Raw genomic sequence first — 230,686 nt, forward strand, 5'->3', positions numbered from 1 at the left:
GATCGCCGCGGCCCAGTCCAGTTTGGCCATCGCGTCGCCGCCCTCGTCGAAGTACTCCAGCGTGATCGTGTGGAGGCCCTCGCCCAGGTCGCCGATCCAGTCGTAGGCCGTACCGGACTGGCCCTGCCACCTGTCGAGCACCAGCCGCCGGTCCACGTAGAGCCGCACACCGTCGTCGGAGACCGTGGTGAACCGGTAGCGCCCGGCCGCGAAGTGCTGCTTCTTGGTCCACCGGGCGGAGAAATCGTTCGCCGGCACCGCCGAGCCGGGTGCGGCCGCACCCCAGACGAAGTCGATCCGCGGGTCGCTGCGGGTCAGCACCGGGGCCCCGGCCAGGTTCTTGTTGTCGTAGAAGGTGGCGGTGAACGGCGCCGACGGGACATAGGAGGCGGTGTACGTGGTGTCCGCCGCCGGGGTGGTGACGGTGTGCCGGATGCCCTTGCCGTCCGACCAGCCACGGAACTCGTACACCGTGCCGTCGCTCGCCACGGCGGTCGGTGGGGCGTACAGCTCCCGCTTGAAGCTCTCCACGCCGAGCACCTCGTGCGGCGTCTCCACCGGCACCCCGTCGAGGTAGGCGGTCAGGCCCGGCGGGCTCGTCGCCACCGTGAAGGTCGTGGTGACCGGCCGGATCTCGATCGACTTCGAGGTGCTCAGGCCGGTGCCGTCGGTGGCCGTGACCCGGATCTCGTACCAGGTGTCGGCCGAGGACTCCCCGGTGTCCGGGATGGTGAACTGCCCGGCCCGGCCGGTGAGCGGCCCCGCGAACGGGTGGATGTGCGTGTGGTGGTGCAGGATCACCGACGTCCGGATGCGGTTGTCGTCGAGGTCGAACCCGGCGGCGTCCTGCGCGAACGCGTTGTAGGTGACGACGTCCCCGGCGCGGTAGGTGGACTCGTCGGCCGGTACCGCGATGGTCACCGTCGGCGCGATGCCCACCTGGATGATCAGCGGTACAGCGGTGTTCGTGGTGTCGCCGTCGGAGACCGAGAGCGTGGCCGTGTAGACGCCGGTCTGCTCATACGTGTGCGCTGGATTCGCTGCGTCGCTCGTCGTGCCGTCGCCGAAGTCCCAGGCGTAGGTCAGCGGGTCGCCGTCCGGGTCGCTGCTGCCCGCGCTGGAGAAGCTCACCGTCAGCGGGTTGAGTCCCTTGTCCACGTCGGACGTCGCGTTCGCCGTCGGTGTGTGGTTGCCCAGGCTGTAGGTGACCTTGTAGATCCGCCCCGGGATGTAGGTCAGGTAGTAGAGGTCGCCGTCCGGCCCCACCTTGAGGTCGACCACGGCCCCGGCCTGCGCGTCGAAGTCGTGCACCGACGTGACGTCGCCGTCGCCGTCGAGCACCGCCCGCCGGATGAACCCCTTCGCGTAGTCGGCGAAGAACAGGTTGCCCTGATACTCGGGTGGGAAGACCGAACCCCGGTAGACCGGCCCGCCGGTGGCCGCCGCGCTCTCCCCGTCATGGGCGTACACGTGGATCGGGTCCACGAAGCCCGAACAGTTCGCGGCGCACATCCCCTCCTTGAGCGGCCACCCGTAGTTGCCGCCCTTGACGATGTGGTTGACCTCCTCCCACGTGTAGTCGCCGACGTCACCGCCGTACAACTCACCGGTCAGGCTGTCGAACTGGAACCGCCACGGATTGCGGAAGCCGTACGCCCAGATCGCCTGCTCCTTGCCCGCCTGCCCGTAGAACGGGTTGTCGGTGGGGATGGAGCCGTCGGAGTTGATCCGCAGGATCTTGCCGTGCGGGTTGGAGAGGATCTGCGCGTTGCTGGAGTAGCCGTTGTCGCCGACGGCGAAGTACATCTTGCCGTCCGGCCCGAACCGGATGCTGCCGCCCACGTGCAGGTGCTGGGAGAGCGACTCGGTCTTGAAGATCTCGAACGGCCCGTCGGTGCCGACGTCCCCCGAGGCGTCGAAGCGGACCAGGCGATTGTGCAGGTCGAGACCCGTGTAATAGAAGTACACGTAGTGGTTGGAGACCCCGAAATCCGGGTCGAAGGCGATGCCGATGAGACCCCGGTCACCGGTCGGCTCGGACGGCAGCACCGCGAACGGCGTGGCCAGCAGGTGACCGTCCTTGAAGACCTTGACGACCCCGGCCCGCTCCAGGATGAAGATCCTCCCGTCCGGGGCGATCTCGAATCCGGACGGCTCGTTCAGATCGGCGCCGACGACGAGCGAGGTCTGGAAATCGGCGGGCGGGGCGGCGGACACGGGCGTGCCGGCGCAGAGGGAGAAGAGGATCAGGATCAGAAGCGCTGTCGCCGCTCTCACAGGTCCCGAACCTATGGGCCCATCATTGCGGTCCAGAAGCCCTGCGCTGAAACAGCAGTGACACTCGTGATTCGAGGCTGTTTCCCATTCCGGCTAATGAGCCCCAACCGGAAATGGATCACCGGCGATGGCCGGTGATCCATTTTCCGATACGCTATTGAATGGGTACGTCCACGTAGGATCCGCCACCGATGGTGATGGAATCCCCCGAATCGTTCTCGTCGTAGTAGAGCGGGTCCACGGTGTCCACCACGAGGGTCAGCGAGTGGCCGGCCGGCAGGTCGTAGGCGGTCGCCGGGAAGGTCACGTCGACGCTGCCCGTCTTCTTGAGCCACGTCACCGGGGCGTGCGTGACCAGCTTGGCGTTGCCGACCCGGTCCAGGTCGTACAGGTAGGCCACCACGGTCCCGGTCGCCGCGACGCCGGAGAGCTCCAGGTGGACGCTCGCCTTGCCGCGGATCCGCTGGTCCGACGACGGCCGCTCGGCCGCCCAGACACCGGCCCGGCCCCGGTCCACGAACGGCAGCCAGACCGACGGCTGCTGCCCGGTGATCGCCGCGGCCCCGTTGGAGATCAGCACGATCCCGCCGTTGGCGATGGTGTCCCTGTCGGCCGGGAGCGTCTTGGTCCAGCCGGAGCTGACCGCGCCGCCGAGCAGGCCGGTGCCGTCCAGGGCGCGGATCCGGCCGAGGCCGTACCGGCGGGTCGAGGAGGCCTGCGCCGCCCAGGTCGGGTACGACTCGGCGGCGGCGTTCAGCGGCTTCAGGTGGATCGGGTTCGCGGCGGTGGCGCCGGTGGCCAGGTGCGCGTCCAGCCAGGAGTAGAGGCTCGTCCACACCTCGTTGGGTAGGCCGAGGACACCTGTCAGCTCGGCGATGGCGTGGTCGCCCGGGCGCAGCTCGAGACGCTTCGGGGTGGTCAGCTTGCCGTAGAAGTCGACGAGCTGGTTCGGCGGGAAGAACGTGTCACCCCAGCCGTTGGCGATCAGCACCGCCGGATTGTTCGCGTTGATCCGGTCGAGGTAGGTGGCGGCGGAGCGTACCTTCGCCCACGCCATCACGTCGCCGACGTCCACGTTCGCGTTGAAGTCCCTCATCGCGTCGGTCAGCTCGGCGCTCGGCCTGCCGACGATCTGCGCGGCCAGCTCCAGCAGCCCGGCCGACTGGCGGTGCCGGGTCTGGTCGGCGTAGAGCGAGTACACCAGGTCGGTCCATCCGCTGAGCACCCCGACCACCCGGATCCGGCTGTCGAAAGCCGCCCCGAGCAGGCTGATCCCGGCGCCGTACGAGATGCCGGCCGCCCCGATCCGGGCCGGGTCGGCGGCCGTGTTCGCGATCGTCCAGTCGACCACCTTCGTCAGGTCGGCCATGTCCTTCGGCCCGGCGGTGTCGATCTGCCCGCCGGACAGCCACCAGCCGCGCGGCGTGTACGACACGACCACGTACCCGCGCCCGGCGAGGATCCTGGCCTGCGCGAGGTACTCCAGGTCGTTGAGCCCCCAGCTGGACGGCAGGATCACCGCCGGGTGCCGCCCGCTCGCCGACGGCGCGATGACGTTGGCCTTGAGGGCGACCCCGCCGTCACCGGTGATCTCGACGGCCGTGAAGCCGGTCGTACCCACGGCGGCGTGGGCCGGTGAGGTGGTCGTCAGAGTGGTCGCGGCCAGCGTGAAAGCGGCGATCAGGGTGGTCAAGCGGCGAAGCGCCATCAACACTCCTCGATGGAGGGAGCGAACGTGGCGGCAGCGTAGGTATCGGTTCCGATAATTTGAAGATGGTGACATTCTCGTTACCGGCAAGTAACGTAACTCGTCGGTAGCCAAGGGGGTGTCAGGTGCTCTACGGAACCCCGACAGCACGTCGACGCGACGCCCAGCGCAACCGGGCGGCCATCCTGGAGGCCGCGAGCGAGGTGCTGGCCCAGGAGGGCGCCGTCGCCCTGATGCCCGAGATCGCTCGCCGCGCCGGCATCGGGCAGGCCACCCTCTACCGGCACTTCGCCGACCGGCAGGCGCTCACCGCCGCCGTGCTCACCTACCAGCTGGAGATCATGGAGGCCCGGGTCGCCGCCCACTCCGGGCATCCGGCCGGTTTCCGTGACCTGCTGCGCGAGACCCTGCACTCGCAGATCGAGCTGCGTGGCCTGGTCAAGCTGATCCGCCGTTTCGACCCGGGGCAGCAGGAGCGGTACCGGCAGCGGGTGATCGCGGCCTTCGCCCCGCCGCTGAGCCGGGCCCGTGAGCACGGGCACGTCCGCGCCGACCTGGTCCCCGAGGACCTCTCCCTGCTGTTCACCATGGTCCAGGGCGTCGCCGAGGCCACCGACGACGTCCGGGCCGCCCGCGCCGCCGCCGACCGGGCGGTCGACCTCGTGCTCGAAGGGGTGTTCCGGCCGGACCTCAGGACCGCCGGGACGGTGCCGATCAACCCCGGGGTGGGGGAGCGCGGCGGAACGAGGTGACGACACGATGCGTGGTCGAGGCCGGATCCCCCGCCGAGCTGGGCATCAGCGTGATCAGCCGCCAGGCGCAACGGCTCGACGAGATCGTCCGCGAGGTGCTCGGCATGGTCAGCATCGACGCCGGCAACCTGAGCGCCGTCCGTGGCGAGGTCTCGCTGCACGACGGGATCGCGCAGGCCCTGGCGAGCACCGGCGCCACCGGCGTGCCCGTGACCGGGCCGGACGTCACCCTGCGCTTCAACCCCGGCCACCTGCAGCAGGTGCTGGTCAACCTGCTCTCCAACGCGGACAAGTATGCCGGGGGCGCGACCGGCGTACGGATCGAGTCCTCCGGCGGCCGGGTGCTGCTGAGCGTCGAGGACCGTGGCGCCGGCGTGCCGGAGGAGTTCCGCCCGCACCTCTTCGAGCGGCTCTCCCGGGCCGAACGCGACGCCGGCTCGGTCCGTGGCACCGGACTCGGCCTCTACATCGTCCGGAGCCTGGCCCGTGCCAACCACGGCGAGGTACGGCACGAGCCGCACCCCGCCGGAGGCTCGGTCTTCATCCTGGACGCGGAGGCCGTTTAGAAGACGACGCTCCAGCCCTCCCGCCGCCCCCGCTCGGCGGTCCACGCCACGCCGTCCACCTTGAGCCCACGGGCGTCGAGGAGCGTGAGCGTCCCGCCGCCGGGGCTCAGCCGCACCGGGGCCGCGACCGGCACCCGGACCGCCGCACCGGACGCCAGCGCGCCGGAGAGCGGCAGCCGGCCACCGGCCCGGTCCACCAGCGCCCAGCCGTCCAGGCCGATCTCCCGGGGCGACGCGTTCAGCAGCGTGACCGCCTCCGGCTCCGGGCGGGACGGATTCACCTGCGCCGCGACGACCCGTACCAGATGGTCCGGCTCGACGGGCGACGGCTGTGGCGCCGGGCCGGCGCCGGGCAGCTCCGGCAGCGGGTGCCCGGTGATGTCGTCGGTGTGCCACACCTGTGACTGGAAGGCCAGGAAGACCGCCACCCAGTCGTCGGCGGCCGGGAAGTGCAGCAGCAGCGCCCCGTCCTGCCACACGCCGTCGTCACCGGCGAACCGCCCGCGGTTGCCCTGGTTCATGTGCACGTCGTGGATGCCGTTGCCGGGCCGGAAGCCGAAGACCCGGTCCGATTTGGCCTCCGGCTCGCAGACCTCGCCGAAGACGTACGCCCGCGCGTCCAGGTCACCGAGCGCCCGCCGGACGAAATGATCGAGGAAACCCCCGAGATCATTCTCCGGCCCGGGCCTCGCGGTCGGCACCGGGCGCATCGAGGCACGGTCGAACAGATTCCCGCGGATGAAGTCGATCGCCGCGCCGCCGACCCGGCTCTCGATATCGGTGAAACCGTCCGGAAGCCCGCGGACCCTCTCCAGTATCGGATGATCGAAATGGTCGATCCCCAGGTAGAGCAGGCCCGGTGGGCTCTGCTGGGAACGCACGTCGACGGCCGCCCGGTAATCGACTCCGGAGGCCCGCAGATGAATCTGATAATGCGTCGTGTCATTGGTCTCGATGCGACGGTCGATAACGGCCGCCCGCAGAACCCCGTATCGCTTCAACGGCATGGACCGGATTGGACACCCGGGCATATCAGCAGTCAATGAACGGCTCGACAAGTGTTCTCGTCAATTACCGGACAGCGTGGAATCGAGTGGACATCAGCGGCTCGCGGCAAGCATGGATCGGGATCTCCCTGGGAATGCTCACAGCGGGCACCGGTAGCCTGGAGCCTTCGTCTCTTCGTGAAGGAGTTGATGTCCGCCGTGGGCGGATACGGCTGGCAAGTTGTCCTTGTCATGGTGCTGGTGCTGCTCAACGCGGCGTTCTCGGGAAGCGAGATGGCTCTCATCTCGCTGCGGGAGAGCCAGTTGCAGCGTCTCGAGCGGCAGTCCCGCACCGGAAGGACCCTCGCCAAGCTGGCGCGGGACCCCAACCGGTTCCTGGCCACCATTCAGATCGGCATCACCCTGGCGGGTTTCCTCGCCTCGGCTGCCGCGGCGGTGTCGTTGGCGCAGCCGCTGATCGAGCCTCTCGGTTTCCTCGGCGACGCCGCGGAGCCCGTCTCGATCATCCTCGTCACCATCGTCCTGACGTTCTTCACCCTGGTCGTCGGCGAGCTCGCCCCCAAGCGCGTCGCCATGCAGCGTGCGGAGGGCTGGGCCATGCTGGTGGCCCGCCCGCTCGACGTGCTGGGCACCCTGTCGCGGCCGGTGATCTGGCTGCTCGGCAAGTCGACCGACCTGGTCGTCCGCCTCGCCGGCGGCGACCCCGACGCGGGCCGTGAGGAGGTCAGCACCGAGGAGATCCGCGACATGGTCGCCGCCCAGCAGGACATCACGGCCGAGCAGCGGACGATCATCTCGGGCGCCTTCGAGATCGCCGACCGGATCCTCCGGGAGATCCTCATCCCGCGCCGTGACGTGCTGATCCTCCCCGCCGACCTGCCCGCTCCCGAGGCGCTGGCCCGTCTCGTCAAGGGCGGTCACTCGCGGGCCCCGGTCACCGGCGCCATGGGCCTGGACGACGTGCTCGGCGTGGTCCACCTGCGTGACCTGATCACCGCCGACGGGCTGGCCCGTGACCACATGTTCGAGCCGCTGTTCCTGCCCGAGACGCTGAAGGTGTCCGACGCGATGCGCCAGCTGCGCGGCCAGCGCCAGCAGTTCGCGCTGGTCGTCGACGAGCGCGGCGCCATCGACGGCATCGTGACGATGGAGGACCTGGTCGAGGAGGTCGTGGGCGAGATCTACGACGAGAGCGACCGGGACGTGCAGTCGGTGATCCACGAGGAGGACGGGGCGATGTTGCTGCCCGGCACCTTCCCGATCCACGACCTGCCCGACATCGGCGTCGACATCGAGGAGACCGACGCGGGCGACTACACGACCGTCGCCGGTCTGGCGCTGGCCCGGCTCGGCCACATCCCGACCGTCCCCGGGGAGACCGTCCGCATCGACGGTCACACCGCCGAGGTCGTCGAGATCACCGGGCGGGCGATCACCAAGCTGCGCCTGCGGCCGCTGCCGGCGCAGGAGACCGAGGAGGACACCGCGGACTGAGGCGAGGCGTGCCTCGTCACACGGGGCCCTTCCCGGCTCGCCGACCCGGCCGCCCGCTCATAGGCTAGTCGCGTGCTCATGATCATCGCGCTGGCGCTGCTGGCTGCCGTCCTGGCCTTCGCCGTGGCCCGGCCCCGGGGACTCCCCGAGGCCGCGGCCGCGGTGCCGGCCGCCGTGCTGGCCGTCGGCTTCGGCCTGGTCTCCCCGTCGGCGGCCCTGCACGAGGTGGAGGAGCTGGCGCCGACGGTGGCGTTCCTGGCGGCGATCCTGGTGCTCGCGTTCACGGCGGAGCGGCACGGCGTCTTCGGCTGGATCGGGGCGCTCGTCGCCCGTACCGGGAAGGGCCGTCCCCGCCGTCTCCTCGGCGCCGTCTTCGGCGCCGCCGCCCTGACCACCGCCGTGCTCAGCCTCGACGCCACGGTGGTCCTGCTCACCCCGGTGGTCTTCGCGGTCGCCGCCCGCGCCGGTGTCCACCACCGTCCGCACGCCTACGCCTGCAACCACCTGGCAAACTCGGCCTCGCTGCTGCTGCCCGTCTCCAACCTGACGAATCTGCTGGCCTTCGCCGCCAGCGGCCTGACCTTCGCCGGTTTCGCCGCCCTGATGGCCGCCCCCTGGCTGGCCGTCATCCTGGTCGAGTTCCTGGTCTTCCAGTTCTTCTTCGCCGGCGACCTGGCCGCTCCCGCGAACCCGAGCCCGGCCGACCCCGGCCCGCCCCCGCGTTACGCGCTGACCGTCCTGGCCGTGACCCTCACCGCCTTCGCGGTGCTCCAGCCGTTCGGCGTCGAGCCGGCCTGGATCGCCGCCGTCGGCGCGGTGGCCCTGGCCGTGCCCCTGCTTCGCCGCCGGGAGATCCGCCCGTTCGCCCTGCTCACCGAGGCGAACCCGGCCTTCTGCGCCTTCGTTCTGGCGCTCGGGGTGGTGGTGCTGGCCGTCCGGGCCAACGGCCTCGGCGACTGGATCGACGCCTGGATCCCGCGCCATCCCGACCTGCTGGGCCTGCTCGGCGCGGCCGCGCTGGCGGCGATCCTCGCGAACGTCCTCAACAACCTTCCGGCGACCCTCGTCCTGCTGCCCGCGGTGGCCCACTCGCCGGGTCTGCTGCTGGCCGTGCTCATCGGCGTCAACGTGGGCCCGAACCTCACCTACGCCGGCTCCCTGGCCACCCTGCTCTGGCGCCGCATCCTGCACGCCCGCGACGCCGCCCCGCGCACCTCCGACTTCCTCAAGCTCGGCGCGGCCACCGTCCCCCTCACCGTGGTCGCCGCGGTCACCGCCCTCTGGGCCGGCCTCCACGTCTACCAACCCTGATCCGGTACGCCGTCGGCCGCCGCCACCCGCAATCCACCCCGCCCGTGGCCACCGCGCGACGCGGTCCCGGCGCCGGACCGCGGCGCGACCGCCGGGGCTGTCCCGCGGGGCCACACGGACGGCGGGTGGACGGGACGCTAGTAGGATGCGCCGGTGGTTCAGGATCTCGTGGGTGACGATCGGTCTGCGGCGACGACGAGGCTGGAGACGGGCGGGGAGAGGCAGGCCGTGACCGCCGACGACGCCCACGCGGCTGACGAGGAGGCCCGGCGCGCCGGGGTGACCGGCGCGGAGCTGCTGCTGTGGCTGCACCGGGGGCTGTCAGTGGCGGCCGTCATGGGCCTGGTCGTGGGAACCCGGGGGTTCTGGCAGGCGAACGCGATGAGCCGCCCGTGGCTGGCCCTGGTGCTGACCGGCGCCTATCTGGCGATGCTGGTCGCCGCGGTGCTCGCGTTGTGCGCGTCACGGCACCGGACGCTGGCCCGGCTCGACGCCGGGGTGCTGGTCACCGCGATCGTGATCAAGCTGGTGGCGGCGTGGCCCGGGGTGTCGGGGGCGAAGGCGCTGACGGTCGACGAGGGCCTCCTGATGGAGGCGGCGTCGCGTGCTCTGGCGAAGGGGCGCAATCCGTACACCTCGGCGTGGCCGGGGATCGATCCGGCGCTGCCGACGCAGCTGATGGACGGCCGTACCGTGTTCGACTTCGGCTATCCGCCGCTGGGGTGGAGATCGGGGCGGTGTTCCAGCGGCTGTTCCCGTCGATGACGGGGATCGTGCTGGTGGCGTGGCTGGCGGTGTTCGCGACGGCGGTGTTCGTGTTCGCGGTGGCGCCGAGGCCGTTGCGGCCGATCGCGACGCTGGGTGTGCTAGGGCTGGGCACGTTCACGTCGTACGCCGACAACGCGTACCCCTCGGTGATCGCTCTTCCGTTCCTGTGCGTGGCTCTGTGGGGCTGGCCGAAGATCGGGCGTGCGGGGAGGCTCGGCCGTCATGGTCTGGTCCGCGCGGTGGCGCTGGGAGCGGCCTGCTCGATCCACCAGCTGGGCTGGTTTCTGGCGTTGTTCCTGGTGGTGGGCCTGATCGTGCTGCGCCTGGGCGAGCTGGGCCTGGCCCGCACGTTCTGGTTGCTGCTGCGCTACGGCGGCGCCGCGCTGGCGGTGTTCTTCCTGTCCAGCCTGCCGTTCATCGTGACGACGCCGCACGCGTGGCTGACCGGGGTGTTCGAGCCGCTGTTGCAGCACGCGGTCCCGCACGGTCAGGGACTGATGGGGATCACGCACTACATCATCGGCGGGAGCGCGGCGCTGGACTGGTACGGGCGCGCGACGATCGCCCTGCTGGTGGCGCTGCTGGTGGCGTTCGGCCTGCATCTGCGTACGCTCGGGCCGGCGATCGCGGTGCTGCCGTGGGTGATCTTCATGGTGTCCACGCGCTCGCAGGACGGCTACTGGCTGCTGACCATGCCGCTGTGGCTGGCGGCGCTGGTGACGACGACCCGTGCCGACTTCGCCGGCGCCTTCCGGTTCGAGGTGCCGAGGCTCCGGGCGGTCACCGCGGCGCTGTTCGTGCCGACGGCGGCGATGTTCCTGGTCGCGGTGGCCACCCCGCAGCCGCTGGACTTCGCGGTGCGCACCCCGGTGGTGGCGGGTGGCAACCTGCCGGAGCTGACCGTCGAGGTGACCAACCGTTCGGGCGAGCCGGTGAGCCCGCACTTCTCGGTGACGACCGGTGCGACGATCGCCAGTTTCTGGAGGATCCAGGCCGGGCCGGGGACACTGGCGGACGGGGAGACCGGGACGTACACGCTGGTTCCGCCGTCGAAGACCTTCAAGGTTCCGGCGGAGGGCCGGACCATCCTGCGCGCGGTCTCGGACGCGCCGCAGACGCTGAGTAGCATCCCTCTGACGAAATGAGCCGCATGGTCCGCATCCTGGTGGTCGACGACGAGCCGCAGATCATCCGGGCGTTGCGGATCAACCTCAAGGCGCGGGGGTACGAGGTGGACACCGCCCCGGACGGCGCGGCCGCTCTGCGCGCGGCCGCCGACCACCACCCCGACCTCGTGGTGCTGGACCTGGGCCTGCCGGACATGGAGGGTGCCGACGTGATCGCGGGCCTGCGTGGCTGGACCTCGGTGCCGATCATCGTGCTCTCCGGCCGGGCGGACAGCACCGACAAGGTGACCGCGCTCGACGCCGGCGCCGACGACTACGTGACGAAGCCGTTCGGGGTGGACGAGCTGCTGGCCCGGATCCGGGCGGTGACCCGCCGCTCGCAGCCGGGTGAGCCGGAGGCGCCGGTGGTCCGGCTCGGCGCGTTCGAGGTCGACCTGGCCGAGCACACGATCAGCGGCGACGTCCGGCTCACCCCGACCGAGTGGCAGCTGCTGGAGCACCTGCTACGGCATCCGGGGAAGCTGATCTCCCAGCGTGACCTGCTGCACGACGTCTGGGGTCCGCAGTACCGGACCGAGACGAACTATCTCCGTCAGTACATGGCACGGCTGCGCCGCAAGCTGGAGGCGGACCCCGCGCGCCCGCGCCATCTGCTGACCGAGCCCGGCATGGGATACCGGTTCCGCCCATGAGCGCCTCCTCGCCGCGGCTCGGCGTGCTCGACGTCGGGTCCAACACGGTCAACCTGGTGATCGCCGAGGCCGCCTCCGGGCTGCCGCTGCCGGTGCACACCTGGGAGCGGCGCCCGCGGCTCGCGCACCGGCTGCCGGCCGACGGGACGATCGGAGCGGCGGCCCTCGATCGGATGGTCGCCGCGGTCGGCGAGGCAGTCGCCGAGTCGCACCGGGCCGGGGTGAACCGGATGTTCGCCTACACCACGGCGGTGGTCCGGGACGCCCCCAACCGCGACGCGGTCCTCGCCGAGGTCCACCGGCGCACGGGGGTACGCCTGGGCACGCTCACCGGCATCGAGGACGCCCGCCTGACCTTCCTGGCGGCGCGGCGCTGGCTGGGCTGGCAGGCCGGTCCGATGCTGATGGTCGACATCGGCGGGGGCTGCCTGGAGGTCGCGTTCGGCCGGGACCGGCTGCCCGAGTCGGCGATGTCGCTGCCGCTGGGCGCGGGCCGGCTCACCCGGGAGTTCCTGGCCGACGGCGATCCGCCCTCGCCACGGGCCGTGCGGCGGTTGCGTCAGCACGTGCGTGAGCAGTTCGCCGAGGTGGCGGCCCGTACCTCCTGGGAGGCCCCGCGCACGTCGGTGGCCGCCTCCAAGACCTTCCAGCAGCTCGCCCGGCTGGCCGGCGCCCCGCCGCTGCGGCTGGGCCCGTTCGTCCCGCGGGAGCTGCGGGCGACCGCCCTCCGGCCGTGGATCAAGCGGCTGGCCGCGATGCCCAGCCCGAAACGGTCACACCTGCCCGGGGTGTCGCCGCACCGGGCCCGGCAGATCCTGGCCGGAGCGATCGTCGCCTACGAGGTGATGCGCCGCCTGAGCGTGGAGTCGGTGATCATCTGTCCGTGGGGGCTGCGCGAGGGGATCCTGCTGCGTGAGCTGGAGTCCCGGCAGACGCCCCTGGTCAACGCGTCGTGGGTGCCCTGGGATTGAGTCTCATCCTTCCGGCGGCCGGGCCGATATCTCAGGTATCCGGTTCTTCAGCGTCGGTCGAGGGAGATGAAGCGTGCGGTTGTTCGGTTCACGTGTGGCCAGTCCCGAGACGGCTCGCCCGATCCCGCGCGACGTCGAGGCACTGGAGCAGCTGGTATTGGCTCTCGACGCCGCGACCGACGAGGACAGCGCCTGGCGGATCACCGTGGAGAGCATGGTCCGGTTCCACAAGATGGGGTACGGCGCGGTCTGGGTCCCGGACGGCGTCAACCGGCTGCGGCGGCTGCACGAGTTCGGCCCGCTCCAGCCGCAGTTGGCCGCTGTGACCGAGCCGGAGCTGGTGACCAAGGCACTGCAGAGCCGCTCGCCGGTCTTCGACGAGGACCCGGAGCGGGCCACGGGCTGCCGCCGCTGGCAGGCCGCGGCCAAGGCGGGCATGGTCGCCGCGATGATGCTGCCGGTCGTCAAGGGCACCGAGGTGCTGGCCGTCCTCGAGTACTACTCGACGACCCCGATCTACGCCGACCCGGCGCGTAAAGAGAAGCTCATGGCCGTCGCGCGGGTCGCCGAGCAGGCCCGGTCCGCCGCGGTCGCCGCCGCCGAGCTGCGGCAGGTGGCCACCGACCGGGAGGCGGTCACCACGGTGGTCACCCGGGTCGGGGCGGCGTCGGACAGCGCGACCACGATCCGGTCCGCCCTGGACGCGGTGCGGACCGCGTTCGGCTGGGCGTACGGCTCGTTCTGGGAGATCGACACCGACCTGAACGTGCTCAAGTTCCACCTGGAGTCGGGCTCGGCCGGTGACGAGTTCCGCCGGGTCACCCTGGCCGCCGAGTTCGCCGAGGGCGTCGGCCTCTCCGGCCGCGCCTGGCGGGCCCGCGACCTGGTCTTCGTCAAGGATCTCGCGGAGGTCACCGACTGCGTGCGGGCGCCGGCGGCGCAGCGGGCCGGGGTGCGCTCCGGCGTCTGCTTCCCGATCATGAGCGGCGACCGGGTGGTCGGCACCATGGACTTCTTCACCACCGAGTACATCGACCTGTCCGATTCGCGGGCGGCCGCGCTGCGCAACGTGCAGCAGTTGGTGTCGCAGCGCCTCGACGTGGTCCGCGGCACGGAGCGCGCCGCCGCCAACGCCCGTGACCTGCTGGACACGGTGCAGCGGCTGCGTAGCGCCAGCGACGACGCGACGACGGTGGCCGAGCAGGCGGTGACCCGCGCGTCGGCGATGACGGCGGAGGTGGCCGCGCTCGGGCAGGCGTCGGCGGCGATCGGCGACGTCATCAAGATCATTTCCTCGATCGCCGAGCAGACCAACCTGCTCGCCCTCAACGCCACCATCGAGGCGGCCCGGGCCGGGGAGTCCGGCAAGGGCTTCGCCGTGGTGGCCGGGGAGGTCAAGGAGCTGGCCCGGGAGACCGCCGAGGCCACCCAGAAGGTCGCCGACCAGATCGCCGGGATCCAGTCCAGCGCGGAGACCGTCGCCAACGGCATCCACACCACCAGCGAGACGATCGGGAAGATGGACGCCGTACAGGCGCGGATGAACGACGTGCTCGCCGAACAGGCCGAAATGGCCCGCGCACTACAGGGTTGACCCCTTCTGATCGAACATCAGTCCTAGACTGCCCCGAGGTGACGCAAGGCACACCATGATGCGTCAAGAGGCCTGTGTGGTTCGTCGGCTCGACCAGCGACCACGCGGGCGACGACTCGAGGGGAGTGGCACATGAGCGGTGTTCGATTGCTGGTCGGCACCCGGAAGGGGTTGTTCATCCTGACCTCGGACGCGGCCCGTCAGGACTGGAAGGTCGACGGGCCGCACTTCGCCGGGTGGGAGATCTACCACGCCAACGGATCACCGGTCGATCCCGGCCGGATCTACGCGTCGCAGTCGGGCGGCTGGTTCGGCCAGCTGATCCAGCGGTCCGACGACGGCGGGGCGACCTGGCAGCAGGTCGACCACGACTTCACCTACGCCGGTGAGGTCGGCGACCATCTCTGGTACGACGGGACCCCGCGCCCGTGGGAGTTCAAGCGGATCTGGCACCTGGAGCCGTCCCGTACCGAGCTGGACGTCGTCTACGCCGGCGCCGAGGACGCGGCCCTCTACAAGAGCACCGACGGCGGTCAGAAGTGGGTGGAGCTGACCGGTCTGCGCACCCATGCGTCGGCGCCGAAGTGGCAGCCCGGGGCGGGCGGCATGTGCCTGCACACGATCATCCTCGACCCGGTGAACCCGGACCGGATCTTCGTGGCCATCTCGGCGGCGGGCGCGTTCCGTACCGACGACGGCGGCGTCACCTGGCAGCCGATCAACCGCGGCCTGAACAGTGAGGGCATCCCCGACCCGGACTCCGAGGTGGGTCACTGCGTGCACCGGATCGCCCAGCACCCGTCCCGGCCGGACACGCTCTTCATGCAGAAGCACTGGGACGTCATGCGCTCCGACGACGCCGGCGACAACTGGCGCGAGGTCAGCGGCGATCTGCCGACCGACTTCGGTTTCCCGATCGCGGTGCACGCCCACGAGCCGGAGACGATCTACGTCGTGCCGATCACGAGTGACACGCTGCACTACGTGATGGACGGGAAGCTGCGGGTCTACCGGAGCCGGACCGGTGGCGAGCAGTGGGAGCCGCTGACCGTGGGCCTGCCGCAGGAGCACTGCTACGTCAACGTGCTGCGCGACGCCATGGCGGTGGACACGCTGGACGAGTGCGGCGTCTACTTCGGAACCAGCGCGGGCCAGGTGTACGGGTCGGCGGACAGCGGCGACACGTGGAAGGCCCTGGTCAGCGACCTGCCGCCGATCTGCTCGGTGGAAGCGCAGGTACTGCCGTGATCCGGGTCGTCCTGCCGCCTCACCTGCGCACTCTCGCGCACGTGTCCGGTGAGGTGCGGGTCGAGGTGTCCGGCGAGGTGACCCAGCGGCACGTGCTCGACGCCGTGGAGGAGAGGTTCCCGATGCTGGTCGGCACCATGCGCGACCGGGGGACCGGCAAGCGGCGGGCGCTGGTCCGCTTCTTCGCCTGCGAGGAGGATCTGTCCAACGAGCCACCGGACGCGGCGCTGCCCGACCGGGTGGCCCGGGGTGAGGAGCCGTTCCTCGTGGTCGGGGCGATGGCCGGGGGCTGAGACGCGACGGCGGCCGGGCATCTGCCCGGCCGCCGCGTTCGATTCGGCTCAGTGCCAGGGGTGGTGCCAGCCCCCGTAGCCGGCGTATCCGGCGTATCCGCCGTAGTAGCCACCGCCGCTGTAGCTGTTGACGATGACCGGGCCGCCGACCGGCACGACCTGCACCGGCGCAGTCGTCAGGACGCCGGCGCCGTTGCACGCCGACGCCACGGTGACGCACGGCTGCTGGGCGTAGCCGGGCTCGTCGGCCATGGCCTGACCCTGGTCCTGCGCGGTGCCCTGGTCGTCGTTCTGCGCCTGGGCCTGGCCCTGCTTGTCGGCCTTGTGCGCCTTGTGGGCCTTGTGCTTCTTGTGGGCCTTGGCCGGCTTGTCGGCGAGAGCCGTGCCGCTCGGCTCCTCGGCGACGGGCGCGGGCTCCTCGGCGACGGGCGCGGGCTCCTCGGCCACCGGCGCGGGCTCCTCGGCGACGGGCGCGGGCTCCTCGGCCACGGGCGCCGGCTCCTCCACGACGGGCGCCGGCTGCTCCACCACCGGCGCGGGCTCGTAGTCCACCACGGGTTGCTGGACGATCCGCACCGGTCTCTGGATCACCAGCACGTAGGGGCTGGCGACCCTCTGCGAGTAGAAGTCACAGTCGTAGTCGGCATTCATCAGGACCATCGAGTTCGCGTACCCGTTGCAGTCGCCCATGGTGTTGTAGTAGCCGAGCACGTGCCCGGGCGGCCACCAGCCCGGGTCGGCCATCGCGGGCATGGCTCCGAACGTGGCTCCCGCAGCGAGACCGGCGCACGCGGTGATCAGTCCCCGAGTCGATTTTCGCATGTCTGACCTTTCCGTTAAGTCGCTTGTGTCCCGCATAGCTGAGCACGACGTCCGGAAAGCGGGGCGAAGTTCGTGCGAAGTAACTCGGACCGGGTCCGCTTTGGCCCCTCGGGGCCACACGGATGTGGCGGGAGAGGCCTGGACGGATCGGTGGGACGCCACCCGGCCTACGATCGGTGGCATGGTCAGGCGCAGTGGCGAGGCGACTCGCGGGGAGATTCGTGCCGCGGCGGCTCGTCTGTTCCGGGAGCGTGGTTTCGCGCGGACCTCGGTTCGGGACATCGCGGCCCAGGCGGTGACGAACCCGGCGCTGGTGATCCGTCACTTCGGCACCAAGGAGCTGCTCTTCCTCGACACCATGCAGTTCACCATCGACGACGAGCCGCTGCTCGACGTCCCGCTGGAGCGGTTCGGCGAGCGGTTCATCCAGGTCGTGCTCACCGACGACGACATCCGCGGGGTCTACCTGGCGCTGGTCCGGGGCAGCAACGAGGCACAGATCAAGGTCCGGCTTCAGGCCATCCACGAGCGCACCTTCGTCGAGCCGGTGCGGGCCCGGCTCTCCGGCCCGGATGCCGACGTCCGGGCCCGGATCGCCGCGGCGCTGGTCGGGGGGCTGCTCTACGCCCTGTGGGTTGTGGAGGACGAGGGCCTGGTGTCGGCGGACCGTGGCGAGCTGATCGCCCACTACGGCGCGCTGCTGCAGCAGGCCCTGACCGGCCCTACTGGACCGACCAGCCACCGTCCGACGGCAGCACCACCCCGTTGAGGTTCACGCCGTCGTCGCTCAGTAGGAAGGTGATCGACGCGGCCAGGTGGGCGGCCTGCGCCACCCCGGGGATGAGCTGCAGGAACGGGCCGGTCCGCCCGCGGCCGAACTCCGACTGGCCCACCGGCGCCATTCCCGTGGCGACCCCACCGGGCGCGACCGCGTTGGTACGGATGCCGTCCCGGCCGTACATGAAGGCGATGTTCCTGGTGATGCCGATGACCGCGTGCTTCGACGCCGTGTAGGCGACGCCCGCCGCGTTGCCGCGCAGCCCCGCCTCGGAGGCGATGTTCACGATCGCGCCGCGACCGGCCGCCAGCATGGCCGGGACCACCGCGCGGGTGAGCCGGAAGAGCCCGTCGACGTTCACGGCGAACACCTTCTCCCACACCGCGTCCGACGTCTCGTGGATCGGGCTGAAGTCGTCGACCACCCCGGCCACGTTGGCCAGCCCGTCGATCCGGTCGCCGGCCGCGGCCATCACCCGGTCGATGTCGTCGGCCCGGGTGATGTCGGCGGCCACCGCGACGAACGAGTCGCCCAGCTCGGCCCCGGCCTCGGTCAGCTTGTCGGCGGTGATGTCGACGCCGATCACCCGGCCGCCCTCGCGGACGATGCGGGAGGCGGTGGCCCGGCCGATCCCGGAGGCCGCGCCGGTCACGATCACCGTCCGGCCGAGGAACCGGCCGGGGACGATCTGCTCCTTCCAGCCGGACTCCTCGACCGCCTCGGGAGCGACCCCGCCGTTGACCCGCAGGACCAGCTCGTCGATCACCGGCTGCGGCATCTTCCCCTGGCTGAGCTCGACCATCTGCTGCAACGGGAGGCCGCGGACCGGCGCCAGCATCGACGGGTCCGCGCCACCGGCGGCGAGCAGCCCGCCCAGGGCCGGCCCACCCTCCGGATGGTCCAGCCACTCGCCGACGGTGCTCGCGGCGGTCAGCGGCTTCTTCGTCATCTCTGGGTCCCTTCGTCGGGGGCTGGTTCTCTCCGGAGCCGAAGTGAACTTAGTTTACTTCGGCTCCGGAGAGAACCCCGCGCTTTCCGGGGGCGCCGCACCCGTGGCCCGATGGCCGGGCCGGAAGTTCGCTAGGGTCCTCCAATGGGATTGCTGGACAGGTTCGCCGGTTCGCCGCGCCGCCGCTTCGCCCAGCTCGCTCTCCGGGTGGCCCGGCGCACCCCGGGTGTGGAGCGCGCGGTCTATCAGGCGGACGATTTCGCCATCTCGATCCACCGGGCCGGAGCCGACGGTCCCGCCCACCTCTACCTCGCGAACGTCTACCGCGAGACGGCCGGCGCCTCCCCGGCCGAGCGCCGGGAGCGGCTCGAGAAACTGTTGCGGCTCATGACGCCGATGCCGGAGGACAGCTGGGAGACGGTACGCCCGAAGCTGCGCCCCGTGGTGCGCCCGGTGACGTTCGGCGTCGCCGGCCCGGCCGGGATGCGCCCGCCGCTGTCCCGCCCGGCGATGCCGTTCCTGCGCGAGCTGGTCGTCGTCGACGCCCCCGACGCGATGGCCTACATCCTCCCGGACCGGATCGAGGAGTGGGGCGTCGACGTCGACGAGGTGTTCGCGGTGGCCCGTGCCAACCTGGCCGCGATCGCCCGGGACAGCCTGGACCGGGAGTGGCGTGGCGGCTCGGCGATCAGCCTGCTCGACGACGGCGACGGCTACTTCACCTCGCTGCTGCTGTCGCCGGGCTGGCTGGCCGAGGCGGGGGAGCGGATGGGCGGGCCGGTCATCGCCTTCGTGCCGGACAACAACACCCTGCTGGTGGCGCCGCTGCCGGAGACCGGAATCGAGCAGATCTACGCGGTCGTCGAGCACGGCTTCGGCGAGGCGATCCGTTACCTGTCCCCGGTCGGGTATGTCGCCGGGCCGGACGGGCGTTCCGTGCCGTACGCTCCGCCGCCCGGCCACCCGCACCACGCCGCCGCCCGCCGGGCCGCCGCGGTCCTGGCCCTCACCGAGTACTCCAACCAGACCGAGTGGCTGTCCACCCAGTACGCGAAGGCCGGCGTCGACACGCACATCGGCAGCCTGATCGCCGTCGAGCCACCCGGCGGCGGACCGGCCGAGACCATCGCCACCTGGCCGGCCGGGGTGAGCGCCCTGCTGCCCCGGGCCGACTCGATCGCCTTCGCCCGGCCGGACGGCGGCGTCGAGTTCCGCGTCCCCTGGCACGTCGCCGAGGACCGGGCCGGTCTCGTGCCGGAGCCGCTGCTGGCCCCGGCCCGCTACCGCGTCGACGACTGGCCCGCCCCGGAGACCCTCGCCGAGCTGCGCGACCACGGCGCCGGCTGACCCTCGCCGAGCTGCGCGACCACGGCGCCGGCTGACCCTCGCCGAGCTGCGCGACCACCGCGCCGGCAGATCCTCGCCGCCAGCCCGCCGACACCGCCTGCCGTCGCGGAGATCCGGCGAGGGAGACTGGAATCGAATCTCGGCGACCTGGGGAGGTCCGATGCCGGCTCTCGACGACGAAGAGGCCAACCTGCGGGTGGGGCCGCCGGCCGATCACGCGGCCGGGCTCGAGGCGGTGCGGTTGAGTCTGGCCGATGCCGTCCGCAAGATGGGCGTCCGCAAGACCGCCCGCAACCTGGCCGTGCTCAACCAGCACGACGGCGTCGACTGCATGAGCTGCGCCTGGCCCGACCCCTCCGGCCGCCGGCACACCGCCGAGTTCTGTGAGAACGGGGCGAAGGCGGTCTCCTGGGAGGGCCAGCGCGACACCGTGGGCCCGGAGTTCTTCGCCCGGCACTCGATCGCCGACCTGGCCACGCGCACCGATCACTGGCTGGAGAAACAGGGCCGGCTGACGCACCCGATGGTCCGGCGCGACGGCGGCGGCCACTACGAGCCGATCTCCTGGGACGAGGCGTTCGCACTGATCGGCGCCCATCTCCAGGCTCTGGACAGCCCGGACGAGGCGGCCTTCTACACCTCCGGCCGGGCCAGCAACGAGGCGGCGTTCGTCTACCAGCTGCTGGCCCGCGCGTTCGGCACCAACAACCTGCCGGACTGCTCGAACATGTGTCACGAGTCCACCGGCACCGCCCTGGTGCGCACCATCGGCATCGGCAAGGGCTCGGTCACCCTCGACGACCTGCACCAGGCCGACCTGATCGTGGTCTCCGGGCAGAACCCGGGCACCAACCACCCGCGCATGCTCACCGCGCTGGAGATCGCCAAGCGCGACGGCGCGAAGATCCTGGCGATCAACCCGCTGCCGGAGGCCGGCCTGCTCCGCTTCGACAACCCGCAGAGACCGCGCGGGCTGGCCGGCCGGGGCACCCCGCTGGCCGACCGGCTGCTGCGGATCCGCTCCAACGGCGACCTGGCCCTCTGGCAGGCGATCGGCCACCTGCTGCTGCGCAAGGGCGTGGCCGACGAGGAGTTCATCGGCACGTCCACGGTCGGGTTCGAGGCGTGGGCCGCGCACGTCGCCGAGATCGACCGGGCCGAGGTGCTCGCCGCCACCGGGCTGACCTGGGCCGAGATCGAGGCCGCGGCCGACATGCTGGCCGGCGCGCAGCGCATCGTGCACTGCTGGGCGATGGGCATCACCCAGCACCGCAACGCCGTCGCCACGATCAAGGAGTTCGTCAACGTCGCCCTCCTCCAGGGCATGATCGGCAAGCCCGGCGCGGGCCTCTGCCCGGTCCGGGGGCACTCCAACGTGCAGGGTGACCGGAGCATGGGCATCTGGGAGCGGCCGTCGGCGCTCTTCCTGGACCGGCTGCGTGACGAGTTCGGGTTCGAGCCGCCGCGTGAGCACGGCCACGACGCGGTCGACACGGTCCGGGCGTTCCGGGACGGGCGGGCCAAGGTGTTCATCGCGCTCGGCGGCAACTTCGTGAGCGCCATGTCCGACACCGAGGTCACCGCCGCGTCGATGCGTGCCGCCGACCTGACCGTCCAGGTGTCCACCAAACTCAACCGCAGCCATGTGGAGGCCGGCCGTACCGCGCTGATCCTGCCCACCCTGGGCCGCACCGAGCAGGACCTGACCGGCGGCCGGGTGCAGCGGATCACCGTGGAGGACTCGATGTCCGCGGTCCACGCCTCGCGTGGCCGGTCCGAGCCGGCCGGGCCCCTGCTGCGCTCCGAGATCGACATCGTCTGCGGGATCGCCGCCGCCGCGCTCGGCGACCGGCACGGCATCCCGTGGGACGGGTTCGCCGCCGACTACGAGCAGATCCGGGAACGGATCGGCCGGGTGGTCCCCGGCTGCGACGACTACGCCGCCAAGATCCGGGCCGGCGGGTTCACCATGCCGCATCCGCCGCGCGACTCGCGGACCTTCCCGACAGCCGAGGGCAAGGCCGTCTTCACGGTAAGCCCGCTCGAGGTGATGACCGTCCCGGAGGGCCGGCTCGTCCTGCAGACGCTGCGCAGCCACGACCAGTTCAACACCACCATCTACGGGCTCGACGACCGGTACCGGGGGATCAGGTCCGGCCGCCGGGTGGTGTTCATCAACGCCGCCGACCTGGCCGAGCTGGGCTTCGCCGACGGCGACTTGGTCGACCTGGTCTCCGAGTGGGCCGACGGGTCGGAGCGGCGGGCCGACCGGTTCCGCCTCGTCGAGTACGACACGCCCAAGGGCTGCGTGGCCGCCTACTATCCGGAGACCAACCCGCTGGTGCCACTCGACTCGCAGGCCGACGAGAGCGGCACCCCCACCTCCAAGTGGGTCCAGATCCGTCTGGAACGCACGGTGTAGCTCGCAGCCGTCAGCGGACGTCGCCGGTCGCGGTGACGACCGCACCGGTCAATGGACGTCGCCGGCCGTGGTGCCCTCGAAGACCGCGGCCAGCGTCTCGACGCCGCCGCCCCACGCGGCAGCCGCCACCGCCGCGACCACGGTCGCCGCACGCAGCGCGTGATACATGCCGCGGCCGGTGCCGGCGTCGGCCAGGTTGCGGGCCACCGCGCGCGGCAGCGTACGCCGCAGGTAGTCCTTCTCCGCTCCGAGCTCCTGGTTCTTCGGCATCAGCCCGGCCATCTGCACCTTGCCCCGGCCCTCGGCGTAGCAGCGCCGCATCAGGAACCCGAACGTCGACCGCTCGGCCGGCACCTCGTGGTCGATGGTGGCGCCCGGGACGTACATCCACCGACCGCCGGCGGTCGCGCTCATCCGCAGGCACAGCTCGGTGTCCTCGGGCCGGTTCTGGTCGCCCACCTTGCCGAACCCGGCACGGAAGCCGCCGACCGCGAGGAACGCCTCACGCCGCACGATCATGTTGGCCGACCACACGTTGCGGATCGGGGCGGTACGCGTCGGCATGCCGGTGTACGACACCCCGACCGCCCAGAGCAGCTCGTCCGGCATCCACGTGGGGCGGGTCCGCGCCCACGCCGGGATGATGCCGCCGCCGGTGCCGACCACCGACGGGTCGGCGAACGGCGCGAGCTGCCCGGACAGCCAGTGCGGGCTGGCCACCGTGTCGTCGTCGAGGAACGCGATGAACGGCGTACGGGTGTGGAAGGCGCCGGTGTTGCGGTTGCCGGAGGCGCCTCGGGCGTACGCGTTCTCCAGGACCGTGACGTCCGGGAACTCGGCCCGCACCCGGGTGGCCATCGCCGGGTTGTGGTCCACCACGACCACCACCTCGGCCGCCGGGTGCGTCTGGACATGGGCGGAGGCGATCGTCCTGGTGAGCGAAGCCCAGCGCTTCTCGCTGTGCGTCGGTATGACGATGCTGACGTCGGTGCTGGTCGTGGGCTCCACGCGATCGGCTCCTAGGTACGGGGGGAATGGCGAAGCGTGGCGGACATTCCTGTGGTGAGCCTGTGGATTGCGGGTCCTGTCGATGGCGAATCTGTGAGCCCGGTCGCCTCTGAAACACCCGTTCCGCGACTCCGGTGAGTAACGGCGGCATTCCTCCGGAGCCCGATCCCGGCGGGACACCGGTTGATCACGCTGAGTGAGTGGTCAGACTGGTGGTGTGGCCCACCGACCCACGAGTCCCGATCGAGACGCGCCGATCATCCACCCGCCCTGGCCCGCCGGCGCCCTGACCGAGGTGCTCACCTGGGCACGGGACCGTCTCGCCCCGCCGAACGGCCGCCGGGTGCTGGCCGTCGAGGGGCGCTCCGGGGCGGGCAAGACCACGCTGGCCCGGGCCGTCGCCGGGCGCCTCGGTGCGCCGCTGATCCACATGGACGACCTGTACGCCGGATGGGACGGCCTCCGCGAAGGCGTCGAAGAGCTGCGCTCCCGGGTGCTCGAGCCGCTCGCCGAAGGCCGGCCGGCCGGGTGGCGCCGCTTCGACTGGGCCGCGGGCGCCTACGCCGAGGAACACCCGGTTCCCGACGCGGACTGGCTGGTCGTCGAGGGGGTCGGCTCCGGTGGGCGGGTGCTCCGGCCGTACCTCTGCGGGGTCGTGTGGGTCGACGCCCCGACCGCGGTGCGTAAGCGGCGCGCCCTCGCCCGCGATGGGGAGACCTACGCCCCGCATTGGGCGCGCTGGGCCCGGCAGGAGGACGCGTTCTACGCGGCCGATCAGGTCCGCGAGACGGCGGACCTGATCGTCGAGAACCCCGGCGGCCCACCACCCGGCCCCGCCGTGCAACCGCCGTCGGCTACCGGCGGGTGCGTTCCATCAGCGTGATACCGAGCAGCGGATAGCTCCATCGCTGCACCACCCGGTACCCCGTGGCGATCCGCTCGCGCTTGGCGGCTGACATGTCCGCCAGCGGATCGGCCGGCGAGTCGACGCGGATGACCCAGATCCGGGCAGGCTCCCCGAGGCAGGAGGCGTCCGGGCACTCGGCGGCGAGAAGCCGGCCGTCGGCCCGCTGCCCCGAGACGGCCAGCACGTCCGCGGGCCGGGGCTCCCGCAGGTAGCGGGCCCAGACGTCCCGGGCCGCCCACCCGATGCTGGGGTGCCGGTCGGGAAAGACGGCGACGTCGCCTTCCCGGTAGCGGGGTGGGATGACCTGGGCGATCCGCGCCGAGTCCTGTCCGTGCCCGGCCGGTTCGCGGATGTCGACCTGGGCCGGATAGCCGAGGAGCGCGACGAGCCCGATGACCGCCGCGGTCCGCGATCCGGCGCCGCGGGCGGCCAGGACGACCAGTGCCGGCATGGCGACGAGCACGTACCGGGCGACCCAGATCTCGGTGACGGTCCCGGCGGCGAGCAGCAGCACGGGCGGCCCGAATCCGGCCGCGGCCAGGGCCCAGCCGATGCGGTCGCGGCGCAGTCCGGCGACGGCGAGGGCGAGCACCATGCCGCCGGCGATCGCGGAGACGAAGAGCTGCCCGGGCAGCACCCGCAGCGTCTGCTCGCCGACCCGGCTGATCCAGGAGATCTGCGCGGTCTGGGAGGTGGCGTACAGCAGCAGCGCGACCGCGGGCAGGCTGCCGGCCACGGCGGCGGGCAGCCATGCGCGCCAGGCGGATCGGCCGACGAGGGCGTGTCCGGCGACCACGAGCAGCCCACTGAGCGGATGGACGAGGCCGGTGGCGGCGAGGGCGGCCGCGTAGACCGCGGCACGCCCGGCGCCCGGCCGGTCGAGGAGGCGGATCAGCGCGAGGAGGGCGAGGGCGGCGAAGAGCACGGCGATCGCGTACGGCCGGGCCTCCTGCCCGTAGCGGGAGGCGACCGGCAGCACCGCCCACAGCAGCCCGGCGAGCAGCCCGACCGTGTCCCCGGCGGCGCGCCGGCCCAGCTCGGCGACGACCACGGCGGTGAGGACGGCGGCGATCAGGGAGGGCAGGCGCAGCGCGGGCGTGCCGGTCCCGGCGATCCCGGTGAAGACCTTGAGGGCCGCGTAGTACGGGGTGACGACCGCGTCCACCGAGCCTCCGAGGCGCCACAGGTGCGCCCAGTCGAGCCGGACCGCGCCCCACGTGGCGAGCTCGTCGGCCCAGAGGGAGGCCCCGGTCAGCCGCCATCCGCCGAGGATCGCCGTCAGTAGCGGCGGAAGCGTCCACACGAGATACCGCAGCGGCCGCCCGGCCGGCCGGGGGGAGGTCATGACGGGGCTCGGTGCGGTGACGACGCTGATGACGGACTCCCGGGCGCGGCTGCGGAGCGATCAGCCTAGGCGCCGGCCCGCCCGCCCACCGGACGATCAGCCCCAACTTCCCGTGAACGTCCGGTGCGCGCCCGGTCAGCCCTTGACCGCCCCGGCCGTGATCCCGGCGACGAAGTGCCGTTGCAGGAACGCGTACGCCAGGACCATCGGCAGCGACGCGACCACCACGCCGGTGAACAGCAGCGGGTAGTCGGTGAGGTATTCGCCCTGGAAGTCGAGCAACGCCAGCGGCAGGGTCCGCTTCTCCGGGTCGTCGATGAACAGCAGTGGGTAGAGCAGGTCGTTCCAGTGCATGACGAGCAGGAAGATCGCGGTGGCGGCGAGGCTCGGGTACGACACCGGCACCGCGATGCGCCGGAATGTGGCCCACGGCCCGGCCCCGTCGATCTCGGCCGCCTCGTAGAGCTCGGGCGGCAGCGTGCGCATGAACCCGGCCAGGATGAACACCGCCACCGGCAGGGTCACCACCACGTCGACGAGGATCAGCCCGGTCAGGCTGTTACGCAGGCCGAGCCGGTCGAACTGCACGTACTGCGGGATCATGATCGCCTGCGCCGGGACCGCCAGGCCGATCGCGAACACCCCGAAGAGCAGCGCCGACGGCCACTTCGGCAGGCGGGCGACGGCGAACGCGACCAGGCTGCCCAGCAGCAGCGTCACCGGCACGGACACCGACACCACCAGGGCGCTGTTGCCGAGGACCCGCAGCAGCTCCTGCTCGCTGAGCACGGTGGCGTAGTTGTCCAGTGTCGGGTTCGCCGGCAGCCCGAACGGCGAGGCGAACAACTCCCGGGTCGTCTTGAGGCTCCCTCCGACGATCACCAGGATCGGGACCGTGATCAGCAGTGTGTAGACCGCCAGAATCAGGCGCCGGCTCATCCGTGTGCCATCCTCGCGGCTCGGTTCTGCAGATAGGTGGCCAGCGCGATCGCCACCATGAACACGATCGACTCGGCCGCGGCGTAGCCGAGCTGCGAGTTCGCGAACGTGGTGTAGATGCGGGTGGCGAGCACGTCCAGGCCGGACCGCGGAGGGTTCCCGGCGAGGCCCAGGATCAGGTCGAACGCCTTGAACGACTGCAGTGTGGTGTAGGCGATCACCAGCGTCGTCGCGGGCGCCACCATGGGCCAGGTGACGTGCCGGAACTGCTGCCAGCGCCCGGCGCCGTCGGTCTGCGCCGCGTCGTACAGCTCCTGGGGGATCTGGTTGATCCCGGCGATGTAGATGATCATCATCTGCCCGGCGTGGAACCAGACCTGCGCCACCGCCACCCAGAGGATCGCGGTGTCCTCGTTCCCCAGGTAGGCGGACTTCAGCGTGCCCAGCCCGACCGCGTCCAGCACGGCGTTGGCCAGCCCGAAGTTCGGGTCGTAGACGAACTTCCAGATGAACGCCACCGACACCGACGACAGCACGGTCGGGAGAAAGAACAGGGCCCGCAAGAACGTCGAGGCCCGGCTGCGTACGGCCAGGAGCACCGCGAGCAGCAGCGCCAGGGCGGTCTGTCCCACCACCACGGCCAGCATGAACTTGAGGTTGTTGGTGAGCGCGTTGCGGAACAGGTCGTCGTTGGACACGACCTCGCCCAGGTTGGCGAGCCCCACGTCGTTGAACGTGGAGCTGTACCCGTCCCAGTCGGTGGTCGCGTACCGCAGGCCCTGCACCGCGGGAAGCAGGAAGAACCCGCCGTACAGGGCCAGCGCGGGAACCGCGAAGAGGAAGAGCTTGAACTTCACTACTTCTTCTTCTGGTCGATGACCTTCTGGGCCTCTTCGGCGGCCTGCTCCGGGCTCTTGCCGCCGGCCACCTGCACGGTGGCGTTCTCCACGGCGCCGCGGACGTCCAGGTTGGTGAACTGGAAGCGCGGGGCCAGGGCGGTCTTCTTGGTCAGCCACGGCGCGAGCGCCTTGAGGTCGGCGTTGGTGTACTCGACGCCCTTGACGGTCACGTGCTGGGCGGTGCCGTTGGCGTAGACGCCCGCCACGGCCGGGTCGGACAGGTGGGCCAGCCAGGACTGCGCCGCGTCCTTCTTCGACGATGCCGCGTTGACGCCGAGGATGAAGGTGGCGTTGAAGACACCCTCGTACCTGGCCTTGTCGGCGGTGGTGGTGATCGGCGCGAGCAGGTCGATCGGGAAGGTCGCGCCGAGCTTGCGGACACCGGCGACCTGGAACGAGCCGGTGGCCAGCAGGGCGGCCTTCCCCTGGGCGAAGAGGGCGAGCGCGGCGTCGCTGCCGGTGCCGGTCGCGTTGTCCTGGAAGTACGGGCGCAGTTCGGCGTACTGCTTGAGGACCGTGAGGAACCAGTCGTCGGTGACCTTGTGCTCGCCCGTCTCGATCTTGCCGAGCGCGTCGTCGGCCGGCGCGTTGTTGACCACCAGCACGTTGAGCAGCTGGCCGGCGTTGGCGGCGTCGCCGCCGGGCCAGGCGATCGGCGCGACGCCCTGGCTCTTCAGCTTGTCGGCCAGGGCGAGGAAGCCCTGCCAGTCCTTCGGGGCCTCGCCGAGCCCGGCCTTGCCGATCAGGTCGGTGTTGGCCAGCGGGGTGTTGAAGACCAGTTGGTACGGCACGCCGAGCTGCTTGCCGCCGGTGGCGCCCGCGGTGATCAGCGACGGCTCGTAGTTCTGCAGCCAGCTCTGCCCGGTGAGGTCGGTGGAGACGCCGGCCTTGGCGATGTCGAGGAACTGGGCGCCCCGGAAGGCGGTGAACGCGTCGCCGATCGCGGCGCCGCGCAGCTTCTGCAGCGCGGTGCTCTGGTAGTCGTTGGACGGGGAGATGTCCTGCTTGACGGTGATGTTCTTCGACTTCTGGAAGTCGGCGACGATCTGCTCGAAGACGGCCTTGTCCTCCGCACGCCAGTGGGCGAAGGAGAGCTCACTCGACGATTTCGAGGACGGCGACGAGTCGCCCCCGGGCCCGGCGCAGGCGGCCAGGACCGAGGCCGCCCCCGCTCCGGCGGCGAGTCTCAGCAGATCACGGCGGTTATAAGTGGTCATTTCTCGAGTGCTCCTGACAGGAGGCCGCGACGCCGCAGCTCGGGCAGCAGGCCCTCGCCGGCGTGGTACGCCTCCTCGAGATGGGGGTATCCGGAGAGGATGAACTCGTCGATGCCGAGGTCGTGGTATTCGGCTATCCGGTCGGCGACCTCGGTGTGGCTGCCGACCAGGGCTGTTCCGGCGCCGGGGCGGACGAGGCCGACCCCAGCCCATAGATTAGGGTAAATCTCTAGGCCGTCCCGTGTTCCGCCGTGCAGCGCGAGCATGCGCTGCTGGCCGACCGAGTCGGCCTGGCGCAGGGAGGCCTGTGCCTTCGTGATCTGCTCCGGAGTGAGGGCGTCGAGCAGCGCGTCCGCCTCGGCCCAGGCCTGCTTCGCGGTGTCCCGGGTGATGACGTGCAGCCGGATGCCGAATCGTCCCCGGTAGCCCAGCTCCCGCAGGGCGGCGATCTTCCCGGCCACGGCGGCGGGCGGCTCTCCCCAGGTCAGGTAGACCTCGGCGTGGTTGGTGGCGACGTCGAGCGCGGCCTTCGACGAGCCTCCGAAGTAGATCGGTGGCTTCTTGAACTGGCGTGGCGCGAGTGCCCCGGCGACGTGGAAGTGCTCGCCCTCGAAGTCGAACGGCCCGTTCCAGGCGCCGCGCAGCACGGTCAGGAACTCGTCGGTGCGTGCGTACCGCTCGTCCTTGCCGAGCCAGTCGCCGAAGCGGCGCTGCTCGGCCGCGTCGCTGCCGGTGACGATGTTGAGCATCAGCCGGCCGCGGGAGATCCGCTGGAAGCTGGCGGCCATCTGGGCGGCCAGGGTGGGGGAGAGCGAGCCGGGGCGGAACGCGACCAGGAACTTGAGCGTGCTGGTCTCCCGGGTGATCGCCGCTGTGGTCAGCCAGGCGTCCTCGCACCAGGTGCCGGTCGGGGTGAGCACTCCGGTGAACCCGGTGCGCTCGGCGGCGCGGGCGACGTCGATCAGATACTCGATGTCCGGCTCGCGCAGCGCGGCGCCGTCGGTGTGCGTGCTGCGCCCGCCACGATCGTCGACGCCCACGATGGACCGGCTGTCACCGGTCGTGGGCAGGAACCAATGCAGAACCACGGGCATGGGCAGGAATATATGTGCGCCATCTCCTATCGATCAAGGGGGTGAACTAGAATATGTGCACGTTCTCACACAGCGCCTGTTCGGCGGCCGCCGCGGGGACCGTGAGGATGAAGATCGTTCCCCCGCCCGGGTTGGGCAGAGCATCGATGTGACCGCCGTGCCGCTCGACGATCCGGCGGCAGATGGCCAGGCCGAGCCCGGTGCCGGGCATCGCCGTGCCGTTGCTCGCCCGATGGAAGCTGTCGAAGACCGCGGCGTGCTCGCCGTCCGGGATGCCGATGCCCCGGTCCGCCACCTGCACCCGCACCAGGCCCGCGTCGTCCACCCGGGCCGTCACGTCGATCCGCGGCGACTGACCCGGCGGGGTGTACTTGATCGCGTTGCCCAGCAGGTTGTCCAGCACCTGCCGCAGCAGCACCCGGTCGCCCCGGACCCGCGGCAGCGCCCCGACGAAGACGTCCGGCCGGCAGCCCGGCGACCCCGGCGCGTCGGTGCGGGCCGTCACCACGTCGTCGACCAGTTCCCGCAGGCCCACGTCCTCGACCCGCATCGTCGCGTCCCGCGCCGCCGTGTAGTCCAGCAACTCCATGATCAGCGTGTGCATCCGGTCCGCGCCGGCCATCACCTTGCCGGCGCTGCGCAGCGCGTCCTCCACGGCCGCCGGGTCCGGGTCGGCCAGCGCCTCGACGATCAGCTCCGCATACCCGCGCACCGCGGAGAGCGGCGCCTTCAGGTCGTGGGCCACCACACCGGCGAATCCGCGCAGCTCGTTCTCCACGTGCTTGCGGTCGGTGATGTCGTGGAAGACGGCGACCGCCCCGTGCTCCCCGGCCGTGGTCTCGATCGGCCGGGCCGACACGCTGATCACCCGGCCCTCCGTTTGCTCCGGGTTGCGTACCAGCATCTCGACCTGGTCGCTGCTCACCCCGTTCAGCGCCCGTGTCAGCGGCAGTTCGTCCACCGGGTACTCGGTGACCCCGTCCAGCAGGTACAGCCCGAACTGGTCCGCCCAGCCACCCGGCCCCCGCGCACCCTCGTTCCGGCCGAGGATCCGACGGGCCGCCGGATTGTGCAGCAGATACCGCCCGTCCGGCCCGACCACGCCCACCCCGTCGCTGATCCCGTCCATCACGGCCAGCAACAGCTCCGCCTGGCGGCGTGACGCCTCCTCGCCGGCCAGCAGTTCCTCGGTCGCCTGCCGCACCCGCTCCTCGGCACGCTCCCGGCCCGCCACCAGCACCCGGATCAGCAACGTCAGCAGCAGGGTCAGGCACAGTCCGCCCCCGAGAACGGCCGCCGGCAGTCCGCTGGCCGCGCCCGGCAGCCGGTCGCTGACCGCGGCCAGATGCAGCGTCCAGCTGCTGCTCTCGGCGACCGGGACGACGACCGATCGGCGGAGGTCGCGCTCGCCCTCGACCGGTGCCCGCAGCGTGGCGACGGCGACCTCCCGCCGTTCCGCGTCGTCGGCCTGCAGCGTCAGGTCCAGCAGGTTCTGCCCGGCCCGCTCCAGGGTGGCGCCCATGAAGTCCTGCCCGCGGACGCCGAGCACCACCCAGCCCAGGAACCGCCGCTGCTCACCCTGGTAGACCGGGGCCGCGAGAACGAACGAGCTCTGCCGTCGCTCCGGCGGCACCTTGGCATCGACCAGCAGCTGGTACGTGTCCGAGACGGCCACCTTGCCACTGCGGCGCGCGTCGTCGATCGCCGCGGCCGGCGCCTCGGCCTTCGTCAGGTCGAGGCCCGGATCGATCGATGTGCCGTCCAGCGTCGTCAGATAGATCGTGAAGGCGTGATCGCCGGTGCCGTTCGGTTGGAGAAGGAGATCCGGCGCACCACGCTGCCGCCACAGCTCCTGCACCTTGGCGACCTCGCCGTCAGCGGCCGGCACGATGAACGCGATCGTGCTCGCGCCGGCCAGCTTCATCGACTTCAGAGGCCGGGTCAGGGCCGCGTACTCGGAGCGGGTGAGCACCTCCTGGGCCCCCACCGCGGCCGCCGTGGTGATCAGCGTGTCGACGTAGCGCTGCGTCTCGGTGCGCACCGCCTCGGCGGCGGAGGCGGTGCGGCGATCCATCTGGACCTCGCCGTTGGCGGCCTCGTGCCGCTTGAGCGCGACGCTGACGCTCAGCGTCACCGCGCACCCCACCGCCGCCACCAGTGCGCTGATGACCGCCCGCTTCCCTCTCACCCCTGCCTTATCGGGGTCTCGGTGGCCGGGCTGAGACCGATCTCACGGCCGCCGTGGCAGCAGCCAGCTCACCCGCCGTACCAGATCGCCGACGTTCACCGGCTTCGCCATGCACTCCTCGGCGCCGGTGACGTACGCCAGATCGATGTCGGTCGTGCTGGCCATCCCGCTCAACATGATCACCGGGATCTCGGCGGTGGCCGGATCGGCGTGCATCCGGTAGCAGACGCTCAGCCCGTCCATCCCCGGCATCGCGATGTCCAGCACCACCAGATCCGGCCGCATCTCGTTGACGAGCGTCAGCGCCGTGCACCCGTCGGCTGCCGTCACCGTCCGGTACCCGGCCATCTGCAGCTTGAACGTCACCAGGTCACGCACGTCCTCGTCGTCGTCGACCACGAGCACCATGGGCCCGGCGGCGGTGCGGGGGAGAACGGGCGCGAGTTCCATCATGGCGGTCATGGTGTCTCCGGTTCTCGAGGCCGGCGGTGATCCACCGCCGAGGTGACCCGAGCAATCGGCCCGGACCCCTCTCTCCCCAGACAAACGCGGGTTGCCGCCGGGTTTCGATTCGGTACGGTCCACCCCTCCCCGACCGCATCCACCCACCACCCGGCCCCACCCCGTGACGGGGCTGCGGCTCACCACCGACCCGCGCCCGCCGGGCCGGATCCGCCGGTCCCGCTCAACCCCCGCCCGATGACCGGACAGGGGTTCGGCGACCGGCCGCTCAGCGGGGCAAAGCGGCCGAGGTGACCGGTTGGCGCGGCGCGGCCGTGGCGGTGGCTGATGCGGGCGTGGCGGTGGCGGGTGCGGGCGTGGCGGTGGCGGGTGCGGGCGTGGCGGGTGCCGGCGGCGGCACGGGGAAGCCGGCCTGGCGGGCGGTGACGGCGCGTTCCGGACGGCGACGGCCCAGGAACGTGACCGCCCAGCGGATCAGGGAGCTCGCCCGGTTGCGGCCGCGCGGCAGGTAGGCCCAGTGCACGACGAGCCAGAGGAGCCAGCCCGCGAGGCCGCTGAGGCGTACCCCTCGGAGGTCGGCGACCGCGGCGAACCGGGACACCGTCGCGATGTCGCCCTTGTCGAAGTAGTGGAACGGTTTGCCGGCCGGCTTGCCGGCGAGGCGGCGCCGGATGACCCGCCCGGCATAGCCGCCGCTCTGGATGGCGACCTGCGCGACGCCGGGCAGTCCGTCCAGGGCCATCAGGTCGCCGATCACGAAGATCTCCGGGTGCCCGGGGACGGTCAGGTCCGGTTCGACCAGGATCCGGCCGGACCGGTCGGTGGGCGCCCCGGTGGCCGTGGCGATCCGCGCGGCGAGCGCGGGGGCGGCGACGCCGGCGCTCCACACCCGGGTCATCGCGTCGATGCGCTCCTCCGCGACCGGGGCCGGCGGCGCCGGGGTCATCCGCACGCCGGCCGCGTCGACGTCGGTGACCAGCGTGTTCACGTGGATCTCGACGCCCAGCCGGCGGAGCCGCCGGGCCGCGGCCGCGGACGAGCCCGCGCTGAAGGCGGGCAGGACGCGGTCGGCCGCGTCGATCAGGACGATGCGGGCCCGCGCCGGGTCGATGCGCCGGTACTCGCCGGGCAGGGTGCGGCGCGCGATCTCGGCGATCTGCCCGGCCAGTTCGACGCCGGTGGGCCCGGCGCCGACGATGGCGAAGGTCAGCCAGCGGGCCTGCTCGGCCGGGTCGGTGGCGAGCTCGGCCATCTCGAAGGCGGTGAGGATGCGGGAGCGCAGCTCGACCGCGTCGTCGATGGTCTTCAGACTGATGGTGTGCTCGGCGAAGCGGTCCTGGCCGAAGTACGACTGGGCGGTCCCGGCCGCCACGATGAGGGTGTCGTAGGGGACCTGGTACGGCAGTCCGCCGGGCGCGGTGGCGGTCACGGTCCGCCCGTCGGTGTCCACATCGGTGACCCAGCCGAGCAGCACCTCCGTGTCGGGCTGCCGCCGGAAGATCTCGCGCACCGGGGTGGCGACCTCGCCGGGGGAGAGGACGCCGGTGGCGACCTGGTAGATGAGAGGCTCGAAGACGTGGTGGTTGGTTCCGTTGATCACGGTGATGTCGGCCGGGGCCGTCCGCAGCGCCTTGGCGGCGTACTTGCCGCCGAAGCCCGCTCCGATCACGACGACCCGGTGCCGTGCCTGCTCGATCATGTCGATCACGCTCCTCGTCACATCCGTCACAACCGAGGAACGCGGTACGAAAGTCCTGCTCAGGCCGCGAGCATCATCACGGGCCGGAGCTGTCACAAAAGGCCGGGGACGGTCGTCCCCGGCCTTTCACGCGATCACTGGACGACGAAGAGCAGCCGGTTCGGGGAGCCGGAGCCCGGGCTGGTCACCACGCCGGTGGTGGCGTTGGTGGTGAGGGCCGAGGAGACCTGGGCCGGGGTGTAGCCGGGGTTGCGGGACAGCACGAGCGCGGCCGCACCGGCGACGTGCGGGGACGCCATCGAGGTGCCGCTGATCGTGTTGGTGGCGCTGCTGCTGGTGTACCAGGCCGACGTGATCGACGAGCCGGGCGCGAAGATGTCCAGCGTGCTGCCGTAGTTGGAGAAGCTGGACCGCGCGTCGGTGTTGGTGGTGGAGCCGACCGTGATGGCGGTGGCGACCCGGGCCGGCGAGTAGTTCGCGGCGTTGGCGTTGGAGTTGCCGGCCGCGACCGCGTACGTGACACCGGACGCGATCGAGTTGCGGACGGCCGTGTCGATCGAGGTGCTGGCGCCGCCACCGAGGCTCATGTTGGCGACCGCCGGCTTGACCGCGTTGCTGGTCACCCAGTTGACGCCCGCGATGACGCCGGCCGTGGTGCCGGAGCCGGAGCAGTTGAGCACCCGGACGCCGACCAGCTTGACGGCTTTGGCCACGCCGTACGTGGATCCGCCGACCGTGCCCGCCACATGGGTGCCGTGGCCGTTGCAGTCGACCGCGCCGCTGCCGACGGCGTCGTAGCCGGCCGTGGCCCGCCCGCCGAACTGGCTGTGGCTGTAGAGGATGCCGGTGTCGATGATGTAGGCGGTGACGTTGGAGGCGGTGACCGGGTACGTGTAGGTGGTGCTGAGCGGCCGCGCCCGCTGGTCGATGCGGTCGATTCCCCAGGTCGCGTTGGTCTGTGTCGCGGCCAGGGTGATCACCTGGTTCTGCTCGACGTACTCGACCCGGCTGTTGGCGGCCAGCCGTCTGGCCTGCGCCTCGGTCAGGCTGGCCTCGTACCCGTTGATGGCCTTGCCGAAGCTGCGCTTGACCGCGCCGCCGTAGGCCTTGGTGAGCCCGGCCTCCTGGGCGCCGGACTTCAGAACGACGATGTAGCTTCCGGGGACCGCGTCCGCGGTGCCGGCGAGCCGGATCTGGCCGGTGACGGGCGCTGCCGCGGCCGGGGTTCCCGTCGCGACGACCGCCGTCGCCAGTGCGAACAGGCCGGCGGCCAGGGTGCGGCCGCTGCTGTGTCGAATCGCCATGATCTTCCTCTCTCGCGCCTGCCGGCGGCGAGCACAGGGATAGATGCCCATCGCTCGACAGCTCCGCGCTGAGCGTATTCGTGACGGCTGTTAACAACCAGATATCGAAACGTATATATCTTCGGCTAAGCCGTGTCCCACATGTGCCGACAAGAAGGGTGAAAAGGTCACATCCTGATACGAGGCGAGCCGATGAGACTTCCGATGGCCGTACCGCCCGTCGTCGTCTATGCGGTGCTCCACCTGACCGCCGTGGTGGCCTGTGCCGGGACGACGTTCGGCGACTCCGGCGAGCCGATGCTCTGGCCCGCCTTCGGCATCGCGGCGATGTGGCTGGTGACGAGCGCGGAGTCCCGTTGGCGGTGGGCCGCCACGGGCGCCGTCGGCCTGTTCACCGCGGCCGGGTTCGCCCTCACCGGCACCGGCCCCGGCATCGCCCTGCTGGAGGGGCTGGTGGCGGTGATCGGCGCGGTCGCCTTCGTCTTCGCGGTGGACCGCCGCCTGCCCGGCCTGCGGCCCTCCGCCGACGGCGGCCGGCCGCTGTCGAGCCTGCCCGACCTCTGGAGACTGCTGTCCTGCGCCGGCTTCGCCTCACTGGCCGCCAACGTGCCGCGGACCGTCGGTCACCTGCTGCTCGACGGTGAGCGGACGTTCACGGTCACCGGCGCCGCCGCCCTGTTCCTCCGGGACGCGGTCGCCATTCTGGTCTTCGGCACGGCCGTCCGCCTGCTGGCCGGCCCCGCGACCGGCGCACCGCCCCGATCGTGGCGGCCGTACGCGCCGGAGGGCCTGATCGTCTTCGCCGTCTCGGTCGCCGCCTACTGGGCGGTGTTCAGCAGCCAGGCGGAGCTGCCGATCGGGTTCGTGCTGATCCCCCTGACCGTGTGGGCGGCGATCAGGTTCCCCACTCCCGTCGTGGTCCTGCACGCGGTCGTCCTCGACAGCGCGGCCCTGCTCTGGACGGTGGGCGGCGACGGCCCGTACGCGGTGGTCGCCGACGTCGAGCTACGGGCCGTGCTGATCCAGCTCTACGCCGGCATCCTCGCCTGCGTCGGCCTCGCCCTCGCGATCAGCCGCGACGAACGCGACAGCCTGATCCGGCGCCTGCGAGTCTCCGAGCAGGAGGCCACCGACAAGGCCACCATGATGACCACGGTGGTCGACTCGATGACCGAGGGGCTCGCCATCCTCGACCACACCGGCCGTCTCGTGCTGCGCAACCCGGCCGCGGGCCGCCTGCTCGGCTCGGTCCCGGCGGTCACCGGCGAGGTGGCGCTCGGCAGCAACCACGGGTTCTTCCAGCCCGACGGGACGCCGCTGACCGACGGCGAGCTGCCGCACGTACGGGTCCTGGCCGGCCAGGAGGTCCAGCCGATGGACGTCCTGGTGCGTAACGCTGCGGTGCCGGAGGGACGGGTGGTCCGGTTCAACGCCGCCCGGCTCGCGCTCGGCGCCGGCCCGAACCACGTGGTGGTGGTCTTCCACGACGTCACCGCCGACCGCCGGCACCGCGACGAGCTGATGTCGTTCGCCGGGCGGGTCGCGCACGACCTGCTGAACCCGCTCACCACGATCGAGGGCTGGGCCGAGGTGCTGGAGCAGGAACTGGCCGGATACCGCCCGGCCGAGCGGGTGCAGCGGATCCAGCGGGCCGCCGCCCGGATGCGCACGTTCCTGAACGGGCTGCTCGCCTACACCGCGGCACGTGACGGCAAGCTGATGCCGACGACGATCAACCTGGCCCTGCTCGTCGGCGACATCATCAACAGCCGGCTCGACCAGGCGGACAGCACCGGCGGCGCGCCGCCCTACTTCGAGGTGGGCCGGCTCGACCCGGTCGAGGCGGACCCCGTCCTGCTGCGCCAGCTGCTGGAGAGCCTGATCGACAACTCGCTGGGGATGATGGCGCCCGGCGTCGCACCGTACCTGGCGATCTCCTGCCAGCCGGCCCCGAACGGGCTGCTGCGCATCGACATCCTGGACAACAGCCTCGGCATCCCGCCGGCCACCCGGCACGAGGTGTTCACCAACTTCCACCGGGAGAAGGGCTCGACCACCACCAGCGGGCTGGAGCTGGCGATCTGCAAGCGGATCGTGGAGCGGCACGGCGGGACGATCGAGGCGAGCGCCAATCCGTACGGCGGGGGCACGCGGATGTCGTTCACGCTGCCGGCCGGGCGCTCCGCGTACGCCCGCGCTCTCGCCCCGACCCGCTGAAGGGGCCGGCCCTGCTCTCGCCGCCGGGCCGCTGAAGGGACCGGCCCCGCTCTCGCGCCGGGCCGCTGAAGGGCCGGGCCGGGATCAGGTCGGCGGGACGGCGCCCAGCATGTCGAGGACGCCGCCGAACAGTGACGTGGTGCCGGCCTGATCGAGGTGCCGCGCCTGCCAGCCGCGGTCCCGCATGCCCTGCAGCACACCGATCACGGTGGTCCGGGCGGTCCGCAGGGTCGCCGGGGACAGCAGCACCGCCGAGGTGCCGTCGGAGTACGCGGCCCGGGCCGCCGAGCCGAGCGCCACCATGGCGGCGGCGGCCCCGTTGAGGATCTGCGCGACGTGCAGCCGGTCCCGGTCCAGGTTGAAGGCGGCCACGTGCACGGCCAGCCCCAGCGCGGTCATCAGCCGTCCGGTCTCGTCGCCGCTGAGCACCGCCGGCATGGTCGCCGAGTCGTCCTCGGCCGCCGTGACACCGGTGCAGAACCCGGTGATCAGCTCCTCGGCGACCTCGGCCGGCACCAGCCCGTCGTCGCCGGAGCGCCGGCGCAGCGCGGCCTCGATCGCGTCGCGCACGATGTACTCCGGCACCACCCGGTGATGCTCGGCCAGCCGCTGGATGATCACGGCCACGACGTCGTCGACGCGCATCGCGCCGGGCTGCTCCATCCCACCACCCTAGGGCCTACGCGGCGGCGGGCAGGGTGACGCGGACCGTGGTGCCGTCGCCGCCGCTGTCCACGGTCACCGTCCCGTGATGCGCCCCGACGATGTTGCGGGCGATCGTCAGGCCCAGGCCGACACCGGGAATCGCCTCGTCACGGGCGTGCCGCCCGCGGTAGAAGCGATCGAAGACGTACGGCAGCTCGGCCGCCGGGATGCCGATGCCGCCGTCGCGGACCTCCACCCAGGGCTGCGGTGTGCCGCCGGTGGCGATCGTGATCGGACGGTCGGCAGGGGTGAACAGCAGCGCGTTGCGCATCACCTGCGCGACGGCGTGCGCCAGGTGGGAGAGATCGGCGCGCACCGGCACCTCGGCGCCACATTCCATCCGTACGGTCTCCGCCCGCAACGCCACGAGCGGACGGCAACTGGTCGCCGCCGCCGCGACCACGGTGTCCAGACTGACCGGCCCGACCGGGGCGGGCAGCGGCGCCTCGGCCGGCCGGGTGCCGGCGAGCAGGTGGTCGACCATCGACACGAGCCGCTCGCCGTTGCGGTGGATCGGCTCGATCAGCCGCCGATAGGGCGCCAGGTCCTCCTGGTCGCCGAGGATCTCCAGATAGCCCTGGATCGACGCGACCGGCGTACGCAGCTCGTGGGTGATCGTGGCGACCAGGTCGTCCTCGCGTTTCGACGCCCGGGCCAGCTCGTCGCCGAGGTCGGCCATCCGCAGCCGGTTGCGGATCGCCTTCAGGTGCACGGCGGCCTGCCCGGCGAAGGTGACCAGGTTGCGGACCTGGGCGTCGTCGACCTCGCGGGGCCGGTCGTCGATGACGCACATGGCGCCCAGCGTGTGCCCGTCCTCGTCCACGATCGGCGCCCCGGCGTAGAACCGGATGTTCGGCTTGCCGATGACGTTCGGCAGGTCGGCGAAGCGGCTGTCGCGGGTGGCGTCCGGGACGATCAGCGGCCGTTTGGCCGGGATGATGTGCTTGCAGAACGACACGTCGAGCGGGGTCTGCTCGTCGGCGAGACCGTGGCTGCCGGCGAACCATTGCCGGTCCCGGTCGATCAGGGAGACCGCGGCCATCGGGGTGTCGAACATCGACGCGGCCAACCGGGTCAGATCGTCGAGAACGGCCGGCCGGGGCCGGTCGAGCACCTCGTACGACCTCAGGGCGGACAGCCTGGCCCGCTCGTCCTCGTCCCGGGGATTGTGCTCCACGACTACCTTTCGGCGGCCGGTCAGGGGAGCTGAGCGGAATCCCCGGCGCGTTGGCCGTGCCGTCCCGGGCCGACCGCGCGGGACGGCACGCGCGGGTCAGCCCACGGCGGCGCGACGTGCGGTGTAATCGTTGCCGGTCCGCTGACCCGGGTACTGGATGACGCCGTCCGGCTGGTCGTCGTACGCGGTGTCGGCCCAGCGCGCCCGCGGGCCGGTGCTCTCCAGCGGGTCGGTGTCGTAGACCGACCGGCTGTGGAACCGCTGCGCGTAGTCGAGCATGCCGTCGACCAGCCGGTCCACATCGCCGGCCGGGCGCACCACGAGCCGCATGAACTGGCTGGTCATGCCGAGCTTGTTGCCACACTCGCGGGTCATGATGCCGTGATTGGCGACCAGGTAGTCGCGCAGGGCCACACCCGACCACTCGCTCGGCAGCTTGACGAGGAAGAAGTTGCCCTGCGACGGGAAGACGGTCAGCCCCTGGATGCGCTGCAGCTCCCGGCCCATCGACCGGCGGTCCCGGCTGAGCAGGCGCAGGCTCTCCTCGTACTCCATCTCGTGGTCGGAGATCATGTGGACGACCTTCTCCGCGAGGGAGTTCAGGTTCCACTTGGGCAGCATCTTCGCGATCTTCCCGGCGATCGCCGGGTTCGCCAGCATGTAGCCGAACCGGATGCCGTGCAGGCCGAAGTTCTTGCCGAGGCTCTTGAGCACCACCGCGTTCGGGCGGATCACCGCGTCCGGCCCGACCGACGGGTAGCGCTCGGCGTCGGAGAAGTCGATGAACGACTCGTCGACGACGACCAGGTCCAGGTCGCTGAGCGCGTCCATGAAACGGATCACGTCACGCCGCGGGATGTAGTGCCCGTCCGGGTTGTTGACGTTGCAGACCACCGCGACCCGCGACTTGCGCTCCCGGATGAACTGGACGTACTCCTCCAGATCGAGCCGGAACCCGTCGCGCTCCTGCAGCGGGAACATGTCGACCCGCTTGCCGGTCTCCATCGGCTGGTCGGTCCACCGGCCGAAGGTGGGGATCGGGATCGCCACGCTCTCCTTGATCAGCAGGTGGTCGATCCAGGTGATCAGCTCGGTCGAGCCGTTCGCCATGGCCACCGTCTGCGGATGCAGGCCGAGGACACTGGCCAGTTTCTTGGTGATCGTCGACGAGTCGCTCGGGTAGTACTTGAGAATGCTCTTCAGATCCCGGGAGAGCTCGTCGAACATCTCCGGAGTGGGGAAGTACGGGTTGCACGGGATGCAGAAGTCGACGATCTCGACGCCCTCGCCCGCGGCCCGCGCCACGTCGAAGAACGACGCGCTGTGTGAGCCCTTGTGCAGGATCGACGTATCGATACCGGTCCGCGCCACGGTGTCCTCCCGAACCCCTCGGTTATGGTGCCGCCCTCCGATACGGGCATGAGGGTTGAATCGTTCGATACTTAATTCATCGGAAAGGATTCACAGGAAAGAAACGGCGCCCGCCACGATTGATCAACTAGCTCGTTCTCCCCATGGTGGCTGTGACGGAGGGGGAACCATGCGCGGATTGATCAGGCTCTGGCTCGCGAGCGTCGTGGTGATGGGTGCGGTGATGACGGCGAGCCCGGCGCACGCCCTAGCATGAGGGGACGTCAGCGAGGGGGCATGCATGACCGGGTGGCCGACGGCGCCGGTGATCTATGAGATCGGCACCTGGCCGTGGCTGGCCGGGCTGACCCGGCGGTACGGCCGTCCGGTGACCCTGGGCACGGTGCCGGGCGAGGTGTGGGACGAGGTCGCCGCGCCCGGCGTCGACGCGGTCTGGCTGATGGGCGTCTGGGAGCGCAGTCCCGCGGGTCTCGCCGTCGCCCGGGCGAACGCGTCGTTGCAGAGCGCGTTCCGGGCCGCCCTGCCCGACCTCACCGACGACGACGTGGTGGGCTCGCCCTACTGTGTGCGCCGCTATCGGGTCGACGACCGGCTGGGTGGGCCGGAGGGCCTGGCCGCGGCCCGTGCCGAGCTCGACCGGCGCGGGGTGCGGTTGATCCTCGACTACGTGCCCAACCATGTGGCCCCCGACCACCCGGCGACCGTCGACCATCCGAACTGGTTCATCCAGGGCAGTGAGGCCGCGCTCGCCGCCGACCCGGCCGGCTGGTTCGAGGCGGCCGGCCGGATCCTCGCCGTCGGCCGTGACCCGTTCTTCCCGCCGTGGCCGGACGTCGCCCAGCTCAACGCCTTCGACGAGGGCCTGCGGGAGGCGACCGTGGCCACCCTCACCTGGATCGGCGAGCAGTGCGACGGCGTCCGCTGCGACATGGCGATGCTGGTCACCAACGACATCTTCGCCGGCACCTGGGGGGAGCACGCGGGGCCGGTCCCGTCCGCCGAGTTCTGGCCGCCGATCATCGAGCGGGTCAAGCGGGCCCACCCCGGGCTGGTCCTGATCGCCGAGGCGTACTGGGACACCGAGTGGACGCTGCAGCGGCAGGGTTTCGACTTCTGCTACGACAAGCGCCTCTACGACCGGCTCACCCACGAGGGCGCCGAGTCGCTGCGCAAGCACCTGGTCGCCGACCGTGGCTACCAGGACGGGCTGCTGCGGTTCACCGAGAACCACGACGAGCCGCGGGCCGCCGCCGCTGTCCCCGGTGGCCGGGACCGGGCCGCCGCGGTGGCCATCGCCACGCTGCCCGGCGCCACTCTCTGGCACGACGGCCAGTTCGAGGGCCGCCGGACGCGTCTGCCGGTCTTCCTCGGACGGTACCCGGACGAGCCGGCCGATCCGGAGCTGCGGTCCTTCCACCGGCGCCTGCTGGCGGTGGCGCCCCGCGTGCGCCGCGGTGAGTGGCGACTGCTCGACTGCCACGGCTGGCCGGACAATCCGTCACACCGTGACGTGGTCGCGTGGTCCTGGCACGAGGGCGCCGCCCGCCGCCTGGTCGTCGTCAACTTCGGCGGCCGGCCCGCCCAGGCGCGCGCCGCCCTGCCGTGGCCGGGGCTGTCCGGGCGGTCCTGGGAGCTCACCGACCTGATGGACGGCCGGGTCTTCGACCGCGACGGCGACGAGCTGGCCGACGAGGGCCTCTTCGTGGACCTGCCCCCGTGGGGCTTCCACGTCCTCACCATGGAATCGGCCTGATCAGGGCCGGTCTGATCAGGGCCGCTCTGATCAGGGCCGGCCTGGGCAGGGCCGCTCTGGGCAGGGCCGGCCGGGCACGGGCGGCCCCGGCGGGTCAGACCAGCGAGCCGGCCCGCAGCCGCAGGCGGGGCGGGGTCGCCGGCAACGCGGTCGCGGCGTCCGCCGTGACCGTCACCACCACGCAGCCGGGCCGGCGGGCGACCTCGGCGGTCACCCCGAGCAGCCGGGCCGCACGGACCAGCACCGCGGCGATCTCCTGATCCCGCAACGTCACCCACAGCAGGTGGCCGCGCCGGCGCTGACCGGCGGCGAGCAGAGCGGCCCGCCAGGCGGCCTGCGCGAGGGTGAGCCGCTGCACGTGCCGGGGCGAGGAGGCGCCGAGTTGTTCGGTGCCGAGGAGGGCTTGCCGACCCTGGCGCCAGGCCGCCGCCAGCATCCGGCTCGTCGCCAGACGCTGCGATTCCGCCACGACCACGCGCTGCACCTCGTACCGCCGCCGCCCGCCCCCCGTTCGGATCTCCCGCGACGCCTCGCAACCGAGGCCGTCCAGCAGGTAGACCAGGCGGTCCGCGGCGTCTTCCCGATCGAACTCGGCCAGCGCCTCACCCACCTGCGGAACCGGGGCGGGCAGGGGCTGTCGCTGAGGGCGGGAGGTGTCCACGCACTCGACCAGACAGGCCGACTCGAACGCGCCGGGCAGCGCGTCGGCCAGCACAACCGGACGAATCGACGTCGGGTCCATCGGCATCTCCCTCCGTGGCTGAGGACACCGTCACCGATAAGGCCGTTCGGCCGGTACACCGGCGGCGAAGACTTGAGGGAAACTTGCGCGGACCGGGCCGTCCCGCGTGGGGAAACAAGGTGACCCTTCCCATCAGTCGTCGTATGGCGCTTGCCGGTCTGGTCACGCTCCTCATCGTCACAGGCTGTGGCCGGGACACTGCGGAGGATCGCCAGGTCCGGATCGCCACCGGCAGCAAGACCGCCGTCTACTTCAAGATCGGCGAGGCCTACGGCGGCATCATCGACCGCGAGCTGCCCGGCACCGACGCGAGCGTCCTGGTCACCGCCGCCTCGGCGGCGAACATGGACCTGGTCACCCGTGGGCAGGCCGAGGTCGGGTTCGCCCAGTCCGACGTGCTGGTCACCGGGGGAGCGCCGGCTCCCGGGCTGGTCGCCCTCGCCCGCGTCTACGACGACCTGCTGCACCTGGTGGTCCGCGCGGACAGCCCGGTCAAGGGCCTCGGCGGGCTGAAGGGCAGACGCGTCTCGGTCGGCGCGCAGGGCTCCGGCACCACCGTGACCGTCGGCCGGCTCCTCTCCGTGGCCGGCATGGCCGATGCCGTGCAGCGCCGCGACCTCAACCTCGACGAGTCGATCCGGTCGCTGCGGAGCGGCGACATCGACGCGTTCTTCTTCTCCGGCGGGTTGCCGGTCACCGGGATCAAAGAGCTCGGCGCCGACGCCGGCATCCGGATCGTCGACCTGTCCGAGTGGGCCGGAGAGCTGCGCGAGGCCTACAGCGACGTGTACGTGGTACGCGACGTGCCCACCTCGGCGTACTCCCTGCCGCCGGTCGCCACGATCGCCGTCCCGAACCTGCTGGTCGTGGCGGCGACGATGCCCGAGGACCTGGCCTACGACCTGACCCGGCTGCTGATGGAGCGACGGGGCGAGCTGGCCGCCGCCCACCCGGCCGCCGAGCGCCTCGAGCTGCGGGCCGCGATCTCCACCCTGCCGGTGCCGCTGCATCCGGGGGCCGCCCGCTACTACAAGAGCGTCAAGCCCTGAACCGGATCGTCGCGGCCAGGCCGCCGTCGTCGGCGGGCGCCAGCGTGAACTGCCCGCCGGAGGCCTCCACCAGCACGTTGACGATCGACAGTCCCAGTCCGGCGCCGTCCACGTTCTGCGCGTCCGGGGCCCGCCAGAACCGCTCGGTGGCCTGCCGGCACTGCTCCTCGGTCATTCCGGGGCCGGTGTCGCGTACCGTCACCTCGGCCTGCCCGTCCTCGGCGGACGTCAACCGGACCGCCACCCGGCCACCGGCCGGAGTGAATTTGAGGGCGTTGTCGATCAGCGCGTCCAGCGACTGATCGAGAGCGGTCGCGACCAGCCGGGCCGGCACCGGCTCCTCCGGCAGCTCCGCGACCAGCTCGACGCCCCGCCGCTCGGCCAGCGGCTGCCACGCCTTCACCCGGTCCGCGGTCAGCGCCGTGGCGTCGGCGGTCTCCACCCGGTGCCGGCCGCGCTCGGCCCGGGCCAGCGCGAGCAGCCCGTCCAGCACGTCGGCCAGCCGGTCGGTCTCCTCCAGGGCGAACTCGCGGTCCTCGCGCAGCTCCTCGTCGTCGATACGGCTGCCCAGGTCCTCGATCCGCAGCCGCAGCACGGTCAGCGGGTTGCGCAGCTGGTGGCTGGCGTGCGCGACGAACGACCGCTGCCGCTCCATCGCCTCGGCGACCGCGTCGGCCATCTCGTTGAAACTCGCCGACAGACGCCGCAGCTCCGGCGGGCCCAGCCCGGGCTGCACCCGGGCCGCGCTGTCCCCGGCGCCGATCTCGTGCGCCGCCGCATCCAGCCGGGTCACCGGCCGCAGCACCCAGCTCGCCAGCCGGTCCGCGGTGGCCAGGCAGGACGCCACCGCCAGCAACCCGACCAGGGTCAGCACCAGCCACACGATCAGCACGTCACGGCGGCTGCGGTCGGTCGGCGACACGGTCAGCACCACACCCAGCACCGCGCCGCCGTCACTGATCGGCACCGCCACCATCAGCGGCTCCCGCACCCACGGCCACAGCGTCTGCGGGGAGCTCACCTGATGGCCGGCCAGCGCGCCGCGCACCGCGACCGCCGTCGCCGCCGGGTCTGCGCCGAACGCGCTGAGCACCTGCTGGTCCTGATCGACCAGGAGCGTGCCGATGCCGTACAGATCCTGGTAGCGGCGCAACTCGTCGTTCAGCGCGTCGAGGTCGCCGCTGCGCACCGCGGGCGCCGCCAGCGACGCGAACCGGGTCGCGTCAGCCAGCCGGTCGGCGACGGCCCGGTCGGTCTCCCGGCTGGCGACCGTGACGGCGAGCGGGATCTCCAGAGCGAGCAGGACCATGCAGAGCAACAGCAGGTAGGTGACCACCAGCCGCCGTCGCACGCCGTCTCCCGTTGCTCATCCAGTGCGCAAACGGTAGCCCACGCCGCGGACGGTCTCCAGCAGCCCGGGATCGCCGAGTTTCTTGCGCAGCGACGTCACGTGCACCTCGAGCGTGTGCTTGTCGCACCAGGTGGTCTGCCAGACGTCCAGCCTGATCCGCTCCCACGGCACCGCCACTCCCGGCTGCCGCGCCAGCGAGTGGAGGATGTCGAACTCCTTGCGGGTCAGCGTGACCGGCTCGCCGTGCACCGTGACGGTCCGGGCGCCGGTGTCGATCCGGGCCGGCGGCACCTCGATGATCCGGCCGGCCTCCGGCTGCGCCTGCCGCACGGTCCGCCGCAGCAGCGCCTCGATCCGGGCCTGGAGCTCGGCCATCGAGAACGGCTTCACCACGTAGTCGTCGGCGCCCACCCGCAGCCCGGTCACCCGGTCGCGCTCCTCGCCGCGTGCGGTCACCGCGATGATGCCGAGGTTCTCGTTGCGGGCCCGCAGCACCCGGCACACGTCGATCCCGTCGCCGTCCGGCAGGGTCAGGTCGAGCAGCACGAGGTCACAGGGCGCCGCCTCCAACGCCGCGGTGGCGGTGGCGGCGTGCTCCACCCGGTAGCCCCGCTGCGTCAGCATCTTGGTCATCATGTCCCCGACCCGGCGGTCGTCCTCGACGAGCAGTATCCGCATCGGTGGCCCCCGTCCATCCTCGTCCGTAGCCCGAACGGTAATCGCCCATTGTTTCCGGTGGGGGTGTCGCGAGCGAGCCTGGCACTCCTATGGAACCATCCGGGGGCACTGGGTTAGGGTCGCCTAACTATGGCGAACTTCAAAATCCGCAAGCCGGTCGATCCCCACGTATTGCTTCTCGAGGTGACCAAGAGCGAGCGGATCTCGCCGAACGTCGTCCGGGTGACCTTCGGCGGCGAGGGACTGGACAGGTTCACGCCGCTCGGCTTCGACCAGTGGTTCCGGCTCTTCCTGCCGCGCCCCGGCCAGGACAGCCTGAAGCTGCCGACCCGCACGTCCGGGCTCTGGTATGCGCAGTACCTCGCGACCGCCAAGCCGAAGCGGCCGTTCGTGCGCAACTACACGGTCCGCGCGTACCGGGCGGACGGACTCGACGTCGACTTCGTGGTGCATGTGGACGCCGACGGGCACAGCGGCCCGGCCAGCGCCTTCGCCCTCGGCGCCGACCCGGGCGACCGGGCCGGCCTGCTCGACCAGGGTGTCGGCTACAACCCGCGCGCCGACCACGACTGGACGCTGCTGGTCGCCGACGAGACCGGGCTGCCGGCGGTGGCCGGCATCTGCGAGTCGCTGCCCGACGACGCGACCGGGGTGGCGATCGTGGAGCTGCCGTCGATCGAGGACCGGCAGGAGTTCCGGGTGCCGGCCGGTGTGGACCTGCGCTGGGTGGCCCGCGACGAGCCCGGCGCCGTGCCGGGCCGGCTGGCCCTCGCCACGCTCCGGGCGGCGCAGTTGCCGTCCGGGCCGGTGTGGGCCTACCTGGTCGGCGAGTCGGCGCTGGTCACCGGTGGCCGCCGGCACCTGGTCGAGGACCGCGCGGTGCCGAAGGGCAACATCGACTTCATCGGCTACTGGCGCCACGGCCACGCCGCCATGTGACCGGCGGTCAGCCACCGGCCGCCGGCAGGTGCAGCCGGATCAGCGTGCCACCGGACCGCGACGTGCCGACGGCGATCCGGCCGCCGTGCCGTTCGACGATCCGCATGCAGGTGGACAGCCCGATGCCGTGCCCCGTACGGGACTCCGGGTCGACCTGGGCGAACATGTCGAACACCCGCTCGCGCTGGTCGGGCGGGATGCCCAGCCCGTTGTCGGCGACCTCGATCAGGCAGCCGCCCGGCGCCGGCGCCCAGCCGACCTCGACGACCGGGGCCCGGTCCGGATGCCGGTACTTGATCGCGTTGTCGATCAGGTTCTGCAGCAACTGCCGGAGCAGCGTCGGGTCGCCGTTCACCACCGGGAGCGACCCGGGCACGGTGATCGTCGCCCCGGTGCTCTCGGTGTGTGCCCGCAGGTCGGCGCGGACCTGGCCGATCACCTCGGTCAGGTCCACCGCGACCGCCCGGTACGGCGCATGACCGGCCCGCGCGTAGTCGAGCAGCGCCCGGACCAGCTGCTGCATCCGTTCCAGCGCCCGGCCGGCGCCGGACACCCAGGTCGCGCCGCGTTCGTCGAGCCGGTCGCCGTACAGGTGCCCGAGCATCTCCAGGTAGCCGCTGGCGCTGGCCAGCGGCCGGACCAGGTCGTGACTGACCGCCACGGCGAAGCCCTCCAGCTCGTCGTTGGACCGCTCGAGCTCCCGGACGGCGAGCCGCAGCTCCTCGTGCGCCCGCTCGATGGCCCGGTGGCTGCGCTCGGTCTCCATCGCCAGCTCGGCGCTGATCCGGGCCTGGCGACGGCGCTCGAACAACCCGACGATGATCTCCGCGAGGTCTTCCAGGCGGTGGATCTGCTTGCTGGTCAGTGACTTGCTGACGTCGTCGAAGACGCAGAGGGTGCCGAGCGCGTACCCGGCCGGGCTGATCAGCGGCGCCGAGGCGTAGAAGCGGACTCTGCCGATCCGGCCGTCCACCCACGGGTTCCCGGCGTAGACGCGGTGCTGCCGGGCGTCCGGCAGGTGGATCACCCGGCCGTCGCGGAACGCGATGTCGCACATCGAGTCGCCGCGTTCCGAGTCGCCGCCCGCGAAGCCGACCGTGGTCAGCTGGCACTGCCGGTTCTCGTCGATGAGGTTGAGCGACGCGGTCGGCACGTCGGCGACCATCGCCGCCACCCGCACGACCGCGTTCAGCTCGTCGTCCGCCGGGGCGTCCAGCACCCGGTACTCGTGGAGCGCCGCCAGTCGCCGGGCCTCCGCGTCGGGACCCTCCAGGGTCAGAGTCAGCACGATCCCCCGTTCGGCACGAGGCCTGCCCTGCTTAGCCCTCGAAGGTCTTGAGCAGCTGGATCACCGCCGGGCCGATGATCACCACGAAGATCACCGGGAACATGCAGAACAGGATCGGGAAGAGCATCTTCACCGGAACCTTCTGCGCCACCTCCTCGGCCCGCTGCCGCCGCCGCACCCGCTGCTCCCGTGCGTGCTCGCGCAGCAGCGGCGCCACCGAGACACCCAGGTCGCCGGCCTGGACGAGCGCTGTGACCAGGCGTTTCAGATCCCGCACGGTGGTACGCCGGGCAAGCGCCCGCAACGCCTCGGAACGAGACACGCCGAGCCGCATCTCCTGCAGCACCCGGTGCAGCTCGTCGGCCATCGGCCCGCGCGTGTTGCGGGCCACCTGGTCCATCGCCGAGTCGAGGCCGAGCCCCGCCTCCACCCCGATGACCATCACGTCCATCACGTCCGGCAGTGACCGCTGGATGGCCTCCTGCCGTTTGATCGACGCGTTCCAGACCAGCAGCAGCGGCAGGAACGCCCCGAGGCCCAGCCCGGCGACCGCGCCGGCGATCGTGCCGGGCGATCCGCGCAGCGCGTGGCCGGTCGCGGCGAGCAGCAGCGACACCACCACCATCGCGGCCGGCCGGACCCGCAGGATCCGCGTCATCGGCCAGCCGGGCGGGTTGCCGGCGGAGTCCAGCATCCGGTTCAGGCGTTCCCGGTCGCCGGGCGGGGTCAGCAGCGCGCCGATCCGGTCGGCGGCCCGCTCCAGCCGGCTGCCCGTCGCGCCGGCCCGGGCCCGGCCCGGCTCGGCGTCGAGGCGGCCGGTGAAGACGGCGAGCGTGCGCATCATCCGCTTCCGTCGCAGCTCCGGCGTCGTGGCCGCGATCGCGGCCAGCAGGATCGCGCCGGCCGCGCCGGTCACCACGAGGAACATCAGCAGACCGGCGGTCACCTCACACCTCCACCCGCACGACCGCCCGCAGCCAGAGCACGCCGACGGTCATACCGAGCAGAGCGACGGCCAGCAGCATCAGTCCCTGCGGTGTGGTCCAGAGCGGCCGGAGATAGCCGGGCTGGACGAGGTGGATGCCGAGCGCGGTGAGCGGCGGCATGCTGCCCAGCACCCACGCCGAGATCCGGCCCTCGCCGGACAGCGCCCGCACGTGCCGTTTCAGGTAGGCGCGCTCGCGCATCGTGTCGGCGGTGGTCTGCATGACGTCGACCAGGCTGCCGCCCACCTCCCTCTGCAGCCGGAGAGCCATCACCAGCCACACCGTCTCCGAGCTGCGCATGCGCTCGCCGACCCGCTCCAGGGCGTCCTCGAAGCTACCGCCGATCCTGGTCTCGGCCAGGGCCCGGCGGAACTCGGCGGCGACCGGGCCGTCGTCGTCGCGTACCGCCGCCTCCAGCGACTGATGCAGGGTGAAGCCGGCCCGCAGCGAGCTGGTCATCAGGTGGAGGGCACCGGGCAGGTCGTCGCCGAACTGCCGTTCCCGCCGCTGGACCCGCATCCGCAGCACGGCGCCCGCGCCGAGATGGCCGGCCGGCAGTCCGGCGATCACCGCGAGCTGCCACGGCACCAACGCCGACGCGCCGAGCACCGCGAACCCCATGGCGGTGAGCCGGACGGCCAGCCACTCGGCCGGGCGGGTCGCGCCGCCGAGCCGGTCGAGCATCGCCTCGTCCCGCGCGGCCAGCCGGGCCAGCACCGGGACGCTCTCCAGCCGTCGCCCCGCCGCGGCCAGCAACCGCCGGGCCGGTGGGACCGGCTCGTCAGCGGCGCGCACCGAGAAACGGCGGAGCACGGCGAGCCGGCGCTGTATCGGGGTGCGCCCGAAGACCGTGTCCAACACCGCGTATCCGGCGAGGAAGGCGGCCCCGCCCCCGAACACGACGGCCATCACGAGGATCACCATGCGCGACCCGTGAAGAGCGTGGGCGACAGCGTGACCCCGTACGGCACGAGCGCCTCGAGGAGGTTCGGCCGGATGCCGGTGGCCTTCAGCTGCCCACCGCGAGCGTCCCCGGCGTACTCGTGGAGGAAGATGTCCTGCAGCGTGACGACGTCGCCCTCCATGCCCACCACCTCGGTGATGTGGGTGACCTTGCGGGTGCCGTCCTTGAACCGGCTGACCTGCAGGATCAGGTCGACCGCGGAGGTGATCTGATCGCGGATCGCGCGGCTCGGCAGGTCCATGCCGGCCATCAGCACCATGGTCTCCATCCGGGAGAGCGCGTCGCGCGGCGAGTTGGCGTGCAGCGTGGTCAGCGACCCGTCGTGGCCGGTGTTCATGGCCTGCAGCATGTCGAGGGCGGCGCTGTCGCGGACCTCGCCGACGACGATGCGGTCCGGCCGCATCCGCAGCGCGTTGCGGACCAGATCGCGCGTGGTGATCGTGCCGCGGCCCTCGGAGTTCGCCGGCCGCGACTCCAGCCGGACCACATGCTCCTGGGCGAGCTGGAGCTCGGCGGCGTCCTCGATGGTGACGATGCGCTCGTCCGTGGGCACGAACCCGGACAGCACGTTGAGGATCGTGGTCTTGCCGGATCCGGTGCCGCCGCTCACCACCACGTTGCGGTGACCGCGCACGCAGCCCTCCAGGAACTCGGCCGCGGCACGGTTCAGGGTGCCGTAGGTGAGCAGGTCGCCGATGGTCAGCGGCACCGCGGCGAACTTGCGGATGGTCAGTGACGAGCCGTCCAGGGCGATCGGCGGCACGATCGCGTTCACCCGGCTCCCGTCCGGCAGCCGGGCGTCCACCATCGGGCTCGCCTCGTCGACCCGTCGACCCACCCGCGAGCAGATCCGGTCGATGATCCGGCGCAGGTGCGCCTCGTCGTCGAACTCGGCCGCCACCCGCTCGATCCGCCCGAACCGCTCGACGAAGACCGAGTGCGGCCCGTTCACCATCACCTCGGTCACCGACTGGTCGCGCAGCAGCGACTCGATCGGCCCGTGCCCGAGCACCTCGTCCACCACCTCGCGGACGATCCGGGCCCGGTCGGCGCCGGAGAGCGGGGTCTCCTCCCGGGCCAGCAACTCGTTCAGCCCGTCGCGGACCCGGGCGTCCAGGTCGTCGGGGCGGTCGCGGTCGTTGCCGTACAGCGTGGGGCCGAGCTCGTCGGCCAGCCGCCGCTGGATCCGCAGCCGGACCTCGTTGACCTGATCGGATCCGGACGGACTCCGTTCGGCGGGCGCCGCCGCGCGCGCCGCCTGCCGGGTCTGGTCCTGCCGCGCGGCGGCGAGCCGGGCGGACAGGCTCATCCGCTCCTCCTCCGTCCGAAGAGGCCGCGGCGCCGGGCCGGCGGGGCCTCGACGCCGGCGCACCGGTCGGCGAGCTGCCGGATCGCCCGGCTCACCGGATGCAGCGGGTCGGTCATGGTCAGCGGCTCGCCCTGGTTGACCGAGACCGTCACGTCCCGGCTGGACGGCACCTGCACGGCGAACGGCATGCCGACGGCCGCCTCCACGTCCGCCTTGGCCAGGCCGACCTCGGTGTCGGCCCGGTTGAACACCAGCAGTCGACGGTCCTTCGGATAGTCGAGCAGGTCGAACATCTCCGAGGTGAGCCGTACCGACTTCAGAGCCGGCAGGTCCGGGGTGACGATCGAGACGTACCAGTCGGTCATGTCCAGGGCGGCGAGCACCTGGTCGGTCACCACGGCCGGGGTGTCCACCACGATGAAGTCGTAGACCGGGCGGGCCACGTCCAGCACCTCCACCACGAACTCGCGGCTGATCCGTTCGCCCTCGGCCGGGCTGGGCGGGGCGAGCAGCGCGTCCACGCCGCTGCGGTGCCCGGCGACGATCGACCGGAGCCCCGGCTCGTCCAGCCGCCCGCTCATCGACAGGCCCCCGGTGATGTTGCGGTCCGGGGCGAGCCGCAGCATGATCGCCACGTCGCCGAACTGCAGGTCGAGATCGAAGAGCAGGACGCGGCGGCCGCCACCGGCCAGAGCCACCGCCAGGTTCGCGGCGACCGTGCTGCGGCCGCACCCGCCCTTCCCGGCGAAGACGGTGACCACCCGGGCGTACGGCGCCTGCTCGGTCGTGCCCCGCAGGGTGCTGCTGAGCGCCTTGGACAGGTCGATCGACCGGATCGTGGCGGCCCGCAGCCCCTCGTCGTCGGACTCCTCGACGATCTCGCGCACCCCGGAGCGCAGGCACTCCAGCACCACGGCGGGCTCGATCGCCCGCCGGATCAGCACGACCCCGATGAGTGGCCGCTGCAGCCGCTGGTACGCCGTGAACATCAGCGCCTCGCCCAGGTCGACCCCGGCGCCGAGGATCACCAGGATCGTCTCCGGATAGCGCGGCAGATGCGTCTCCAGGTCCGCCATGCCGGCCAGCATGGTGCAGCCGACCTCGCGGAACGCCGGCCCGACCCGGGTGCGCCGGGCGTCGTCGGGCTCGACGTAGACGTAGAGGGTCATCCGAACAGCCCGTCGGTGTCGACGCCGCCGCCCGGGGTGACCGTCGCCGAGGCGCCGAGCAGGGCCAGGTGCAGCGCGCAGTACCGGGCCGCGTGCACCAGCCGCTGGGCGTCCTTCGGGCCGGCGGCGAGGGTGGCCACGTACCGCTCGCCCACGGCGACCGGCCCGGCGCCGGGGGCTTCGAGCACCGCCTGATGCGAGGCGGACGCCGACGGGGACGACGCGACGGCGACGGGCTCGGGCGCCTCGCCGATCACGATGACCTCGGCACGCGGCAGCAGTACGCGGGTCCGCGGCGGCGGGTCGCCCTCGTCCGGCTCGAGCGGGCAGCTCGCGTAGACGGTGACCGTGTCGCCGGCCGCGACATCCCCGGCGACCTGGGGCGCGATGCTGAGCGCGACGGTGACGGCGAGCCGGTCCGAGGGGACGGCGAGCCGGCGCGACGGCGAGGCGGCCGGCGCGGGCATCTGGAACAGCGGCCGCAACAACAGCTGGCTGCTCTCCAGCGGTGCGGTCAGGCGCAACTCGTCGAGCGCGGGATCCCACTCGGTCAGGGCGCCGGCGGGCACGGTCTCGGCCGGGACGATGATGCGGCCGGTGCGCGCCCGGACCTCGGCGCCGGGGGTGCCGGCCGGGACGTGCCCGGTGGCGACCAGCACCCAGACACCCTGTTTGCCCGCGACCGCCCGGCGGTCCGCGCTCTTCAGGTAGGAGACCAGCGCCGTGGCGCTGAGCATCGCCAACACGAGGGCGGCGAGCAGGATCAGCACCCGCCGCCGCACGACGCCACCACCCCGGCGGTCATCCGAGGCACGACATCACGCCCTTGGCGCTGATGGTGATCGGGGTGGTCCGGGCGATCCAGGCGAGCAACGGTGTCGCCGGCTGGAAGGTGCGCTGCACGTTGACGGTCGCGTCGGTGCCGGCGCCCGAGCCCGCCCCGCAGAGGGTGATCCCGTTGGTGGCGGGATAGGTCAGCGTGACACCGGCGCCGACGATCGAGACGATCTTCGCCTTGACGTCGGTGACGGTGCCGTTCAGCGCACCCAGCCGGGCGCCCTCGCGGGCGGCCGCGGTGAGCTGGATGTGCTGCTGCAGGAGGCGGCCCATGTCGATGATCCCGAAGAGGATCAGCAGCAGGACCGGAAGCACGATCGCCATCTCGACGACCGCGGCTCCGGCCTCGCCGCGGTGCTTACGGGATGGCGTTCGTGACCTTGGTGAACAGGCCGGCGATGTCGGTCTCGAGCGCCTGGAGCCCGACGATGAGGGCCACCGCGATGAGCGCCACCAGCAGCGAGTACTCCACGATGGTCGCGCCTTCGTCGGAGCTGTGCTTGGCGCGCAGGTAGCCGATGAGCAGCTTGAACTGGTCCATGGGTCGTCCTCACTCCCGGGGCCGCCTTCCCTGGCAGCCAGTGCCCTATTCATCGGGCGTGTGCGGGGAACCATGAGCGGACCTCGGTTGCGTGATGGTCACCGGTCGGTGGTCGAGGAGGTCTGTGCCAGCACCGAGCGCAGGGTGCCGGCCAGCAGGTCGGCGGTGTACGGCTTGGCGACGAACGGCGAACCCGCCTTGATCAGGCCCCGTTTCACGGCGATCTCCTCGGGCACCCCGGAGACGTAGACGACCCGCATGCCCGGCCGTACGGTCGCCGCCGACCGGGACAGCTCGCCCCCGGAGACGCCGGGCAGCCCCAGGTCGGTCAGGAGCACGTCGATGGCGCCCTCGTGCACCCGGCACGTCATCAGCGCGCCGACCGGATCCTTGGCGGCCAGCACCGAGAAGCCACGCATCTCCAGCATCTGCGTGGTCAGCTCGCGCAGATCCTGATCGTCCTCGACCAGCAACACGACCGGTCCCTGCCGTTCCGCGGTCTTCCACATGATCCTCTCCCGCACGGACGCCCTCACGCTATCGAGTGCAGTGCGCCCGGCGGCCGGTAATCGACGAACGTGTCTATCGGGGCAGCGTGACGGTGAACCGGGTCCCGCCGTCCGGTCCCGGCGCCGCCGCGATCGTCCCGCCGTGCGCCTCGACGATCGCCTTGGTGACCGCCAGCCCCAGCCCGGTTCCCTTGATCTTGCGTTCCACCGCGGTGCTGGCCCGGAAGAACCGGGTGAACAGCTTCGAGAACTGCTCGGGCGGGATCCCGATGCCGGTGTCGGTCACGTCGACGGTCACCGTCTCGCGGTCGGCCCGCGCCGCGATCGTCACCGTCCCGCCGGACGGCGTGTACTTGATCGCGTTGGAGAGCAGGTTGTCCACCACCTGCCGCAGCCGTGCCGACTCCCCGGACACCACCGGCAGCGGGCCGATCTCGGTGACCAGGTCGACCCGGGCGGTGAGCCGGTGCTCCTCGACGGCCTGGCGCAGCACCCGGTCCAGGCGCAGCGGCCGCGGGTCGAGCAGTGCCGGCCCACTCTCGAAGCGGGCCAGGTCGAGCAGGTCCTCGACCAGGTGCAGCAGATGGGCGCTGGTGCGCTCGATGGCGGCCAGCTCGGCCCGCCCGGCCAGCTCCGGCTCCTCCATCAGCGAGTCGGTGTAGGCCGCGATGATCGCGATCGGGTTGCGCATCTCGTGGCTGACCACCGCGACCAGCTCGTCCTTGATCCGGTCCAGCTCCTGCAGCCGGCGCACCTGCTCCTGCTCCCGGGCGAGCAGCATCTCCCGCTGGTCGGCCAGCTCCCGGCGCTCGGTGATGTTCGTGGCGATCCCGTCGATGTAGAGCGTGCCGTCCTCGGAGCGGGGGAAGCCACGGCACCACACCCAGCGGATCACCCCGTCGAAGCCGATGAACCGGCACTCGAACTCGCCCGGCCGGCCCGCCTTCAGCGCGTTCTCGTAGTCGCGGAACTGCGCCATGTCGTCCGGGTGGATGTGCTCGGCCATGAGATGGGCGAACGTGTCGGTCGGCGGCAGCGGCCCGCCGAAGACGCCGTCCTCCCCGGGGCTGACGTAGAGCGTGTGCCAGCGGTCCGGAGGGTCGTACCGCACGCTCCAGACACAGTCGTTGACCAGCTCGATCACCCGGTTGAAATCGCGCCGGGCGGCGGCCAGCGCCAGCTTCAGCTCCTCGGCGCGGCGGCGTTCCATGACTCTGCCGGTCTGCGCCGCGATGTCGCTCAGCACGGCCAGGATGTCGTCGTCGCGGCCGACCGGGTCGTCGGAGAAGAACACCAGTGCCCCGGCCACCCCGGCGTTACAGTGCACCGGCATGCCGATCGCGGCGCGCAGCCCGAGCCGGTGCCCGAGCGGCAGCCGCCCCGGATCGGTCAGGTCACCGAGCAGGTCGTTGCTCCAGATGTCGGCCCCGTGTGCCCAGACCGCCCCCGGCACCCCCTGCCCGATGCTGAAGGCGAGCGGCTCGTCACCGGTGAACCCGGCCAGGTCGAACCCCTCCCGGCGCCACGATCCGGCCCGTACGATCCGGTGCCGTTCCTCGTCGACCTCCCAGTACTCGGCGCAGGCCCAGCCGAGCTCCCGGGCGACAGCGGTCGCCGCGGCCATCGCGGCGTCCCCGGCCGAGAGGGCCTCGGAGAGCGCCTGAGCGACCGCGTGCCGGCAGCGGCGGAGCATCTCGGCCCGGTACGCGTCGGTGATCTCGTGCATCGCCACGACCGCCCCGAGCCGGCGGCCGTCGGCGCCGTCGATCGGCCGGGCGTTGGCCAGGAACCGGCGCGGCGGCCGGTCCGGCGCGCACACCACCATCTCCTCGTGCTGCACCGTCTCGCCGCTCCACGCGCGCGCCAGCGGCACCTCCTCGGGCGCCAGCGGGGTACGCCCGTCCGCCGCGACCAGATGATAGAACCGCGCCCACGACTCGGTGCCGACCGATACGTGCCCCAGCCCGTGGATCTCCCGCATCGCCGGGTTGAACTGGGCCAGCCGCCCGTCGCTGTCACACGCCGCGACCCCGGTGTCCAGGCTGTTCAGCAGCGCCTGCAGGAACGCCCGCTCCTGCCGCAGCTCGGTACGGGCGGTGGTCCGTGCCGTGATGTCGTGCAGGAACGCGTGGAAGATCGGCTCGTCCCGGTCGTGCTGCAGTTGCAGGGTCATCTCCACCGGGAACTCCCGGCCGTTGCGATCAATAGCGGTCAGCTCCAGCCGGCGGCCGGACATCTCCGAGACGCCGGTCCGGTGGACCCGCGCCAGTCCCTCCTCGTGGGCCGCGCGCAGCCCCGGCGGGATCATGAGCTCGGTCGCGAATCGGCCGACCGCCTCGTCGCCGCTCCAGCCGAAGAGCTGCTCGGCCGCCGTGTTCCAGGCCGTCACCCGGCCGCGGGCGTCCATCGAGATGAACGCGTCATGGGCCGAGTCCAGCACCGCACGCAGCCGCGCCACGGTCCGGAGCGCCTCGTCGCGCTCGGCCCGCAGCGTGTCCTCGGAGACCCGGATCGTCTCCTGGCGGTGCGTCGTCATCACCGAGACCGATCGGCAACCGAACGCGACCACTGAGGCGTGACAGCGGTCTCAGCACGGGAACCGTCGATCCTTTGCTCAGGGAGAGCCTGGGAAGGGCTTTCACCGGGGCGTACGGCGCCGTCCTGGTCTCGTGAACGGGAGCGTGTCGTTCACCGCCCGTTGACCCACGACGCCTACCGTGATCTCGGCTTCCGGGAGCCGACGCCCACCGAGTGACATTTCCGGAGGAACCACCGCATAGGATGCGGCGGTGCTCATCCGGGATCTCACCGCACGTTGCCTGACCGCGGTCGGCGCGCCCTGGTTCGGGGCCGCCGGCTTCGCGGTCATCGCGGTCAACGCGGCGTGCCTCGGCCTGGAGACCTACTCCGGGATCGAGGCCACCGCCGGACCGTACCTGCGCTTCATCGAGCACCTGTGCGTCGCCGCTTTCGTCGTCGAGTTGCTGATCCGGTTCGGCGCCTCCCTGGACCGCCCGTCCCGCTTCTTCCGCGACGGCTGGAACCTCTTCGACATCGCCATCCTGGCCGCCCCGCTGATCCCCGGCGTCCGCGAGAACGTCACCCTGCTGAGGCTGCTGCGCCTGGCCCGGATAGTCCGGGCGTTCCGGCTGTTCCCCAGCCTCCGGGTGATCCTCGTCGGCATCCGCCGCAGCCTCCCCGGCCTGGGCAGCTTCCTGCTGATCACCGCCCTGGTGATCTACGGTTACGCGATGGTCGGCTGGATGCTGTTCGGCGAGGCCCAGCCGGAGCGGTACGGCACCGTGGGCCAGGCCATGCTCAGCCTGTTCCTGCTGCTCTCCCTGGACGACATCACCAACATCCTGTCGGCGGGCCGGGAGATCTCCGCGTGGGCCGTCCCCTACTACGTCTCCTACATGATTGCCGCCTGCTACCTGCTCACCAACCTGCTGGTCGGCCTGGTCCTGACCGCCCTGCAGGAGGCCCACGACGCCGAACGCGCCGCGACGGCCGTCAAGAAGAGCGGCCCGCCCATCCCGATCGACAGCACCCCGCAGCTCCAGCTGGCCCGGCTGCGTGAGGCCCTCGACGCCCTGGAGGCCCAGCTGCTGACCACCCTCACCCCACCGGAGATCCCGGCCCCCCGCGAGGCGGCCCCTCCCTCCACTCCGGAGTCCCCGGCCTCCCGCGAGGCGGTTCACTGACCGGCCGCCCTTCTTCCACACACCCTTTTCGGTACGCCGTGGACCGTCCTCGGAACCACTCCTCCCGTACCTACAACGCGACCACCCGCCCGCTCCCGCGCTCAGCGCGCCCGCCGGGCGGGTTGCCCGCTCACCATGCCCGCCAGCCCCCGAAGAGCCAGCCTCCTAGGATGGCCCAAGGGGTGTGACCCACACCGGACGAGGCTCAAGCGGTGTGACCCGGGTCGAACTGTTCAATGGTGCGACCCCAGCCGGACGACGGTTCAGGCGGTGCGGCCGAGCTGGACTTGTCCGGTCCCGCTGCCGGCGTGGGTCGGGGCCGGACCCGACCCGAGGCCTCTGCGTCCGAACCCGGCCGGGGGTCCCGGTCTCCGGGACCGGCCCGGGGTCTCATGACGTCCGTGACCGGACCGGGTCATAGGGTTCCAGGCGTGACTGATACCCCTGAGATCACCGTGGCGGGTCCGGCGGATCGTGAGCGCATCGTCGGCTCGTTGGTCGCGGCGTTCTCCGGTGATCCGGTGCTGAGGTTCCTCTTTCCCGATGACGTCGATTATCCGGGACAGGCGGCCGCGTTCTTCGGGCGGCTCTTCGACAAGCGGGTCGGCAAGGGCACCATCTGGACCATCGACGGCGTCTCCACCGCGATCTGGGAGCCGCCGGCCGGAGGCGACGAACCGGCCGGTGAGCTCGACGTGCCCGCCGACGCTCTGGCGCGGGTGAGAGCCTACGAGGAAGCTCTGCACGGCGCGCTGCCCGCGGGGCCGTTCTGGTACCTGGGCGTGCTCGGCACCCACCCCGCCGTCGCGGGCCGCCGGTGGGGCCGCGCGGTGATGGCCGCCGGTCTGCGCCGAGCCGCCGCGGACGGGCTGCCCGCGGTGCTGGAGACGAGCAACCCAGCGAACGTTGAGCTCTACCGTCGCGCGGGCTGGGAGGTGGTGGGCGAGTTCGAGGTGCCGCGCCAGACATGGGTGATGCGGCAGTAGCCCCCGTCGGCGAGCGCACCCGGTACCAGGTCCGGGCACTGTTGCCGCCGTTCTACGGACGGTGATCGCACCCGGTCCCGGCACGCCAACCGCCCCGGCGTCGATCAGCGGAAGCCTGACGGCCGGGGTGCCCTCCGTTGAGGGCATCCCGGCCGTGTGGTCAGCCGATCGGGAAGGGCTCGGGAAAGCGGAAGGGCTGGTCAGCCGACCGGGAGGGGTTCCGGGGTGGCGGGGCGGGGGCCTCGACCGGGAGGCGGCGCAGGCGGCGGGCCTCTCGGCGGGACTCGATCATCGTGTAGAGGACCGGGATCAGCACCAGGGTGAGCAGGGTGGAGCTGACCAGGCCGCCGATCACGACGACGGCCAGGGGCTGGGAGATGAAACCGCCCGCGCCGGTGATGCCGAGAGCCATCGGGAGCAGGGCGAAGATGGTGGCCAGGGCGGTCATCAGGATGGGCCGCAGGCGCCGCAGGCCGCCTTCGACCACGGCTTCGGTCACCGTCATGCCGCGGTCGCGGTACTGGTTGATCAGGTCCATCAGCACGATCGCGTTGGTCACCACGATGCCGATGAGCATCAGGATGCCGATGAGGGCGGCCACACCTAGCGGGGTTCCGGTGATCAGCAGCAGGGCGATCGCGCCGACGAACGCGAACGGGATGGACACCAGCAGGATCATGGTCTGCCGGATGCTGCGGAACACCGCGATCAGGATCAGGAACACCAGGGCGATGGCGACGGCGATCGCCAGGCCGAGCTGCGTGAAGGCCTCCGACTGCTGAGAGGCGACACCACCCATTTCGTACGACGAGCCGGCCGGCGGTGTCAGTTTGTCGAGGGCGGCCTGCACCGCCGAGCCGGCGGCGCCGGTGTCGTCGCCGACGGGGGTGGCGGTGACGGTGTCGGTGCGGTCCCCGTCGACGCGGGTGCGCTGGACGGGGCCGTCGACCTCGGTGACGGTGGCGACCTTGTCGAGGCGGACCGGGCCGGCCTGGGTCATGACGGTGACGGCTTTGACGGCGGCCAGGTCGGCGGGCGCGGTCGTTCCGGTGCCGACGACGACGTCGTGCTGGGCGCCGTCGAGGGTGACGCGGGTGACGGTGGCCCCCTGCACGGCTTGCCGGAGCGCGCCGACGACGGCCTGGTCGGTGAGGCCGTAGCGGGCGGCGGCCTCACCCTTGGCGACGATGCTGATCTGCGGGGCGCTCTCCGACAGGTCGCTGGTCACGTCGGTGACCTGGGCGACGCCGGCGAGGGCTTCGGTGACCTGCGCGGTGGCGGCCTTGAGGGTGGCGTCGTCGTCGGCGTGCACGGACACCTCGATGCCGCTGCCGCCGAAGCCGCCGCCTCCGCCGCCGACACTGATCTCTCCGGCGTCCTCGATGGCGGCGAGTCTCGTCTCGAGGCTGCTCTCGACGGTCGCGGCGTCGGCGCCGTCGGCCAGGTTGAGCGTGTAGGAGACGTTGTTGCCGCCACTGCCGCCGCCGAACAGGCCACCGGAGGAGCCGATCCGGACCTGGTACGACGCGACGCCGTCGAGCCCGGTGAGCGTTGCCTCCACCTGCTGGGCGGCGCGATCGGTGGTGGCCAGGTCGGTGCCGGCGGGCAGGGTCTGGCTGATGCTGAGGGTGCCCTCGCCGGACTGGTCGATGAAGCTGGTCTTGAGCCCGCCGGCCATCGCCACGGTCGCGACGAGAAGCGCGGCGGCGATGCCGAGGACGGTCTTGCGGCGGCGTACCGCGAAGGCGATCACCGGCAGGTAGACGCGCTGGAGGCGGCCCTGTCGCTCCTCGGCTTCGACGCGCTGCCGGTAGGTCTCCGGGTCGATGCCGGCGGCGTCCTCCGGGGCTTTGAGGAACCAGTAGGCCAGGGCGGGCACGACGGTGAGGGAGACGAGCAGTGACGCGAGCATGGCGACGGTCACCGTGATCGAGAACGAGCCGAACAGCTCGCCGACCATGCCGGAGACGAACGCGATCGGCAGGAACACGGCGACCGTGGTGAGGGTGGAGGAGGTGACGGCGGAGGCGACCTCACGGACGGCGGTGATGATGGCGTGGCGGCGGTCCTCGCCGTACCCCAGATGCCGTTTGATGTTCTCCAGGACCACGATGGAGTCGTCGACGACCCGGCCGACGGCGATGGTGAGACCGCCGAGGGTGAGGATGTTCAGCGAGTAGTCCTGCGCCCAGAGCACGATCAGGGCGATCAGCAGCGACAGCGGGATCGACACCGCGGTGACCAGGGTGGACCGTGCCGACCGCAGGAAGAGCACGATGATCAGGACGGCCATGAGCAGGCCGAGCGCGCCCTCTTCGAGCAGGCCGTCGACGGACTCCTTGACGGCCGGGCCGTTGTCGGACACGACGGTGAGGGCGGCGCCGGAGCCGAGGGCTGTGGTCAGTTCGGGCAGCAGGCCGCGGACGTCCTCGGAGATCGCCGAGGAGCTGCCGCCGTGGTCCATCGTGATCGCGACGCCGAGGCTGGGCTGCCCGTTCGTCCGGGTGATGGAGGTGGCGGGACCGTCGGTGAGCCGTACCTCAGCCAGCTCGTGAAGTTGCCGTGGCTTTGCCCCGATGTTGATCCAGAGGTTCTCGACCTGCTCGATCGAGGTGACCGGGCCGCCGACGGCGAGGCTGAGGTCGCGGCCGCCGGAGGTGATCGAACCGGCCGACGAGGTGCCGCCGAGCCCGCTCAGCGCGGTGATGATCGCGCTCGTGCTCGCCGGGCTGTCCGGGGTGACCGTGAGGATCCGGGTGCGGGCGCCGGAGACGGTCACCTCGTTGACGCCGTCGACGGCTTGCAGTGCCGGGACCGCGCGGCTGGTGAGGGCGTCGGCCGTGGTTCCGGTGGCGGCCAGCGTGATCGTCGGCATGTCGCCGGTGCTGCCGGTCATCACCTGCGGGTCGACGTCCTGGGGGAGGCGTGCGCCGATCTTCGCGACGGCCTGTTCGACCTGGGCGGCGGCGTCGTCGATGTCGGTGTCGAACCCGAACGACAGCATCACCGTGACCGTGCCCTGCCGGGAGGTGGAGGTCATGCCCTCCACCCCGGTCAGGTTCTGTACGGCGTCCTCGATCGGTGCCGTGACCTGCTGCTCGACCACTTCGGGGGCGGCGCCGGGATAGCCGGCGACCACGGTGACGGCCGGGAACGACAGGTCGGGCAGCAGCTGCTGCTTGAGGGAGGCCGCCGCGTAGCAGCCGAGGGCCACGACGAGCGCGGCGACGATGGCCACCAGTTTGCGGTTGGCCAGACTGAGGCGGGCGAGTATCGACACCCGGAAAGTGTCGAATCCGCGGGGCCCCGGAATCGTCGTCCATCGGCGGGCGAAACGGCTACCACGGGTGCGGTAAGCCGGGAGTCGGCAATACCGCCGCCGTAGGCGCTGCCGGCGGCTCCTCAGCCTGCTCTCAGCCGCGGCGAGCCGGCGCGGCGAACCGGCTGCGGCGAGCCGGCCCGGGAGTCAGCCGCGGGACACGTTGACCAGGCCGCTCTGGTAAGCGGCCACCACGAGCTGGGCCCGGTCGCGTACGCCGAGCTTGGCCATCGCCCGGTTGACGTGCGTCTTGGCGGTGAGCGGCGACAGGAACAGCCGTTCGCCGATCTCGTCGTTGGTGTAGCCGTGCGCGACCAGCACCAGCACCTCGCGTTCCCGCTGGGTGAGGTCGTCGAGCGGGACCGCCGTGACGGCCGGGCCGGGGCCGGGCTGGCTCTGCAGGTGGTCGAGCAGCCCGCGGGTGGCGCGGGGGGAGAGCAGCGCGTCGCCGGCGGCCACCACCCGTACCGCGTGGATCAGCTCGTCGGCGCCGACGCCCTTGCCGAGGAATCCGCTGGCCCCGGCGCGCAGCGCGAGCATCACGTTGTCGTCGTTCTCGAACGTGGTGAGCACCAGGATCCGGACGCCGGCGAGGTCGTCGTCGGCGGCGATGCGGCGGGTCGCCTCGATGCCGTCCATGCCGGGCATCCGGATGTCCATGAGCACCACGTCGGCCCGTTGGGCGCGGGCCAGCTCGACGGCCTCGCGCCCGTCCATGGCCTCGCCGACGATCTCGATGTCCGGTTCGGAGTCCAGGATCATCCGGTATCCGGCGCGGATCAGCGCCTGGTCGTCGGCAAGCAGGACGCGAATCATGATTTGTCCTCAAAAGGTAGGGTGGCGCGCACGGTGAACCGGTCCGGTGTCCCGCGCACCTCCAGGGTTCCGTCCGCGGCGGTGGCGCGTTCCCGCATCCCGACGATGCCGTAACCCGATCCCGGGCTCTGCCCGCCTCTCGGGGGATTGCCGACGTCGATCCTCAGCGCACGCCCGGACCAGGCCAGGGACAGGTCGGCGGACCCGGTGCCGTGCTTGTGCGCGTTCGTCAGCGCCTCCTGCACGATCCGGTAGGCCGCCAGGTCGGTCACGGCCGGGAGCGCCCGTTCCACGCCGGTGGTGTCGACGGTGACCGTCAGCCCGGCTGCCGCGACCGTCTCCAGCAGCGCCGGCAGCCGGGACAGCCCCGGCGCGGGCTCGGTGCTCACCACCGGGTCGTCGGACTGCCGCAGCACCCCAACGATCGACGACAGCTCCTTGAGCACGTCGTCACCGGCGTGCCGGATCAGGTCGAGCGCCGGCCGCACCTGCTCGGGGCGCCGGTCGAGCAGGTGGCTGGCGGCGGCGGCCTGCACGCTGATCACCGCGATGTGGTGGGCGACCACGTCGTGCAACTCGCGGGCGATGCGCAGTCGCTCCTGGATGACCCGGCGCTGCGCCTCCTCCTCGCGGGTCTGCTCGGCCCGGCGGGCACGCTCCATGACCTCGGCCAGGTACGCCCGGCGGCTGCGCGTGGCGTCGCCGAACGCGGTGGCCATCCCGATGAAGAAGAGCGTCGGCAGGCTCTGCAGCGACACCGGGTTGGCATGCACGAAGGCGTTGCCCACGTAGACGGCGGCGCCGCACCCGGCGGCGAGCATCAAGGCGGTACGGCGGTCGGTGGTGGCCGCCACGGTGTACGCGACGAAGCCGCTGGCCAGCACGAGCAGGGGATGCCCGTGCTCGGTGGCGTTGTAGTGCCCGATCAGGCCGGCGGTGACGACGAGCAGCACCGCCCGCGGCCACCGGCGCCGTCCGGCGATCGCGAGGAACGCCAGGACCGCACTGAGGACGTCGGCGGTGGTGAGCGGTGGCGTCGGGACCCGGGCGGCGGCCATCTGGTGGAAGGCGAAGGCGCCGCCGGTCAGCACGGTGGCCAGCGCGAGGTCGGACGCGTGCGGGTGTCGGCTGATCATGGCCTGGTCAACGGTAGTGCCCGCCGTGGGGTGGGAGCGTCATCCAGCGGCGGTAGCGGACCGTACCGCCGCTGAAGTAATCACACCGGCGGCCACCTGGGGTTCATCTCGCGTTCCCATGGGATTCACAGGATTCATCGAGGTTGCTCTGTCCTGGGTATCCATAGATATGGGGCATGACGTCCCCGCACTCGTTCAACCGGTACGAGATCAAGTACCTGCTGCCCAGTGACCGGGTCCCGGACCTGCGCCGGGAGCTGGTCGCCCGGATGGATGCCGACAGCCACGGCACCGACCACGGCTACGGGGTGTGGAGCACCTACTACGACACCCGGGACCTGCGGTTCTACTGGGAGAAGATCGAGGGACTGAAGTTTCGCCGCAAACTTCGGATCCGCCACTACGGCGACCGCGACGACGTCGGCGACGACACGACCGTGCACGTCGAGATCAAGCAGCGGGTCAACCGGGTCACCCAGAAACGGCGGGCGGCGCTGCCGTACCACCTGGCACGCGATCTTTGCGACGGCCGCCGGATGGTCGACCATGAACCGGGACGGACCGCCTTCCTGGAGGAGGTCCTGGAGCTGGTCTCGGTGCTCGACCTGCGGCCGGTCGCGATGACCGGCTACCAGCGGGAGGCCTACGTCGGGCGGGACGCCGACGCGGGCCTGCGCGTCACTCTCGACCACCGGGTCCGCGGCCGGGACCGCGATTTCCACTTCGCCTCGACCGCTGCGAACCGGCTGATCGTGCCGGCCCGCCTGTCGGTGGTCGAGTTCAAGGCCGACGAGCGGGTGCCGTACTGGCTCACCGATCTGGCCGCCCGGATGAACCTGTCGATCGTGCGGGTCTCCAAGTACTGCCAGAGCGTGGAGGCCTTCGGCCGGGCTCCGCGTTCGATCTTCCACATCCCCGATACCGAAACCGTCGAGGTCTGACCATGCCCTTTGAAGTCCAGGACCTGTCCGGCACGTTCAGTGTCGGTGACATCGCCATCGCGCTGTCGCTGTCGTTCGTGCTCAGCGCGTTCATCGCCTGGGTCTACCGGTTCACCCATCGCAACGTGTCGTACTCCCAGTCGTACGTGCAGACGCTGGTCATCCTCGGCATGCTGATCGCGCTGATCATGCTGGTCGTCGGCTCCAACATCGCCCGGGCGTTCGCGCTGGTCGGCGCCCTGTCGGTGGTCCGGTTCCGCAACGCCATCAAGGAGACCCGCGACGTCGGGTTCATCTTCCTGGTGATGGGAGTCGGCATGGCCGCCGGCACCCGCTTCTACACCCTCGCCGTCGTCGCCGCCGTCGCGATCAGCCTGATCATCCTGGTGATGTTCCGGTTCAACTGGTTCGCGTCCAACGTGCAGCGGCAGGTCGTCAAGGTGCAGGTGCCGCCGGACGGCAACTACACCCAGAACATCCAGGACGTGCTGATCTCGCTGACCAGCGAGTTCGAGCTGATCAGCATCGAGTCGATCCGCGGTGGGGCGCTCACCGAGCTGATGTACACGGTCCGGTTGAAGAAGGGCACCGAGCCCGGCGAGCTGATCGGCAGGCTCGGCGAGCGGACCGGCGGCCAGCGGGTCACGGTCCTGACCGGGTACGACCAGACGGACCTCTAGTGAAGCGCCGGCTGGTCCACCGGATCCCGGTACGGGTCCGGCACTACTGGAAACTGCTCGCCACCTGCGCGGCGACGGTGTTGGCGTTCGCCGTGGTGTTCAGCACGGTCCGGGTCGCGCCGCTGGTCACCAGCGCCGGCGACGAGAACGGCGACGAGGTGACGGTGAACATCGCCGGCACCACGGACCTGTTCGACGCGACCACGGCGCACAGCCTGAAACTGACCTTCCACGACGACGACTACCAGCGGGTGCTCGACGCGTTCTGGAACGACGACGAGAAGGAGTACCTGGAGGCCGACCTGACCCTGGACGGAACGGTCATCCCGAGCGTCGGCATCCGGCTCAAGGGCAACTCGACGTTGCAGGGCGTCACCCGCAACGGCGAGTCCCGCCAGCGCGGCGGCTTCGGCGGGCGCGGCGCTCCCGCTCCCCAAGGCGCTCCTCAAGGCGCTCCCCAAGGTGCTCCCCAAGGTGCTCCTCAAGGTGCTCGTCAGGGCGGCCCCCAAGGCGGCGGGCGGGCCTCGCTGAAAGCCGAGGAGCCGGAGAGGCTGCCCTGGCTGATCCGCTTCGACGAGTTCGTCGAAGGCCGGCGCTACCAGGGACACCGCGAGATCGCGGTGCGGGTCGGCGGCATGGGCGGCGGCGCGGCGGTGCTCAACGAGGCGGTCTCGCTGAACGTCCTCGCGGCGGCCGGTGAGATCACGCAGAGGTACGCCTACACGAGCTTCACCGTCAACGACCGCCCCACCACCGCCCGGCTGATCGTCGAGCACCCCGACGACGAGTTCGCCGACACCGTCGCCACCGCCACCGGCCATCGGGGTGTGCTCTACAAGAGCCTGGCCGGCAGTCAGTTCACCGACCAGGGCGACGACCCGACGGCGTACGCCGACGACTTCAAGCAGGTCAACCTGAAGGGCAGCCAGGACCTCCAGCCGGTCATCGACCTGGTGCAGTGGGTGAACACGGCGAGCGACGCCGAGTTCGACGCCGGGCTGGCCGAGCACGTCGACGTCGAGTCGTTCGCCCGCTACGTCGCCACCCAGAACCTGCTGGTCAACTTCGACGACATGGCCGGCCCCGGCCGCAACTACTACCTCTGGTACGACCTGGACACCAAGAGGTTCTCGGTCGTCGGCTGGGACTACAACCTGACCCTGTCCGGCTCGGCCACCCAGGACCCGGTCCAGACGGTCGGTATGGGCGGCATGCGCGGCGGCGGGGGCTTCCAGCCGCCGGAGGGCATGGAGCTGCCCCCGATGCCGCAGGGTGGGCAGATGCCGCAGGGCGGGGCCGGCCGCGGTGGCTTCATGAGCGGCCACAAGCTCAAGGAGCGGTTCCTGGCCGGCGCCGCGTTCCAGGAGGTCTACCGGACGGCCTACCGGGAGCTGTTCAACAAGATCTACGGCAACGCCGCGGCGCTCAACACGATCACCGCGATCACGAAGGTCGTCGGCACGGTCGACGGCGCGGACACCGCGGCCGTCGCGAGCGAGGCCGAGAGCCTGACCACCCTGATCCGGGAGCGCACCCGGTTCCTGGCCACCCACCAGATCATCACCGGGTGACCAGTGGAGACTCCGGCCGGCTGTCCATGGCCCCCCATGACAGCCGGCCGGGCCCCCTTCAGCGGGTAACGACCAGGGAGACACCGAGGGAGTTGCGGCCGGTGGTCTCGTCCCACACCCCGCTGTTGGCGAACCGGATCGCGTAGGCGGGCGTCGTGGCGAGCCCAGGCACCGGGTCGGGCAGGCTCAGCGACATCGGATAGGTGCCGGGGACGGACGGGGCGTAGAAGGTGGCGTTCAGGATGACGGCCTTGCCCGGCGTCCAGGTGCGCAGGTCGGTGCGGATGCCGACGTTCACGTTGCGTACGCCGGTGGACAGGACCAGGCGCAGCGGGCGGTTCTGCAGCGGTGCGGCGTACCCGTCGTTGACCAGGATGATCTGCGCGGTCGTCCGCGCCCCGGGCCGGGCCGAGGCCGGCAGGGTGGCCTTGAGCAGCCGGAGCCGGTAACCGAGCCGGCGGGCCGCCTCGTCACGGCCGGCGCTGCCCCACGACTGGAGCACGCCCTCGTGGAACGACGGGTTCAGGTACGTCCAGTGGTAGGCGGCCATCTCGGCGTTCGCGTTCGCCCAGCCGGACCGCGCCGACGGAGCGCACGTCTCCCCGCCGACCAGCATCGACGAGCCCTGGGCGGCCAGCCACTCCCGGTCGTCGCCGGTGTAGGTGCCGTAGTCGTCGGTCCCGGCCAGGAAGCAGTCGTCGTGGATGCCGACCCGGGGCGTCTTCGGCGCCAGCCGCCGCTTGATCTGCGGCGTCCGCACCTGGATCGGCACGGACACCGGCGTCGCGGCGAGCAGCGCCGACAACACCTGCCGCCGGTCCTGCCAGTCGGTGCGGGTGAAGTTGCGCGTGGAATACCACTCGCCCCACCGGCCGATGAACCCCGCCTGCACGGCGGCGACCACGTCGGCGTTCTCGGTGATCACCTTCCCGAGCTGCGCGATGTGCCGTACGGTGCGGGCCGGTGTGGCGTCCTCGTCCGAGTCGTCGGTGTACGCGAACCGCGCCACCACCTTCACCCCGGCGCTGCGTGCGGCCGTGAGGTCGGCCCGGACCAGGTCCAGGTCGGCGCGGCTGATCGAGTCGGCGGCCCGGTACCTCTCCAGGTAGAAGATCCGGAAGACGAGGCTGTGCCCCTCCGTGACCCGTGCCGAGGCCAGCACGGCCGGATCCAGGGGCACGTGCCCCGACCCGTCGGCCCGCAGATGCGTCTCGGTGTAGGTGAAGAAGCCGCGCCCCGGGTTGGCGAACACCTCGGTCGACATCTGATAGAGGCGGATGACCGTGCCCGGCGGCGGCGGCGCCACGGCCGCATGGGCCACCCCGGGCAGCAGCACGACGAGGGCGGCGGCCGCGGTGCAGGCCCGGCCGAGAAAGGAGCGCATGGGCCGACAGTCGGCCCGCCCCGCCCGCACCTGAGAGAAATGATCAACGAGGTTGGTCGAGCCCGAGCAGCCGGTCGAAGAGCCGGTACCGGAAGACCACGGTCAACGTGACATACCAGAGGACCAGGGCCGGCAGGACCACGAAGAACACCGGCTTCGACGGGCCCATCAACCCGAAGTAGGTCCACAGCACCGGCACGCACAGGATCGCGCTGAACGTCACGCACAGGCCCAGCACCAGCATCGCCGGCCGCTTGTCGCCGGTCGGGGCGGTCCACGCCGCGAACGCCCGCGACCGCGGCGCGAGGAACAGGATCAGCAGGAACGACGCGAAGCAGAAGAACGTCGACAGGCCGGTCTGCGCCAGGATCGTCGCCGACGCCGTGGTGAAGTCGGCGTCCAGCCCGTACGTCAGGCCGGTGGTCTTCTCGAACTCGTGAACGATCCGCCCCGGCGTGCGGCCGGACCCGAAACCGTGCGACACCATGCTGTACAGCGCCGTGTAGATCGCCGTGCCGAAGGTGGCGGTCACCACCGACGCGGGCACCACGAACCGGACCAGGTTGCGCAGCATGTGCGGGTCCGGGCGGTCCCGGCCGGCCCAGAACGTCAGGAACACCGTCGGGATGCCGACCGTGAACATGGTCAGCCCCACCTGTGTCGGCGAGTACGGGAAGCCGAGCTGCAGCATCGCCACGGCCAGGATGACCAGGCCCTGACTGGCCACGCGCGCCAGGAAGACGTACAGCGAGATCCCGATGCCGTTGATGATCTTGCGGCCCTCGTGCTGGGCCGGCGGCAGTGCCGAGAAGTCGTCGTCGACCAGCACGATGTCGGCGACGTCACGGGTCACCGCGCTGCCGCTGCGCATCGCCACGCCGACGTGCGCCTGCTTGAGGGCGCGGGCGTCGTTCACCCCGTCGCCGATCATCGCGACGTAGCGGCCCTGCCGGCGCAGCGACCGGACGATGCGCTCCTTGTGCTCCGGCGCGACCCGGCCGAACACGCTGGTCCGGGCGACCAGCCGGTCCAGCGCCGGATCGTCGAGATCGTCGAGGGCCTGCCCCGGGACCGGCTCGGTGTGGTCGAGTCCGGCGCGGACCGCGATCGCCGCGACCGTCCGTGGGTCGTCGCCGGACAGCACCTTCAGGTCGACCCCGTCGTCGCGGAGGCGGGCCACCGTCTCGACGACGTCCTCCCGCAACTCGTCGGCGAGGACGGCCAGCGCCACCGGCACCAGCATCGGCAGGTCCGGCCGTCCCGCCGTGTCCCGCAGCCCCGCCTCGGGATCCTCGGTCCGGGCCAGCAACAGCACCCGCAGCCCGCGCCCGGCCCGCGTGGCCACCTCGGCGGCGTCGAACTGCTGCCGCAGCCGGCCGGCCAGCGCGTCCGGGGCGCCCAGCACCCACGTGGCGTCGGCGGTGACCATCCCCGACCAGCGCGCCGACGACGAGAACGGCACCTCGTCGCGGACCTCCCACACCGGCCCGCCCAGCGCCCCGCCGATCGCCAGCGCGGTCAGGTTGGGGGTGACGGCGTTGTGCGCGAGCCCGCCCAGCGCCTCCGCCGCGTCGTTGTACTGATGCTCGCCGAGCGGGACGATCTCCTCCAGCGTCAGCCGGCCGGTGGTCAGGGTGCCGGTCTTGTCGGTGCAGACCACGTCCACGTTGCTGACCGACTCGACGGCGTTGACCTGCTGCACCAGCGCCCCGCTGCGGGCGATCCGGACGGCGCCGGCCGTGTAGGCCAGGGCGATGAGAAAGAACAGGCCATAGGGTACGAGGCCGGACAGCACCGCGGTGATCTGGACGACCCGCAGCACGCTGAAGCCCTCGAGGGCCGCCTGCGCCAGGATGCACCCGCTCATCAGCGCGGTCAGCGCCATCACCAGCCGCACGATGAACTCGATGCTGCGCTGCAGCGGCGTCCGGTCGGTGGTGGACCGCCGCGCCTCCGCGGTCAGCCGGCCCGCGTAGCTGTGCATGCCCACGTCCCGGGCCAGCTGGTGCCCGTCCCCGGCCACACACAGGCTGCCCGAGCGCAGATCGTCGCCGGGATGCTTGACCACCGGGTCGGACTCGCCGGTCAGCAGCGACTCGTCGGCCTCCAGGCGCCCGCCGTCCAGCAGTGGGCCGTCCACCACGATCTGGTCGCCCGGCCGGACCCGCAGCACGTCGCCGCGTACCACCCGATCTGGGGCGACCTCCACCTCCCGGCCGTCGCGGACCACCAGCACCCCGGTCCGGTCCAGCAACTGCAGCCGGTCCAGCTTGTGCTTGGCGCGGATCTCCTGGGCCGCGCTGATCACCGCGTTGATCAGGCCCAGCCCGACACTGATCAGAGCGTCGCTGTACTGGCCGAGGCTCAGCAGGGCGGCGCCGATCACGAACAGGATCAGGTTGAAGAACGAGAAGACGTTCGTCCGCAGGATCTCGGCATAGCTGCGGGAGCCGCCCTGCACGGCGGTGTTCGCCTCGCCTCGCCGCTGCCGGGCGACCGCCTCCGCCTCGGTCAGGCCCTCCACCGGCGCCAGCGTCACCTGTTCCACCGGATTGAGACTAATCGCCCAAAAGCCGCTTCATCCGGTGTTCGGGCTCCTGGCCTGGCGCGCACCCGCCGGTTCCGTGCGCGCAACCCTTCGTTAGGCATTTGTGTGCCGCCCGTCACCATGTTGCTCGTCTGGGCGGTGTCCGGCATTAACGGCCCCGCCGCCCGCCGCTCATAGCTTCGAGTCGATCACGCCCGGCCGCGCTCGCTCGTTCCAGCAGCGCCCCTGCCCAAGCGAGTCGACATGTCAGCACACCCGGACGTCAGCGTCGTCATCCCCACGTGCAACCGCCCGGACCTGGCCGTCCGCGCCGTCCGCAGCGCCCTCGCACAGACGCACCGCGACCTCGAGGTGATCGTCGTGGTCGACGGTCCCGACGCCGACACCACCGCCGCTCTCGGCACCGTCGGCGACGACCGGCTGCGCGTCGTCGTCCTGCCCGAACGCGGCCGCGCCCCGCACGCCCGCAACGTCGGCGCCGCCGAGTCCCGCGGCCGGTTCGTGGCCCTGCTCGACGACGACGACGAATGGCTGCCCCACAAGATCGAGACCCAGCTGGCGCTGGCCGCCGGAACCACCGCCACCCACCCGATCGTCGCCACCCGGCTGATCAACCGGACGCCCCGCGCCGACTCCGTCATGCCGCGCCGCCTGCCCGCCCCCGGGGAGCCGCTCAGCGAGTACTTCACCGTCCGGCGCGGCCTGTTCTACGGCGACGGCTTCATCCAGACGTCCACCATCATGGCCCCCACCGACCTGCTGCGCCGGGTGCCGTTCACCGTCGGCCTGCGCCGCCAGCAGGAGCTCGACTGGGCGCTGCGGGCCATCCGCGAGGACGGCGTGGAACTGCTCTACGCCGAGGAGCCGCTCGTCCTCTGGCACCAGGACGAGGACCGCGAACGGATCAGCCTGCAGAACCCGTACAGCGAACAGCTCGAATGGCTGCGCGACAACCGGCACCTGTTCACCCCGCGGGCGTACGCCGCCTTCACCCTCAGCGTGATGAGCTCGATGGCCGCCCCCGGCCGCGAGAGCCGCCACTTCCGCGAGCTCCTCACCGAAGCCCGCCGGCACGGCCGCCCCGGCGCCCTCGACTACCTCACCCACCTGCAGATCTGGGCCCTGCCGCCGGCCGTACGCGCACGCCTGCGCGACCTGGTCGTCGGCCGTCGCTCCACCACCGAGACCCCCGCCGCCACCCCCGAGCCGGTCGATGTCGCCTGACCTCGCCGAGCGCCGGCGGGTGGCGATCTGGCGCAGCGCGATGCTGCTCGGCTCGGAGACCTTCATCCGCGCCCAGGGCGACGCCCTGACCGGCTGGACCCCGACCTACGTGGGCGCCACCCGGATCGACTCGGCGCTGACCCGCCCCGACGACGTCATCGCCTTCCCGGACGGCCCCGCCGGGCGCCGCGAGTTCCTCGGCCTGCGACTCGGCGGCACGTCCCCGCGACTGCGGGCCGTTCTCGCCCGGGTCCGCCCGGAACTCGTCCACGCCCACTTCGGCGGCGACGGCTGGCTGGTGAGCCGCAGCACCCAGCAGCTCGGCATCCCGCTGATCGTCACCGTTCACGGCCACGACGTCACCCGGCAGCCGCAGAGCCCCGGCCTGCACGGTCTGCGCTACCGCCGCAACCTGCGCGCCGTCTTCGACCGGGCCGCCCTTGTCATCGCCGTCTCCGAGGTGATCCGCGACCGGGCCGCAGCCTGCGGCGCCGACCCCGCGAAGATCCGCGTCCACTACACCGGAGTCGCCGTACCCCCGGCCGTCCCGATCGTCCCGAAACGCTGGGACATCGCCTTCGTCGGCCGCCTCGTCGCCAAGAAGGGCGTCGACGACCTGCTCACCGCCCTGTCCCGGCTGGACAGCCCCCGCCCGCGCGCCGTGCTCATCGGCGACGGCCCGCTACTGGCCGACATGCGGGCCCTCGCCGAACGTCTCGGCGTCGACGCCACCTTCGTCGGAAGCCAGCCGCCCGAATCGGTCCAACGTCACCTGGCCGAGTCCCGGATGCTCGCCGCCCCGTCGAAGACCGCCCCCGACGGCGACACCGAAGGCCTGCCCACCACCATCCTGGAAGCCGCCGCCCTGGGCCTGCCGGTCGTCGCGACCCACCACAGCGGAATCCCCGAAGCGGTCCTCGACGGCCGTACCGGCCTGCTCACCCCCGAAGCCGACCCGTCCGCCCTGGCCGCCTCGGTGACCCGCCTGCTCGGCGACGCCGACATGCGTCGCCGGATGGGCGCCCAGGCCCGTGACCACATCACCGCCCACTTCGACCTGCAGATCCAGACGCGCCGCCTGGAGTCCCTCTACGACGAGGCCGTAGCCACCACTCCCGCCCGTCGCTAGAGCGCTCGTGGCGTCCAGGGGTGCGCCGGCGTCGGCCAGCCGTAGCTCAGCCCGGTCGAGAGATCGCCGGACGCGGGTCACGCCGGGTTCGAGGATCCGGTCACCGCACGTTCCCCGGCCCAGCCCCTCAGGCGACGACAGGCGCACACGAAGCGACGACCCGCGCACACGAACCCCGATCGTGCGACCACATCCACCCCCCTGCGACGACCCGCACACACGAAACCCCGGTCGTGCGACCACATCCACGCCTCTGCGACGACTCGCGCACACGAATACCGATCGTGCGACCACATCCACGCCCCTACGACGACCGGCGCGCACGAAAGCCCGGTCGTGGGCTTTCATCACCGCCAGGACGACGACTCGCGCACACGAACACCGATCGTGCGACCACATCCACGTCCCTGCGACGACCGGCGCACACGAAAGCCCGGTCGTGGGCTTTCATCACCGCCAGGACGACGACCAGCGCACACGCAACCGTTACGTGTGCGCCCACCCACGCGCGCGACCAAGGGCCGGGCCCACCCACGCGTGTGATCACGGGCCTGCCCACGCGTGTGACCACGGGCCCACCCGCGCGTGTGATTACGGGCCGCGACCCCCCCGCGACCACGGAGAAAGATCAACCAAAGGCGTCGAGGATCTTGGGCACTTCTGAGCCGGAATCCCCGACGCCGGTGACCCCAGAGACGGACCCCTCGCTAGCCGTAGAACCGTGATCCGAAAGGGCTATGGTCCGGGGTCTGCGCCTCCAACTCCGCCTCTGCGCCCGGCGCTGCCTTTCTTGCGGCGCTGCCTCACGTACGGAGGCGAGTGGGGTGGTGCGTGGGCCCGGCGCTGGGTGTGTTGATCGCTTTGTGGGACCGGGTGGTGCGTGGCTCGTCGTCTTGCGGGGGCGGCAGTGTGTGGGGCCGGATCCGGCATCGGGCGGCGACGATCGGCTCTCGGGGAGGGCGGGCGCGGGCTGGACCAGACCGGGCGGAGGGTGCTCGGGGCGATCTTGTGTGGCCGCTGCCCACAAGATCGGCGGACCCGGCGGACCCGGCGGACCCGGGACCCGGCGGACCCAGCGGACCCGGGACCCGGCGGACCCAGCGGACCGGGACCCGGCGGACCCGAGGACCCGCCGGATCCGGCGGACCGGGGGGACCCGCCGGACCCGGGGGACCGCCGGACCCGGGGGGACCGCCGGACCCGGGGGACCTGGCGGAGGCGGCGTAGGTGGCTAGCGGAAGCGGCGCAGGGCGGAGGTGGCCAGGCGTTTGCCGCGGCGGACTCCGCCCAGCACGGCTGTTGCGGCTCGGCCTCCCGCCGTCGCCTTCAGGACTGTGATGATCTTGTGGGCTCGTGACAGGTCCGACTGGAGAGTTGCGGTCCTCTGCTCGTACCACGTCAATTGGGTCTGCGCCTCGGCCAACCGCTGTGCCAGACGGTCGTGGGCGGCGGTGAGCTCCCGCAACGTCGTCGGGGTCGGCCGGGCCGCCGGAGGCGTGCTGTCAGGGTGGCCGGACATGGCGGCCAGCAGTTCCGCCGTGCCTTCGGCGGGCCACAGATGGGCCAGGCCCTCGTCCTGAAGTGCCGCGGCAAGCCGATGCAACGGCAACGTCCCGTCGGCGGCGGATGCCGAGGGGGTGCCGGGCGGCGAGGGGGTGCCGGACGCCGAGGGGGCGCCGGACGGCGAATGGGTGCCGGGCGCCGAGGGGGTGCCGGGCGCCGAGGGGGTGCCGGACGGCGAAAGGGTGCTGGATGGCGCGGGGGAGTTCGGCGCGGGGGAGTCGGGTGGGGGCGCGAGCGGGTGGAGGGCTCCGTCGGGGGTCAGCAGGAGGGCGTCGGCCGGGATGGTGGCGTGTGGGCCGGACTGCCAGGTGGTCAGGAGGGATCGGAATTCCGGCTGGTCGCCGATGCGGGCCGCGGCCAGTAGGGCGTCATGGAGGCACGCACCGGCGGGGATCGGGCCGGAGGCGGCGCTGAGGGTCCAGCCCGCGGACGTGCGGACCAGCTGACCGTCGGTGAGGAAGCCGTCCGGCAGGGGTGACGGATGGTGACCGGGATAGGCGGCGGCGACGATCCACGCGGGCGCCAGGGCGGTGGCCAGTCCTTGGCGGAGCAGGTCGGCGGCGAGCGGGCGGGGGTCGGCGATCAGCGGGCCGCCGGGCAGTCCGGCGCGGCGCAGCGCCGACGTCAGGTAGCCGTGCAGGGCGGGTTCGCTGAGGGCATCCTCGTTGACCAGCACCGTGGGTGACTGCGGGGACGGGTACGCCGACCAGTCGCGCAGCACGTCGAGCCCGGCGGACCGCAGGTGGGCGCGCAACGGCTCGAGGCCGGCGGGGCGGGTCGGGTCGACGGCCGGGTAGCCCGACCACTGAGCGTCGTCGGGTACGCCGGCGCCGGCGTAGAGGCGGTGCAGCCCGACCGGGTTGGCCAGCGACAGCAGCAGCCGTCCACCGGGGCGCAGCACGGCGAGCAGTTGGGCGACGGCGGCCGCCCACGGCAGGTCGGCGGTCTCGGTGGAGCCGGTACGGTCCAGCCCGTCCAGCGCCACGACGGTGTCGTACGCCGGAACGGCCGCCAGTTTCTCCAGGCTCCCGCAGCAGACCTGCACCCCGGACCGGCCGGCCCAGCGGGAGGCGAGCGCGTTCGCGTCGGGCACCCCGCGCACCAGCACGGTCACGTGCCGGGCCGGGATCGCGTCGACGAGCCCGGGATCGTGCGGCCCGACGACGAGCACGTGCCCGTGCGCCGTCGCGACGAGCTCCCGCAGCAGCGCGCCGCGGGCGGGGGAGTGGTCGGACCAGTGCGGCATCTCGCCGCCGAGCAGAAGCGGGGTCATGCCGTCGTCCAGTGGAAGAGGTGCCGAAGCTCGGCAGGGGACAGGAGGCGGTCGGCGCCGAGCTCGTCGACGGCGATGGTGCGTGCGGTGGCCGTGTCGATTGTCGGCCCGTGCAGGTCGGCCCACTGCCGGCGGATCCGGGAGCGGCCGCCGAACAGGTCCTGCTCGCCCTGCAGCTGCATCGGGTCGCCGTAGACGGCCGGCTCGCACCCGGCGAGGATGCCGTAGAAGACGGCGCTGCACAGCCGGTTCGAGGCGATCCGCCGGTGCCGGCGCTGCTCGGCGAGCTGCCGGCCGAGGAATCCGGGGTCGAGGTCCTTCCACCAGCCACCCCGGTAGCCGTGGCAGATGACTCGGAACCCGGCCTGCTCGTAGCGTCGGCGGACCCGGGCGGTGCGGTACTCCTGCCAGTAGAGGCAGACGGTGACCGGCCCGGTCTCGGTGTCGCGGATCTCGGCGATCAGCCGGTCGTGGTCGCCCTCGACGTGCTGGCCCTCCCAGCCGTGGAACGGGTACCAGATGGTCCCCTCACGCTCCTCGTCGGCGGGCGTGGGCTCCATGGCGGTCAGGTACGCCCACGGCGCCCCCACCACGTGCACCTGTCTCCGGCCCATCGACCAGGCCCGGCGCCGGGTTCGCTCGCTCCAGACGAACGTCGGGACGCCGGGGACGAACTCGTGGTCGGGGGCGAGGCCGTCACCGATGTTCCACCCGTGCTGCAGGTAGCCGTGGATCCGGGGCGGATCGGCCTCGAACCCGCAGTAGCGGGCGAGCACGAAGGAGTGCCCGTAGTAGTGGTTGGCGTGGTGCACGCCCCATCCCAGCGTGAGAAGGCGTACACCACGCAAACACCAGGGAATCAGCCGGTGACGGCGAACAGGGCTTCGGCGTACGCCTTGTGGCCCTCCGGGGTCGGGTGGTACGCCTCGGACAGGTTCTGGGTCACACCGTGGATCCACGGCTCCTTGGTGCACGCCTCGTGACCGTCGAACGCCTTGCGTACGTCGACGAAGGTGAAGCCCGCCGCGGTGGCCCGCCCCTGGATCAGCTCGACCAGCGAGTCGGCGCCGTCGTTGAGGGCCTTGCGCCGCGCGTCGGTCAGCGCCTCGCACGACACCCCGGTGGAACCCGGAGCGGCGACCAGATGCGGGTACCCGAGGACATACACCTTCGCGTTCGGCGCCCGGTCACGGATCACCTTGTAGAGCGAGTCGAGCTCGGCCGGCAGCGCGCTCTCGGCGGAGGTGATCGCGGTGGTGACCGAGGTCTCACAGGTCTCGTCGGTGCCGAGGATGCACGCCTGCAGCGACTTGGACCAGCCCGCGTCGTTGCCGCCGACCGTCAGCGTCACCCAGCCGGTGTTCGCGCCGAGGGCGGTGAGCTGCTTGAACCGCACGTCGTTGATCCGCGCGCCGGCGCAGGTCGCGTCGGTGATGGTGCCGAACGCGGCGACCGTGCGCAGGGTGGCCCACAGGTGCGGGTAGCCGCCGTCCTTGCTCTGCACGCACTCCTTGTCGTCGCCGTAGTTCCCGGCGCCCAGCCCGGCCGCGTACGAGTCACCGAGCGCCACGAAGTCACGGGCTTCCCCGGTTTTCGTGGCGGCCTCCTCGGCGCCACTGCAGGCGGTCAGGGCGGCCAGCGCCACCGCGGTGGTCGCGACCGAGATCCAGCGTCGCTTCAAAGCAACTCCTTAACGAAAGACAGAACCCGTGAATAATGCATGACGCCCGCTGTCCGGCATACTGCTGACCTGTGACATCTCGCGAGCCCCGCCTGGAGATCGAGTACTGCACGCAGTGCCGCTGGTTGATGCGAGCGGCCTGGACGGCGCAGGAGCTGCTCACCACGTTCACCACCGACCTGGGCGAGGTGGCGCTGGTCCCGGGCGTCGGCGGCGTCTTCGAGGTGCGGCTCGGCGCGGAGACCCTGTGGTCGCGCAAGGCCGAGGGCGGCTTCCCCGAGCTGACGCACCTCAAGCGGCTGGTCCGTGACCGGGTCGCTCCGGGGCGCTCGCTCGGGCACAGCGACGGTCACAAGTCCGGCGGGACCGATGGCGGTAGGGCAGAGTCGGACGGGTGATGTCCCGCTGGACGTTGTACGTCCCTCTGCTGGCCCTGTTCGCGCTCGTTCTGACCTTCGGCCGTGACCTGCCGTCGGCGGTCGTGGCCGTGGTGTCGCTGCTGCTGGCCGGCGCGGTCCTGGCCGCCGTGCACCACGCCGAGGTGGTGGCGCACCGGGTCGGGGAGCCGTACGGCTCGCTGATCCTGGCCGTGGCCGTGACGATCATCGAGGTGGCGCTGATCGTCACGCTGATGGTCAGCGGCGGCGAGAAGGCGCAGTCACTGGCCCGGGACACCGTCTTCGCCGCCGTGATGATCACCTGCAACGGCATCCTCGGCATCTCCCTGCTGGTGGGGGCGCTGCGCCGGCGGGTCGCGGTGTTCAACCCGGAGGGCACCGGTTCCGCGTTCGCCACGGTCACCGCGATCGCCACGCTGAGCCTGGTGCTGCCCACGTTCACGACGAGCAGCCCCGGCCCCCAGTTCACGGCGGCGCAACTGGCCTTCGCCGCGGTCGTCTCGCTCGGCCTGTACCTGCTCTTCGTGGCCGTGCAGACCCGGCGGCACCGGGCCGACTACATGCCGATCACCACGGCCGGTGAGGTCATCGAGGCCGAGGAGCACGAGGACCCGCCGGCGAGCCGGGCCGCGCTGCAGAGTCTGGGCCTGCTCCTGGTCGCCCTGGTGGCGGTGGTCGGGCTGGCCAAGGGCGTCTCGCCGACGATCGAATCGGTGGTCGCGTCGGCCGGTCTGCCACAGTCCGTGGTCGGGGTGGTGATCGCGCTGCTGGTGCTGCTGCCGGAGACCATCGCCGCGGTCCGCGCCGCCGCCCGCGACCGCATGCAGACCAGCCTCAACCTGGCTCTCGGCTCCGCGATGGCGAGCATCGGCCTGACGATTCCCGCTATCAGCATCGCCATGATCTGGCTGGACGGGCCGCTGCTGCTCGGGCTCGGGGGCACCCAGATGGTCCTTCTGGTGCTGACCGTCGCGGTGGGCACGCTGACCGTGGTGCCGGGCCGCGCCAACGTCCTGCAGGGTGGTCTGCACTTGAGCCTCATGGCGGTGTTCCTGTTCCTGGCGGCGAGCCCGTGATCCACGGCGGACGGTAGATTGCAGCCGATGACGAGGGAACGGGCGCCGCGGTGAACCGGCAGGCACAGGCGGTGGTGCTGTTCCTGTTCGGCGGCGCGATCCTGAAGGCGTCGCTCACCGATCTCTACCTGCGGTATGTGCAGGAGGCGTTGCGGCCGTTCCTGATCGCCTCCGGCGCGCTGCTGGTGATCGCCGCCGCCTCGACCCTGTGGTATGACCTGCGCGGCCGCGGGGCGACGGAGGAGGACCACCACCATCACGAGCCGCGGGTCGGCTGGCTGCTCATCCTCCCGGTGCTGGGCCTGCTCCTGATCGCGCCGCCGGCGCTCGGGTCCTACACGGCCGAGCAGACCGGGACGGTGCAGGTCAACGCCGAGAGCGACTACGCGCCGCTGCCCGACGGCGACCCCGCGCCGGTGAGCCTGATCGACTACGTCTCCCGGTCGGTCTTCGACGAGGGCCGCAGCCTCGCCGGGCGCCGCCTGCAACTGACCGGGTTCGTGGCCACCGGCGACGACGGCGAGCCGATGCTGGCCCGGATCGTGGTGAGCTGCTGCGCCGCCGACGGCCGCCCGATCAAGGTCGGCCTCGCCGGCTCGCCGGTGGACGTGCCGGCCGGCACGTGGCTGCAGGTCACCGGCCGGTACACCGATCAGCGTGGCAAGGATCCCGTCAACCAGGCCGACATCGCGTTCCTCCAGGTGGAGCAGTGGCAGCCGGTCAGCCCACCGAAGCAGCAGTACGAGTGAGCGCCCGCGCCAAAGTCTCCCTGGGTGTGGCCCTGCTCGCGGCGTGCGCCCTGCTCGCCGGCGGCCTGCCCGAGCAGCCGGCCGCCCCGGTCGCGACGGCGTCCCGGCTCACGGCCGAGCAGGAGTGGCCGAAAGCGGCCCGTGCCGACCTGCGTGACCTGACCGTCGAGCCGCTGCTGTTCCTGGACGCGACGACCGCGGTCGGCCAGGTGACCGACGGCGACTTCGTACGGCTGCTCGTGGAGAAGGAGGGCATCGCCCGGGAGTTGCGGCGGCTGCCGGCCGCCGACGATCCGCGGTTCGAGGCGATGACCGTCGCCGGTGACGAGCTGATCTGGGCCGAGTCGTCGGGCAGCCGGCCGGTCGAGATCCGGGCCGTGCGCCGCGACGGCGGGGACGCCCGCCTGCTGACCGCCGACACCGGCAACACGCTCTTCTACGGCAACCAGTACGACCTGGTGGTGGACGGCGGCCGGGTGCACTGGGTGGCCGGCGAGGGCGACGCCACCACCCAGATCCGGTCGGTGGCGCTGACCGGCGGCAAGGTGGACGTCCGGGAGGAGAAGGGCCGCTGGTCGCTGACGGCGTGGCCGTGGCTCACCGACGACACCGGCGCCCAGTCCGGCCAGGTCCGGATGCGTGAGATGACGACCGGCCGGGAGGTACGGGTGCCGTTCTCCGGCGCGGAGTGGGGGATGTGCGCCCCCACCTGGTGCCGGGTGATGGTGATGAACGGCGAGGGCCTGGCCCGGATCGACGTGATGCGCCCGGACGGCTCGGACCGGCGACGGGTGGCCGGGCCGGGCACGCAGGCCGCGGTCAGCGACGTGGCGGTGCTCGACAGGTTCGAGATCCTCTCCGAGCCGGGCGCCGACTTCGACCTCACCGGCACGGCCGGGCTCGTCGTCCACGACCTGGCCTCCGGGCGTACCGTGACGCTCTCCGCCGCCGCCGATCTGGCCGCCACCAAGGACGGTGTGCTGTGGTGGTCGACCGGCACGCAGGAGGCGGCCGTCTGGCACACCCTGGACCTACGGACGATCTGACCCACCGTGGTCGATCCTTTGCGGAGAGTGCCAAACGCGGTTACGTTGGGCGGGTGACCGTCCTCGACGATCTCGCCGGCTGGCAGCGGGGCCTGCGTGCCCAATTCCCGATGATCGTCGACAACCCCGACGTGGCGTACCTCGACTCGGCCGCCACCTCGCAGAAGCCACAGGCGGTCCTCGACGACGTCATCACCTATCTGACCACCGGCAACGCCAACGCCGCCCGGGGCACCTATCCGTGGGCCAACCACACCACGGCCCGCATCGAGCAGGCCCGGGACCGACTGCGCAGGTTCCTGCGCGACCCCGACCCGGAGCGCTCCACCGTCCAGTTCGTCAGCGGCGCGACCGAGGGCCTGCGCGCCGTCGCCCGGGACTGGCTGGTCCCGCAGCTGCGCGACGGCGACGAGATCCTGGTCCCGTTCGCCGACCACAACGCCAACACGCTGCCCTGGGTGGAGGCGGCCGCCCTGGCCGGGGTCGCGGTGCGGGCCATCCCGTACGACACCGCACACGACTACGACCACCGGCGCCTCACCGTCGGGCCCCGGACCAGGTTGATCGCCGCCACCCACGTGCACCACGTCTACGGCGGCGACATGAACGTGCAGCGGCTGCGCACCCTGGCGCCCGGTGTGCCGATCTGCCTCGACGCCGCCCAGAGCTTCGGCCACATCCCGATCGACCTGTCCACCCTGGATGTGGACTTCGTCGTCTTCTCCGGCCACAAGGCGATGGCCCTGCCCGGCACCGGGGCCGTCTGGTCGCGTAACGCCCGGGGCCCCGCCTACCACCCGGCGGGCTGGATCGGGTCGCCCAACACCAGCGGCATCGTCAGCCTGGCCGCCGCCATGCGCTGGCTCGACGAGGCCGGCATCGACCGGATCGCCGAGTGGAACCGCGCGCTCGGCGTCCGCCTGACCGAGGGCCTGTCGAAGATGCCCGCCTACGAGATCCTCGGCTGTCAGCGAAGCCTCACCGCCGACTCGCTCGTCCAGCAGCGTCACGGGATCGTCGCGTTCCGCCACCACGCCATCGGCTCCAACGACCTGGGCTTCATCCTGGCAGCCGACGGCCTCCTGGTTCGCGCGGACGACCACTGCCAGGGCGCCCAGGGGGAGAAGACCGCCTCGGTCCGGGTCTCGGTGCACGTCTACAACACCCCTGACGAGATCGACCGCCTCCTCGAGGTGCTCGCCACGCTCGACCACTGATCTCGTGGGAACGGCCGGGAACTATGTTCCGGTGGCGGGCGACTAACGGGCGTCGCCGAGCCTGAGGAAGATGATGCCGACCAGTACCGTTTCCTCCCCATCCCACGGCGTCTTGCCGAGAAGGACCTGTTGAGCGAATGGACACCACCGATCGGATCCGCGGTCTTCGCCGTTCCACCGGGCCGCGCCGGGGACGGCCGGACCGGCGGGAGGGCGCTCGCCTGAGCAGGATGCTGCCGGCCCTGGCGGCTCTGCTGGCCGTGCTGCTGCCGGGCGTTCCCGCGTGGGCGCACAACGCGCTGGCCGAGGCGAACCCGGCGAAGAACGCGACGCTGAAGAAGTCGCCGGCCGAGGTGAAGCTGCGGTTCCTGCAGAAACTGAAGCCCGACTACACCACCATCACGGTCAGTGACGCCGCCAAGGCGAAGGTGGAGACCTCCGCGCCGAAGGTGGACGGGGCGACCGGGGTGGTCAGCCTCGTCGCGCCGCTGGCCAACGGCGTCTACACGGTCGCCTACCAGGTCGTCTCCACGGACGGGCACACCGTGAAGGGCTCGTACCGCTTCACCGTGGACGACCCGTCGGCCGCCTCGTCCTCGCCGGTGCCGGTGCCGTCGCCGTCGGAAGCGGCCCCGACCCCGGCCGCCGCCACCTCGCCGACTCCGGCGACCGCGGTGGAAACGGTGAAAAAGTCCGAAGAGTCATCGAATTCTACGTTGTATGGTCTCATCGCCGGTGTGGTGGTTCTCCTGGCCGCCGGCGCCGCTTTCCTGTTCATCCGTCGCCGCAAGGCGTGAAGGGGTCCCCCATGAAGCAGACCGTGCTGCGGCGCGCCGCCACCGTCACCGCCGTCGCCGCCACGTTCGTGCTCGCGCTGGCCGGTCCGGCGGCCGCGCACGTGACCGTCAACCCGGGCACCGCTACCCAGGGCGGTTACACCAAGGTGTCGTTCCGGGTGCCCAACGAGAGCGACAGCGAGTCGACCACCAAGCTGGAGGTCAACCTGCCGGCCGAGAGCCCGATCGGGTCGGTGTCGGTCAAGCCGGTGCCGGGCTGGACGGCGGTCGCCGAGAAGTCGAAGCTGGCCACCCCGGTCAAGGTCCACGACAGCGAGATCACCGAGGCGGTCACCAAGATCACCTGGACCGCGGCGGCCGGCTCGGAGATCAAGCCGGGCACCTTCCAGGAGTTCGACGTGTCGCTCGGGCCGCTGCCGGCGGTCGACCAGATCGTCTTCAAGGCGCTCCAGACGTACTCCGACGGCGCCGTGGTCCGCTGGATCGACGAGCCGGCCTCCGACGGCACCGAGCCGGAGAGCCCGGCGCCGGTCCTGAAGCTCGCCGCCGCCTCGGCCGCCGCCCCGTCCGCGGCCGCCCCGCCCCGGCCGCCGAGGCCGCCGCCGAGGAGAGCGACAGCGGCAACGGCTCGGCCTGGGGCATCGCCGGCCTGGTCGCCGGACTGGCAGGCCTGGTCCTGGGCCTGCTCGCCTACCGCAAGGCGGCTACCCCGAGCGTCTGATCACCGCGATTCGTTGTCGAGGCCGGCCGTGAGGCCGGCCTCGATGTCGTCCGGGGCCCGCATCCGCCAGGCGTCGGTGATCAGCTCACTCAGCCGTACGGGTGAGACCTTCTCGAGTCGCAACATCACCAGGGGCAACCCGTCGTAGCCGGGTGTGGTGAAGAACATGTCGGGCTCGCCGAGCAGCAGAGCCTGCTTCTCTGCTTCGTCGCCGACGAACAGAACCGCCACATCCGTACGGATCACGCGCGGTTTTCCCGGTAGACGTTCCGGATATGACCAGACGAATCCCTTACCGCACACCCGGAAGTCGAAGCCGTCGCTGTCGATCTCCTCGGCCTCGGGCAGGGCGAGGGCGACCCGGCGCACGTCATCAGCGTCACTCACGGTGGTCATTCTGCAACATGCCTGTCAGGGGCCGTAGCAATTGATGCCTTGCCTACTTGGTAGCTAGGCTTCTATTCTCCGATCCAAGAACTAGGAATTGCCCCCTCCCCCTCCGGCGGTCCGACATGCAGAAGCTCCTCCTCCTGGCCCTCGTCGGGCTCGGTGCTCAGCTCGTCGACGGCAGCCTGGGCATGGCCTACGGCGTGACCTCGACCACGCTCCTCCTCGCGATCGGCACCAACCCGGCGGCCGCCTCGGCGACCGTTCACCTCGCCGAGATCGGCACCACGCTGGTCTCCGGCATCTCGCACTGGCGGTTCGGCAACGTCGACTGGAAGGTCGTCCTCAAGATCGGCGTCCCGGGCGCGGTCGGGGCCTTCGCCGGCGCGACGGTCCTGTCCCGCATCTCCACCGAGACCGCCGCCCCGCTGATGGCGATCATCCTGCTGGTGCTCGGCCTCTACGTGTTCCTCCGGTTCACCTTCCAGGGCCTGCCCAAGGGCCAGCTCGGCAAGCCGCTGCGCAAGCGGTTCCTCACCCCCCTCGGCCTGGTCGGCGGCTTCGTCGACGCCACCGGTGGCGGCGGCTGGGGCCCGGTCGGCACCCCGGCGATCCTGGCCAGCGGCCGGCTCGAGCCCCGCAAGACGATCGGCTCGATCGACACCAGCGAGTTCCTCGTCGCCATCGCCGCGAGCCTCGGCTTCCTCTGGGGCATCGGCAGCGAGAACATCGACTACGGGTGGGTCCTCGCCCTGCTGATCGGTGGGGTCGTCGCCGCGCCGATCGCCGCCTGGCTGGTCCGTCACATCCCGCCGAGGGTCCTCGGCGCCGCGGTCGGTGGCGTGATCATCCTGACGAACACCCGCTCCCTGCTGCGCAGCGACTGGATCGACGCGCCCGACGCGGTGCGCTACGTGCTCTACGGCGTCATCTACGTCGCCTGGGCCGCCGCGATCGTCTACTCGGTGCTGCAGTACCGCAAGAACGCCGCCGAGGATTGTCAGATCATCGCCGAGGCCGAGACGCCGGCCCCGACCGGCGACGCCCCGGACGACAAGGACAGGGCGCGCGCCAACGCCTGAGAGGACGCAGATGCCGGGGTCCCCTGCGGGCCCCGGCTTCGCGCTTCTACGATGCGCCGATGTGGTGGAGGCGTAAGAAGCGCACAATGCCGGACTACTGCGGAGATCTGGCCAAGGGTGTGATCGACCTCGACGAGGAGGCGTCGTCGGCGGCGATGCGCGGGATCATCGCCTCGCTCGACACGGCCAGCCCCGACGAGCTGACCGAGGGCGTCCGCCGGCTGCTCCCGGCCGTCCAGCAGGTGTCGATCGGCAACGGCGGTCAGGCGGCCCAGGTCGCGGCCGGTCTGATCGAAGCCGGCGCCGACCCGTTCGTACTGCTGGACGTGCTGGTCGAGCGGGTCACCGACGGTCTCGAGCACGCCGTCCGCTTCCCCGTCCTGGCCGAGAAGGACGGTGCCGCGTTCGAGGCGCCGGGCACCCAGGAGGAGGCGGACGCGCTGATCGAGCGGGCCGCCCGGGCCGCCGCGCAGGCCGGCATCGGGCGTGAGGAGGGCCTCCTGATCACCGAGTCGTTCTTCACCGTCGACGACTGGATCCCCAGCCTGCTCCTGCCCCTGCAGCAGAAACGGGTGCGACAGGCGCTCCCCGGCCGGGAGCGGCTCGCCGCCGCGGCCGAGGCGATGTCCGACCACGCCGACGCGGCACCCTGGCTGTTCGGGCTGCTCCGGGTGATCGACGACGAGCCGTTCCTGGTGATCCACCGGCCGACCGGACGGGCGTACCGCCTGACGATCAGCGGCGTCGGTGACAACTTCCAGCTGCACACGCTGCTCGCCGCGACCCTGATCGGCGACCCGGCGCAGGGCCTGATCGAGGGCGACCGCCCCGCACCGGCCTGGATCGCCGCCGCCACCGACGGCCCCGACCTGCAGCCCGCCGGCGGGGTACGCGGCCAGTTCGAGCTGTTCGGCGCCGACGGCGAGCGGATCTGGGGCGAGGGCCGTCCCGCCGACATCCCGGTCCTCGACGGGCACCGGGTCGTCGTGCTGGACCGGCCGTCCTACGCCCGGTCCTGGAACACCGGACGTGTCTACCCCCTGATGCACCCGGAGATCACCCTCGACCGCGTCCTGCCCGCCGCGGAGGCGACCGCCTGGCTGGGCCGGATCACCGACCCGTCCGACTGACCCGTCCGGTGCTCACCGCCGTCTCAGCGCGTGGGGACGGCGGTGAGCACCACGGCGGCTCTCAGTGGTCCGGGGTGCCGGGTGGCGCCATGATGCGCAGCGCGTTGGCGTCGACGGCGACCCGCAGCGGGGTCGCCCCACACGGCTCGCCGTCGACCTCGACGTGCGCCGGCCGGTCGGTCTCCAGCCACAGCTCGCCGACCGCGAGGAACGGCTGGTCCCGCAGGGTGCGGCGGTGCCCGGTGAGCGCGTTGCGGGCGGTCTCGCGCACCAGGCCCAGCTTCGACGCCCCGCCGACCGGGTAGGCGACCAGCAGCCGGTCGTCGGCGTGCGCGTCGGCGGTGATCGGGCGGCCGGCGTGGAAGCCGCCGTTCGCCACATACACCTGATGGGTGGTGAACACGATCTCCCGGCCGTCCGCGCGAACCGTCACCCGCAGCGGCCGGTGCCGGGTCAGCAGGCCGAGCGCGGTGAGCGGGTAGGCGATCCGCCCGATCACCCGTTTCAGCCGGCTCGGCACGTCGATCATGATCTCGGCGGAGAGCCCCGCGCCGACGTGATTGGTGAACGGCATGTCCCCGGCGATGCCCAGATCGACGTCGATCACCCTGCCGTCGGTGAGAGTCCCGACCGCCTCATCCAGATTCGGGAGGATTCCCACCGTACGCGCGAAGTTGTTGGTCGTGCCGAGGGGAAGCAGACCGAGAGCCACGTCGCGGTGGGCCAGCATCCGCCCCGCCGTGCTGATCGTGCCGTCGCCGCCGCCGGCGACCAGCAGATCCGGCTGGTGCGCGAGCGCGGCCGCCAACGAGTTCTCCAGCTCGCCGGGACGGTCCACCGCATAGGACCCGAGCACCTCGAACCCGGCGGCGAGCAGGCGTGCGTGCGCGTCGGCGTAGAGCTGCCGGCCGCGCCGTGACCGCGCGTTGACGACGAGCGCCGCCCGCCGATCGCGCTTGATGTCCTCGGTCAGCTCCTGCTTCGTCCGCACCGGCCGACCCTACCGTCCGGAGATCACATCACGTCCAGCCGGACCGCCTCGTACCCCCGCAGCACGAACCCGGGGCTGCGGACCGGCTCGGCCGCCAGCTCCAGCCTTGGCGCGTGATCGAGCAGCGCGGTGAGAGCCGCCTGCATCTCGATCCGGGCCAGCGGCGCCCCCAGACAGAAGTGCAGGCCCGCGCCGAAACTCATGTGCGAGTTCGGCACCCGGCCCGCGTCGAACCGGTCCGGGTCGGCGAACACCGCCGGATCCCGGTTCGCCGCCCCGAGCAGCGCCGCCACCTCCGCCCCTTCGGGCACCGTGACGCCACCGATCTCCACATCGGCCGCCGCCGTGCGCACGAACAGTTGCGACGGGGAGTCGTACCGCAGCATCTCCTCCACCGCCGTCGGCACCAGCTCCCGGTCGGCGCGCAGCCGGTCCAGCTCGCGCGGGTGATCGAGCAGCGCCACCATCCCGTTGCCGAGCCCGTTGACCGACGCCTCGTGCCCCGCGTTGAGCAGCAGGATCGCCGACGCCACCAGCTCCTCGGCGGACAGCCGATCCGAGCCGTCGCGCACCGACACCAGGTGACTGATCAGATCGTCGCCCGGCTCAGCGGCCTTCCGCGCGGCCAGCTCCCGCATGTAACCCGCGAACTCCCGGCACGCCTCCAGCGCGGCGGCCTCCACCTCGGGGGTGCGGCTCACCTCGTACATCCGGACCATCGCCGCCGACCACGGCCGCAGCCGGTCGCGCTCCTCCGCCGGAACCCCAGCAACTCGGCGATCACGGTGACCGCCAGCGGCTCGGCCAGATCCGTCAGCAGGTCCAGATCCGGCCCCGCCGCCTCCACCAGAGCGGTCGCCTCAGCCGCGACCGTGGCCCGCAACCGCTCCACATGCCCGCGCGCGAACGCCTTCGCCACCAGCGCCCGCAAACGGGTGTGCACCGGCGGCTCATTTTCCATCATCTGATGCCGGTGCAGCAGATTGAACGGCTCGAAGACCGCGGCCGGCTCCTCGTCACGCCAGAACCGCCCGAGCCGCCGATCCCGCAGGACGGCGTCGACCGCGGCGTGGCTCACCGCCAGCCAGCGCCCGCTCGGCTCATGAAACCCCAGCGCGGCCTGCTCACGCAGCCGCGCCAGCGCCGGATAGGGATCCTGGACGAACGACGGGTCCGAAAACTCAAGGTCCACCCGGCGGAGATTATCCCTTTCCGGTACGCGCCAACCCGTCCCGCCAGAACCGGACAGTTCCGCAACCACCCCGCGACGCAGTCCCGGCGCGGCCTCCCCAGCGCGACCGCCGGGCTGTCCTGCCCGCTCACCGCCCTGTGCCCGCTCGCCGCACGTGTATCACCGGCCGGGCGTTCGCCCGGCAGCGGCGCCTCGAGGGGCCGGCCGCGGGCAGCGGTTCAACCCGGGGGTGACGGCCAGAGAGCCGTGACCCGGTCCGGGGCGAGGAGGGCCTCCCCGGAGGCTCGCCTCAGCCGGCTGGGTGTGACCCCGTAGCGGGCCTTGAACCGCCGGGTGAAGTGGGTCGGGTCGCGGAATCCCCAGGATCGGGCGACGGCCGCTACCGGCTGGTGCCGGTGGGCGGGGCTCAGCAGGTCGTGCCGGGCGCCACGCAACCGCTCGCTGATGATCCACTGTTCGAGCGACAGTCCGGCCCGCGAGCAGACGTTGTAGAGGTGGCGCACCGAGATGTGGTGTGCGGCGGCGATCATCGGCGCGGACAGCTCCGAGTCGCCGAGGTTCTCCCGCACGAACGCGCGGACCCGGACGAGCAGGGTCTCGGCCATCGCCTGCCGGGTGTGGCGCTCGGTGCGGGCCGCCGAGGCGAGCAGCGCGCGCACCAGGTCGACGGTGGCGGTGGCGACGTGCGGGGCGGCCGGGTCCGCGGTGATCCGGGCACGGTCCCGGGCGAGGCCGGCGACGTGCGCGGTGACCAGGCGGTACAGCGGACTGGCGCGCAGCCTGCCGAGGGACTCCCGGACACCGTCGGCGGCCAGGTCGAGACGGTCGAGCGGGATCTGCACGCATCCGGCCGCCCCGTCGCCGGACCAGGAGTAGTCGTACGCCCCGGACAGGTCCACCCCGAGCAGTTCGCCGGGCGGGGTGATCTGCTGACGTCCGTACTGGTCGAGTCGCCCGTACCCCTGCTGCTGGACGGCGAGGGAGATGACCGGCATGGCGTCCTGCCGGGCGAGTCGCGCCGTGCGCAGCAGGCGCAGCCCCGACGACCGGCAGGTGAAGATGTTCGCGTCGCCGAGGTCCCACACCTCCATGCGGGCGTGCACCGGCCCGGCCGGGTCCTCGTGGATGACGTGGCAGGGCGCGGACGCATACATCATCGCGGAGTGCACGGCCTCCACCCGGTCGCCGGCCGGCAGCATCCCGGTGTCGAGAACGAACGCCACACCGTGAGGCTAGGCGACCGGTGTCGACGGCGGCTGTCCCCCTGGACCGCCGGACGCCTGTCGAGAGTGGCCGATCAGCTCGCCGCCCCATCGTCAGCCGCAGCCGCGGGGAACCGGGAAACCGGGGAACCGATCCGGAAGGGAGTCATGGGCGGCCGAAGGGTCAGCGCATCCTCAGCGTCACCGCGAGCAGGACAACGGAGACGAGCTGGGCGCCGGCGAGGACCGTGGCCAGCACGGTCAGCGACTGCTCGTAGAGCAACCCGGCCAGTAGCCCGCCGCCGAGCGCGGCGACACCCTGCGCGGCGGCGAAGACCCCGTAGGCGGTGGCCCGTCGCGGCGCCGGCACGAGGTCGGCGACCAGGGCTTTCACCGTGGAGTCCTGCACGCCGGTGGCGGCGCCCCAGAGCAGCGTGCCGGTGACGATCGCCGCGGTGCTGCCGGAGAGGGCGAGCGCGGGTGTGGCGGCGGCCAGAACCGGCAGCGCGAACAGCACCTTCGCGCCCCAGCGGTCGTACAGGTGCCCGCTGGCCAGGGCGGAGATCGCGCCCGCGGCCATCGCCCCGGCGTAGAGGACCGGAACGAGGGCGATCGGGATCTGCCCGGTCCGGCTGGCGTGGTAGGAGATGAGCCCGAAGGTGACCAGGCCGCCGGTGGCCGCGGCGGCCGACATCGCGAACCAGTGGAAGCGCCGTGGCAACCGGCCGGTCGTCACGGTGGCGGACGTCTCCCGGCGGGGCGGGGCCGGGAAGCGGCGGCTGAGCCAGATCAGCAGGATCATGGCGGCGGCGCTGGGGACCGCGAGCGCGGCCAGCGACGGCCAGATCACCCCGGCCGAGGCGGCGACTCCGGCGGCGACCAGCAGCGGCCCGGCGAACGCGCCGACCTGGTCGAGGGCTTTGTGTACGGCGAATCCGCGGCCCCGGCCGACCGATCCGGCGGCCTCGGCGAGCAGCGCCGACTTCGCCGGTGAGCGGATCGCCTTGCCGATCCGCTCGGCCACGATCAGCACGGCCGCGACGGCGAGCCCGGCGCCACCGAGGGCCGGCGCGAGAGCGAGCAGCGGTACGCACACCGCGGTCAGCCCGTAGCCGGTGATGGTGAGCGCCCAGTAGCGGGCGGTGCGATCGGCGAGCGGCCCGGACACGAGCCGGAGCAGCAGCGCGGCGGCCTCCCCGGCGCCGGTGACGACGCCGACCACGAGAGCGGAGGCGCCCAGTCCGGCCAGGAGTGGCCCGGTGATCGATCGGGCGCCCTCGTAGACCATGTCGGCGGCCAGACTGACCAGCCCGAATCCGAGGATCGCCCGCCACGGGGAGAGGACACGCGCGTTGGTCAGAGCGGAGGGCACGGGCGTAACCATACGGACCGTGCCCCGTAGTGGATCAGTTCCCGGCAATGTTTGGTGGACCGGGGGAGACCGGCGCATGTTTGGTGTCCCCCCGAATCAGGAAGACCATCGCCGTGCATCCTCAGCCCCCGCGCCGCACCACCCATGCCCACGGAACCCCGAAGAACCTTCTCGTCTACGACCGCTGGGGCCGGTACGGCCGGCCGGTGGTCCTGCTGCACGGGCTGTTCTACGACCGTACGATCTGGTGGCCGGTCGCTGCCGAGCTCGGTGACGCGTGCAGTGTCATCGCGGTTGACCTGCCGGGGCACGGGCACTCGGCGGCGCGCAGCGAGAACGCTGTGGCCGACCTGGCGCGGGACCTGGCGGTGCTGGTCAACGGACTGAACCTGCACCGGGCGCCGGTCCTGGTCGGCCAGGGCGAGGGTGCGCTGCTGGCCGAGGCGTTCGCCGACTCCTACACGACCCGGGCGGTGCTGACGTTCGACGAGCCACCCGCCGAGCCGCCGGACTGCCCGGAACAGCACCGGGCCACGGCCGATCTCGCGGGGGTTCCGGCGGCCTACCGGCAGTTCGCGGTGGCGCGCTGGGACGGAAGCCTGCTCCGGTCGTACCGATGCTGGTTCTTGAATCGGAAGCAGTCGCGGGCCGGGAAGCGCCCCTGCTTTCCGCATCTGCGCGCCCCCGCGCGGTTCGCGGAGACCTTGAAGGGCCTGATCTGAGCGGGGGAGCAGCCGCCCGGGTGGGGCGGCTGCTCGTGGTTCTGCTCAGCCGTGCCGGTGCCGGCGGCGCCGATGCGTCGGCGGCGTCAGGGCGGCTGTGCTGATCACCAGGCAGACGATCAGCAGCGTGCCTACAAGGATGTCGATGAACATGCGGTACCCCCATGAGAAACCGCTGGTCGGCTGTGGTGTCAGCCGAACCTTCACCGTCCTCCGGCGGTCCGCCGGCGTCAACCGGAATGCCACAGAAAACGAGGTTGACCTGGTTCCCGGCGCCTGTCCTGCCTAAGCTGGCCGCGAGGGGAGTACCTCCGGCAGAACGTGGCGGTCACCACGGGCACCCGATGTGCCCTCGTGCGTTCGCCCGCCCCGGCGGGTGAGGGAGACCTCGGACGATCAAGCCTGTCCGAGGGGGCCCTGTGTTCGATCTGCCATCCATCGCGTCCGCCCAGCTCTGGGCGATCTCCATCGCCGTGCTGCTGGCCCTGCTGGCCACTGATTTCGTGATCACCCGCCGCCCGCACGAGGTGGCGATGCGCGAGGCGGTCGGCTGGTCGCTGTTCTATCTCGCGCTTCCCGGCGCGTTCGGGGCATTGATCTGGCAGTTGTACGGCCGGGGCCCGGCCGTGGAGTTCTACACCGGTTACGTGGTGGAGAAGTCCCTGTCGGTCGACAACCTGTTCGTGTTCATGCTGCTGCTGGCCGCCTTCGCGGTGCCGTCGCAGCTGGCCCAGCGGGTGCTGCTCTACGGGATCGCCGGCGCCCTGGTGCTGCGGGCGATCTTCATCGCCGCCGGCGCGGTCGTGCTGCAGAGTGGCACCTGGGCGTTCCTGCTGTTCGGCGGGGTGCTGCTGGCGACCGCGGCCAAGGTGTTCCGGGAGGCGATGCGCCACGAGGACTACCAGGTCGACATCGCGCAGATGCGCAGCGTCCGGCTGTTGCGCCGGCTCATGCCGGTGACCGACGACTACCGGGGCGGGAGGCTGACGGTCCGGGAGGGCGGCCGTCGCGCGCTGACCCCGCTGGCGCTGGTCGTGGTCGCGGTGTTCATGACCGACGTGGTGTTCGCGGTCGACTCGGTGCCGGCCGTCTACGGGGTGACCGAGGACCCGTACCTGGTGTTCGCGACGAACGCGTTCGCGCTGCTCGGGCTCCGGGCGTTGTACTTCGTGCTGCACAGCGTCCTGGACCGGCTGCGGCACCTGAACTACGGTCTCGCGATCATCCTGGCCTTCATCGGGGTGAAGCTGGTGCTGCACTGGGCGCACGGCCTCTGGGCCGGTGTGCCGGACATCCCCACCGACGCGTCGCTGATCGTCATCGCCGTCACCCTGGTCACCGTCACCGTCACCAGCCTCTACGCCGACCGTAGGGAGCGGGTCTCGACCTGATCAACCGGCGCCGGCGCCGATCGGTTTGCGGCGGATCCGGTCGGCGGCGTCCCGGGCCATCATGATCAGCGGGCGCGCGGCGGTGAACGTGGCCACCGCCGCGTCCAGATCTCCGGACCGGGCGGCGGTCTCGACCCGCCCGCACGCGGTCGTCGCCGGGCCCGCGCCCAGGTTCGCCAGCACTCCCATCAGCTGGTGTGACTCGATGCGCAGCAGGTTCACGTCGTCGAAGGCGAGGGCCTGCTCCATCCGGTCCAGGTGTTCCGGGATCTTCGCCGACAGCGACGCGAGCAGGCCGGCCAGCGCGCCCGCGGTGGCCGCCGGGTCGGGGCCGCGCAACTGGTCCAGCCGCCGCTCGATCTCGGCGATCATCGTCGGCAGGTCCGGCGGGGGCGGCTCGGCGCCGATCCAGTGCTCCAGCACGCGCGCCACGTCGGCCGGGATGAGCGGCTTGGCCAGGTGCTCGTCCATGCCGGCGGCCAGGCAGCGGGCCCGGTCCTCGGCCAGGGCGCCCGCGGTCAGCGCGATGATCGGCACATGCCGGCCGGGCGGCTCCCGGCGGCGGATCTCGGCGGTCGCCGCGTAGCCGTCCATCTCCGGCATGAGGCAGTCCATGACGATCGCCCGATACTCCCGCCGCCCGGCCAGCTCGACCGCCTCCCGCCCGTTGACCGCCACGTCGGCGGTGTAGCCGAGGTTGGCCAGGATGCCGAGTGCGACCGTACGGTTGATCTCGTTGTCCTCGACCACGAGCACGTGCCCGCGCCCCGGTGACGCCTCCGCGGTCGCGCCGGCCGCCGTGTTGCCGGCCCGGTCGCCGAGCACCCCGACCAGGGCGTCGTAGAGCTGTGACTGCCGCAACGGCTTGGTGAAGGCGGCCGCCGCCCATGCCGGGGCGGGCCCGCCGGGCAGGTGGTGGGCGTCGTCGGCGAGCAGGATCGTCCGGGGTGGCGGGCAGTCCGGCGGAGTGAGCGCCACGGTGTCCTCCGGCGCGGTGTGGACGTCCACGATGAGCAGGTCGATCGGCCGTCCGGCAGCGGCCGAGTCCCGCATCACGGCGATCGCCTCCACCGTGTCGGCCACCCCGATCGCGTCCATCGACCACGCGGTCAGCTGCTCGGCCAGGACCGTACGGTCGGTCTCCTCCCGGTCCACGATGAGCACCCGCAACCCGTCCAGGGCGTGCCTCTCGAACAGGTCCACGTGCTTCTGGGCGGTCCGCAGCATGACCGTGAACCAGAACGTGCTGCCCCGCCCCGGCTCGCTGACCACTCCGATCCGGCCGCCCATCAGCTCGACCAGGTCGCGGCTGATCGCCAGGCCCAGCCCGGTCCCGCCGAACCGCCGGGTGGTGCCCGCGTCGGCCTGGGTGAACGCCTCGAACACCTCCTCCTGCCGGTGCTCGTCGAGGCCGATGCCGGTGTCGTGCACCTCGAACCGGATGGGCACCGCCTCCGGCCCACCGCCACGTCCGGCGTCCAGGTGCGCGGAGACGATGATCGTCCCGTGCGAGGTGAACTTCACCGCGTTGCCCGCCAGGTTGAGCAGCACCTGGCGCAGTTTGGCCGGATCGCCGCAGACCTCCGGGGGCAGCCGCTCGTCGCAGACCGCGGTGACGGTCAGGCCGTCGTGCGTGTCCGGCGGGGCGACCAGCGACACCACCTCGTCGATCAGGTTGCCGACCCGGAAGTTCGCCTCCTCCAGCAGCACCTTGCCCGCTTCCAGCTTGGAGAAGTCGAGAACGTCGTTGATCACCGAGAGTAGCGCCGAGCCGGCCGCGCTGATCCCCTCGGCGTAGCGGCGCTGGCGCTCGTCGAGGCGGGTGCCGAGCAGCAGCCCGGTCAGGCCGATGACGCCGTTCATCGGGGTACGGATCTCGTGGCTCATCGACGCGAGGAACTGCGACTTCAGCCGGGTCGTCTCGATCGCCTGGTCACGGGCCTGCTCGAGGGCCTGCTCGGTCTGCAGCCGGGTGGTGATGTCGCGGACGAAGCCGTGGAAGTGCTCGCCGTTGTTGGACCGGATGCGCCACATGGTGAGCTCGACCGGGATCTCGTGGCCGTCCCGGTGCACCGCGGTCATCTCGGTGGGCCGGTCGAGCAGCCATTCCCAGCGGCCGGTGATCAGCCGGTCCAGTGCCGGCCGGTAACGCCGGGGCAGGATCGTGCCGGTCACGTCCCGGCCCAGGACCTCCCTGCGCTGCCATCCGAAGACGTGCTCTGCCTGCCGGTTCCACTCGGTGATCAGGCCGTCGCCGCTCATCGTGAAGAACGGGTCGCTGGCCGCGTGCATGATCATCTCGAGTTGCTCGCGCTCGACCCGGCGGCGCTGGTCGGCCTGCACGCGGACGGTGATGTCGTGTGCGACGGTCGCGGTGCCGATCACGGCGTGGTCGGTGTCGCGCATCGGGGCCATGCTGAGCGACACCTCGATGACGGTCCCGTCCTTACGGCGGCGGCGCGTCTCGTAGCGGGTGAGGGCCTGGCCGCGGCGGACCCGGGCGAGCAGCTCCTCCTCCTCGCCGAGCCGGTCGGGTGGCAGCAGCCGGGTGACGTCGCTGCCGACCATCTCCTCGGCGGTGTAGCCGTAGAGGCGTTCGGCGCCCGGGTTCCAGCTCATGATGGTGCCGTCCGAGGTCTTGCTGACGATCGCGTCCTGGGAGGCCTCGACGATCGCGGCGAGCCGGGCGTTCTCCATCGCCTCGCTGTGCCAGTTGGCCTCGGCCCAGGCCACGGCCTGCCGGGATCGGCGCGCCAGGAGCACCGCGGTGACGCCCGCGCCCACGCCGGCCAGCAGAGACACGGCCCTACGCAACACTGCGGCCTCCGAGGATCCGAATCCGATTCAGCATCAACGTACATGCGACCTTTATCTGCTTTAGCCTTATTACGGACATAGCACCCACCGACTCGCCGTTCAAGGGAGCCGACGTGGCGACAGTGATGGTCGTCGACGACGTGGCCGCCAACCGGGAGATCGTGCGCATGCTGCTCGGTTTCCGGGGTCACGACGTCATCGAGGCGCACGACGGCGCCGACGCGCTGCGACTCGCGCACACCCACCATCCGGACGTGGTGGTATCGGACGTCCTGATGCCCGGCATCGACGGCCTCGAACTGGTCCACCGGCTGCGTGCCGACCCGGACCGGGAGGCCGCCCAGGCACCGGTGATCTTCTACACCGCCAACTATCTGGAGCCGGAGACCCGGCCGATCGCCGAGGCCTGCGGGGTCAGCCAGGTGGTGCTGCGATCCCAGGACCCGGACGCGCTGCTCGACGCGATCGACGTCGCGCTGGCCGGCGGCCCGGTCGACATCAGCGCGACCCCCGACGACGACTTCGCCCAGGCGCACCTGCAGACGGTCAACGCCAAGCTGATCGAGAAGGTGCGGGCCCTGCACGACACCGAGCGGCTCTTCGAGACGATGGCGGTCGCCTCCCCGGTCGGGATCGGGATCATCAACCGGCAGGGCAGCGCCGACTATGTGAACCCGCGCCTCGCCGAGATCCTCCAGGTCTCGCTGCCCGGGATCGTCGAGAACGGCTGGCAGGGCGCCCTCGGCCTGGCCGACCGTGACTTCGAGGCCGTCCTCGAGGTGCTGCGCGGCGACGGTGACGACACCGAGCTGCGGTTCAGCCACCGGATCACCTGGCCCGACGGCGACGTCCGCTTCCTGCGGGTCCACCTGCGGCAGACCCGCGACGAGGACGAGGGGCTGACCGGGGGCGTCCTCATGGTCGACGACGTCACCGACGTCGCCCAGGCCGAGGAACGGCTGCGCGAGGAGAGCCAGCGCCGCCAGGACGACGCCCGGCACCGTGACGCCGAGCGCCTGGACAGCCTGCGCCGGATGGCCGGGGGCACGGCGCACGATTTCAACAACATCCTGGGCGCGATCCTCGGCTACACCAACCTCGCCATCGAGACGATCACCGACGGCCGCGAGGACGGTGGCATCCCGGCCGAGACCGCCGAGTCGCTGCTCGTCGACCTGGCTCAGGTGGTCAAAGGTGGCGAGCGTGCCAAGGCCCTGACCCAGCACATGCTCGCCTTCGGTCGCCGGGAGGTCAACCAGCCGGTCATCGTCAAGATCAACAGCTTGATCGAGCAGCACCGGGAGGCGCTGCGCGTGGCCGCCGGACCGGCCTGCGAGGTGCGCCTGGTGCTGCGGGCGGGCCTGCCCGAGATCAAGGCCGACCCGGTGCAACTGGCGAGGGCGCTCGACAACCTGGTCCGCAACTGCGGCGAGGCGATGCCGGAGGGCGGCTCGATCACGATCACCACGACGGCCGCCGGCGGGAACGTGACCATCGAGGTACGCGACACCGGCCCCGGCATGAGCCCGGACGTGCTGGACCGCGCCTGCGAGCCGTTCTTCAGCACCAAGTCGGCGAACGGAACGGTCGGGCTCGGCCTCTCCACCGTGCACGGCATCGTCAGCCAGGCCGGCGGGCAGCTCGACCTGCGCTCCGTGCCGGGCACGGGCACGTCGGTGACCATCACGCTGCCCGCCGTCGCCGGCGCCGTCCCCGCGCCGCCGCCCCCGCCGAAGAGCGCGCCCCGCCCCGACGGCGGAGGGGAGACCCTGCTGCTCGTCGACGACGAGGAGGCGGTGCTCCAGGTGACCGCCCGGATGCTCGGCGGTGCCGGATACCGGGTGCTGACCGCACCGGACGCGGCCGAGGCGCTGCGCCTGCTGGAACGGCACGGCGGCGAGATCGCGGCCCTGGTCACCGACGTGGTGATGCCGGGTATGGACGGGCGTCAACTGGCCCGGATCGCGTCCGGCCGGCGGCCCGACCTGTGCGTCGTCTTCGTCTCCGGGTACGCCGATTCGCTCTTCGACGAGAACGGCAACAACCTCGAGCCGGGATCCACCATCCTGGCCAAGCCGTTCGACCGGGAAAGGCTGGTGAGCACCGTACGAACGGCCCTTTCTCTGACTCAGCGGAGCTGACCGTCTACCGGTCACGTGTCCGCGATCGATTAGGATTCCTGGCTCACCGCCCCTCGACCCCCAAGGAGGCACGGTGACCGCCGCCAGTGACCGGCAACCCACCGTACGGCTGCCGCAGCAGGCCTCGCCCACACACGACGACCTCGCAGGCCCGCCCGCGCAGGCGCCCACCCCACCGGCACCGCGCCGCGGCCGCCGGGCCCTGATCGCCGGGCTCGCCGCCGTGGCCCTCGCCGCCGCGGCCGGTGGCGCCGCCCGATACGCGCTGACCGGTGACGTCCCCCGTGGCGTGACCGTGCTCGGCGTCGACCTCGGCGGCCTGGCCCGCGCCGAGGCCGCCACCGCGCTGCGCGCCCACCTGGCCGCCGACCCGAGGGTCACCGCCGCCGTCCCGGTGCGGGTCGAGGGCAAAGAGGCCACCCTGCGACCGGCCGACATCGGGCTGGTCGTCGACGTGGACGCGACCGTCGACGCCGCCGCGCAGGGCAGTCCGTCACTGCTGCGCGACCGGGCCGTCGCGCCGGTGATCGCCGTCGACGCCGACCTGCTCGACGTCGCCCTGCGCAAAGCGGTCGGCAAGGTCGGCACCCCCATGAAGGCGCCGGCCGTCACCTTCACCGGCCTCACCCCGAAGGCAGTGCACCCACGACCGGGCCACGGCCTCGACCCGCAGCGCTCGGCCGACGCGGTCAAGGCCGGCTGGCTCACCGGCGTCCCGGTCGACGTCCCGCTGGTCGACCTGCACGCCGCCACCACCGCCGAGCAGGTGGACCGACTGGTCGAGACGGTCGCCGAGCCGGCCGTCGCCGCGCCGCTGACCGTCACGTCCGAGCGGGGCACCCTGACCATCCCACCGGCCGCGATCGCGAAGAGCCTGGTGCTGACCGCCGACAAGGCCGGGCTGATCGAGCCGCGGATCGATCCCGGGAAGCTGCGGGCCGCGGTCGCGCCCGCGCTCGCGAAGATCGAGGTAGCCGCCGCGGACGCCAGGTTCACCTTCGCCGGCGGCAAACCGAGGATCGTCGCCGGCACCGACGGGCGGGGCCTCGACCTGACCGCGCTCGCCCCGCAGCTGCTGACCGCGGCGACCAGCGCGGACGCCCGTACCGTCGAAGCCTCCCTGACCACCGCCGCGCCCGCCACCTCCGTCGCCGACCTGGAGAAGCTGGGCGTGAAGGAGAAGGTCTCGACCTTCACCACCAAGTTCACCGGAGGGCTGTCGTCGTCGCGCAGCCAGAACATCGTGACCGCGGCCAAGCAGGTCCGCGGCGCGCTGGTCCTGCCCGGCAAGACGTTCTCACTGAACAAGCACACCGGGGAACGGAGCTACGCGCAGGGCTACAAGGACGCGCCGGTGATCGTCGGCGGGCACCTGCAGCCGGGTGTCGGCGGGGGCGTCTCGCAGTTCACCACGACCCTCTTCAACGCCAGCTACTACGCCGGTCTCGAAGACGTCGAGCACAAGCCGCACTCGTACTACTTCGACCGCTACCCGGCGGTCATCGAGTCCACCATCTTCTGGCCCGACCTGGACTTCAAGTTCAAGAACGACAGCCCGTACGGGGTGCTCATCGACACCGCCTGGACCAGCGGCTCGATCACCGTGTCGATGTGGAGCACCAGGGTGTGGGACAAGGTGACCACCGAGTGGAGCGCCCGGCGCAACGTCACCTCCCCGCCGACGATCACCAAGCCGGACGGGCCCGACTGCATCGCCACGAGCGGCCTGATCGGCTTCACCCAGGACGCGTGGCGGCTGTTCCACAAAGAGGGCAAGGTCGCCAAGCGGGAGAAGTTCACCTGGAAGTACGACCCCGAGCCGCGCTTCATCTGCGAAGGCGCCACCGACTGACCGTGGTGTGCACCGTGAGCCGATCACGGTGCACACAGAGCACGGTGGCCCGGACCGGGTGGCCGATAGGTTCGGGCCGTCATGGCTCTCCTGGGACGGGCCGGGGAGTGCGCGGCGCTGCGGGAGTTCCTGACGGCGGCGCACGGAGACCCCGGCGGCACGCTGGTGGTGGCGGGTGCGCCCGGCGCCGGGAAGACCACCCTGGTCGATCACGTCGTCGCGGCCGGGGCACTCCGGGTGGCCGGGTTCGAGGCCGAGGCCGGTTTCGCGTACGCCGCCCTGCACCGACTGCTCATCCCCGTCCTCGGCGCCGCCCCGCACCTGCCCGCCGGCCATCGGGACACCCTGCGGGTGGCCTGCGGACTGGCCGACGGGCCACCGGCCGGGCCGGACCGCGTCGTCGCCGCCGCGTCGTCGCTGCTCGCGGCGGCCGGGCCGATCCTGTGCGTCGTCGACGACACCCAGTGGATCGACGTCGCGTCCCGGACCGCGATCGTCGGCTGCGCCGGGACCCCCGGCCTCGGCCTGATCCTGGTGACCCGCGAGCCCGGCCCGCTGACAGACGCCCTGTCGCGCCCGCGCCCGTCCGCCTCCCTCGCGAGGCCGTCGGCCCCGGTGTGGCCGGTGCCGCCGGAGCCGGTGGCGCCGCTGGTGCCGGTGGTGCGGGTGGTGCGGGTGGTGCCCGTGGTGCCGGTGGTGCCGGTGCCGCGGGCGCCGGCCGGTCTGCCGTGTTTCCCCTGCTCGAAGTCGGCGGGCTCGGCGTGGACGACGGGGTCGGCCTGCTGCGGTCGGTGGTCGCCGGGCCGATCGACCATCAGGTGGCCACCCGGCTGGTGGCGGCGACCGGCGGGAACCCGCTCGCCCTCACCGGTCTCGGCCGCGAGCTGAGCGCCGACCAGATGGCCGGGGCACGGTCGCTGCCCGACCCGCTGCCGGTCGGCGGGCGGCTCGTCGACCCCCGCCTGCGGGAGCTGCCCGCCCCGGCCCGGACCCGGTTGCTGCTCGCCGCCGCCGAACCCGATGGCGACCCCGGATACGTCGAGGCGGCCGCGCGCCGGCTCGGCCTCGGGCGGGAGGAATCCGGCGAGGTGCCGGCCGCGGGTCCTCCGGGCCGCCCCGACGACGGGACACCGCCGGCGGTGGGTCTTCCGGTCCCGCTCCTACGGTCGGCGGTTTACAGCGGCGCGACCCGGGCCCAGCGGCGGGCGGCGCATGCGGCCCTCGCCGCGGTCACCGACCGGCCGGGCCACGAGGGCCGGCGGGCCCGGCATCTGGCCGCGGCCAGCGCCGGCCCGGACGAGACGGTGGCCGCCGTGCTGGTCCGGGCCGCTGCGACCGGTGACTGGGCGGGCCGGGCCGACCTGCTGCTCCGCGCCGCCGAGCTGACCCGGGACGCCGGTGCCCGTGCGGAGCGCCTGCTGGACGCCGCCGAGGCCGCGGTGCACGCCGGGGCGCCCGTGCAGGCGCGACATCTGGCCGAGGCGGCGGTGCGCACGGCCGACGGCATGCTCACCGTGCACGGCCGGGCCTTGACGGTACGAGCGAACGCCCTGGCCATGTCGGGCGCCGACGACGCGTACACCCGAGGACCCGCGCTCTGCCTGCGGGCCGCGATCGCTCTCGCCTGGTCGTCCCCCGACCCGGAGCCCGCGTCCGCCCTCGCCGCGCTGCCATCGCCGCCCGCCCTCGCCGACCCGGTCGCCGGGTCGCAGGCCGTGTCCGCTCTTTCCGCGCCCGCCCTCGCCGACCCGGTCGCCGGGTCGCGGTCTGTGTCCGCCCTCGGCGGGCCGGCGGCTCGCCTGGCCCGGGTCGCCCTGCTGACGGCCGCCGAGCATGCCGTGCGCGCGGGGGAGCCGGGCTCCGGAATCGGTTCCGCGGAGATCGCCGAAGCCGTCGTGACCCTGGCGCCCGGCAGTGGTGACGAGGTGACCGAGCAGCAGTTGCGGGCGTTCGCCGCGCAGGTCGCCGGTGACCCCGGCCCGGCGGTCCGTGAGGTCCGGCGGGCCGCCGGGTCGCTGCTGGATCCGGCCGTACCGGACGACGTGGTGCTGAGCCACCACCTGACCACGGCCGTCGCGAGCACCCTGCTGTGGGATCCGGAACTGCAGCGGGCGATCTGGCGCCGGGCCGCCGACGCCGCCCGCCGCACCGGGGCGCTGGGCCGCCTGGTCACCACGCTGTACTGCGCGACGACCGTGGAGGTGCAGCTCGGCGACCTGGACCGGGCCGCCGAGCTGCTCGCCGAGGCGGACCGCGCACGGGCCCGGATCGGGGCCGCCGACCGGGGCGTGATCGACCGCCGGCCCGATCTGGTCGCCTGGCGGTCCGGGCCGGACGACCCGGAGGACGGGCTGCGCCAGGCCCTCGCGACGGCCGGCCGGCTGGGATCCGGGTCGATGCGCGGCCTGGTCCAAGCGGGTCTGGTCGTCCTCGCGCTGTCGCGCGGCGACTACGCGGGGGCCAGGGTGATCGGGCGGGAGGCGGTCGACGCCGACGTGCTGTCCGTGCACACCCGGGTGCTGCCCGACCTGGTGGAGGCGGCGGCCCGCAGCGGCGACCGGCCGCTCGCGACCCGGGCCGTGGCCACGTTCTCCGGTTGGGCGTCGGCCGCCGGCACCGGGTGGGCGCTCGGTGTGCTGACCCGTAGCCGGGCGCTGCTGGCCGGGCCGGCCGTGGCCGAGGCGCAGTATCGGCGAGCGATCGGCCTGCTCGGCGATGTCGGGGCCCGCGGCGACCTGGCCCGCGCCCACCTGCTCTACGGGGAGTGGCTGCGCCGCCGCAGGCGCCGCCGTGACGCGGCCGCCGAGTTGCGCACCGCCCGTGACATGTTCGAGGCGATGGGCGCGGCCGGATTCGCGGCCCGGGCGGCGATGGAGCTCACCGCCACGACCCCGGCCGCCGGGCGGGGCGGCCTCACCCCGCGCGAGCTGGCGATCGCGGGCCTGGCGGCAGGCGGCGCCACCAACAGCGAGATCGCCGCGCAGCTGTTCCTGAGCGCCAACACCGTCGACCACCATCTGCGGCAGGTGTTCCGCAAACTCGACATCCGCTCCCGGCGGCACCTGTCGTCGGCACTGCCCGATTGACAGCCGGGAAGCCCCCTCCGGAAGGTCCGGAGTCAGTGCCGGCCGGACAGTGGCTTCAGGGTCCGGGCCAGGAAGTCGAGGCTCTCCTGGACCAGGGGCCCCAGATCGGCGCCGACGAAGCAGTGGTCGGCGCCCGGCACGGTCCGCAACTCGACCGGCGCACCCAGAGCATGGAGACGCTCGTACAGCTCCCGGCTCTGCCCCACGGGCACGATCCGGTCCTGTTCGCCGTGGACGAGGAGCAGTGGCGGCGCATCCGGCGTGACGTAGTTGACGGGGCTGGCGGCCGCCGACTCCTTCGGCATCTGTTGCACCGGGCCGCCGACCAGACGGCTCTCCGGGGAGTCCGGGGCGTCGTGGTCCTGCAGTCCCTCGGGATGGTTCTGGGCGGCCATGGTCAGCAGGTTGCTCGGCGCGTACCAGATCACCCCGGCCCGGACCGCGTCCGAGACGCCCTGGACTCCGCCGTCGCCCGCGCCGACCGGGTCGTCGCCGCTCAGCGCCACGAGAGAGGCCAGATGGCCGCCGGCCGACTCGCCCCACATCGCGAACCGGCCCTGGTCGAGCCCCAGCTCCCCGGAGCGGCGCCGCAACCACCGCACGGCCGCTTTCACGTCGTGCAGCGGGGCCGGGAAGGTCGCCTCGGCGCTGAGCCGGTACGTGACCCGGGCCAGCGCGTATCCGGCGTCGAGGATCCGGTCGCCGATCCGGGCCGGGGCGAGCTGCGGGCCGTCCTGCTTGTTGCTGCCGAACCGCCACGCCCCGCCGTGCACCCAGATCACCAGCGGGTACGGCGGCCCACCGCGCTCGGGACGGAACAGGTCGAGGGTCAGCGGCCGGTAGCCGGGATGCTCGGCGACGATCGCGTCGATGACGGGTTGCGATGCGGGCACAGTTCTGCGGTGCCCGCCTCCGGGGGAGCGAAACCTCGCCGGATGCGCTAGGCAGGAGGGATGAGTGGCTTCCGGCTCAACCGCAGACTTCTGCTGACCGCGGGTTCGGGTGTGTTCGGCATAACCGTCCTCAACACGCTCACCGGCTGCAGCACACCGGAGAAGAACGACCCAGCCGGGCCCGGCGCGGCGGCGAGCAGCGCCCCGCCGGGGCCGGGGGTCGACTGGCATCGTGTCGATCTCGACTTCGTCGCCGTCTACCTGCTGGTCCGTAACGGTGAGGTGGCCGTCGTCGACACCGGCACGGCCGGTTCGGCCTCCGCCGTCGAGGCCGGCCTCAAGGCCGCCGGGCTGACCTGGGCGTCGGTCAAGCACGTGATCCTCACCCACCAGCACCCGGACCACGCGGGCGGGCTCGCCGAGATGGCGCCGAAGCTCTCGGCCACCCTCTACGCGGGGACCGACGACGTCGCCGCGATCGACGCGGCCGGCAAGCAGATCCAGGCGATCAAGGACGGTGACGACGTCTTCGGGCTGCAGATGATCGGCACTCCGGGGCACACTCTGGGCCACGTGTCGGTCTTCGAGCCGGGCACCGGTGTGCTCGTGGCCGGCGACGCGCTGCGCAACCAGAACGTGCTGGAGGGCTCGGCCCCGCAGTACACGGCGGACGCGGCCCAGGCGGCGGCCTCGGTGAAGAAGCTGGCCGGCCTCGACGTGCGGGCCATCCTGCCCGGCCACGGCCAGCCGATCACCAGCGGCGCGAAGGAGGCGCTGCAGAAGCTGGCAGCCACAATCCGGTAGCGCCCGTCCAGCAACCGTTCCGCACTCTCCCCGGGCGACCGTGGTCCGGTGGGCTCGTCGACGGATCGCAATCGTGGCTGGTACAGGCTGCTGCTCATGGGCGCGCTACCGGTGATCATGGCCCCGCTGCTCGGGGACACCGAGCGTCAGGTGGCGTACGTCGTGGTGGCCGGCACCGCGCTGGTCGCCGTCCGCAACGGGGTCCGCCGGCACCACCTGTCCCGTCGTCGCGCCTGGTGGCCGCTGGCCGCCGCGATGCTGTGCTGCGCGGTCGCGAACGGGATCTGGGGCGCCGGGATGGCCGCGGGACAGCCGGCGCCGAGCGGCCTGACCCTGGTCGACGTCGTCTATCTGGCGATGTATCCACTGCTGGCGGCCGGTCTGCTCAGTCTCGCCCAGGGGCGGGGCGGCTCGCCGTGGGCCGGGATGACCGAGGCCGGCATCGTGCTGTGCACCGGCACCGCGCTGATCTGGGTGATGCTCTACGACCCGTTCGTGATGGACCGGGGGCACTGGCCCGGCGCGGAGGGCGCGCTGGCGTACCCCGCCCTCGATCTGCTCGTGCTCGCCGCCGCCACCCGGATGATCGTGGTGCACGGGCGGCTGACCTGGCCGGACCGGCTGCTGCTGGCCGCGGTGTGCCTGCTCACCGTGGCCGACATCCTCTACTTCCTGGCCACCGTCGACGGCGGCGCCTGGGCCGGGCCGGGCTGGAGCGCGGCCGGGTGGCTGCTGGCGTTCCTGCTGATCGGCGCGGCGGCCCGGCACCCGGAGGCCGGTGAGCCGGTCGAACGGGACACCGCGCCGACGCCCGGCCGGGCCCGCACCGCCCTGGTCGGCAACATCGTGCTGGTCATGGTCGGCCCGGCCGCGACCGGACACCTGATGCTCACCGAGGACCACCGCGCCGACCTGGTGGTCCCGGTGATCGCGACCGCGCTGACGTCCCTGCTGCTGGTGCTGCGCCTCACCCACACCACGCGGCTGTCCGACCGGCGTGCCGCGAGCCTCCGGGACGCCCTCGGCGAGCAGGCCGACCTCCAGGAGACGCTGCGCCACCAGGCCCGCCACGACACGCTGACCGGCCTGCCCAACCGCGCCCTGTTGGAGGAGTTGCTGGCCGATCCGGCCGGTGGCGCCCTGATCCTGGTTGACCTGGACGGCTTCAAGGACGTCAACGAGCGGTTCGGCCACCCCACCGGCGACGACCTGCTGGCCTCCGTGGCCGGGCGGCTGCGCGGCATGATCACCGGCGGTGAGGTCGTGGCACGGCTCGGCGGCGACGAGTTCGCGCTGCTGCTGCCGGGCACCGGCCCGGACGGGGCGGCCGATCGGGGTGACGCCGTGCTGGCGGCGCTGCGGGAGCCGGTCCCGGCCGGGGGCCAGCCGCTGCACGTCACGGCGAGCGCCGGCATTCGCGTCTTCGACGCGACCGCCGACCCGGTGCAGGTGCTCAGCGACGCCGACCTGGCGCTCTACGCGGCCAAGGCGGCCGGCAAGGACCAGGCCGTCGTCTTCGACGTGGCCATGCGGCAGGAGCAGGCCGACCGGATCCGGCTGCTGGAGCGGCTGCGGGCGGCCGTCGACGCCGACGAGTTCGCCGTGTACTACCAGCCGATCGTGCGGCTCGGCGACGCCCACCCGGTGGCGGTGGAGGCGCTGGTCCGCTGGCTGCCGCCGGGCCGCTCGCCGATCGGGCCGGACCTGTTCATCCCGGCCGCCGAGGACAGCGGCCTGATCGTGGCGCTCGGTGAGTGGGTGCTGCGCCGGGCGTGCGCCGACGCCGTCGAGTGGCATCGCCGCTGGGGGACCACGGTCACCGTCAACGTCTCGCCGCGGCAGCTCGTCGACCCGCACTTCACCGTGAAGGCGCTGGCGGCGCTGCGGGCGAGCGGCCTGCCGGCCGCGGCGCTGACCCTGGAGATCACCGAGGGCGTGCTGGTCCGTTCCGGCGCACACGCGGCGCAGGCGTTGCTGCACCTCTCGGCCTTGAGAGCAGAGGGGGTACGGGTGGCGATCGACGATTTCGGCACGGGCTACTCGTCGCTCGCGTACCTACGGGACCTCCCGATCGACGTGCTGAAGATCGACCGCTCCTTCATGCCGGCCGACGGCGCCGACATCCAGCAGGCCGTGCTGGTCCGGGCGATCGTCGACCTGGCCACCGGGCTGGGCCTGACCACCGTCGCCGAGGGTGTGGAGACCGGGGACCAGGCCGCTCTGCTCCGCGCGCTGGGTTGTCAGCGGGCGCAGGGCTATCACTTCGCCCGCCCGGTCCCGGCCGTGGTCGCGGGTGAGTTCCTCGCTGTGGCCGGGAATGTTCAGATCGACCCGATTACTGCCGAACAGCACGGTGACGCCGGACGCGGAGTGAGTGTCAAGTGACGGAAACAGGGCTGACCGGCCTCGAATTGGTCGACGAGCTCGGGCGCGGCGCGTTCACGATGGTCCACCGGGCCCTTCGCGGCGACCGCTCGTACGCGGTGAAGCGCCCGCTCGCCGACGGGAGCGCCTACCCGGAGATCAGGACCGATTTCAGCCGCGAGGCCGCGCTGCTGGCCTGCATCGACGACCCCGGTGTGGTCCGGGTGCACGCCGTCGGCGACCTCGACGGCGTCCCGGCCATGGTGCTCGACCACCTGACCGGCGGCTCGCTCGCCGACCAGCTAGGTGGCACGCTCAGCGAGGAGTGGGTGGTCGCGATGGCCGCCCGGCTGACGCGGGGCCTGGCCGCCGCGCACCGCCTCGGCCTGGTGCACCGGGACATCAAACCGGGCAACATCATGGTCGGCCCGGACCAGCCGGCCACTCTGATCGACTTCGGCCTGGCCCAGATCGGCGCCGAACGCGGCGACACCGACGAGGCGGTCGGCACCTTCCTCTACAGCTCGCCCGAGCAGTCCGGGATGCTCAAACGGCCGGTCGACGGGCGCTCCGACCTGTACTCGCTCGGCGTGGTGCTGTTCGAGTGCCTGGCCGGGCGGCTGCCGTTCGAGGCCGACGACGTCGGTGAGCTGCTGCGCCTGCACCTGGCCGCCCCGGTGCCCGACCTGGCCGAGCTGCGGCCCGGCATCGACCCGGCCCTGCACGCCGTGGTGAACCGGCTGCTCGCCAAGGACCCCGACGACCGTTACCCGGACGCCGCCGCGCTCCTGGCCGACCTGCGCGGCTGTCCCGGAGGCGCGGCCGCCGACCAGGTCGCCGTCACCAGCTGGCCGATGCGTGGCCGGGCCGAGGAGGTCGACCGGCTCAGCCGTCGCTGGGAGCGGGTTCGTGCCGGACAGGGCGGGATCGCGGTCGTCCGCGGTGCCGCCGGCGCCGGCCGGACCCGGCTCGCCCAGGAGCTCGCCGCCGAGGTCACGGCCGAGGGGCTCCCGGTGCTCTGGGCGACCTGCCGTCCCGACGAGGCCTCCCCGCTGGCCGCCGCCCGCGAGGCGGTCGCCTCCTGGCAGGCCGGGATCCGCCGGTTGTCGCCGGAGCTGCGTGCCGCCGCCGACGCACAGATCGCCGGCGCGTCCGCGGCCGCCGGCCCGGCCCTGCTCGCCCGCCTCTTCGGCGACCTGGTCCCGCTGATCGCCGGTGAGCCCGCAGCCGGTGGCGACGAGCACGTGCTCGGCGCCGGTGTGGTCTTCCTCGGCGAGCTGGCCACCCGGTCCGGCGGTCTGCTGCTGGTCATCGACGACGCCCAGCACCTCGACTCCGGCACCCGCCAGCTGATCGAGAAACTCGCCGCGGAACTGGCCGGACTGCCGGTCCTCGTGCTGCTCACCGCACCGGACTCCGCCGACGACCCGGCCGCCGCCCTGGAGAGCGCCGGCATCCTCGAGGTGTCCTGCGCCCCCCTGCCCGCCCCGGCGGTCGCCGACATGATCGCGTCCCGCCTGCCCGGCGCCGAAGTCGGGGTCGAGCTGGTCCGGCACGTGACCGCCCGCACCGACGGCACACCGCTCGCCGTCGTCAGCTACCTTCTGCGGCTACTCGACAACGGCCTGCTCAGCCCGGTCTGGGGCGCCTGGCGGCTGGACATCCCGGGCGCCGACGCGCTGCCGCCGGCCGCCGACGTCCGCGACCTGATCGCGGCCCGGCTCACCGTGCTGTCCGCCGAGACCCTGGACTGCCTGACCGTGGCCGCCGCGGCCGGCACCCGGTTCCGCCCCGAGCTGCTCTTCCAGATCGGTGAGGCCGACCGGGTGCTGGCAGCCCTGGCCGCGGCCGGCGACCGGCACGTCCTGGAGGCGCGGCCCGGCGGCTGGTACGCCTTCGTCCACCCGCAACTGCGCGACGTCCTGCTCGAGCGGGTCGACGAGTCCGAGCTGCGGCGACTCCACGCCGACCTGGCCGCGGCGCTGGACCGGCTGCCCGAGGACCTGCGGGACGAGGGCCACGCCTACGCCGTCGCCCGTCACCACCGCCTCGCCGGTGACGCCGCCCCGCCCGAGGACCGCCGTCGCAGCGCCGCCGAGGCCGGCCGCCGGGCCCTCGCCGACCAGTCCCCGGCCGAGGCCATCGACTACCTGACCGACGCGGTCGCCGGGGACGCCGCCCCGGACAGCCGGCTCCTGCACGTGCTGGCCCAGGCCCACCTGGCGGCCGGGCAGCTCGACGAGTGCGACGCCGTCCTCGACCGGGCGCTCGCCGGCGAGACGGACCGGCTGCAGTGGGCCCGGCTCCTCACCACCCGCATCGAGCTGCACCACACCGTCTGGGACGACGGCAAGGCGCTGGAGACCGCCCGCATCGCGCTCGCCGAACTGCGGCGGCCACTGCCCGGGGCCGGTCTGCTCGCCCTGGTGCAGACCCTCTTCATCGCGTTCGCCGGTGGGCTCGTACGGCGTACCAAGATAGGTTTCGGAACCGCCCGGGGCGGTGACCGGGAGACCCAGGCCGTCCTCGCCGCGGTCCTCGACGCCGGTGGCTACGCCGCCGGTCTCGGCCTCCGCCTGCGGGAGGCAGGCACTCTCGGAATGCGCGCCATGTACGCGGTGAACCGGCTCGGCCCCTGCCCGGAGTACGTCCGGGTCTACGCCTTGCTCGGCTACGTGGCCGCGGTCGTCAGGCTGCGCGGCACCAGCGAACGCTGCCTGAAACGTGCCGCTGAGGTGGCCGCCGGGCTCGGTGACCCCGGCCTGGTCGCTTACGTCGAGTGGATGAGCGGCTGCGCGCTGCTGTTCAGCGGCGCCGACGACGGCAGCGCCTGGGAGAAGACGATCACCCGGAACTCCCGGTGGTACGTTCCCGCCCAGCTCATCCCCGGCTACGCCACCCTGGGTCTGCGCTTCCTGCTGCGCGGCTACGTCGACGAGGCGGCCCGCGAGTACGAGCGCGGCATGCAGCGGCTCGGCGACCAGGACTTCGCGCTCGGCACCTCCCTCGGCATGCTCAGCGTGATGGTCCCGGCTGCGCAGAGCCGTTTCGGTGACGCCGCCGCCGCGCTGAAGCACCTGCGCGAGGTGTTCCCGCCCGGCGCCGGCACCCGCGTGCAGCGGGCCAACATGCTCACCGCGGCCGCCTGCACCCTGATCGAGCAGGGCGACGTCGGGCCGCAGCTGGAGGAGGTCTTCGCCGAGTTCCACGGTCTCGGCCTGCGCCGCAGCGAGCTGATGCCGCAGCACCGGTGGATCTACGTCTACATGGCGCACGCCCGGCTGATCCAGTACCGCTTCGCCTCCGATGCCGACCGTCCGGGCCAGCTCGCCGTCGCGGCCGGGGCGATCAAGGAGCTCGGCCGGGTCGGCGGCACCCCGTTGCTGCGCAGCGTCTACCTCACCACCAAGGCGTCGCTGCATCTGGCGTCGGGCGATCCGCAGAAATGCCTCAAGGCCGCCGACGAGGCCGAACGCCGGCTCCGCACACTCGACGCCCCGTTCGTCCAGTACGAGGTGTTCCGCATCCGGGCCCGCGCCCTGCGTGCCATGGGACTCGCCAACGAGGCCGACCGGCAGGCCCGCTTCGCGCTCGGCATGGCCGTCTTCCACGGCTGGGAGCAGCGGCGCCGGCAGACCCGTACCGAGTTCGGGGTCGACGAGGGCGCCGGAACGCATCGCCGGACCGTCGCCGAACGCCGGCCCGCCTCCGGCCGCAACCGCCACCTGGAGGCGCTGCAGCAGGTCGGCACCGCGGCCGCCACCATCCTCGACCCGCAGCAGCTCGCCAGCGTCGCCCTCGACGAGATGCTGCGCATCCTCGGCGCCGAACGGGCCCTGTTCTTCCTGCTCGACGAGGCCGGCGAACCGGTCCGCTACGCCGGCCGCGATTCCACCGGCGACCTCACCGAGACCGGCGAGTACGGCCGGAGCCTGGTCCGCCGGGTCGCCGAGAGCGGCGAGCCGCTCGTCGTCACCGGCACCGAACAGGGCGCCGCGCTCGGCTCCCGCAGCGCCGTCGTGCACGGCCTGCGCAGCATCCTGATCGCCCCGGTCCAGTTCAAGGGGCGCATGGTGGCGGTCGTCTACCTGGACAGCCGGCTCGCCCGCGGCATCTTCACCGACGAGGACGTCGCCGTGCTGACCGCCGTCAGCAGCCACGTCGCCGTCTCGCTGGAGACGGCCCGGGCCGCCCAGCTGCACTCGGCCGTCCAGGTCGCCCGCCAGCAGCAGGCGCTCGCCGAGATGCTGCGCGCCAGCCTCGCCGAGATGACCGCCATCCTCGAACCCGACAAACTGCTGCGCCACCTCTGCGGCACCCTGCGGACCCAGCTCGGCGGCTCGGCGGCCTGCCTGATCGGCGTCACCGGCGAGGTCCTGCACGTCGACGGCGCCGCGCCGCCCGACACCATCGCGACGCCGGTGCAGCTCACCGCGGACGACGCACCCGAGCTCCTCGATCCTTCGGAGACCGCGGGGGTACGGGAGAGGCTGCTCGCCGGCGCACCCGGAGCCCTCGTGGTGCCCCTGATCGGGCGCGACGGCCCGGTGGCCACGGTGCTCATCGGCGGCTCCGCGCTCGACGACACCAGCCGTCAGGTGGCGGCCGCGCTGTCCACCCAGGGCATGGCCGCCTACGAGAACGCGCGCCTGTTCAGCCGGGTCCAGGAGCTGGCCACCACCGACGAGTTGACCGGGCAGCACAACCGGCGGCACTTCTACGCCATCGCCGGGGCGCTCGTGCAGGCGGCGGCTCGCAACGGCCGGCAGTTGGCGGCGGTCATGCTGGACATCGACAAGTTCAAGGCGATCAACGACACGTACGGGCACGGGGTGGGGGACGAGGTCATCCGTACCGTCGCCGCCCGGATCCGCGGCCGCCTGCGCCACTCCGACGTCCTCGGCCGGTACGGCGGTGAGGAGTTTGCCGCGGTCCTGCCGGACCACGAGGGCCACGCCGCCGACCTGGCCGAACGCGTCCGCCTGGCCGTCTCGTCGGAGCCGGTGCCCACCCAGGCCGGCCCCATTCCGGTCACCATCAGTGTCGGCCTCACCAGCCTGTGCGACCACGACGGCACCCTGGACGAGTTGCTCGCCCGGGCTGATCACGCCCTTTACCGGGCAAAAGAGTCCGGACGGAACCGTGTGATGATCGACTGACACCCTTGCCCGTACGGCTTACGCTCTGTCGTCATGCAGATGCTTTCGGTCGGAAGTGCGGGCGAGGAGCGCAGAACAGCGGTCCTCGTCGGCCTGTTCTCCGGCCTGATCGGGCTCGGGGTCGCCGCCTTCGGGTTCTTCTTCGCGCGTTCGTTCTACCCGCGCGACTGGTTCCCGCGCAGCCTCTTCACCGAGGACCCCGGCGGCTGGGAGCCGGCCGATGCCGGGGACACCGGCATCGGCTCCGATCCTTTCGGGGGCTCCGACTCCTACGACGGCTCCGATCCTTTCGGCGGCGGCTCGGGTGGCGCCGATCTGATCTTCGTCGTCGGTGGCGTGTTGTTCCTGGTCATCGGCCTGTTGTGGGCGCTGTCGTTCGCCGTCGCGATCGTGCGGGCCTTCCGGGCCGCCGCCTGGCTCGACGGCACCCGCATCCACGTGCGGGGCGCGTTCCGCACCCGGAGCATCGACCTGGCCACCGCCTACGTCCACCAGGGCGCCGTCACCACACGCATCGGCCACCGGGTCGTCTCCACCCCGACTCTGGAGGCCCGTGACCAGGCGACCGGCGAGAGACTCAGCATCCCGCTCGCGAGCCTCGGCTCCGGCCGCCTCCCACCGAACGAGCTGCGCGCCCTGGCCGACGCGATGTCCCGGGGCCGCGGCCACTCCGCCGACGACCGGGACGTGCTCGCCCTCGCCGAGACGTTACGCGCCGCCAACCTTTGACATCCTCTCCGCCCTAAAGGACGGAGATCCCTCCACGCTGCGCGTGGAATACGCAGCGTCCGGGTGGGTTACCGCTTCGCCGCGCGGTGCCGGAACAAGTCCCGGTCTTACCTGCGCTCCACGGTCGTTGAAGTCCGCCTGTCCAGCGGCCTTGACGTTCTTCGCGGCGTTCACGTCCCGGTCGTGGTGACTGCCGCACGGGCAGTCCCACGATCGGACGTTGAGCGCCATCTTGTCGTTGATGCGTGCGCAGTCGGAGCACATCCGGGTGGACGGGAAGAACCGATCCACCCGGCCGAACGTGCGCCCGTACCTCGCGGCCTTGTACTCCAACATGCTGGTGAAGCCGGCCCAGCCCGCATCGTGCACTGACTTGGCGAGCCGGGTCCGGCCGAGACCGGTCACGCACAGGTCCTCGACGTACACCGCTTGGTTCTCGCGGATGATCGTCGTGGACAGCTTGTGCTGCCAGTCCCGCCGGGTGTCGGCCACCCGGGCGTGAGCCCTGGCGACCTTCACGATGGCCTTCTTGCGGTTCTGACTCCCGCGCTGCTTGCGCGAGAGGGCTTGTTGCAGCCGCTTGAGCTTGCGGGCCGCACGGCGCAGGAACTTCGGCGCGGCAACCTTCGCACCGTCCGACAGCACCGCGAAGTGGGTCAGGCCCAGGTCGATCCCGACCTCGGACTCGACCGGCGGCAACGCCTCGTCGGTGCTCTGAACGACGAACGAGGCGAAGTACCGCCCGGCCGCGTCCCGGATGATCGCCACGGACGACGGGTCCGACGGCAGGCTCCGCGACCATCGCACGTCCAGGTCGCCGATCTTCGGCAGCCGCAGGCGGCCGTTGTCCAGCACCTTGAACCGGGAGTTCTTGGTGAACCGGATGGCCTGCCGGTTGTCCTTGCGCGACCGGAAGCGGGGCGGGGCCACCTTGCGGCCCTTGCGCTTGCCGGTGACCGAGGCGAAGAAGTTGCGGTAGGCCGTGTTCAGGTCGGCAAGGGCCTGCTGCAAGACCACGGCCGAAACCTCGCCCAGCCAGGCGCGGGCCTCGGTCTTCTTCGCTTGCGTGATGATCTGCCTGGACAGTTCGGCGTCCGAGACGTACGGCAAGCCCTGCTCGTGGGCCTGCTGGCGCAGCCCGAGCCCGTCGTTGAACACCACCCGTGCGCATCCGAACGCCCGAGCCAGCTTGATCTGCTGGCCGGGCGTCGGGTAGACGCGGAACTGGTAACGGAGCTGCACGGCAGGCACCGTACCATGTTGGTTTATGGCTGAACTTGCAGGCATTCGCACTGGCAGACACTGTGTTTTCGCGATGCACGTCCACTTGGTTTTCGTGACGAAGTTTCGGCACAAGGTGTTCACCGACCGGCACCTCACCCGCATGGAGCAGGTCATGCGCGACGTATGCGCCGACTTCGAGACCGAACTGGTCGAGTTCAACGGCGAGAACAACCACGTCCACCTGCTCGTCAACTTCCCGCCCAAGGTGGCCGTGGCCCGGCTGGTCAACTCCCTCAAGGGCGTCTCCTCGCGCCGCCTCCGGCAGGAGTTCCCCGACCTCGTGCGGCACTACTACCAGGCCAACAAGCTCTGGTCAGGCTCGTATTTCGCGGGCTCCGTCGGCGGCGCACCGCTGAGCGTCGTGAAGCAGTACATCGAGCAGCAGAACCGTCCCGGTTAAGGCACTGCTCGGGCCTGGCGGCCCTCCCAGCGCGGGCCCTCACCTCCGGCCTGAAGGCCGGAGCACTGGCCCGCATTCCGGTAGCAGCGCCCAGACCACCTTGCCGGTCGGCGTCGGCTCGGCGCCCCATCCGGTAGTGGCGGCCTGCACCACCTGCAGGCCCCGGCCCCGCTCGTCGAGTGGCCGGCCCCGCCGCACCGGCGCCGGCGGCCGCAGCCGCGGAAGCCGCGGATCCCCGTCGGACACCGCGAGACACAACCCGTCCCCACGGCGGGTGAGCGTCACCCGCATGTCGGTCCGCGCGTGCTCGGCCGCATTGCGGACCAGTTCAGACAGCACCCGCCGGGCCGGATGCAGCAGCCCCGGCAGCCGCCAGGCGTGACAGACGTCGGCGACCAGCACCCCGGCCAGGCTCGCCGCATCCGGATCCGGCGCCAGCACCACCGTCAGCGTCTCCGTCATGCCCGAACGCTAAGCGCCCCCACCACCCGAACCATTACCGCCACTAATCACCATCCACCCACCTTCGTCTTCCCTTTTCTGCCGCGCCCTGCCCGCCCTCCCGTCGATCAAGATCGGTGAGGGCGGCGCCCAGCAGATGTCGCTGTACATGCGCCTCAGCGGATGCCGGCTCGGGCTGCGAGGCCTCGCACGCGGCCGTCCCGGCCGTATCGAGGGCGGGACAGCAGCGTCCGCAACGCTTCGCGGGCGCCGTCCGACGCACACACCTGCTGCGGAGCGATCATCTCGGCCCGGTAGAGGGCGGCCGCCGCCGCGTCCTCACGGCCCCGCCCCTGCAACAGGGCCCGCGCCAGATCGATGAAGTAGGTGGCCCGCCGCTGCGCCGACGGCAGGGCGTCGGGCCGGAACCCGGACGGCGGAGTACGTGCGGCGAGCCCGTCCCCGAGAGCCACCAGGACCGCGAGCCGCCACATCTCCACGTTCGTCGGCCCGAAGCTGAACCAGTCGTCCGGCCGTTCCCCGGTATGCCCGGCGACCGCCTCCGCCTCATCGAGATGAGCCGCCGCCACCAAGGTCATCCCCGCCCGTGCCGCCATCTCCGCCCTGATCAGATGGTGCATGCCGTAGACCCCGGCGGTCACCGGATCGCTGCCCGCGTGCGGGCCGAGCCGCTCGATGCCCTCGTCGGCGATCCGTTCCACCCCGGCGACGGCGCCGACCGCCCGGATCCGCGCATAGTTGGCCAGCCCCAGATAGGCGGGCTCACCGAGCGCCTCGGCCGCCCGCACCGCCACCCCAGCCGGGGCCAGCGCCAGATCCGGGTGCCCGAGCTGCACACAGGTGGCCACGGTGGTCGCGCACACCTTCACCACGCTGCGCAGATGACCCACGCCGCCCGCCTGACCCACGCCGCCCGCCTGAGCCACGCCGCCCGCCTGAGCCACGCCGCCCGGATGAGCCCGAGCGATTGATCGCGCCGCGAGGGTGACAAGCGCCCCGGCGAGCGCGGGCACCAGCAGGTCGTATCGGCACGCGGCGTAGTGCCGGACGAGCAGCGTCGTGTCGACGCCCGCCGAAGGCGGCTCGTCACCGCCGCTGACCAGGGGCTGCTCACCGCCGCTGACCGTCTGCGCGTCACCGCCGCGGAACCCCGGCATGGACAGCGCCACGATCCCGGCTCGCAGACCGGCGATCGCCGTGGCGCCCACCGGTGACGTGGGCGTGCTGTCCTCGGGCCGTCCGGTCAGCTCGCCGACCGAGATCTGGAGGGCCCGGGCCAGAGCCTCCCGTGCGGCCCGCCGTTCGAGCGGGGCGGCCCCGTTCTCGATCTGCGCCACATACCCCTGGCTGAACCCGGCCAACTCGGCGAGCACCCGCTGACTGAGTCCCCGCCGAACCCGCCAGCGCCGTAGCCGCGCCCCCACCTGTTCCATGTCTTGATCACCCACACTCAGCAAACAGCTTCGCGCGCGCCGGGCCAACGGACACCATGTCCGTCGATCCGCCGCCGGTCCGTCCGGCTCGCAGCGGTGTCTCGGACGTCTGGGCCATTCATGAAGTCAGAGGTTGCCGGGTCGAGTTGGGAAGAGTCGTCGTTCGGCATGGCGGCCCCCGATCGGCAGGCGAGAACGTGGACCCTGATTCCCGAGGGCCTCCAGAGACACCGCCGTTGAGGCGGACAGCGATCCCGGTGGGTGATCAGGCGCGGCTTTTCCGGCGAAACAGGGGGTTCGGGGTGAGTCTGGGATGCTGTGAGAAGATCCTTGCCCGCGCTGATCTGCGCGACCCTGCTCGCCACTCCGGCGCCCGTCTCAGCCTCGCCCCCGGCGCCTCTTTCAGCCCCGCCCCCGGCGCTCCTCTCCACCCTGTCCACGGCACCGCTTTCGGCCCTGTCCACGGCGCCGCTTTCGGCGCCTCCGGCCTCGGCCTATGTCATCCGGCCCCGCGACACCCTTTCCTCGATCTCCGAGAGGTACGACGTACGCGTAGCCGACCTGCGGAAATGGAACGGTATCGTCCGTGGGGAGCCGCTGCGTGTGGATGGCCTGCTGCGCTTGACCGCCCCGGAGTCGCCGCTGCCGGACTGGCGTACACGGGTGGTGACGGTGACCGCCGCCGAGGCCAACGGTGACCCGGCCAAGAAGTGTCCGGTCCCGGCGGCCGACCTGCGCAAGATCTGGGTCCGCTACCTGGGTTTCGACGGCCGTTCCCACGACGGCTACGTGATCATGCATCGCACGCTGGCGCCGGGGATCCAGCGTGCGTTCGGCCGGCTGTATCGCTGGCGGTTCCCGATCATGGCGATGCCGCCGATGGTGGTCGAGGACAAGACGGTGCTGACGCTCGGGTACGAGTGCCGGTTCGTGGCGGGCACCACGAGGTGGTCTCAGCACTCCTACGGCCTGGCGATCGACATCAACCCGCGCCAGAATCCGATGATCCGCGGCGACTACCTGGATCCGCCGAACAGCCGCACGTGGCTGGATCGCAGCCGCTATTGGCCTGGGATGATGCACGAGGGCGGGGCGGTTCCGGCGTTCACGGCCGAGGGCTTCTACTGGGGTGGTCGCTGGAAGACTCTCCTCGACTATATGCATTTCAGCACAAATGACCGGTGAAGACCCGGTTCAAGATCTCGGATCAGGGGGTACGAGGACGGTGACCGTATCCGCCGGAAAGAGGAGATCAGATGAGTGCCGTCGCCAACCCGGCCACCGTCGCCGAGTGCCTGCGTGTCGGGGCCGGGTTCTCGCAGGGTGACCGGAACTGGATCGTCGAGCAGTTCAGCAACCTGGACGCCCGGCTGGCCGCGTTCCATGCCGACTCCACCGAGCTCGAGATCTCGGTCAAGGACCGTGAGGCGCGTGGCCAGAAGGTCACCCTGGAGTGCTGGGTCAGCGGGGGCGACAAGATCGTCACCACCTCGCTGGAGGAGGACCTGCACGCCGCGATCATGGATGTCCGCGACGACCTGCGCCGCCGGCTGAACGACGCGAAGACGAAGCAGGAGCCCCGTCACAACCGTCACCTGCGTGAGGTTCCTCAGCCCGCCGATCTCGAGGTGTGAGCCCGGCGTGGCCCCCGGCCGTGGCGTGACGTGGCCCGGCCGGGGGTCGTGTGCCATTCCGTAGAATGGCGTCGCGAATCCGGAGAGTGATGGTCGAACGTGCCGCCCCGAATCGGCCGTGCGCCCATCACTTTTGTTTCTCCAGGATTACGGAAAATGAATGGTAGGCGTTGCGGCCGATCGATGAACTCGCAGGTGATCAATGCCACCTGAGTCGGCGAGCCTCTGGACAGCCTTCGTGAAAATACCGCGAAAAGGTCAGTCGGAACGATTCGTCAATGGTTGACGAAGCAGGTTCACGGTGCGGGTGGCCGTACCGGATGAGGGTGTGAAAAAGGCCCGCCCCCGCCTGTCGAAAGGGGAGGACGGGCCCGTTGTCAGGCCTGCGCGGGTCTGATGTCCGGCGGCGCAGCCGTTGCGGAGGGCGCCGGACCGGCGGGTTCAGCGCCCGTGGACGACGGCGACGCGGCGACCGGGGGCGGAGATGCCGGTGGCGCGTCCCCGGGCGGCTCCGACGGGCCGCCCACCGGCGGTGTCGTGTCGGCGAGCTGCTCGCGGAGGTAGATCCAGAGGACGGCGATCATCGCGGCGACCGGGACGGCGAGCAGGGCGCCGACGATGCCGTAGAGGCTGCTGCCGAGGGTGACCGCCAGCAGGACCACGCCGGCGTGCAGGCCGAGGCCGCGGCTCTGGACCATCGGCTGGAAGACGTTTCCCTCCAGCTGCTGGACCACGATGATGATGGCGAGCACGATCAGCGCGTCGGTCCAGCCGTCGGTGACGAAGGTGATCACGACCGCGACGAACCCGGCGAAGAGCGCGCCGACGATCGGGATGAAGGCGGTCACGAAGGTGAGCACCGCCAGCGGCAGGGCGAGATCGACGCCGAGGACGACCAGGCCGATGCCGATGAGCACCGCGTCGAGCAGGCCGACCAGGGCCTGCGAGCGGACGAACGAGCCCAGCACCTCCCAGCAGCGGCTCGCGACCGCGGGCAGATCGGTGGAGAGCCGGCCGGGCACCTGGCGGCTGAGCCAGGGCAGGAACCGCGGCCCGTCCTTGAGGAAGAAGAACATCAGGAACAGCGCCAGGACCGTGTTGATCAGGCCGTTGAAGACCGAGCTGACCCCGCTGAGCGTCGCCGTCGCGATGCTGCCGACGCTGGCCTGGAGCTTCTGGGTGGCGGTGTCGAGGTATCCGGTGATGTCCTCGTCGCTGATCCGCAGCGGGGGGCCGGCGGCCCAGTCCTGCAGCTCCTTGATGCCGGCGCTGACCTGGTCGGCCAGCTCGGGGGCCTTGGCCGCCACCGGGGCCGCGATGCCGACGAACGTGCCGATCGCGACCACCACGAAGAGCAGCGTCACCAGGGCTGCGGCGAGAGCGGGCGGCCACTTGTGCTTGCGCAGGAACCGGACCGGCGGCCAGGTCAGGGTGGTCAGGAGCAGCGCGATCACGATCGGCCAGATCACCGACCAGGCGCCGCCCAGCATCCGCCACGCGACCCAGCCGCCCAGCAGGACCAGAAGCAGCTGCAGCGAGATGCTCGCCGATGTGCGCAGCGCGCTCCGCGTCTTTCTCGAATTCAAGCCGGTGCCCATGTGATCACCCTAGAAGCACCGGCCACGGGCTGCGCGCCGGGACGCGCAGCCCGTACCCCTCAAAGATTCAGGACGGGTCTGAACACCGGCATGGCGTCACCAATGATCTTCACCCCAGATGTCCACGCCGGCGTAGAAGATGGTCGCCGCCTCGCGGCACTCGTTGTAGTTGGCCGCACGCCTAGAACAGAGCTGCAGCATGTCGAAGAGCATGGTGCGGTCGATGTGCTCGCGCTGTCCCCACCAGCCGTGGTTCCCGTAGCCGAAGTCGTGCCGCTGACACGCCATGTTGAAGAAGCTCGGGTTGTAGATCCGGTGCACCGCGATCGGCGACGAACACCCGTTGTCGCTCCAGTCGAACTTGTACTCGGGGTACGCGCGCCGGGCCTTGGCGATCTCCCAGTGCGCCTGATCAGCCACGCTCGGGTACGTCAGGTGGCTGTAGAGCGCGGGCTTGGTCAACAGGGCGTCGAATCGCTCGACGGCGCTGAACGACGAGCCGGACATGTTGATCGCTTCGATCTTGACCTCGTACGTGGAGCCTCCGCCCCAGAACTGCGAGGTGTTGACCGTGTCCGGCCCGCGATAGGCCTCTTCCCAGCCCCGCTTGTAGGTGACGTTGCGGTAGTGGATCTGGTAGATCGCCGTGTTGGTGTTCGTGCTCCCGTTCCAGTCGACCTTGGCGTAGGCGATCTCCTGGTGCTGCTCGTGCAGCCAGGTGGAGATCTTCAGGTTCGTCGGCGCGTTCGGCTTCGGCGGCATCGGCTTGGCCGAGTCGACATTGGTGAACGCGCTGTTGCCCGACATGTTCGAGGCCATGACCCGGAAGTCGTACTGGACCCCGTTGGTCAGATAGCCGGCGACGAAGGTGCAGCATCCGAGGTACGGGTCCTTGAGCCGGGTCCACATGGGGGAGCCCGTCGGCTTGTACTCCACCCAGTAGCCCACCCCCGACGTCGGGCTCTTCGTCCACTTCAGCGTCACCTTGCCGTCGCCCGCGGTGGCGGACAGGCCGGACGGCGCCTGCGGCTTCGGCGGCATCGGCTTGGCCGAGTCGACGTTGGTGGCCGAGCTGCTGCCGGCCTCGTTGGTGGCCCGCACCCGGAACTCGTAGGTCTGCCCGTTGCTCAGGTAACCGGCGACGAAGCTGCAGCACGACGAGATCGGATCCCGGACCGTGCTCCACGACGAGGCGCCGGACTTGCGGTAGTCGACCTCGTAGAAGACGTTGGGTGTCGAGCTCTTCGACCAGCTCAGGCTCACCTTGCCGTCGCCGGGGGAGGCACTCAGCCCGGACGGCGCCTGCGGCTTCGGCGGAAGCGGCGTGGCGCGCTCGACGTTGGTGGTCCCGGACTGTCCGCCGGAGTTGGCCGCCGCGACCTTGAACTCGTAGTCGTGACCGTTGACCAGGTAGCCCGCGGTCATCGAGCAGCAGGAGGTGACCGGGAGGTCGAGCTCCCGCCAGGACTGCCCGGTGGTCGTGTCGCGCAGCCACACCACGTAGTAGACGTCCGCAGTCGGGCTCTTCGTCCAGCTCAGCACCACCTTCGCGTCGCCCGCGCTGACCGTCAGCCCGGACGGCGCCGCCGGCCGCGGCTTGAACGGGGTGGTTCCGACGGCGACGGTCGGGGCCGACTCGCCGGCTCCGTTGAGCGCCGCGATCCGGAACTCGTAGGTGTCACCGTTGGTGAGGTATCCGGCGGTGAAGGTGCAGCAGGTGGTGACCGGCAGATCCACCTTCTGCCAGGACTGTCCCTTGCTGACGTTGCGCAGGTAGACCTGGTACCAGGCACCGGCGGTCGGGCTGGCCTGCCAGGTCAGCGTGGCCTTCGCGTCCCCGGCCGTGACCTGCGGCGAGGTCGGCGGCTGCGGGACGCCGCCGCGCGCCGTCACCTGGACGGTGGCGGACGCCGGACCCTCGCCGGACTGGTTCACCGCGGTCACCTTGAACTCGTACACGTGACCGTCGGCGAGGAAGCCCCGGGTGGCGGAGTTGGTGTCGTTCGGCCAGTCGGCCTTCGTGAACGCCTCACCGGCGGTGACGTCGCGCTGGTAGACCCAGTACATCAGGCCGGGGGCGGGCGCGTCCCAGGCCAGTGAGATGTTGCCCGGCCCGGCGGTCTGCCCGCGCAGGTTCGTCGGGGCGGCCGGCTTCGCCAGCGCGCTGGTCGCCGTGACGACGTTCCCGGTGGGGCCTTCGCCGCCGGATCCGTTCAGTGCCGCGACCTTGTACTCGTACCGGTGGCCGTTGGCCAGGTAGCCCGCGATCATCGAGCAGCAGGTGGTGACCGGCGCCGCGAGCTTGGTGAACCCGGCCTCACCGGCGGTGACGTCCCGCTGGTAGACCTGGTACCAGTTGCCCGTCGCGGCATCGGACCAGGTCAGCTTGATGGTGCCGTCGGCCTGTGCCGCGGCGGTCAGCCCGGTCGGAGCGGCCGGCGGCGGGCTCAGTGGTGTGGCCGTGACGACGTTGCTCGGCGCACTCTCCCCGCCGGTGCCGACGGCGGCCACCTTGAACTCGTACCGGTGGCCGTTGGTGAGGTAGCCCGCTGTCATCGTGCAGCAGGTGGTCACCGGAGCGGCGAGCTTGGTGAACCCGCTCTCGCCCGCGGTCACGTCGCGCATCATCACGACGTGCCAGTTGTCGGCGCTGCCGTCCCAGGTCAGCACGACCTCGCCGCTGCCGGCGGTGGCCCGCAGGCTGGTCGGAGCGGCCGGAGCCGGCAGGTCGGCGACCGCGGTGGCCTCGGCGGAGACCGCCGACTCACCGGAGTTCGTCAACGAGCTGACCACGTACGCGTACGTGTGTCCCTCGACCAGCCCGCCGGCCGTCATCGTGCAGCACTCCGTGACCGGCCAGGCCAGCTTGGTGAACTCGGTCTCGCCCGCGGTGACGTCCCGTTGGTGGACGTAGTACCAGGCGCCCTGCTGGGTGTCCTGCCAGGTGAGCTTGATGGTGCCGTCGGACTGGGCGGCCGCGGTCAGGTTCGTCGGAACGGCCGGGCGCGGGTACGCGGCGGTCGCCGACACCGTCGTCGAGAGGGCCGACTCGCCGCCCCGGTTGTTGGCGGTCACCCGGTACTCGTAGGTCTGCCCGTCGGCGAGTCCACCGGCGGTCATCGTGCAGCACTCCATGACCGGCCACAACAGCTTGGTGAACTGGTCCTCGCCGACGGTGACGTTGCGCTGGTAGACCGAGAAGTAGGTGTCCGTTCCGGTGTGCGCCCAGGTCAGCTTGATCGAGCCGTCCTGCTGCGCGGTCGCGGTCAGACCGGTCACCGCCGCGGGCGCGGCGTGGAAGGCGGTCGCGGTCGCCGTCGCCGAGGCGGGGGACTCACCGCCGCCGTGCACCGCGACGACGTGGAAGGCGTACTGGTGGCCGTTCTCCAGGCCGGTCACCGTGTGGGTGGTGTCGTGCGGGACCGAGTCCCATTCGCGGACGGCCTCGGTTTCGCCCGCGGTGAGGTCGCGGCGGAACACCTCGTAGCGCCAGATGTCCGGGACGGCGGACCAGTCGAGCTTGACGGTTCCGCCGTCGGCGGCGACCGCGGTCAGGCCGGTCGGCGCCACCGGGGCGGCGATGGTGACCGTCGTGGCGGCCGTGGCCGACTGCGGTCCGGTTCCCGTCGCGTTCACCGCGGCGACCTTGAACTCGTAGCGATGGCCGTCACGGTAGAAGCTGTTGAGCTCGTGCGTGGTGCCGGTGACACCGGTGGCCACCCGTGCGAGGTGGGTCTGGCCGGCGGTCACGTCCCGCTGGAAGATCGAGTACGTCAGGCCGCTGCCGGCCGGGGCCTGCCAGCCGAGGTGGATGAAGCCGCTGCCGTCGGCGCGGGCGACCGGGTTCGTCGGGGCTGCCGGCAGTTGCGCCGCGTCGGGAACGGGCCGGGGCCAGTCCACCTCGACGAAGCGCGGCCGGTAGCGGGTGACGTCCTGGAACACCGCGCCGGGCTCGAGGCTGTTGACGTTGTACGAGACCAGCAGCTTGCCCGACGGCGCGAGCTCCTGGTGCAGGCGGGAGTCGTAGACGATGGACCCCGCGACGTTCGCCGGCTCCGGCGCGGTGAACAGCGGAACCGGGCCGGTGAAGGGCCCGGTGGGCGACGTGGCCGTGTAGGCGACGAAGTCCGGCGAGAAGGTCAGGTTCGCCTCCTGCGTCACCAGGACGTAGCTGCCGTCGACCTTGTGGACCCCGAACCCGGCGCCGACTCCGGACATGACGCGCGCCGACGCGGCGGCGGAGTCGCTCCAGCCGGTGCCGGTCCAGAACTGCCAGGCGCCGGCCAGGCCACCTGCCGGAACCCGGGCGAGGTGGGCGAACCGCAGCGGCCCGGCATCCTCGGCCCCGTAGATGTAGGTGTAGGCGCCGTCCTCGACGACCGCCGAACCCCAGGCGACCTTGTTGCCGTAGCCGCGGTCGGTGACACTGCGGACGGTCAGCGCCGGCAGGTCGAAGGTGACGACCGCGCTGTCGAGCAGGGCGAAGTCCAGCGGACCGGCGCCGGTGCCACGCATGCGCTGGTAGACCACGCGCAGGGTGCTGCCCTCGACGGTGCCGTCACCGACCCAGTATTTGTCGCTGCTGCCGTCCGCCGGTTGCACGAGCGACTTCGGCGCCGCCGCGGTGCCGCCGTGCCGGGTGTCGACCAGCCGGCTGCCGTCCTGCACCACCAGCGAGTTGTTGATCATCGGTGTGTTCTCCGGCAGGGTGCCGCCGGCGCCGACCGCACCGATCAGCGTGTCGGAGAAGAGCCACGCGTTGCGGCCGTCCGGCAGGGGGATCGACACGGTGCTGTCACCGCTCGTCCACTCGCCGCCGGTGTTGCCGTACGCGTTGAATGCCTGATCGAGTGCCGCAGCCGACATCGCCGACGGAGCCGCGGCGGCGGCCGCGGGTGACGCCATCGGTATGAGCGCGGTGGAGAGTGTTATCGGAATCAGCGCCCGTGCGACCCGCGCACGAAGCGTTGCATGATCGAACAACTGGATTGCCCCCGGTCTCAGCTGGAAGAAGAGATAGTGGGCAATACAGTGGCATCGAAGATCGCGAAGATCAACGACTTTCCCTGCATGAATACGGCCCGGCCGGAATGGCCGGGCCGTAAGCGGGTGTGCAGGCGTTTTACGAGGTCTTGGGGACGATCTTTCCGACCGTTATGTCCCGGGTGCACAGGCGAACGCCCGGGTCGTGAATGGTCAACTGCACCGCGTCGCCGGCGCCCTGCAACTTGAAGTAGATCTGGTTCAGCCCGCGCCGTACGTCGAAGTCGTGCGATCCCTCGCCCAGCCGCAGTGTCACCGTCGAGTCGCCCGAGCTCAGATATCCGACGTAGACCCACCACGGCCAGTCCGGGGCGGGCGCCTGCAGCGGGATCCGGGTGGCGACGCCGAATCCGGCCTGGTGGCCACAGCCGTCGGCGGGGGCGGGGAGGATGTCGATGCCGTCCACCGTCGCCGGGCGGATCCGGCCGGCCTCGTCGAACATCGACGGCGACTCGGTCTCCGTCACGAAGACCGGCTGCAGCGGGGCGGCACGGAAGAAGTGCGACTGCAGGTTGTACGGATGGAAGTAGCCGGCGACGACCTGGTACGGCACGGTGTCCTCGACCAGGGTCGTGCCGGGCGGCGCCGTGGCGAGTGCCGCCTGTGCCGTCTCCAGATAGGCCTTGCCGTGCTTGGTCTGCCAGTTGTCGTTGAACCGGGCGATGCTCGTCAACGTGCCCATCACCAGCGCGGCCACGGCGATGACCGCGGCGACCAGCCCCACCGCGTAGGCGCCCGGCTCCCGCAGCGGCGGCGGCACGGGCCACGCCGCGTCGTCCGGCCGAGCCCGGTCGCGGAGTCCCAGCAGCGCGACGCCGACACACAGCGCCGCGACCACCACCACCTCGGCCACATACCGGGGGACCAGGGCGCCCAGGGTGCCGAGCGCGCCGCCGAGGCGGGTCACCACGAACAGGGTGGTGACCATGGCGACGTACGAGAACAGCAGCAGCCACGCCCGGCCGGCCGAGGCGCGGGCCCGCACGGTCATCACGACCAGGGTCACCAGCGCCGCCCAGGCCAGCCACACACCCAGATCGGGCGGGTCGACCAGGGGCGGGCCGTCGCCGGCATACTCCCAGACCCAGGGGCCGCCGAACAGTCCAGGAACGAGGGTGGTCCCGATCAGATCGACCACGAAGGTCACCACGCCGCTGGGCGACCCGGGCTGCTGCAGCTGCGGCCGGGGCAGCGACATGTAGTACGGGACGTAGGCGCCGGCCACCGCGGCCAGCGCCAGCCAGCCGGGCCAGAACCGGCGGATCGCCGACCAGATGCTCGCCCAGGTGCGCCCGGTGCTCAGCAGGAAGACGGTCAGCAGGAAGACGAGCGGGATGATCAGCAGCGCCTTGGTGTCGAAGGCGAGTCCGAACAGGATCGCCAGCGTCAGGCTGATCGCGTGCCGGTGGCGGCCGGTCCGCGCATACCGCACCTGCGCCCCGATGGCGAGGATCATCGCCAGCTGCACCGGGATCATCAGCAGGCCGACCATCCACAGTGAGCTGACCTCCAGGGTCAGCGGGCTGAGCAGGAACATGCACAGTGGTGCCAGCAGCGCCCAGCCCGGGCGCAGCATCGAGCGCAGCAGCCGGTAGAACGCCACGCTCACCGCGGCCTGCGCGACGACGAGCAGTAGCAGCCAGGGCCATCCCTCGAGTCCGTCGACCCGGACGAGCAGCCAGGCCACCAGGAGAACGCCCGGCATCAGGTGGTCGTTGAAGACGCCGAGCAGGAAGTCGGGCGTCAGTCCGGTGTCGACGGCCTGGTTCGCGATCACGAACTCGTCCTGTGAGAACCATCCCCGGTCGGCGATGGCGGCCCGCCAGGCCACCGACACCACGATCAGCGCGATCGCCACCGACCGGACCGGGTCCGACCTGACCCAGCGCGCGAGCCGGCCCGGCTCCTCCGAGACCGGGGCTTCGGGGGAACGTTCGACCACATCGGTCTCTGCCTTGGACATGATCGATAGAGTGCCACACCTCGATGACCAGCAGTGACCCGAGCCGGGGGTCGTTCGGATGATGCCCAGAGACGCGGAACGGCCCGCGCTGCGAGCGCGGGCCGTTCCTGGTAAGCATTCGATCTATATCGGACAACAGTTGTCTGTTCGGGGCTCGCCATCGGCGATGGTCGACCAACTGATACGGAAAGACCCGCATTCCCATCAATGGGGAATGCGGGTCTCCGGTCGATCGGAATCGGTCAGTTGGTGGTCTTGTCCACGCTGACCGGCTCGGTGATCTCCTCGTGCTTGCCACCCGCCGCGTGCTTGGCCGGCACGGTCCGGCGGGCGGTGGTGACCATCCACAGGCCGATGATCAGCAGGAGCGCGCCCAGCACCGCGGCGCCGATCGGCAGGTAACGGCTGATCAGCAGCACCTTCGACTTGTTGGCGCTAGCCGACTCGACGCTGTTGGTGACGGTCTCGTCGGTGTACGAGAACGCGCCGTCGAGCAGCGCGGTCGGCTGGCCGACGTTGGGCACCAGCTTCTTGCTCTGCTGCTCCTGGACCTTCACGAACGTGCCGCTGACCGGCTCCACCCAGATGGTGCGGGTGTTGGAGTAGACGACCTGGCCGCTGGTGGCGTCCGGGGTCGCGAACGCGCTGAGCAGCGACTTGATCCGGTCCGCCGAGAACGCCAGCGGAGTCTCGGGGACGACCTGCTCGAACTTGTAGGTCTCCAGCCCCTGGATCTCTTCGGTCCCCTTGTACTCGATCGGGAGCGCCTTCTTCACGTCACGGTCGAAGTACTGGTACGTGGTCTGCTCGGTCCCGAACGGGAACTTGTAGAGCTGACCGGTGAAGGTCACGGGCTCGGGCGCCGACGCCGTGCTGCCCTCGACCTTGGCCACGTCGTCCAGCTCCTGACCGGGCCAGGCGACCGCACCCGCGGTCTTGCGGTCGAGGGCCAGACGCGCCTCGTACGCGCTGATGACCTTGTTCTGCTCTACCCAGGCGCCCGTGCCGTTCGCCCGCCAGATGACGGTGTTGTCATCGATGGTCCCGCTCTTGATCTCTTCGTCGGTGGTTTTCGTGAGAGTGTTGATCTCCGTGGTCGACCGGAGAGTCCCCGTCTCGATCTTGACGACCGGGTTGGCGCCACCCTCGGTGTAGAGGAACCGTGCGTTCTTCGCCTCGGCCACGCTCGGCTTCTGGCAGTCCTCGATGATCTCCTTGGTGCATCCCCGGAGGTCATAGGGCAACCGGGCCGCCTTTGGCGCCACGTAGAACGCCACTCCCGCGGCCAGTACCACCGCGAAGAAGCCGATGCCGAACAGCACGGCACCCAGACGAGCTTTCACTGATCCTCCCATTCAGACGGCCGACTGCTATCCCTTAAGAGTGAGCCCGTCGCCGATAATGACCGGAGGTTACTCGTCGGTTACATGGTTACGGAACCCTTGGACGGCACATGTCTGCACCGATTTCAACGCCCACCCTGCACCGTGTCCCGGCACTCGACGCGGTGCGTGTCATCGGCTCGGTGGCGGTTGTCGGCCATCATGTCGGGTTCGCCACCGGCATCAACACGGGCGGCGGCGTGTGGGGTGGTTGGCTCTCCCGCCTGGACGCCGGTGTGGCGGTGTTCTTCGTGCTCTCCGGCTTCCTGCTGTTCCGTCCGTGGGTCCATGCGAAGACGACCGGGAAGGCAGCCCCGGACCCCCTGACGTACCTGTGGCGGCGAGCCATGCGGATCCTCCCGGCCTACTGGGTGACCGTGGTGGTCTGCCTGCTCGTCCTGCCGCGCAACGCGAACGTCACCAACGCCGACTGGATCCGGCACCTCACCCTCACCCAGATCTACGAGGCCGGAAATCTCAAGCACGGCCTCAGCCAGACCTGGAGCCTCGCCACCGAAGTGGTCTTCTACCTGCTGCTCCCGGTGCTCGGGGTGTACCTGACGTCCGGTCGGCACCGGTCCGGCCGCCCGTGGGCGATCATCGGCTTCTCCGTGCTGATCACCGGCGTGTGGGTCGCTCTCATCGCCGGTGGGGTGCTCACTCCCACCCCGCACACCATGTGGCTGCCCGCCTATGCCCTGTGGTTCGGCGCGGGCATGCTGCTCGCCGCGGTGCAGGTCGGCCTGCGTGACGGCCGGATGGCGCGCTGGGGTTTCCTGGACGGCATGGCCGCGGCCCCGCTGGCCTGCTGGGCGGCGGCGTTGGCGGTCTTCGCCATCGCCACCACCCCGGTCGGCGGCCCGCACGGCCTGACCGAGCCGTCCGCCGGTGAGCTCGCCGTCAAGCTCGTGCTCTACATGCTGCTCGCGGTCCTGATCGTGGTGCCGCTCGCCTTCGGCCCGGAGACCCGGACCAAGCTGGCGCTCAGCGGCGGCACGGTCAAGTGGCTCGGCGCGGTCTCCTACGGCCTGTTCCTGTGGCACCCCTTCGTGATCGAGTCGATCTACTGGGTCACCGGCCGGCCCGAGTTCACCGGGTCGTTCGGCGTGACCTTCGCCCTCACCGTCGCCGGTGGCCTGGTGCTCGCCGCCCTCTGCTATTACCTGATCGAGAGCCCCTGTCAGCGTTTGAGCCACCGCTGGCCGCGCACACCCCGGCCGACCAGCACCGACAGCCAGAGGAGCACCGCACAGGCCAGCGCGGTCAGCTGAGGCAGCGCCGCGGTGTGCCCGCCGATGGTCAGCGCCAGCCAGCCCGCCAGGGCGAAGAGGGCCACCGGGAGCAGCCAGCCGGCGAGCAGGCTCCACCGGCTGAGTCGCCTGCGGTCGTACGCCCCGAAGTACGGCCGCAGCACCCTCAGCATCAGCACGGCCGCCCCCATGATCAGTGCCAGCCCGGCCGCGGCGGTGCCACCGACCAGCAGCAGCGCCACCCCGCCGAACAGCCCGGACACGAGCCGGTGGCGCCGGCCGCGTGTCCCGGACGGCCCCGCCCCGGCGGGCGCGCCGGGGCCGGGCAGCCGGCTGGACCCGGCCAGCGCGGCCACCACGGCGACCCCGAGCAGCAGCAGCGCGCCGCCGCTCATGGTGGCCGTGTAGATCCGGTCCGGCCCGAACCGGAGCACCACCTCACCGGAGGTGCCGGCCGGCACGATCCACGCCTGCTGCCAGCCGTCGACCTTGACGACCGGCAGCTCCTCGCCGTCGATGGTGGCCGACCAGCCGGCGTTGGCGTTCTCCCGCAGCGCCAGGACCCGCTGGCCCACGTACATGCCCAGATGCAGCCGCCGCAGGGTGGCGCCCCACGCGTCGACCCGGACCGGCACCCGGACCGACGTCGTCGTGGCGAAGCCGACCGGCTTGAGCTGCTGTTTCGTGCCCGGTGTGGCGCTGCGCGGGGTGAGGGTCACCTGCGCCGGCACGGCCACGGCCGACGCGGTCGCCACCACGTGGGTCTCGCCCGTGTCGATCCGCAGCGTCTTCTTGGCGTCGGGGCCGCAGACGAGCGCGTCCACCTCGCGCAGCTGGAGCAGGTCGCGCCGGCTGGCGATCAGTGAGGTCTGCCGGATCGACCCGGCGACGGTGACCCGCGGCCCGCTGCCGCAGCCCAGGTCGACCTTGGCGGCCGCCACGTTCAGATCCGGCGCGGTGTCCGGGAGCGCGGTGAGCTCACTGACCGCGACCGGCAGGGTGCGCTGGGAGTTCCGGTACGGGTCGTAGCTCGCCGCCGGCACCGACTCGGAGATCAGCACCGTGAGCTCGTCGGTGTTCATCGGCGGCGAGAAGGCGAGAACACCCTCGGAGTCGAGGGAGCCGGTCCGGATGTCGCCGTCACCGATCACGGTCACCTTCCACGGCTGCGCCGCGGCCGTGCCCGGGGTGAGGGCCAGCCGGATCCCGGAGACCTGCCGCCGGGCCGGCCAGACCAGTCGCAGCCAGGGCTCCCGGTCCTCGTCACCGGCATACCACGCGGTGCCGGGATCGCCGTCGGTGACCGCTCCGGGCCGGCCGGCCGGTTCGATCACCCCGACGCTGGACGCGGTGACGGTGGGCCGGATCCGGCGGGCGACCGAGGCCTTGCCACCCGTGTCGAGCAGCGCGTTGAGCGCCGAACCGGGGCGGGGCCGGGCCCGGACGGTCAGGTCGTAGTCGGCCGCGACCGGCTGGACGGTGGCGCGGTTGATCTCGGTGCCGTCCTCCGAGGCGCGGGCCAGATCGGAGTTGCAGGCGGCCTGGCCGCTGTCGGAGAAGTAGCAGGCGGGCACGCCGGGCGCCGCGGTGAACACCATGCTCGGCGCCGTGCCGGTGAGTGGTGAGGCCGGTGTCCGCAGGGTCCGCTCCGCGGACACGCCGGGGAATCCCAGCTCGGTGATGCCGACCCCGCCGAAGCCGATCCGCCGGTCGAGCACCTCGTCGAAGGTGATCCGGACCCGGTCGGTGGGCCGGGTGGCGCCCAGCGGCACCGTGGTCGCGGTGCTGTTGTCGCCGACGGCCCGGCTGACCGGCGGGTGATCGCCCGCGGTCACGGTGATCCGGGTCGGCAGCGAGTCGGTGCCATCGTCGAAGCGCAGGCTCACCGAGCTGATCACCCGGGCGGTGTTGAACCGCACCTCGAGCCATTGGTCGGTCGCGACGGTGCCGGGCGCCGACCGCCAGGAGGTGGTGTTGTCGCCGTCCATCGCCGCGTACGGCTGGTAGCCGGGCCGTGCCCCGCTCAGCGGCTGGGCGTCGGAGAAGGCGCTGGAGGCGGTGATCGACTTGATGCCCCGGTACTCGGCGACCGTCTCGTTGCCCTCGGCCCACTCCGGCAGGTAGTCGCGGGCCGGTGCGCCCAGCCGGGCCTGGTCGGTCGCCTGCATGGTGGCCGAGGCGCTGTCGTGCGAGCGGCCGAAGGCGATCTCCCTGCGGCGCAGGCCGTCGGTCACGATGACCGGCCCCTCCGGGGTCGCCTCGGTCCGGTCACCGGCGAGCACCGTCGGGCCCTCCGGCAGCACCCCCGCGGTCGCGGCGTCCAGCAACGACTCCGGTCCGCCGACGACGGTGGTCAGGCCGGCCGCGTCGTACGCCACCACCGGCTCGGTCTCATCCTCGACGGCCCAGACCTCCAGGGTCCGCACTTTGACGTCGAGGCCGTTGTCGATGTAGATGCCGGGCAACTGGCCGCCGCCCACGTACGGCCCGAAGGCCGTCACCTGGCGCAGGCCGGGCGACCGGGACAGCGCCTGCTTGACGATGACGGGCTGGGTGGCACCGGACCGCCCGTAGGCGAGGTCGGAGCGCAGCAGCAGGTAGCGCACCCCGGAGCGGCGCAGGTACTCGGCCAGCCCGGACGAGCCGGAGCCGCTGTTGAGGGTCTGCTCGATGGTGTCCAGCACCCGGATGGTCTCCGGCGGGGTCAGTGGGATCGAGCTGCGCACGCCCCACCGCTTGTCCAGCAGCGGCTGGGTGATCTCGTCGCTCGGGCTGCCCCACAGGTAGCGGGGGAACCGTGAGCCGGGCACCACGAGCACATGCTCCTGGTCCAGGTTGTCGTCGAGCCAGTCGGCCGCCTCCCGCCAGTAGCCGGGGACCTCCTTGAAGCTGCCCTGGGCGGCCAGCCCGCCACCGAGCGCCGGCGCGGCGACCGCGGCGATGGCCAGCAGGGCGATGCCGCCGACCCCGGCCGCGCGCAGCTGGGCGAGCCGCAGCCGCGGGCGGGGCGCGGTGGCCACCGCCCGGCTGAAGACGGTCAGCAGGTGGGCCAGGCCGAGGATCAGGGGCAGCCGCACCACGACATCGAACTTGTGCACGTTGCGCAGCGGGGCGCCGGCCGCGTCCAGAAATGCCTGCTGCGTTTCCGAAAAGAGCCCGGCCACGCTGCCGATGTGTCCCAGACCGACGAGGGCGAGCCCGCACAGCAGACCGGTGATCAGAAACCACCGGTGCGGCATGCCACGACGGGCCAGGCCGGCCACACCCAGACCGGCGACGAGCAGGGTGGCCAGGATCAGGCCCTGCTCGGTGGCGATCCGCCAGCCCGCCGTCCACGGCGGCCCGAACGAGCTGGAGAGGTAGGCGTGCCAGTGCGACGCTCCGCGCAGCACCGAGACCATGTCGGTCGGCGCCGTCGTCACGCTCGCGGTCTCGATGTAGTCCAGGAACGGCGGGCTGTAGCGGCCCAGCACGAGCAGCGGGCCCAGCCACCAGGCGGTGGCGCAGGCGACCGCCAGTCCCCAGGCCAGCAGCGCCTTGACGCGCAGGCTGAACGGCCGCAGCCCGAGCAGCCACAGGCCGGCGAGTGGCACGACGGCCAGCACGGCGGTCGCGTTGACACCGCCGGCGCAGGCCACGGCGAGCGCGGAGCGGGCGACCGAGCGGGCCACCGACCGGCCGTGCGCGAGCCCGACCAGGGGGATCAGCACCCAGGGGGCGACGGCGCTGGGCCACGCCTCGACGGAGATGGGGCCGAGCTCGGTGAGCATCCGCGGGGAGAGCGCGAAGGCCACACCGGCGACGAGCCGCGTCCACGGCGAGCCGATGCCGAGTCGCTCGGCCAGCTTCACCACGCCGATGCAGGCGACCGTCATGACGATCGACCACCACAGCCGCTGGATCACCCAGGCCGGCAGCGCGATCGACTTGCCCGCCAGGAAGAAGGCCCCCATCGGCCACAGGTAGCCGTACGCCTGGTTCTGCAGTTGCCCGAAGGTTCCGTTCGGGTCCCAGACGTTCAGGGCCCGGCCCAGCCAGCCGGCCGGATCGACCACGAGATCGACCTTGGTGTCGATGACGATCTGGCCCGGGTCCTGCAGGAACGCCAGCGCGGTGAGACCGAGACAGACCGCGATCAGGCGCATCCGCCAGACCGCGGCTGATGGGACACCGCCCACCGGAGCCGGTGCGGACTCTGCCCGTGGGTGGCGCATTTTTCTCCCTGTTCCGCCATTGCGGAGTTACTGGACAGCCCCATAGTGTGACGCGACCCGCGAATATTACTCGCTAGTAGAGGTGACAGTGGACATACCGGCCGCCGGAAATCGGCACGTTCTGTTCCTCAACTGGCGGGACACTCGCAACCCCCACGGTGGCGGATCAGAAGTCTACGTGGAGAAGATCGCCGCCGAACTGATCCGTCGGGGCACCGGGCCACGCTCTTCTGCGCAGCTCACAGCGAGGGTCCCGCAGATGAGGTGACCGAGGCCGGGCTTCGGGTCGTGCGCCGCGGCGGACGCCACACGGTCTATCTTCAGGCCGCGTTGCTCTACCTGATCGGCGTTCTCGGCTTCGGGCCGCTGAGCCGGCGCCACGGCGGGCGTCCCGACGTGATCGTCGACGTCGGCAACGGTTTGCCATTCCTTTCTCCCCTCTGGGCGTTCTGTCCGGTCATCGCCCTTGTGCACCACGTGCACCGGGAGCAGTGGCCCGTGGTGCTGACTCCGAGGCTCGCCCGTATCGGCTGGTGGATCGAGTCGTGGCTGGCGCCCCGGGTGTACCGCCGCTGCCGTTACGTGACGGTCTCCGCGGCGTCCCGCGACGAGATGGCGGTGCTCGGCATCGACCCGGAGCGGGTCACGATCATCCACAACGGGACGCCCGAGATGAAGCCCACGGCACCGGTGGCCCGTACCCCGGAGCCGTCCCTCGTCGTGGTCGGCCGGCTGGTGCCGCACAAGCGGGTCGAGATGGCGCTGGACGCGGTCGCCGGCCTCGCCGGCGAGTTCCCCGGCCTCACCCTCACCGTGGCCGGGCAGGGCTGGTGGGAGGACGAGCTGCGGGAGTACGCCGTCACGCTGGGCATCGCCGAGCGGGTGCGGTTCGCGGGCTTCGTCAGCGACGAGGAGAAGCGGGTCCTGATGAGCCAGGCGTGGGTCGCGCTGACCCCGTCGCTCAAGGAGGGCTGGGGCCTGACCATCGTCGAGGCCGGCGCGGTGGGGACACCCAACATCGCGTTCCGGGGAGCCGGTGGTGTGGAGGAGTCCCTGGTCGACGGACGGACCGGGCTGCTGGCCGAGGACCCGGCCGACTTCACCGCCAAGGTGCGGCTGCTACTGGCCGACGATGCTCTGCGCGCCGAGATGGGCAGCGCGGCACGGGTGCACGCGGATCACTTCACGTGGCCGTCGGCGGGGGAGAAGTTCGCCGCGCTCGTGGTGCGGCCGGTGATGGTCCCGGCGACAGCGCCGGGACCACGCACTCACCTGGTGCCGTAGACGCCCGTCGTCAGGGACGCCTCGTCGACGCTGGCCGCGGCCTCGGTCGGCGAGCTGATGACGCTCGCCGCGAGAGCGGCCGTGCCGAGGATCCCCAGCGCCAGGGCCGCGACCCCGGCGAGGACGAGCGGTAGGGTCTTGCGCATTCGTGACTCCTCCTGTGGACCATGTGCTCTGCGTGCGCGGGACGCTACCACGTAGTAACTTCCCTGCGAAGGGTGTTCTCGTACAGATCCAGGTCGGTCCCGTCGTGCACCAACCGTAAACCGGTCAGAGAGGCGCTCGTGTTCGCGGGAGTCCCCACGACACGCTGCACCACCACCCATCGCACTCCCAGATCGGCCAGCGGAGCACCGGTCGTGAGGGCTTGCCGGATCGCGGCCGCCCGGCGGTCCTCGCCGCCGACCACGATCCGCCCGACCAGCAACCGGTCGTCGGTCAGCACGTCGGCGTCGAGGTAGCGAGGCAGCGGATCGAGCACGGTCCGGCCGTGGTTCCAGGGGTAGCTGTGGTAGGCGGCGAGCGGCAGCGACACCACCGGGCCGGGGTCGGCGGCCACCAGCCGGGCCACCACCGCGAAGTCCGCCGGATAGGCCACCGGCCGCAACCGGTTCCCGGCGCCGAACGCCAGATCCGGCTGCAGGGCCACCGGCAGCAACAGGACGGCGCCGAGCACCACCCGGCCGGCCGTGCGGTCGGCGATGCGGGACGCGGCACGTTCGGCGCCGAGCGCCACCAGGAGACAGAGCAGAAGGGTGTACGGCATGACGAACTTCTGGCCGTCCCGGAGCAGGCCGGCACCGGGCATCGTCCCGACCAGCCACGCCAGCAGGTCACGCAGGCCGGGGACGACCCCGAGCAGCGCGACCGCGAAGCCACCCGCGGCCAGCGCCGTCAGCCGTGTGGCGGCCCCGGACGGCCAGCGCCGCCACAGCTCGCGCAGGCCGTACCCGGCGAGGGCCAGCAGAGCCAGCGTCCCCACCGGGGCCAGCACCGACGTCCGGCTCGGCAGGACGGTCTGCGCGTTCCACGTCCCGCCGGTGCCGAGCAGCGCACCCAGCGTGCCGGTCCAGTCGTTGCCGCGGGCGGCGAACGCGGCCACCCCGTCCGGGTCGCTGCGCGCGTCCGCCTCGGTCAGCGCCACGGCAAGCAGCCACGGCGTGTTGACCAGCAGCGCCACCCCGGCCGCGAGCCGGGACGACGCCAGCGCCACGACCGTGGCCAGCGCGATGAGCCCACCGGTCGGCGTGATCGCGGCGAGCGCGGCCCAGCCCGCCAGCGGCAGCAGCGCGCGGCGGTCCCCGGCGCGGACCCGCAGGGCGGCGGCGGCCAGCCAGGGCAGCGCGGCATACGCCAGCAGCAGACCCCACTGCCCGAGCAGCAGCCGCTCGGCCAGGTACGGCGTCCATGCGTAGGCGACCGCCGCCACCAGCCGGGCGCCGGTCCGCGCCTCCGGGAGCAGGCGGCCGGCGCCGATCGCGGCGAGCATCAGGATCGACGCCAGTGCCAGTCGTTGCAGCAGCCAGCCCGGCACGACCTGGCTGGCCAGCGAGACCAGCGCGTCGAGGGGAACCGCCCGGGGCAGCGTGGCCGACGGCAGGACCAGGTCCCACCGCAGCGGCTGCCGCGGCACGAACACCATGTCGTAGGAGAGCACGTAACCGGGCGCGGCCAGCGGCGCCAGCACGAGCATCGTGACGATCAGCGCCGTGACCGGCAGAGCGAGCCGTCGCAGGGCGGACCTCCTCATCTCGGTCGCTCCCATAGTGTGATCCACGCACCGGGGCTCCCTTTCTCAAGGGGCCCGGCCATCTCTCGAGAAACGGAAGCCCGGGGCACGATGAGGCAGGGACGAGCATGGCGAAGCTGAGCGGTATCGGCACGGCGGGACTGGCGGTCACCGTCGCCGGTGTGCTCGCCAACGGGCTGGCGTACGTCGTGCCCGTGATCGGCGCGCGCCGCCTGACCGCGGCCGATCTCAGCGTCCTCGCCACGCTGCTCGCGATGACGGCGATCGTCGGGGTGGCCAGCACCGGCCTGCAGATCGCGGTGGCCGTGCACCGGGCCCGCAACGGCCCGTCGCCGGCCGGCCGGTCGGCCCTGTTCACGGTGCTGGCGGCGGCCGGCGCGCTGCTCCTGGTGCTGCCGGTCGCGGTGGTCGTGCTGCGGCTGCCGGTGCCGGCGACGCTGCTGGCGGCGGCGTCCACGGTCGGCGTGGTGGCGGCCGGGCGGTGGCTGGGCGAGATGCAGGGCGACGAGCGTTTCCTGCCGCTCGCCGCGGGGCTGGCCGTGGTGGCCGGCGGCCGGTACGGCGGGGTCGTGCTGGGCCTGGCCGCGGGCGCGGGCCTGACCACCTCCCTGCTGATCGGCGCGGCGACGGCGGTCCTCGCCCTGCCCGTGCTGCACCTGCTGGCCCGGCGGCCCGGGACGGCGGCGACCGGCGAGCCGCTGGCCCTGCGCGCGGTCTTCACGGCGGGCGCCGCCACCCTCGCGACACTCGTCGTGTCGTACGCCGACCTGCTCCTGTCCCGTCGTTTCCTCCCGCCCGACGTGTCCGGCGCCTACGCGGTCGGCACCGTTCTGACCAAGGGCGCGCTCTGGGCGCCGCAGGTGGTGACGGTGCTGGCACTGCCCCGGCTGGCGCAGGGCGACCGGCGTACGCTGCGGCTCGGTCTGCTGCTCGTCGGCGCCTGCGGCGCGTTCCTGGTGACCGCCGCCGCGCTCGCCGGCGGCCTGGCGTTCCGTCTCGCCGGCGGGCCGGACTACGAGGGCCTGGGCCGCTACGCGCCGATCTTCGCGGCCACCGGCGCCTGCTACGGGTTGGTGTTCATGCTGGTCAACGCGCAGGTTGCGGCTGGGGCACGGTGGCCGTCCGCGCCGTTGTGGGCGGTCACTACGCTGCTGGTGGCGGCGGTGTGGCTGATCGTCCCGCACACACTGGCGGGCGTGGCCTGGGCCGCTTTCGGGGCGGCCGTCGCCGCCCTGTCGGTGACGAGCGTGCTGGTAACGGTACGACTCCGGACATCCGTTACCGAAAGGCGATCTGAGGGTGCGATTCTCTCCGTCGAATGACAGCGGACGGGGGTCTGGGCATTGCGTACGGTGACGCGTCGCGTCCTCATCGGTGGCGTGGCCGCCGCACTGGCCGCCGGAGCACTGGTGACAGCCGTGGGCTGGTCCGCCGACTCCGGCGACGAGGAGGGGAAGTTCGCGGCGGATGCCCTGACCGCGATGTTCCAGGAGTACGGCGACAGCTCCGGCACCTGGCTGGGCGCCGACCGGACCGCCTCGGTGCCGCTGTCCGGCGACCGCACCCTCTGGCTCTTCTCGGACACCTTCCTCGGCCGCCCCGGCGAGGGCGGTACCCGGCCCCGTGACTCCGGGCTGATCAACAACTCGGCGATCATCCAGGAGGACGGGCGGCTGGGCCGGTTCTACTACGGCGGGCAGCCGTCCGCTCCGTCCGCCCTGGTGCCCACCCCCGAGCAGGAGGAGTTCAACTGGATCGGTGACGCGGTGACCGCCGGTGGCCGGGTGCAGGTGCTCGCCAACTCGTACCGCCGGTCCGGCGCAGGCCCCCTGGACCACAAGCTCACCGGAACCATGCTGGCCGACTTCACCGAGAGCAGCCTGACCCCCGGCCCGGTCCGGAAGCTGCCGCTCGGCGACCGCATCTCGTGGGGCTCCGAGGTGCTGACCGGGGGCGGCCGCCTCTACGTCTACGGCACCGAGGGTGTGGGCTCCATGAAGTTCGCGCACGTGGCCCGCACGGCCGGCCTCGACCTGGCCGGGGCCTGGGAGTTCTGGACCGGCAGCGGCTGGTCCGCCACGGAGTCCGACTCGGCGCGACTGCTCAGCGGGGTCGGCACCAACTACGGCGTACGCCGCGTGGGCGACCAGTACGTGCTGGTCACCCACGAGAACAACATGATCTTCAGTGCCGACGTCGTGGCGTACACCGCGGACTCCCCGACCGGGCCGTTCAACGGGCCGCACTATCTGTTCCGCGCCCCCGAGGTCGCCGAGGGGCACATCGTGTACGACGCCGACCTGCACCAGGAGCTGTCGCGCAAGGGCCGGCTGCTGGTGTCGTACAACGTCAACAACCTGGACGAGGCGGTCACCTACGCCGACGCGAGCGTCTACCGCCCCCGGTTCGTCGAGGTCAAGTGGCCGCCCGCCGGCAGCGCGAAGGGCCCCGCGGCGCCCGGCGGGCTCACCGCCGTCGCCGACGGCGCCGGCACGGCGAGCGTGACCTGGCAGCCGGTCACCGGATCGGACATCTCCTACCGGGTCTACCGGCGCGACGTCACCGCGGGACAGACCCATTTCGTACGCCTGCCCGGTGACGGCCCCGGCGCGAACACGACGTTCCGCTCCGACTTCCTGACCAACGGCCACGACTACGAGTTCGCCGTGACGGCAGTCTCGCCCCGGGGCGAGAGCACGCTCTCCGAGGCCGCCGCGATGCGGGCGACCGTGCCGCCGCCGGACGCCCCGGGCACGGTCGAGGTCCGCGCGCTGTCCGACGGCCGGGTCACCGTGCACTGGGGGCAGATCCCGTTCGTCCAGCTCGTCAAGGTCTTCTACCGGGACGTGACCGACGGGCAGAGCAAGCCCGAGGCGGCCGGCACGTTCCCCGGGGTGAGCGCCACGATCGGCCCGCTGCGGCACGGCCACGAGTACGAGATCACCGTGGTCGCCGTCGGCGGTGGCGGGGACAGCCCGCCATCGCGTGGGGTGCGCGTCACGCCACGGGTGACCCCGCCGGCGGCGCCCGCCCTGCCCACCGCCGAGGCCCGCCCCGACGGCTCCGTCCACGTGACCTGGCCCGCCGTGGCGCCGGGGCTGTCCTACCAGGTGTTCACCCGCGAGGTCGGCAGCAGCGACTGGGGTGTTCCCGGCCTCACCGGCCGGACCGCCTTCGACACCGTGCCCCTGCGGCACGGCCGGGAGTACGAGGTCGCCGTCGCCGCCGTCAACTCCGGCGGGGTGGGCGAGAAGTCGCTGCCGATCCGGGTCCGGGCGGTGGTGGCCGCGCCCACCGCGGCGCCGGCGCGGCTCGAGGTCGAGGTCGAGGCCGAGCAGGGCGTCGTCGAGCTGACGTGGAAGTCCACCGGTGCCGAGTGGCATAAGGTCTCGCGCCGCGACCTCACCGCCGGGGAGACGGAGCTCGTCGAGGACGGGATCGCCGTGAAGGGCACCAGGACGGTCGTGCGCGGGCTCGCCGACGGCCACGAGTACGAGTTCGTGGTCGCCGCGGTCAACGACGGCGGCTCCGGCCCGCGCTCCACGCCGGTCAAGGTCCGGCTGCCCTCCGTGGCACCGACCGAGGTCAGCGCCCGCAGCGACGAGCCCGGCACGGTCACCGTCGCCTGGACCGAGATCCGGCGCGGACTGACCTACCGGGTGCAGTTGCGGGACACGACGGCGGGGGAGCAGTGGCGGACCGACCCGTACCCGGTCACCGGAGACCGCTACCGGACCAGTCTGCTGGCCGGCGGTCACCGCTACGAGTTCCGGCTCCAACTGCCGGACGGCACGATGTCGGTGACGGCCAGCACGACGGTACGGTGACGCCCGCCACTCACAACGCCCGGCCGGAGGAGGTGACCTTCGGGTAATCGTCGACGCACCTTCAAGTGACCACGTGGAAACCGGGGCTTTCTAGGGTTGACGTGCGAGCTGAACTCGAAGGGGTGTCCGTGGCTGCCGATGTCACCCAGGTGAGAACCGTGTGCGGGTACTGCGGCGTCGGCTGCGGGATGGTGCTCGACGTCGCGCGCCAGGACGGCGGCCCGCTGAAGGTGATCAGGGCGAGCGGCGACCGGGACCACCCGGCCAACGCGGGACGCCTCTGCACCAAGGGCGCCACCAGCGCCGAGCTCCTCGCCGCGCCCGGCCGGCTGGACACCGCGCTGGTCCGTCCGGCGCGCGGGGCCGCCCCCGCACCGCAGGGTGTGGACGCCGCGATCAGCGAGACCGCACGCCGGCTGCGCGCGATCGTCGACGAGCACGGCCCGGACGCCTTCGCCATGTACGTCTCCGGCCAGATGACCCTGGAAGCTCAATACCTGGCGAACAAGCTGGTCAAGGGCTTCATTGGGACCAACAACATCGAGTCCAACTCGCGGCTGTGCATGGCCAGCGCGGGCACCGGCTACAAGCTGTCGCTCGGCGCCGACGGGCCGCCCGGCTCCTACGACGACCTCGACCACGCCGACGTGTTCCTGGTGATCGGCTCGAACATGGCTGACTGCCACCCGATCCTCTTCCTGCGGATGATGGAGCGGGTCAAAGCCGGCGCCAAGCTGATCGTCGTCGACCCGAGGCGCACCGCCACCGCCGACAAGGCCGACCTGTTCCTGCAGATCCGGCCGGGCGCCGACCTCGCGCTGCTCAACGGCCTGCTGGGGTTGATCACGCCGGACCTGGACTTCATCGCGTCGTGGACCGAGGGCTGGGAGGCGATGCCGGAGCTCCTGGCCGACTACCCACCGGACCGGGTCGCCGAGCTGACCGGGCTGGCCGAGGCCGACATCCGGACGGCTGCCGAGTGGATCGGCGCGGCCGCGAACTGGGTCAGCCTCTGGACCATGGGCCTCAACCAGAGCACCCACGGCACCTGGAACACCAACGCCCTGATCAACCTGCACCTGGCGACCGGCGCGATCGCCCGTACCGGCAGCGGCCCGTTCTCGCTCACCGGCCAGCCCAACGCGATGGGCGGCCGCGAGATGGGCTACATGGGGCCGGGGCTGCCCGGCCAGCGGTCCGTGCTGGTCCCGGCCGACCGCGAGTTCACCGAGCAGGTCTGGGGCGTACCGGCGGGCACATTGCGCACCGAGGTCGGCAAGGGCACCGTCGACATGTTCGAGCAGATGGCCGCCGGGAGGATCAAGGCCTGCTGGATCATCTGCACCAACCCGGTCGCCTCGGTCGGCAACCGGCGCACCGTCATCGCCGGTCTCGAGGCCGCCGAGCTGGTCGTCACCCAGGACGCGTTCGCCGAGACCGAGACCAACGCCTACGCCGACATCGCGCTGCCCGCCGCCATGTGGTCCGAGGCCGACGGCATCATGATCAATTCGGAGCGTTGCCTCACCCTCGTGCACCCGGTGGTCCCGGCGCCGGGCGAGGCACTGCCCGACTGGCAGATCATCGCCCGCGTCGCGGCCGAGATGGGCTACCGCGAGGCCTTCACCTACGGCTCGGCCGAGGAGATCCTCGAGGAGATCAAGAGCTTTGCCAACCCACAGACGGGGTACGACCTGCGCGGCGTCACCTACGAGAGGCTCGCCCGCGGACCGGTCCAGTGGCCCGCCGCCCCCGGGGGCCCCGACCGGAACCCGATCCGCTATCGCGCCGCCGACGGTGGCCTGCTCTTCGCCACGCCCAGCGGCAGAGCCGTCTTCCACGCCCGCCCGCACACCGACCCGGCCGAGATGCCCGACGACGACTACCCGTTCGTCCTCAACACCGGCCGCCTCCAGCACCAGTGGCACACCATGACCAAGACCGGGAAGATCGCCAAGCTCAACCGGCTCAACCCGAAACCGTTCCTCGAGATCAACGCCATCGACGCCGAGTGGTACGAGATCGCGGCCGGCGACCTGGTGGAGATCGCCTCCCGCCGCGGCCGGGCCGTCCTGCCGGCCGTCGTCACCGACCGCGTCCAGCCCGGTGCCTGCTTCGCCCCGATCCACTGGAACGACCTGTTCGGCGAGTACGTCAGCGTCAACGCCGTCACCAGCGACGCCGTCGACCCGATCTCCTTCCAGCCCGAGCTCAAGGTGTGCGCGGTCGCCCTCACCCGCGTCTCCGCGGCCCCGCCCCCGGCCACTCCCGGCGGGCGCTCCATCGCCGAGGCGGCCCTCTCCGTCGAGGCGAACGCCCTGCTCGCCCGGCTCGGGCTCGACCCGGCCCCACCCGTGCTCGACGAGGGGCAGCGGCGCTACCTCGCCGGGTTCCTCGCCGGCGCCACGCTGCGGCCCGAACCGGCGGCGCTCCCGGCGAGCGCCCCGTTCGACCCGGCCACGGCCATGTGGGTCAACGGGCTGCTCGCGGGAGTGCTGTCGCCCGTACCATCGCCGGGTCCTGATCGTGAAGCGAAGCCCGCGGAGGGCCGCCTGCAGGTGTTGTGGGCATCGCAGACCGGCACCGCCGAGGACTTCGCGCGGACCGTGGCCGGGCGCCTCGCCGAGACCGGGCGGCAGGTGAGCGTCCTCGGCATGGACGGCCCGGCCCCCGACCTGCTCGATCCCGGCGCTGACGTGCTCGTCGTGACCAGCACCTTCGGCGACGGCGACGCGCCCGACAACGGAAGCACCTTCTGGGACTCGCTGACCGGCGACAGCGCACCCCGGCTCGACGGGCAGCGTTACGCGGTCCTCGCCTTCGGCGACTCGAACTACGACGACTTCTGCGGGTACGGGCGGCGCCTCGACGAACGGCTCGCCGAGCTCGGCGCCGTCCGGCTGGCCCCGCGCGCCGACTGCGAGCCGGACTACGAGGAAACCGCCGACGGCTGGCTCACCGCCGTGCTCGCCGCTCTGACCTCTCCCTCCGGCCCTGCCGCCCCCGCCTCCCCGTCCGCCTCGGCCTCGCCTTCCGTCTCCGCCTCGTCTTCGGCCTCAGCCTCGCGTCCGGCTTCCGTCTCGTCGTCGGCTTCCGCCTCCGTCGTCGTCGCGGCGGCCAAGGTGGCGCCGGTGACCGCGGCGCTGGTCGGCAACCGGCTGCTCAGCCGGCCCGGCTCGGCCAAGGAGGTCCGGCAGTTCACCCTCGACACCGGCGGGCTCATCGACTACCGGGCCGGCGACGCGCTCGGCGTCTGGCCGGTCAACGGCGCGGACCTGGTCACCGAATGGCTGCACGTGACCGGTCTGGCCGCGAACACCACGATCACCCTCGACCGGGCCGGTGACGTGGCACTGGCCGACGCGCTCACCCGGCATCTCGACATCACCCGGGTCACCACCGACCTGCTGCGGTTCGTCGCCGAACGCAGCGGCTCCGGCCACCTGAAGACCCTGCTGCGCGCCGACAACAAGGGTGAGCTCGCCAAATGGACCTGGGGCCGGCAGGCGGTCGACGTCCTCGCCGAGCACCCGATCGACGCCTCCGCCCAGGAGCTCGCCGGCGTCCTGAAGAAGCTGCAGCCCCGCCACTACTCGATCAGCTCCACACCCGTCACCGATCCGGGTCTCGTCAGCCTCACCGTCTCGGTGGTCCGTTTCGACAACCATCGTGGTCGCTCCCGCAAGGGCGTCTGCTCCACCCACCTCGCCGACGCCCCGGCCGGAGCCCCAGTCCCGGTCTTCGTGCAGCGGGCCCCCCATTTCCGGATCCCCGCCGACCCCAACACGCCGATGATCATGGTGGGTCCCGGCACCGGGGTCGCCCCGTTCCTCGGCTTCCTGCACGAGCGCCAGGTCACCGGCGCCCCCGGCGGCAACTGGCTCTTCTTCGGCGAACAGCGCAGCGCCACCGACTTCTACTACGCCGAGGAGCTGGAGGCCCTCCGCGCCGACGGCATCCTCAGCCGCTTCGACGTGGCGTTCTCCCGAGACCAGCGCTCGAAGGTCTACGTACAGGACCGGATGCGCGAGAAGGGCGCCATGCTGTGGGCGTGGCTCCAGGCCGGCGCCCACTTCTACGTCTGCGGCGACGCCAGCCGCATGGCCCGCGACGTGGACCGGGCCCTCCACGACATCGCCGTCAACCACGGCCGCCTGACCGGTGAGGACGCCACCGCCTACCTGAAGCAGCTGGCAACCGAGAAGCGCTACGTCCGAGACGTCTACTGACGGATCCCGCAGTTCCGGCCGTCCGTGCATTTCCTGCCCGTTCGTGCTGTTCCAGGCCGTCCGTGCCGCTGCCCGCCCCTGGTTCTGTGGGGCCGGGCGGCCGATACGTGCTTCGGCGGGCCGGATCGGGCTGCCGGTCATGTCATGCGGGTGATGGCGGCTCGGAGGCGGGCCAGGTCGCGGCGGCGCTGTTCCATGGTGGTGGCGATGCCGACCAGGAGCAGGCCGCCGACCGCCAGCGGCACCCAGCGCGGCAGCAGGTCCCAGAACTGGATGAGCTCGTGCAGGGCCACGAGCAGCAGCGTCCCGCCGCCGGTGACGACCGGGGCCTGCAGGCGGGCCCGTGCCCCGACGAGCAGCACGAGCAACGCCCCCACACCGAGCAGCAGCCGGCGCAGGTAGTGCGGCTCGTTGGCGGTGCTGCCGGCGATGACCGCGAGCGTCGGCAGGAATGCGGCACCGAGCGCGGCGCCGTAGGCGCTCCACGACGGCAGTTCGGGCCGCCCACGTCGGGCGAACCACCCGGCGACGACCGCGAGCGCGGCGGCCGGCAGGGTGTAGACCTCGGTGGTCCTGACATCCCGCGACGACAGCAGCAGCCACCAGCCGACCAGCGCCACCACACCCGCGGCGACGCCGTACCCGAACCGTCCCCGCCGGGTCTCGCCCGGCCGCAGCGCGCGAACCGTGAGCACCAGCGCCCACAGTTTGCACACCAGAGCGGCCCATCCCAGAGTCTCCGTCAGGACGACCGCGAGCAGTGCGGACGCATGCCCCACGACGAGCGGCGCCCACGCTTCCCGGGGGCGGCGCGACGCGAGGACCGCCTCCACACCCACCACCAGCGCCCCGGCGGCGAGCACGAACAGCGGCGGCCCGGCGATCCCCACCGCGGTCAGATCAGCAACGGTGTACGCGACGACGACCACCGCAACGGCCCCACCGAGCCACCCCGCGACCCGATCGGACTCCACCCGCCCGAGCAGCCCCGCGGCCACACCCGCGGCGAGGACCAGGACGAACGCCGCGATGGTGGCTTCGTGCCCCGCCGTCGAGCCGGCCACTCCGGCCGCCGCCAGCGCCCCGAACAGCGCCGCCGTCAAACCGTGCACCGGTCGCCGCCCCGGCGTCAGTGCCAGGGTGAGCAGCCCGGCCAGGCCGGTGACCAGTCCCGCGATCGGCACCGCCGGCCAGGCCGGCCCACCGGCCGCGAAGACGAGCGGCACGAGCACGGCAGCGAACGGCACCGCAGCCCACCCCGCCGCCCGCCACGCCGAAACCCCGGCCCGGGCCCCGTCGTGTGCCCGCCGTGCCGGACCCGCGACCCCGGCCGCCCCCGGCTGCGCGGTCTCGCCGGGGGTCTGCGCCGGTGTCGTGGCCCCGTCGTGTGCCCGCCGTGCCGGACCCGCGACCCCGGCCGCCTCCGGCTGCGCGGTCTCGCCGGGGGTCTGCGCCGGTGTCGTGGCGCCGTCCGGTCCCGAGGTCCGGCCGGGAGCCTGCTCGCCGGGTGTGGAGTGGATGGTCGCGGAGTCCGAAGTGGCCCCGGCGACGACGCCGAACGCACCCGACCGGACGAGCACCGCGCCGGCGGCCGAGGCGGCGAGCCCGGCCGTGGCGATGGCGACGACACTCGACCAGGCGACCGGTGACTGCTGCGGCGGGATGCCCGACCAGACGTTCGCCAGGGCGGTCCACGGTTCGAGGAGCACGACCGCCAGGTCGGTGACGGTGAACGCGAGCAGCGCCAGCACGGGCTGCACGGCCGCGACGGCTCCGGCCGTGGACCGGGCCTGCGGGATCGGCAGCAGCGCGACGATGAGCAGGAGCGCCGCGGCCGCGTACAGCGCGAGCGGATCCTCGCCGGCCGCCGCCCACAACGGCGTGAACCCCGCCATGACCAGCGCGACGCCGAGGGCCTGCCACCGGTAGACGGGAATCCGCCGGTGGATCGTGTGCGCCACGAGACAGAGCAGCACCGCCACCCCGAGCGACACGCGCACCCGCCACGTGACCGGAACGTCCGCGGCGTGCAGCGCCGTCCACACGGTGGCGGGCACCGCGAGCAGCCCGGCGATCATCGCCCCGGCGCCGACGTCGACGCTGCGCGGGGCGTTCCGCAGGCCGAGAGCGGCGCCCACCCCGAGCACCGTGATCACCCCGCAGACGACGGCGATGACCTCGGCGCTCCCGAACCCGGTGATCACCGCATGCATCACGCCGGCCACACCGAAGGCACTCCGGTAGCCGGTGTCCTCGATCGTCCGCGACCGTCCCGCGAGCACGAGCGCGACCGCCGCGACGATCAGCCCGGCGACCGTCGCGGCCCACCATGCCAGCCCGAGGGCGCCCGGAATGATCAAGCCCACCGCGGCGAGGGCGGTCAGGCCCAGGTTGGTGTGGGCTCGGCGGGGCAGCATCAGCGCGTACGCGAAAGCCGTCACGACCGCGGCGATCAGCAGATCGGGTCCCGCCCCGGAGACGGCTCCGCCGAGCGGGGCGCCGAACACCGGCCGTGCCGCCTCGACGCTGCGGATCGCGCCCGCCACCGAGCCGAACAGCACGATGATGCCCGGAGCCACGCCTACGAGCAGCGCCCCGGCCCACGCCCCGAACCCGATCTCCGCCGGCACCCACCGCCGCAGCCACGCGGCCCCGGCCGCCTCCCCGAGCCGCCGCCCACCGCCTCCCGCCCCACCCGGCAGAGGAATTGCCGAGAAAGAAGAGGCAGAGGACGAGGCGGCCGCGGAAGAAGAGGCAGAGGACGACGCGGGCGCGGAAGGAGTGGTCGAGGACGACGCGGTCGAGGGAGAAGAGGTCGAGGACGCGGCGGCGGAGGGAGAGGTCGACGGAGAGGCGGCGGACGGCGAGGTAGAGGAAGGGGAAGCCGAAGGAGAGGTGGGCGTGGGCGCAGCGGACGGTGAGGCTGCGGAAGAGGTCGCGGGCGGCGACGGGAGGGTGGAGGGGCCGGGGGTGGACGGCGTGCGGACGGGCGCGGCGTCGGCGACCGGGCGGGCTCGGGGGAGCAGGGCGGCCACCGCGGCGAGGGCGAGGGACACGACGGCGAGGCGGGCGGCCGGGCCGTCGCCGCCCGGGAGGCTCAGGGGCAGGGTCCAGGCCCAGCGGGCGCCCGCCAGTCCGGCAGCGACGACCAGCACGCCCGCCGCCAACGACCGCTCGAACGGCTTCCGGACCAGGATCGTCCAGGTGAGCAGCAGGATCGGGGGCAGCAGCAGCGCTGCCCCGGCGATCGCGGCCGGGGCCGGGGTGGTGGCGACGGCGACCGCGCGGAGGGCGAGGAGAGCGCCGGCGCCGCCGGTGGCGCCGGCGCACAGGTAGGCGAGGACGCCGCCCCGGTCGGCGGTGAAGCGGGCGGCCCGCATCCGGAGGGCGGCGAGGTCCAGGGCGGCCGTGCCGGTGAACGCCAGGGACCATCCGACGAGCCCGGCGTCGCCGGCGGCGGCCAGGAGCGGGAGCACCGGCTGGGCCATGAGCAGCCCGGCGATCCGTGGCCCGCGGAGTCTCGTCATCGACGAGTACCCGAGGGCGATCGCCGCGGCGACGGCGAGGACCGCGGCGGCGTACCCCCGGGGGTCCCAGAGCCACACCCCCAGGAAGTCGACCGCCCACGCCGCGAAACCATCGAGAAGGATCATGAGCAGGCCGACGGCTGCGAGGGTCTCCGCCGCGGCGGTGAGGCCGCGCCGGACCGCGAACGGCGGCACCGCGAGGATCGCGACGGTGGCGCCGGCGAGCAGCAGCGCCCGCCCGGTGACGCCGACCTGCGCCCACGCGACGGCGGTGAAGACGGCCGCCGCGACCACCAGCAGCAACCCGCCGAGCGTGAAGAGGACGTTCTGCACGGTCAGCGTGCTGAGGCGGGGCTCAACGGGCGCCGCCGAGAGCCCCGGAGCGGGCGCCGGCGAGAGCCGCGGAGCGAGCGCCGGGAAGACCGCGGGCGCGGGAGAAGGCGCGGGCACGGGTGTACGGCGGGCGACGACCCGGGCAGCGGCCTGATTGCGGGTGGCCCTTGCGTCGTGCAGCCGCCGGTCGAGCGCCGTGACGTGAGCGCGGGCGTCGTGGAGTTGCCGGGTGAGGTCGGCGATCTCGCCGTCGAGCCGGATGACTTCGGCGGCGTCGGGGTCCGGGCCGGCGCCGCAGCCGGGGCAGCCGTCCGGAAGGGCCGCGGCGGCGCCGCACCGAGGGCAGGGGTACGAGGTGGTCACGGCCGTCCCGGGGAAGTGCGAGCTGGGAAGGACAGCTTCGCGCATCGATGCAAGTCCGGTGGGCCGTCGTGGCTCCGAGTGAACCGGCTCGTGCCGGTGCCGGTACTCCACGACGAGAACCGCCGAACGGAGGAGGCCCACACGTGAGCGCCGCCGACCTGATCCTGATGGCCGACCGGATCCACACCCTGTCCGGTGACCGGGCCCCGACCGCGATCGCGACGGCCGGCGGCGTGATCACCGCGCTCGGCGACCGTGCCGACGCCCGCGACTGGCGCGGCCCGCACACCGAGGTGATCGACCTGGGTGACGCCACGATCACCCCGGGCCTGGTGGACGGGCACTTCCACCCCGTCATGGGCATCGGCCTCACGCGTGGTGTGGACCTGTCGTCCGTCCGTACCCTCGCGGAATTGAGATCGGCCTTGCGGGGCGCCGACGTGGCGCCGGGCGGATGGCTGGAGGGCTGGGGTCTCGATCCGAACGCCTTCGAGGGCGCCCCCCTCACCCACGCGCCCCTGGTCGAGGCTGTCGGCCCGGACGTCCCGGTGTTCCTGCTGCTCTTCGACGCGCATGCGGCTCTGGTCAGCCCGAAGGCGCTCGCCATGGCCGGGGTCGACGGCCCGCGCGCCTTCGTGTCCGGCGCGAGCGTGGTCTGCGGTGCCGACGGCGTCCCGACCGGTCATCTGCTGGAGATGGAGGCCCTCGCGCTGGTCCGCACGCTGCTGCCGGCCGACGATCCGGCCGAGCGCCGGGCCCGGCTGGCCGATCTGCTGCGGCGGATGGCGGCGTGCGGCCTGACCGCGGCGAACGGGATGGATTTCGAGGCCGATTCGCTGCGGTTGTTCCGGGCCCTGGAGGACGACGGGGAGTTGCCGGTGCGCTGGCGGTTCGCGCCGTTCGTGATGCCGGGGACCGGCCGTGACGGGCTGGACGCGGTGATCGCGCAGCAGCGGCTCGCCGGTCGCCGCTGGCGGGTCGAGGGCGCCAAGTTCATGATCGACGGAACGATCGACGGCGGCACCGCCTGGCTCGACGAACCGGACACGCACGGCGAGTCGACCGCCTGCTTCTGGCCGGACCCGCGCGACTACACGGCTGCCGCGCACCTCCTGGCCGGGCACGGGATCCCGCTGGTCACGCACGCCATCGGCGACGCCGGGATCCGGTACGTCCTGGACACCTACGCCGGGCTGCCCGCCTCCGGGGTGCCGCATCGGATCGAGCATCTGGAGACCATGCCGTCGGAGCTGGTCGGGCGGTTCGCCGCGCTGGACGTGACGGCGAGCATGCAGCCCACCCACTGCAGTGGTTACATCCGCGCCGACCACAGCGACAACTGGTCGATCCGCCTCGGCAAACGTCGCGCCGACCGTGCCTTCCGGGCCCGTGACCTGCGCGATCGGGGCGCCCGTCTGGCGCTCGGCTCGGACTGGCCGATCGCGCCGTTCGACCCGCGCGCGATCGTCGCGGCGGCCCGGCTGCGCCGTCCCGCGGGGGAGCCGGGCGTCGAGCCGGTGCTGCCGGAACAGGCGCTCACCGCCCGGATGGCGCTGGAGGGCTACACCAGCGAGGCGGCCGCGGCGGCCGGACTGACCGGCGAGGCGGGCCGGCTCCGTCCCGGCTTCCGCGCCGATCTGACGGTCTTCGGTCTCGACCCGCTGGCCGCCCGTCCGGACGAGTTCGCCGAGGCCCCGGTCCCGCTGACCGTGGTCGACGGAGTGATCGCTCACCGTACCCGGTGACCGGCCGCCCCGCTCGTCGCGGCGGAGGCGGCCGTCCTGGAAATCGTCACTATTACGTCGTAGCGCACAAATGATATCTAGCCTGTAAGAATGGCTCTCATAACACATAGAAGGTTCACGTATCCTGCCGTCCTCGCTCTTTGTGCGGGGCTCGGCGTCACCACGGTCGCGGGGGTGCCCTCGCCGGCGAGCGCCGGGGCGCCGGTGATCGCGGGCGTACCCGAGCCGCCCGATCGGCAGAGACGACTGGAGAAGGCGCTCCTCACCGAGCGCGACGTGCCCGCCGGGTACGTCAAGCAGGACCTGGGCGGCACGGAGACGATCCTGGCCGAGGTGCTCTCCTCGCAGGAGCCGGGTGCCAGCCCCTGCGACATGGCCGACGAGCTCTCCGCCCTGTCGGTCACCGACACCGACACGTCGACCACCAACGCTCTGTCGGTCTCCGGCCCGACGATTCCCGCTGCGGAGGAGCCGGCCACGTCCGCACCCGCTCCCGCGGATCCGGTCAAGGGCAGCCCGCCCGTGGCCGACCCGGTCAAGGCCGGCCCGCCCTCGGCGCCGGTGGCCGAGCCCGACGTCCCGGTGACCGCCGGTGTCGTCTTCCTCAATGAGCAGACCAACGCGGTGGCGATCGAGGCGCTGGCCGTGATCGGTGAGGACGCCGCGCTCACGACGATCGACCAGATCCAGGAAGTCCTGGACGAGTGCCCGCTGATCGAGGTCGAGACCGTCAAGGTCACGACCGCGCCCCTGGCCTGGAACCCGCCGCTGGGCGACGAGTCGATCACCGGAACCGTGCTCGTGGAGGCCAAGTACTTCGGCATCGAGTTCTCGGCGAAGATCAAGTTCGCGCAGGTTGCCTACCGCGACGTGGCCCTGACGGTGGCTCTCGTCGGCGCGGACGACCCGAGGGACCACGATTTCAAGAAGCTCGCCCGGACCGCCGTGCGCAAGCTGGTCACCACGTCGGGCATCACCACCGGGTCCTGACCCGAGAAACCGGAGGCGGGCGCCCCGGCACCGCGCGATCCGCGCGGCGCGGGGCGCCCGTTCCGTATCCGGTTCACCCGTCCCCGGCACCCCAGTCGAAGACGTAACGGTTCGTGGCACGGTCGTAGGACTCGCCGATCACGCGCGGCGTCAGCCCGAACTCCTCCTCGGCCCATCGGCACATGGCGACGGCGAGTCCCTCCGGCTGGAAGTCGACCTCGACCAGGGCGACATCCGACACGATGACGGTGAGCGGCCCCGGCAGCCCGGCGGCCACCGCGGCGAGCCCACGGCGCAGCTCCTCCCGCTCGCCCTCCAGCAACGTGGCGGCGGACCCCACACACGCCAGCCGAACCGGCAGACCGGGCGACACCACGACACCGCCCGGCAGTTCCCCGGCCTCCGCCCGCGCCGTCAGGTTGATCCAGATCCCCCAGGATGTCCGCAGCAGCCGATATCGGTACGTCCGCATCCGGCTCCGCCCCTCTGAAAGGTATCCGTACTAAAACCCTCCGTGACCTGCGCCGACGCCGTCGCGACACGATGAATGTGATCGCTCTCACTTTGGTGGCGTCGATGCCCTGCACCGCGGCCTGCCGCCCCGCCGCGCCGAGCCGGACGGCATCACCGAGCGCCGGTTCTACGCCAAGATACTGCGCGACGGTCGATCGGCCACCGTCGAATCGAGCGGGAGGAAACCGCGTGGAGGGGCGTGACAGCGGGCAGCCGGTGGAACCGGCGTCCGGGGAGCGGCGCAAGCCCTCACGAGCGGACAGCCTGCGGCTCACCCGCATGCCGCAGATCCCGCGGGACACCCCGATTCCCGGCCGGGGCGGTGGTCCAGCCGGTTCGCCGGCTCCCGCTCCACCCCCTCGCCAGCCGGGGGGACACCCCTTTCACCACCCGACGCGGTACGCGTTTCGCCACTCGACGCGGTACGCCCTTCACCGCCCGAGGGCATACGCCCTTCACCGCCCGAGGGGGTACGCGCGAAGCGTCCCGCCATCCGCCGCCGGCTCGTGATCGCCGCCGGGGTCGTGCTGCTGCTCGCGGTGCCGATCGCCCTGGTCGTCGCCGACCGCTTCCGCACCCGGGCCCCCGCCGAGGCGGCAGCGCCCCTGCCCGGGGAGTCCACACCCGAGGCGGCGGCCTCCGAGCCGTTCCAGCCCGTTCCCGTCGTCACCGATGCGGCCGCCGCGCCGTCGTCCGCCGCGCCCGCCGCGCCGTCGTCCGCCCTGCCGTCGCCGTCGTCGTCGGCGAGTGCTCCGGCGGCGGGCGCCCCCTCCCCGAAACCCGGCGTGACCGGCCGTCCGAACCCGTCCGGCGCCAACCTGGCATTGCAGGGCACAGCGACGGCGTCCGCCTCCGAGGGTGACCCGTGGCTACCGGCGAACGCCATCGACGGCGACCGGTCGAGCCGCTGGTCTAGCGGCTTCTCCGATCCCCAGTGGATCCGCGTCGACCTGGGCCGCGACTGGCAGATCTCCGAGGTGGTCCTGGTCTGGGAACACGCCTACGGAACCGCCTATCGGGTGGAGACCTCGACCGACGGCAGGTCGTGGAGCCGCGTTTACGCGACCACCACGGGAACCGGCGGCACGGTGAAGATCAGCGAGAAAACCGTCGCCCGTCACCTTCGCGTGTACGGCACGGAGCGAGTCGGCAGCTACGGATACTCCCTCCTGGAAATCGAGATCCGCTGACCGGGCCACCGCCACCGTAGCTCGCGCGACGATCACCCGCCCAGGTGACCGTGCGTAGTGGACAGTCCGAGAGGGTGTGCGTCCACCCTGCGTGACCATCGACGGATCACCCTCCAGGGGTGCTCCGGAATATTTTTTCGGGCACTTCGTACACGTACTCTGAGCTGCGATTTTGATGCTTCTCGGAGGGGTGATTCGGGATGCTTCCGGCATGAGTCGTTGAACCCCTCGGCGCCCGCCGCCCGTATGGCCCCCGACCGACGGCATGGACGTTCAACGACGAGGAGTGATTATGAGGGCGCGCTCGTACCGACGTAACAGCCCGGACAACCGGCGCAAGACGATCGGCGCGGCTGTGGTCGCCGGCGTGCTCGTGGTGAGCGGCGTGGTCGGTGTCCAACTGGCCAACGCCAGCACCGAGAAGGCCGGCGCCGGCGCGAAGGCCGCCGACGTGATCACCGTGAACGGCCAGCAGTTCGACGTCTCCCAGTGCGCCGAGCTCCAGGTCGACGGCGTGAACGTGATCTGCGACGGCGAGGAGCTCGCTCCGGTCGAGCAGCAGGCTCCCGGTGAGGCCGCCGCCGACGCGGCCGTCGCCCTCGAGGCGGCGTGCGACACCTTCGCCGCCGACGTGGCCGCTGCCGCCGGTGAGGCCGGAGCCGAGGACGCCGCCGAGGCCGCCGAGCAGGCCGCCGAGGACCCGGCCGCCGCCAAGGCCGAGAACCGGGCGCTCGCCAAGAAGTACACCAAGATCCTCAAGGCGGCCAAGAAGGAGGCCGCCGGCAAGAAGGGCAAGAACAACGGCAACGCCAAGGGCAACGGCAACGGCAAGGGCGCTGCCGAGGAGCAGGGCGCTGCCGAAGAGGGCGCCGCTGAGGAAGGCGCTGCCGAGGAGCAGGGCGCTGCCGGCCAGGCCGACGCTGCCGCCGCTGTGACCTCCGCCCAGCAGGCGTTCCTGCAGTCCTGCCTGGCCCTGGTCGACGCCAAGGCGGTAGCCGCCGCGGCGGGCGCCGGTGACGCGGGCGCCGACGAGCAGGGTGCCGAGGAAGGCGCCGCTGAGCAGGGCGCCGGCGAGCAGGGCGCTGACGAGCAGGGTGCGGCTGACGAGGGCGCGGCCGAGCAGGGTGCGGCTGAGGAGGCTGCCGGCCACAAGGCGGGCACCAAGCGGGGCTGACCCCGCGGCAATCCCCATACCGTGACGGTGGTCCGGGCGACGAGGCGGCGCCCGAACCACCGTCACACCTGTTGGTGCGGGTGGTGACGGCGGAGCCGGTGACCAGCGGCTTCAGCCCGGCGCCCGCGGATCGGCCCGGTGCCGCGCCTGCCTCGCGGGGACAGCCACGGTTCTCTGGTGGCCCGTACCGAATGGGAGTCGGTCGGCCTGATCTTTTCCTGGGTCTGGCTTTTGCGGTGTGCTGGCATCTAACATTTCAGTTGTGGAGAGCATCGGACGGCACCTGCTGAGGGATGCCGCCTACGGGCGGCTGCGAGGCGCGATCGTCGACGGCACACTGGCGCCGGGGACCGCGCTGCGCCCGGACGACCTGGCCGCGCGGCTGGGGCTGTCGCGGGCGCCGATCCGTGACGCGATAGCGCGCCTGACCAGCGAAGGGCTCGTCGAGACCAAGCCGCAGAGCTACACCCGGGTGACCGAGGTGGTGGCCAAGGATGTCGAGGACGCGGCGGCCGTGCTCGGCGCGATGCACGATCTCGCGGTGCGCCACGTCGCCGCGACGATCGGCGGAGACCTGGTGGCGGCGATGCGGGAGGCCAACGCCCGGTTCGCCGCCGCGGTCGCCGAGGGCGACGTCGAGGGGGCCCTCGACGCCGACGACGAGGTGCATGCGATTCCGCTCGCCGCTTACGGCAACGCCGCGGCTTCGGGCACGGTCGACAGGTACACCTCTCTGGTACGCCGTGCCGAGCGTCTCCTCTTCACGTCTCCACAGGCGGGCCGTTCCGTCCGTCTGCACGACGACCTGATCTCCGCGCTGGCCGCGCACGACGTGGCCCGTGCCACCGCGGTCAACGCGGAGATCTGGAGCCACCTTCACCCGCTGACCGAGGGGCGTTCATGAGTGTTTCCGATTTCCCGCGCCATCCGCTGCTGTTCGGTCCGTCGCCGGTGCACCGGCTCGACCGCCTGACCCGTCACCTGGGCGGAGCCGAGATCTGGGCGAAGCGGGAGGACTGCAACTCCGGTATCGCCTACGGCGGCAACAAGACCCGCAAGCTGGAATATCTGGTGGCCGACGCGATCGCGCAGGGCGCCGACACGCTGGTGTCGATCGGCGGGGTGCAGTCCAACCACACCCGGCAGGTCGCCGCGGTCGCCGCCGCCACTGGCCTCAAGTGCGTGCTCGTGCAGGAGAGCTGGGTCGACTGGCCGGACAGCGTCTACGACAAGGTCGGCAACATCCTGATCAGCCGGCTCGCGGGCGCGGACGTGCGGCTGGTCAAGGCCGGGTTCGGCATCGGCTTCAAAGAGAGCTGGGAGGCCGCGCTCGCCGACGTCGTCGCCTCCGGCGGCACGCCCTACGCGATTCCGGCGGGCGCGTCCGATCACCGTCTCGGCGGGCTGGGGTTCGCCAATTGGGCGTACGAGGTGATCGCGCAGGAGGAGCAGCTCGGAGTCTTCTTCGACACGATCATCGTGTGCTCGGTGACGGGGAGCACGCAGGCCGGCATGATCGCCGGGTTCGCCGCGGCCGGGGGACGCCCGCGGCGGGTGATCGGGATCGACGGCTCAGCCAAGCCGGCCGAGACCCACGAGCAGGTGGCCCGGATCGCCCGCGACACGGCCGCGCTGGTTGGGGCCCGCGAGCTGACCGACGACGAGATCATCCTGGACGATCGGTATCACGCCGGCACCTACGGCATCCCGGACGAGACGACACTGGACGCGATGCGGCTGGCCGCCCGCACCGAGGGCATGGTCACCGACCCGGTGTACGAGGGCAAGTCGATGGCCGGGCTGATCGACCTGGTCAGCCGGGGTGAGATCGCCCGCGACTCGAAGGTGCTCTACGCGCATCTCGGCGGTCAGCCGGCCCTCAACGGATACGCCGCCCTCTTCTCCTGAGCCCCGTTCCCGTCGGCGGCGGCCGGTCGCATCCTCCGGCGGCGGCCGGTCGCGTTCGTCGGCCCGCGGCCGGTCGCTTTCGCCCGTTTCGGCTTGGTCCTTTTGGGTCGGTCGCTTTCGCCCGTTGCTTTCGCCCGTTGCTTTCGCCCGTTGCTTTCCCCTCGCCGTGGCTCGGTCGTTCGGTGCCGGTCGTCGCTATCTTGGCGGGATGCCGGTTCGTCATGCGGTTCCCGGGGATGCCGCCGCTCTCGCGAAGGTGCACGTCCGTACGTGGCAGTCGGCCTATGCCGGGCTGATCCCGCAGGACCATCTGGACTCGCTCGACCCGGCGCAGCGCGAGCCGGGATGGGGGCGGTGGCTGGAGGGGCTACGGCCGCCCGCCGCCATCCTGGTCTGGGCCGAGGCAGCGGCGGCAGCGCCGGCCGGCTTCGTGGCGATCCAGCCGAGCCGTGATCCCGGCGCGGACACGGCGACGGGGGAGATCACCGCGATCTACCTGCTGCCGGCCCACCAGGGCACCGGTGCCGGGCGGGAGCTGATGGCGGCGGCGGTGGAGCACCTGACGGCGGCCGGGTTCCGGCGGGCGACGCTGTGGGTGCTGGAGACCAACGCCACGGCGCGGCGGTTCTACGAGGCGGCGGGCTGGGTGGCCGACGGCGCGTCGAAGGTGGACTCGTCGCGGGGGTTTCCGCTGGACGAGGTGCGCTATGGCCGTACCCTCGACGGGTCTTGAAAGGTCTTGATCGTGACGGTCAGGGCTTGCGGCCGACCGCTCCGTAGATCGCGACCTGCTCCGCCGGGGGTCGCTGGTGGGCCGGGACCTCGGGAAGCCACTCGGAGACCGGAACGATGCCCGGCCCGATCAGGCCCAGCCCGGTGAAGAACTCGGCGAACTCGGCGCGGGTGCGCGGATGCGCGTCGGACCGGCCCTGGGCGATCATCTGGCGGGCCACCGCCGCCGTCTCCGGACTGCTGTGGTCGAGCGTGAAGTTCGACGCGGCCAGATAGCTGCCGGACGGCAGGGCGGACATCAGCTCCCGGACGACGTCGCGGGCCTGCGCGTGGTCGGCGATGAAGTGCAGCACCGCGATCAGGATCAACGCGACCGGCCGGCCCAGATCGAGGGCCTCCTTGAGCTGCGGATGGCCGAGGATCGCCCGCGGATCGCGCAGGTCGCCCTCCAGGTAGCGGGTGACACCCTCCGCGCTGCTCGACAGCAGGGCGCGGGCGTGCACGCCGACCATCGGATCGTTGTCGACGTAGACGATCCGGGCGTGCGGGACCCGGCGCTGAGCGACCTCGTGGGTGTTGTCGGCGGTCGGCAGGCCGGTGCCGATGTCGAGGAACTGGTCGACCCGCGCCTCCTCGGCGAGGAAACGCACCGCACGCTGCAGGAACGAGCGATTCTCCCGGGCCGACAGCCGAACCGTGGGATGGGCCAGCTCGATCATGTCGCCCGACTCGCGATCGGCGGCGAAGTTGTCCTTGCCACCCAGCCAGTAGTTGTACCGGCGGGCCGGATGCGCCGTCGACGTGTCCAGCCCGGGCGGAGCCGTCTCGTCCACCACAGGTCCCCCCTGATCCGTGTCGATGTCTCGCGACTTTACCGTAGATCCATTTTGGAGCGAAGGTTTCTTTCGCGTTGCAAGCCGGTGAATTCCGGCCTACTGTGCCGGTATCCCCTTTGTTCGACGGTCATCGATCCCCCGGCTGGTCGTCGAAGCGCTTCGACATCCCCGAGGAGCACCCGTGCGCAGACTCCGTGTCACCCTGTCCCTGCTGCTCGCCGCCGTCCTGCTGCTGCTCGGGCAGGCGCCCGCGCAAGCCGCCGTGTGGTCGTCGTCCGGCCAGTGGGGCAACTGGTCCAGCGGTGGCTACACGCTCTACAACAACATCTGGGGCAGTGGCGCCGGCCCGCAGACCATCTGGGCCAACTCGACGAGCAACTGGGGCGTCTGGGCCAACCACCCCAACACCGGCGGCATCAAGTCGTATCCCAACGCCAGCCGTGCCGTGGGCATCCGGCTCAGCGCCCTGCGCAGCGCCACGAGTAGCTTCAACGTGACCGTGCCGTCCAGTGGGGCGTACACGACGGCCTACGACATCTGGGCCGACGGAACCAGGTACGAGATCATGCTCTGGATGAACAAGACCGGCGCCGTCGGCCCGCTCGGCTCGTTCCAGACCGCCGCCACGGTCGGCGGCCACAGCTGGAACGTGTACTCCGGCTCCAACGGCGCCAACCAGGTGTTCTCCTTCGTCCGGACCGGCAACACGAACGCCGGCACCGTCGACATCCGCGCCGTCCTCAACTGGATCCGCTCCCGAGGCTGGTACGGCGACGTCACCCTCAGCACGATCCAGTTCGGCTACGAGATCACCTCGGCGAGCGGCGGCAAGGACTTCGTGACCAACAGCTACTCGGCCTCCGCCAGCTGAAGCACAGTTCATCCATAGCCTCCGGTGTTTGCATGGTGGCGTAACACCCACCGAGCGGCATATCGGAGGAAGAATGACCCAAGAGCATCAGCCGGCCTATCAGGGGCGTCCACTCCCGAATCCCGACGAAGAGGTCTTCGACCAGGGCCTCGGCTTCGACCTGGACACCCTGATGGGCCGGCGGCAGATCCTGCGAGCCTTCGGCATCGGCGTGACCGGTCTGGGTCTGGCCGCCTGCACCTCACCGTCCTCGTCCTCGTCCTCCGGCACGTCGTCGGGTTCATCGGCCTCGTCGGGTTCGGCGGCTTCGGCGGCTTCGGCGGCTTCGTCGGCCGAGATCCCGGACGAGACGGCCGGCCCCTATCCCGGTGACGGCTCCAACGGTCCTGACGTCCTCGAACAGAGCGGCATCATCCGCAGCGACATCCGCTCCAGCTTCGGCGGACCCTCCGGAACCGCGGAGGGCGTGCCGATGACCCTCGAACTGACGATCAAGGACCTGGCCGGCGGCGGCGCCGCGTTCGCCGGGGTAGCCGTCTACGTCTGGCACTGCGACCGGGCCGGCCTCTACTCGATGTACTCCGAAGGCGTCACCGAGGAGAATTACCTCCGCGGCGTCCAGATCGCCGACGCGTCCGGAAAGGTGAAGTTCACCAGCATCTTCCCGGCCTGCTACACCGGACGCTGGCCGCACATCCACTTCGAGGTCTACCCCGACGAGGCCGCCATCACCGACTCCACGAAGGCCATCGCAACATCGCAGGTCGCCATCCCGAAGGAATACTGCGACATCGTCTACAAGGAGAAGGGCTACGAGGCATCGGTCACCAACCTGGCCCAGCTGACCCTCCAAACCGACAACGTCTTCAGCGACGACGCAGGCGTCCGACAGTTGGCCACCGTCACCGGTGACGTCAGCAGCGGTTATGCCCTGTCCCTCACCGCCGGCGTGGACACCACCACCACGCCGGCCGCCGGAGCCGTCCCACCGGGCGGTGGCGGCCAGGGCCAACCTGGTGGCACCCCGCCAAGCGGCGCCCCCGGCGGCCCGGGCGGCGGTGCGGGTGGTACCCCGCCCAGCGGTGGTCCGGGTGGCACGCCGCCGTCGGGCCCGCCTCCCGCCTGAATCCCCGGACGGCCCGGACTCGTCCCACGCCGCTCCGCCAGCCGGATGGTCGCCCGTCTCGGCTTCCGTGGGCAGGCGGCTCTCCATCCCGGCCTCTGCGGGTGGGTGGCTTCGTGTCCTGGTCGTCCGTGGGCAGGCGGCTCTCCGTCCCGGCCCCTGTGGGCAGGCGGTTCTGTCCCGGCCAGCCTGTGGGCAGGCGGCTCGGTCCCGGCCATCCTGTGGGCAGGCGGCTCGGTCCCGGCCATCCTGTGGGCAGGCGGCTCGGTCCCGGCCATCCTGTGGGCAGGCGGTTCTGTCCCGGCCAGCCTGTGGGCAGGCGGCTCGGTCCCGGCCATCCTGTGGGTAGGCGGCTCGGTCCCGGCCATCCTGTGGGCACGCGGCTTCTTCCCGGCCAGCCTGTGGGTTGGCCGGCTTTCGGCCCAGCTGATCCGCGGGCGGAAGGCTCTTTCTCCCGGCCGATCGACAAAGGCGGGCCGTCCATCCCCGGGCGGCCCGCTTTGGGCCGCTCGTCCTACCGCCGTGGCCGCATTCCTCTCCTGGAAGGCCAGCCCCGGCGTTGCGCCCTTTCGCCGCGCCGGCTCGGTGCCGCATTCCAGTCCAGCCGGGCTCCCACCTCTTGATGACCTTGGGTGATCCATGCTCGTCGACGGGTTTGGCCCGCTGGTTATCCCGCGAAACCGGACAGCCACTCCCGCCCAGTGCGCACGAAATCGCGGCTGATCGTCGTGTTCGGCGCCCAGGCCTCGAACCCGTGTGGCGCCCCGGGAACGGCGTGGAAGGTGGCGGGGACACCGGCCGCCCGCAACCGATCCGCATATGCCACGTCCTCGTCGTGGAACAGGTCCACATCACCGACTCCGATCCATGCCGGTGGCAGGCCGGTCAGGTCCTCACGGCGGGCCGGCACCGCATAGCGTGGCGGCTCCCTGCCCTCGCGATCCCTGCCCTCGCGATCCCTGCCCTCGCGATCCCTGCCTCCTGGCTTTTCGTCGTCAGGCTCTGGTCCCTTCGCTCTCTCCCGGCCCGGCTCGGCCCCGAGATAGGCGCCCCAGCCGTATCTGTTGTGCCGGTTGTTCCAGATCCGATGCCCGATCCCGTCCAACTCGCGTCGCGCTGCGGTGCGGTCGTCGAGCATCGGGCAGAAGAGCCACTGCGCGACCGGCTGGACTCCACCCTCGTCGCACAGCCGCTGTGCCAGCGCCGCCGCCAGACCGCCCCCGGCACTCTGACCGCCGACGATCACCCGGCTCGGGTCGACACCCAGCCGGGCCGCATTGCGCAGCAACCAGGTCCATGCGGTGTGGCAGTCGTCCAGCGGAGTCAGGAACGGGAAATCGGGCGCCAGCCGATAATCCGCCGCCACCACGACCATGCCGAGCTCGGCCGCGGTGGCGCCGCACATCCGGTCATCCTGCTTGGCCGCGCCCATCACCAGCCCGCCGCCGTGGATCCACAGCAGGGCGGCCCGGGACCTGATCTCTGCCGGCCGGTGGACCCGGACTCCCGGCGCTCCCGGAACGGCCTGCTCGATCAGCACACCCGGCGTCACGGGCGACCTCATCAGGGGCAGGGCGAGCCGGCTCAGTCGCCGGAACAACCCCGACTCCACCGGTATGGCCGGGAAACGCCGCACCGGCTTACGCAACTCCGGCGCGATCCGCGACAGCTCCATCCCTGCCTCACTCTCCGGTCGGTGGCCAGGACTCAACCCGTCCAGCATGGTCGCGTCGGGGGGCCCTCCTGCGGAAGGAGCGGCTCCAGCCGACCGCCTCGCTGTGTAGACAAGGATGCCACTTATTCGGAGTGGCGACTAGTTGATTTTCCGACTAGTGTCGTCGGCAACGAGGAGGTGCCATGGCAGCCGAGAAACCAGAGCCGGCAGGAGAGCCGGAGCCGGAGGCGGGGTGGGTGCGAGCCACTCTCGAGATGGCCGTGCTCGCCGCTCTCACCGAGGGCGACCAGCATGGCTATGCCCTGGTGCAGCGCCTCGGCGAGGAGGGGCTGGGCAGGGTTCGGGGCGGAGTGCTCTATCCGGTGCTCAACCGCATGGAGGCTGACACCGTGGTGGAGTCGAGCTGGCATGCGGGCCAGGGTGGCCCGGGTCGGAAGGTCTATGCGATCACCGGTGCGGGCCGTGCCCGGCTGGCCGGGCAGCGGGAGGCGTGGAGCCGGTTCGCGGGCACGCTTAGTCGATTTCTCGAGCAGACGACGGAGGCGAGATGACGGCGTTCGACAGGTGGGAGGCCTCGGCCCGGATCGCGCTCGCGGAGCGGGGGATCGGCTATCACGAGGCGACGCCATTGATCGAGGAGGCTCGCCAGCACTGCGCCGAGAGCGGAGAGAGCCCCTGGCGGTCCATCGGGGCGCCGGCCGAGTTCGCGGCGGACGTTGCCGGCTCCGGGTCGGCCGAGTCGGCGGAGCGCGACACGCGCGGCAAGACCCCGCGCGACTATCTCAGCGACGCGATGTTCGGGCTGGCCGCGCTCGGTGTTCCGGTCGCGGTGGCCGGCTCGGTGGCTGCCGGCAGTCTCATCATTCCGGTCACGGCCGCCGGGCTGGTCGGTTCCCTGGTCACTTGCGTCGCCGCTGTGGTCGCCTGGGCCGGGCCGGGCGCGCTGCGGGCTTCCGGGTATCCACGACTTGCTCCCTGGTCGTTCGGTCTGTGCGCTGTTCTGGGGGCGCTCGCGGGTCTGGCCTTCATGGAGGTGCCCAAGACCAGGATCGGCGGTCTCCCCGCGTTGGCCCTGATCGCGGTCAGCGTCGGGGTGTGCTGGCTCCTGACCCGTCCCCGTCGACGGGTCGCATCAGCCGGCGGAGACGGCGACGACGGTCCCGCCGAGTCCGGGGCCTGGTTCGCTCGTCTGAACGCCCTGTTGGTGGGCCGGTTCGACGTCGCGCCCGCACGGGCGGCCGAGATGGTCGCCGAGACACGTGCCCATGTGGCGGCCGCCGGTGTGCGGCCCCGGGACGAGTTCCCGTCAATCGCCGGCTACGCCCGAGACCTGGCCGAGGCTGAGCCGGTTCGTCCGGGCCCATGGTGGCGCAGCCCCAATGCGGGCCTTCTGGCCACACTCGGTGTCGGCTTCGTGCTCGGTGTGCAGACGGTGGAAGCCGCCCTGAACGGCCCATGGTGGCTCATGATCTGCGGCATCTTCGCCATGGTCATGATCGCTAACGACGTGCGTGGCCGCCTACGGTCCCGTAGGTCCCGCCGATCCCGCCCAGCAACCTCGTCCTGATCGAGTCCGGAGCACCCCGCGCCCCGCCCGACGAGCATGCCCGCCCGACCTACCTCGCCTCGGTGGCCAACCCACCACGGCTCGGTTCGGCGCGCTTCGATGGTTCGACCCACTTCTGGCCGCCCGGCTCGCCTCAGCCTCGCGTCGCTCGTCTCGCCTCGGCCTGGCGGCTCGGCCTGGCCTGGCGGCTCGGCCTGGCCTGGCGGCTCGGCCTGGCCTGGCGGCTCGTCTCGGCCGGGTGTCGGCTTGGCTCGGCCTGGCCTGGCCCTGCGGCTCGGCTTGGCTTGGCTCGGCCTGGCCCAGCGGCTCGGCTCGGCCTCCCGTGGCTTTGCTTGACCAGGTTCGGCTCGGCTTTGTCCTGATGGTCTTTGGCGGCTCGTTTGGGTGACTGAGCCTGGCAGCTTTCGCTCCGCCTAACCGGGCCTGGATCGGCTTGTTCGATCCGGTTCGATTCGATGGCGCTGGCTAGTTGCCGCTGGTGATGGGGCTGGACAGCTGCGGAGGGGTGGGTCCGAGGCCGAGCGCGCGGGTGCGGCGGGTGGTGGGTGCGGCGGGTGGTGGCTGCGGTGTGGGTGGTGGGTACGGCGGGTGGTGGGTGTGGTGGTAGTGGGTGCCGCGAGTGGTGGCGAGGTGTGGGTGGCGGGTGCGTGTGTTGGTGGGTGGCTGGGGCTGTGGGGTGGGTGGTCAGAGGACCTTGGTGCCGTACATCTCGCCCAAGGGGTCGGCTATCAGTTCGATTCGGGCGCCGTCCGGGTCCTGGAAGTAGACGGAGACATCGCTGTGGACCGCATGTTCGACGGATGCGTCGGTGAGGCGCTGGACTATCGCGGCCCAGTGGCCGGGCTCCACCGAGATGGCCAAGTGGTGCAGGCCGCCGAGGACTTCGGCGTAGGGGCCCAGGTCGAGCCCGGGCAGGTCGAAGAAGGCGAGGAGGTTGCCGTTGCCGATGTCGAAGAAGAAGTGCGACGAGCCGGGGTAGTCGCGGTTCTCGATCAGCTCGGTCAAGGGGAAGCCGAGCAGGTCCTGGTAGAAGCGAACGGTCTTCTCCACGTCGCTGCTGATCAGGGCGGTGTGGTGGAGGCCCCGGGCGGTGGACGGCGGGCGCTCGGTGGGAGGGCGCAGGTGTTCCTCGCGGATGCGGTGGCGTGTGGCCTCGAGCGCGGCGATGTCGGTAAGTGGGTCACCCATCCCTGGATCTTGCCTCGTCGAGGGCCCGCCGCTCCCGGCAACGTCCGACTTGGGCGGCACGTGGCAATAACGACCACGTGCGGTTCCGGAAATCGTTCAGAACCTTGACAGAGGATCGGCGTCGATGGATGAATGTGTTCGACCCTGTGTAAGCCCGTTCGGTCTTGCTGGGTTCCGGTTGTCCTCCCGGTTCTGTTCGTCCGTCCTCAGCCTCCGATGTCCGGCATGTCCGCCGTGAGCAGACGGTTCATGTTCGTGGAACTCGGTGTGCCCGTTCCCCTGAGGAGTCCGATGCGCCGATTCGTCGCCCGTACCTCTGCGGTGCTTGTCATGCTCGCCGCCGGCCTGGCCGGTGTCGCCGCACCCGCGGTGGCCGTCGTTCCGAAGACGCCGCCGCTCACCACGCCCTGGACCAGTCAGGTCTCCACCACCAACCCGCTGCCGGAGTATCCGCGGCCGCAGATGACACGGCCGGACTGGCAGTCGCTGAACGGCGAATGGCAGTTCCTGAACCCGGCGACCGACGCCGCGGGCAACGTCAACCGCTATGCGGCGCCCCCGCTCGGGCAGACGCTGCCGGAGCGGATCCTCGTGCCGTATCCGGTGGAGTCGGCGCTGTCCGGGATCATGCGCAACGACAACCGCGACCTGATGTTCTACCGGCGGACCTTCACCGTTCCGTCGGGCTGGGCGGGCCGGCGCGTGCAGCTGCACTTCGGCGCCGTCGACTACGAGGCCACCGTGTGGGTCAACGGCGTGCAGGTGACCACCCACAAGGGCGGCTACGACCGGTTCGAGGTCGACGTCACGCCGCAGCTCAACGGCGGGACCAACGAGATCGTCGTCCGCGTCTACGACCCCACCAACGGGCGGGGCGAGGAGCAGCCGTCCGGTAAGCAGGTCAACAATCCGAGTGGCATCTTCTACACGCCCACGTCGGGCATCTGGCAGACCGTCTGGCTGGAGCCCACCCCCGTCTCGTCGATCTACTCGGTCGACGTCTATCCGAACATCACGGCCAACACCGTTCGGGTGCGCGTGTTCACCCGGGGGAACGTCACCGGGCACAGCGTGTTCGCCGAATCGCTCGCCGGAACCACGGTCGTGGGCAGCGCGGGCGGCGGGTTCACCGACTTCACCGTTCCGGTGCCCAACGCCCGGCGGTGGTCGCCCGACGACCCCTACCTCTACAACCTGCGGGTCAGCCTGCGAAACGCCGGTGGATCGACCGTCGACCAGGTGACCAGCTACTTCGGTATGCGCGAGGTGGGCACGAAGCTGGTCAACGGCGTGCTGCGGCCGACGCTGAACGGTGAGTTCGTCTTCCAGGCCGGCACCCTCGACCAGGGATTCTGGCCGGACGGGCTGTACACGGCACCGACCGACGCGGCGCTCGCCTTCGACCTGCAGAAGCACAAGGACCTGGGCTTCAACATGGTGCGCAAGCACATCAAAGTGGAGCCCGCCCGCTGGTATTACCACGCGGACCGGCTCGGCCTGCTCGTCTGGCAGGACATACCGTCCGGCGGTGACGACACCAAGTCGGCGGCGCAGGTCGCGCAGTTCGAGACCGAGGCCCGCGAGATCGTCGACGAGCATCGCTTCTCGCCCTCGGTCGTCACCTACGTGCCGTTCAACGAGGGCTGGGGCGAGTGGAACCTCGCCGAGACCCAGCGGATCACCCGGGACCTGAAAAGCTACGACCCGACCCGGCTGATGAACGCGCACTCCGGTTTCAACTGCTGCGCCTCCAAGGGCGACCCCGGCACCGGCGACATCATCGACTGGCACGTCTACACCGGACCGGACGCGCCGCTGCCGTCGTCGACGCGAGTGTCGATCCTCGGGGAGTTCGGTGGGCTCGGCCTGCGTACGCCGGGTCACGAGTACAGCCCGAACGGGCAGTTCTTCGCCTACGAGCAGATGTCCAGCAACGCGCAGCTCAACGACCGGTTCACCGGGATGATCCGGGACTCCGAGCGGCTGATGACCAGCAAGGGGCTCTCGGGCTTCGTCTACACCGAGATCACCGACGTCGAAGGGGAGTACAACGGGCTGCTCACCTACGACCGTCAGGTGCAGAAGGTGGACACCAACCAGGTGCGCGCCGCGATGACCAGCCTCATCCGGGCATCGAGGAATCAGAACTCGGCGTCGCCGTTGAGTCTCGGGCACGTGCGGTCGTTCCAGGTCACCACACCCGGCTACACCGATCGTCATCTCCGGCATGCGAACTCGGTCGCCCGGACCGATGTGATCAGTGGTGACGGGGCGCGGCAGGACGCGTCGTTCCGTACCGTGGCCGGGTTGTCCGACCCCCGGTGCTTCTCCTTCGAGTCGGTGAATCTCCCGGGCCGCTACCTTCGGCACGCCAACAGCCTGGTGCGGGTCGACGCGGACACCGGTGGGACGTTCGCGGCCGATGCGACGTGGTGCAGCCGTCCGGGGCTGGCCGCCGGCGGGATCTCGTTCGAGGCGGCCAACCAGCCCGGGCGCTACCTGCGGCATGCCAGTGACCAGGTGCGTATCGACGCGGACACCGGTGGTTCGTTCGCCGCCGACGCGACCTGGAACCTGTCGAATCCGGCGCTGTGGCGAAGCTCGGTGCTTCTCCCGTTCGATGTGCGGCGATCGCTGCAGGTCACCACGTGGGGCTACACCGACCGGTATCTGCGGCATGCCGACAGTCTCGGCTGGACCGAAGCGGTCAACTCCGGCAGCAGCGCGTTGCTCAAGGCCGATGCCACGTTCACGCTGCGCCGTGGGCTGGCCGACTCGTCCTGCTACACCTTCGAGTCGGCCAACTATCCGGGGCAGTATCTGCGTCACGCGGCCAGCCGGATCCGGCTGGCGGCCAATGACGGGTCGGCGTTGTTCGCGGCTGATGCCACGTTCTGTGCTCGACCCGGGCTCGGCGGGGTCGGTGTGACCTTCGAGTCGATCAACTTCCCGGGCCGGTACCTCCGGCACTTCGATTCGCAGGCCTGGACGGCCTCCGGCACCGGATCCGGATTCGACCGTCCGCTCACCCTGAGCGCCGACAGCAGCTGGAACGTCGTCAACCCCTGGGCGCCGTAGCCGCGCTCATTCCCTGAACGGCCGTCCGCGCATGTCGCGGGCGGCCGTTCGGCGTCTCCGAAACCAGGAAGGTTGTGGGCTGGCCGACAGGCGGGAAGGCTGTGGGCTGGCCGACGGGCAAGGAAGCTGTGCGGCGCCGACGGGCAAGGTAGGCGTGCGGTGCCGACGGGGAGGGTGGGCGGCCGCGTGGCGAGAGGTGTGCGCCGTACCCAATAAGAATCTTTTCGGCCTGGTCCCACGAAGGTGTCGAAGCGGTAAAATAACCGACCATGGGAGCGCTCCCAAACATGCTCCCACGCCGCCGGCGAGCCCGCCGAGTGGCTTCGTCGGCGACGGGGGAGGACCTGTTGCGCTACGGGCATTTCGACGATGAGCAGCGCGAGTACGTCATCGAGAGGCCGGACACGCCGCTTCCGTGGATCAATTACCTCGGTACGGACGCCTACTTCGGGATCGTGTCCAATACGGCGGGTGGCTACTCGTTCTACCGAGACGCCCGTCTGCGGCGGCTGACCCGTTACCGCTACAACAACGCGCCACTCGATGTGGGCGGCCGGTACGTCTACGTGCGCGATGACGTCAGCGGCGACTACTGGTCACCGTCGTGGCAGCCGACTCCGGAGCGGGAGTTGGACGACTACGAGTGCCGGCACGGGCTGTCGTACACGAAGATCGGCTCGTCCCGGAGGGGTATCCGGGCGGAGACCCTGTACTTCGCTCCGCTGGGGGAGACGCTGGAGGTCTGGCGGGTACGGGTCACCAACGACCGTACCGAGGTGGCTGATCTGTCGCTCTTCTCGTCGGTGGAGTTCTGCCTGTGGGATGCGCAGGACGACGCCACGAACTACCAGCGGAACTTCAACACCGGCCAGGTCGAGGTCGTCGACGGGGTGATCTACCACAAGACGGAGTATCGGGAGCGGCGCAACCACTTCGCCTATTTCGCCTGTTCGGAGCCGCTCGCCGGGTTCGACACGCAGCGTGAGGCGTTCCTCGGCGCCTACCGGGGCTGGGATCGGCCGGCCGTCGTGGAGAGCGGTTCCTCGAAGGACTCGGTGGCGCACGGATGGCAGCCGATCGGCAGCCACCACGTGACACTGCGGCTCGAGCCGGGCGAGACGCGCGAGGTCGTCTTCGTCCTCGGCTACGCCGAGAATCCCAAGGACGACAAGTTCGACCCGCCGGGATCGCAGACGATCAACAAGACCCGGGTGCGGCCGGTCATCTCACGGTGGCTGCGGCCCGAGGTCGTCGAGCAGGGGTACGCCGACCTGCGTGCCTATTGGGACAGGTTGCTCGGTGGCCTGATCGTGGACACGCCGGACGGCGACACGAACCGCATGGTCAACGTGTGGAACGCCTACCAGTGCCTGGTCACCTTCAACATGAGCCGGTCGACGTCGCTCTACGAGTCCGGCATCGGCCGTGGGATGGGCTTCCGCGACTCGAACCAGGACCTGCTCGGTTTCGTGCACATGATCCCGGAGCGGGCGCGCGAGCGGATCCTGGACATCGCCGCGACCCAGAAACCGGACGGTGGCGCCTACCACCAGTACCAGCCCCTGACCAAGAGGGGTAACAACGACATCGGCGACGGCTTCAACGACGACCCGCTGTGGCTGATCCTCGGTGTGGCGGCGTATCTGAAGGAGACCGGCGACCACGCGTTCCTGGACGAGCCGGTGCCGTTCGACAATGTGCCGGGCAGCGAGGCTCCGCTGTACGAGCACCTCCGCCGCTCCCTGAAGTACACCCTGGACCGGCTGGGCCCGCACGGTCTGCCGCTGATCGGCCGCGCCGACTGGAACGACTGCCTCAACCTGAACTGTTTCTCCGACACTCCGGGGGAGCCGTTCCAGACGACCGAGAACGCGTCCGGTGGGGTCGCCGAGTCGGTGTTCATCGCCGGTCTGTTCGTGCTCGCGGCCAAGGAGCTGGCGGTGATCGCGGGGCTGCGCGGGCAGGACGGCGAGGAGGTCGTCTACCGGGCGGCGGCCGAGAAAATGGCGGGCACGGTCACCGAGCACGGCTGGGACGGGGCCTGGTTCCGCCGGGCGTACGACTTCCACGGCAACGTGATCGGCTCGGGCGAGAACGACGAGGGCCAGATCTTCGTCGAGCCGCAGGGCATGTGCGTGCTCGGCGGGGTCGGTCTCGAGGACGGCCTGGCCGTGAAGGCGCTGGACAGCGTGGCCGACCGGCTGGCCACCCCGCACGGGATCGTGCTGCAGCAGCCGGCCTATTCGAGCTACCGGATCGAGCTGGGTGAGATCTCGTCGTACCCGCCGGGGTACAAGGAGAACGCCGGCATCTTCTGCCACACCAACCCGTGGATCATGATCGCCGAGACGATGGTGGGCAACGGGGACCGGGCGTTCGACTACTACCGGCGGCTCAACCCGTCGGCCCGTGAGGACATCAGCGAGACGCACCGCTGCGAGCCGTACGTCTACGCCCAGATGATCGCCGGCCGGGACGCGCCGACACACGGCGAGGCCAAGAACTCGTGGCTGACCGGCACCGCGGCCTGGAACTTCGTGGCGATCAGCCAGTGGATCCTGGGTATCCGGCCGGACTTCGAGGGTCTGCGAATCGATCCGGTGCTGCCTTCCGGATGGCCGGGCTTCACGGCGACCCGCGGGTTCCGTGGCGCCACCTACGAGATCAGCGTGACCGGCAGCGGGCGGGTCACCCATCTGCTCGTCGACGGGGAGCGGGTCGAGGGCAATCTCGTCGCTCCGGCCACGCCGGGTTCGGTGGTGCGGGTGGAGGCGGTCCTGGGCTGAGAACCCACGCCGGACCGTTACCTTCGTGGCGGTCGAACGGCGTGTCGCGAGCCGGATGCGCACCGTACCGTGTGGAGGGTCGGACAGTGCCGTCGGCGGGTATGGAGGGCACCCGGCTCGCGGAGGAACCAGTGAACGAGTGGTCGAGGAACGTCCCGAGCAGCCCGATCCCGGCCCGGTTGCGCAGCCGCCGCCGGCCAGTGATCTGGCTGTTCGTCGGTGTGCTGCTGCTGGTCGGCGCGACCCGGCTGATCGGCGAGCACAAGCCGGCCACCGCGGGCGTGCTGGGGTTCGCCGGTGGGGTGACGATCCTGGTCCAGACGGGGAAGCTGATCTCGCGTACCCGGACGCTGCGGGGCCGTCCCCGGCTGGCAGCCCGTCGCGGGTGGACCTATCGCGCGGAGGATGCGGTGCTGCCGGCGTCGACCCGGCTCGAGCAGTTCCTGCACCACGCGCCGCCCGCGTTCGCGGTGCTCACCGGCACCGCGAACGGGGTGGAGTTCGTCGTCTTCGACCAGCACCACGACATCGGCGGCCACGACACCTTCTACCTGGCCAGGCTTCCACGGCCGCTGCCCGTCGGGCGGGTGTCGATCGCGGGTGGGCAGCTGGTCGGCGGTGACACCGGCACGCCCGAGGTGACGGCCCTGTTCACCCCGGCGCTGCTGCGGCGGATCGAGGAGGCGCTGCCGGGCTGCGGTTACGTGGTGACCGGCGAGTGGGTCAACACGCCGGTCGCGGCCCTGCTCAGCCCCGCCCGCGGGAGATCGAGCAGCGGATCGACGCGATGACCACGGTCGCCGCGATCCTGTCCGACGCCGCGGACGAGCTGACGTCGGCGGGCTGACCCCCGGCATCACGAGAGGTACGACGCGGTCGCCGCCGACGAGTACATCGAGGTGTACGACGAGCGCCTCACCAGCTACGACAGGCGGCCTCGCGATTCGGCTCAACTAAAGCTCAAGACGGGGCCGGCGCCGCCGAAGAACACCGGTGTGCGTCGGCTGGGGGAACTCCTGACCGGCCGGGGCGACGATGTGCCCCGGCCGTCGTCGGTGCGCGCCGGGCGTACCGTATCGATCGGTTTCGCGCTCGCGGCCGTGGGTTTCGCGCTCGGATACGTGTATGGCGGGCCGCCGGTCCGCACCGGCCTCATGCTGCTCTCCGGCATGGTCGCCGCCGTGGCGATCGCGGTCGGCATGCGCCTGCACCGGGTGACCGATCAGCGCCCGTGGGTTCTCGTGATCATCGCGTTGCTGCTGCTCACCATGTCGAACGCGGCCTGGTTCCACGTGACGCTGCACGGAAGGGTCAAGCCGCCGGATCTGCTGGTCGTGCCGCCCCAGCTCGGCGGCTATGTGTTCATGCTGGCCGCCAGCCTGCTGATCGTGCTCCGGCACGCGCCCCGCGACGCGAGCGGCACGATCGACGCCGCGGTGTGGGGGATCTCCCTGGCCGCGCCGTTGTGGGAGTTCGCGTTCCGGCCGCACATGCTGCGTTCCGGGATCGGCACGGCCGGGCTGTTCCTGGTGCTCACCCAGCTGCTGGTGCTGCTCGGCATCTGCGGCGCGCTGCTGCGGGTGGCCCGGACCAGCGAGTCCGGCCGGGCCTGCCTGAACTTCCTGTTCGCGTCGCTGGGCTGCACGATCCTCGGCATCGCGGTGGTCAACATGGGGCCGGTCACGGGGGAGAACGCATCGCTGCCGGCCCTGTTCTTCGCGGTCGGCTACCTCGCCCTCGGCGCGGCGGGCCTGCACCCGAGCGTGAAACAGCTCAGCGAGCCGGCCGCGAACCTGGCGCCGCCCACCCTGAAACTGCAGCTCGGCGTGCTCGGGGCGGCACTGCTGCTGATTCCGCTGTGCGGTGGTCTCGGCCAGTTGCTCGGTCAGCCGGCCGACGGGCTGCTGCTGACGCTCGCGCCGCTGCTCAGCATCCCGCTCGTGCTGGTGAGGATCAGCCGGCTCAAGCACGCCCTGGTTCATCAGGCGACCCATGACGAGCTGACCGGGCTGGTGAACCGGCGGCAGTTGTTCACCGAGATGCACCAGGCGATCGCCGCACACGCCGGTGGCGCGCCCGGCGACCTGGCGCTGATCTACTGCGATCTGAACGGGTTCAAGCCGGTCAACGACGAGCACGGACACGAGGCCGGCGACGCGATCCTGAGGGCCACCGCCCGGCGCATCACCGACGCGGTCCGCGCCGGGGACGTGGTGGCCCGGATCGGCGGCGACGAGTTCCTGATCTTCTGCGTGGACGCGGACGACGCGACGGCCCGGTCGCTCGGTGACCGGATCGCGCGCTCGATCGCCGTTCCGGTGCCGTGGGGCGGCCGCGACCTCACCGTCACGGCCGCCGTCGGCGCGGTCACCTGGACCGAGCGCCGGATCGTCGCGCCGGACGAGCTTCTCGCGGCCGCCGACGAGCGGATGTACGTCGACAAGCGCGGCTCAGCGCAGGGCCGGCAGCACCTTCGCCCCGAACGCCTCGATGAACGGCCCCAGGTCCTGCCCCACGTGGTGCAGGTAGATCCGGTCGAAGCCGAGAGCCGCGTAGCCTCGTAGCCACTCGACGTGCCGTTCCAGGTCGGGCGAGATGTTCACGACCTTGGCGACCTGCTCGACGGTGACGTTCTCGGACACCACGTCGAACTCCTCGGCGGTGGCCAGATCCCAGCAGACGGGCGGGACGAAGATGTTGCTGCGCCACTGGTCGTGGGCGATCGTCTCGGCCTCCTGCTGCGAACCCGCCCAGCTCAGGTGCACCTGGAGGCAGATCGGGCCGCGGCCGCCGGCGTCCCGGTAGGCGGCGATCATCGCGCGCAGTTGCTCCTCCGGCGCGTTGACGGTGACCAGCCCGTCGGCCCACTCGGCGCACCAGGCGGCGGTGGCCGTGCTCACCGCGGCGCCGATCAGCGGCGGGGTCGACTCCGGCCGGGTCCAGAGCCGGGCCCGGTCGACGGTGATCAGCCCGTCGCGGGAGACCTCCTCCCCGGCGAGCAGGTCACGGATGATGTCGACGGACTCGCGCAGGCGCGCGTTGCGGACCTCCTTGCGCGGCCATGCGGCCCCGGTGATGTGCTCGTTGCTGAACTCGCCGGAGCCCAGCGCGGCCCAGAACCGGCCCGGGAACATGCTCCCCAGGGTGCCGATCGCCTGGGCGATGATCGCCGGGTGATAGCGCTGGCCGGGCGCGTTGACCACCCCGAACGACAGGTTCGTGGCCTGCAGCGCGGCGCCGAGCCAGGACCAGGCAAAACCCGATTGTCCCTGGCGGGCGCTCCACGGCGAGAAGTGGTCGGAACACATCGCGGCGTCGAACCCGGCGCGCTCGGCCGCGATCATCGCGTCCAGAAGCGCGCCGGGTGGGATCTGCTCGTGGGAGGCGTGGATGCCGTACTCGGTCATGGACGCCCTACATACCCACTACTGCGGCCCGACGACCAGGATTCCCAGGCACATCTCGTCGCTCGTGCCCTCGCCCCACACCACGTACCGTGCGGGCAGTCTCTGCAGTTGCGGCAGCTGCTTGCGCAGCGTCGCGTCGTGGGTGCAGGTCACCCGGACGGTGTCACCCTTGGCGACCTTGATGGGCTTCGCCAGGGGTACGAGCGCCTGGTTGTCGAAGTTGTACTGCGGGACGTCCAGCAGAGTCTGTGCCTTCGCCGTCCCCGGGTTGAGCTCGACCTTGATCGACCGTCCCAGCAGGTGCATGTGACCGGCCGCCATGTAGACCGTGCCGCTCTGCTCGATCGGCTGGTCACAGCTCTGCGTGTCGCCCGATTTCGGCGCCGCGCCGCCGTTGCACCACTGGTTGAGCTGTTTGACCGTCTCCGCGGACTCGGCGCCGAACCGGGTGCCGACGTCGGCGACCGCGGTGTCCCGGTCGCAGAGAGCGCCGGTCTCCCCGGGCGCGCACGGAAGCTCGATCGGGGCCATCACCAGCCCGGTCTCCAGCGGCTTCAACCCGGTCGCGGAGGAGAGGCGCATCTGCATGCCGGACGCGTCGGTGCCGGGGCCGCCGTCGCCCGAGCCGAGCAGGTTGTAGTGCACCTGCATGACGAGCTTGCTGCCGGGCGGCATGGTGAACCCGAACCCGGACGGCATCAGCGTCTCGCCCGCGCCCGGCGCCCAGTGCGCCACCCAGGCCGTCTGACCCTCGACGCCGCTGTCGCCGAAGCAGGTCCAGCCCTCACCGGGCGTGCCGGCGTCCACCCGCGCGGCGGATGTCGCCTGCTCGGGGCTGAGTCGGTAGAAGATCGCGTGGTGCACGATCGCCGCGTTCTGCGGCTGGAACCGGCTGCCGGTCAGGTACGCCGCCTCGGTCAGCCCCGGATCGACGAGGAAGCACCGGTACTCGTCGGTGCCGCCGTTCGGCGCGGCCGGGGTGTACGGCGTCTTCAGACCCACCTCGACGAAGCGCTCGCCCTCGCGAAGCGGGCTTGCCGGTGGTGCCGAGCCGGAGCTGCTGTGGCCGGTGTGCGGGCTGGCCGGCGGCGCGACCGCGGCCGGCTCGGGATCGTTGGTGCCGCACGCGGCCAGAAGCAGTGTGGCGGCGAGTGCGGCGGCGGTGGCGGGACGGGCGAACCTCATTGCGGGCCTCCCCATGGCCGGATGACGAGAGTCAGCCTCATCCTTTCAACCACCACCCTCGCCCGCATATCCGTGGTAACCCGGACGAGACCCTACTAATGGATCATCAGGGTGGTTTCAGGGTCCTACACTCGGCGGCGCCTCTGCTGTCTGCTGGGCCGGTGGGACCGGTCGCTCCGCGGGACCTTCGTCGGTGCGCGCCAGAGTGAGCGCCGCGAAGCAGAAGAAGATCACCACGAGCGCGGTCACCACGCCGATCACCACCCACAACGCGGTCCGCGAGGCGGGGCGGTGCGGTGGTGCCGCGGGCATCGGCGGCGCGGTGGGGAACGGGGCCGGCGCGGTGATCCGGGGCAGGTCGGTCTGGGTGTCGGCGGCGGCCACGATGCTCTCCGGGTCGCCGAGTCGCTCCAGGATCGTCCGGACCTCGGCCTCCGACTCGGCGCCCGACTCGGCCCGCGCGATCTCGATGTGCTCGCGAAGGTCGCCGAGCAGCTCCTCGCGGCGCCCGGCCGGCAGGCGGCTCGCAGCCCGTTCCACCCGCGCCAGATAGGCGGTGACCAGCTCGTCGGTCTGGGTCATCTCAACTCTCCGTTCCCAGGATGCGGTCCACACCGCTGCGGAAGGTGACCCACTCGGTCCGGAAGTGGGTGAGAGCCGCTTCGCCGTCCGCCGTGAGGGTGTAATAGCGCCGTGGTGGGCCGGCCGGAGCCTCCCGCCAGGTGGTCGCGATCCGTCCGTTGCGCCGCAGCCGCGACAACAGCGGATACATCGTCCCCTCGCTGGTGGTCATGCCGAGACCGGTGCTGAGCTGCTGCACCAGCTCGACACCGTAGAGCTCGCGCTTGTCGAGAAGCGCGAGCACGCAGTACTCGATGGTGCCCCGGCGCAGTGCCGTGGTCAGTGCCGCTTCGTCAGTCACGGACACAAGGTACCTTGCGCCGCAAGGTATGGGCAACCGAGAGAGGGGCCGCCGCGGCGGCCCCTCTCTCGTCGTGTGCCGGTCAGCTGGTGATGCGGAACGTGGCGTCGGCCTTCTCAGTGGTGGTGCTGATCGGGTCGATGCGCAGCAGGTAGTCGTAGTGCCGCAGGTAGCGCGTCGGGTAGTTGTACGACTGGAACGACGCCCAGGAGCTGTCGGCCAGCCCGGCCACCTGCTTGAACGTGGCGTCCGCGGCGAACGTCGCGGTGCCGTCGTCGGCGGCGAGCTGCCCGTCGTAGGCGTAGTGCCGCAGGTAGTGGCCGGGGTAGTTGACCGACTCGAACGACACGTAGCCCGAGCTGTTGGCCAGGCCGGGGACGATCCGGAACTGGGAGTCGCGCAGCGGGCTCACGTTCGCGTCGATCCGCACGTCGAAGTTGGAGTGCCGGACGTAGCGGGTCTGGTTGTTGTACGACTGGATCCGCTTCAGCGTCGTGGTGCTCGCGCCCCACTTGGCCAGCACCCGGGTCTCCTCGGCGGCGGTCAGGTTCAGGATCGAGCCGTGCCGCTTCTTGGTGGTGCCGAGGCTGTAGTCGCTACGGGTCGCGAAGTTCGCGGTGCTGCCCAGGTTGGTGGACCGCACCGGCATGTAGCCACGCCCGGTCGCGTACTGGTCGACCCAGAGATGCCACTCGTTGACGCCGTTGGTCTGCGCCCACATCGGGCCCTCGACCACGTTGCCGCCGGTCGCGCCGTTGGAGATGCCGAGGCGTTGCAGGTCGCCGATCTTCGTCCAGGTGCCGAGGATCGAGTTGCCGCCCTCGATGGTGATCTGCCCGTCGGCCGACGCCCGGTAGTAGCGGTAGCCACCGAGGCTGTTCGCCACCTCGACGATCTGGGTGTCGATGATGCCCTGGCCGGATCCCCGGTCGATGTAGAGCTGCGGGGCCGTCACGGTACGGAAGTCGCTGGTCCGGACATACCAGATGCGGTGCTTGGTGACACCGTTGAGCAGGGAGTTGGTGGCCCAGTAGATCACGTAGTCGTTGGTCGCCGGGTTCCAGATGGCCTCCGGGGCCCAGGCGTCACCGGCGCCGGAGATGCCACCGGCCACGTTGATCAGCCGGGGTACCGACCAGTTGACCAGGTCCCTGGACTCCCAGACGACCAGGCTCTTGCTGCCCTTGGTGGAGGCGTCGCCCCACGAGGTGCCGGCGGCGATCCGCAGGTCGGTCGCGATGATCCAGTACTTGTCGCCGGCGGGGGAGCGGACGATGGCGGGGTCACGGACGCCCTTGGTGCCGACCGTGGACAGCAGCACCGGGCCGCCGGCGTTGAGGTCGGTCCAGTTGCGACCGTCCTTGCTGTGGGCCAGGTAGATCTGCTCGCCCTGGCTGGACTCCCCGATGAAGTGGGCCATCAGGTAACCGGTGAACGGGTCGAGGGCGCTGGCGGGGGCGGCCAGGCCCGCGACGAACAGGACGAAGGTGGCTAGGAACGCGCTGATGCGGCTGAAAACTCGGGGCATCGAGAACTCCGATTGTTAGCGCTAACGCACGGGGGAATGTCCCGAAGTGTTGACGCCCGTAACCTGCTTGTCAAGAACTCGTTCGCCGGAGGAAACGTGGTCAGCACTCGGTGACGTTGACGGCCAGCCCGCCGCGTGCGGTCTCCTTGTACTTGTCCTTCATGTCGGCGCCGGTCTCCTTCATGGTCTTGATGACCTTGTCGAGGGAGACGTGGTGGCGGCCGTCGCCGCGCAGCGCCATCTTCGCGGCGGTGACGGCTTTGACTGCGGCCATGCCGTTGCGCTCGATGCACGGGATCTGCACCAGGCCGCCGACCGGGTCGCAGGTCAGGCCCAGGTTGTGCTCCATGCCGATCTCGGCGGCGTTCTCCACCTGCTCCGGGGTGCCGCCGAGCACCTCGGCGAGCCCGGCCGCGGCCATCGCGCACGCCGACCCGACCTCACCCTGGCAGCCCACCTCCGCCCCGGAGATGCTGGCATTGCGTTTGAAGAGCATGCCGATCGCCCCGGCCGTCAACAGGTAGCGGACCACCCCCTCCTTGTCGGCGCCGGGCACGAAATCCAGGTAGTAGCGCAGCACTGCCGGGATGATCCCGGCGGCCCCGTTGGTCGGTGCGGTCACCACCCGGCCGCCCGCCGCGTTCTCCTCGTTCACCGCCATGGCGTAGACGGTCAGCCACTCCATCGCCAGTTCGGCCCGGTCACCGGCCACCCGCAGCTGACGGGCCGTGGCCCCGGCCCGGCGGCGCACCCGCAGACCGCCGGGCAGGACACCCTCGGCGTACAGGCCGGCGTCGACGCAGTCGCTCATCACCTGCCAGATGTCCAGCAGGCCGGAGCGGATCTCCGATTCGGTACGCCGTACGCCCTCGTTCGCCAGCATCAGCCGGGAGATCGACAACCCGGTGGCGCCGGCGTGCCCGAGCAGCTCAGCGGCCGTGCCGAAGGCGTAGGGCAGGCGACCGGGCTCCGGCCGTACCCCCGTGGTCCGGTCATCGACGACGAACCCGCCGCCGACCGAGAAGTAGGTCCTGCGCAGAAGCTCCGTGCCGTCGGTGCGCAGCGCCGTGAAGAGCATCCCGTTGGGATGCCCCGGGAGCGTCCTGCGGCGGTGCAGGACCAGGTCGACGTCCACCTCGCGCTCGCGCAGCAGCCGCAGCCGGCCGTCCGCCCGGATGCGCGCGGCGCGCGCATCCGCCGTGATCACGTCCACCGTCTCCGGTGTGTCGCCTTCGAGCCCGAGGAGTACGGCCTTCGGTGTGCCGTGCCCGTGCCCGGTGGCCCCGAGTGATCCGAACATCTCGGCACGAACCATGGTGACCTGATCGTTTCCGGTCAAGTGTGCGGCGAAGAGGCGCGCCGCCCGCATCGGGCCCACGGTGTGTGAGCTGGACGGGCCGATACCCACGGAGAACAGGTCGAAGACGGAGATGTGCTGCTCAGGGCTCACGATGCACTCCTTTGTGCGCCGACGGCCGGGGGAAGCCGACGGAGTTGGTTACGTGAGCGGGGGTGTCCGCGGTTCAGTGACTTGACCCTATGTAGAGTTACGATAGAGTGGCCGGATGCGGATCACGATACCGACGGCCCGGATTCTCGCGGCGCTGCTCGCCGAGCCCGGCGCGGACCGGTACGGCCTCGAGCTGATGCAGGCGACCGGCCTGGCCAGCGGAAGCCTCTACCCGATCCTGCACCGCCTCCAGGGCGCCGGATGGGTCGAGGCCCGCTGGGAGGACGTCGACCCGGCCGTGCAGGGCCGGCCCGCCCGCCGCTTCTACCGCCTCACCGCGGACGGTGTCGTCAACGCCCGGCAGGCGCTCGCCGAGCTACGCGCCCAGACCAGCGTCCCGGGTGCGTCCACCCAGGTCAAACCGGCTTAGACCCGATCGCAGGCGCTGGACATCGGGTTCTTGCGGGCGAGCGCTGGGGGCAGCTCGTGCCGCCGGTGGTGGTCGGTGTGCAGCCAGCGCATCATCGGATACATCGCCAGCAGGAACCGGGCGGTCATCCAGGCGCGGGCGTACGATCCCCGCCGCACCCGGCCGATGTGCTGGGCGTACCCGCGCTCGGTCATCAGCAGGTAGTGCCGGAACCCGGCGAAGTCACCCTTCACTCGGCGTGACGACGTGCCGGCCACCAGCCCCCGGGCGTAGCGCACCGAGAAGCCGCCCGCCCGCAGGTGCATGCCGAGGTCCAGGTCCTCGTGGAACCGCTCGTCGGCGCAGAGCGTCGCCGCCACCGCGTGCCAGATCGGCCGGCGGATCGCCATGTTCGCCCCGAAGATCCAGTCGAGGCGCCCGTTCGGGACCGTCCACAGCCCGCGGACGATCGCGTCGCCCCGCGCCGCCACCCGTGGCAGCGTCACGTCGTAATAGCGGACCGGGCCGGTCGCCGCGTCCACCGACGGATCGCCGAACGTCGCCTCCACCTCGGCCAGATGGCCGGCCGGCAGCCGGGTGTCCGCGTCGATCCGCACGATCACGTCACCGGTCGCCGCGTTCAGGCCCCGATTACGGGCGTGCTGGACACCCTGCCGCTCCTCGCCGAGAACGATCACCCGATCCCGGAAGTCGTGCAGGATCTCCGCCGTGCGGTCGGTCGAGTTGTTGTCGACGACGATCACCTCGTCGGCGGCCCGGGACTGCGCCAGAACAGCGTCCAGGCAGGCGCCGATCATGAACTCTTCGTTGTACGCGGGAATGACGACAGAGATGCGCAGCCGCGACATCGATCCTCCGATGCTCGTATTGGCGAGCATGATTCCGCGCAGCTCATGGACGGTACAACTGCCGTCGGGATACGGGCGGATGGCGGATCGATGAGCAGGTGGAGACCGGGCTGCGCCGATCACGGCGCGGCCCCGGAAAGGGATCAGAGGTCGCCTGCGGTCAGGCGGTGATCGGCGTCCACGTCGCGAACTTCGGCAGGCGGTCGTCGCCCGACGAGCGGCCACGGAGCCGCCGGTTGATCCACGGCAGGACGTGCTCGCCGTAGTAGCGCGCCTCACCCAGGACGCGGAACGCGGGCGCCGGGCCCGGGTCGAGCGTGTGCGGCGGCGCGGGGTGGCCGAGGGCGCCGAGCACCAGCGAGGCCACCCGGCGATGACCGGCGGCGTTGAGGTGCAGACGGTCGGCCGACCAATACACCCGGCGGCGCAGCTCGACGTCACGGAAACAGTCGACGAACGTCACGTCGTAGCGCGGAAGCAGCTCGGACACCGCGGCCGTGAGGGTCTCGCCGCGCTGCCGGAAGGTGCTGCCGAACGGCAGGTGGTCGGACGGGTCGGCGCCGCTCAGGACGACCAGGCGCACACCGGCCTCGGCACAGCGCCGCACGGCGTGCTCGGTCAGCTCGACCAGGCGCTCCAGGGAGACGCCCCGGCGCAGCATGTCGTTGCCACCGCCGTTGAAGGTGATCAGCGTCGGCGCGGGGGAGAGGGCGAGGGCCGCCTCGAGTTGGTCGGCGACGATCGGCTCGAGCAGGCGGCCGCGGATGGCGAGATTCGCATACTCCACCGGACCGTCGGCGATCTCGGACAGGCCGGCGGCGACCAGATCGGCCCAGCCGCGCTCGGTGCCGTCGGGCAGGGTGTCGCCCAATCCCTCGGTGAAACTGTCGCCGATCGCCACGTACCGCCTCATGGCTGGGACGCTATACGACCGAACGGTCGCAAAGCTAACCATCGCGACGGCGACCTGCGTCACGAATGCCACAGGCCGCCGCCGGAAGATCAGGCGGGCCAGTCCACGCTCAGGTATTGCGTCTCCTGGAACTCGCGCAGCCCCTCCCGGGCGCCCTCGCGGCCCAGGCCGCTCTGCTTGACGCCGCCGAACGGCGCCGACGGATCGGAGACCAGGCCACGGTTGACGCCGACCATGCCGGCGTCGACAGCCTCACCGAGGCGCAGGGCGCGGGCCAGGTCACCGGAGAAGACGTACGCGGCCAGGCCGTACTCACTGTCGTTGACCAGCTCCAGCAGCTCCTCCTCGTCCGACCAGGTGGTGATCGCCGCGACCGGCCCGAAGATCTCCTCCCGCAGGATCGCCGCGTCGGCCGGCACGTCGACCAGCACGGTCGGCGGATAGAAGTGGCCGGGCGCGTCCGGCAGCGTCGCCTGGTGACTGATCCGCGCGCCGGCCGCGATCGCCTCGTCCACGGTCCGGGTCACCCGGCGCAGTGCGGCCGCGCTGATCAGCGGCCCGATCGCGGCCCCGTCGGCGGCCGGTCCGACGGTCAGCCTCTCCACTGCCGCACCGAGGCGGGCCACGAAGGCGGTCGCGATCGACCGGTGCACGTAGAACCGGTTCGCCGCGGTGCAGGCCTGCCCGCCGTTGCGGAACTTCGCGATCATCGCCCCCGCGACGGCCGCTTCCAGGTCGGCGTCCCCGGCGACGATGAACGGCGCGTTCCCGCCCAGCTCCATCGACGAGTTGACGACCCGCTCGGCGGCGTGCCGCAGCAGCACCCGGCCCACGGCGGTGCTGCCGGTGAACGAGATCTTCCGGACCCGCTCGTCGTTCAGCCACGCGCCGACCACGCCGGCCGAGTCGGTCGTGGTGACCACCGTGATCACGCCGTCCGGCAGGCCGGCCTCGGTCAGCAGTGCCGCGATGGCCAGGGCGGTCAGCGGGGTCTCGGCGGCCGGCTTGACCACGGCGGTGCAGCCGGCGGCGAGCGCCGGGCCGATCTTGCGGGTGATCATCGCGGCCGGGAAGTTCCACGGCGTGACCAGCGCGGCGACACCGACGGGGCGATGCGTGACGAGGGTACGGGTCCCGCCCGCCGGTGACTCGCCGAAGTCCCCTCCGGGCCGCACCGCCTCCTCGGCGAACCAGCGGAAGAACTCCGCCGCGTACGTCACCTCGCCGGTCGCGTCCGACAGCGACTTGCCGTTCTCCCGGCTGATCAGCGTGGCCAGTTCATCGCGATCGCGGATCATCAGCTCGAACGTCCTGTGCAGGATCTCCGACCGGCGGCGGGGCGGTGTCCTCGACCACGACCGGAACGCGGCGGCCGCCGCATCCACCGCCTCGACAGCGCCCGGGACGCCGGTGTCCTCCACCGCCCCGATCACCGCGAGCGTCGCCGGATCGACCACCTCGAACGTCATCGGATCTCCTCGAGGGCGGCGGCGATCACGTCGAACGCGTCGTCGAGCAGGGCATCGCTGATCGTCAGCGGGGGCAGGAAACGCAGCACATTGCCGTACGTGCCGCAGGTCAGCACGATCACGCCCCGGCTGTGCGCGGCCTTCGCGACGTCCCGCGCCAGCCGGGGATCCGGTTCCGAGCCGCCGGAACGGACGAGCTCCACGGCCAGCATGGCGCCTCTGCCCCGTACCTCCCCGATCCTGTCGTCCTTCTCCTGGATCGCCGTCAGGCGGCCCTTGACCAGCGTCTCGATCTCGCGCGCCCGGGCGGTCAGGCCGTCCTCCTCGATCGCCGCGATCGCGGCCAGCGCCGCGGCGCAGGCGATCGGGTTGCCGCCGTAGGTGCCGCCCAGGCCGCCCTCGTGCGGCGCCGACATGATCTCGGCCCGCCCGGTGACCGCCGACAGCGGCAGCCCACCGGCGATGCCCTTGGCCGTGACGATCAGGTCCGGCACGACGCCCTCACGCTCGCAGGCGAACAGGTCGCCGGTCCGGGCGAACCCGGTCTGCACCTCGTCGGCCACGAACACCACGCCGCCGGCCCGGCACCAGGCCGCGAGCGCGGGCAGGAACCCGGGCGCCGGCTCGATGAACCCGCCCTCGCCCTGGATCGGCTCGACGACCAGCGCGGCCAGGTTCTCCACACCGATCTGCTTCTCGATCTGGTCGACGGCCCGCGCCGCGGCGGCCGCCCCGTCGACGGCGCCGTCCCGGTACGGATACGACCCGCCGACCCGGTAGACCTCCGGCGCGAACGGACCGAACGTGTGCTTGTACGGCTTGTTCTTCGCGGTCATCGCCAGGGTCAGGTTGGTCCGCCCGTGATAGGCGTGGTCGAACACCACGACCGCGTCCCGGCCGGTCCACGCCCGTGCGATCTTCACGGCGTTCTCGACCGCCTCGGCACCGGAGTTGAACAGTGCCGTCCGCTTGTCGTGGTCGCCCGGGGTGAGCCGGTTCAGGGCCTCGGCGACGGCCACGTACCCGTCGTACGGCGTCACCATGAAGCAGGTGTGGGTGAACGCCGCGACCTGCTCGGTCACCGCGGCCACCACGCGCGGGTCGGCCGCCCCCACCGTGGTCACGGCGATGCCGGAGCCGAGGTCGACGAGGTGGTTGCCGTCGACGTCGACGACGATGCCCCCGCCGGCCGCGGCGGCGAAGACCGGCATCGTGGTGCCCACGCCGCCGGCGACCGCCGACGTCTTGCGGGCCATCAGCTCCCGGGATCGTGGGCCGGGCAGTTCGGTGACCAGCCGGCGCTGTTGCTCAATGCTCACGCGGTTCAGTGTCGGGCCACCGGCCATGCCCGTCCATTACCGTGATGGCAGCCCGACTATGCCTGGGAGGCATGATGGAGTTGCGTCACCTCCGATACTTCGTCGCCACCGCCGAAGCGGGGACGGTCAGTGGCGCGGCCGCCCGCCTGCACCTCACCCAACCCGGCCTGTCCCGCCAGCTCCGCCAGCTGGAGAAGGACCTCGGCGTGCCGCTCTTCGACCGGTCGACCAGCCGGCTGGAGCTGTCGACGACCGGTCGGGCGCTCCTACCGCAAGCCCGTGACCTGCTGCAACGCGCTGACGCTCTGAAGGTGGCCGCGTCCTTCCACGCCCTCGGCCGGCTGGAACGGCTGACCATCGGCGCGCCCACCGTGACACTGACCGACGTTGTCGCCCCGTTCATCGCCACCCTGGCGCCGGACGACCCCACGACCGACGTGCTCGGCGCCGACGGCCTGACCCCCGCCGAGACGCTGCGGCTCGGCGCTGACCTGGCCATCGGCACCATCCCGGCCCCGCCGCCGCTGCACGGGACGGCCCTCGCGGTCCTGCCGGTCTGGGCGTACGTCCCCGCCGGCCATCCGTGGGCCGGCCGCGACCGGATCGCCCTCGCCGACCTGCTGAACGAGCCGCTGATCCTGCTCCCGCCCGCGTTCACGGCCCGCCAGTCCTGGGAGGCCGCCGTCGCCGGAGCCCCGCACCAGCGCATCGAAGCCGCCAACGGGACCGTCGCCCAGGCCCTCGCCGCCGCGGGCCGGGGCATCGCGATCGCCTCCGACGACCCCCGCTACGGCCTGATCCCCCTGGCCGTCGAGACGGACGGCCGCCTGCTCTCCATCCGGCTGCGCGCGGTCTGGGACTCCCGGCACGCCGCCGCCACCACCATCGAGGACTTCGCCGCCCGCCTGGGCCGCTTCATCCGCGACCGCTACGACGCCCCCGTCACCTGACCCGGTGACCTCAGGTTCGGCCCTGGGGTGCCGATTCGGGGCGTCATGGATCGCGTCTTCAGCTCTGACCTGGACGGCCGTTGGTTCGGCACGGGACACAGCACGCTGACCGACCCGGCCGCGGCCGGGAACGAAGCGGCTGCCGCAGCGTTCGAGGGGCGTACACCCGTGGTGGTGTTCGTGTTCTGTTCGGTCGGCTATCACGTGCCGGAGTTGTTCGACGGCATCCGGGCACGGGTCGGCGCCGACACCGTGATCGTCGGCTGCACCACGTCGGGACAGATCGGGGGTGGCGCCGTCAGCCGGGACGGGGTGTCGGTCACCGCCTGGGGTGGGGACGGGTTCACCGTACGCACCCATGTCTCGCGCAACGTCTCGGGCCGGCTGCGTGACGCCGGGGTGGAGGCCGCGTCCTGCCTCGGTGCCGTCGACCAGTCGCATCGCGCGCTGATGATGCTCTGCGACGGGCTGACCGGCAACCAGCACGAGATCGTGCGCGGCGCCTTCTCGGTGGCCGGCGCCGTCGTGCCGCTCGTCGGCGGCTGCGCCGGTGACCATCTCACCTACGTCCGCACCTACCAGTTCCACGGCGACCGCGACGGCGTCGAGATCCTCTCCGACGCGGTGATCGGCGTCGCCGTCGGCTCGGACGCGCCGCTCGGCGTCGGCATCGCGCACGGCTGGCGCAAGCAGGGCGAAGCGATGATCGTGACCAGCAGCCGGGAGGGCCGCATCCACGAGCTGGACGGCGAGCCGGCCCTCGACGTGTTCCTGCGGCGGCTCGGGGCCGACGACACGCTCCTCGACGACGAGGAGGCGTTCCGGCAGGCGGCGTTCCTGCATCCGCTCGGGCTGTCCCGGCGCAGCGGTGAGGACATCCGCGTCATCCACTCCGGAAACCGGGCCGACCGGTCGCTGGTCTGCCTGGCCGACGTGCCGCAGGGCGCCCTCGCCTGGGTGATGGAGAGCGACACCGGCGCGCTCGTCGAGGCCGCCGGGCAGGCCGCCGAGCAGGCCGCCGGCGCTCTCGGGGGCCGGCAGGCGATCGGCACGATGGTCTTCGACTGCGCCGCCCGGCGGATCGCGATCGGTGAGGACGGCGTCGGGCCGGAACACGACATCATCGCCAAGGCGATCCCGAACGTGCCGTTCGGCGGCTTCTACAGCACCGGCGAGATCGCCCGGGTCCGCGGCGCGCTGGGCATGCACCACTTCACCGTGGTCACGCTCGCGCTGGCCTGAAGGGGGTCGATGTGAACCACTGGTCCACGCATCAGCTCACCGAGTTCTTCGCCGCCGTCTGCGAGTCCCAGGACGAGCGCGCCGCCATCACCCTCGCCGTGGAGCGCGCCGCCGAGGTGCTGGAGGCCGAGGTCGGCGCGGTGCTCCGTGGCGACCGGGTCGAGGTGGCCCGCGGGGTAGACCGTGACCTGCTCGACGGGGCGCTGCCGGCCGGCCCGGTGGCCCTGCTGTCGCTGCCGGGGCTCGACGACCTCAACGTCTGGACCGCGCGGTTCGGCGCCGAACCGCGCGGATCCCTGATGGTCGCCCGCGCCGGTGACCCGCTCGACCCGGAGGAACGGCAGCTCCTGCAGGCCATGGCCCAGACGCTGGGCCTGGCGCTGTCCAACATCGCCCTGCTCACCGCCGAGCGCCGGCTGCGCGAGGAACGCGAACGCGAGGCCGCCGAACGGCTGGCCCTCGTGCAGTCGCTGCGCGAGGCGCGGCACGACTCGCTGACCGGCCTGCCAACGCGGGTGCTGTTCCTGGAGATCCTCGCCGAGAAGCTGCACCAGGACGTCCCCACCAGCGTCCTCTTCATCGACCTGGACCGGTTCAAGGCGGTCAACGACAGCCTCGGCCACCGGGCCGGCGACGACCTGCTCGGCCACGTGGCCGCCCGGATCCGGGACTGTCTGCGGCCGGTCGACACCGGCGCCCGGATCGGCGGCGACGAGTTCGCGGTGCTGCTCGACGACACTGGCCCGGAGGCCGCGGTCCCGGTCGCGTGGCGGATCATCGAGGCGCTGCGCCGCCCGTTCCGGATCGCCGGCCGGGACGTCTTCATCGGCGCCAGCATCGGCATCGCCACCGGCGCCTCCGGGTTCGACGCCGACGACCTGCTCGGCAACGCCGACGTCGCGATGTACCGGGCCAAGAAGGACGGGCCGGGCAAGGTCGTCGTCTTCGAGCCGGCCATGCACGCCGAGGCCCTGGCCCGCCTCACCCTCACCGCCGACCTGCGGCACGCGCTCGCCGCCGACCAGTTCCGGCTCCTCTACCAGCCGCTGATCCGGCTCGACAGCGGGCGGGCCACCGGGGTCGAGGCGCTGATCCGCTGGAACCGGCCCGGTACGGGCAACGTGCCCCCGGCCGGGTTCCTGCCGCTCGCCGAGGAGAACGGCATGATCGCCGACATCGGCCGCTGGGTGCTCCGGACAGCCGGCGAGCAGGCCGCACGGTGGCGGCGGACCATCCCCGAGCTCACCCTCAACGTCAACGTGTCCGGGCGCGAGCTCGTCGACCCGCGGTTCGCCGCCGACGTCGAACGGACCCTCGCCGAGTGCGGGCTGCCGGCCGCCTCGGTCACCCTGGAACTGACCGAGTCGGTGCTGATGACCGATCCGCGTACCGCCATCGCCTGCCTCACCGACCTGCGTGACCTGGGTGTCGGCCTGGCCATCGACGACTTCGGCACCGGCTACTCGTCGCTGTCCTACCTGCAGCGGCTGCCCGTCGACGAGCTGAAGATCGACCGGGCGTTCATCAGCCGGGCCGAGCCGACCACCGCCGACCTGGCCGTCATCCGCACCGTCGTGGAACTGGCCCGCACGCTGAAGCTGCGGACCGTCGTCGAGGGCGTCGAGACGGAGGAGCAGCATCTGGCGATGCGGCAGCTGGGCTGCGACTACGGGCAGGGCTACCACCTGTGCCGGCCGATCGAGCGGGAGAGTGTCCCGGCCGCCTTCCAAGGCGCGCTCACGGGCTGAGGCGGCGACGGGAGCGGCCCGGCGGCATCCTGAAACGGCGCTTGAACGCGAACTCGGAGCCGTAGCCGACCTGTCCGGCGACGGTACGGCGGACCGTCCGTGATCCACGAGGACGAGGTCGAACCACCCGTCCCCGGCACCGGCGAAGTCCTGCTGCGGGTGGCCGCCACCACGTTCAACCCGTCCGAAACCGGTCTGCGCCGTGGCCTGCTCCGGTCGATCGTCCCGGTCGAGTTGCCGTACACGGGACCGGCGCGATCGGCCGCTTCGCCGCGCAGCTGGCCCGGCACGCGGGCGCGCACGTCACCGTCGTCGCGCGGTCGAACGGCGAGGCGGCGGTCGGGCCGGTCGACGCCTACCTCCACCTGGTCCCGGCCGCTCCCGGGCACACCGGGCTGATCCGGCCCGGCGGTGTGCTGGTCTCCGTGACGACCCCGGCCGATCAGCTGCCGGACGGCGACTTCCGGTCCGTGCACTTCATCGTCCGCAACGACACCGCCGATCTGGCCGCGATGCTGGATCTGGTCGCGGCCGGCACGATCCACATCGACATCGACATCGCCGGGCGACGGCCGCTGACCGATCTCGCCGCAGTCCACGAGGAGGCCGAGAGCGGCCGCCTGCCCGGGAAGACGTTGCTCCTGCCTACCCGAGATCCCAGTTGAGCTGCCGGGGGTCCCGGCGGCCGGTGGCGATGGCGATCGCCTCGGTCACCCGCTGAGCGGTCGCCGGCTCACCGGCGAGCACGGCATCGGCCCCCGGGTCGGCCGGCTGTCCGCCGGCGAGGCGCGCGGCCAGGGCTACCAGCTGCCGGTCCCGTTCCGGCACGTCGGCGGCCGCCGCGAACTCCACCACCGCCGCCCAGTCGGAGACCTGGCCCATCCGCACCGTGTCGTTCATGTCCCACACCAGGTCCATGAGCCCGACCAGCTCGCCGAAGCCCGGCCGGTCCGGAACCGCGGTGAAGCTCAGCAGGTACACGGCGGCCGCCCGGCCCGGCGAGGCGCCGGTGAAGACGTCGGTGCGCAGGACCGCCCGGATCCCGTCACCGTCGTAGGAGGCGGCGGTGGTGGGCCGGGGTGGGCGCAGATGCAGCCGCGGAGCCGTCCCGGGGTCGTCCAGCAGCTCCGCCGCCCGCGTGCACTCGGCACAGGGCGGCAGTTCGGCGATGTCGGTGTAGGTGTCGACGAGGTGCATCTCGTACCTGCCGTGGATCGCCCACTGGTCCTGAGCCCAGACCGGACGCTCCGGCGAGGAGCACAGGGTGTAGCCCTCGCTCCCGCCGTCCCCGCCGGCGGCGTCGTCGAGGTCCACGGACAGGTGTCGTAGGGTGCCGTCCGTACAGGGCCGAGGTGTCATCGGATCCTCCTGCCACCTTCAGGGGTAACCCCGTGACCACGAAGCGTATCCATGCCCCGCAACGGGCCGGTCAGCTGAGAGTGGCGGCCTGGAGGTCGATGTTTCCGCAGGACGGGTGGTAGGAGGCGGTGGCCGTCCAGGTGACGGTCACCTCGGCGCCTGCGGGGGCCCGGTAGCGGATCTCGAAGCGGTTCGTGCTGATGCCGTCGCGGTTCTCCAGCGTCCGCGTGGCGGTGGCGCCCGGGACGCTGACCGTCAGGCGGCCGGCGGCCATCCACACACCGGCGTAGACGCGCAGCGTGCGGACGGACGGACCGGCCGGGGCGCGCAGGCTCATGGTTGCGCCCTGGCCGCAGCTGTAGACCCCGGTCGGCGTGCCGGTGGCCGTGCCGGCCGGGCTGCCGCCGGTCCACGTGAAGCGCTGTGGATTGTTGTCGTAGCGGCCGCGGGGTGTGCCACCCAGGTCCTCGATGGCGCCGGCCCCGCGGCGGCGGTTCAGCGACGTGGCGTCGGCCAGACCCCAGTGCGCCCAGTCCTGGCGGCCCTCGGCGCTCAGGTCGACCACCGCGGGAACGGGTGCGGCCGTGACGGACACCGTCGGCGTCACCGGCGCGGCGGAGGAACGCGACGGCGAGGCGGGCGGGTCCTGGTCGGCGACCGGAACCGAAGCGATCTCCGACGGCGAGGGGGAGGGGAGTGGGGCGATCGACACCGGACGGTTCGGCGGCGGCGTCCAGGGGGCGCCGGTCCACAACGGCAGCTCCGCCTCGGGGACGGCCGCTTCCGGGCCGCCGGCCCCGGCGATCTGCATGATGGTGACCACGGCTGTCACGGCGACGGCGGCCGCCGCGGCCAGACGCCACCAGCGGTGACCGGCGCGGTGCCGCCCGGTGATGGCGACGGGACCCGTGCCGTCCTCTCCCTGCACCGCGGCGAACCCCTCACGTCGTCCGGACCGGGAACGCCGATTAACATACGGCCTGCGCCCGCATCTGTCGATCAGACGTCGACGACGATCGCTCTGCTGGCTTCACCTGGGAAAATACGGTGTCGTGGTGGGAATCTCCCGGCCCTCGCGGCGGTCGCGTTCCGTCATGTCGGCACCGAGACGATGCCCACCGGCATCCTGACGCTCCTCGGGCGGAGACCTCGGCGCCTCTCCACCGGCGGCCGGGCTTCTGATCATGCTGGCCGCGCTCGCCCTCTTCCTGGCCGAACCGCTGCTCACCGGGCGTACCCCCGAGGTCATCCGCAGGTGATCGCCCTGGCAAGCTTCGGCAGGTGGAAGCATTGCGGCTGATTCTTCTCTTCATTCACCTGGTCGGCTTCGCCCTGTTGCTCGGCGGCGCCGTCACTCAGTTCGTGTCCGGGCGATTCCGGATCAACCCGGCGATCCTCTGGGGCTCGATCATCCAGCTCGCCAGCGGCATCGCGCTGTCGGCGCCGCTGCGCGGAGGCGAGGACGCCGAGCCCAGCCCGGTCAAGCTCGGCGTGAAACTGCTCTTCGCCGTGCTGATCTTCATCATGGTGTTCATCCCGCGTAAGCGCGAGGAGGTCAACAAGGGCCACTTCATCGGCATCATCACGCTGACCGTGGTGAACGCCGCGGTGGCCGTCTTCTGGCACTGAGCCGGAGACCCTAGGGGCAGTACTCTGCCGCGCCCGCAGCGAAACCCCGGTCGAAACCGAGGTCGAAGCCGCGGGTGTAGTCGGTGGCCTCGTAGGTCTGCGCCCGGATCGGCTTGGCACAGTCGGTCCGGGCGGCACCCAGTCCCTGGTCGAAACCGTCCTGGTAGCCCTGCTTGAACTGGCGGCCGTCGGCCGGGATGGCGAGAGCGGGCGCCGGTGCGACCGGGCCCAGAGCCGCCGTGACCAGCAGCAGCGCGATGCCGAATCGTCTCGCTTTCATGGCCTTCAGAATCTACGCGGCCCGCTCGCCCTCTGTGCGGCGAACGGAAGAACCCGCGGATAGGTGTGATGCGGACGGCGTGGACGTGCGCGTCGCGGCGGGCGCCGGTAGTCTCGGTCGGATTCTTACGGGTAGGAGGCCCGTACGATCACGCCCACGGCAGGGGCACAGGGCCGTTGCGTAGGATTTCTGGCCGCACGACCCAACCGAGGGAACCGAGGAGCACGATGCCGCTCACTCCAGCAGACATTCACAACGTGGCGTTCAAGAAGCCGCCGATCGGGAAGCGCGGATACGACGAGGAGGAGGTCGACGCCTTCCTCGACGAGGTCGAGACCGAGCTGACCCGTCTCCTGGAGGAGAACGGCGCCCTCAAGGACACGCTCCAGCGTGGCGGCGGCGGAGGCGGCGGCGGCAACCCGGCCGCGACGATGGTCCTCAACAACGAGTTCGCCGACCTGGCCGCCCAGTTGGAGCGGCTGCAGGAGGCGCGGGCCCGGGCCGAGCAGAACGCCCGCAACGTGCAGGAGCAGCTCCAGCGTGCCCGCAGCCAGGCGCCGTCGGGGGCGCTGCCGGCGCTCAACGCCGCCGACGACGACCGCAACTCGCGGGTGCTGATGATGGCCCAGCGGACCGCCGACGAGCACATGCGTGACGCGCAGCGTGAGTCCGAGACGCTGATCACCGGCGCCCAGGGCAAAGCCGACCAGCTGGTCAGTGAGGCCCAGATCAAGGCCTCGACCATCGAGGCGGACGCCCGGCGCAACCACACCGAGGCGATGGACAGCCTGGTCGAGAAGCGGGCCGCGGCGCTGGACGAGATCGAGCGGCTGGGCCAGCTCGCCTCCAGCTACCAGGAGGCGCTGACCAACCACGTCCAGCAGCAGTTGATGGACCTGACCGCGGCGCCCGAGCCGGGCGGCCGCGACATCTGACGCCCATGCCGGAAGGAGGCCCGTCCCGTCGCCGGGGCGGGCCTCCTTCGTCAGGTCAGGCTTCCGGGTGGTGCGGCTCGTGGCCGCCGTCACCGGTGTTGAACGTGCCCTGCGGACCGGCCGGGGCCGGCAGCCTGATCGGCTTGCCGGGGACCGGCTTACCCTTCACGCCGTTCACCGACTCGGTCGAGTAGGCGAAGGTGAGCTGGGCGAACGCGATCAGGTCGCTGTTCACTTCGAGGGCCTTGACGTCGAGGTTGGTGATGGTGTCACCGGCCTCGTGGTAATTCGGGTCGAACGACGCTCCCGCCGTGCCGCCCCAGATCGCCGCCTGCTGCTCGGTCTTGACCACCTCGGCGCCGGTGAAGAGACCGCCGGACGGGATGCCCGCCTCGATGAACGCCTGATAGTCACTGCGCCCGGAGAACTCGGCGTCGTCGTACGGCAGCTTCTTCCAGGTGTAGTACGACTCGAACAGGTCCTCGAGCGCGGTCGAGCCCTCCGGCACCACGACCGGCGCCGGGAACGACGACTCGTCCGCGTCGTAGACCTGGAAGATGTAGTTCGGCGAGCCGACCATGTCGTAGTTCAGGTAGAGCGCGATCTTGTCCTTCTCCGCCTGGGACAGCTCCGCGACGTACGCCGCCGAGCCCAGCAGGCCCTCCTCCTCGGCACCCCACCAGGCGAACCGGATGGTGTTCTGCGGCTTCGTCTTCGCCAGGGTCAGCGCCGTCTCCAGGATGGCCGCCGAACCCGAGCCGTTGTCGTTGATGCCCGGGCCCGCGGTCACACTGTCCAGGTGCGAACCGGCCATCACCACGTTGTTGCGGTTCTTGCCGGGCAGCTCGGCGATCACGTTGACGTCGGTCCGGGTCTCGGTCGGCAGCACCCGCACGTGCGCGGTCGAGCCGGCCGCCGCCAGGGCGGAGCCGTCGGCGAAGCTGGCGCCCACCACCGGGATCGTGATGGCCGGGTTGTCACCCAGCGTGCCGACGATCAGGGCCTCACGGGTCGGGTCGTTGCCCTGGTTGAAGATGACCACGGCCTCGGCGCCGGCAGCCTCGGCGTTACCGGCCTTGACCACGAAGTCGCAGCTGCCCCGCTGGATCAGGGCGATGTCGGTGGCGCCGCTGAAGTCCAGGCCGGTGAAGTCGGCCGCCTCGCAGCCACTGGTGCTGGCCCGGTCACCGGTCAGGTTGACGTCGACCGGGACCACCTTGCCGGTGACGTCGCCGGCCGGGCTGTTGGTGAAGGCGCCGGTCTCGTACGACGCGGCCGCCGGGGTGATCTGGTCGAGCACGGCCGGGAACGCGAACTGGAACTCGAACGGGTCCAGGGTGACCTTGTAGCCGGCCTTGCGCAGCAGACCGGACACGTACTTGACGCTGTCCGCATACCCCTTCGTGCCGGCCGCCCGGCTACCCGGGTAGATCGGGTCGGTGCTCCGGTCCGCGATCCTCTGGAACTGCTTGAGGTGCTTGAGCACCCCGTCCACGGTCACGCACTTGAGGACTTCTGCATAGGTGTCGTTGACCTGTTTGGCGCACTTGTCATACCCGTGTCCGTGTCCGTGGCCGCCGGCTGAAGCGGTGGTGGCCGGGGCGACGGTCAGCACGGTGGCGATCGCCGCCGCACTCAGGACACGGATCGAACGGCGCCGGGTTGGCGCCACGTCGTCGTGACTCATCTACGGAATCTCCTGTCCATTTCGGAGCTCGCATCACCGTATGAGAAGGCGGGTGTCGATGGCCACCGGCTGAAATCGGTCCGTCATGAGCGATAAGCGGCGGACCGGAAACGCCCGCGCCACCCAACTGTACGATTCCGGACAGCCCACGAGCGTCCGGATGAACGTCGTCCCCGACCGCACCGCCTGCCCGGAGGCCGGCCCGCTCGTTCGCGGGGCGGCGCTGAGAGGCGGCTGAGAAGTACCGCGACTGCGGTACCCGCGGTGCCCACGCTGGGAGGACGACGGGGCGACGGTTCGGCGAGCAGGCTGAGCAGCGTGACGTCGATCCTGGAGAGCACCGCCCGTGGGAGGCCCGGGGTCAGCCGCCGATGGCTGCGGGTGGCGCTGTTCCCGCTCGCCGGAGTGGCGGCCGTGGTCGCGCTGCGAGGGCGGCTGCCGGATCTCGGGGCGGTCGCCGGGATCCTGCTCGGGGCCGGCCCGTGGTGGACGGCGGTGGCCGGCGGGGCGGCCCTGCTGTCGCAGGCGGCGTTCGCGGTGCAGCAGCGGCGGCTCCTCGGCGGGCTCGGGGTGGAACTGCCCCACGGGCGGGCGCTGGCGCTGACCGTCAGCCGGTCCGCGATGAGCATGACGCTGCCGGCCGGGTCGGCGGTGTCGGCGGCGTTCGCGTTCCGCGTCTACCGGCGGCACGGGGCGAGCGGCGCCGTCGCGGCGGTCGTCACGGCGGTGTCCGGACTGCTGTCGGTGGCCGCGCTCGGCCTGCTCTACGGAGCGGGCTGGCTCGTGGCGAACCCCGGGAACGCCGGTCCTGTGGTCGTGGGCGGTGCTCTGGGCGTACCCCTGCTGGGTTGGATTCTCCGGAGTCAGCGGGACAGGATCGCCTCGCCGGCCCGGCGGATCGCTTCCCGGTGGCCGGCCTTCGGGCTCGCCGCGCGCGGCCTGCGTGATCTGCCGCGGCGCAGTTGGCTCGGGGCCCTCCGTGCGGCCGTGGTGAACTGGCTCCTCGACATGCTGTGCCTGGCCGCGGCGGCCGCGGCCTGTGGAGCGGACCTCGGCTGGGGCCGGCTGGCGTTGATCTACCTGGCCGTGCAGGTGGTCCGGCAGGTGCCGCTCACACCCGGCGGCGTCGGGCTGATCGAGGCGAGCATGCTGGCCGGTCTCACCGCGGCCGGTATGCCCGATGCGACGGCGGCGGCGGTGGTGCTGCTGTACCGCCTGGTCTCGTTCTGGCTGATGCTGCCGCTCGGCCTGGTCGGATGGCTGCGGTTGCGCCGCGAGGACGGCACGCTCCGCGAGAGCCGAGCCCTCTCCGGGGGTTGAGTTCTCCCCGGGGCTGCGAGGGTTGAGTCCCGGGGCTGGTTGCCGTCCCGGTGGAGGATCGATCATCATGTTGCGTCATGACGGCCGTCGCCTCCACGTTGATCGCGCTGATCTTCGCGTTCCTTCTGGTGAACACCGTGCAGGGGGTGCGGAGACGGCGGCAGGTCCTGGCGGTGCTGGCTCAGCGGCGGGCCCGGTTCTTCCGCAACAGCATCGCCGGCATGGTCGTTCTCGTCCTCGCCGGAGCGGTCGCCGTGGCGGCCCACCCGGATCTGACCGCGGCCGACGTCGGCTGGCGGCTTCCGGGAGGCTACTGGACGGACTACCTGTACACCGGGTATCTCCTGGTCCTGCTGATCGTCGTCCACCGCCGGTCGCGGACGGGGCCGCTGTCCCCGGCGACCGCCGCGCTGCTGCCCACGACGACCCGGGAGCGCCGGCTGGCCGGGGGTACGGCGGTCGCGTTCGGGGTGGGGGAGGAGTTCCTGTACCGGGGCCTGCTGATCGCCGTCGGCACCGAGCTGCTGGGGCTGCCGCTGTGGGTGGCGGCCGTGCTGGGGTGGGTGCTGTTCGTGGCGGCGCACGCCTACCAGGGCGGGCGCGGGATGATCACGGTCGGCCTGCTCGGGCTGATCTTCACCATGCTCTACCTGAGCTCGATGAGCCTGCTGCTCCCCATGCTGATGCACACCCTCTGGGACGCGGTGCTCCTGCTGCTGATCCGTCCGCGGCGGGCTGCCGGGGAGCAGGTCGCGGCCGAGACGCCGGTCATCGTCGAGCCGCCGGTCCCGGTCGACGAGCCGCCGGTCCCGGTCTTCGAGCCGCTGCGTCTCCGCTCGGCCGCGCCCGATTAGAGCCGCCCGGGGGTGAGCGCCGCGCCGAAGTGGGAACAGAAACCGGAACCGGAACGTCCGGAATGGTTCCTAGCATCGGTGGCATGGCTATCGCACGTTTCCCCACCATCGTCATCGACTGCCCCGACCCGGCCGCCCTCGCCAAGTTCTACGGCGAGATGCTCGACTGGAAGGCCGAGCCCACCGAGAACTGGGTCGACCTCAAGGCCGACTACGGGCAGTGCATCTCGTTCCAGCAGGTCGAGAACTACACGGCACCGGTCTGGCCGGAGCAGGAGGTGCCGCAGCAGATGCACCTCGACGTGGTCGTCGACGATCTCGACACGGCCGAGGCCGCGGTGATCGCCCTGGGCGCGACCAGGCACCCCACTCAGCCGGGCACCACGTTCCGGGTGCTCCTCGATCCGGCCGGGCACCCGTTCTGCCTCTGTCTCAGCTGAGCGAACGAGTGCCCTGGCTGGGGCACCCGTTCTGCCTCTGTCTCAACTGAGCGAACGGGTGCCCGGGCTGGGGCACCCGTTCTGCCTCTGTCTCAACTGAGCGAACGGGTGCCCGGGCTGCCGGGTCAGTGCTTGCGGACGAGCGTGACCCGGTAGGTCGTACGGGCGGAACCGTCCTCACTGGTGGTGACGACGGTGCGGGTGCTGCCGGAGCCGGTGACCGTGACCGTCGCGTACGGGTCGGTGGTCACCGCGGTCACCTCGACGCACGACAGGTCGCGCACCGGGGCCTTCCAGGTGGTGACGGCGGGATCGAACTTCGGGATCGGCACGCCGTCGACCAGGATCGACGTGACGGACGCGTCGGTGCCACGGCCGGGCGCTCTCGCGTACACCTGAAGCTCGGCGACGGTCAGGTAGCCGTCCGGCGTCGGGGTGAGCTGGAGGCAGAACGCACCGGTGGTGCCGGGGGTGAGCGGGATGTCGACGACGGCCGAGGTGACCTTGATCGGCGAGCCGGTGACCTGGCATCCGCCGGAGGCGGCCGGCGTGCCGCCCTGAACGGTGGCGGCGATGCCGCCGCCGGACGAGTTGTCGGGGTAGAAGTGGAGCACCGCCCGGTTCGCCGCGCCTCCGGCGGGCAGGGTCGCGGTCAGTGTCTCGACCGGGTTGCGGCCGGATCCCTTCCAGTTGGACCACGCCTTGTCGGTGAGGTTGCCGTTGGTGAGCCCGGCCGTGGAGTAGCCGGGTTCGGTGTAGGAGGCGCTCACCGTGGCGCCGTCGAGCAGCCCCTCGGACGGGGCGGTGACCTGCACGCGCACGCTCGCCGGCAGTGTCTGGCCGGGAACGGTCGTCGCGGTGCCGGCCACCGTCACCGCGCCGAGCCTGCTGTAGTCGCCGGTTCCCCAGGTGGCGGGCACGGTGGCGCGTCCGCCGTTCTGACCGATCGCGGTCACGGTGGCGGGCATCGCCGGGATGCCGCCGACGAAGGTCTTGGCCCGGGCCGGCTCGGTCGACGTCCACACGTCCACGGTCACCTTGGCGGTCGCCGCGATCGTCTTGCCGAGCACGTCGGTCGCGGTTCCCTTGACCAGCACCACGCCGGGTTTGCGCCACTTCGAGGCGGTCGGCAGGGTCCAGGTGACCGGCAGGGCGCGGCTTTCGCCGCTGGGCAGGACGGTGGTCACCGTCGCGGGCAGCGCCGGCGCCAGTCCGGGCACGGTGTGAGCCAGAGCGATCTCGGTACGGCCGACCGTCTCGTCCTTGAGCGTCCACCGCTGGTTCGCCCCGGAGGTGGGCACGTAGGTGCCGACCCGTGACCCGTCGGTCGTCGCCTCACCGTTCACGTCGAGCAGCCGTCGCGCCCCCACGTTGATCATCGTGTACGTCCCGTCGCCGGTGGTCGACAGGGTCCACAGCGCGGCGTCGTCGACTACGCCGGCGGCTTCGGCGACCGCGTTGCCCTCGCGGACCGCCAGCCGCTGCCCGGTGCCGGCGTTGATCAGCTGGTACTGCTCGTGCCCGGCGGCCGGCTGCACGGTCCACAGCTGGTCGGCGGCGGTGGTGCTGTTGGTGCGGATCACGATGCCGGTTCCGGACGGGGTCAGCGACCGCCGGCTGGGCACGCCCTCGAGCCGGTAGGTGTGGTCGGCCCGCAGGTGCGACGCGCCGGGGTCGGTGGCCGAGCTGACCAGGAAGGTCGTCACGGACTGTGCCGGGACGGTGAGGGTGGCCCGCTTGTCGCCGACCCGTACGGCGGCGCCCTTGACGAGCTTGCCGCTCGCGCTGGTGACGACGGGGGTGACCGTGGAGCGCTTGCCGATGTCGAGCTTCGACAGGTCGAGGGTCACGGTCTCGGCGGTGGCGGCCGGGTTGGAGTGGACGACGGTCAGGCCGTTCCTGGAGAGCGCCGCGACGCTCCGGGTGCCGTCGACCTTCACCAGGTGGTCGCCGGGGCGGATGTAGTGGGTGAAGTTCCGGATCGTGTCGAACTTGGTGTTCGTCTGGATCGGGCAGGTGGCGAGGGTGTCCTTCTTGCCGCAGTCGAACGGGATGTGGATGGCGCCCCACTGGAGGTTGCCCTCGGCGATCATGTTCTTGGCGTCCTCGACCGGCTGCCACAGCACCCAGGCCGACGGCTCCAGCTCACGCAAGTCGTCGATGATCCGCTGGGCCATGCCGAGGCCGGAGTCCATGCTGGTGAAGTCCTTGCCCCAGCTGCCCTCGACCTCGCTCATCCACAGCGGCTTCTGCTCGGCCTTGGCGATGTCGCGCACGCTGGTCCGGCCGCCGGTGCCGTAGGTGTGCACGTTGATCCGGTCGACCGCGTCCCGGGCGGCCGGCGTCATCCCGTACCAGTCGGTGACCAGGGTCCCCGGGTTGGTCTCGTCCGGCGCCGCGATGGCGCGGTCCGGCGCTACGCGGTTCAGTGCCTCGATCACCGCGGCCTGCGAGGCGGGTCCGGCGTGGGCGCCCTCCTGGCGGCCTCCGGTGGGCCGGCCGTCGGCACCGAGGGTGGTACGCCAGTAGTTCGTGTTCGGCTCGTTGAGCGGCTCGATGGTGTCGACCGTGATCCTGTGCTTCTTCTCCAGGAACTCGGTGACCCGGGTGAGGTAGGTCGCGAAGTCGTCGAGGGTCTCGGGCCGGATCTGGTCGGTGTTCGGGTCGAAGCCGCCGCTGACGTACCCGCTGACGGTCTGGAACCAGGGCGGCGAGTTGCTGAACGTCTCCCAGTGGTCGACCCGCTTCTTGATCTTGTCGACCCACCAGCGCTGGTTGGCGTCGGCCTGCCAGTTCCAGTGCTGCGGGTTGTCCGGGTCCCACCAGTCCTTGTCGGCCGGCGTGTACGTGGCCGGCGCCTTCCACCAGCCCGGCACGGCGCCGCCGGGCCGCAGGTAGGGCTTGACCGTCGGCGCGTTGCCGCCGCCGATGTTGTAACGGGCGATGTTGAGGTTCAGCCCGTTCGGGCCGTAGAGCATGTCGGCCAGCCTGTTGCGGATCTCGTCGGGGTAGCCGCCGGTGACGTCGGCGAACCAGGCGAGGCTGGTGCCCCAGCCCTCCCACTCCGGCCCGTGGTAACTCGGGTCGATGGTGACGGTCGTGGCCGCGGTGGTGGCCTCGGCGGCGTGGGCCGCCGGTGGTATGGCCAGAGGCGAGACGGCCAGCACCGTGGCCGCGAGGAGCGCTCGAATCTTCATGGCTGTCCTTGAAGTCGATGGATGGTTACGTAAACATTTGGCGATGTGGATGTCAACGGGGAGCGGGCCGAGGGTCCCCCCGGCCCGCTCCCGCCGCGTCAGGCGACGATGCCGCCGCCGTCCAGGCTGGTGTCGGTCACCTCGTGGACGACCTTGCCGGTACGGGTGTTCCAGATCCGGATCAGGATCGAGTCCCGCCGGCCGTCGACGACCGTGATCAGGACGCTGAAGCCGGACACGCCGTTGACCGTCCCGCTGCCCAGGAGCAACCCGCCCGGCCCGCAGACCAGTGCCGGAGTCAGGTTCGACGACTCGAAGGCGCCCTTCGGCGTGGTGATCCACGCCTTGCCGGTGCTCCTGCCGGACCGGGCCACGAACGCGAAGTCCGTCGCCCCGCTCCAGCCGCTGCCCGCCACGTGACCGGCCTTCGGCTGGTACACCGTCACGAACGGCAGCACGCCGCCCACCGTCGCCCCGTCGTCGTCGCTGACCGTCACGGACGGCCGGTACAGGCCGGCGGCCGTGTACTGGTGACGCACCGTGCAGACGCCCGCGGCCACCGTTCCCTTCGAGGTGGATCCGTCGCCCCAGGTGGCCGTACAACCGAGGGTGTCCGCGCCGGGGTCGCGCACCGGAAGGTTCCGGACGATCTCGGTCTTCGTGGCGATCGGCGCGTCGGGCGCCGGGTGACCGCCCGGGACCGTGACCGTCGGCGCCGCGTTGACCACCGTGATCGTCGCCGAGTCGCTGCTGCCGCCCGTGGTCAGCGTGACCGTGTAGGTGCCGTTGTCGGCGCAGGTCAGCGTGGTCGCGGCAGCGTGCGGATCGGCGAAGGCGCAGCCGGTCCCGTTCACCGTCCACGTCGGCCGGTTGGCGCTGTTGGAGACCGTGCCGGCCAGGGCGATGGCGCTGCCCTCGGGCCCGCCGGTGTCCGGCCCGGCCCCGGCCACGGTGACCGGGGCGATGCTCTCCAGCGTCGGCACGACCGGCTTGATCGCCCCGTCCGCCGCGAACTCCAGTTGATCGATGGTGGTCTCCCGGTGCGTGCCGTCACCGCCGGGGATCGCGAACCGGTGATAGGCCGTGTACCAGTCGTCCGATCCCGGGACCCGGACCACCGAGTGGTGACCGGTGCCGAGGATGCCCAGCGACGCGTCCTTCGACAGGATCACGCCGACGCGGTCGCTCCACGGCCCGAGCGGGGACGAGCCCGTCGCGTACGCCACCTGGTAGTCGGCGCTGCGGGTGTCGTTCTCCGACCACATGAAGTAGTAGACGCCGCCCCGCTTGATGACGAAGCCGCCCTCGTTGTAGTTCGTGGGCTTGTACGTCTTCACCAGCGCGGGGTCGAACGAGACCATGTCGTCGTTCAGCGGCACCTGGTACGAGTTGCCGTTGCCCCAGTACAGGTACGACCTGCCGTCGTCGTCGGTGAACACCGCCGGGTCGATCATCTGGCCCGGGTAGGTGCCGCCCGCGACCAGCGGCTTGCCGAGCGCGTCGGTGAACGGCCCGGCCGGGGAGTCGGCGACCGCCACGCCCAGGTGCTTGGCCGTGTTGCCGGTGGCCAGGCCGCCGGAGAAGTAGAAGTAGTACTTGCCGTTGCGCTGCGCGATCGTCGGCGCCCACGCGCTGTCGTCGGCCCAGCTCACGTCCGGCCCGAGATCCAGGATCACCCCGTGGTCGGTCCAGTTCACCAGGTCCTTCGACGACCAGGCCTTGAACCGGGTGCCGGACCAGCCGGCGAACCCGTCGGTGGTCGCGTGGATCCAGAAGGTGTCGCCGAAGACCGAGATGTTCGGGTCGGCGTTCAGCCCCGGGAGGATCGGCGACTTCATGACGAGAGCGCTGACCTGCCATGCCCTTCTCGTCCCGTCAGCGGCTGTCACCGTATAGGTCACCGGCTTCGTGAAGTCCTGCCTCGTCACCGGGTCGATGGTGCTGCCCCGGGCGAGGGTGAAGGACGGCGCCAGTGACCGGACGTCCGTGCCCGGCTTGACCGGCAGCTTCACCGTGCCGTTGGTGTCGTCGATGATCGCGTCGGCCTTCAGCTCCGGCAGCGTGACTCCGCCGATGCTCGTCGTGCGGCCCGCCAGCTCCAGGATCTCCGAGGCCGACAGGGCGACGTCGTAGATCCGGAAGTCGTCGACCTCACCGGCGTAGTACGGGTCGGCCGCATAGAGGGACCGTCCGATGTAACCGCTGTAGTTCTTCGATGCGTCATACAGGTCGGAGGGCTTCACGGTCACACCGGTCGCGCTCGCGATCCGCGTCCCGTTCAAGTACATTGCCGCGTTCGACCCGTCGATCGTCACCGCGATGTGCTGCCAGCTCCCACCCGGCAGGGCGGCGCTGTGCGACAGCTTCGACTCCGCCGACCACGAGCCGGTGGTGATCGCCGAGAAGAGCACGTTGCCGCCGTTGCGCGGGCTCGTGAACAGGTATCTGTTGCTGTCCGGGCCGAGCGAGTAGATCCACTGGTTGACCGTCGTCGACGCGGTCCACTTCGCCCACACCGACACGGTGGCCGCCTGCGCGCCCTTGAGCACGCCGTTCGGGATCGTGACGTACGGCGAGCTCGTGCCACCGGACATCTTGAAGGAGCCGTCCTGGACCCCGGTGCCCCAGGCGGGCGTCCGCTCGTAGGTGCCGTTGAAGTCGTTGCCGGAGGTGTCCCGGGCGACCGTGCCGCTCGTCTCGTCGAACTGGTAGCGCAGGCGCAGGCCCACGGCCGGGGTCGGCGGCTCCTCGTACTTCGCCGAGATCCGGTCGTACTCGGCCTTCGTGACCGGCAGGACCGTGCCGTGGCGCGGGCGCTTCGGCAGGCTGTAGGTCGGCTCCGGCGTCCACACCCCCGAATTCAGGTCGGTGGTCGAGAACGGGACGTAGCCGCGCCCGCCGAACTCGTCGATGAACAGGTACCACTTGTTCTCGGTGTTCGACTTGAACACCAGTGGACCTTCGCCCTGATTGATCACGCCCGAGCCGATGCACTCGGCCTGGAAGTCCCAGTTCGTGCTCAGCAGGTCGGCCGACTTCTCCTGGATCAGGAACTTGCTGCACGGCGTGTTCGACGAGTTGTTCCGCTCGTCCTTGGTGATCCGGTGGTAGACGCCGTTGTTCTCGATGACCGTGGAGTCGATCACCGAGTAGCCGGGGTCCTTCCACACCTTCGGCTCGCTGAACGTGCGGAAGTCGCGCGTCGTCGCGTACATCATCTTGTTGTAGGTGTTGCCGGTGTGGTTCGGGTCGTTCTCGGCGTAGAGCTTCGACGCCCAGAAGACCACGTACGCGCCCAGCTCCTTCGAGTAGAACGCCTCCGGCGCCCACGTGTTGCCGGCCGTGTCGGGCGAGACCTTCACGAGGCGCTGGTCGGTCCAGTCGACCAGGTCGGTGGACTCCCACACCATGATCGACTTGCTGCCGGTGCGCTGCGACGCGTCCCAGTCTCCGTTGCCGTAGATCTTGAGATCCGTGGCGATCTGGTAGAACTTGTCGCCCTCCGGCGAGCGGATGATGAACGGGTCACGCAGGCCCTGCGTGCCCAGCGTCGACGTCAGCACCGGGTTCCCGTTGTTGATCTCACGCCAGCTCAGCGGGTCGTCGCCGTTGCTCAGCGCGTTGTAGACCTGCTCGCCGTTCGAGGAGCCCTCGCCGGTGAAGTAGCTGAACAGGTAGCCCTCGTACTTCGCCGCCGCCGGAAGCGGCCGGACCGTCGCGGTGAAGTCACGGGTCGCGGTGGCCGTGCCGACCGTGACGGTGGCGGTCAGCGTGACCTTCCTCGCCGCCTGGCCGGTGGCGGGGCGGTGCACCACGCCGTCCGGCGCGATCGTCGCCGGGTCACTGGACGCCCAGCTCGCTGACGTGGGCAGCGTCAGGTTTCCCCGTACGTCGTCGAGGTCGTGGATCGTCAAAGCCCCGACCGCGGCCTCCGCTTTGGCGGCGTCGTCGAGCGCGGCCTCGACCGTCACCGCGAAGGTCTTGGTGTCGCTGCGGTCGCCGCGCCGCAGCGTCGCGGTCAGCACGGCGTGCGCGTCCGGCCCACCGGCGGGCGGCCGGGTGATCTTCCCGGCGTCGCTGATCACGCCGGCGTCGCTGGAGGTCCAGGAGACCTTCGAGCCGTACGGGGCGGTCGCCGGCAGACTCAGATCAGCGGTCAGGCCGCTCGTGTCGCCGAGATCGAGCGCCGCGACGTCGGCCGCCACCGCCTCGATGTTCGCGGCCGACGCCAGGGTCTCCACCTCGCCGGCGCTCAGCGCCCGGTCGTAGACCCGCACGTCGCGCAGGCGGCCCTTGAGCAGCCGGTCGCCGGAGTAGTTCGACTTGCCGAAGTAGTTGGCCGTCGTCGTGCCGCCGCCGATCGCGCTCGGCAGCACGCTGACCGCGGTGTTGGCGGCCACCGCGACGCCGTCCTCGTAGAGGGTGCCGGTCGTGCCGGTCTGCGTGTACGTGACCGTCTTCCACGTGCCGCGCGCCAGGTTGTGGCCGTCGGCGGGCCGGGTGTTCTGCTCGCCCGTCCAGTTGCCCAGCGAGATCGCGTTGCGGTAGCCGTTTCCGGTGGCGAACAGGTACCCGTTGCCGTTGCCGGTGGTCGCGTCGGTGTTGCCGAACCCGTAGAGGAAGTACGGGGTGCTCTGCGAGGCGTCGATCCGCACGTCGAACGAGACGCTCACCGAGTCCAGCGACTTCAGCAGATCGTTCGGCGCCTTGATGTACGTGTCCGAGCCGTTCAGCCCCAGACCCTGGCCGGACTCCCAGGCCGGTGTGCCGACGACGGCGCCGTCCCGCCCGTTGCCGGAGGAGTCCACGGCCACCGAGCCGGACGCCTGGTCGAGTTTGTACCAGAGAACCAGCCCGTCGGCGGCGGCGGCGGCCGGGGACGGGACGGTGACGGAGCCGGCCACGACGGCCAGAGCTGTCAGGGACGTTAACAAAGAGGATCTGCGGCGCCCGGAGCGCCTGCTCATCTGCATGTTTCTCCCAGCCGAGGACGACCTCGCCCGACGAGGGAAGATCGACGGGCAGGTAACGGGGGTGTTGCCAGAGTGTTAGCGCTCACAGCCACGGCGTCAAGAACTTGTCAGGCGCTTTGTGTCTCCACTGTGATGCGTCAGCTCCCGAGGCCCGCCCAGCGACGCCACCGGTGGATGCACGGCAGCAACTCCTCCTCGCGGGCGTCGGCCATCATCCGGACCCACATCGACTGGTAGGCCACGTCGAGGGCCGGTGCCGTCAGATCCACCTCGAACAGCATGCGGGTGGCGGCCGTGGCCTGGCTCGCCATCGCCATGTCACGGGCGCCGCGCAGGGCTCGCGGATCATCGAGGTCGTCGAACGGGAACGTCACGATCAGCGCGATCAGCTCGTAGTAGTCGCCGAACGCGAGCATCCCGGTGGCCGTGGTCAGGTAGCGAACATGGGTGGCCTCCGTGACGTCCGGCGGCTCGGCGCACAACACCCCGGCGGCCCGGCGGCGCATCCGGTCGGCGTGACGCAGCTGAGTGGAGCGCAGCGCGTGGCCCGCCGTGGTGGTGGCCAGCCGGGTCGCGTCCGGACGGTCCACCGAGCGCAGTTGCAGCAGGTGCAGCTCGGTCAGGTCGTCGACGAACAGGGCGGCGATGCGGGCGATCTCGGCATCCGCCGGGGCGAGCGTCGCGGGGAGTGCCACCTCCCGGCCGGCGATCGCGGTCCGCAGCTCGGTGAGCGCCTCGGCCCGGCCCTCCGGCCCCGCCTCGGTCAGCAGGTTCTGCAGGCTACGGCTGATCCACAGCGCCATTTCCCTACGATACCGGCCGAACCGTCCGATTTCGAGATCCGTCTATGTATCGACGGCGCGGTGATCAGCACCCGGGTTCGGCCTTATCCTCGAAGGTTGTGGCGGTGAATGACAACTCGGCAAAACTGGCCGTACTGATCGACGCGGACAACGCGCAGGCGTCGATCGTCGACGGGCTGCTCGCCGAGGTGGCGAAATACGGGACGGCGCACGTCAAGCGGGCCTACGGCGACTGGACCGGCACCAGTCTGCGCGGGTGGAAGGACCAGCTGCTGGCCCAGTCCATCCAGCCGATACAGCAGTTCTCCTACACGACCGGCAAGAACGCCACCGACGCGGCGATGATCATCGACGCCATGGATCTGCTGTACACGGGCCGGTTCGACGGTTTCTGCATCGTCTCCAGCGACAGCGACTTCACCCGGCTGGCGTCCCGGATCCGTGAGTCCGGCCTGACCGTGTACGGGTTCGGCGAGCGCAAGACCCCGAAACCGTTCGTGGCCGCCTGCGACAAGTTCATCTACACCGAGAACCTGTCCGAGCCGGAGGACGTGCCCGCGCCCCCGCCGAGCCCCGTGTCGGCGTCCGCCCAGCTCCGCGGCGACACCAGCCTGATGAACCTGATCCGCTCCGCGGTCGAGGCCGCCTCCGGTGACGACGGCTGGGCGCCGCTCGCCGCCGTCGGGCACATCATCACCAAGCAACGGTCCGACTTCGACCCGCGCAGCTACGGATACCCGAAGCTGGGCGGGCTGGTCACCGCGATCGGGCTGTTCGAGATCGACCGGCGCGACTCCGGCGACGGCAAGCCGGCGATCATCTGGATCCGTGACAAGCGGCGCTCGGGGAAGAAGGCGGCCGAGTGACCACGCGGGGCCGGCGGCGCGACGCCGAGGAGAACCGGGACCGGATCCTGCGGGCGGCGCGGACCCTGCTCGCCCGGCAGCCCGCCGCCAGCATGGACGACCTGGCGCAGGCGGCCGGGGTCGTCCGGCGGACGGTCTACGCCCACTTCCCGAACCGGGACGAATTGCTGGCCGGGCTGGCCGACAAGTGCTCGGCGGACCTGCTGGAGGCGCTCAGTCGTACCGACCGCTCCGGTCTCGACCCCGAGGTCGCGATGGCCGATTTCGCGCTCACGCTGTGGACCGCGGGGGAGCAGTACCGCCTGCTCATCTCCCTGGCGGAGAGCAACCTCGGCATGGCCGGGCTGCGGGAGCTGCTGCATCCGATCGCGGCGCAGAGCTTCGCGCTGCTGGAGCGGGCCCGCGCCGACGGCCGGTTCGCCACCCACCTGCCGCTGCCGGTGCTGAGCGCGGCACTGCAGGCGATGACGCTGGCCATGATGCAGGCGGCGAACGACGAGCTGTGGGCCGACGACGGCACCCGGGCGGCGGCCGCGGTGCTGGTCGCGGCCGGCCTGCCGGTGACCGCCGCGGAGGAGGCGATCCGGCGAGCCATGTCACAGGATGTTGCACACGAGTGAGCACGAAAACTAACCTGCTGGGGTGAACACCGTGCTGGCGGGCATCGTCATCGTCTTCTTCGGCGTGCAGGGCATCGCCCGGCTGAGCGCCTCCCCGGAGGATCAGCGCGCTGCGGCGTACCACTTCGGGGTCTCCCTCACCGAGTACCGCAAGGTCTCCGGCCTGCTGATCCTCGGCGGTCTAGGGCTCGCGGCCGGCCTGATCGTGCCGCCACTCGGCGTCGCCGCGGCCGTCGTGCTCATCGCCCTCATGATGATCGTCGCCGGGCTGCGCGTGCTCTCCCAGGACGGCGCGCTACGGGTCGCCCTGCCGCTCACCGCGGCCGCCCTCACCGTCGGCACCCTGGTCTGGTGAGAATTGTCGATGGCGGCTCGGTGAACGCCATTGCGTCCAGTGGAGACGGCCGGTAGTCACTTCAGAAATGAAGCGTCTTCTCTTCACCGCGCTCCTCGGGGCGTCGCTGGTCTCTGTTGCGGCGCCGGCTCAGGCACACTCGCCCGAGGTCCGTTTCGCGACATACAACCTGTCCCTGAACAGGCCCTCCCAGGGTCTGCTCCGCGAGCACCTGGCCGCCCCCGGCGTCGACGACGTCTACCGTCGCCAGGCCGAGAACGTCGCCGAGGTGATCCAGCGGTCCGCGCCCGACGTGGTGCTGCTCAACGAGTTCGACTACGACCCCGAGGCCGCTCGGCTCTTCGCCGACAACTTCCTCGCCGTCTCCCAGAACGGCGCGCCCGCCCAGAAGTACCGGTACCGCTACGTCGCCCCGTCGAACACCGGCATCCCGTCCGGTTTCGACCTCAACAACAACGGCGTCATCGACACCACGCCCGGTGACGGCGCCTACGGCGACGACTCGTACGGCTTCGGCCTCTTCCCCGGCCAGTACGGCATGGTCGTCTACTCGAAGTACCCCATCGACCACCGGGCGATCCGCACCTTCCAGCTGTTCAAGTGGAAGGACATGCCCGGCAACCTGATCCCCACCGACTTCTACTCGGCCGAGGAGCAGGCGGCGCTGCGCCTGTCGTCGAAGAGCCACTGGGACGTGCCGATCAGGATCGGCCGGGAGACCGTGCACTTCCTGACGTCACACCCGACACCGCCCACCTTCGACGGAGCCGAGGACCGCAACGGCCGCCGCAACCACGACGAGATCCGGTTCTGGGCCGACTACATCACGCCCGGCCGCACGTCGAAGTACATCTACGACGACCGCGGCCACCGTGGCGGGCTGCGCGCCGGAGAGAAGTTCGTGATCGCCGGCGACCAGAACGCCGACCCCGACGACGGCGACTCCACCGGTGACGCCATCGAGCAGCTCCTCGACCACCCGTTGATCAACACCCGCGTCACCCCGGCCAGCGCGGGCGCCGCCGAGGCGGCCACGCTGCAGGGCGGCGCCAACCTCACCCACACCGGCAACCCGGCGTACGACACCGCCGACTTCGCCGACACCGCACCCGGCAACCTGCGCGCCGACTACGTGCTGCCGCGCGCCGGCATCAAAGTTCGCGGCGCGGGCGTGTTCTGGCCGGTCAAGGCCGACCCGCTGTCCCGGCTCAGCGGCGTCTACGGTCCGGAGTGGGCACCGGTCAACGGCTTCCCGACCTCCGACCACCGTCTCGTCTGGGCTGACCTGAAGATCCGGCGCTGACTGTCCGGTTGTCGGCACTACGATCCGATGACGGTCGATGAAGGGGATTCTGGATCGTCATGGACGTACTTGTGGTGGGTGGTGGCATCGCCGGCCTGGCCCTGGCGCGGGCGCTGCGCCGCCGCGACGTTCCGGTGACCGTCGCCGAGCGCAGCGACGACGACAGCGGCGGACTCGCGATCAACCTGCCCGGCAACGCGGTCGCCGCCTTCGCCGCGCTCGGTCTCACCGACGGCCTCAACAAGATCGGCCGTCCGACCGGGCGCCGTGAATACCGGTCCAGCCGCGACCGCGTTCTCTTCCAGGTCGACGAGGACGCCTTCTGGGGGCCCGAGGCGCGGCCACGATGCGTGCGCCGCGCCGACCTCCTGGCGCTGCTGGCCGACGGCCTCGACGCCGGCATCCGCCGCTCACTGCCGGTCACCGCGGTGCGCCCCGTGGCCGGCGGCGCCGACGTCGAGTTCGGCGACGACACCGGCCAGCGGTTCGGTTTCGTCGCCGGCGCCGACGGCGTCCGCTCGGTCGTCCGCGCCACCGCGATCGGCGCCACCACCACACAGGCATCCCTGCTCAGCGCCGCCAGCTGGCGTTTCATGGCCCCGAACCCGGGCGTCGACTGCTGGACCGTGTGGTCCGGCCCGGGCGGCGCGTTCCTGCTCATCCCCGTCGACGACCACCAGGTGTACGGCTACGCCTCAGCCACCGGGGGCGGACAGGTCAGCGCCGACGCGTCGTGGTTGCACACGTCGTTCCGGGACTATCCTCCGACCGTCCGCCGCGCCGTCGACAGCGTCACCGAGCTCTACCACTCACCCATCGAAGAGGTCCGCACCCGATCCTGGTCCGCCGGCCGCTGCGTCCTCGTCGGCGATGCCGCCCACGCCACCGCACCCGTCTGGGCCCAGGGCGCCGCCCTCGCCGTCGAAGACGGCCTCGTCCTCGCCGACCTGCTCGCCACCACCGACTGGGACGACGCGGGCGCCCACTACGAACGCCTCCGCCGCGACCGCGTCACCCACGTCCAGGAGGCCACCGACCGCTTCGCCCGCGCCGCGGCCCTCCCACCGTGGCTGCGTCACATGCTGCTGCAGATGATCGGTCCGCGCGGTTACCGCGACACCTACAACCCGTTGCGCCACCCTTTTCCGACTCCCTGACCAGCGCTCCAGCGGGCCGTGCTCCCGGCGGGTTCCGGTTCGGTCCGGCTCCGAGTCGGTTCCGGCTTCGAGTCGGTTCCGGTTCTGGGTCGGTTCCGGTTCGGTCCGGCTCTGAGTCGGTTCGGTTCTGGGTCGGTTCCGGTTCCGGGTCGTTCCGGGTTCGATTCCGATTCCGATTCCGATTCCGGCTCCGGCTCCGGCTCCGGCTCCGGCTCCGTGGGGACTGCGCGGACCTTGGCGGTACGGGGCCCCTCAGCCGGCAACGAGTCGGTGTTCCACCCTCAATAAACCGCTTTGGGCGGGGTGCCCAATGCGGGTCTGAGTCGCCGAACTTGGTCGGGTGGCGGGTGTATCCGGTGCGGGTTGGGTCGGTTTGTAGCCCTTGGTCGGGGCGGTGGGTGTGCCCGGTGCGGGTTTGGGCAGGTTTGTAGCCCTTGGTCGGTGCGATGGGTGTGCCGGTGCAGGTTTGGGCCGGTTTGTCGCCCTCGGTTGGGGCGGCGGGCGTGCCCGGTGTCGGGTCCGGGTTCGATTGCCGCCTGTAGAGAGCCGCAACGGCAACCGGCGCCGGCATGGGGAACGTCCACCACCCCAGCCGGGCCCCGCAGGTTGCAGGGTGGGGCCGCGTGCCTCGCATGGACAGGCCGCGTGGTTTGAAAATGACGGGTCGGTGGGGTCGCGCGGACCGGAGGACCAGGTCAGTTGGGGGTGAAGAGGCCCTGGACGCCGACGATGATCGCGATGATCCCGAAGACCGCGACCAGCAGCGCGGGGCCGGACAGATCGGCCGGATCGGGCGCCCGGGAAGGGGCCGTCGCGGGCTCGTGTGAGGTGGCGCCGGGTGCGGTGGAGGCCGGGACCGGCGTGGCGGGGGCCAGTGGCCGCCGGCCGGTGAGCCGCTCCCAGGCGAGGATGACGCCGACCGCGATGCCGACGACCTCGAAGTGGAACAGGTGCGGGCCGGAGATCAGGTGGACGATCAGGAAGTAGCCGCCGGCCACGAGCGCGACGATGCCGATCAGCCAGCGCCACGGGGCGATCCGGGCGGTCAGCCGGGCGATCACCGGGAAGCGGCCGAGCAGGGGAATGGCGAGCAGCAAGCCGCCGATGATGTTGGCGGCGTCGAGCAGCAGGGCCATCAGCATGGGTGTCCGTCCTTCGGTCAGCGTCCCGCCCCAAGACTAACTTGGAGCGCTCCCATCCGCATCGCGGTGGATGCGCCACAGGTCAGAGAAGGCCGCGTCCCCGCGAGCCGACGGCGAGGTGCGGCCAGGGACGACCGCGCGGGTAGCTGTGAGGACGCGATGGCGGTGAGGGCGCGGTGATGGCGGGGGCGGCTGGCGCCGAGGAGGCCGGCTGGTTCAGGCACGGCGAGAGTGCTGGCGGCGGCGACCGGGCGGCGACTGTGAGGGCGCGGTGGCGGTGAGGGTGGCGCTGGGAGGGCCGCCGGTTCAGGTGGGTGGTGGAGGAGGTGTGAGCAACGGGCGGGTCAGTCGGGTGGCCACGAGGGCTACCACGCACAGGACTGCCAGGCTCAGGAAGCCCGCCCGGAACGAGCCGGTGGCGTCCTTGACGGCGCCCAGGGCGTACACGAAGGCGAAGCTGCCCAGGTTGGCGCAGAAGTTGCCGAATCCGCTGATCAGGCCGGCGTTGCGGTCGCCGAGGACCTGGAGGGGGAGGGCGAACAGCGGCCCGAAGTAGACCTGGACGGCCAGCGAGATCAGCGCTACCACACCGAGCACTCCGATCATGCCGGGTACGTAGGTGAGCAGCGTCAACCCGACGGTCAGGACGGTGAGGGAGCCGCCGATGACCAGGAGCGGACGGTTGATCCGGTCGGAGAGCCAGCCGCCGAGGTAGTTGACCGGGGCGCTGATCGCCGACGCGGTCGCCGCGACGAGACCGGCCGTCGTCAGGGACTGGCCGCGGTCGACGACCAGATAGGTGGGCAGCCAGAAGGTGAAGCCCTGCGCCACGGCCAGACGGGTGAACTGGATCACGCCGGTGAGCTGCACGATCCGCTTCCGGACGAGGCGGGGCAGTTCGGTGAACCGTACCGCCGAGGAAGTGGGCCTTGTCGAGGCCGGACCGGCCAGCAACCGGTAGAGGACCAGCGACAGCAGGCCGAAACCGGCGAACAGCAGGAACAACAGCCGCCAGCCCAGCGGTCCGACCAGCAGTGGCCCCACCGCGCTGAGCAGGATGTTCGACGAGAAACCGCCGACCACGTAGAGGCCCATGGCGGTGGCACGCCGGCCGGGTGGGAACAGCGCGGTCATCAGCAGCATGCCGGGGGTGAAGACCAGGGCCCGGAAGAATCCGGCGAGGGCCTGATCGATCAGGAGCAGGGGGTACGAGTCGAGCACCGCGAACAGCATGGCCAGCAGGTTCATGCCGAACAGCCCGATCATGAACAGCCGCCGGGGCGTGAACCGGTCGGCGAGGTAGCCGGACGGGACCTGCATGAGCGCGTACGTCAGGTTGCTCGCGGCGGCGAGGGTGCCCGCCTGGGTGAACGTGAGGTCCAGGTCGGTGCGGATGAGCGGCAGGAACAGCCCGATCCCACCGAAGATCAGGCCGATGCTGCTCTGGCAGACGACCAGAATGGTGATGACCGGCCGCCGGGGCCGGGTGTCGCTGATCGTCACCCGTGGATCGTATGCGGCTAGCGTGTCGGCATGCCCGACACCATCGACGTCCCCGGCTATCTCGCCCGGCTGGGCCTGCCCGAGTTGGCCGGTCACGAGCCGTCCGTTCCGGCGTTGCGGGCGCTGCACCGGGCGCACGCCGAGCGGGTGCCCTACGAGTGCCTGGAGATCCACCTGGGCCGGCCGACGACGGTCTGCCCGTCCGCTTCCGTTCGCCGCATCGTGGCCGGTCGCGGCGGCTACTGCTTTCATCTGAACGGGGCGTTCTCGGCGCTGCTGCGGGCGCTCGGCTACCGTGTCACCAGGCATCTCGGCGGTGTGCAGGGGCACGCCGATCCGGTGGGCGGGGCCACCGGCAACCATCTGGTGCTCACCGTCTCCGGTCTGCCGTCGGCCGAGTCGCCCGAGGGCGTCTGGCTGGCCGATCTCGGCATGGGCGACGGCGTTCACGGTCCGCTTCCGCTGGTCGAGGGCACCTACACCGACGGGCCTTTCCGGTACGGGCTACGCCCGTCCGTGGTGGAGCCGGGCGGGTGGCGGTTCGACCATGACGCGCGGGGGAGCTTCCTCGGGATGGATTTCCGGTCCCAACCCGCCCGCATGTCGGATTTCCGGGAGAAGCACGAGGAGTTGACGACCTCGCCGGAGTCGGGCTTCGTCCGGGTGGCGATGGCCGCGCGCCGGGACGCGACCGGTTTCGACGTCCTGCGGGGCCTGATCCTGACCCGGGTCGGCGATTCTCCGTCCCGGACGGTGCTGTCCGACCAGGTCGCCTATTTCCATGCGCTGGCCGACATTTTCGGCATCGTTCTACCCGGTTCGGATCGCGCTCTTCTGTGGCCGCGGGTCGCCGAGACGCACCGGCGCTGGGAGCGGGAGCAGTCTGATTTGCCAATACGAATGGACCTCTGATTAGGTAAGGCTTACCTTATCAAGTTAACGGAGGTTCAGGCGTGGGGGCACGCGTGATCAAAATGTCTGAAAATACTAGTTCGGTCGTCCTTACCGAGAAGGTCGACATCGATGAGCTCGCCGCGGTGTATCGACGGGTTCACGCCGCCGATCTCCACCTGACCGACCACAGCGAACCGTCGGTTGAGGACCGTCTGCGATGGACCGCCGAGGCGCCCGGATTCCAGGCCGCACTCGGCTACGTGGACGGTGCCCTCGTCGGGGCCGTCATGGGCTGTCCACTGCCTCCGGAGACCCTCTGGTGGCGCGACATGACCGATGTGAACGATCCCGATCTGGTCGCCGAATGGGACGGTCGCACGTTCGCCGTCTGTGAGGCGTTCGTCGATCCGGCACAGCAACGGCACCGGCTGGGCGTACGGATGGTGGCCGAGCTGCTGGACCACCGCAAGGAGGAGCGTGTCTCGCTGGCGGTCGCGGAGACCAACACCCGGGTGTGGCACGCCCTGCAGCGCCTGAGGTTCGAGCACGTCGGGGACCTGATCCCGTTCCCCGGCTGGCGTCCGCACCGGATGCTGGTGCGCGCGCTGCCGCTCAGCTCCTCACGCTGACCGGCGAGGGTCCGGTGGGTTCGCCGACAGCGCCCGGGTGATCAGCACCAGATCCTCGGGCGGGAACCCGCCGGGCCGCCGGGGTGACGACTCGGCGTCACAGATCAGCGCGCCGTCCTCCGTCGACCAGCGGGCCGAGCGGTCGAGCAGTTGCCGGGCCGTCTCCCGTGCCTCGACGGGTGTCGCGGTCGGGGCGCAGACCGCGATCAGCGCGTCGGCGAGCAGGTCGGCGGCGGTGGGAGGGGCGCCGCGGTCACTGATCGCCGGGTGCAGCAGGACCAGCCGCTGCGCGGGGGTGCCGAGCCGTCCACGGTCCACCAGCCGGAGAGCCTCCGGCCAGGAGAGGCCGGGGCCCCAGCCGTGCCCCTCGACCGAGGCGATGCTCAGGCACCGGCCCGTGCCGGCCGGCAGGACCACATAGTCGAGGCCGCCCTCGTGGTCGTGGCCGTGCCACTCGATCATCGCGAGATCCGACTCGCCGGCACCGAACCTCAGCACCGGCCAGCGGCCCGGGCCGGCCGGCTCGTCCCGCGACTCGACCGGCTCCGTGCAGGCGTCGAACACCGAGGCGACCAGGTCGGTGTCGGCGAAGCCGTCGAGCATCCGGGCCCAGAGCTGCGGCCGCTCCAGCAGCCGGGCGCCGTCGTACAGCACGCTCGGATCCACGTCGGCGTAGCGGCCGGTGTAATCGGCGGCTTGATCAGGATCCAGCATCGGGCGAGCGTAGCCGGGCGCCCGGGCCGGGCCGGGGCTGGATCTCCCGCTGCTTCTCGACGAGGTGCCCGTCGGCGCAGGTGACGGCGATGTGCAGCTCGGCGCCGCACTCGCGGTGGGCGTACTGGATCGGTGGGCCCTCGGGGTCGGCCAGGTAGCGGTTGCCCCACTCGGCGAGCGCGATCATCACCGGGTAGAGGTCGAAGCCCCGGTCGGTGAGCCGGTATTCGTGGCGGACCCGGGAACCGGGCTCGCGGTACGGCTCGCGGCGCAGCACCCCGTTCTCGACCAGCTTGTTGAGGCGGTTGGTGAGCACCTGCCGGGGGATGCCGGTGCGCACCCGCATGTCGTCGAAGCGCCGGATCCCGGTGAACACCTCGCGCAGCACGACGAGGGACCACTTCTCGCCGAGGATGCCCATGGCGCGTTCGACGGTGCAGTTGTCGACGGACCATTTCAGGGCGGGGGGAGCGGTCATGTGAGGAAGGCTAAGTCTCGTTGACAGACTCATCAAGCCTCTGGAAGCCTGCATCCATGACGCAGACCCAGGAAGCCGCCCGCACCCGGACCTTCGGCTGGAGCGATCCGGTCGAGCACGCGAGCCAGATCGGCCGCCGCAGCGGGCTGGAGCTCCTCCGGGCCATGTCGGCCGGTGACTTCCCGGCGCCGCCGATCATGCACCTGATCGACGTGGTGGGCATGCGGGTCGAGGAGGGCAGCGTCACCGTCGAGCTCGACCCGCAGGAGTTCCACTACAACCCGCTCGGCACGGTGCACGGCGGCGTCCTCTCCACCCTGCTCGACACCGCGGCCGCCTGCTCGGTCCACAGCACGCTGCCGGCCGGGGTCGGCTACACGAGCATGGACCTCAACGTGAAGTTCCTGCGCCCGGCCACCATCGCCTCCGGCCGGCTCACCTGCACCGGCGGCGTGCTGCAGCGCGGCCGGCGGACCGCGCTCGCCGAGGCCCGGATCACCGACCCGGCCGGCCGTCTCATCGCCCACGCCACGTCCAGCTGCATGATCTTCGAGATCCCCGGCGCCTGACCTACTCCGGCGGGTCCTCCCCGGTCAGGCCGTCGATCGACTCCCGGATCAGGTCGGCGTGACCGGTGTGCCGGGCGTACTCCTCGATCATGTCGATCATCATCCGGCGCAGGCTCGGCGTCCGCCCGTCCGGCCAGGTGAAGTCGGCCGGCGTGTCCAGCCCGCCCGCGCCGATCGCCTCGGTGATGTTCGCGCGCGAGCGTTCCACGCACTCCCGCCACAGCGCGTAGAGGAACTCCGGGCTGTCGTCGGCCGCGCTCCGCCACTCCCAGTCCGCCTCGTCGTCCCAGTCGACGTCCCGCCACAGCGCCGCCGGCTGCCGCCCGAGCCGGATCGAGAAGTACATGTCCTCACACAGCGCCAAGTGCTTGAGCAGCCCGCCGAGCGTGATCGTGCTGGCCGCGGCGGTGGCCCGCAGGCCGTCGGCGTCGAGCCCGCCGGTCTTCCAGGCGAAGATGCGCCGCTGCCGCTCCAACGACCCGACCAACGTCTCCACCTCGGTGCCCGCAGCGGGCGGTCCCATCGGAATCATGCCCGCACGTTAACCGCGGTTCCGGACGATAGGCTTCCGGAACCGGCGACCGGCACCCGGAACCGTCTGCCGTCGGACCCTCCGCGAAGCTGGTCGCTTCTGGCGGTCCGGCCGCCGGTGGCGAAGGGCCGCTGGGGCGAAGGACTGCCGGTGGAGAAGGACTGCCGGTGGAGAAGGACTGCCGGTGGAGAAGGACTGCCGGGGTGAAGGCGGCGCTTGTGATGAAGGCGGCGCTGGTTGTGAAGGCGGCGTGACGGAAGCGAGGGTGGACTGGTGGAGAGCCCGACCGCGCGGGCGCTGATGGCGTTCGAGGCCGTGCAGGGCAGCCCCGGCATCACCGCCGACCGGCTGGCCGAGCGCCTCGGCGGCATCTCCGAGCGGGCCGCACGCCGCTACATCGCCATCCTCCGCGAAGCGGGCATCCCGATCGAGTCGGTCCGCGGGCCGTACGGTGGTTATCGCGTCGGCCGCGGCGCCCGCCCCGCGCCGCTGATCTTCACGCAGGCGGAGGCACTCGGCCTGGTCATGGCGGTCCTCGACGGCCATCACGCGGCCGGCGACACCAGCAATCCGGTCGGCAGCGCCCTCGGCAAGATCGTCCGGGTGCTGCCGGAGACGCTCGGCGCCCAGGTCGAGGCGGTCCGCCGGACCGCGGCGCCCGCGCCCGACCGCGGGGCGGCGCGGCCCGACCCCGAGACGACGTCACGGTTGGTGCAGGCTTGCGCTCAGAATCAGACGGTACGGGTGAGCTACCGCTCCGAGGCCGGCAACGAGTGGACGACCGACGCCGACCCGTGGGCGATCGTGGTCCGGCACGGCCGGTGGTATCTGCTGTGTCACGCCCACCGTCCCGCGGCCCGCCGCGCCTACCGCATCGACCGCGTCACCCGGGTCGACATCCTGACCACCGTGTTCGTCCCGCCGGCGCTCGCCGACCCGATCGCCGTGCTCGACGAGCACCTGGCCACCGGCTGGGAGTACCACGCCGAGGTGCTGATCGACGCCGACCCGGATCAGGTCGCGACGAGCGCCGGCACCGCCCTGGGCACGCTGGCCCCCGGCTCCCGGCCCGGGACCACCCTGCTCACCGGCACCACCAGCTCCCCGTACTGGTATGTCCGGCAGCTCACCGCGATCCCCGTTCCGTACCGAATCCTCGGTGGCCCCGAGATCCTCGTCGCCGCCCGAGACATCGCGACCCGCATGCTCGCCGCCATCGACCCGCCGCCGCCCCCGCCCGCGTAGCCGTCGTAGCCGCCGTCCCTGTCGCCGCTTCGTCCCCGTATCTCCATCGCCGCTCCGTTCCCGTCGCCGTTGTCGTCGCGCTGGCCGGTCGCCCGCCGTAGACGGTCGGCGGGCGGTCGATGGGCCGCCGGAGGGCTCCGGCTGAGGGGATCACGGCGTTCGAGCGGGGGAACGGTGGGCCGAGAGCTCAGGCCCGGGAGCCTCACCGCATTCGTCGGCGGTTTCCGTCGGCGGAAAGGCGTCGCGGCGAGGTTTGGGGCGGGGCGTGTCACGGTGTTCGCCGGCTTGCGCGGGTCGTGGGGAGGCGGCGGACCGGGGTCTCCGTTGCGGCACGTCACGGCGTTCGGCGGCCGGTGCTGGTGCCTGTGCCTGTGGCGGCGGGGCGGCGGCCCCGGGCGGCCCGGATGGCGGGGGAGCTCGTCTCGGAGCGGGCGGGGTCGGGTGAGTGAGCAGCCGGTTCAGGTCGGTGGGGATGGTGGCTACCGGCTGGCGTGCCCCGCGAACGGGACGGCGGTCGGCGACCGGGGCGCCCGGCGTGGCCAGCCGGCCGCTGAACCAGGCGCTGAAGGCGGCGGCGGCCAGGCCGGCGAACTCGACCGTGAGCAGGCTCGCCGAGATGGCGCGGTGCGGGTCGCGGACGCGCATGAGGGTGAGGACGGCGAAGACGATCAGGACACCGACGTCGAGGAGCAGCGCCGAGACGAAGAGGCGGGCGGTGGCGGGGGTGGTCGCCGCGATGGCGTCGGCGACGGAGGCCAAGGTGGCGAGCAGGCCGCCGCCCAGGCCGGCGACCAGGTTCCAGAAGGCGACGGTGCCCAGCAGGGTGGGTGCCCCGAGCAGGGTGGCCAGGTCGAAGACGAACGCCATCCAGAAGAGGCCGAGCGGGAACATCAGCAGCATCGGCTGCATCCCGTGGCCCGCGATGCGGAGCCGGCTCTGCATGCGAGGTCCCCCTGCCGTGCTCGCCTGTGTCACCGGACCTACCCAGCCTCTGCGGAAACCTTCGGAAACGTGCGGTCTCGTGTGGGTGATTCGCTGTCCGGGCGGGTGATCCCAGCACCGCGCGGAGGACGGCGGCTGCAAAAGGCGCGCAGTGGGCGGCGGCTGGTCCAAGGCGCGCAGAGAGCGGCGGCTGTCAAAGGCGCGAGGGCGTGAGACGGGAAGCCTCAAGGGGAGCGCGGGCCCGCCGATGGTGGCGGGGTCGAGTTCAACCAGGGAGGTGCCGCGTCGTGAAGCGCGAATCCCTGGGCACGGTCGAGCGGTCGCGGCGGCAGTCGCTGCGGGCGTCGACGGCCTACGGGGCGGTTCCGGCGGTGCTGGCGGCGGCCTACGCGGTCGGCACCTGGGGCGAGCCGCACCGGGTGTCGATGCTGGTGGTCGCGCTGGCGATGGTGGGGCTCGCGGTGGTGGGCTGGACGGCGTCCAGCCGGATCGCCCGGACGCGGTGGTGGATCTGGAGCCAGCTGACCGCGGCGGCCGTCAACCTGGCCGGGTCGGCGGCGCTGGGGATCATCGACGGGGGCGTGGCCGGGCCACTGGGCACGTTCATCCCACTGTCGGTGCTGCTGCTGGCGATCGTGGTCCCGCCACGGGCGTTCCTCGTGACCGGTGGGCTCGGCCTTTCGGCGTACACCGGTGTCCTGGTCCTGGGTGACCCACCGCCGCCGGGGTATCCGCTGGTGCATGGCCTGGCTTTCGGCTGCGTCGCGTATCTGTGCCTGCGTCATTCGGCGGTGCTCGCGTCGTTGCGGCGGCGGCTGGCCGACAATTCGCGCACCGATCCGCTGACCGGTTGCCTGAACCGGCGCGGGTTCGACGAGCGGGTGGCGGCCGAGCTGGCCGACGCCGAGCGAAGTGGCAGTCCGGTGACTCTGGTGCTGCTGGACCTGGACCGTTTCAAGGAGGTCAACGACACGCACGGCCACCGGGCCGGTGACGAGTTGCTGGCCTGGACCGGTCAGGAGCTGCGGGCGGATCTGCGCGCCCACGACGTGGTGGGCCGGCAGGGCGGCGACGAGTTCGCGTTGCTGCTGCCGGGCACCGACACGGCGGACGCGGAGGTCGTGGTGGAGCGGCTGCGGCAGCGGTTGCGGGGGTGCGCGCCGGGCAGCCTGGGGCACGCCTCGTTCCCGGGTGACGCGACCGACTTCGCCGGACTGCTGCTGGTCGCCGACGAGCGGCTCTACCAGGACAAGGCGGCCCGGGTGCGGCGTGCGCCGACCGCTGCGGCGGTGGCCGGGGCGAGGTCGGGGATCCGTCCGTCGGGGCCGGTCGCGGCGGTGGAGGCGCGGGAGCGGCGGCGGCATTCGATCGCCGACCCGGGCTGGATGTCGATCACGCAGACGGTGGTGGCGCTGGTCTACATGGGGCTGGTCGCCAACGATCACCCGCATCGCACCGGGATGGTGATGCTGTCGCTGTGGGGTCTGCTCACCGGTCTCGCGGTCGTGGTGGGTGCCGACTGGCTGAGCCGGTCGCGTCTGGCCCGGCCGCTGATGCTGGCGTTCGCGTTCAGTGCGTTCGTGAGTTGTGCGGCGATCGCCACCCTGGACGGCGGGGTGGATCAGCCGCTCGGCATCGGCGTGCTGCTCTCGATTCCGCTGTTGATGCTGGGCATGCGGCCGGAGGTGGCCGGGCCGGTGGCGTTGGCCGCCGGTGGGCTCTACCTGCTGGTGGGGCTGCGGGTCGGTGACGTCGACGGCTGGTATCTGGCGGTGCATCTGCTGGAGACGGCGGCCGCGGCGACGGCGTGCGCGTTGCAGGGCCGGGCGGCGGCCCGCCAGCGTCGGCTGCTGACCCGGCTGTCGCGGGTGGACGTGCTGACCGATGTGCTGAACCGGCGCGGGTTCGCGGAGCGGTTCGCGGCCGAGATGGCGCACAGCCGGCGGACCGGCCGCGAGGCCGCGCTGCTGGTCCTGGACCTGGACGGGTTCAAGCTGCTCAACGACAGGCATGGGCATGCGGCGGGTGACGAGCTGCTGCGCTGGGTGGCGACGACGCTGCGCGAGCAGGTGCATCCGCACGACATCGTGGGCCGGCTCGGTGGCGACGAGTTCGTGGTCCTGTTGACCGACGATGACGCGTCGGAGGCGGCCGGACGACTGCGGACGGTGCTGGGCGCGCGGACCGGCGTGAGTATCGGCGCCGCGGTCCTCGACGTGGACGGTGACGACTTCGACGGCCTCTACGCGGTCGCCGACGCCCGCCTCTACGAGCAGAAGCGAAATCCCACGCAGAGGTACGCCCACAACTGACCGCAACCGGCCCGCACCCGGCGTCCACCCGGGACGGCACCTGTGGCGATCACAGAATGGGGCCTCCCTTCGATCGATCGGACCCCCGTATGAAGCGCGTACTGCTCCTGCTCGCCGCGGTGTCGACGCTGGTCGCGGCCCAGCCCGGGGTGGCTCTGGCGGCTGCCGGCAGCGCGAAGGCCTATGCCTTCATGAGCCAGTCGCACGGCAGCCGGCTGGTCGCCCGGTGGAACCCGTGCGGCGGCGTCATCGACTACCGGGTCAATCTGGACCGTGCGCCGAAGGACTCGCTGGCCGAGGTGAAGACGACGTTCAGCCGGATCGCCGCGGCCACCGGGCTGACGTTCCGCTATGCCGGGACGACCGGCGTGATCCCGCAGGCGAAGTCCGGCTACGACGGCACGTACCCGGCGGGCACCGAGATCGTGATCGCCTGGGTGACGCCGGGCAGGCACAGCAAGTGGCTGCCGTCGGGGAGCCGGGTGCTGGGCATGGGTGGCGGCTCGTGGCAGACGGCGTACACCGCGGACGGTGGTGACGCGCTGATGATGCTGTCCGGTGCGGTGGTGCTGAACGCGTCGTCGGTGAAGTCGCTGTCGCGTGGTTTCGGGGCGTCGGGCAACGGCACGACCGGCGCGGTGCTGATGCACGAGATCGGCCACGCGATCGGCCTGGCGCACCCGGAGCAGGACGACCGGAACCAGATCATGTACCACACGATCACGTCGAAGAAGGCGGTGTGGGGCGCCGGCGACCTGACCGGTCTGCGCAAGCTGGGGAAGTCGTCGGGCTGTCTGTACACCCAGCGCCCGGCATGACGGGAAAGGCCCCATGAGTCGCTGTTCCCACAGGTGTTGCAGATTGTGAACAAGTGATTACCGTCGATACATGCGGGCCTTCTTCCTGGCACTTCTGCTGGCGGTCGCGGGTTTCGCGACGCCGGCGCGACCGGCCTCCGCCGCCGCACCCACCGACACCCACGGTCGCGAGATCGTCCTGCGCGGCTTCAACGTCTCGGGCAGCACCAAGCTGTACGAGAACGGCCTCCTCCCGTTTCGCAGCACCGCCGACGCGGCGACCGCGGCCACCCGGATGCGCGAGCTCACCGGCGCCAACGCGATCCGCTTCCTGATCAGCTGGGAGGGGGTGCAGCCGGCCCGCGACCGGATCGACACCGCCTACCTGGACCGGGCCGCCGACCAGATCCGCCAGTTCACCGACCGCGGCATCCGGGTGCTGCTCGACTGGCACCAGGACCTGTACTCGGCCCACCTGTTCGACCCGGACAGCTGGTACACCGGCGACGGCGCCCCGAAGTGGGTGATCGACGCCGGCACCTATCCGGACGAGTCGTGTGGCATCTGCCTGCTGTGGGGGCAGAACATGATGAACAACGGCGCGGTACGCGCGGCGATGTACGACTTCTGGCGCAACCGCTACGGCGTGCAGGACGCCTATCTCACGCAGGCCCGCGCCGCCCTCACCCACCTGCGGTCCCGCGTCGACTACCCGATGATGCTGGGCGTCGACCCGTTCAACGAGCCCTTCGACGGCGGGCTGGACGGCGGCTCCGGGACCACCTGGGAGACCACCTATCTGCTGCCGTTCTACCAGCGGTTCCGGGCCGTGATGGACGCGACGGGCTGGTCGTCGCTGCCGCTCTACGCCGAGCCGCTGGTCTTCTGGAACACCGGGTTCTTCGAGCAGGGCGGCCTGTCCACGGCCGGGCGGCTGGGCCCGCGCTACGTGTTCAACAGCCACTACTACGACGGCGGGCGGATGACCCTGGACCCGTCGGCGGCCGGTGACGGGACGTACAGCGCCGCGATGAACCGGATCCGGGACCGGGCCACCGCGCTCGGGACCACGGCGTTCGTCTCCGAGTTCGGCAACGCCATGTCCGGCACGAGCAGCAGCTCCCGTACCCCGTGGATGATCCGTTCGATGTATCAGGGCCTCGACTCGCGGCTGTCCGGCGCCTCGTTCTGGAACGGCGCGGCGGGCTCCGGGCAGGTGCTGTCGTCGACCCAGTGGCACTGGGACGACTACAGCGGCAGGCACCGGGAGCTGATGAACTTCAACCCGGACAAGGTGCAGACCGCCGGGGACGCGTGGAACGGCGAGGACCACTCGGTGATCGCCGGCGGGGTGCCGCGGCTGGACCGGCGGGTGCTGGACCGGCTCTTCCCGAGTGCGGTGGCCGGAACCACGATCGCGTTCGCCTACGAGGACCTGGCGCGCGACGGGTTCGCCGGCGCGGGACGTCAGCAGGCGTGGCTGACCGTGCCGTCCCGTCTGCCCGCGATCGCCGGGCTGGTCGCCGGCCGCCAGTACGGCGTACTGGTCTGGCGGGAGCCGTCGGCGCCACTCGCTGCACCGACCGAGCTGCATCTGCCCGGGTCGTTCCCGTCGGCGCGTACCGTCGTGGTCTCCGATCTCGGTGTCGTCGCCGGGGTGCCGGCGACCGGACCGGTCGCGGTGACCACCGAGGCCGGAGCGACGACCGCCCGTCGGCTGCTGCTCGACGCGACCGGGTCGGCGCCGGGCCGGGTGCACGTGGCGCTGGTGGTCAACGCCTCCGACGTGGCGTCGGTGCCGGCCGCGACGCTGACCGCCGCCCGCACCGAGTTGCTGGCCTGGGCGGCCGCATCGTGACTCCGGCTCGCCTATGACATGACTTCTGCGACTGTGGGCGCACCCCGGGAGGCTGGGATCCTGGTTCGATGAACGTCCAGGTCCTGCCGATCACGTCCGCGGACGTGTCCCGGGTCGCTCAATTCCTGCACGCCCATCTGAACACCCGGCTCAGCGTCGACATGTGGGCCCGTGCGCTCACCCCGCCGTGGAAGTCGCCGGCGCCCAACCACGGCTTCATGCTTCTCGCCGCGGGTCTGGTCGTCGGCGTCTACCTGGCCTTCTACGCCGAGCGCACGGTCGGCGGGACACGGCAGCGGTTCTGCAACCTGGGCGGCTGGTGTGTGCTCCCGCGGTACCGGCTGCTCAGTGTCAAGCTGCTGCGGGCCCTGCTCAGGCAGGAGGGCTACCACTTCACCGACCTCACCCCGAGCGGCAACGTGATCGGGATGAACGAGCGTCTCGGCTTCCGGCACCTGGAGAGCGAGTTGCTGGCCGTACCCCATCTGCCGTTGTCCGTGCCGTTGCCCGGGCGGGTGGTCACCTCGGATCCGCACCGCATCGAGGACCTGCTGGCCGGTGATGATCTGCAGCTCTATCTGGACCATCGGGAGGCGCCGGCGGCCCGGCACGTGGTCCTCGCCGACCGGTTCGGGGTCTGTCACGTGGTGTTCCGGCACGACCGTCCGAAGAACCTGCCGCTGTTCGCCTCGCTGGTGCACGTCAGCGATCCGGTGGTGTTCCGCCGGATGTTCCGGGCGTTCACCGGCCATCTGCTCACCCGATACCGGCTTCCGGTGACCCTTCTGGAACCGCGGGTGGCCGGTTTCCGGCCGCGCGGCGCGATCAGGGTGCCCACCGATCGCAGACGGATGTTCCGCAGCGACACTCTGCAACCGCATCAGATCGATCTTCTTTACAGTGAGCTCGTCTGCGTTCCGTTCTGAGGTGCGCCATTGTTGGCTCGGTCACGGTGTCATCGGGATTTCGGCTGCCGGACACATTTTGCGAGTACGACTTCAGGTATGACCGACCCACGGTACGAGATCGAGCGAACCAACCACCGGACCGGATCCACCATCCGGCTGCACCTGATCGGCGCCTTCGACCGGGATGCCCATCGGGTCCTTCGCGCCGGGATGCGGGACGCGTTCGCCTCCGGCCGCCGCGGTCACCGGGTGATCATCGACATGGCGCGGGCGGAGACGATCGGCAGCGAGTGCATAGAGTTGCTGCTGATCGGCTACACCCGCGCCATGCGTGGCGGCCACGGCTACGACATCGTCAACGCGGCCGGCCATGTGCGGCAGGCTCTGGCCCTCACCGGTCTCTGCGAGCCGGAGGCCGTCTACAGCACCGTGACCGTGCCGGTGTCCAGGTCGTAACGGGCGCCGACCACCCGCGCTCCACTGTGGGCGACGATCTCACTGCGGGTGACCAGCGCTGACACCTGGGCGCGGACGTTTGCGGAGACCGCCTTGTCCACGCCGTCCGGGTCGTCGACGAACGGGGTGACGATCGGGCGCAGCGCGTCCACGATGGCGGCGATGTGACCGGGGGCCTCGCCCCCGGTCCTGATGGCGTTGAGGGTGGCCGAGACCGCGCCGCAGCGCTCGTGCCCGAGCACGACGATCAGCGGCGGGGCGAACTCCTCGACCGCGTACTCGATGCTGCCGAGCAGCAGGTCGTCGATGATGTTGCCGGCGACCCGGTTGTCGAAGAGGTCGCCGACGCCCTGGTCGAAGAGGATCTCCGGGGCGACCCGGGAGTCGGCGCAGCCCAGGATGACCGCGAACGGGTGCTGACCGGCGGCGATCTCCCGGATCCGGGCCGGGGACTGGTGGGGGTGCCGGCCGTGGCCCGTGACGAACCGGCGGTTGCCGGCCAGGAGCTGCTCCAGCGGGGTGCCGGCGTGGTGGGCGGCGTGGGCGGCCGGAGCGAGGGCGACGGATCCGGCGAGTGCACCGCCGACGGCGAAGAGTGACCGACGGCGAAGCGTTGAGTCCAGCATCTTGTGCTCCAAAGAGAGAGGGACGGGCTCATCTTGCTCCTGGAGATCAATTACGCCCAGCAACTATGACAATCAAGACATGCAGATACTGCAATAGTCGGCAAATCGGGCGCATGGTGCATTCTCCAGAAGATTTCGCGGTCATTCCCTCGGACGCGTGACGCGGGAAAGAGCCGACGTGACTTATGTTCTTTCAGCGGTCCCGGCGGCCGCCGCCCGGTCGCGTCCTGACGCTTGCGCCGGGCTGTCTCGCGTACCCGGAAGCGATTCTCGGAATGGTATTTGTCGCCGATCCGACCGTTGTTCGAGAGAAACGAAATCGAAACAACTCACCGGAAAGCGGGAATCAGCGAGATCGACTTGAATAGTTCGCCGACGTTCGCGATATGGTCGGGCCGCTCCATTCTTGGAGTCGAATTCCCTCATTGCTGAAAGGCGACGACCTTGGCTGCCGCCGTCATGATCCTTATTTCCCTCGTGCTCGCCACGTTCGCGGCGGTGACTCTCTGGTGGACGATGCACGCGTGGCGAACCCCGGAGACGCTTGCCGCGACCCGCTTCGCGGAGCCGGACGGTGACCACCGGCTGACCTTCTCCCTGCTGCTGCCGGCGCGGCACGAGCAGGCCGTGCTGGAGCACACCATCCAGCGCCTGCTCCGCTCCACCCACCAGGGCTACGAGATCATCGTGATCGTCGGCCACGACGACCCGGACACCGCGGCGGTGGCCCACGCCGCGGCCGCGGGAGCGCCGGGCCGGGTGCTGGTCGTCACCGACCACAACGAGGTGAAGAACAAGCCACGTGCCCTGAACACCGCGCTGCCGTTCGTCCGCGGCGACGTGGTCGGTGTCTTCGACGCCGAGGACCAGGTGCACCCACACCTGCTGGAGCACGTCGACCACGCGTTCCGGTCGACCGGCGCCGACGTCGTGCAGGGTGGCGTGCAGCTGATCAACTTCCACTCCAGCTGGTTCAGCCTGCACAACTGCCTGGAGTACTTCTTCTGGTTCCGCAGCCGCCTGCACCTGCACGCCGACAAGGGCTTCATCCCGCTCGGCGGCAACACCGTCTTCGTCCGCACCGACGTGCTGCGCACCGCCAACGGCTGGGACGGCACCTGCCTGGCCGAGGACTGCGACCTCGGGGTGCGGCTGTCCAGCCGGGGCGCCAAGGTGACCGTCGCGTACGAGGCGTCCCTGGTCACCCGCGAGGAGACCCCGGACACCGTCGGCAGCCTGCTCAAGCAGCGCACCCGCTGGAACCAGGGCTTCCTGCAGGTGCTGCGCAAGGGCGAGTGGCGGCGGCTGCCGCTGCGCCAGCGGGTGCTGGCCCGATACACCCTGACCGGCCCGTTCCTTCAGGCGTTCTCCGGTGTCGCCATCCCGATCGGCATCGCCGTCGGGGTCCTGGCCGAGCTGCCGGTCGGGATCGCGCTGGCGACCTTCGTCCCGTTCGTGCCGATGGCCGCCAACATCGTCTTCCAGGCCATCGGCCTGCGGGACTTCGGCAAGCAGTACCGCCTCCGGATCAGGCCGCTGCACTACGCCTGGCTGCTGTTCGGCGCGTTCCCCTACGCGTTGCTGCTCAGCGTCGCCGCGCTGCGTGCCGTCTGGCGCGAGTACAGCGGGCGCCGCGACTGGGAGCTGACCACCCACGTCGGCGCCCACCTCCAGAACGCCAACGCCGAGGCCGGTGCCGCATGACGACGACCAGTGAACCTCAGCAGACCACCACGACCGCGCTCATTCCGAAGGCGCGGGGCTCGATCGTCGAGACGACCCGGCCGCGGGTTCCGGCGCCCGATCACCCTCAGAAGCCCACGGGGGTACGGCGACGCGCGATCGCCGGCGGCGAAGGACTCCTCGCCGGTGCCCTGACCACGCTGGTGCTCACCGTCCTGGGCGTCAACATCAGCGGGTACCCGATGGTCAACGACGACGAGGGCACCTACCTCGCACAGGCGTGGGCGGTCGCCAACGGGCACGGCCTGGCCCACTACACCTACTGGTACGACCACCCACCGCTGGCCTGGATCCAGCTCGCCGGTCTCTCCTGGATCCCCGGCCTGTTCGGGACCGAGGGCTCGACGGTCGCCACCACCGGCCGGATCGCCATGCTCCCGGTGATCGCGGCGGTCGTGCTGCTGGTCTACGTGATCTGCCGGCGCCTCGGCATGGCCGTGTGGTCGTCCGCCGCCGCCCTGCTCGCCTTCGGCCTGTCACCGATCACCGTCGTCATGTACCGGGGCGTCTACCTGGACACGTTCGCCGTGGTGTGGATGCTCGCCGCACTGGCCCTGGTGCTGTCGCCACGCCGGAACCTGTGGCACTTCACCGCCGCCGGCGCGGCCACCGCGATCGGGGTGCTGAGCAAGGAGACCATGCTGGTGACACTGCCCGCGGTCGTGCTCGGGCTCTGGCAGCACACCGCGCGCAGCACCACCCGCTCCTGGGCGGTCGGCGGCTACACCAGCGGGTTGGTCCTGGTCGGTGCGTTCTACCCGCTGTACGCGCTACTGCGTGGCGAGCTCTTCCCCGGCGCCGACCACGTGTCGCTGATCGGCGCCTGGCAGTTCCAGCTGGGCTCACGGGCCGGCAGCGGCAGCGTCTTCACCGAGGGGTCGATCGCGGCGAAGCTGGTCGCGTCCTGGCTCGACCACGACCCGTACCTGCTGGCCGGTGGTCTGGTCGCGACCGTCGTGTGCCTGTTCGTGCGCCGCCTGCGCCCGCCCGCGGTGGCCGGCGCCATCCTCGTGCTGATCGCCTGTCGTCCCAGCGGCCACCTGCCGGTCATGTACGTGGTACAGCTCCTGCCGTTCTTCGCCATCGCCGTCGGCGGCGTGCTCGACCTGGCGGTCCGGGTGATGCCGGCCCGGCAGCGGCTGGCGCGCCTGGCGTTGCCGGCCGTCCTCGTGCTGCTCGCCGCGACGGTCGTCGCCCCGCGCTGGTGGGCCGGCAACCGGCTGGCACTGACCGCCGACTACCACGACGGATACGTGTCCGCCGCCCGCTATCTGCGCGAGCGGGTGCCGGACCGGGCGAACACCACGATCGTGCTCGACGACGTGCTCTGGCTCGAATGCGTCGACGCCGGTTACCAACCGGACCGGACCATCTGGTTCTACAAGCTCGACCTGGACCCGGCCGTCGCGGCCCGGCTGCCGAACGGCTGGCGCGACGTCGACTACCTGGTCTCGACACCCGCGCTGCGGGGTGACTCCAAGTCACTGCCCGCGGTGAACACCCTGCTGACGAACTCGACGGTGGCCGCCGGCTTCGGCGAGGGCGAAGGCCGCATCGAGATCCGCCGGATCGACAAGGAGAACCCATGACCACCCAGGCACATGGCCGGGCGGCCGTCGGAATGCCGCACCAGGCCACCGTCACGCCCGGTGAGAAGACCCTGTCACTGGAGCGGTACCGCAGCTCCGGGCGTACCCGGGCGGTGCTGCCCGGCGAGATCGGGGTGGGCCCGCTGCCCTCCACGCTGCTGCAGAGCGTCATCGTGCCCACCTACAACGAGCGCGACAACATCCGCGCTCTCCTGGAACGGCTCGCCGCCACGCTGCCGCACGACGACACCGAGATCGTGTTCGTCGACGACAGCACCGACGACACCCCGGCCGTGATCGAGCAGGCCGCCCGGAACTTCCCGATGGCGATCACCATCCACCACCGGGAGAAGGGCGAGGGTGGGCTCGGTGGCGCCGTGGTCGAGGGCATGCGCCTGGCCCGTGGTGAGTGGATCGTCGTGATGGACGCCGACCTGCAACACCCGCCGGAGATCGTGCCCGACCTGATCGCGGCCGGCCTGCGCGACGGCGCCGACCTGGTCGTCGGCAGCCGGTACGCGCACGGCGGCGACACCGGTGGTCTGGCCGGCGGCTACCGCAGGATGGTGTCCCGCGGCTCGACGCTCCTGGTCAAGACGCTGTTCCGGAACAGCCTGCTGTCGGTCAGCGACCCGATGAGCGGCCTGTTCGCGATCCGGGCCAGCTCGCTGGACGCCGGCGAGCTCCGGCCGCTCGGCTACAAGATCCTGCTCGAGTTGATCGTCCGCAACCGGCCCGGCCGGATCGTCGAGGTGCCCTACGGCTTCCAGGCCCGCCACGCCGGAGAGTCGAAGTCGACCGCCGCCGAGGGCATCCGCTTCCTGAAGCACCTCGCCAGCTTGCGGATCGGCCCCGGCCGGCTGCGGATGCTCGCGTTCGCACTGATCGGGATCTCCGGTCTGCTGCCCAACCAGGCCGTGCTCTGGGCACTGCTGCACCTCACCGAGGTCCACTACACGGCCGCCGCGGTGATGGCCAATGTCGTCGCCGTGATCTGGAACTTCGTCCTCACCGACGCGCTGCTCTACCGCAAGCACCGCAACCGGGGCCCGCTCAGCCGGTTCAGCCGGTTCTTCCTCATGGGCAACGCCGACCTGGTGCTGCGCATCCCACTGCTGACGGTGCTGGTCAGCGTCCTGAATCTGGGCGTCCTGGTCGGCAA

180 protein-coding genes and 3 pseudogenes (2 of these 183 only partly in view) are annotated in these 230,686 nt (G+C 71.5%); 97 read left to right on the forward strand and 86 right to left on the reverse strand.

Features of this window, described 5'->3' with window-relative positions; genetic code table 11:
- Positions 1-2,277, reverse strand: partial view of a PA14 domain-containing protein gene (locus tag ACQPZW_RS09510; protein WP_433794450.1) — the 5' portion only. Its footprint begins 1,182 nt before the window's first position; the window shows 2,277 of its 3,459 coding nt (coding positions 1-2,277); its start codon is at positions 2,275-2,277; its stop codon lies off the left edge, out of view.
- A gap of 154 nt (positions 2,278-2,431) precedes the next feature.
- Positions 2,432-3,985, reverse strand: a complete 1,554-nt coding sequence (locus ACQPZW_RS09515) for a CocE/NonD family hydrolase (RefSeq protein WP_433794451.1) — start codon at positions 3,983-3,985, stop codon at positions 2,432-2,434.
- Between the two features lie 125 nt (positions 3,986-4,110).
- Here ACQPZW_RS09515 and ACQPZW_RS09520 point away from each other — a divergent pair, with 125 nt between their 5' ends.
- Both ACQPZW_RS09520 and ACQPZW_RS09525 read left to right on the forward strand, forming a co-directional pair.
- Complete coding sequence (locus tag ACQPZW_RS09520) at positions 4,111-4,737, forward strand: TetR/AcrR family transcriptional regulator (RefSeq protein ID WP_433794452.1); 627 nt, start codon at positions 4,111-4,113, stop codon at positions 4,735-4,737.
- Complete coding sequence (locus ACQPZW_RS09525; RefSeq protein WP_433794453.1) at positions 4,734-5,303, forward strand: sensor histidine kinase; 570 nt, start codon at positions 4,734-4,736, stop codon at positions 5,301-5,303. Before ACQPZW_RS09520 ends, ACQPZW_RS09525 begins: the two co-directional genes overlap by 4 nt.
- Here the strand turns inward: ACQPZW_RS09525 and ACQPZW_RS09530 are convergent.
- On the reverse strand, positions 5,300-6,310 hold the full coding sequence (locus tag ACQPZW_RS09530) for a DUF2278 family protein (RefSeq protein ID WP_433794454.1): 1,011 nt from the start codon (positions 6,308-6,310) through the stop codon (positions 5,300-5,302). The two genes, ACQPZW_RS09525 and ACQPZW_RS09530, sit on opposite strands and share 4 nt — an antisense overlap.
- Positions 6,311-6,499: 189 nt before the next feature.
- On the opposite strand from ACQPZW_RS09530, the gene ACQPZW_RS09535 reads away from it, so the two are divergent.
- The 9 genes from ACQPZW_RS09535 (at position 6,500) to ACQPZW_RS09575 (ending at position 15,808) form a co-directional block, all read left to right on the forward strand.
- A complete protein-coding gene (locus tag ACQPZW_RS09535; RefSeq protein WP_433797492.1) occupies positions 6,500-7,804 on the forward strand; it encodes a hemolysin family protein in 1,305 nt (434 codons plus the stop codon).
- Positions 7,805-7,876: 72 nt separating this feature from the next.
- A complete protein-coding gene (locus tag ACQPZW_RS09540; protein WP_433794455.1) occupies positions 7,877-9,115 on the forward strand; it encodes an SLC13 family permease in 1,239 nt (412 codons plus the stop codon).
- A 153-nt stretch (positions 9,116-9,268) separates the two neighbouring features.
- Positions 9,269-9,880 (forward strand): hypothetical protein, encoded by a 612-nt coding sequence (locus ACQPZW_RS09545; protein WP_433794456.1) that lies wholly within the window; start codon positions 9,269-9,271, stop codon positions 9,878-9,880.
- Positions 9,838-11,028: a hypothetical protein gene (locus ACQPZW_RS09550; RefSeq protein ID WP_433794457.1), complete on the forward strand. Its 1,191-nt coding sequence runs from the start codon at positions 9,838-9,840 to the stop codon at positions 11,026-11,028. The genes ACQPZW_RS09545 and ACQPZW_RS09550 overlap by 43 nt, the downstream gene beginning before the upstream one ends.
- A 5-nt stretch (positions 11,029-11,033) precedes the next feature.
- On the forward strand, positions 11,034-11,702 hold the full coding sequence (locus tag ACQPZW_RS09555; RefSeq protein ID WP_433797493.1) for a response regulator: 669 nt from the start codon (positions 11,034-11,036) through the stop codon (positions 11,700-11,702).
- Complete coding sequence (locus ACQPZW_RS09560; RefSeq protein WP_433794458.1) at positions 11,699-12,673, forward strand: Ppx/GppA family phosphatase; 975 nt, start codon at positions 11,699-11,701, stop codon at positions 12,671-12,673. Before ACQPZW_RS09555 ends, ACQPZW_RS09560 begins: the two co-directional genes overlap by 4 nt.
- A gap of 94 nt (positions 12,674-12,767) precedes the next feature.
- The gene (locus ACQPZW_RS09565; protein WP_433794459.1) at positions 12,768-14,267 is read left to right on the forward strand and encodes a methyl-accepting chemotaxis protein; all 1,500 of its coding nucleotides are present in this window, start codon (positions 12,768-12,770) and stop codon (positions 14,265-14,267) included.
- A gap of 132 nt (positions 14,268-14,399) precedes the next feature.
- On the forward strand, positions 14,400-15,515 hold the full coding sequence (locus ACQPZW_RS09570) for a WD40/YVTN/BNR-like repeat-containing protein (RefSeq protein ID WP_433794460.1): 1,116 nt from the start codon (positions 14,400-14,402) through the stop codon (positions 15,513-15,515).
- Complete coding sequence (locus tag ACQPZW_RS09575; RefSeq protein WP_433794461.1) at positions 15,512-15,808, forward strand: MoaD/ThiS family protein; 297 nt, start codon at positions 15,512-15,514, stop codon at positions 15,806-15,808. The genes ACQPZW_RS09570 and ACQPZW_RS09575 overlap by 4 nt, the downstream gene beginning before the upstream one ends.
- A gap of 48 nt (positions 15,809-15,856) precedes the next feature.
- Here the strand turns inward: ACQPZW_RS09575 and ACQPZW_RS09580 are convergent, their stop codons facing one another.
- On the reverse strand, positions 15,857-16,630 hold the full coding sequence (locus ACQPZW_RS09580; protein WP_433794462.1) for a hypothetical protein: 774 nt from the start codon (positions 16,628-16,630) through the stop codon (positions 15,857-15,859).
- A gap of 181 nt (positions 16,631-16,811) precedes the next feature.
- On the opposite strand from ACQPZW_RS09580, the gene ACQPZW_RS09585 reads away from it, so the two are divergent.
- A complete protein-coding gene (locus tag ACQPZW_RS09585; protein ID WP_433794463.1) occupies positions 16,812-17,399 on the forward strand; it encodes a TetR family transcriptional regulator in 588 nt (195 codons plus the stop codon).
- Here ACQPZW_RS09585 and ACQPZW_RS09590 read toward each other — a convergent pair.
- Positions 17,353-18,357 carry an SDR family NAD(P)-dependent oxidoreductase gene (locus ACQPZW_RS09590; RefSeq protein ID WP_433794464.1) on the reverse strand — a complete coding sequence of 335 codons (1,005 nt, stop codon included), beginning with the start codon at positions 18,355-18,357 and terminating at the stop codon, positions 17,353-17,355. The two genes, ACQPZW_RS09585 and ACQPZW_RS09590, sit on opposite strands and share 47 nt — an antisense overlap.
- Positions 18,358-18,501: 144 nt before the next feature.
- Between ACQPZW_RS09590 and ACQPZW_RS09595 the strand changes: the two genes are divergently transcribed.
- Positions 18,502-19,704, forward strand: coding sequence for a hypothetical protein (locus tag ACQPZW_RS09595; protein ID WP_433794465.1), 1,203 nt, complete (start codon positions 18,502-18,504; stop codon positions 19,702-19,704).
- 160 nt (positions 19,705-19,864) lie between these two features.
- Positions 19,865-22,126: an FdhF/YdeP family oxidoreductase gene (locus ACQPZW_RS09600; RefSeq protein ID WP_433794466.1), complete on the forward strand. Its 2,262-nt coding sequence runs from the start codon at positions 19,865-19,867 to the stop codon at positions 22,124-22,126.
- A 48-nt stretch (positions 22,127-22,174) separates the two neighbouring features.
- Here the strand turns inward: ACQPZW_RS09600 and ACQPZW_RS09605 are convergent, their stop codons facing one another.
- Positions 22,175-23,134: a glycosyltransferase family 2 protein gene (locus ACQPZW_RS09605; RefSeq protein ID WP_433794467.1), complete on the reverse strand. Its 960-nt coding sequence runs from the start codon at positions 23,132-23,134 to the stop codon at positions 22,175-22,177.
- A gap of 217 nt (positions 23,135-23,351) precedes the next feature.
- On the opposite strand from ACQPZW_RS09605, the gene ACQPZW_RS09610 reads away from it, so the two are divergent.
- Positions 23,352-24,017: a dephospho-CoA kinase gene (locus ACQPZW_RS09610; protein WP_433794468.1), complete on the forward strand. Its 666-nt coding sequence runs from the start codon at positions 23,352-23,354 to the stop codon at positions 24,015-24,017.
- Here ACQPZW_RS09610 and ACQPZW_RS09615 read toward each other — a convergent pair.
- The 9 genes from ACQPZW_RS09615 to ACQPZW_RS09655 all read right to left on the reverse strand — a co-directional run bounded on the left by ACQPZW_RS09615 (position 23,989) and on the right by ACQPZW_RS09655 (position 35,188).
- Positions 23,989-25,386, reverse strand: a complete 1,398-nt coding sequence (locus tag ACQPZW_RS09615) for a glycosyltransferase family 39 protein (RefSeq protein WP_433794469.1) — start codon at positions 25,384-25,386, stop codon at positions 23,989-23,991. The two genes, ACQPZW_RS09610 and ACQPZW_RS09615, sit on opposite strands and share 29 nt — an antisense overlap.
- Before the next feature lie 135 nt (positions 25,387-25,521).
- The gene (locus ACQPZW_RS09620; RefSeq protein WP_433794470.1) at positions 25,522-26,325 is read right to left on the reverse strand and encodes a carbohydrate ABC transporter permease; all 804 of its coding nucleotides are present in this window, start codon (positions 26,323-26,325) and stop codon (positions 25,522-25,524) included.
- Complete coding sequence (locus ACQPZW_RS09625; protein ID WP_433794471.1) at positions 26,322-27,182, reverse strand: carbohydrate ABC transporter permease; 861 nt, start codon at positions 27,180-27,182, stop codon at positions 26,322-26,324. The genes ACQPZW_RS09620 and ACQPZW_RS09625 overlap by 4 nt, the downstream gene beginning before the upstream one ends.
- Complete coding sequence (locus ACQPZW_RS09630; RefSeq protein ID WP_433794472.1) at positions 27,182-28,441, reverse strand: ABC transporter substrate-binding protein; 1,260 nt, start codon at positions 28,439-28,441, stop codon at positions 27,182-27,184. The genes ACQPZW_RS09625 and ACQPZW_RS09630 overlap by 1 nt, the downstream gene beginning before the upstream one ends.
- The gene (locus ACQPZW_RS09635; RefSeq protein ID WP_433794473.1) at positions 28,438-29,535 is read right to left on the reverse strand and encodes an LLM class flavin-dependent oxidoreductase; all 1,098 of its coding nucleotides are present in this window, start codon (positions 29,533-29,535) and stop codon (positions 28,438-28,440) included. Before ACQPZW_RS09635 ends, ACQPZW_RS09630 begins: the two co-directional genes overlap by 4 nt.
- A gap of 46 nt (positions 29,536-29,581) precedes the next feature.
- A complete protein-coding gene (locus ACQPZW_RS09640; protein ID WP_433794474.1) occupies positions 29,582-31,723 on the reverse strand; it encodes an ATP-binding protein in 2,142 nt (713 codons plus the stop codon).
- Between the two features lie 42 nt (positions 31,724-31,765).
- A complete protein-coding gene (locus ACQPZW_RS09645; RefSeq protein WP_433794475.1) occupies positions 31,766-32,176 on the reverse strand; it encodes a response regulator transcription factor in 411 nt (136 codons plus the stop codon).
- Positions 32,177-32,453: 277 nt separating this feature from the next.
- Positions 32,454-33,884 carry an NAD(P)/FAD-dependent oxidoreductase gene (locus ACQPZW_RS09650; RefSeq protein ID WP_433794476.1) on the reverse strand — a complete coding sequence of 477 codons (1,431 nt, stop codon included), beginning with the start codon at positions 33,882-33,884 and terminating at the stop codon, positions 32,454-32,456.
- A gap of 134 nt (positions 33,885-34,018) precedes the next feature.
- Entirely contained in the window at positions 34,019-35,188 is a 1,170-nt protein-coding gene (locus tag ACQPZW_RS09655) for a S8 family peptidase (protein ID WP_433794477.1), read from the reverse strand.
- Positions 35,189-35,380: 192 nt separating this feature from the next.
- On the opposite strand from ACQPZW_RS09655, the gene ACQPZW_RS09660 reads away from it, so the two are divergent.
- On the forward strand, positions 35,381-37,405 hold the full coding sequence (locus ACQPZW_RS09660; RefSeq protein ID WP_433794478.1) for an ATP-binding protein: 2,025 nt from the start codon (positions 35,381-35,383) through the stop codon (positions 37,403-37,405).
- A gap of 84 nt (positions 37,406-37,489) precedes the next feature.
- Here ACQPZW_RS09660 and ACQPZW_RS09665 read toward each other — a convergent pair whose 3' ends face one another.
- The 3 genes from ACQPZW_RS09665 to ACQPZW_RS09675 all read right to left on the reverse strand — a co-directional run bounded on the left by ACQPZW_RS09665 (position 37,490) and on the right by ACQPZW_RS09675 (position 40,658).
- The gene (locus ACQPZW_RS09665) at positions 37,490-38,068 is read right to left on the reverse strand and encodes a hypothetical protein (protein WP_433794479.1); all 579 of its coding nucleotides are present in this window, start codon (positions 38,066-38,068) and stop codon (positions 37,490-37,492) included.
- Between the two features lie 16 nt (positions 38,069-38,084).
- Complete coding sequence (locus tag ACQPZW_RS09670) at positions 38,085-39,287, reverse strand: GAF domain-containing sensor histidine kinase (RefSeq protein WP_433794481.1); 1,203 nt, start codon at positions 39,285-39,287, stop codon at positions 38,085-38,087.
- Positions 39,288-39,383: 96 nt separating this feature from the next.
- Positions 39,384-40,658: a pyridoxal phosphate-dependent aminotransferase gene (locus tag ACQPZW_RS09675; protein WP_433794482.1), complete on the reverse strand. Its 1,275-nt coding sequence runs from the start codon at positions 40,656-40,658 to the stop codon at positions 39,384-39,386.
- A 280-nt stretch (positions 40,659-40,938) separates the two neighbouring features.
- Here ACQPZW_RS09675 and ACQPZW_RS09680 point away from each other — a divergent pair, with 280 nt between their 5' ends.
- Entirely contained in the window at positions 40,939-42,411 is a 1,473-nt protein-coding gene (locus ACQPZW_RS09680) for an alpha-amylase (RefSeq protein WP_433794483.1), read from the forward strand.
- A 94-nt stretch (positions 42,412-42,505) separates the two neighbouring features.
- Here the strand turns inward: ACQPZW_RS09680 and ACQPZW_RS09685 are convergent, their stop codons facing one another.
- Positions 42,506-43,153 carry a hypothetical protein gene (locus tag ACQPZW_RS09685; RefSeq protein ID WP_433794484.1) on the reverse strand — a complete coding sequence of 216 codons (648 nt, stop codon included), beginning with the start codon at positions 43,151-43,153 and terminating at the stop codon, positions 42,506-42,508.
- A gap of 143 nt (positions 43,154-43,296) precedes the next feature.
- Here ACQPZW_RS09685 and ACQPZW_RS09690 point away from each other — a divergent pair, with 143 nt between their 5' ends.
- Positions 43,297-44,202 (forward strand): TAXI family TRAP transporter solute-binding subunit, encoded by a 906-nt coding sequence (locus ACQPZW_RS09690; protein WP_433797494.1) that lies wholly within the window; start codon positions 43,297-43,299, stop codon positions 44,200-44,202.
- Here the strand turns inward: ACQPZW_RS09690 and ACQPZW_RS09695 are convergent.
- A complete protein-coding gene (locus ACQPZW_RS09695) occupies positions 44,192-45,553 on the reverse strand; it encodes a sensor histidine kinase (RefSeq protein ID WP_433794485.1) in 1,362 nt (453 codons plus the stop codon). The genes ACQPZW_RS09690 and ACQPZW_RS09695 overlap by 11 nt on opposite strands.
- Before the next feature lie 15 nt (positions 45,554-45,568).
- Positions 45,569-46,231, reverse strand: coding sequence for a response regulator transcription factor (locus ACQPZW_RS09700; protein WP_433794486.1), 663 nt, complete (start codon positions 46,229-46,231; stop codon positions 45,569-45,571).
- 129 nt (positions 46,232-46,360) lie between these two features.
- On the opposite strand from ACQPZW_RS09700, the gene ACQPZW_RS09705 reads away from it, so the two are divergent.
- A complete protein-coding gene (locus ACQPZW_RS09705) occupies positions 46,361-47,170 on the forward strand; it encodes a siderophore-interacting protein (RefSeq protein ID WP_433794487.1) in 810 nt (269 codons plus the stop codon).
- A 7-nt stretch (positions 47,171-47,177) separates the two neighbouring features.
- Here the strand turns inward: ACQPZW_RS09705 and ACQPZW_RS09710 are convergent, their stop codons facing one another.
- From ACQPZW_RS09710 to ACQPZW_RS09755, 10 genes are all read right to left on the reverse strand, one after another.
- Positions 47,178-48,458, reverse strand: a complete 1,281-nt coding sequence (locus ACQPZW_RS09710; RefSeq protein ID WP_433794488.1) for a sensor histidine kinase — start codon at positions 48,456-48,458, stop codon at positions 47,178-47,180.
- A gap of 31 nt (positions 48,459-48,489) precedes the next feature.
- Entirely contained in the window at positions 48,490-49,404 is a 915-nt protein-coding gene (locus ACQPZW_RS09715; RefSeq protein WP_433794489.1) for a type II secretion system F family protein, read from the reverse strand.
- Between the two features lies 1 nt (position 49,405).
- Positions 49,406-50,368: a type II secretion system F family protein gene (locus ACQPZW_RS09720; RefSeq protein ID WP_433794490.1), complete on the reverse strand. Its 963-nt coding sequence runs from the start codon at positions 50,366-50,368 to the stop codon at positions 49,406-49,408.
- Complete coding sequence (locus tag ACQPZW_RS09725) at positions 50,362-51,717, reverse strand: CpaF family protein (protein ID WP_433794491.1); 1,356 nt, start codon at positions 51,715-51,717, stop codon at positions 50,362-50,364. The genes ACQPZW_RS09720 and ACQPZW_RS09725 overlap by 7 nt, the downstream gene beginning before the upstream one ends.
- A complete protein-coding gene (locus ACQPZW_RS09730; protein WP_433794492.1) occupies positions 51,714-52,886 on the reverse strand; it encodes an AAA family ATPase in 1,173 nt (390 codons plus the stop codon). Before ACQPZW_RS09730 ends, ACQPZW_RS09725 begins: the two co-directional genes overlap by 4 nt.
- Positions 52,883-53,668, reverse strand: coding sequence for an RcpC/CpaB family pilus assembly protein (locus ACQPZW_RS09735; RefSeq protein ID WP_433794493.1), 786 nt, complete (start codon positions 53,666-53,668; stop codon positions 52,883-52,885). Before ACQPZW_RS09735 ends, ACQPZW_RS09730 begins: the two co-directional genes overlap by 4 nt.
- Before the next feature lie 19 nt (positions 53,669-53,687).
- A complete protein-coding gene (locus tag ACQPZW_RS09740) occupies positions 53,688-54,047 on the reverse strand; it encodes a TadE/TadG family type IV pilus assembly protein (RefSeq protein ID WP_433794494.1) in 360 nt (119 codons plus the stop codon).
- A 34-nt stretch (positions 54,048-54,081) separates the two neighbouring features.
- Positions 54,082-54,264: a Flp family type IVb pilin gene (locus ACQPZW_RS09745; RefSeq protein ID WP_433794495.1), complete on the reverse strand. Its 183-nt coding sequence runs from the start codon at positions 54,262-54,264 to the stop codon at positions 54,082-54,084.
- Between the two features lie 98 nt (positions 54,265-54,362).
- A complete protein-coding gene (locus ACQPZW_RS09750; RefSeq protein WP_433794496.1) occupies positions 54,363-54,773 on the reverse strand; it encodes a response regulator in 411 nt (136 codons plus the stop codon).
- Between the two features lie 73 nt (positions 54,774-54,846).
- On the reverse strand, positions 54,847-57,309 hold the full coding sequence (locus tag ACQPZW_RS09755) for a PAS domain S-box protein (protein WP_433794497.1): 2,463 nt from the start codon (positions 57,307-57,309) through the stop codon (positions 54,847-54,849).
- Between the two features lie 253 nt (positions 57,310-57,562).
- Here ACQPZW_RS09755 and ACQPZW_RS09760 point away from each other — a divergent pair, with 253 nt between their 5' ends.
- Both ACQPZW_RS09760 and ACQPZW_RS09765 read left to right on the forward strand, forming a co-directional pair.
- Complete coding sequence (locus tag ACQPZW_RS09760; RefSeq protein ID WP_433794498.1) at positions 57,563-58,477, forward strand: ion transporter; 915 nt, start codon at positions 57,563-57,565, stop codon at positions 58,475-58,477.
- A gap of 431 nt (positions 58,478-58,908) precedes the next feature.
- Positions 58,909-59,463, forward strand: coding sequence for a GNAT family N-acetyltransferase (locus ACQPZW_RS09765; protein ID WP_433794499.1), 555 nt, complete (start codon positions 58,909-58,911; stop codon positions 59,461-59,463).
- A 160-nt stretch (positions 59,464-59,623) separates the two neighbouring features.
- Here the strand turns inward: ACQPZW_RS09765 and ACQPZW_RS09770 are convergent, their stop codons facing one another.
- From ACQPZW_RS09770 to ACQPZW_RS09780, 3 genes are all read right to left on the reverse strand, one after another.
- Positions 59,624-62,743 carry an efflux RND transporter permease subunit gene (locus ACQPZW_RS09770; RefSeq protein ID WP_433794500.1) on the reverse strand — a complete coding sequence of 1,040 codons (3,120 nt, stop codon included), beginning with the start codon at positions 62,741-62,743 and terminating at the stop codon, positions 59,624-59,626.
- 186 nt (positions 62,744-62,929) lie between these two features.
- Complete coding sequence (locus tag ACQPZW_RS09775) at positions 62,930-63,598, reverse strand: response regulator (RefSeq protein ID WP_433794501.1); 669 nt, start codon at positions 63,596-63,598, stop codon at positions 62,930-62,932.
- On the reverse strand, positions 63,595-64,734 hold the full coding sequence (locus ACQPZW_RS09780) for a sensor histidine kinase (protein WP_433794502.1): 1,140 nt from the start codon (positions 64,732-64,734) through the stop codon (positions 63,595-63,597). Before ACQPZW_RS09780 ends, ACQPZW_RS09775 begins: the two co-directional genes overlap by 4 nt.
- A 176-nt stretch (positions 64,735-64,910) precedes the next feature.
- On the opposite strand from ACQPZW_RS09780, the gene ACQPZW_RS09785 reads away from it, so the two are divergent.
- From ACQPZW_RS09785 to ACQPZW_RS09795, 3 genes are read left to right on the forward strand one after another with little or no spacing between them, the layout of a single operon-like run.
- Positions 64,911-65,675 carry a polyphosphate polymerase domain-containing protein gene (locus tag ACQPZW_RS09785; RefSeq protein WP_433794503.1) on the forward strand — a complete coding sequence of 255 codons (765 nt, stop codon included), beginning with the start codon at positions 64,911-64,913 and terminating at the stop codon, positions 65,673-65,675.
- Positions 65,676-65,677: 2 nt separating this feature from the next.
- Entirely contained in the window at positions 65,678-66,355 is a 678-nt protein-coding gene (locus tag ACQPZW_RS09790; protein ID WP_433794504.1) for a DUF4956 domain-containing protein, read from the forward strand.
- On the forward strand, positions 66,355-67,926 hold the full coding sequence (locus tag ACQPZW_RS09795; RefSeq protein WP_433794505.1) for a CotH kinase family protein: 1,572 nt from the start codon (positions 66,355-66,357) through the stop codon (positions 67,924-67,926). The genes ACQPZW_RS09790 and ACQPZW_RS09795 overlap by 1 nt, the downstream gene beginning before the upstream one ends.
- Before the next feature lie 58 nt (positions 67,927-67,984).
- Here ACQPZW_RS09795 and ACQPZW_RS09800 read toward each other — a convergent pair whose 3' ends face one another.
- On the reverse strand, positions 67,985-69,310 hold the full coding sequence (locus ACQPZW_RS09800) for a DUF4832 domain-containing protein (RefSeq protein ID WP_433794506.1): 1,326 nt from the start codon (positions 69,308-69,310) through the stop codon (positions 67,985-67,987).
- A gap of 43 nt (positions 69,311-69,353) precedes the next feature.
- Positions 69,354-71,858, reverse strand: coding sequence for an HAD-IC family P-type ATPase (locus tag ACQPZW_RS09805; protein ID WP_433794507.1), 2,505 nt, complete (start codon positions 71,856-71,858; stop codon positions 69,354-69,356).
- Positions 71,859-72,101: 243 nt separating this feature from the next.
- Here ACQPZW_RS09805 and ACQPZW_RS09810 point away from each other — a divergent pair, with 243 nt between their 5' ends.
- Both ACQPZW_RS09810 and ACQPZW_RS09815 read left to right on the forward strand, forming a co-directional pair.
- Entirely contained in the window at positions 72,102-73,082 is a 981-nt protein-coding gene (locus tag ACQPZW_RS09810; RefSeq protein ID WP_433794508.1) for a glycosyltransferase family 2 protein, read from the forward strand.
- Entirely contained in the window at positions 73,072-74,211 is a 1,140-nt protein-coding gene (locus ACQPZW_RS09815) for a glycosyltransferase (protein ID WP_433794509.1), read from the forward strand. Before ACQPZW_RS09810 ends, ACQPZW_RS09815 begins: the two co-directional genes overlap by 11 nt.
- 1,231 nt (positions 74,212-75,442) lie before the next feature.
- Here ACQPZW_RS09815 and ACQPZW_RS09820 read toward each other — a convergent pair.
- The 3 genes from ACQPZW_RS09820 to ACQPZW_RS09830 are packed head-to-tail and all read right to left on the reverse strand — an operon-like array spanning position 75,443 to position 78,728.
- Positions 75,443-77,047, reverse strand: coding sequence for a hypothetical protein (locus tag ACQPZW_RS09820; protein ID WP_433794510.1), 1,605 nt, complete (start codon positions 77,045-77,047; stop codon positions 75,443-75,445).
- Positions 77,044-77,859, reverse strand: a complete 816-nt coding sequence (locus ACQPZW_RS09825) for a hypothetical protein (protein WP_433794511.1) — start codon at positions 77,857-77,859, stop codon at positions 77,044-77,046. Before ACQPZW_RS09825 ends, ACQPZW_RS09820 begins: the two co-directional genes overlap by 4 nt.
- A gap of 47 nt (positions 77,860-77,906) precedes the next feature.
- A complete protein-coding gene (locus ACQPZW_RS09830) occupies positions 77,907-78,728 on the reverse strand; it encodes an SGNH/GDSL hydrolase family protein (RefSeq protein ID WP_433794512.1) in 822 nt (273 codons plus the stop codon).
- Between the two features lie 71 nt (positions 78,729-78,799).
- On the opposite strand from ACQPZW_RS09830, the gene ACQPZW_RS09835 reads away from it, so the two are divergent.
- From ACQPZW_RS09835 to ACQPZW_RS09870, 8 genes and pseudogenes are all read left to right on the forward strand, one after another.
- A complete protein-coding gene (locus ACQPZW_RS09835) occupies positions 78,800-79,126 on the forward strand; it encodes a SelT/SelW/SelH family protein (RefSeq protein ID WP_433794513.1) in 327 nt (108 codons plus the stop codon).
- Positions 79,126-80,202: a calcium:proton antiporter gene (locus tag ACQPZW_RS09840; protein ID WP_433797495.1), complete on the forward strand. Its 1,077-nt coding sequence runs from the start codon at positions 79,126-79,128 to the stop codon at positions 80,200-80,202. The genes ACQPZW_RS09835 and ACQPZW_RS09840 overlap by 1 nt, the downstream gene beginning before the upstream one ends.
- Positions 80,203-80,252: 50 nt before the next feature.
- Positions 80,253-80,951, forward strand: coding sequence for a TIGR03943 family putative permease subunit (locus tag ACQPZW_RS09845; RefSeq protein ID WP_433794515.1), 699 nt, complete (start codon positions 80,253-80,255; stop codon positions 80,949-80,951).
- The gene (locus tag ACQPZW_RS09850) at positions 80,948-81,997 is read left to right on the forward strand and encodes a hypothetical protein (RefSeq protein ID WP_433794516.1); all 1,050 of its coding nucleotides are present in this window, start codon (positions 80,948-80,950) and stop codon (positions 81,995-81,997) included. The genes ACQPZW_RS09845 and ACQPZW_RS09850 overlap by 4 nt, the downstream gene beginning before the upstream one ends.
- A 53-nt stretch (positions 81,998-82,050) precedes the next feature.
- On the forward strand, positions 82,051-83,214 hold the full coding sequence (locus tag ACQPZW_RS09855; protein WP_433794517.1) for an aminotransferase class V-fold PLP-dependent enzyme: 1,164 nt from the start codon (positions 82,051-82,053) through the stop codon (positions 83,212-83,214).
- A gap of 87 nt (positions 83,215-83,301) precedes the next feature.
- A pseudogene (locus ACQPZW_RS09860) lies at positions 83,302-83,439 on the forward strand (Dyp-type peroxidase); the annotation flags it as partial.
- A gap of 5 nt (positions 83,440-83,444) precedes the next feature.
- On the forward strand, positions 83,445-84,011 hold the full coding sequence (locus ACQPZW_RS09865; RefSeq protein WP_433797497.1) for a copper resistance CopC family protein: 567 nt from the start codon (positions 83,445-83,447) through the stop codon (positions 84,009-84,011).
- Between the two features lie 11 nt (positions 84,012-84,022).
- Positions 84,023-84,732: pseudogene (locus ACQPZW_RS09870) on the forward strand (YcnI family copper-binding membrane protein).
- Here ACQPZW_RS09870 and ACQPZW_RS09875 read toward each other — a convergent pair.
- Complete coding sequence (locus ACQPZW_RS09875; RefSeq protein WP_433794518.1) at positions 84,733-85,119, reverse strand: MmcQ/YjbR family DNA-binding protein; 387 nt, start codon at positions 85,117-85,119, stop codon at positions 84,733-84,735.
- A gap of 125 nt (positions 85,120-85,244) precedes the next feature.
- Here ACQPZW_RS09875 and ACQPZW_RS09880 point away from each other — a divergent pair, with 125 nt between their 5' ends.
- Positions 85,245-86,201, forward strand: coding sequence for a sulfite exporter TauE/SafE family protein (locus ACQPZW_RS09880; RefSeq protein ID WP_433794519.1), 957 nt, complete (start codon positions 85,245-85,247; stop codon positions 86,199-86,201).
- Positions 86,202-86,287: 86 nt separating this feature from the next.
- Positions 86,288-87,331, forward strand: coding sequence for a hypothetical protein (locus ACQPZW_RS09885; RefSeq protein WP_433794520.1), 1,044 nt, complete (start codon positions 86,288-86,290; stop codon positions 87,329-87,331).
- Between the two features lie 61 nt (positions 87,332-87,392).
- On the opposite strand, the gene ACQPZW_RS09890 is transcribed toward ACQPZW_RS09885, so the two are convergent.
- The 5 genes from ACQPZW_RS09890 to ACQPZW_RS09910 form a co-directional block, all read right to left on the reverse strand.
- Positions 87,393-88,322, reverse strand: a complete 930-nt coding sequence (locus ACQPZW_RS09890; RefSeq protein ID WP_433794521.1) for a diacylglycerol/lipid kinase family protein — start codon at positions 88,320-88,322, stop codon at positions 87,393-87,395.
- A 23-nt stretch (positions 88,323-88,345) separates the two neighbouring features.
- Entirely contained in the window at positions 88,346-89,023 is a 678-nt protein-coding gene (locus ACQPZW_RS09895; RefSeq protein WP_433794522.1) for a cytochrome P450, read from the reverse strand.
- Positions 89,020-89,514 carry a hypothetical protein gene (locus ACQPZW_RS09900; RefSeq protein WP_433794523.1) on the reverse strand — a complete coding sequence of 165 codons (495 nt, stop codon included), beginning with the start codon at positions 89,512-89,514 and terminating at the stop codon, positions 89,020-89,022. The genes ACQPZW_RS09895 and ACQPZW_RS09900 overlap by 4 nt, the downstream gene beginning before the upstream one ends.
- A 218-nt stretch (positions 89,515-89,732) precedes the next feature.
- The gene (locus tag ACQPZW_RS09905) at positions 89,733-90,737 is read right to left on the reverse strand and encodes a helix-turn-helix domain-containing protein (RefSeq protein WP_433794524.1); all 1,005 of its coding nucleotides are present in this window, start codon (positions 90,735-90,737) and stop codon (positions 89,733-89,735) included.
- A gap of 163 nt (positions 90,738-90,900) precedes the next feature.
- Positions 90,901-92,100, reverse strand: coding sequence for an MFS transporter (locus ACQPZW_RS09910; protein ID WP_433794525.1), 1,200 nt, complete (start codon positions 92,098-92,100; stop codon positions 90,901-90,903).
- Between the two features lie 101 nt (positions 92,101-92,201).
- On the opposite strand from ACQPZW_RS09910, the gene ACQPZW_RS09915 reads away from it, so the two are divergent.
- Together ACQPZW_RS09915 and ACQPZW_RS09920 are read left to right on the forward strand one after the other, a co-directional pair.
- Positions 92,202-92,810, forward strand: a complete 609-nt coding sequence (locus ACQPZW_RS09915; RefSeq protein WP_433794526.1) for an alpha/beta fold hydrolase — start codon at positions 92,202-92,204, stop codon at positions 92,808-92,810.
- Between the two features lie 419 nt (positions 92,811-93,229).
- Positions 93,230-94,201 carry a TerC/Alx family metal homeostasis membrane protein gene (locus ACQPZW_RS09920; RefSeq protein ID WP_433794527.1) on the forward strand — a complete coding sequence of 324 codons (972 nt, stop codon included), beginning with the start codon at positions 93,230-93,232 and terminating at the stop codon, positions 94,199-94,201.
- Here the strand turns inward: ACQPZW_RS09920 and ACQPZW_RS09925 are convergent, their stop codons facing one another.
- Complete coding sequence (locus ACQPZW_RS09925) at positions 94,202-97,003, reverse strand: PAS domain S-box protein (RefSeq protein ID WP_433794528.1); 2,802 nt, start codon at positions 97,001-97,003, stop codon at positions 94,202-94,204.
- 128 nt (positions 97,004-97,131) lie between these two features.
- Between ACQPZW_RS09925 and ACQPZW_RS09930 the strand changes: the two genes are divergently transcribed.
- The 4 genes from ACQPZW_RS09930 to ACQPZW_RS09945 all read left to right on the forward strand — a co-directional run bounded on the left by ACQPZW_RS09930 (position 97,132) and on the right by ACQPZW_RS09945 (position 104,097).
- Entirely contained in the window at positions 97,132-99,159 is a 2,028-nt protein-coding gene (locus ACQPZW_RS09930; protein ID WP_433794529.1) for a response regulator, read from the forward strand.
- A gap of 73 nt (positions 99,160-99,232) precedes the next feature.
- The gene (locus ACQPZW_RS09935) at positions 99,233-101,011 is read left to right on the forward strand and encodes a VanW family protein (protein WP_433794530.1); all 1,779 of its coding nucleotides are present in this window, start codon (positions 99,233-99,235) and stop codon (positions 101,009-101,011) included.
- A gap of 81 nt (positions 101,012-101,092) precedes the next feature.
- A complete protein-coding gene (locus ACQPZW_RS09940; RefSeq protein WP_433794531.1) occupies positions 101,093-101,899 on the forward strand; it encodes an AAA family ATPase in 807 nt (268 codons plus the stop codon).
- A 1,982-nt stretch (positions 101,900-103,881) separates the two neighbouring features.
- The gene (locus ACQPZW_RS09945; RefSeq protein ID WP_433797498.1) at positions 103,882-104,097 is read left to right on the forward strand and encodes a helix-turn-helix domain-containing protein; all 216 of its coding nucleotides are present in this window, start codon (positions 103,882-103,884) and stop codon (positions 104,095-104,097) included.
- Between the two features lie 32 nt (positions 104,098-104,129).
- Here ACQPZW_RS09945 and ACQPZW_RS09950 read toward each other — a convergent pair whose 3' ends face one another.
- Positions 104,130-104,990: an alpha/beta hydrolase fold domain-containing protein gene (locus ACQPZW_RS09950; RefSeq protein WP_433794532.1), complete on the reverse strand. Its 861-nt coding sequence runs from the start codon at positions 104,988-104,990 to the stop codon at positions 104,130-104,132.
- Between the two features lie 60 nt (positions 104,991-105,050).
- On the opposite strand from ACQPZW_RS09950, the gene ACQPZW_RS09955 reads away from it, so the two are divergent.
- The 4 genes from ACQPZW_RS09955 to ACQPZW_RS09970 all read left to right on the forward strand — a co-directional run bounded on the left by ACQPZW_RS09955 (position 105,051) and on the right by ACQPZW_RS09970 (position 114,046).
- The gene (locus tag ACQPZW_RS09955) at positions 105,051-105,794 is read left to right on the forward strand and encodes an MBL fold metallo-hydrolase (RefSeq protein ID WP_433794533.1); all 744 of its coding nucleotides are present in this window, start codon (positions 105,051-105,053) and stop codon (positions 105,792-105,794) included.
- Between the two features lie 96 nt (positions 105,795-105,890).
- On the forward strand, positions 105,891-108,179 hold the full coding sequence (locus tag ACQPZW_RS09960) for a putative bifunctional diguanylate cyclase/phosphodiesterase (protein WP_433794534.1): 2,289 nt from the start codon (positions 105,891-105,893) through the stop codon (positions 108,177-108,179).
- Positions 108,176-113,317 carry a diguanylate cyclase gene (locus ACQPZW_RS09965; RefSeq protein ID WP_433794535.1) on the forward strand — a complete coding sequence of 1,714 codons (5,142 nt, stop codon included), beginning with the start codon at positions 108,176-108,178 and terminating at the stop codon, positions 113,315-113,317. Before ACQPZW_RS09960 ends, ACQPZW_RS09965 begins: the two co-directional genes overlap by 4 nt.
- A 33-nt stretch (positions 113,318-113,350) precedes the next feature.
- Entirely contained in the window at positions 113,351-114,046 is a 696-nt protein-coding gene (locus tag ACQPZW_RS09970; RefSeq protein WP_433794536.1) for a hypothetical protein, read from the forward strand.
- Here the strand turns inward: ACQPZW_RS09970 and ACQPZW_RS09975 are convergent.
- Entirely contained in the window at positions 114,026-115,288 is a 1,263-nt protein-coding gene (locus ACQPZW_RS09975) for an RNA-guided endonuclease InsQ/TnpB family protein (RefSeq protein WP_433794537.1), read from the reverse strand. The two genes, ACQPZW_RS09970 and ACQPZW_RS09975, sit on opposite strands and share 21 nt — an antisense overlap.
- 25 nt (positions 115,289-115,313) lie before the next feature.
- Here ACQPZW_RS09975 and tnpA point away from each other — a divergent pair, with 25 nt between their 5' ends.
- Complete coding sequence (tnpA, locus tag ACQPZW_RS09980; RefSeq protein WP_433794538.1) at positions 115,314-115,730, forward strand: IS200/IS605 family transposase; 417 nt, start codon at positions 115,314-115,316, stop codon at positions 115,728-115,730.
- A 39-nt stretch (positions 115,731-115,769) separates the two neighbouring features.
- Here the strand turns inward: tnpA and ACQPZW_RS09985 are convergent, their stop codons facing one another.
- Together ACQPZW_RS09985 and ACQPZW_RS09990 are read right to left on the reverse strand one after the other, a co-directional pair.
- Positions 115,770-116,192, reverse strand: coding sequence for an ATP-binding protein (locus ACQPZW_RS09985; protein WP_433794539.1), 423 nt, complete (start codon positions 116,190-116,192; stop codon positions 115,770-115,772).
- A 155-nt stretch (positions 116,193-116,347) separates the two neighbouring features.
- Positions 116,348-117,625 carry a helix-turn-helix domain-containing protein gene (locus tag ACQPZW_RS09990; protein WP_433794540.1) on the reverse strand — a complete coding sequence of 426 codons (1,278 nt, stop codon included), beginning with the start codon at positions 117,623-117,625 and terminating at the stop codon, positions 116,348-116,350.
- Positions 117,626-117,955: 330 nt separating this feature from the next.
- On the opposite strand from ACQPZW_RS09990, the gene ACQPZW_RS09995 reads away from it, so the two are divergent.
- Together ACQPZW_RS09995 and ACQPZW_RS10000 are read left to right on the forward strand one after the other, a co-directional pair.
- A complete protein-coding gene (locus ACQPZW_RS09995) occupies positions 117,956-118,810 on the forward strand; it encodes a M15 family metallopeptidase (protein ID WP_433794541.1) in 855 nt (284 codons plus the stop codon).
- Between the two features lie 71 nt (positions 118,811-118,881).
- Positions 118,882-119,259, forward strand: a complete 378-nt coding sequence (locus tag ACQPZW_RS10000) for an HPF/RaiA family ribosome-associated protein (RefSeq protein WP_433794542.1) — start codon at positions 118,882-118,884, stop codon at positions 119,257-119,259.
- A 377-nt stretch (positions 119,260-119,636) separates the two neighbouring features.
- Here ACQPZW_RS10000 and ACQPZW_RS10005 read toward each other — a convergent pair whose 3' ends face one another.
- The 4 genes from ACQPZW_RS10005 to ACQPZW_RS10020 all read right to left on the reverse strand — a co-directional run bounded on the left by ACQPZW_RS10005 (position 119,637) and on the right by ACQPZW_RS10020 (position 129,206).
- Entirely contained in the window at positions 119,637-120,857 is a 1,221-nt protein-coding gene (locus ACQPZW_RS10005) for an AI-2E family transporter (protein WP_433794543.1), read from the reverse strand.
- Positions 120,858-120,953: 96 nt separating this feature from the next.
- The gene (locus ACQPZW_RS10010) at positions 120,954-125,762 is read right to left on the reverse strand and encodes a phospholipase A2 (protein WP_433794544.1); all 4,809 of its coding nucleotides are present in this window, start codon (positions 125,760-125,762) and stop codon (positions 120,954-120,956) included.
- Between the two features lie 217 nt (positions 125,763-125,979).
- Positions 125,980-127,863 carry a hypothetical protein gene (locus tag ACQPZW_RS10015; RefSeq protein WP_433794545.1) on the reverse strand — a complete coding sequence of 628 codons (1,884 nt, stop codon included), beginning with the start codon at positions 127,861-127,863 and terminating at the stop codon, positions 125,980-125,982.
- Between the two features lie 242 nt (positions 127,864-128,105).
- Positions 128,106-129,206: a DUF3068 domain-containing protein gene (locus tag ACQPZW_RS10020; RefSeq protein WP_433794546.1), complete on the reverse strand. Its 1,101-nt coding sequence runs from the start codon at positions 129,204-129,206 to the stop codon at positions 128,106-128,108.
- A 110-nt stretch (positions 129,207-129,316) separates the two neighbouring features.
- Here ACQPZW_RS10020 and ACQPZW_RS10025 point away from each other — a divergent pair, with 110 nt between their 5' ends.
- Positions 129,317-130,516 carry an acyltransferase family protein gene (locus ACQPZW_RS10025; protein ID WP_433794547.1) on the forward strand — a complete coding sequence of 400 codons (1,200 nt, stop codon included), beginning with the start codon at positions 129,317-129,319 and terminating at the stop codon, positions 130,514-130,516.
- On the opposite strand, the gene ACQPZW_RS10030 is transcribed toward ACQPZW_RS10025, so the two are convergent.
- Positions 130,426-134,640 carry an alpha-(1->3)-arabinofuranosyltransferase gene (locus tag ACQPZW_RS10030; RefSeq protein WP_433794548.1) on the reverse strand — a complete coding sequence of 1,405 codons (4,215 nt, stop codon included), beginning with the start codon at positions 134,638-134,640 and terminating at the stop codon, positions 130,426-130,428. The genes ACQPZW_RS10025 and ACQPZW_RS10030 overlap by 91 nt on opposite strands.
- Before the next feature lie 157 nt (positions 134,641-134,797).
- Here ACQPZW_RS10030 and ACQPZW_RS10035 point away from each other — a divergent pair.
- Positions 134,798-135,993, forward strand: a pseudogene (locus ACQPZW_RS10035) (glycosyltransferase family 4 protein).
- Here ACQPZW_RS10035 and ACQPZW_RS10040 read toward each other — a convergent pair.
- Together ACQPZW_RS10040 and ACQPZW_RS10045 are read right to left on the reverse strand one after the other, a co-directional pair.
- Complete coding sequence (locus ACQPZW_RS10040; RefSeq protein ID WP_433794549.1) at positions 135,978-136,139, reverse strand: hypothetical protein; 162 nt, start codon at positions 136,137-136,139, stop codon at positions 135,978-135,980. The pseudogene ACQPZW_RS10035 and the gene ACQPZW_RS10040 overlap by 16 nt on opposite strands.
- Before the next feature lie 44 nt (positions 136,140-136,183).
- A complete protein-coding gene (locus ACQPZW_RS10045) occupies positions 136,184-137,758 on the reverse strand; it encodes a hypothetical protein (RefSeq protein ID WP_433794550.1) in 1,575 nt (524 codons plus the stop codon).
- 92 nt (positions 137,759-137,850) lie between these two features.
- On the opposite strand from ACQPZW_RS10045, the gene ACQPZW_RS10050 reads away from it, so the two are divergent.
- The 3 genes from ACQPZW_RS10050 (at position 137,851) to ACQPZW_RS10060 (ending at position 145,799) form a co-directional block, all read left to right on the forward strand.
- Complete coding sequence (locus ACQPZW_RS10050) at positions 137,851-139,065, forward strand: polysaccharide biosynthesis protein (RefSeq protein ID WP_433794551.1); 1,215 nt, start codon at positions 137,851-137,853, stop codon at positions 139,063-139,065.
- Between the two features lie 30 nt (positions 139,066-139,095).
- Complete coding sequence (locus tag ACQPZW_RS10055) at positions 139,096-141,570, forward strand: fibronectin type III domain-containing protein (RefSeq protein ID WP_433794552.1); 2,475 nt, start codon at positions 139,096-139,098, stop codon at positions 141,568-141,570.
- A gap of 128 nt (positions 141,571-141,698) precedes the next feature.
- Positions 141,699-145,799, forward strand: a complete 4,101-nt coding sequence (locus tag ACQPZW_RS10060) for a molybdopterin-dependent oxidoreductase (protein WP_433794553.1) — start codon at positions 141,699-141,701, stop codon at positions 145,797-145,799.
- 137 nt (positions 145,800-145,936) lie between these two features.
- On the opposite strand, the gene ACQPZW_RS10065 is transcribed toward ACQPZW_RS10060, so the two are convergent.
- The gene (locus tag ACQPZW_RS10065) at positions 145,937-150,067 is read right to left on the reverse strand and encodes an SCO7613 C-terminal domain-containing membrane protein (RefSeq protein ID WP_433794554.1); all 4,131 of its coding nucleotides are present in this window, start codon (positions 150,065-150,067) and stop codon (positions 145,937-145,939) included.
- Positions 150,068-150,165: 98 nt separating this feature from the next.
- Between ACQPZW_RS10065 and ACQPZW_RS10070 the strand changes: the two genes are divergently transcribed.
- Positions 150,166-151,767 carry an amidohydrolase gene (locus tag ACQPZW_RS10070; protein WP_433794555.1) on the forward strand — a complete coding sequence of 534 codons (1,602 nt, stop codon included), beginning with the start codon at positions 150,166-150,168 and terminating at the stop codon, positions 151,765-151,767.
- A 90-nt stretch (positions 151,768-151,857) separates the two neighbouring features.
- Positions 151,858-152,757: a hypothetical protein gene (locus ACQPZW_RS10075; RefSeq protein ID WP_433794556.1), complete on the forward strand. Its 900-nt coding sequence runs from the start codon at positions 151,858-151,860 to the stop codon at positions 152,755-152,757.
- A 73-nt stretch (positions 152,758-152,830) separates the two neighbouring features.
- On the opposite strand, the gene ACQPZW_RS10080 is transcribed toward ACQPZW_RS10075, so the two are convergent.
- Positions 152,831-153,229 (reverse strand): hypothetical protein, encoded by a 399-nt coding sequence (locus ACQPZW_RS10080; protein WP_433794557.1) that lies wholly within the window; start codon positions 153,227-153,229, stop codon positions 152,831-152,833.
- 547 nt (positions 153,230-153,776) lie between these two features.
- Here ACQPZW_RS10080 and ACQPZW_RS10085 point away from each other — a divergent pair.
- From ACQPZW_RS10085 to ACQPZW_RS10105, 5 genes are all read left to right on the forward strand, one after another.
- The gene (locus ACQPZW_RS10085) at positions 153,777-154,460 is read left to right on the forward strand and encodes a discoidin domain-containing protein (protein WP_433794558.1); all 684 of its coding nucleotides are present in this window, start codon (positions 153,777-153,779) and stop codon (positions 154,458-154,460) included.
- Positions 154,461-154,752: 292 nt separating this feature from the next.
- The gene (locus ACQPZW_RS10090; protein WP_433794559.1) at positions 154,753-155,634 is read left to right on the forward strand and encodes a hypothetical protein; all 882 of its coding nucleotides are present in this window, start codon (positions 154,753-154,755) and stop codon (positions 155,632-155,634) included.
- Positions 155,635-155,896: 262 nt separating this feature from the next.
- Positions 155,897-156,538 (forward strand): GntR family transcriptional regulator, encoded by a 642-nt coding sequence (locus tag ACQPZW_RS10095; RefSeq protein ID WP_433794560.1) that lies wholly within the window; start codon positions 155,897-155,899, stop codon positions 156,536-156,538.
- Positions 156,535-157,542, forward strand: coding sequence for a 1-aminocyclopropane-1-carboxylate deaminase (locus ACQPZW_RS10100; protein ID WP_433794561.1), 1,008 nt, complete (start codon positions 156,535-156,537; stop codon positions 157,540-157,542). Before ACQPZW_RS10095 ends, ACQPZW_RS10100 begins: the two co-directional genes overlap by 4 nt.
- Positions 157,543-157,750: 208 nt before the next feature.
- Positions 157,751-158,275 carry a GNAT family N-acetyltransferase gene (locus ACQPZW_RS10105; protein WP_433794563.1) on the forward strand — a complete coding sequence of 175 codons (525 nt, stop codon included), beginning with the start codon at positions 157,751-157,753 and terminating at the stop codon, positions 158,273-158,275.
- Positions 158,276-158,294: 19 nt separating this feature from the next.
- Here ACQPZW_RS10105 and ACQPZW_RS10110 read toward each other — a convergent pair whose 3' ends face one another.
- On the reverse strand, positions 158,295-159,107 hold the full coding sequence (locus ACQPZW_RS10110) for an SAM-dependent methyltransferase (RefSeq protein ID WP_433794564.1): 813 nt from the start codon (positions 159,105-159,107) through the stop codon (positions 158,295-158,297).
- Between the two features lie 184 nt (positions 159,108-159,291).
- On the opposite strand from ACQPZW_RS10110, the gene ACQPZW_RS10115 reads away from it, so the two are divergent.
- Entirely contained in the window at positions 159,292-159,981 is a 690-nt protein-coding gene (locus ACQPZW_RS10115) for a GH12 family glycosyl hydrolase domain-containing protein (protein WP_433794565.1), read from the forward strand.
- 73 nt (positions 159,982-160,054) lie between these two features.
- Positions 160,055-161,107: a 3,4-dioxygenase subunit beta gene (locus ACQPZW_RS10120; RefSeq protein WP_433794566.1), complete on the forward strand. Its 1,053-nt coding sequence runs from the start codon at positions 160,055-160,057 to the stop codon at positions 161,105-161,107.
- A 664-nt stretch (positions 161,108-161,771) separates the two neighbouring features.
- On the opposite strand, the gene ACQPZW_RS10125 is transcribed toward ACQPZW_RS10120, so the two are convergent.
- Positions 161,772-162,779 carry an alpha/beta hydrolase gene (locus ACQPZW_RS10125; protein ID WP_433794567.1) on the reverse strand — a complete coding sequence of 336 codons (1,008 nt, stop codon included), beginning with the start codon at positions 162,777-162,779 and terminating at the stop codon, positions 161,772-161,774.
- A 182-nt stretch (positions 162,780-162,961) separates the two neighbouring features.
- Between ACQPZW_RS10125 and ACQPZW_RS10130 the strand changes: the two genes are divergently transcribed.
- Both ACQPZW_RS10130 and ACQPZW_RS10135 read left to right on the forward strand, forming a co-directional pair.
- The gene (locus tag ACQPZW_RS10130) at positions 162,962-163,330 is read left to right on the forward strand and encodes a PadR family transcriptional regulator (RefSeq protein WP_433794568.1); all 369 of its coding nucleotides are present in this window, start codon (positions 162,962-162,964) and stop codon (positions 163,328-163,330) included.
- Positions 163,327-164,346, forward strand: coding sequence for a hypothetical protein (locus ACQPZW_RS10135; RefSeq protein WP_433794569.1), 1,020 nt, complete (start codon positions 163,327-163,329; stop codon positions 164,344-164,346). Before ACQPZW_RS10130 ends, ACQPZW_RS10135 begins: the two co-directional genes overlap by 4 nt.
- A gap of 684 nt (positions 164,347-165,030) precedes the next feature.
- On the opposite strand, the gene ACQPZW_RS10140 is transcribed toward ACQPZW_RS10135, so the two are convergent.
- Positions 165,031-165,534: a VOC family protein gene (locus ACQPZW_RS10140; RefSeq protein ID WP_433794570.1), complete on the reverse strand. Its 504-nt coding sequence runs from the start codon at positions 165,532-165,534 to the stop codon at positions 165,031-165,033.
- 291 nt (positions 165,535-165,825) lie between these two features.
- On the opposite strand from ACQPZW_RS10140, the gene ACQPZW_RS10145 reads away from it, so the two are divergent.
- The 4 genes from ACQPZW_RS10145 to ACQPZW_RS10160 all read left to right on the forward strand — a co-directional run bounded on the left by ACQPZW_RS10145 (position 165,826) and on the right by ACQPZW_RS10160 (position 173,962).
- The gene (locus ACQPZW_RS10145; RefSeq protein WP_433794571.1) at positions 165,826-168,612 is read left to right on the forward strand and encodes an AbfB domain-containing protein; all 2,787 of its coding nucleotides are present in this window, start codon (positions 165,826-165,828) and stop codon (positions 168,610-168,612) included.
- A 269-nt stretch (positions 168,613-168,881) separates the two neighbouring features.
- The gene (locus tag ACQPZW_RS10150) at positions 168,882-171,398 is read left to right on the forward strand and encodes a GH36-type glycosyl hydrolase domain-containing protein (protein WP_433794572.1); all 2,517 of its coding nucleotides are present in this window, start codon (positions 168,882-168,884) and stop codon (positions 171,396-171,398) included.
- 131 nt (positions 171,399-171,529) lie between these two features.
- Complete coding sequence (locus ACQPZW_RS10155; RefSeq protein ID WP_433794573.1) at positions 171,530-172,189, forward strand: hypothetical protein; 660 nt, start codon at positions 171,530-171,532, stop codon at positions 172,187-172,189.
- Between the two features lie 204 nt (positions 172,190-172,393).
- Complete coding sequence (locus ACQPZW_RS10160; protein WP_433794574.1) at positions 172,394-173,962, forward strand: diguanylate cyclase domain-containing protein; 1,569 nt, start codon at positions 172,394-172,396, stop codon at positions 173,960-173,962.
- Here the strand turns inward: ACQPZW_RS10160 and ACQPZW_RS10165 are convergent.
- From ACQPZW_RS10165 to ACQPZW_RS10190, 6 genes are all read right to left on the reverse strand, one after another.
- Positions 173,849-174,805 (reverse strand): TIGR03885 family FMN-dependent LLM class oxidoreductase, encoded by a 957-nt coding sequence (locus ACQPZW_RS10165; RefSeq protein WP_433794575.1) that lies wholly within the window; start codon positions 174,803-174,805, stop codon positions 173,849-173,851. The two genes, ACQPZW_RS10160 and ACQPZW_RS10165, sit on opposite strands and share 114 nt — an antisense overlap.
- An 18-nt stretch (positions 174,806-174,823) precedes the next feature.
- Positions 174,824-175,990 (reverse strand): monooxygenase, encoded by a 1,167-nt coding sequence (locus ACQPZW_RS10170; protein ID WP_433794576.1) that lies wholly within the window; start codon positions 175,988-175,990, stop codon positions 174,824-174,826.
- A 117-nt stretch (positions 175,991-176,107) separates the two neighbouring features.
- Complete coding sequence (locus ACQPZW_RS10175) at positions 176,108-176,572, reverse strand: HAAS signaling domain-containing protein (protein WP_433794577.1); 465 nt, start codon at positions 176,570-176,572, stop codon at positions 176,108-176,110.
- Between the two features lies 1 nt (position 176,573).
- Positions 176,574-176,912, reverse strand: a complete 339-nt coding sequence (locus ACQPZW_RS10180; RefSeq protein WP_093621946.1) for a PadR family transcriptional regulator — start codon at positions 176,910-176,912, stop codon at positions 176,574-176,576.
- Between the two features lie 82 nt (positions 176,913-176,994).
- The gene (locus ACQPZW_RS10185) at positions 176,995-178,440 is read right to left on the reverse strand and encodes a glycoside hydrolase family 43 protein (RefSeq protein ID WP_433794578.1); all 1,446 of its coding nucleotides are present in this window, start codon (positions 178,438-178,440) and stop codon (positions 176,995-176,997) included.
- 100 nt (positions 178,441-178,540) lie between these two features.
- On the reverse strand, positions 178,541-179,890 hold the full coding sequence (locus tag ACQPZW_RS10190; RefSeq protein WP_433794579.1) for an L-serine ammonia-lyase: 1,350 nt from the start codon (positions 179,888-179,890) through the stop codon (positions 178,541-178,543).
- A gap of 115 nt (positions 179,891-180,005) precedes the next feature.
- On the opposite strand from ACQPZW_RS10190, the gene ACQPZW_RS10195 reads away from it, so the two are divergent.
- Positions 180,006-180,320, forward strand: coding sequence for a PadR family transcriptional regulator (locus ACQPZW_RS10195; RefSeq protein ID WP_433794580.1), 315 nt, complete (start codon positions 180,006-180,008; stop codon positions 180,318-180,320).
- Here ACQPZW_RS10195 and ACQPZW_RS10200 read toward each other — a convergent pair.
- From ACQPZW_RS10200 to gabT, 4 genes are all read right to left on the reverse strand, one after another.
- Positions 180,317-181,168: a glycosyltransferase family 2 protein gene (locus ACQPZW_RS10200; protein ID WP_433794581.1), complete on the reverse strand. Its 852-nt coding sequence runs from the start codon at positions 181,166-181,168 to the stop codon at positions 180,317-180,319. The two genes, ACQPZW_RS10195 and ACQPZW_RS10200, sit on opposite strands and share 4 nt — an antisense overlap.
- Before the next feature lie 160 nt (positions 181,169-181,328).
- Positions 181,329-182,081, reverse strand: a complete 753-nt coding sequence (locus tag ACQPZW_RS10205; protein ID WP_433794582.1) for an SGNH/GDSL hydrolase family protein — start codon at positions 182,079-182,081, stop codon at positions 181,329-181,331.
- A gap of 89 nt (positions 182,082-182,170) precedes the next feature.
- Positions 182,171-183,550, reverse strand: coding sequence for an NAD-dependent succinate-semialdehyde dehydrogenase (locus ACQPZW_RS10210; protein WP_433794583.1), 1,380 nt, complete (start codon positions 183,548-183,550; stop codon positions 182,171-182,173).
- A complete protein-coding gene (gene gabT / locus ACQPZW_RS10215; protein ID WP_433794584.1) occupies positions 183,547-184,896 on the reverse strand; it encodes a 4-aminobutyrate--2-oxoglutarate transaminase in 1,350 nt (449 codons plus the stop codon). Before gabT ends, ACQPZW_RS10210 begins: the two co-directional genes overlap by 4 nt.
- Positions 184,897-184,940: 44 nt before the next feature.
- Here gabT and ACQPZW_RS10220 point away from each other — a divergent pair, with 44 nt between their 5' ends.
- From ACQPZW_RS10220 to ACQPZW_RS10240, 5 genes are all read left to right on the forward strand, one after another.
- Positions 184,941-185,819: a LysR family transcriptional regulator gene (locus ACQPZW_RS10220; RefSeq protein WP_433794585.1), complete on the forward strand. Its 879-nt coding sequence runs from the start codon at positions 184,941-184,943 to the stop codon at positions 185,817-185,819.
- Between the two features lie 45 nt (positions 185,820-185,864).
- Positions 185,865-187,061 carry an FIST signal transduction protein gene (locus ACQPZW_RS10225; protein WP_433794586.1) on the forward strand — a complete coding sequence of 399 codons (1,197 nt, stop codon included), beginning with the start codon at positions 185,865-185,867 and terminating at the stop codon, positions 187,059-187,061.
- Positions 187,062-187,072: 11 nt separating this feature from the next.
- Entirely contained in the window at positions 187,073-188,809 is a 1,737-nt protein-coding gene (locus tag ACQPZW_RS10230) for a putative bifunctional diguanylate cyclase/phosphodiesterase (protein WP_433794587.1), read from the forward strand.
- Positions 188,810-188,908: 99 nt separating this feature from the next.
- A complete protein-coding gene (locus ACQPZW_RS10235; RefSeq protein ID WP_433794588.1) occupies positions 188,909-189,208 on the forward strand; it encodes a hypothetical protein in 300 nt (99 codons plus the stop codon).
- The gene (locus ACQPZW_RS10240; RefSeq protein WP_433797500.1) at positions 189,205-189,474 is read left to right on the forward strand and encodes a zinc-binding dehydrogenase; all 270 of its coding nucleotides are present in this window, start codon (positions 189,205-189,207) and stop codon (positions 189,472-189,474) included. The genes ACQPZW_RS10235 and ACQPZW_RS10240 overlap by 4 nt, the downstream gene beginning before the upstream one ends.
- Here ACQPZW_RS10240 and ACQPZW_RS10245 read toward each other — a convergent pair.
- Complete coding sequence (locus tag ACQPZW_RS10245) at positions 189,455-190,168, reverse strand: hypothetical protein (RefSeq protein WP_433794589.1); 714 nt, start codon at positions 190,166-190,168, stop codon at positions 189,455-189,457. The two genes, ACQPZW_RS10240 and ACQPZW_RS10245, sit on opposite strands and share 20 nt — an antisense overlap.
- 70 nt (positions 190,169-190,238) lie before the next feature.
- Positions 190,239-191,096 (reverse strand): hypothetical protein, encoded by an 858-nt coding sequence (locus ACQPZW_RS10250; RefSeq protein ID WP_433794590.1) that lies wholly within the window; start codon positions 191,094-191,096, stop codon positions 190,239-190,241.
- Positions 191,097-191,449: 353 nt separating this feature from the next.
- Between ACQPZW_RS10250 and ACQPZW_RS10255 the strand changes: the two genes are divergently transcribed.
- The gene (locus ACQPZW_RS10255) at positions 191,450-191,797 is read left to right on the forward strand and encodes a hypothetical protein (RefSeq protein ID WP_433794591.1); all 348 of its coding nucleotides are present in this window, start codon (positions 191,450-191,452) and stop codon (positions 191,795-191,797) included.
- 10 nt (positions 191,798-191,807) lie between these two features.
- Here the strand turns inward: ACQPZW_RS10255 and ACQPZW_RS10260 are convergent, their stop codons facing one another.
- Complete coding sequence (locus ACQPZW_RS10260) at positions 191,808-192,077, reverse strand: hypothetical protein (RefSeq protein WP_433794592.1); 270 nt, start codon at positions 192,075-192,077, stop codon at positions 191,808-191,810.
- A 257-nt stretch (positions 192,078-192,334) separates the two neighbouring features.
- Here ACQPZW_RS10260 and ACQPZW_RS10265 point away from each other — a divergent pair, with 257 nt between their 5' ends.
- Entirely contained in the window at positions 192,335-193,012 is a 678-nt protein-coding gene (locus tag ACQPZW_RS10265; RefSeq protein WP_433794593.1) for a DivIVA domain-containing protein, read from the forward strand.
- A 55-nt stretch (positions 193,013-193,067) separates the two neighbouring features.
- Here ACQPZW_RS10265 and ACQPZW_RS10270 read toward each other — a convergent pair whose 3' ends face one another.
- Positions 193,068-194,699 carry a M28 family metallopeptidase gene (locus tag ACQPZW_RS10270; RefSeq protein WP_433794594.1) on the reverse strand — a complete coding sequence of 544 codons (1,632 nt, stop codon included), beginning with the start codon at positions 194,697-194,699 and terminating at the stop codon, positions 193,068-193,070.
- 318 nt (positions 194,700-195,017) lie between these two features.
- Between ACQPZW_RS10270 and ACQPZW_RS10275 the strand changes: the two genes are divergently transcribed.
- From ACQPZW_RS10275 to ACQPZW_RS10285, 3 genes are all read left to right on the forward strand, one after another.
- Positions 195,018-196,019 (forward strand): lysylphosphatidylglycerol synthase transmembrane domain-containing protein, encoded by a 1,002-nt coding sequence (locus tag ACQPZW_RS10275; RefSeq protein WP_433794595.1) that lies wholly within the window; start codon positions 195,018-195,020, stop codon positions 196,017-196,019.
- A gap of 77 nt (positions 196,020-196,096) precedes the next feature.
- Entirely contained in the window at positions 196,097-196,873 is a 777-nt protein-coding gene (locus ACQPZW_RS10280) for a CPBP family intramembrane glutamic endopeptidase (RefSeq protein WP_433794596.1), read from the forward strand.
- Between the two features lie 83 nt (positions 196,874-196,956).
- Entirely contained in the window at positions 196,957-197,313 is a 357-nt protein-coding gene (locus ACQPZW_RS10285) for a VOC family protein (RefSeq protein WP_433794597.1), read from the forward strand.
- 125 nt (positions 197,314-197,438) lie between these two features.
- Here ACQPZW_RS10285 and ACQPZW_RS10290 read toward each other — a convergent pair whose 3' ends face one another.
- The 3 genes from ACQPZW_RS10290 to ACQPZW_RS10300 form a co-directional block, all read right to left on the reverse strand.
- Complete coding sequence (locus ACQPZW_RS10290) at positions 197,439-200,510, reverse strand: RICIN domain-containing protein (RefSeq protein ID WP_433794598.1); 3,072 nt, start codon at positions 200,508-200,510, stop codon at positions 197,439-197,441.
- Between the two features lie 98 nt (positions 200,511-200,608).
- Positions 200,609-205,477: a family 43 glycosylhydrolase gene (locus ACQPZW_RS10295; RefSeq protein ID WP_433794599.1), complete on the reverse strand. Its 4,869-nt coding sequence runs from the start codon at positions 205,475-205,477 to the stop codon at positions 200,609-200,611.
- A gap of 143 nt (positions 205,478-205,620) precedes the next feature.
- Positions 205,621-206,286 carry a hypothetical protein gene (locus tag ACQPZW_RS10300; RefSeq protein ID WP_433794600.1) on the reverse strand — a complete coding sequence of 222 codons (666 nt, stop codon included), beginning with the start codon at positions 206,284-206,286 and terminating at the stop codon, positions 205,621-205,623.
- 104 nt (positions 206,287-206,390) lie between these two features.
- Here ACQPZW_RS10300 and ACQPZW_RS10305 point away from each other — a divergent pair, with 104 nt between their 5' ends.
- The 5 genes from ACQPZW_RS10305 (at position 206,391) to ACQPZW_RS10325 (ending at position 210,587) form a co-directional block, all read left to right on the forward strand.
- A complete protein-coding gene (locus ACQPZW_RS10305) occupies positions 206,391-207,152 on the forward strand; it encodes an NYN domain-containing protein (protein WP_433794601.1) in 762 nt (253 codons plus the stop codon).
- The gene (locus tag ACQPZW_RS10310; protein WP_433794602.1) at positions 207,149-207,772 is read left to right on the forward strand and encodes a TetR/AcrR family transcriptional regulator; all 624 of its coding nucleotides are present in this window, start codon (positions 207,149-207,151) and stop codon (positions 207,770-207,772) included. The genes ACQPZW_RS10305 and ACQPZW_RS10310 overlap by 4 nt, the downstream gene beginning before the upstream one ends.
- A gap of 22 nt (positions 207,773-207,794) precedes the next feature.
- Positions 207,795-208,127, forward strand: coding sequence for a DoxX family protein (locus tag ACQPZW_RS10315; protein WP_433794603.1), 333 nt, complete (start codon positions 207,795-207,797; stop codon positions 208,125-208,127).
- A gap of 67 nt (positions 208,128-208,194) precedes the next feature.
- On the forward strand, positions 208,195-209,430 hold the full coding sequence (locus ACQPZW_RS10320; RefSeq protein WP_433794604.1) for an endonuclease/exonuclease/phosphatase family protein: 1,236 nt from the start codon (positions 208,195-208,197) through the stop codon (positions 209,428-209,430).
- Positions 209,431-209,489: 59 nt separating this feature from the next.
- A complete protein-coding gene (locus ACQPZW_RS10325; protein ID WP_433794605.1) occupies positions 209,490-210,587 on the forward strand; it encodes an FAD-dependent monooxygenase in 1,098 nt (365 codons plus the stop codon).
- Between the two features lie 695 nt (positions 210,588-211,282).
- Here the strand turns inward: ACQPZW_RS10325 and ACQPZW_RS10330 are convergent.
- Together ACQPZW_RS10330 and ACQPZW_RS10335 are read right to left on the reverse strand one after the other, a co-directional pair.
- Entirely contained in the window at positions 211,283-211,729 is a 447-nt protein-coding gene (locus ACQPZW_RS10330; protein WP_433794606.1) for a hypothetical protein, read from the reverse strand.
- Between the two features lie 306 nt (positions 211,730-212,035).
- Entirely contained in the window at positions 212,036-213,232 is a 1,197-nt protein-coding gene (locus tag ACQPZW_RS10335) for an MFS transporter (protein ID WP_433794607.1), read from the reverse strand.
- 30 nt (positions 213,233-213,262) lie between these two features.
- On the opposite strand from ACQPZW_RS10335, the gene ACQPZW_RS10340 reads away from it, so the two are divergent.
- Both ACQPZW_RS10340 and ACQPZW_RS10345 read left to right on the forward strand, forming a co-directional pair.
- On the forward strand, positions 213,263-214,144 hold the full coding sequence (locus tag ACQPZW_RS10340; RefSeq protein ID WP_433794608.1) for an arylamine N-acetyltransferase family protein: 882 nt from the start codon (positions 213,263-213,265) through the stop codon (positions 214,142-214,144).
- 62 nt (positions 214,145-214,206) lie between these two features.
- Complete coding sequence (locus ACQPZW_RS10345; RefSeq protein WP_433794609.1) at positions 214,207-214,755, forward strand: GNAT family N-acetyltransferase; 549 nt, start codon at positions 214,207-214,209, stop codon at positions 214,753-214,755.
- Here ACQPZW_RS10345 and ACQPZW_RS10350 read toward each other — a convergent pair.
- Positions 214,747-215,469 carry a hypothetical protein gene (locus ACQPZW_RS10350; RefSeq protein WP_433794610.1) on the reverse strand — a complete coding sequence of 241 codons (723 nt, stop codon included), beginning with the start codon at positions 215,467-215,469 and terminating at the stop codon, positions 214,747-214,749. The two genes, ACQPZW_RS10345 and ACQPZW_RS10350, sit on opposite strands and share 9 nt — an antisense overlap.
- Complete coding sequence (locus ACQPZW_RS10355) at positions 215,456-215,947, reverse strand: winged helix-turn-helix transcriptional regulator (protein WP_433794611.1); 492 nt, start codon at positions 215,945-215,947, stop codon at positions 215,456-215,458. Before ACQPZW_RS10355 ends, ACQPZW_RS10350 begins: the two co-directional genes overlap by 14 nt.
- A 56-nt stretch (positions 215,948-216,003) precedes the next feature.
- Between ACQPZW_RS10355 and ACQPZW_RS10360 the strand changes: the two genes are divergently transcribed.
- The gene (locus tag ACQPZW_RS10360; protein WP_433794612.1) at positions 216,004-216,516 is read left to right on the forward strand and encodes a PaaI family thioesterase; all 513 of its coding nucleotides are present in this window, start codon (positions 216,004-216,006) and stop codon (positions 216,514-216,516) included.
- Between the two features lies 1 nt (position 216,517).
- Here the strand turns inward: ACQPZW_RS10360 and ACQPZW_RS10365 are convergent, their stop codons facing one another.
- Positions 216,518-217,048 carry a DinB family protein gene (locus ACQPZW_RS10365; RefSeq protein WP_433794613.1) on the reverse strand — a complete coding sequence of 177 codons (531 nt, stop codon included), beginning with the start codon at positions 217,046-217,048 and terminating at the stop codon, positions 216,518-216,520.
- A 273-nt stretch (positions 217,049-217,321) separates the two neighbouring features.
- On the opposite strand from ACQPZW_RS10365, the gene ACQPZW_RS10370 reads away from it, so the two are divergent.
- A complete protein-coding gene (locus ACQPZW_RS10370) occupies positions 217,322-218,293 on the forward strand; it encodes a helix-turn-helix transcriptional regulator (RefSeq protein WP_433794614.1) in 972 nt (323 codons plus the stop codon).
- 150 nt (positions 218,294-218,443) lie between these two features.
- Here the strand turns inward: ACQPZW_RS10370 and ACQPZW_RS10375 are convergent, their stop codons facing one another.
- On the reverse strand, positions 218,444-219,235 hold the full coding sequence (locus ACQPZW_RS10375; protein ID WP_433794615.1) for a DUF2231 domain-containing protein: 792 nt from the start codon (positions 219,233-219,235) through the stop codon (positions 218,444-218,446).
- A gap of 287 nt (positions 219,236-219,522) precedes the next feature.
- Between ACQPZW_RS10375 and ACQPZW_RS10380 the strand changes: the two genes are divergently transcribed.
- From ACQPZW_RS10380 to ACQPZW_RS10400, 5 genes are all read left to right on the forward strand, one after another.
- Entirely contained in the window at positions 219,523-221,547 is a 2,025-nt protein-coding gene (locus tag ACQPZW_RS10380) for a diguanylate cyclase (protein WP_433794616.1), read from the forward strand.
- A gap of 89 nt (positions 221,548-221,636) precedes the next feature.
- Positions 221,637-222,365, forward strand: a complete 729-nt coding sequence (locus ACQPZW_RS10385) for a matrixin family metalloprotease (protein ID WP_433794617.1) — start codon at positions 221,637-221,639, stop codon at positions 222,363-222,365.
- A gap of 70 nt (positions 222,366-222,435) precedes the next feature.
- On the forward strand, positions 222,436-224,202 hold the full coding sequence (locus tag ACQPZW_RS10390) for a cellulase family glycosylhydrolase (protein ID WP_433794618.1): 1,767 nt from the start codon (positions 222,436-222,438) through the stop codon (positions 224,200-224,202).
- 68 nt (positions 224,203-224,270) lie between these two features.
- The gene (locus tag ACQPZW_RS10395) at positions 224,271-225,128 is read left to right on the forward strand and encodes a hypothetical protein (RefSeq protein ID WP_433794619.1); all 858 of its coding nucleotides are present in this window, start codon (positions 224,271-224,273) and stop codon (positions 225,126-225,128) included.
- 78 nt (positions 225,129-225,206) lie between these two features.
- Positions 225,207-225,566, forward strand: coding sequence for an STAS domain-containing protein (locus tag ACQPZW_RS10400; RefSeq protein WP_433794620.1), 360 nt, complete (start codon positions 225,207-225,209; stop codon positions 225,564-225,566).
- On the opposite strand, the gene ACQPZW_RS10405 is transcribed toward ACQPZW_RS10400, so the two are convergent.
- Positions 225,530-226,192 carry a carbonic anhydrase gene (locus ACQPZW_RS10405; protein WP_433794621.1) on the reverse strand — a complete coding sequence of 221 codons (663 nt, stop codon included), beginning with the start codon at positions 226,190-226,192 and terminating at the stop codon, positions 225,530-225,532. The genes ACQPZW_RS10400 and ACQPZW_RS10405 overlap by 37 nt on opposite strands.
- Positions 226,193-226,651: 459 nt before the next feature.
- Here ACQPZW_RS10405 and ACQPZW_RS10410 point away from each other — a divergent pair, with 459 nt between their 5' ends.
- The 3 genes in view from ACQPZW_RS10410 to ACQPZW_RS10420 are tightly spaced (each overlapping or abutting the next) and all read left to right on the forward strand, a layout consistent with a single transcriptional unit that may run on beyond the window.
- Positions 226,652-227,896 (forward strand): glycosyltransferase, encoded by a 1,245-nt coding sequence (locus ACQPZW_RS10410; protein WP_433794622.1) that lies wholly within the window; start codon positions 226,652-226,654, stop codon positions 227,894-227,896.
- Positions 227,893-229,524 (forward strand): ArnT family glycosyltransferase, encoded by a 1,632-nt coding sequence (locus tag ACQPZW_RS10415; RefSeq protein ID WP_433794623.1) that lies wholly within the window; start codon positions 227,893-227,895, stop codon positions 229,522-229,524. The genes ACQPZW_RS10410 and ACQPZW_RS10415 overlap by 4 nt, the downstream gene beginning before the upstream one ends.
- On the forward strand, positions 229,521-230,686 hold the 5' portion of the coding sequence (locus ACQPZW_RS10420) for a glycosyltransferase (RefSeq protein WP_433794624.1). Its footprint extends 82 nt past the window's final position; only the first 1,166 of its 1,248 coding nucleotides appear in the window; the start codon lies at positions 229,521-229,523; its stop codon lies off the right edge, out of view. Before ACQPZW_RS10415 ends, ACQPZW_RS10420 begins: the two co-directional genes overlap by 4 nt.

Origin of the sequence: Actinoplanes sp. CA-252034 (assembly GCF_050956125.1) — a bacterium.
In the GTDB taxonomy this organism is placed as follows: domain Bacteria; phylum Actinomycetota; class Actinomycetes; order Mycobacteriales; family Micromonosporaceae; genus Actinoplanes.

Coding starts and splice junctions, on each gene's coding strand:
- ACQPZW_RS09515 (WP_433794451.1), bottom strand. CDS start 3,985: ATGGCGCTTCGCCGCTTGACCACCCTGATCGCCGCTTTCACGCTGGCC.
- ACQPZW_RS09530 (WP_433794454.1), bottom strand. CDS start 6,310: ATGCCGTTGAAGCGATACGGGGTTCTGCGGGCGGCCGTTATCGACCGT.
- ACQPZW_RS09535 (WP_433797492.1), top strand. CDS start 6,500: ATGTCCGCCGTGGGCGGATACGGCTGGCAAGTTGTCCTTGTCATGGTG.
- ACQPZW_RS09555 (WP_433797493.1), top strand. CDS start 11,034: ATGGTCCGCATCCTGGTGGTCGACGACGAGCCGCAGATCATCCGGGCG.
- ACQPZW_RS09560 (WP_433794458.1), top strand. CDS start 11,699: ATGAGCGCCTCCTCGCCGCGGCTCGGCGTGCTCGACGTCGGGTCCAAC.
- ACQPZW_RS09570 (WP_433794460.1), top strand. CDS start 14,400: ATGAGCGGTGTTCGATTGCTGGTCGGCACCCGGAAGGGGTTGTTCATC.
- ACQPZW_RS09580 (WP_433794462.1), bottom strand. CDS start 16,630: ATGCGAAAATCGACTCGGGGACTGATCACCGCGTGCGCCGGTCTCGCT.
- ACQPZW_RS09585 (WP_433794463.1), top strand. CDS start 16,812: ATGGTCAGGCGCAGTGGCGAGGCGACTCGCGGGGAGATTCGTGCCGCG.
- ACQPZW_RS09590 (WP_433794464.1), bottom strand. CDS start 18,357: ATGACGAAGAAGCCGCTGACCGCCGCGAGCACCGTCGGCGAGTGGCTG.
- ACQPZW_RS09595 (WP_433794465.1), top strand. CDS start 18,502: ATGGGATTGCTGGACAGGTTCGCCGGTTCGCCGCGCCGCCGCTTCGCC.
- ACQPZW_RS09600 (WP_433794466.1), top strand. CDS start 19,865: ATGCCGGCTCTCGACGACGAAGAGGCCAACCTGCGGGTGGGGCCGCCG.
- ACQPZW_RS09615 (WP_433794469.1), bottom strand. CDS start 25,386: ATGACCTCCCCCCGGCCGGCCGGGCGGCCGCTGCGGTATCTCGTGTGG.
- ACQPZW_RS09620 (WP_433794470.1), bottom strand. CDS start 26,325: ATGAGCCGGCGCCTGATTCTGGCGGTCTACACACTGCTGATCACGGTC.
- ACQPZW_RS09630 (WP_433794472.1), bottom strand. CDS start 28,441: ATGACCACTTATAACCGCCGTGATCTGCTGAGACTCGCCGCCGGAGCG.
- ACQPZW_RS09635 (WP_433794473.1), bottom strand. CDS start 29,535: ATGCCCGTGGTTCTGCATTGGTTCCTGCCCACGACCGGTGACAGCCGG.
- ACQPZW_RS09645 (WP_433794475.1), bottom strand. CDS start 32,176: ATGATGGAACTCGCGCCCGTTCTCCCCCGCACCGCCGCCGGGCCCATG.
- ACQPZW_RS09650 (WP_433794476.1), bottom strand. CDS start 33,884: ATGATCGAGCAGGCACGGCACCGGGTCGTCGTGATCGGAGCGGGCTTC.
- ACQPZW_RS09655 (WP_433794477.1), bottom strand. CDS start 35,188: ATGGCGATTCGACACAGCAGCGGCCGCACCCTGGCCGCCGGCCTGTTC.
- ACQPZW_RS09660 (WP_433794478.1), top strand. CDS start 35,381: ATGAGACTTCCGATGGCCGTACCGCCCGTCGTCGTCTATGCGGTGCTC.
- ACQPZW_RS09665 (WP_433794479.1), bottom strand. CDS start 38,068: ATGGAGCAGCCCGGCGCGATGCGCGTCGACGACGTCGTGGCCGTGATC.
- ACQPZW_RS09680 (WP_433794483.1), top strand. CDS start 40,939: ATGACCGGGTGGCCGACGGCGCCGGTGATCTATGAGATCGGCACCTGG.
- ACQPZW_RS09685 (WP_433794484.1), bottom strand. CDS start 43,153: ATGGACCCGACGTCGATTCGTCCGGTTGTGCTGGCCGACGCGCTGCCC.
- ACQPZW_RS09690 (WP_433797494.1), top strand. CDS start 43,297: ATGGCGCTTGCCGGTCTGGTCACGCTCCTCATCGTCACAGGCTGTGGC.
- ACQPZW_RS09700 (WP_433794486.1), bottom strand. CDS start 46,231: ATGCGGATACTGCTCGTCGAGGACGACCGCCGGGTCGGGGACATGATG.
- ACQPZW_RS09705 (WP_433794487.1), top strand. CDS start 46,361: ATGGCGAACTTCAAAATCCGCAAGCCGGTCGATCCCCACGTATTGCTT.
- ACQPZW_RS09720 (WP_433794490.1), bottom strand. CDS start 50,368: ATGGTGATCCTCGTGATGGCCGTCGTGTTCGGGGGCGGGGCCGCCTTC.
- ACQPZW_RS09725 (WP_433794491.1), bottom strand. CDS start 51,717: ATGAGCCTGTCCGCCCGGCTCGCCGCCGCGCGGCAGGACCAGACCCGG.
- ACQPZW_RS09730 (WP_433794492.1), bottom strand. CDS start 52,886: ATGACCCTCTACGTCTACGTCGAGCCCGACGACGCCCGGCGCACCCGG.
- ACQPZW_RS09740 (WP_433794494.1), bottom strand. CDS start 54,047: ATGGCGATCGTGCTTCCGGTCCTGCTGCTGATCCTCTTCGGGATCATC.
- ACQPZW_RS09745 (WP_433794495.1), bottom strand. CDS start 54,264: ATGGACCAGTTCAAGCTGCTCATCGGCTACCTGCGCGCCAAGCACAGC.
- ACQPZW_RS09750 (WP_433794496.1), bottom strand. CDS start 54,773: ATGTGGAAGACCGCGGAACGGCAGGGACCGGTCGTGTTGCTGGTCGAG.
- ACQPZW_RS09755 (WP_433794497.1), bottom strand. CDS start 57,309: ATGACGACGCACCGCCAGGAGACGATCCGGGTCTCCGAGGACACGCTG.
- ACQPZW_RS09775 (WP_433794501.1), bottom strand. CDS start 63,598: ATGATTCGCGTCCTGCTTGCCGACGACCAGGCGCTGATCCGCGCCGGA.
- ACQPZW_RS09780 (WP_433794502.1), bottom strand. CDS start 64,734: ATGATCAGCCGACACCCGCACGCGTCCGACCTCGCGCTGGCCACCGTG.
- ACQPZW_RS09785 (WP_433794503.1), top strand. CDS start 64,911: ATGACGTCCCCGCACTCGTTCAACCGGTACGAGATCAAGTACCTGCTG.
- ACQPZW_RS09790 (WP_433794504.1), top strand. CDS start 65,678: ATGCCCTTTGAAGTCCAGGACCTGTCCGGCACGTTCAGTGTCGGTGAC.
- ACQPZW_RS09800 (WP_433794506.1), bottom strand. CDS start 69,310: ATGCGCTCCTTTCTCGGCCGGGCCTGCACCGCGGCCGCCGCCCTCGTC.
- ACQPZW_RS09810 (WP_433794508.1), top strand. CDS start 72,102: ATGTCAGCACACCCGGACGTCAGCGTCGTCATCCCCACGTGCAACCGC.
- ACQPZW_RS09815 (WP_433794509.1), top strand. CDS start 73,072: ATGTCGCCTGACCTCGCCGAGCGCCGGCGGGTGGCGATCTGGCGCAGC.
- ACQPZW_RS09820 (WP_433794510.1), bottom strand. CDS start 77,047: ATGACCCCGCTTCTGCTCGGCGGCGAGATGCCGCACTGGTCCGACCAC.
- ACQPZW_RS09840 (WP_433797495.1), top strand. CDS start 79,126: ATGTCCCGCTGGACGTTGTACGTCCCTCTGCTGGCCCTGTTCGCGCTC.
- ACQPZW_RS09865 (WP_433797497.1), top strand. CDS start 83,445: ATGCTGCCGGCCCTGGCGGCTCTGCTGGCCGTGCTGCTGCCGGGCGTT.
- ACQPZW_RS09880 (WP_433794519.1), top strand. CDS start 85,245: ATGCAGAAGCTCCTCCTCCTGGCCCTCGTCGGGCTCGGTGCTCAGCTC.
- ACQPZW_RS09885 (WP_433794520.1), top strand. CDS start 86,288: ATGCCGGACTACTGCGGAGATCTGGCCAAGGGTGTGATCGACCTCGAC.
- ACQPZW_RS09910 (WP_433794525.1), bottom strand. CDS start 92,100: ATGGTTACGCCCGTGCCCTCCGCTCTGACCAACGCGCGTGTCCTCTCC.
- ACQPZW_RS09940 (WP_433794531.1), top strand. CDS start 101,093: ATGGCTCTCCTGGGACGGGCCGGGGAGTGCGCGGCGCTGCGGGAGTTC.
- ACQPZW_RS09945 (WP_433797498.1), top strand. CDS start 103,882: ATGGAGCTCACCGCCACGACCCCGGCCGCCGGGCGGGGCGGCCTCACC.
- ACQPZW_RS09955 (WP_433794533.1), top strand. CDS start 105,051: ATGAGTGGCTTCCGGCTCAACCGCAGACTTCTGCTGACCGCGGGTTCG.
- ACQPZW_RS09960 (WP_433794534.1), top strand. CDS start 105,891: ATGGGCGCGCTACCGGTGATCATGGCCCCGCTGCTCGGGGACACCGAG.
- ACQPZW_RS09970 (WP_433794536.1), top strand. CDS start 113,351: ATGCAGATGCTTTCGGTCGGAAGTGCGGGCGAGGAGCGCAGAACAGCG.
- tnpA (WP_433794538.1), top strand. CDS start 115,314: ATGGCTGAACTTGCAGGCATTCGCACTGGCAGACACTGTGTTTTCGCG.
- ACQPZW_RS09985 (WP_433794539.1), bottom strand. CDS start 116,192: ATGACGGAGACGCTGACGGTGGTGCTGGCGCCGGATCCGGATGCGGCG.
- ACQPZW_RS09990 (WP_433794540.1), bottom strand. CDS start 117,625: ATGGAACAGGTGGGGGCGCGGCTACGGCGCTGGCGGGTTCGGCGGGGA.
- ACQPZW_RS10000 (WP_433794542.1), top strand. CDS start 118,882: ATGAGTGCCGTCGCCAACCCGGCCACCGTCGCCGAGTGCCTGCGTGTC.
- ACQPZW_RS10005 (WP_433794543.1), bottom strand. CDS start 120,857: ATGGGCACCGGCTTGAATTCGAGAAAGACGCGGAGCGCGCTGCGCACA.
- ACQPZW_RS10010 (WP_433794544.1), bottom strand. CDS start 125,762: ATGGCGTCACCCGCGGCCGCCGCCGCGGCTCCGTCGGCGATGTCGGCT.
- ACQPZW_RS10015 (WP_433794545.1), bottom strand. CDS start 127,863: ATGTCCAAGGCAGAGACCGATGTGGTCGAACGTTCCCCCGAAGCCCCG.
- ACQPZW_RS10025 (WP_433794547.1), top strand. CDS start 129,317: ATGTCTGCACCGATTTCAACGCCCACCCTGCACCGTGTCCCGGCACTC.
- ACQPZW_RS10030 (WP_433794548.1), bottom strand. CDS start 134,640: ATGCGCCTGATCGCGGTCTGTCTCGGTCTCACCGCGCTGGCGTTCCTG.
- ACQPZW_RS10040 (WP_433794549.1), bottom strand. CDS start 136,139: ATGCGCAAGACCCTACCGCTCGTCCTCGCCGGGGTCGCGGCCCTGGCG.
- ACQPZW_RS10045 (WP_433794550.1), bottom strand. CDS start 137,758: ATGGGAGCGACCGAGATGAGGAGGTCCGCCCTGCGACGGCTCGCTCTG.
- ACQPZW_RS10050 (WP_433794551.1), top strand. CDS start 137,851: ATGGCGAAGCTGAGCGGTATCGGCACGGCGGGACTGGCGGTCACCGTC.
- ACQPZW_RS10065 (WP_433794554.1), bottom strand. CDS start 150,067: ATGCGCGAAGCTGTCCTTCCCAGCTCGCACTTCCCCGGGACGGCCGTG.
- ACQPZW_RS10075 (WP_433794556.1), top strand. CDS start 151,858: ATGGCTCTCATAACACATAGAAGGTTCACGTATCCTGCCGTCCTCGCT.
- ACQPZW_RS10080 (WP_433794557.1), bottom strand. CDS start 153,229: ATGCGGACGTACCGATATCGGCTGCTGCGGACATCCTGGGGGATCTGG.
- ACQPZW_RS10090 (WP_433794559.1), top strand. CDS start 154,753: ATGAGGGCGCGCTCGTACCGACGTAACAGCCCGGACAACCGGCGCAAG.
- ACQPZW_RS10100 (WP_433794561.1), top strand. CDS start 156,535: ATGAGTGTTTCCGATTTCCCGCGCCATCCGCTGCTGTTCGGTCCGTCG.
- ACQPZW_RS10105 (WP_433794563.1), top strand. CDS start 157,751: ATGCCGGTTCGTCATGCGGTTCCCGGGGATGCCGCCGCTCTCGCGAAG.
- ACQPZW_RS10120 (WP_433794566.1), top strand. CDS start 160,055: ATGACCCAAGAGCATCAGCCGGCCTATCAGGGGCGTCCACTCCCGAAT.
- ACQPZW_RS10125 (WP_433794567.1), bottom strand. CDS start 162,779: ATGGAGCTGTCGCGGATCGCGCCGGAGTTGCGTAAGCCGGTGCGGCGT.
- ACQPZW_RS10130 (WP_433794568.1), top strand. CDS start 162,962: ATGGCAGCCGAGAAACCAGAGCCGGCAGGAGAGCCGGAGCCGGAGGCG.
- ACQPZW_RS10135 (WP_433794569.1), top strand. CDS start 163,327: ATGACGGCGTTCGACAGGTGGGAGGCCTCGGCCCGGATCGCGCTCGCG.
- ACQPZW_RS10140 (WP_433794570.1), bottom strand. CDS start 165,534: ATGGGTGACCCACTTACCGACATCGCCGCGCTCGAGGCCACACGCCAC.
- ACQPZW_RS10145 (WP_433794571.1), top strand. CDS start 165,826: ATGCGCCGATTCGTCGCCCGTACCTCTGCGGTGCTTGTCATGCTCGCC.
- ACQPZW_RS10150 (WP_433794572.1), top strand. CDS start 168,882: ATGGGAGCGCTCCCAAACATGCTCCCACGCCGCCGGCGAGCCCGCCGA.
- ACQPZW_RS10165 (WP_433794575.1), bottom strand. CDS start 174,805: ATGACCGAGTACGGCATCCACGCCTCCCACGAGCAGATCCCACCCGGC.
- ACQPZW_RS10170 (WP_433794576.1), bottom strand. CDS start 175,990: ATGAGGTTCGCCCGTCCCGCCACCGCCGCCGCACTCGCCGCCACACTG.
- ACQPZW_RS10175 (WP_433794577.1), bottom strand. CDS start 176,572: ATGACCCAGACCGACGAGCTGGTCACCGCCTATCTGGCGCGGGTGGAA.
- ACQPZW_RS10185 (WP_433794578.1), bottom strand. CDS start 178,440: ATGCCCCGAGTTTTCAGCCGCATCAGCGCGTTCCTAGCCACCTTCGTC.
- ACQPZW_RS10195 (WP_433794580.1), top strand. CDS start 180,006: ATGCGGATCACGATACCGACGGCCCGGATTCTCGCGGCGCTGCTCGCC.
- ACQPZW_RS10200 (WP_433794581.1), bottom strand. CDS start 181,168: ATGTCGCGGCTGCGCATCTCTGTCGTCATTCCCGCGTACAACGAAGAG.
- ACQPZW_RS10205 (WP_433794582.1), bottom strand. CDS start 182,081: ATGAGGCGGTACGTGGCGATCGGCGACAGTTTCACCGAGGGATTGGGC.
- ACQPZW_RS10210 (WP_433794583.1), bottom strand. CDS start 183,550: ATGACGTTCGAGGTGGTCGATCCGGCGACGCTCGCGGTGATCGGGGCG.
- gabT (WP_433794584.1), bottom strand. CDS start 184,896: ATGGCCGGTGGCCCGACACTGAACCGCGTGAGCATTGAGCAACAGCGC.
- ACQPZW_RS10220 (WP_433794585.1), top strand. CDS start 184,941: ATGATGGAGTTGCGTCACCTCCGATACTTCGTCGCCACCGCCGAAGCG.
- ACQPZW_RS10225 (WP_433794586.1), top strand. CDS start 185,865: ATGGATCGCGTCTTCAGCTCTGACCTGGACGGCCGTTGGTTCGGCACG.
- ACQPZW_RS10245 (WP_433794589.1), bottom strand. CDS start 190,168: ATGACACCTCGGCCCTGTACGGACGGCACCCTACGACACCTGTCCGTG.
- ACQPZW_RS10260 (WP_433794592.1), bottom strand. CDS start 192,077: ATGAAAGCGAGACGATTCGGCATCGCGCTGCTGCTGGTCACGGCGGCT.
- ACQPZW_RS10270 (WP_433794594.1), bottom strand. CDS start 194,699: ATGAGTCACGACGACGTGGCGCCAACCCGGCGCCGTTCGATCCGTGTC.
- ACQPZW_RS10280 (WP_433794596.1), top strand. CDS start 196,097: ATGACGGCCGTCGCCTCCACGTTGATCGCGCTGATCTTCGCGTTCCTT.
- ACQPZW_RS10285 (WP_433794597.1), top strand. CDS start 196,957: ATGGCTATCGCACGTTTCCCCACCATCGTCATCGACTGCCCCGACCCG.
- ACQPZW_RS10290 (WP_433794598.1), bottom strand. CDS start 200,510: ATGAAGATTCGAGCGCTCCTCGCGGCCACGGTGCTGGCCGTCTCGCCT.
- ACQPZW_RS10295 (WP_433794599.1), bottom strand. CDS start 205,477: ATGAGCAGGCGCTCCGGGCGCCGCAGATCCTCTTTGTTAACGTCCCTG.
- ACQPZW_RS10300 (WP_433794600.1), bottom strand. CDS start 206,286: ATGGCGCTGTGGATCAGCCGTAGCCTGCAGAACCTGCTGACCGAGGCG.
- ACQPZW_RS10320 (WP_433794604.1), top strand. CDS start 208,195: ATGAAGCGTCTTCTCTTCACCGCGCTCCTCGGGGCGTCGCTGGTCTCT.
- ACQPZW_RS10325 (WP_433794605.1), top strand. CDS start 209,490: ATGGACGTACTTGTGGTGGGTGGTGGCATCGCCGGCCTGGCCCTGGCG.
- ACQPZW_RS10330 (WP_433794606.1), bottom strand. CDS start 211,729: ATGCTGATGGCCCTGCTGCTCGACGCCGCCAACATCATCGGCGGCTTG.
- ACQPZW_RS10340 (WP_433794608.1), top strand. CDS start 213,263: ATGCCCGACACCATCGACGTCCCCGGCTATCTCGCCCGGCTGGGCCTG.
- ACQPZW_RS10345 (WP_433794609.1), top strand. CDS start 214,207: ATGTCTGAAAATACTAGTTCGGTCGTCCTTACCGAGAAGGTCGACATC.
- ACQPZW_RS10350 (WP_433794610.1), bottom strand. CDS start 215,469: ATGCTGGATCCTGATCAAGCCGCCGATTACACCGGCCGCTACGCCGAC.
- ACQPZW_RS10355 (WP_433794611.1), bottom strand. CDS start 215,947: ATGACCGCTCCCCCCGCCCTGAAATGGTCCGTCGACAACTGCACCGTC.
- ACQPZW_RS10360 (WP_433794612.1), top strand. CDS start 216,004: ATGACGCAGACCCAGGAAGCCGCCCGCACCCGGACCTTCGGCTGGAGC.
- ACQPZW_RS10365 (WP_433794613.1), bottom strand. CDS start 217,048: ATGATTCCGATGGGACCGCCCGCTGCGGGCACCGAGGTGGAGACGTTG.
- ACQPZW_RS10375 (WP_433794615.1), bottom strand. CDS start 219,235: ATGCAGAGCCGGCTCCGCATCGCGGGCCACGGGATGCAGCCGATGCTG.
- ACQPZW_RS10385 (WP_433794617.1), top strand. CDS start 221,637: ATGAAGCGCGTACTGCTCCTGCTCGCCGCGGTGTCGACGCTGGTCGCG.
- ACQPZW_RS10390 (WP_433794618.1), top strand. CDS start 222,436: ATGCGGGCCTTCTTCCTGGCACTTCTGCTGGCGGTCGCGGGTTTCGCG.
- ACQPZW_RS10395 (WP_433794619.1), top strand. CDS start 224,271: ATGAACGTCCAGGTCCTGCCGATCACGTCCGCGGACGTGTCCCGGGTC.
- ACQPZW_RS10400 (WP_433794620.1), top strand. CDS start 225,207: ATGACCGACCCACGGTACGAGATCGAGCGAACCAACCACCGGACCGGA.
- ACQPZW_RS10405 (WP_433794621.1), bottom strand. CDS start 226,192: ATGCTGGACTCAACGCTTCGCCGTCGGTCACTCTTCGCCGTCGGCGGT.
- ACQPZW_RS10410 (WP_433794622.1), top strand. CDS start 226,652: ATGATCCTTATTTCCCTCGTGCTCGCCACGTTCGCGGCGGTGACTCTC.
- ACQPZW_RS10415 (WP_433794623.1), top strand. CDS start 227,893: ATGACGACGACCAGTGAACCTCAGCAGACCACCACGACCGCGCTCATT.